Annotated in this window: 156 protein-coding genes, 1 tRNA gene and 1 pseudogene; 90 read left to right on the top strand and 68 right to left on the bottom strand. The window is 71.2% G+C overall.

From position 1 onward, the window contains the following. Positions 1–375: 375 nt before the first annotated feature. Together LHJ74_RS28280 and LHJ74_RS28275 are read left to right on the top strand one after the other, a co-directional pair. Entirely contained in the window at positions 376–1,164 is a 789-nt protein-coding gene (locus tag LHJ74_RS28280; RefSeq protein ID WP_260220365.1) for an ABC transporter ATP-binding protein, read from the top strand. Beyond that, positions 1,161–3,767: an ABC transporter permease gene (locus LHJ74_RS28275; protein ID WP_260220364.1), complete on the top strand. Its 2,607-nt coding sequence runs from the start codon at positions 1,161–1,163 to the stop codon at positions 3,765–3,767. The genes LHJ74_RS28280 and LHJ74_RS28275 overlap by 4 nt, the downstream gene beginning before the upstream one ends. A 200-nt stretch (positions 3,768–3,967) precedes the next feature. On the opposite strand, the gene LHJ74_RS28270 is transcribed toward LHJ74_RS28275, so the two are convergent. Further along, positions 3,968–5,029 carry a LysR family transcriptional regulator gene (locus tag LHJ74_RS28270; protein ID WP_260220363.1) on the bottom strand — a complete coding sequence of 354 codons (1,062 nt, stop codon included), beginning with the start codon at positions 5,027–5,029 and terminating at the stop codon, positions 3,968–3,970. A gap of 639 nt (positions 5,030–5,668) precedes the next feature. Between LHJ74_RS28270 and mfd the strand changes: the two genes are divergently transcribed. Continuing rightward, on the top strand, positions 5,669–9,217 hold the full coding sequence (gene mfd, locus LHJ74_RS28265; protein WP_260220362.1) for a transcription-repair coupling factor: 3,549 nt from the start codon (positions 5,669–5,671) through the stop codon (positions 9,215–9,217). Here the strand turns inward: mfd and LHJ74_RS28260 are convergent. Further along, on the bottom strand, positions 9,195–10,265 hold the full coding sequence (locus tag LHJ74_RS28260) for a GlxA family transcriptional regulator (RefSeq protein ID WP_260220360.1): 1,071 nt from the start codon (positions 10,263–10,265) through the stop codon (positions 9,195–9,197). The two genes, mfd and LHJ74_RS28260, sit on opposite strands and share 23 nt — an antisense overlap. Before the next feature lie 138 nt (positions 10,266–10,403). On the opposite strand from LHJ74_RS28260, the gene LHJ74_RS28255 reads away from it, so the two are divergent. Further along, positions 10,404–11,336: an NAD(P)-dependent oxidoreductase gene (locus tag LHJ74_RS28255; protein WP_260220359.1), complete on the top strand. Its 933-nt coding sequence runs from the start codon at positions 10,404–10,406 to the stop codon at positions 11,334–11,336. Between the two features lie 98 nt (positions 11,337–11,434). Here LHJ74_RS28255 and LHJ74_RS28250 read toward each other — a convergent pair whose 3' ends face one another. Then, positions 11,435–12,310 carry an NAD(P)H-binding protein gene (locus LHJ74_RS28250; protein WP_260220358.1) on the bottom strand — a complete coding sequence of 292 codons (876 nt, stop codon included), beginning with the start codon at positions 12,308–12,310 and terminating at the stop codon, positions 11,435–11,437. Beyond that, positions 12,307–12,750: a nuclear transport factor 2 family protein gene (locus tag LHJ74_RS28245; protein WP_260220357.1), complete on the bottom strand. Its 444-nt coding sequence runs from the start codon at positions 12,748–12,750 to the stop codon at positions 12,307–12,309. The genes LHJ74_RS28250 and LHJ74_RS28245 overlap by 4 nt, the downstream gene beginning before the upstream one ends. A 130-nt stretch (positions 12,751–12,880) precedes the next feature. Here LHJ74_RS28245 and LHJ74_RS28240 point away from each other — a divergent pair, with 130 nt between their 5' ends. Continuing rightward, complete coding sequence (locus LHJ74_RS28240) at positions 12,881–13,816, top strand: helix-turn-helix transcriptional regulator (protein WP_260221049.1); 936 nt, start codon at positions 12,881–12,883, stop codon at positions 13,814–13,816. Between the two features lie 11 nt (positions 13,817–13,827). After that, positions 13,828–14,265 carry a glutaredoxin domain-containing protein gene (locus LHJ74_RS28235; RefSeq protein WP_260220355.1) on the top strand — a complete coding sequence of 146 codons (438 nt, stop codon included), beginning with the start codon at positions 13,828–13,830 and terminating at the stop codon, positions 14,263–14,265. A gap of 81 nt (positions 14,266–14,346) precedes the next feature. Here the strand turns inward: LHJ74_RS28235 and LHJ74_RS28230 are convergent, their stop codons facing one another. The 4 genes from LHJ74_RS28230 to LHJ74_RS28215 all read right to left on the bottom strand — a co-directional run bounded on the left by LHJ74_RS28230 (position 14,347) and on the right by LHJ74_RS28215 (position 16,067). Next, positions 14,347–14,865, bottom strand: a complete 519-nt coding sequence (locus LHJ74_RS28230; RefSeq protein ID WP_260220354.1) for an NUDIX domain-containing protein — start codon at positions 14,863–14,865, stop codon at positions 14,347–14,349. Positions 14,866–14,992: 127 nt separating this feature from the next. Then, positions 14,993–15,442 (bottom strand): DUF7848 domain-containing protein, encoded by a 450-nt coding sequence (locus LHJ74_RS28225; protein ID WP_260220353.1) that lies wholly within the window; start codon positions 15,440–15,442, stop codon positions 14,993–14,995. A 107-nt stretch (positions 15,443–15,549) separates the two neighbouring features. Further along, positions 15,550–15,813 (bottom strand): hypothetical protein, encoded by a 264-nt coding sequence (locus LHJ74_RS28220; protein WP_260220352.1) that lies wholly within the window; start codon positions 15,811–15,813, stop codon positions 15,550–15,552. Further along, complete coding sequence (locus LHJ74_RS28215; protein WP_260220351.1) at positions 15,810–16,067, bottom strand: hypothetical protein; 258 nt, start codon at positions 16,065–16,067, stop codon at positions 15,810–15,812. Before LHJ74_RS28215 ends, LHJ74_RS28220 begins: the two co-directional genes overlap by 4 nt. Positions 16,068–16,317: 250 nt before the next feature. Between LHJ74_RS28215 and LHJ74_RS28210 the strand changes: the two genes are divergently transcribed. Together LHJ74_RS28210 and LHJ74_RS28205 are read left to right on the top strand one after the other, a co-directional pair. Beyond that, positions 16,318–17,205 carry a helix-turn-helix domain-containing protein gene (locus tag LHJ74_RS28210; protein WP_260220350.1) on the top strand — a complete coding sequence of 296 codons (888 nt, stop codon included), beginning with the start codon at positions 16,318–16,320 and terminating at the stop codon, positions 17,203–17,205. After that, complete coding sequence (locus LHJ74_RS28205; protein ID WP_260220349.1) at positions 17,189–17,398, top strand: DUF397 domain-containing protein; 210 nt, start codon at positions 17,189–17,191, stop codon at positions 17,396–17,398. Before LHJ74_RS28210 ends, LHJ74_RS28205 begins: the two co-directional genes overlap by 17 nt. 606 nt (positions 17,399–18,004) lie before the next feature. Here the strand turns inward: LHJ74_RS28205 and LHJ74_RS28200 are convergent. From LHJ74_RS28200 to LHJ74_RS28185, 4 genes are all read right to left on the bottom strand, one after another. After that, the gene (locus LHJ74_RS28200; RefSeq protein ID WP_260221048.1) at positions 18,005–21,481 is read right to left on the bottom strand and encodes an NB-ARC domain-containing protein; all 3,477 of its coding nucleotides are present in this window, start codon (positions 21,479–21,481) and stop codon (positions 18,005–18,007) included. 226 nt (positions 21,482–21,707) lie between these two features. Further along, positions 21,708–23,510 carry a vWA domain-containing protein gene (locus LHJ74_RS28195; RefSeq protein WP_375546828.1) on the bottom strand — a complete coding sequence of 601 codons (1,803 nt, stop codon included), beginning with the start codon at positions 23,508–23,510 and terminating at the stop codon, positions 21,708–21,710. Then, positions 23,507–24,568: an ATP-binding protein gene (locus LHJ74_RS28190; protein ID WP_260220347.1), complete on the bottom strand. Its 1,062-nt coding sequence runs from the start codon at positions 24,566–24,568 to the stop codon at positions 23,507–23,509. The genes LHJ74_RS28195 and LHJ74_RS28190 overlap by 4 nt, the downstream gene beginning before the upstream one ends. Positions 24,569–24,784: 216 nt before the next feature. After that, positions 24,785–26,164 (bottom strand): hypothetical protein, encoded by a 1,380-nt coding sequence (locus LHJ74_RS28185; RefSeq protein ID WP_260220346.1) that lies wholly within the window; start codon positions 26,162–26,164, stop codon positions 24,785–24,787. A 239-nt stretch (positions 26,165–26,403) separates the two neighbouring features. Between LHJ74_RS28185 and LHJ74_RS28180 the strand changes: the two genes are divergently transcribed. From LHJ74_RS28180 to LHJ74_RS28160, 5 genes are all read left to right on the top strand, one after another. Continuing rightward, positions 26,404–26,919 carry a MarR family winged helix-turn-helix transcriptional regulator gene (locus tag LHJ74_RS28180; protein ID WP_260220344.1) on the top strand — a complete coding sequence of 172 codons (516 nt, stop codon included), beginning with the start codon at positions 26,404–26,406 and terminating at the stop codon, positions 26,917–26,919. Beyond that, positions 26,916–28,277 (top strand): MFS transporter, encoded by a 1,362-nt coding sequence (locus tag LHJ74_RS28175; RefSeq protein ID WP_260220343.1) that lies wholly within the window; start codon positions 26,916–26,918, stop codon positions 28,275–28,277. The genes LHJ74_RS28180 and LHJ74_RS28175 overlap by 4 nt, the downstream gene beginning before the upstream one ends. 121 nt (positions 28,278–28,398) lie before the next feature. After that, positions 28,399–28,863, top strand: coding sequence for a hypothetical protein (locus LHJ74_RS28170; RefSeq protein ID WP_260220342.1), 465 nt, complete (start codon positions 28,399–28,401; stop codon positions 28,861–28,863). Then, on the top strand, positions 28,860–29,180 hold the full coding sequence (locus LHJ74_RS28165; RefSeq protein ID WP_260220341.1) for a winged helix-turn-helix domain-containing protein: 321 nt from the start codon (positions 28,860–28,862) through the stop codon (positions 29,178–29,180). The genes LHJ74_RS28170 and LHJ74_RS28165 overlap by 4 nt, the downstream gene beginning before the upstream one ends. A 96-nt stretch (positions 29,181–29,276) precedes the next feature. Then, positions 29,277–30,065, top strand: coding sequence for an SAM-dependent methyltransferase (locus tag LHJ74_RS28160; protein ID WP_260220340.1), 789 nt, complete (start codon positions 29,277–29,279; stop codon positions 30,063–30,065). On the opposite strand, the gene LHJ74_RS34530 is transcribed toward LHJ74_RS28160, so the two are convergent. Continuing rightward, positions 29,983–30,240 (bottom strand): hypothetical protein, encoded by a 258-nt coding sequence (locus LHJ74_RS34530; RefSeq protein WP_375546835.1) that lies wholly within the window; start codon positions 30,238–30,240, stop codon positions 29,983–29,985. The genes LHJ74_RS28160 and LHJ74_RS34530 overlap by 83 nt on opposite strands. Between LHJ74_RS34530 and LHJ74_RS28155 the strand changes: the two genes are divergently transcribed. The 5 genes from LHJ74_RS28155 (at position 30,154) to LHJ74_RS34525 (ending at position 33,045) form a co-directional block, all read left to right on the top strand. Next, positions 30,154–30,462 carry a hypothetical protein gene (locus LHJ74_RS28155; RefSeq protein ID WP_260220339.1) on the top strand — a complete coding sequence of 103 codons (309 nt, stop codon included), beginning with the start codon at positions 30,154–30,156 and terminating at the stop codon, positions 30,460–30,462. The genes LHJ74_RS34530 and LHJ74_RS28155 overlap by 87 nt on opposite strands. A 24-nt stretch (positions 30,463–30,486) precedes the next feature. After that, complete coding sequence (locus LHJ74_RS28150) at positions 30,487–30,918, top strand: Rrf2 family transcriptional regulator (protein WP_260220338.1); 432 nt, start codon at positions 30,487–30,489, stop codon at positions 30,916–30,918. A gap of 93 nt (positions 30,919–31,011) precedes the next feature. Beyond that, positions 31,012–31,764 (top strand): SDR family NAD(P)-dependent oxidoreductase, encoded by a 753-nt coding sequence (locus LHJ74_RS28145; RefSeq protein ID WP_260220337.1) that lies wholly within the window; start codon positions 31,012–31,014, stop codon positions 31,762–31,764. Between the two features lie 281 nt (positions 31,765–32,045). Continuing rightward, the gene (locus LHJ74_RS28140) at positions 32,046–32,462 is read left to right on the top strand and encodes a nuclear transport factor 2 family protein (protein WP_260220336.1); all 417 of its coding nucleotides are present in this window, start codon (positions 32,046–32,048) and stop codon (positions 32,460–32,462) included. 181 nt (positions 32,463–32,643) lie between these two features. Continuing rightward, positions 32,644–33,045 (top strand): hypothetical protein, encoded by a 402-nt coding sequence (locus tag LHJ74_RS34525; protein ID WP_375546827.1) that lies wholly within the window; start codon positions 32,644–32,646, stop codon positions 33,043–33,045. A gap of 92 nt (positions 33,046–33,137) precedes the next feature. Here LHJ74_RS34525 and LHJ74_RS28130 read toward each other — a convergent pair whose 3' ends face one another. Next, a complete protein-coding gene (locus tag LHJ74_RS28130) occupies positions 33,138–33,362 on the bottom strand; it encodes a hypothetical protein (protein WP_260220335.1) in 225 nt (74 codons plus the stop codon). Positions 33,363–33,481: 119 nt separating this feature from the next. Then, positions 33,482–34,063, bottom strand: coding sequence for a DUF4352 domain-containing protein (locus LHJ74_RS28125; protein WP_260220334.1), 582 nt, complete (start codon positions 34,061–34,063; stop codon positions 33,482–33,484). A gap of 178 nt (positions 34,064–34,241) precedes the next feature. Between LHJ74_RS28125 and LHJ74_RS28120 the strand changes: the two genes are divergently transcribed. The 3 genes from LHJ74_RS28120 to LHJ74_RS28110 all read left to right on the top strand — a co-directional run bounded on the left by LHJ74_RS28120 (position 34,242) and on the right by LHJ74_RS28110 (position 38,342). Beyond that, the gene (locus tag LHJ74_RS28120; protein ID WP_260220333.1) at positions 34,242–36,203 is read left to right on the top strand and encodes an N-6 DNA methylase; all 1,962 of its coding nucleotides are present in this window, start codon (positions 34,242–34,244) and stop codon (positions 36,201–36,203) included. 127 nt (positions 36,204–36,330) lie between these two features. Beyond that, positions 36,331–37,041, top strand: coding sequence for a hypothetical protein (locus tag LHJ74_RS28115; protein WP_260220332.1), 711 nt, complete (start codon positions 36,331–36,333; stop codon positions 37,039–37,041). Continuing rightward, complete coding sequence (locus LHJ74_RS28110; RefSeq protein WP_260220331.1) at positions 37,038–38,342, top strand: serine/threonine-protein kinase; 1,305 nt, start codon at positions 37,038–37,040, stop codon at positions 38,340–38,342. The genes LHJ74_RS28115 and LHJ74_RS28110 overlap by 4 nt, the downstream gene beginning before the upstream one ends. A 57-nt stretch (positions 38,343–38,399) precedes the next feature. On the opposite strand, the gene tgmC is transcribed toward LHJ74_RS28110, so the two are convergent. The 7 genes from tgmC to LHJ74_RS28075 form a co-directional block, all read right to left on the bottom strand. After that, on the bottom strand, positions 38,400–39,542 hold the full coding sequence (gene tgmC, locus LHJ74_RS28105) for an ATP-grasp peptide maturase system methyltransferase (protein ID WP_260220330.1): 1,143 nt from the start codon (positions 39,540–39,542) through the stop codon (positions 38,400–38,402). Then, positions 39,539–40,504, bottom strand: coding sequence for an ATP-grasp ribosomal peptide maturase (tgmB, locus tag LHJ74_RS28100; protein ID WP_260220329.1), 966 nt, complete (start codon positions 40,502–40,504; stop codon positions 39,539–39,541). Before tgmB ends, tgmC begins: the two co-directional genes overlap by 4 nt. Further along, the gene (gene tgmA / locus LHJ74_RS28095) at positions 40,504–40,773 is read right to left on the bottom strand and encodes a putative ATP-grasp-modified RiPP (RefSeq protein WP_260220328.1); all 270 of its coding nucleotides are present in this window, start codon (positions 40,771–40,773) and stop codon (positions 40,504–40,506) included. The genes tgmB and tgmA overlap by 1 nt, the downstream gene beginning before the upstream one ends. Positions 40,774–40,862: 89 nt before the next feature. Then, entirely contained in the window at positions 40,863–41,384 is a 522-nt protein-coding gene (locus tag LHJ74_RS28090) for an NUDIX domain-containing protein (protein WP_260220327.1), read from the bottom strand. Beyond that, the gene (locus LHJ74_RS28085; RefSeq protein WP_260220326.1) at positions 41,371–41,826 is read right to left on the bottom strand and encodes a DUF7848 domain-containing protein; all 456 of its coding nucleotides are present in this window, start codon (positions 41,824–41,826) and stop codon (positions 41,371–41,373) included. Before LHJ74_RS28085 ends, LHJ74_RS28090 begins: the two co-directional genes overlap by 14 nt. Next, positions 41,823–42,188: a DUF6415 family natural product biosynthesis protein gene (locus LHJ74_RS28080; protein WP_260220325.1), complete on the bottom strand. Its 366-nt coding sequence runs from the start codon at positions 42,186–42,188 to the stop codon at positions 41,823–41,825. Before LHJ74_RS28080 ends, LHJ74_RS28085 begins: the two co-directional genes overlap by 4 nt. A 200-nt stretch (positions 42,189–42,388) precedes the next feature. Beyond that, the gene (locus LHJ74_RS28075; RefSeq protein WP_260220324.1) at positions 42,389–43,108 is read right to left on the bottom strand and encodes a GntR family transcriptional regulator; all 720 of its coding nucleotides are present in this window, start codon (positions 43,106–43,108) and stop codon (positions 42,389–42,391) included. 74 nt (positions 43,109–43,182) lie between these two features. Here LHJ74_RS28075 and LHJ74_RS28070 point away from each other — a divergent pair, with 74 nt between their 5' ends. From LHJ74_RS28070 to LHJ74_RS27985, 18 genes are all read left to right on the top strand, one after another. Next, positions 43,183–43,998, top strand: coding sequence for a class I SAM-dependent methyltransferase (locus LHJ74_RS28070; protein WP_260220323.1), 816 nt, complete (start codon positions 43,183–43,185; stop codon positions 43,996–43,998). 115 nt (positions 43,999–44,113) lie between these two features. After that, a complete protein-coding gene (locus LHJ74_RS28065) occupies positions 44,114–44,791 on the top strand; it encodes an HNH endonuclease family protein (protein ID WP_260220322.1) in 678 nt (225 codons plus the stop codon). A gap of 153 nt (positions 44,792–44,944) precedes the next feature. After that, positions 44,945–45,613: a SurA N-terminal domain-containing protein gene (locus LHJ74_RS28060; protein WP_260220321.1), complete on the top strand. Its 669-nt coding sequence runs from the start codon at positions 44,945–44,947 to the stop codon at positions 45,611–45,613. 144 nt (positions 45,614–45,757) lie between these two features. Next, positions 45,758–46,768: a nucleoside triphosphate pyrophosphohydrolase gene (locus tag LHJ74_RS28055; RefSeq protein WP_260220550.1), complete on the top strand. Its 1,011-nt coding sequence runs from the start codon at positions 45,758–45,760 to the stop codon at positions 46,766–46,768. Between the two features lie 234 nt (positions 46,769–47,002). Beyond that, positions 47,003–47,722: a lytic polysaccharide monooxygenase gene (locus LHJ74_RS28050; RefSeq protein WP_260220320.1), complete on the top strand. Its 720-nt coding sequence runs from the start codon at positions 47,003–47,005 to the stop codon at positions 47,720–47,722. Between the two features lie 316 nt (positions 47,723–48,038). Continuing rightward, positions 48,039–48,707: a hypothetical protein gene (locus tag LHJ74_RS28045; protein WP_260220319.1), complete on the top strand. Its 669-nt coding sequence runs from the start codon at positions 48,039–48,041 to the stop codon at positions 48,705–48,707. Between the two features lie 188 nt (positions 48,708–48,895). Beyond that, positions 48,896–50,218, top strand: coding sequence for a hypothetical protein (locus LHJ74_RS28040; protein ID WP_260220318.1), 1,323 nt, complete (start codon positions 48,896–48,898; stop codon positions 50,216–50,218). Next, positions 50,215–52,494 (top strand): polysaccharide pyruvyl transferase family protein, encoded by a 2,280-nt coding sequence (locus LHJ74_RS28035; RefSeq protein WP_260220317.1) that lies wholly within the window; start codon positions 50,215–50,217, stop codon positions 52,492–52,494. Before LHJ74_RS28040 ends, LHJ74_RS28035 begins: the two co-directional genes overlap by 4 nt. Before the next feature lie 124 nt (positions 52,495–52,618). After that, on the top strand, positions 52,619–53,182 hold the full coding sequence (locus LHJ74_RS28030; RefSeq protein ID WP_260220316.1) for a Uma2 family endonuclease: 564 nt from the start codon (positions 52,619–52,621) through the stop codon (positions 53,180–53,182). 45 nt (positions 53,183–53,227) lie between these two features. Beyond that, complete coding sequence (locus LHJ74_RS28025; protein WP_260220315.1) at positions 53,228–54,058, top strand: lysoplasmalogenase family protein; 831 nt, start codon at positions 53,228–53,230, stop codon at positions 54,056–54,058. Positions 54,059–54,148: 90 nt separating this feature from the next. After that, on the top strand, positions 54,149–55,375 hold the full coding sequence (locus LHJ74_RS28020; protein ID WP_260220549.1) for a cytochrome P450 family protein: 1,227 nt from the start codon (positions 54,149–54,151) through the stop codon (positions 55,373–55,375). A 106-nt stretch (positions 55,376–55,481) separates the two neighbouring features. Continuing rightward, the gene (locus LHJ74_RS28015; RefSeq protein WP_260220314.1) at positions 55,482–56,486 is read left to right on the top strand and encodes a transglycosylase family protein; all 1,005 of its coding nucleotides are present in this window, start codon (positions 55,482–55,484) and stop codon (positions 56,484–56,486) included. A 249-nt stretch (positions 56,487–56,735) separates the two neighbouring features. Next, positions 56,736–58,016 (top strand): phosphopyruvate hydratase, encoded by a 1,281-nt coding sequence (gene eno, locus LHJ74_RS28010; protein ID WP_260220313.1) that lies wholly within the window; start codon positions 56,736–56,738, stop codon positions 58,014–58,016. A 167-nt stretch (positions 58,017–58,183) separates the two neighbouring features. Then, positions 58,184–58,648 (top strand): FtsB family cell division protein, encoded by a 465-nt coding sequence (locus tag LHJ74_RS28005; protein WP_260220312.1) that lies wholly within the window; start codon positions 58,184–58,186, stop codon positions 58,646–58,648. Between the two features lie 80 nt (positions 58,649–58,728). Continuing rightward, entirely contained in the window at positions 58,729–59,253 is a 525-nt protein-coding gene (locus LHJ74_RS28000; protein ID WP_260220309.1) for a DUF501 domain-containing protein, read from the top strand. Between the two features lie 86 nt (positions 59,254–59,339). Beyond that, positions 59,340–60,335 carry a Ppx/GppA phosphatase family protein gene (locus tag LHJ74_RS27995; RefSeq protein WP_260220308.1) on the top strand — a complete coding sequence of 332 codons (996 nt, stop codon included), beginning with the start codon at positions 59,340–59,342 and terminating at the stop codon, positions 60,333–60,335. A 393-nt stretch (positions 60,336–60,728) separates the two neighbouring features. Continuing rightward, positions 60,729–62,141 carry an NAD(P)/FAD-dependent oxidoreductase gene (locus LHJ74_RS27990; RefSeq protein ID WP_260220307.1) on the top strand — a complete coding sequence of 471 codons (1,413 nt, stop codon included), beginning with the start codon at positions 60,729–60,731 and terminating at the stop codon, positions 62,139–62,141. Between the two features lie 311 nt (positions 62,142–62,452). Beyond that, positions 62,453–63,844, top strand: a complete 1,392-nt coding sequence (locus LHJ74_RS27985) for a class I SAM-dependent methyltransferase (RefSeq protein WP_260220306.1) — start codon at positions 62,453–62,455, stop codon at positions 63,842–63,844. 338 nt (positions 63,845–64,182) lie between these two features. Here the strand turns inward: LHJ74_RS27985 and LHJ74_RS27980 are convergent, their stop codons facing one another. Together LHJ74_RS27980 and LHJ74_RS27975 are read right to left on the bottom strand one after the other, a co-directional pair. Continuing rightward, complete coding sequence (locus LHJ74_RS27980; RefSeq protein ID WP_260220305.1) at positions 64,183–66,723, bottom strand: ABC transporter permease; 2,541 nt, start codon at positions 66,721–66,723, stop codon at positions 64,183–64,185. Between the two features lie 232 nt (positions 66,724–66,955). Next, positions 66,956–67,747, bottom strand: coding sequence for an ABC transporter ATP-binding protein (locus LHJ74_RS27975; RefSeq protein ID WP_260220304.1), 792 nt, complete (start codon positions 67,745–67,747; stop codon positions 66,956–66,958). 413 nt (positions 67,748–68,160) lie between these two features. Here LHJ74_RS27975 and LHJ74_RS27970 point away from each other — a divergent pair. The 5 genes from LHJ74_RS27970 to LHJ74_RS27950 all read left to right on the top strand — a co-directional run bounded on the left by LHJ74_RS27970 (position 68,161) and on the right by LHJ74_RS27950 (position 74,624). Continuing rightward, positions 68,161–68,243, top strand: a tRNA-Leu gene (locus LHJ74_RS27970). A gap of 469 nt (positions 68,244–68,712) precedes the next feature. Then, positions 68,713–69,864, top strand: coding sequence for a glycosyltransferase (locus LHJ74_RS27965; protein WP_260220303.1), 1,152 nt, complete (start codon positions 68,713–68,715; stop codon positions 69,862–69,864). After that, a complete protein-coding gene (locus tag LHJ74_RS27960; protein ID WP_260220302.1) occupies positions 69,857–70,900 on the top strand; it encodes a glycosyltransferase family 2 protein in 1,044 nt (347 codons plus the stop codon). Before LHJ74_RS27965 ends, LHJ74_RS27960 begins: the two co-directional genes overlap by 8 nt. Before the next feature lie 61 nt (positions 70,901–70,961). Continuing rightward, positions 70,962–73,289 carry a porphobilinogen synthase gene (locus LHJ74_RS27955; RefSeq protein WP_260220301.1) on the top strand — a complete coding sequence of 776 codons (2,328 nt, stop codon included), beginning with the start codon at positions 70,962–70,964 and terminating at the stop codon, positions 73,287–73,289. Positions 73,290–73,772: 483 nt separating this feature from the next. Further along, positions 73,773–74,624 (top strand): Bax inhibitor-1/YccA family protein, encoded by an 852-nt coding sequence (locus LHJ74_RS27950; RefSeq protein WP_260220300.1) that lies wholly within the window; start codon positions 73,773–73,775, stop codon positions 74,622–74,624. Between the two features lie 167 nt (positions 74,625–74,791). On the opposite strand, the gene LHJ74_RS27945 is transcribed toward LHJ74_RS27950, so the two are convergent. After that, positions 74,792–75,019, bottom strand: a complete 228-nt coding sequence (locus tag LHJ74_RS27945) for a DUF4287 domain-containing protein (protein ID WP_260220299.1) — start codon at positions 75,017–75,019, stop codon at positions 74,792–74,794. Between the two features lie 145 nt (positions 75,020–75,164). On the opposite strand from LHJ74_RS27945, the gene LHJ74_RS27940 reads away from it, so the two are divergent. Continuing rightward, on the top strand, positions 75,165–75,506 hold the full coding sequence (locus LHJ74_RS27940; protein WP_260220298.1) for a hypothetical protein: 342 nt from the start codon (positions 75,165–75,167) through the stop codon (positions 75,504–75,506). On the opposite strand, the gene LHJ74_RS27935 is transcribed toward LHJ74_RS27940, so the two are convergent. From LHJ74_RS27935 to LHJ74_RS27925, 3 genes are all read right to left on the bottom strand, one after another. After that, positions 75,490–76,551, bottom strand: a complete 1,062-nt coding sequence (locus LHJ74_RS27935; protein ID WP_260220297.1) for a hypothetical protein — start codon at positions 76,549–76,551, stop codon at positions 75,490–75,492. The two genes, LHJ74_RS27940 and LHJ74_RS27935, sit on opposite strands and share 17 nt — an antisense overlap. A gap of 485 nt (positions 76,552–77,036) precedes the next feature. Then, a complete protein-coding gene (locus LHJ74_RS27930; RefSeq protein ID WP_260220296.1) occupies positions 77,037–78,257 on the bottom strand; it encodes an acetyl-CoA C-acetyltransferase in 1,221 nt (406 codons plus the stop codon). Between the two features lie 922 nt (positions 78,258–79,179). Next, entirely contained in the window at positions 79,180–80,280 is a 1,101-nt protein-coding gene (locus LHJ74_RS27925) for an SGNH/GDSL hydrolase family protein (RefSeq protein WP_260220295.1), read from the bottom strand. A 297-nt stretch (positions 80,281–80,577) separates the two neighbouring features. Here LHJ74_RS27925 and LHJ74_RS27920 point away from each other — a divergent pair, with 297 nt between their 5' ends. After that, positions 80,578–81,966 (top strand): cystathionine beta-synthase, encoded by a 1,389-nt coding sequence (locus LHJ74_RS27920; protein WP_260220294.1) that lies wholly within the window; start codon positions 80,578–80,580, stop codon positions 81,964–81,966. 85 nt (positions 81,967–82,051) lie between these two features. Here LHJ74_RS27920 and LHJ74_RS27915 read toward each other — a convergent pair whose 3' ends face one another. After that, the gene (locus tag LHJ74_RS27915) at positions 82,052–83,146 is read right to left on the bottom strand and encodes a hypothetical protein (protein ID WP_260220293.1); all 1,095 of its coding nucleotides are present in this window, start codon (positions 83,144–83,146) and stop codon (positions 82,052–82,054) included. Between the two features lie 129 nt (positions 83,147–83,275). Between LHJ74_RS27915 and LHJ74_RS27910 the strand changes: the two genes are divergently transcribed. Then, positions 83,276–83,602 (top strand): hypothetical protein, encoded by a 327-nt coding sequence (locus tag LHJ74_RS27910; RefSeq protein WP_260220292.1) that lies wholly within the window; start codon positions 83,276–83,278, stop codon positions 83,600–83,602. A 115-nt stretch (positions 83,603–83,717) separates the two neighbouring features. Here LHJ74_RS27910 and LHJ74_RS27905 read toward each other — a convergent pair whose 3' ends face one another. Then, positions 83,718–85,337 (bottom strand): MFS transporter, encoded by a 1,620-nt coding sequence (locus LHJ74_RS27905; RefSeq protein WP_260220291.1) that lies wholly within the window; start codon positions 85,335–85,337, stop codon positions 83,718–83,720. Between the two features lie 147 nt (positions 85,338–85,484). After that, the gene (locus LHJ74_RS27900; RefSeq protein ID WP_260220289.1) at positions 85,485–86,246 is read right to left on the bottom strand and encodes an SDR family oxidoreductase; all 762 of its coding nucleotides are present in this window, start codon (positions 86,244–86,246) and stop codon (positions 85,485–85,487) included. 158 nt (positions 86,247–86,404) lie between these two features. Here LHJ74_RS27900 and LHJ74_RS27895 point away from each other — a divergent pair, with 158 nt between their 5' ends. Further along, positions 86,405–89,914 carry an AfsR/SARP family transcriptional regulator gene (locus LHJ74_RS27895; protein ID WP_260220288.1) on the top strand — a complete coding sequence of 1,170 codons (3,510 nt, stop codon included), beginning with the start codon at positions 86,405–86,407 and terminating at the stop codon, positions 89,912–89,914. Between the two features lie 66 nt (positions 89,915–89,980). Here LHJ74_RS27895 and LHJ74_RS27890 read toward each other — a convergent pair whose 3' ends face one another. Continuing rightward, positions 89,981–90,877 carry a LysR family transcriptional regulator gene (locus LHJ74_RS27890; RefSeq protein ID WP_260220548.1) on the bottom strand — a complete coding sequence of 299 codons (897 nt, stop codon included), beginning with the start codon at positions 90,875–90,877 and terminating at the stop codon, positions 89,981–89,983. Positions 90,878–90,956: 79 nt separating this feature from the next. On the opposite strand from LHJ74_RS27890, the gene LHJ74_RS27885 reads away from it, so the two are divergent. Then, on the top strand, positions 90,957–91,898 hold the full coding sequence (locus LHJ74_RS27885; protein WP_260220287.1) for an NAD-dependent epimerase/dehydratase family protein: 942 nt from the start codon (positions 90,957–90,959) through the stop codon (positions 91,896–91,898). Between the two features lie 50 nt (positions 91,899–91,948). Next, positions 91,949–92,863, top strand: a complete 915-nt coding sequence (locus tag LHJ74_RS27880; protein WP_260220286.1) for an aldo/keto reductase — start codon at positions 91,949–91,951, stop codon at positions 92,861–92,863. Positions 92,864–93,044: 181 nt separating this feature from the next. On the opposite strand, the gene LHJ74_RS27875 is transcribed toward LHJ74_RS27880, so the two are convergent. The 4 genes from LHJ74_RS27875 to LHJ74_RS27860 all read right to left on the bottom strand — a co-directional run bounded on the left by LHJ74_RS27875 (position 93,045) and on the right by LHJ74_RS27860 (position 98,911). Next, complete coding sequence (locus tag LHJ74_RS27875) at positions 93,045–93,500, bottom strand: hypothetical protein (RefSeq protein WP_260221047.1); 456 nt, start codon at positions 93,498–93,500, stop codon at positions 93,045–93,047. Positions 93,501–93,625: 125 nt separating this feature from the next. Then, the gene (locus LHJ74_RS27870) at positions 93,626–95,845 is read right to left on the bottom strand and encodes a bifunctional serine/threonine-protein kinase/ABC transporter substrate-binding protein (protein ID WP_260221046.1); all 2,220 of its coding nucleotides are present in this window, start codon (positions 95,843–95,845) and stop codon (positions 93,626–93,628) included. A gap of 46 nt (positions 95,846–95,891) precedes the next feature. After that, positions 95,892–98,069: a bifunctional serine/threonine-protein kinase/ABC transporter substrate-binding protein gene (locus LHJ74_RS27865; protein WP_260221045.1), complete on the bottom strand. Its 2,178-nt coding sequence runs from the start codon at positions 98,067–98,069 to the stop codon at positions 95,892–95,894. Then, positions 98,066–98,911: a hypothetical protein gene (locus LHJ74_RS27860; protein WP_260221044.1), complete on the bottom strand. Its 846-nt coding sequence runs from the start codon at positions 98,909–98,911 to the stop codon at positions 98,066–98,068. The genes LHJ74_RS27865 and LHJ74_RS27860 overlap by 4 nt, the downstream gene beginning before the upstream one ends. 343 nt (positions 98,912–99,254) lie before the next feature. Between LHJ74_RS27860 and LHJ74_RS27855 the strand changes: the two genes are divergently transcribed. Next, complete coding sequence (locus LHJ74_RS27855; RefSeq protein WP_260221043.1) at positions 99,255–100,088, top strand: MurR/RpiR family transcriptional regulator; 834 nt, start codon at positions 99,255–99,257, stop codon at positions 100,086–100,088. Between the two features lie 75 nt (positions 100,089–100,163). Here the strand turns inward: LHJ74_RS27855 and LHJ74_RS27850 are convergent, their stop codons facing one another. Both LHJ74_RS27850 and LHJ74_RS27845 read right to left on the bottom strand, forming a co-directional pair. Further along, entirely contained in the window at positions 100,164–100,847 is a 684-nt protein-coding gene (locus LHJ74_RS27850; protein ID WP_260221042.1) for a maleylpyruvate isomerase family mycothiol-dependent enzyme, read from the bottom strand. Positions 100,848–100,900: 53 nt separating this feature from the next. Then, a complete protein-coding gene (locus LHJ74_RS27845; RefSeq protein ID WP_260221041.1) occupies positions 100,901–101,299 on the bottom strand; it encodes a VOC family protein in 399 nt (132 codons plus the stop codon). Positions 101,300–101,560: 261 nt separating this feature from the next. Between LHJ74_RS27845 and LHJ74_RS27840 the strand changes: the two genes are divergently transcribed. After that, complete coding sequence (locus tag LHJ74_RS27840; RefSeq protein WP_260221040.1) at positions 101,561–102,184, top strand: hypothetical protein; 624 nt, start codon at positions 101,561–101,563, stop codon at positions 102,182–102,184. A 35-nt stretch (positions 102,185–102,219) separates the two neighbouring features. Here the strand turns inward: LHJ74_RS27840 and LHJ74_RS27835 are convergent, their stop codons facing one another. The 3 genes from LHJ74_RS27835 to LHJ74_RS27825 are packed head-to-tail and all read right to left on the bottom strand — an operon-like array spanning position 102,220 to position 104,317. Then, positions 102,220–102,618 carry a type II toxin-antitoxin system VapC family toxin gene (locus LHJ74_RS27835; RefSeq protein ID WP_260221039.1) on the bottom strand — a complete coding sequence of 133 codons (399 nt, stop codon included), beginning with the start codon at positions 102,616–102,618 and terminating at the stop codon, positions 102,220–102,222. After that, complete coding sequence (locus LHJ74_RS27830; RefSeq protein WP_260221038.1) at positions 102,615–102,851, bottom strand: FitA-like ribbon-helix-helix domain-containing protein; 237 nt, start codon at positions 102,849–102,851, stop codon at positions 102,615–102,617. Before LHJ74_RS27830 ends, LHJ74_RS27835 begins: the two co-directional genes overlap by 4 nt. A 56-nt stretch (positions 102,852–102,907) precedes the next feature. Next, positions 102,908–104,317 (bottom strand): type III PLP-dependent enzyme domain-containing protein, encoded by a 1,410-nt coding sequence (locus tag LHJ74_RS27825; RefSeq protein WP_260221037.1) that lies wholly within the window; start codon positions 104,315–104,317, stop codon positions 102,908–102,910. A gap of 162 nt (positions 104,318–104,479) precedes the next feature. Here LHJ74_RS27825 and hutU point away from each other — a divergent pair, with 162 nt between their 5' ends. From hutU to hutI, 4 genes are all read left to right on the top strand, one after another. Then, positions 104,480–106,159 carry a urocanate hydratase gene (gene hutU, locus LHJ74_RS27820; protein WP_260221036.1) on the top strand — a complete coding sequence of 560 codons (1,680 nt, stop codon included), beginning with the start codon at positions 104,480–104,482 and terminating at the stop codon, positions 106,157–106,159. A 353-nt stretch (positions 106,160–106,512) separates the two neighbouring features. Beyond that, positions 106,513–107,748, top strand: coding sequence for an allantoate amidohydrolase (locus tag LHJ74_RS27815; RefSeq protein WP_260221035.1), 1,236 nt, complete (start codon positions 106,513–106,515; stop codon positions 107,746–107,748). After that, positions 107,745–109,109, top strand: a complete 1,365-nt coding sequence (locus LHJ74_RS27810; RefSeq protein ID WP_260221034.1) for a formimidoylglutamate deiminase — start codon at positions 107,745–107,747, stop codon at positions 109,107–109,109. The genes LHJ74_RS27815 and LHJ74_RS27810 overlap by 4 nt, the downstream gene beginning before the upstream one ends. A gap of 505 nt (positions 109,110–109,614) precedes the next feature. Further along, positions 109,615–110,784 (top strand): imidazolonepropionase, encoded by a 1,170-nt coding sequence (gene hutI / locus LHJ74_RS27805; protein ID WP_260221033.1) that lies wholly within the window; start codon positions 109,615–109,617, stop codon positions 110,782–110,784. Positions 110,785–110,915: 131 nt separating this feature from the next. Here hutI and LHJ74_RS27800 read toward each other — a convergent pair whose 3' ends face one another. Next, a complete protein-coding gene (locus LHJ74_RS27800; protein WP_375546854.1) occupies positions 110,916–111,875 on the bottom strand; it encodes an RNA polymerase sigma factor SigF in 960 nt (319 codons plus the stop codon). 253 nt (positions 111,876–112,128) lie between these two features. Between LHJ74_RS27800 and LHJ74_RS27795 the strand changes: the two genes are divergently transcribed. Continuing rightward, a complete protein-coding gene (locus LHJ74_RS27795) occupies positions 112,129–112,509 on the top strand; it encodes an STAS domain-containing protein (protein ID WP_260221031.1) in 381 nt (126 codons plus the stop codon). Positions 112,510–112,620: 111 nt separating this feature from the next. Then, positions 112,621–113,172: an ATP-binding protein gene (locus tag LHJ74_RS27790; RefSeq protein ID WP_260221030.1), complete on the top strand. Its 552-nt coding sequence runs from the start codon at positions 112,621–112,623 to the stop codon at positions 113,170–113,172. 46 nt (positions 113,173–113,218) lie between these two features. On the opposite strand, the gene LHJ74_RS27785 is transcribed toward LHJ74_RS27790, so the two are convergent. Both LHJ74_RS27785 and LHJ74_RS27780 read right to left on the bottom strand, forming a co-directional pair. After that, a complete protein-coding gene (locus tag LHJ74_RS27785; RefSeq protein WP_260221029.1) occupies positions 113,219–114,079 on the bottom strand; it encodes an alpha/beta hydrolase in 861 nt (286 codons plus the stop codon). 236 nt (positions 114,080–114,315) lie between these two features. Next, positions 114,316–115,812, bottom strand: a complete 1,497-nt coding sequence (locus tag LHJ74_RS27780) for a peptide MFS transporter (protein ID WP_260221028.1) — start codon at positions 115,810–115,812, stop codon at positions 114,316–114,318. A 513-nt stretch (positions 115,813–116,325) separates the two neighbouring features. Here LHJ74_RS27780 and LHJ74_RS27775 point away from each other — a divergent pair. Next, entirely contained in the window at positions 116,326–117,006 is a 681-nt protein-coding gene (locus LHJ74_RS27775; protein ID WP_260221027.1) for a response regulator transcription factor, read from the top strand. 64 nt (positions 117,007–117,070) lie between these two features. Further along, complete coding sequence (locus tag LHJ74_RS27770) at positions 117,071–118,408, top strand: sensor histidine kinase (RefSeq protein WP_260221026.1); 1,338 nt, start codon at positions 117,071–117,073, stop codon at positions 118,406–118,408. Positions 118,409–118,549: 141 nt separating this feature from the next. Here LHJ74_RS27770 and LHJ74_RS27765 read toward each other — a convergent pair. Beyond that, positions 118,550–118,912 (bottom strand): annotated as a pseudogene (locus LHJ74_RS27765) (GtrA family protein); the annotation flags it as partial. Between the two features lie 225 nt (positions 118,913–119,137). Between LHJ74_RS27765 and LHJ74_RS27760 the strand changes: the two are divergent. The 3 genes from LHJ74_RS27760 to LHJ74_RS27750 are packed head-to-tail and all read left to right on the top strand — an operon-like array spanning position 119,138 to position 122,111. Next, positions 119,138–120,346 carry a 5-(carboxyamino)imidazole ribonucleotide synthase gene (locus LHJ74_RS27760; RefSeq protein WP_260221024.1) on the top strand — a complete coding sequence of 403 codons (1,209 nt, stop codon included), beginning with the start codon at positions 119,138–119,140 and terminating at the stop codon, positions 120,344–120,346. A gap of 29 nt (positions 120,347–120,375) precedes the next feature. After that, positions 120,376–120,882 (top strand): 5-(carboxyamino)imidazole ribonucleotide mutase, encoded by a 507-nt coding sequence (purE, locus tag LHJ74_RS27755; protein WP_260221055.1) that lies wholly within the window; start codon positions 120,376–120,378, stop codon positions 120,880–120,882. Then, positions 120,879–122,111, top strand: coding sequence for a dipeptidase (locus LHJ74_RS27750; RefSeq protein ID WP_260221023.1), 1,233 nt, complete (start codon positions 120,879–120,881; stop codon positions 122,109–122,111). Before purE ends, LHJ74_RS27750 begins: the two co-directional genes overlap by 4 nt. Before the next feature lie 63 nt (positions 122,112–122,174). On the opposite strand, the gene LHJ74_RS27745 is transcribed toward LHJ74_RS27750, so the two are convergent. Together LHJ74_RS27745 and LHJ74_RS27740 are read right to left on the bottom strand one after the other, a co-directional pair. Continuing rightward, positions 122,175–122,663 carry an anthrone oxygenase family protein gene (locus LHJ74_RS27745; protein WP_260221022.1) on the bottom strand — a complete coding sequence of 163 codons (489 nt, stop codon included), beginning with the start codon at positions 122,661–122,663 and terminating at the stop codon, positions 122,175–122,177. Positions 122,664–122,948: 285 nt separating this feature from the next. Next, positions 122,949–123,164 (bottom strand): CopG family transcriptional regulator, encoded by a 216-nt coding sequence (locus LHJ74_RS27740; RefSeq protein WP_260221021.1) that lies wholly within the window; start codon positions 123,162–123,164, stop codon positions 122,949–122,951. Positions 123,165–123,326: 162 nt separating this feature from the next. Here LHJ74_RS27740 and LHJ74_RS27735 point away from each other — a divergent pair, with 162 nt between their 5' ends. Next, the gene (locus LHJ74_RS27735; protein ID WP_260221020.1) at positions 123,327–124,229 is read left to right on the top strand and encodes a lytic polysaccharide monooxygenase auxiliary activity family 9 protein; all 903 of its coding nucleotides are present in this window, start codon (positions 123,327–123,329) and stop codon (positions 124,227–124,229) included. A gap of 142 nt (positions 124,230–124,371) precedes the next feature. On the opposite strand, the gene LHJ74_RS27730 is transcribed toward LHJ74_RS27735, so the two are convergent. Genes LHJ74_RS27730 through LHJ74_RS27720 form a run of 3 tightly spaced genes read right to left on the bottom strand, consistent with a single transcriptional unit; the run spans position 124,372 to position 125,976 of the window. After that, a complete protein-coding gene (locus tag LHJ74_RS27730; RefSeq protein ID WP_260221019.1) occupies positions 124,372–125,220 on the bottom strand; it encodes a helix-turn-helix domain-containing protein in 849 nt (282 codons plus the stop codon). A gap of 14 nt (positions 125,221–125,234) precedes the next feature. Next, the gene (locus LHJ74_RS27725; RefSeq protein WP_260221018.1) at positions 125,235–125,750 is read right to left on the bottom strand and encodes a DUF6879 family protein; all 516 of its coding nucleotides are present in this window, start codon (positions 125,748–125,750) and stop codon (positions 125,235–125,237) included. Then, on the bottom strand, positions 125,722–125,976 hold the full coding sequence (locus LHJ74_RS27720) for a hypothetical protein (RefSeq protein WP_260221017.1): 255 nt from the start codon (positions 125,974–125,976) through the stop codon (positions 125,722–125,724). The genes LHJ74_RS27725 and LHJ74_RS27720 overlap by 29 nt, the downstream gene beginning before the upstream one ends. A gap of 462 nt (positions 125,977–126,438) precedes the next feature. On the opposite strand from LHJ74_RS27720, the gene LHJ74_RS27715 reads away from it, so the two are divergent. Beyond that, positions 126,439–126,648, top strand: a complete 210-nt coding sequence (locus LHJ74_RS27715) for a DUF397 domain-containing protein (protein ID WP_260221016.1) — start codon at positions 126,439–126,441, stop codon at positions 126,646–126,648. 516 nt (positions 126,649–127,164) lie between these two features. Here LHJ74_RS27715 and LHJ74_RS27710 read toward each other — a convergent pair. The 4 genes from LHJ74_RS27710 to LHJ74_RS27695 form a co-directional block, all read right to left on the bottom strand. Continuing rightward, positions 127,165–127,386, bottom strand: coding sequence for a hypothetical protein (locus tag LHJ74_RS27710; protein WP_260221015.1), 222 nt, complete (start codon positions 127,384–127,386; stop codon positions 127,165–127,167). Further along, positions 127,383–127,610, bottom strand: a complete 228-nt coding sequence (locus LHJ74_RS27705) for a hypothetical protein (protein ID WP_260221014.1) — start codon at positions 127,608–127,610, stop codon at positions 127,383–127,385. Before LHJ74_RS27705 ends, LHJ74_RS27710 begins: the two co-directional genes overlap by 4 nt. Further along, the gene (locus LHJ74_RS27700; RefSeq protein ID WP_260221013.1) at positions 127,607–127,909 is read right to left on the bottom strand and encodes a DUF6415 family natural product biosynthesis protein; all 303 of its coding nucleotides are present in this window, start codon (positions 127,907–127,909) and stop codon (positions 127,607–127,609) included. Before LHJ74_RS27700 ends, LHJ74_RS27705 begins: the two co-directional genes overlap by 4 nt. A 139-nt stretch (positions 127,910–128,048) precedes the next feature. Beyond that, entirely contained in the window at positions 128,049–129,233 is a 1,185-nt protein-coding gene (locus tag LHJ74_RS27695; RefSeq protein WP_260221012.1) for a helix-turn-helix domain-containing protein, read from the bottom strand. A 99-nt stretch (positions 129,234–129,332) separates the two neighbouring features. On the opposite strand from LHJ74_RS27695, the gene LHJ74_RS27690 reads away from it, so the two are divergent. Next, positions 129,333–129,872, top strand: coding sequence for a flavoprotein (locus LHJ74_RS27690; protein WP_260221011.1), 540 nt, complete (start codon positions 129,333–129,335; stop codon positions 129,870–129,872). A gap of 100 nt (positions 129,873–129,972) precedes the next feature. Here LHJ74_RS27690 and LHJ74_RS27685 read toward each other — a convergent pair whose 3' ends face one another. Together LHJ74_RS27685 and LHJ74_RS27675 are read right to left on the bottom strand one after the other, a co-directional pair. Then, positions 129,973–130,119, bottom strand: coding sequence for a hypothetical protein (locus tag LHJ74_RS27685; RefSeq protein ID WP_260221010.1), 147 nt, complete (start codon positions 130,117–130,119; stop codon positions 129,973–129,975). Positions 130,120–130,579: 460 nt separating this feature from the next. After that, positions 130,580–131,701: an acyl-CoA dehydrogenase family protein gene (locus LHJ74_RS27675; RefSeq protein WP_260221054.1), complete on the bottom strand. Its 1,122-nt coding sequence runs from the start codon at positions 131,699–131,701 to the stop codon at positions 130,580–130,582. A gap of 283 nt (positions 131,702–131,984) precedes the next feature. On the opposite strand from LHJ74_RS27675, the gene LHJ74_RS27670 reads away from it, so the two are divergent. Then, positions 131,985–133,337, top strand: a complete 1,353-nt coding sequence (locus LHJ74_RS27670; RefSeq protein WP_260221009.1) for a UDP-glucose dehydrogenase family protein — start codon at positions 131,985–131,987, stop codon at positions 133,335–133,337. Positions 133,338–133,366: 29 nt separating this feature from the next. On the opposite strand, the gene LHJ74_RS27665 is transcribed toward LHJ74_RS27670, so the two are convergent. Continuing rightward, the gene (locus tag LHJ74_RS27665; protein ID WP_260221008.1) at positions 133,367–133,918 is read right to left on the bottom strand and encodes a CGNR zinc finger domain-containing protein; all 552 of its coding nucleotides are present in this window, start codon (positions 133,916–133,918) and stop codon (positions 133,367–133,369) included. A gap of 129 nt (positions 133,919–134,047) precedes the next feature. Between LHJ74_RS27665 and LHJ74_RS27660 the strand changes: the two genes are divergently transcribed. Both LHJ74_RS27660 and LHJ74_RS27655 read left to right on the top strand, forming a co-directional pair. Continuing rightward, on the top strand, positions 134,048–134,416 hold the full coding sequence (locus tag LHJ74_RS27660; RefSeq protein ID WP_260221007.1) for a VOC family protein: 369 nt from the start codon (positions 134,048–134,050) through the stop codon (positions 134,414–134,416). A 166-nt stretch (positions 134,417–134,582) separates the two neighbouring features. Beyond that, complete coding sequence (locus LHJ74_RS27655; RefSeq protein WP_260221006.1) at positions 134,583–136,403, top strand: glycoside hydrolase family 15 protein; 1,821 nt, start codon at positions 134,583–134,585, stop codon at positions 136,401–136,403. Here LHJ74_RS27655 and LHJ74_RS27650 read toward each other — a convergent pair. Further along, positions 136,390–137,655 carry an LCP family protein gene (locus tag LHJ74_RS27650; RefSeq protein WP_260221005.1) on the bottom strand — a complete coding sequence of 422 codons (1,266 nt, stop codon included), beginning with the start codon at positions 137,653–137,655 and terminating at the stop codon, positions 136,390–136,392. The two genes, LHJ74_RS27655 and LHJ74_RS27650, sit on opposite strands and share 14 nt — an antisense overlap. A gap of 161 nt (positions 137,656–137,816) precedes the next feature. Between LHJ74_RS27650 and LHJ74_RS27645 the strand changes: the two genes are divergently transcribed. From LHJ74_RS27645 to LHJ74_RS27635, 3 genes are all read left to right on the top strand, one after another. After that, on the top strand, positions 137,817–138,368 hold the full coding sequence (locus LHJ74_RS27645) for an acyl-CoA thioesterase (RefSeq protein WP_260221004.1): 552 nt from the start codon (positions 137,817–137,819) through the stop codon (positions 138,366–138,368). A gap of 165 nt (positions 138,369–138,533) precedes the next feature. After that, positions 138,534–138,836, top strand: a complete 303-nt coding sequence (locus LHJ74_RS27640) for an Rv0250c family protein (RefSeq protein ID WP_260221003.1) — start codon at positions 138,534–138,536, stop codon at positions 138,834–138,836. A gap of 298 nt (positions 138,837–139,134) precedes the next feature. After that, entirely contained in the window at positions 139,135–139,650 is a 516-nt protein-coding gene (locus LHJ74_RS27635) for a lytic polysaccharide monooxygenase auxiliary activity family 9 protein (RefSeq protein WP_260221002.1), read from the top strand. An 81-nt stretch (positions 139,651–139,731) separates the two neighbouring features. On the opposite strand, the gene LHJ74_RS27630 is transcribed toward LHJ74_RS27635, so the two are convergent. Further along, complete coding sequence (locus tag LHJ74_RS27630; RefSeq protein WP_375546853.1) at positions 139,732–141,327, bottom strand: LCP family protein; 1,596 nt, start codon at positions 141,325–141,327, stop codon at positions 139,732–139,734. Positions 141,328–141,523: 196 nt separating this feature from the next. Here LHJ74_RS27630 and LHJ74_RS27625 point away from each other — a divergent pair, with 196 nt between their 5' ends. Continuing rightward, complete coding sequence (locus LHJ74_RS27625; RefSeq protein ID WP_260221001.1) at positions 141,524–142,543, top strand: glycosyltransferase family 2 protein; 1,020 nt, start codon at positions 141,524–141,526, stop codon at positions 142,541–142,543. A 105-nt stretch (positions 142,544–142,648) separates the two neighbouring features. Here LHJ74_RS27625 and LHJ74_RS27620 read toward each other — a convergent pair whose 3' ends face one another. From LHJ74_RS27620 to LHJ74_RS27605, 4 genes are all read right to left on the bottom strand, one after another. Continuing rightward, positions 142,649–144,337, bottom strand: coding sequence for an LCP family protein (locus LHJ74_RS27620; protein ID WP_260221052.1), 1,689 nt, complete (start codon positions 144,335–144,337; stop codon positions 142,649–142,651). A 98-nt stretch (positions 144,338–144,435) separates the two neighbouring features. Then, positions 144,436–146,292, bottom strand: a complete 1,857-nt coding sequence (locus LHJ74_RS27615) for an LCP family protein (RefSeq protein ID WP_260221000.1) — start codon at positions 146,290–146,292, stop codon at positions 144,436–144,438. A gap of 121 nt (positions 146,293–146,413) precedes the next feature. Further along, entirely contained in the window at positions 146,414–147,586 is a 1,173-nt protein-coding gene (locus tag LHJ74_RS27610; RefSeq protein WP_260220999.1) for an LCP family protein, read from the bottom strand. A gap of 290 nt (positions 147,587–147,876) precedes the next feature. After that, positions 147,877–148,659, bottom strand: a complete 783-nt coding sequence (locus tag LHJ74_RS27605; protein WP_260220998.1) for a TIGR03089 family protein — start codon at positions 148,657–148,659, stop codon at positions 147,877–147,879. A 129-nt stretch (positions 148,660–148,788) separates the two neighbouring features. Here LHJ74_RS27605 and LHJ74_RS27600 point away from each other — a divergent pair, with 129 nt between their 5' ends. The 3 genes from LHJ74_RS27600 (at position 148,789) to LHJ74_RS27590 (ending at position 152,557) form a co-directional block, all read left to right on the top strand. Continuing rightward, positions 148,789–150,219 (top strand): peptidoglycan recognition protein family protein, encoded by a 1,431-nt coding sequence (locus LHJ74_RS27600; protein WP_260220997.1) that lies wholly within the window; start codon positions 148,789–148,791, stop codon positions 150,217–150,219. Positions 150,220–150,416: 197 nt separating this feature from the next. Beyond that, positions 150,417–151,547, top strand: coding sequence for a mannose-1-phosphate guanylyltransferase (gene manB / locus LHJ74_RS27595; RefSeq protein ID WP_260220996.1), 1,131 nt, complete (start codon positions 150,417–150,419; stop codon positions 151,545–151,547). Further along, positions 151,544–152,557, top strand: coding sequence for a DNA-3-methyladenine glycosylase family protein (locus tag LHJ74_RS27590; protein WP_375546852.1), 1,014 nt, complete (start codon positions 151,544–151,546; stop codon positions 152,555–152,557). Before manB ends, LHJ74_RS27590 begins: the two co-directional genes overlap by 4 nt. A gap of 72 nt (positions 152,558–152,629) precedes the next feature. Here the strand turns inward: LHJ74_RS27590 and LHJ74_RS27585 are convergent, their stop codons facing one another. The 3 genes from LHJ74_RS27585 to LHJ74_RS27575 all read right to left on the bottom strand — a co-directional run bounded on the left by LHJ74_RS27585 (position 152,630) and on the right by LHJ74_RS27575 (position 155,597). Then, entirely contained in the window at positions 152,630–154,036 is a 1,407-nt protein-coding gene (locus tag LHJ74_RS27585; RefSeq protein WP_260220995.1) for a coenzyme F420-0:L-glutamate ligase, read from the bottom strand. Beyond that, positions 154,033–154,995 carry a 2-phospho-L-lactate transferase gene (cofD, locus tag LHJ74_RS27580; protein ID WP_260220994.1) on the bottom strand — a complete coding sequence of 321 codons (963 nt, stop codon included), beginning with the start codon at positions 154,993–154,995 and terminating at the stop codon, positions 154,033–154,035. The genes LHJ74_RS27585 and cofD overlap by 4 nt, the downstream gene beginning before the upstream one ends. A gap of 65 nt (positions 154,996–155,060) precedes the next feature. Next, positions 155,061–155,597, bottom strand: coding sequence for a cysteine dioxygenase (locus LHJ74_RS27575; protein ID WP_260220993.1), 537 nt, complete (start codon positions 155,595–155,597; stop codon positions 155,061–155,063). A gap of 640 nt (positions 155,598–156,237) precedes the next feature. Between LHJ74_RS27575 and LHJ74_RS27570 the strand changes: the two genes are divergently transcribed. The 5 genes from LHJ74_RS27570 to LHJ74_RS27550 all read left to right on the top strand — a co-directional run bounded on the left by LHJ74_RS27570 (position 156,238) and on the right by LHJ74_RS27550 (position 164,194). Next, positions 156,238–156,501 carry a WhiB family transcriptional regulator gene (locus LHJ74_RS27570; protein WP_260220992.1) on the top strand — a complete coding sequence of 88 codons (264 nt, stop codon included), beginning with the start codon at positions 156,238–156,240 and terminating at the stop codon, positions 156,499–156,501. Positions 156,502–157,264: 763 nt separating this feature from the next. After that, positions 157,265–158,089 (top strand): AfsR/SARP family transcriptional regulator, encoded by an 825-nt coding sequence (locus LHJ74_RS27565; RefSeq protein ID WP_260220991.1) that lies wholly within the window; start codon positions 157,265–157,267, stop codon positions 158,087–158,089. A 122-nt stretch (positions 158,090–158,211) separates the two neighbouring features. Beyond that, positions 158,212–158,634, top strand: a complete 423-nt coding sequence (locus tag LHJ74_RS27560) for an enediyne antibiotic chromoprotein (RefSeq protein WP_260220990.1) — start codon at positions 158,212–158,214, stop codon at positions 158,632–158,634. Between the two features lie 245 nt (positions 158,635–158,879). Then, positions 158,880–162,659, top strand: coding sequence for a glycosyltransferase family 2 protein (locus LHJ74_RS27555; RefSeq protein WP_260220989.1), 3,780 nt, complete (start codon positions 158,880–158,882; stop codon positions 162,657–162,659). Further along, on the top strand, positions 162,656–164,194 hold the full coding sequence (locus LHJ74_RS27550) for a DUF5719 family protein (protein ID WP_260220988.1): 1,539 nt from the start codon (positions 162,656–162,658) through the stop codon (positions 164,192–164,194). Before LHJ74_RS27555 ends, LHJ74_RS27550 begins: the two co-directional genes overlap by 4 nt. Before the next feature lie 11 nt (positions 164,195–164,205). Here the strand turns inward: LHJ74_RS27550 and LHJ74_RS27545 are convergent, their stop codons facing one another. Next, positions 164,206–164,646, bottom strand: a complete 441-nt coding sequence (locus tag LHJ74_RS27545) for a metallopeptidase family protein (RefSeq protein WP_260220987.1) — start codon at positions 164,644–164,646, stop codon at positions 164,206–164,208. Between the two features lie 133 nt (positions 164,647–164,779). Between LHJ74_RS27545 and LHJ74_RS27540 the strand changes: the two genes are divergently transcribed. The 8 genes from LHJ74_RS27540 (at position 164,780) to LHJ74_RS27505 (ending at position 173,380) form a co-directional block, all read left to right on the top strand. Next, the gene (locus LHJ74_RS27540) at positions 164,780–165,229 is read left to right on the top strand and encodes a DUF3499 domain-containing protein (protein ID WP_260220986.1); all 450 of its coding nucleotides are present in this window, start codon (positions 164,780–164,782) and stop codon (positions 165,227–165,229) included. A gap of 340 nt (positions 165,230–165,569) precedes the next feature. Further along, a complete protein-coding gene (locus LHJ74_RS27535) occupies positions 165,570–166,934 on the top strand; it encodes a phosphomannomutase/phosphoglucomutase (RefSeq protein ID WP_260221050.1) in 1,365 nt (454 codons plus the stop codon). Positions 166,935–167,041: 107 nt separating this feature from the next. Beyond that, entirely contained in the window at positions 167,042–167,257 is a 216-nt protein-coding gene (locus tag LHJ74_RS27530; protein WP_260220985.1) for a Trm112 family protein, read from the top strand. Between the two features lie 85 nt (positions 167,258–167,342). Next, positions 167,343–168,515: an SIS domain-containing protein gene (locus tag LHJ74_RS27525; RefSeq protein WP_260220984.1), complete on the top strand. Its 1,173-nt coding sequence runs from the start codon at positions 167,343–167,345 to the stop codon at positions 168,513–168,515. A 116-nt stretch (positions 168,516–168,631) separates the two neighbouring features. Continuing rightward, a complete protein-coding gene (gene manA, locus LHJ74_RS27520; protein WP_260220983.1) occupies positions 168,632–169,840 on the top strand; it encodes a mannose-6-phosphate isomerase, class I in 1,209 nt (402 codons plus the stop codon). Positions 169,841–169,889: 49 nt separating this feature from the next. After that, positions 169,890–170,858 carry a cation diffusion facilitator family transporter gene (locus LHJ74_RS27515; protein ID WP_260220982.1) on the top strand — a complete coding sequence of 323 codons (969 nt, stop codon included), beginning with the start codon at positions 169,890–169,892 and terminating at the stop codon, positions 170,856–170,858. A 333-nt stretch (positions 170,859–171,191) separates the two neighbouring features. Next, positions 171,192–172,664: an adenosylhomocysteinase gene (gene ahcY / locus LHJ74_RS27510; RefSeq protein WP_260220981.1), complete on the top strand. Its 1,473-nt coding sequence runs from the start codon at positions 171,192–171,194 to the stop codon at positions 172,662–172,664. A 107-nt stretch (positions 172,665–172,771) separates the two neighbouring features. Continuing rightward, positions 172,772–173,380, top strand: a complete 609-nt coding sequence (locus tag LHJ74_RS27505) for a hypothetical protein (RefSeq protein ID WP_260220980.1) — start codon at positions 172,772–172,774, stop codon at positions 173,378–173,380. A gap of 54 nt (positions 173,381–173,434) precedes the next feature. Here the strand turns inward: LHJ74_RS27505 and LHJ74_RS27500 are convergent, their stop codons facing one another. Beyond that, positions 173,435–174,466: an RDD family protein gene (locus LHJ74_RS27500; RefSeq protein WP_260220979.1), complete on the bottom strand. Its 1,032-nt coding sequence runs from the start codon at positions 174,464–174,466 to the stop codon at positions 173,435–173,437. A gap of 101 nt (positions 174,467–174,567) precedes the next feature. Between LHJ74_RS27500 and LHJ74_RS27495 the strand changes: the two genes are divergently transcribed. Next, entirely contained in the window at positions 174,568–175,575 is a 1,008-nt protein-coding gene (locus LHJ74_RS27495; RefSeq protein ID WP_260220978.1) for a stage II sporulation protein M, read from the top strand. The last annotated feature ends 425 nt before the right edge of the window (positions 175,576–176,000 follow it).

Below are 176,000 nucleotides of genomic sequence, written 5' to 3'. Positions count from 1 at the left end.
CTGGTGCGTGCGCTCGCAAGGCGGAGGATCGTCCTCGTACTGGGCGTACATGGACGACTCCGACAACGCGGCGAGCGCGCGTGCCAGGCGTCGCAAGCCGACCGCCCATTCTGTTAGGGGCTCTTAGGGCCTGTCCGGCGGGCAGACCCTAGGGGCTGTCACCCACGACCCCCGACCCCGTGGCTCGTCCCCGCGCAGGACGAGCCCGTCGGCGCGTGTTCATAGTCTCTTCGTACGGGACACCGGAGCGGCGTGGTGGGGGAAACCCCCGGTCGGATACTGAGATCAGCACCATCGCGGTGCACCCCTCCGGTCGAGCAAGCTCATCTGCATACGGGAGACCGTCCCGTGAACCGTCCGGCTGAGGAGATTGTTGTGACAACGGCTGTAGCGCATCCCAGGACCGGGGGCAGTGGAGGTCGCACGGCTGTTGCCGCCGCCGCACGTCAGGTGCTCAAGGCGTACGGCTCGGGTGAGACCCGGGTCGTCGCGCTGGACAGGGTGGACGTGGACATCGCCCGTGGCGCCTTCACCGCCATCATGGGGCCGTCCGGCTCCGGCAAGTCCACGCTGATGCACTGCCTCGCGGGGCTGGACTCCGTCAGCGGGGGGCAGATCTGGGTCGGTGACCAGGAGATCACCTCCCTGAAGGACAAGAAGCTGACCCAACTGCGGCGGGACCGCATCGGCTTCATCTTCCAGGCGTACAACCTGCTGCCCACCCTCAACGGGCTGGAGAACATCACCCTGCCGATGGACATCGCCGGCCGTAAGCCCGACCGGGAGTGGCTGGACCGGGTGATCGAGACGGTCGGGCTCTCCGGCCGGCTCAAGCACCGCCCCAACGAGCTCTCCGGCGGCCAGCAGCAGCGCGTCGCGGTCGCCCGCGCCCTCGCCTCCCGGCCCGAGATCATCTTCGGCGACGAGCCGACCGGAAACCTCGACTCGCGGGCAGGCGCCGAAGTCCTCGGCTTCCTGCGCCGCTCGGTCGACGAGCTGGGCCAGACGATGGTGATGGTCACTCACGACCCGGTCGCCGCCTCCTACGCGGACCGGGTGCTCTATCTGGCGGACGGCCGCATCGTCGACGAGATGCAGCGCCCGACCGCCGAGGCCGTACTGGACCGCATGAAGCACTTCGACACCTTCGGGAGGGTGTCATGACCGTCGTCAAGACCTCGATGCGCAACTTCTTCGCGCACAAGGGAAGAATGGCGCTCAGCGCCATCGCGGTCCTGCTGTCGGTGGCGTTCGTCTCCGGCACCCTGGTGTTCACGGACACCATGAACTCCACCTTCGACAAGCTCTTCGCGGCCACCTCGGCCGATGTCACCGTCTCCCCGAAGAACGCGGGAAGCGGCGAGGAGAACCCGCGGTCCGGCAAGCCCGAGACGCTGCCCGCCGACACCCTGGAGCGGGCGCGGCAGGCGGAGGGCGCGAAGCGGGCCGAGGGCGTCGTCCTCAGCCAGAGCGTGACCGTCGTCAACGAGGAGAACGAGAACCTCGGTGCCAGCAGCGGCGCACCGACCCTCGCCGGCAACTGGACGCAGAACGACCGCAGGTCCATGGAGATCACCTCCGGGCACTCCCCGCGCGGCCCCACCGAGGTGATGCTCGACGCCGACACCGCCGACAAGCACGATCTGAAGCTGGGCGACGAGATACGCACCATCGCGGTGACGGGCGACCGCACGGCGAAGATCTCCGGCATCGCGACCTTCAAGGTCACCAACCCCGGTGCCGCCATCGTCTACTTCGACACCGAGACCGCGCAGAAGTTCCTGCTGGGCGCCACCGGCGTCTACACGAACGTCGCCGTCACCGCCGAGAGCGGTGTGTCCCACGAGGTGCTGAAGAAGAACGTCACCGGGCAGCTGGGCGGCGCGGGCGCCTTCAAGTACGAGACGCAGCAGGAGGCCGCCGAAGCCAACGCGGACGACCTCGGCTCGTTCCTCGACGTCATGAAGTACGCGATGCTCGGCTTCGCCGGGATCGCCTTCCTCGTCGGCATCTTCCTGATCGTCAACACCTTCTCCATGCTGGTCGCCCAGCGCACCCGTGAGATCGGCCTGATGCGGGCCATCGGCTCCAGCCGCAAGCAGATCAACCGGTCGGTGCTGTTCGAGGCCGTGATGCTGGGCGTCATCGGCTCCGTGCTCGGGGTCGCCGCCGGTGTCGGACTGGCCGTCGGGCTGATGCAGCTGATGGGCATGGTGGGCATGGAGCTGGACACCTCCGAGCTGACCGTGAAGGCCACCACCCCGGTGATCGGCCTGGTGCTGGGCATCGTCGTCACCGTGCTGGCCGCCTATCTGCCCGCCCGCCGCGCGGGCAAGGTGTCGCCGATGGCGGCGCTGCGCGACTCCGGGATCTCCTCCGACGGCCGGGCGGGCCGTATCCGGGCCGCGATCGGCCTCCTGCTCACGGCGGGCGGCGGTCTCGCACTGGTCGCCGCGTCGCAGGCGGACGAGGCGTCCGCCGGGGCGAGCATGCTGGGCCTCGGGGTGCTGCTGACCCTCGTCGGCTTCGTGGTGGTCGGCCCGCTGCTGGCCGGGTTCGTGGTGCGCGGTCTGAGCGTTGTCGTCCTGCGGATGTTCGGCTCCGTCGGCCGTCTCGCCGAACGCAACGCGCTGCGCAACCCGCGCCGTACGGGCGCCACCGGCGCCGCGCTGATGATCGGGCTGGCGCTGGTCGCCTGCCTGTCGGTCGTCGGTTCCTCGATGGTCGCCTCGGCCACGGACGAGCTGGACAAGTCGGTCGGCGCGGACTTCATCGTCCAGTCCGACAACGGGCAGCCGATCACCCCGGCGGCGGCGAAGAAGATGCAGCAGATGACGAAGACGGGGGAGCTGGAGCATGTCAGCGAGTACAAGATCGTCGACTCGCAGATCCGTACGGAGTCGGGCAAGCTGACCGACGCCGAGGACGTCACGGCCGCCTCCCCCACCTACGCGCAGGACCTGCGGGTCGAGGTGGTCGAGGGCAAGCTCAGCGACGCGTACGGCGAGAACTCCATGTCCATCGACGAGGAGTTCGCCAAGCAGTACAAGGTGGGCCTCGGCGACGAGCTGACCGTCGCCTTCAAGAAGGGCAAGCGCGTGGACGGCAAGGGCGTGCCGCTCACGGTGAAGGCGATCACCTCCAGCGAGACCGTCGTCGACAACGGCGCGTTCTACCTGAGCATCGCGACGGCGGAACGCCTGGTGCCCGCCGATCAGATGCCGCTCAACCAGATCATGTTCGGAAAGGCGAAGGACGGCCAGGCGGAGGCTGCCTACACCGCGCTGAAGCAACAGCTGGACCCGTACCCGCAGTACAAGGTGCGCGACCAGGCCGACTTCAAGCAGACCCTGAAGGACCAGATCGGCGCGCTGCTCAACATCGTCTACGGGCTGCTGGCACTGGCCATCATCGTCGCCGTGCTCGGCGTCGTGAACACCCTCGCCCTCTCCGTCGTCGAACGGACGCGGGAGATCGGCCTGATGCGGGCGATCGGTCTCTCCCGGCGGCAGCTGCGCCGCATGATCCGGCTGGAGTCGGTGGTCATCGCGCTCTTCGGCGCGCTGCTCGGACTCGGCCTGGGCATGGGCTGGGGTGCCACGGCGCAGAAGCTGCTGGCGCTTGAGGGCCTGAAGGTGCTGGAGATCCCGTGGCCGACGATCCTCATCGTCTTCGCGGGCTCGGCGGTCGTCGGCCTGGTGGCGGCACTGGTCCCGGCGTTCCGTGCGGGGCGGATGAACGTACTGAACGCGATCGCCACGGACTAGCCGTCCGGCGGGCCGGGCCGAACGCTGCGGCGTGGGTGTCTGCGACTCCTCCCGCCCCAGCCCCGGACGGCAAACGCGGTGATCGGCGGCCGGGAGACCGGCAGTCCCGTACGGCCCCGGCGCGCCAGCAGGCGCGCCGGGGCCGTCGGGGGTTCCGGGGCCGTCGGGGTTTCCGGGGTTTCCGGGGGCCGGTCACGGCACTAGGACATGTCCCGGTCCGGTTCCGCGCCCAGGCCCACGCGCCAGCTGGAGTCCACCCGGGCCAGTGCGTCCCACAGTTGGGAGAGCGGATGGCCGGGCCCGTGCAGCGCCCGCTCACCGCGCCGGGCGAAGACCCCGACCAGCACCCGGGAGCGCGGTGCCGAATCGTCGACCAGCTCCGCCGTCCGCAGCCCGGCACCCTCCGCGAGCCACCCCTCGGCAACCGCCTCGCCGATCCCCTCGGTGACCAGCATGCAGCCACGCACCGCACCCGAACGCAGCAGATCGAACCCGTAGTGCACGGCGTCGATCTCGGCGGCCACCTTCAGCTCGCGGCGGTAGTCGGTGCCGAACCAACCCTGTAGAAAGCCCGAGATGAGTCCCCGTGACGACACCACCAGCGGCACCTTGGGGAGTTCGGCCACCTGCATGCGGTCGCCGGGCAGCTGCGGTGGGGGCAGGTTGGTGACCAGGGAGAGCCCGCTGCGCCGCCACTCCAGCACCTCGAAGTCCGCAAGCCGGGCGTCGTCGTCCTTGTCGACACCGGTGGTGCGCACGCTGCCGCAGGCCAGGTCGAGTTCGCCGGAGCGCAGCCGGTCCAGCAGGTCGCCGGTCCGTACGTGCGACATCTTCAGCTCCACGCCCTCCTGTTCGAAGCGGGCGTTCACCGTCTCCACGGCGTTGAGCAGATAGCCGAGCGTATAGCGCGTGGAGCCGATGGACAGGCGGCGGGCGAGACGGTGGTGGTTGCTCCGGATACCCTCCAGCCACTCCGTGAGCGTCCCGCGCGCCATCTCCACGAGCGCCTCTCCGGTGCTGGTGAAACGTACTTGGCGGCCCCGGCCGCGCTTCAGCACCAGCGGTTCTCCGTAGAGCGCACCCAGATTCCGGTTCATCGTGTCCAGTTGCTTCTGGACGCTGGACTGCTCACGGCTCAGCAGCCGTGCGGCGCCCAGGGCGGTGCCCTCCTCGTACACGGCCAGCAGGGTGCGCAACTGGTCCATCGTGGTGTCCAGCAGGGCCGACGGGTATTCGGGGTATTCCGCAGGGTCGGGTGACATGCCAATTCCGCTTGCTCTCCGGTGCTTCGGGTTTCCGTGTGTGTTTTCCCGGACATCATCAAAGAACCCGGCCTCGCAGCATAACGCCGGAGAAACTGATCCGGCGGACAGCTGGAATTATCTAGGGATTTATTCCGGGAAAGACTGGATGCCCGGAAGGTGCGCGTGAAATGGTCAGGGCAATCCGCGGGGCTGAATGGCCCGGATTGCACGGGGGCACGGGGAGCGGGGTACGGGGGACCGCGGGGGTGGTTCGCCCCGCCCTGGGCGTGCCACGGAGGCTTGGCGGACGCGGATGGCGCGTCCGTCAAGCCGCACTTTCTTCTGTTCCAGACGGATGCACGCCCGCCAAGCCGCCCCCATCGTGCGGGAGCGCCAGAATCAGACCGCAAGCGTTTGCACGTCGTACTGCGCAATCCACGTGTCGTCTATCGCCTCACGCAGGACGGGCCGGGCCCGTACCGACGGCTGCGGTGGTGCGGGCTCCCGGCGGTGGCTCCGGGTGAGGGATGTCGGTGGGCGGTCGTAGGCTGGAGACCCCGGGCCGCTGTGCGTACCGGGTCGCTCGTGCTGCCCCGCACGGCCTGATCCAGCCACCCACATACTCCGCCACCCCGCCACCCCCGGACGGAAGTCTCCATGAGCCTGCACGGTCTGCTCGACGCCGTCGTACGCGACCCGGCCCTCGACGAGGCCGTCAAGGCCGCCGCCGACGGCCACCGCCCCCATGTCGACCTGGTCGGCCCGCCCGCCGCGCGGCCCTTCGCGATCGCCGCACTGGCCCGGAGCGCGTCCCGCCCGGTGCTCGCCGTGACGGCGACCGGCCGGGAGGCCGAGGACCTGGCCGCCGCGCTGCGCACGCTGATGCCGCCGGGCGAGGAGAACGCGGTGGCGGAGTACCCCTCCTGGGAGACGCTGCCGCATGAGCGGCTCTCCCCGCGCAGCGACACCGTGGGCCGCCGTCTCGCCGTGCTGCGCCGCCTGGCGCACCCGGATGCGGGGGACTCGCAGACGGGTCCGGTGAGCGTCGTCGTCGCGCCCATCCGGTCCGTGCTCCAGCCGCAGGTGAAGGGGCTGGGAGACCTGGTGCCGGTGGAGCTGCGCCAGGGCGGTACCGCCGATCTGGAGGAGATCGTCGACGGCCTGGCCGCCGCCGCGTACGCACGGGTCGAGCTGGTGGAGAAGCGTGGCGATTTCGCGGTGCGCGGCGGCATCCTCGACGTGTTCCCGCCGACCGAGGAGCATCCCCTGCGGGTGGAGTTCTGGGGCGACGAGGTCGAGGAGATCCGCTACTTCAAGGTGGCCGACCAGCGGTCCCTGGAGATCGCCGAGCACGGCCTGTGGGCGCCGCCGTGCCGCGAGCTGCTGCTGACGGAGAGTGTGCGGGCGCGGGCCGCCGCGCTCGCCGAGGCACACCCCGAGCTGGGCGAGCTGCTGGGCAAGATCGCCGAGGGCATCGCCGTCGAGGGCATGGAGTCGCTGGCCCCCGTCCTGGTGGACGACATGGAGCTGCTGCTCGACGTGCTCCCGGCCCGGTCGATGGCGGTGCTCTGCGACCCGGAGCGGGTGCGGACCCGCGCCGCCGACCTGGTCGCCACCAGCCAGGAGTTCCTGGAGGCGTCGTGGGCGGCGAGCGCGGGCGGCGGGAAGGCGCCGATCGATGTCGGCGCCGCCTCGCTCTGGGGCATCGCCGACGTCCGGGAGCACGCCCGTGAGCGGGGCATGCTGTGGTGGTCGGTCAGCCCCTTCGCCGCCGGCGTGACGGCGGACGGAGAGGAGGACGCGCTGCAGCTGGGCATGCGCGCCCCCGAGTCCTACCGGGGCGACACCGCCCGCGCCCTCGCCGACACGAAGGGCTGGCTGTCCGACGGCTGGCGCTGCGTCTATGTCACCGAGGGCCACGGCACCGGTGCCCGTACGGTCGAGGTGCTCGGCGGCGAGGGCATCGCCGCCCGGCTGGACACCGACCTCGGCGAGATCGTGCCCGCCGTGGTCCAGGTGGCGCGCGGCTCGCTGGACAACGGCTTCATCGACGCGGCGCTGAAGCTCGCCGTGCTCACGGAGACCGACCTGACCGGGCAGAAGTCCGCCAGCAAGGAGCTGGGCCGGATGCCGGCCCGGCGGCGCAAGACGATCGACCCGCTCACCCTCCAGTCCGGCGACTACATCGTGCACGAGCAGCACGGCGTCGGCAGGTACGTCGAGATGGTGCAGCGCACCGTCCAGGGCGCCACCCGCGAGTACCTGCTGGTGGAGTACGCCCCGGCGAAGCGCGGCCAGCCCGGCGACCGCCTGTTCGTGCCGACCGACCAGCTGGAGCAGATCACCAAGTACGTCGGCGGCGAGCAGCCCTCCCTGCACCGCCTGGGCGGCGCGGACTGGACGAAGACCAAGGCGCGCGCCAAGAGGGCCGTCAAGGAGATCGCCGCCGATCTGATCAAGCTCTACTCGGCCCGGATGGCCGCCCCCGGGCACGCCTTCGAGCCGGACACACCCTGGCAGCGCGAGCTGGAGGACGCCTTCCCGTACGCCGAGACTCCCGACCAGCTGACCACGATCAGCGAGGTCAAGGAGGACATGGAGAAGTCCGTCCCGATGGACAGGCTGATCTGCGGCGACGTGGGCTACGGCAAGACGGAGATCGCGGTGCGGGCCGCGTTCAAGGCGGTCCAGGAAGGCAAGCAGGTCGCCGTGCTGGTACCCACCACGCTGCTGGTGCAGCAGCACTTCGGCACCTTCACCGAGCGGTACGGCCAGTTCCCCGTCCGGGTGCGGGCGCTCTCCCGCTTCCAGTCGGACACCGAGTCGAAGGCGGTGATCGAGGGGCTGCGGGACGGCTCGGTCGACGTCGTCATCGGCACCCACCGCCTCTTCTCCGCCGACACGAAGTTCAAGGAGCTGGGCCTTGTCGTCGTCGATGAGGAGCAGCGCTTCGGTGTCGAGCACAAGGAGCAGCTGAAGAAGCTGCGCGCCAACGTCGACGTGCTGACGATGTCGGCGACGCCCATCCCGCGGACCTTGGAGATGGCGGTCACCGGCATCCGCGAGATGTCCACGATCACCACACCGCCGGAGGAGCGGCACCCGGTGCTGACCTTCGTCGGCCCTTACGAGGAGCGGCAGATCGGTGCCGCGATCCGCCGCGAGCTGCTGCGGGAGGGCCAGGTCTTCTACATCCACAACCGCGTCGAGTCCATCGACCGGGCGACGGCGCGACTGCGCCAGATCGTGCCGGAGGCGCGGATCGCGACGGCGCACGGCCAGATGTCGGAGTCGGCGCTGGAGCAGGTGGTCGTCGACTTCTGGGAGAAGCGCTTCGACGTGCTGGTCTCCACCACGATCGTGGAGAACGGCATCGACATCTCCAACGCCAACACCCTGATCGTCGAGCGCGGCGACAATTTCGGCCTCTCCCAGCTGCACCAGCTGCGCGGCCGGGTCGGCCGCGGTCGCGACCGCGGCTACGCCTACTTCCTCTACCCGCCGGAGAAGCCGCTTACCGAGACCGCGCACGAGCGGCTGGCCACCATCGCCCAGCACACCGAGATGGGCGCCGGCATGTATGTCGCCATGAAGGACCTGGAGATCCGGGGCGCGGGCAACCTGCTCGGCGGCGAGCAGTCCGGGCACATCGCGGGCGTCGGCTTCGACCTGTACGTACGGATGGTCGGCGAGGCGGTCGCCGACTACCGCGCCGAGCTGGAGGAGGGCGGCGCACCGGAGGAGCCCCCGCTCGAAGTCAAGATCGAACTGCCGGTCGACGCGCATGTGCCGCACGACTACGCGCCGGGCGAGCGGCTCCGCCTCCAGGCGTACCGCTCGATCGCCTCTGCCAACTCCGAGCAGGACATCGCCGCCGTACGCGAGGAGCTGACCGACCGCTACGGGCCGCTGCCGGAGCCGGTGGAGAACCTGCTCCTGGTCGCCGCCCTGCGGATGCTGGCACGCTCCTGCGGCATCGCGGACATCACGCTCCAGGGCAACAACGTCCGCTTCAGCCCGGTCGAGCTGCGCGAGTCGCAGGAGCTGCGCCTCCAACGGCTCTATCCCCGCTCGGTGCTCCGTCGGTCGGCGGGCCAGGTGCTGGTGCCGCGCCCGAAGCCGTCGACGATCGGCGGCAAGCCGGTGGTGGGCCGCGACCTGCTGGCATGGGTCGGCGAGTTCCTCACGACGATCCCGGGGGCGTGAGCAGTCCGCGGGCCGCCGGGCTGGTCCGCCCCGCCCGACCGGTGTTCGCGCCGCCTTCCCCGCCGCCTCCGCCGGCGGGGAAGGCGCGGCGGTAGTCGGTCGGGGAGACCCCCAGGTGGCGGGCGAAGTGGCGGCGCAGGTTGTTCGCCGTGCCGAGGCCGCTGAGCTCGCTGACCTTCTCGATCGGCAGGTCCCCCGACTCCAGCAACTCCTGCGCACGGGACAGGCGTTGTCCGAGCAGCCACTGCATGGGCGTGATGCCGGTGGCGGCCCGCAGCCTGCGGTGGAAGGTGCGTACGCTCAGCCCGGCCCGCGTGGCCAGCTCGTCGACGGTCAGCGGCCGGTCCAGCTGGGAGGACGCCCAGTGCAGCACCGGAGCCAGGCTGTCGTCGTCGGCGGGGACGACGGCCCGTTCCACGAACTGCGCCTGCCCGCCCGGCCGGTGCGCGGGCACCACCAGCAGCCGGGCCAGCTGGTTGGCGACCCGCGCGCCCAGGTCGCGGCGCACCAGATGCAGGCACAGGTCCAGCCCGCCGCTGAGGCCCGCGCTGGTGAGCACGTCACCGTCGTCGATGTAGAGCACCGTGTCGTCCACCTCCACCTTCGGGAAACGGCGGGCCAGGGTCTCGGTGTGCGCCCAGTGCGCGGTGGCGCGGCGGCCGTCCAGGATTCCGGCGGCGGCCAGCGCGAAGGAGCCGTTGCACAGCGAGACCATGCGGCAGCCCGCGTCGGCGGCCCGGCGCAGCGCGCGCAGCAGCTCCTCTGGCAGCTCCCGGCTGCCGTCGACGCACTCCTCCGGCACCGCCGGGACCATCACGGTGTCGGCGCGGGCCAGTTCGTTGAGACCGTACTCGGCGTTCAGCACGAATCCGGGAGCCGCGTGAGGGGCGCCGGGGTTAAGCCCGCACAGCCGCAACTCGTACCAGGGGTCGGCCAGATCGGAGTGATCGAGCCCGAACACCGCGCAGGCGATGCCGAGTTCGAAGACATCCCAGTGCGGGAGAGCCGAGTCGTTGACGACGGCCAGGGCCACGGAACCAGCGCTCATGCAGCTGAGCGTAAGTCATGGGGGTGGCAGGAATTTGGTGGACGCTGTCGCTGCTGCCAGTGTCGGGAGCGGGTGCTCCGGTGTGAAAGTGGGTCCTGACCAGCGGAAACACCGCATGGCACGGAGGAGAGCGCACCGATGAACAGCGCAGAGCACACCCATGGCACCCATGGCACGAACGGCACCGGCGGTGCGGGCACGGAGACGGAGGTGACCGTCCTGGGCCTCGGTCTGATGGGCGCGGCCCTGGCAGACGCCATGCTGACGGGCGGCCGCCGTACGACGGTGTGGAACCGCACCCCGGGCAAGGCGGAGCCACTCACCGTCCGGGGCGCCGCCGAGGCCGACGGGATCCGGGCGGCGGTCACGGCCAGCCCGCTGGTGATCGTCTGCATACGGGACTACACGGCCGTACGGGACCTGCTCGACCCGGTGGCCGACGCCCTCGCGGGCCGCGTCCTGGTCAACCTCACCACCGGCTCCTCCGAGGAGGCCCGCGTCATGGCGGAGTGGGCGGCCGGGCACGGCGCGGGCTACCTGGACGGCGCGATCATGATGACCCCGCCGGGCATCGGCGCCCCGGAGACGGTGATCTTCTACGGTGGGGACGAGAAGCTCTTCCGTACCCACGAGCCCGTGCTGCGGCTGCTCGGCGGCCGCCCCACCCACCTGGGCGAGGACACGGGCACCGCGTCGCTGTACGACGTGGCGCTGCTCGGCCTCATGTGGGGGACCTTCAACAGCTTCCTGCACGCCCTGGCCCTGGTGGAGACCGAGGGCACCACCGCGACCGAGTTCCTGCCGCTGGCCACCGACTGGCTGACCGGGGTGAGCTCGTTCATGGGCCTGTACGCCCAGCAGATCGACGCGGGCGAGTTCGTGGCGACGGACGCCAGCCTCGCCACCCAACTCGCCCCGGTCGAACACCTGGTGCACGAGAGCCGGGCCCGCGGCGTCGACACCCGGCTGCCCGAGTACACCCGGGACCTCATCGCGGACGCCCTCGCCAAGGGGCACGGCCTGGACAGCTACGCCCGCATCATCGACCACTTCCGCACGGCGGCCAGCTGACGACCAGGTGAGCGGCCCCGTCCAAGGCCGCTACGAAGCCCGGTTGGAGGCCCGGTTCGCCCTCTTCGGACACGCGAAAAGCCCAGCACTCGTGCAACTCAACGTCCGCCCCAGCGGGCTGCGTGGTCCCGGACGAACTCGGCGAAGGGGCGGGGCGGGCGGCCGGTCAGGTCCAGCACCGCGGTGCTGACCTGGTCTTCCCGGCCAGCCCTGATGCCGTCTTCCACGGCGGCGAGGGCGGCGGCGAACTCGGCGGGCATGCCTGCGGCCCGGTGGTTGGCCGCCTGCTCGTCGGCCCCGATGTGGACCACCCGGACCGACCGTCCGGTGCGGGCGGTGATGAGCGCCGCCGCGTCCTGGTAGCTCAATGCCTTCGGTCCGGTGAGCAGGTAGTCGCGCTGGTCGCCGGGCTCGGTGCCGGGGCCGGTGCCGGGGCCGGTGCCCGGGTCGGTCAGCAGGGCGGCGGCGGTGGCCGCGATGTCCCGCGTGTCGATCCAGCCCAGTCGTCCGTCACCGGCGGCGGTGCGGATCTCGCCGTGCCGCCGGATCTGCTCGCCCAGCGGGTGCGGGCGAAGGAAGTTCTGCATGAACCCCGACGCGCGCAGCACGACCCATCCGGGCCGGGCCCGCACCCGCGCGGCCAGCCGCAGCGCGCTGGGAGCGTTCGGCAGCACGATGGCGGAGCCGAGCAGCACCACCCGGCGCACGCCGAGCCGTTCCGCCTCGGCCAGGAACGGCCCGACCAGCGGCATCGGATCCACGGTGTCCGTCGGAGGCACGAGGTAGACCCTGTCCATCCCGCGCAGCGCGGCCGGATGGGTAGCCGGGTCGTCCCAGTCGAACCGGACCGCGTCAGGAACAGTGGCAGGCGGGTTGCGGCTGGCGATCCGGACCGGCACACCGTCGCCGCGCAGCAGTTCTGCCAGCGCGCTCCCGGTCTTCCCGGTGCCGCCGAGGACCAGCACGCCGGTCATCGGATGGCCCCCGAACGCAGCGTGCCGAGCAGCTCGGGCAGCGTCCCTGCCGCCGAAGCTGCCGCCAGCGGATTCCAGTAGTCCCGGTAGTGGACGATCAGACCGTCCCGGACGGTGACCACCGTGATGTAGTCCAGCTGGTACGGCTCACCGGTGCGGACCGTGCGGCCGTGCGCGGTGAACTCCACCACGAGGGTGTCCGGCTCCTCTGTGTGCCGCACGGTGACCGCTGGTATCGCTCGCACGTCCATCAGTTCCGGGTAGCCGGCCAGGTAGCCACGGACCGCCTCCCGCCCGGCCAGCCGCCGCGGCGAATCCTCCGTGGCGAACGGGAACTCGGCGGTGCCGTGCTCCGCCCACAAGTCGGCGACGGCGTCCATGTCCTTGGCCAGCAGCAGATCCAGCAGCCGGCGGAACGTCTCCTCGGGAGTGCTCGGCACGGTACCTCCAGTGTTCAGCAGAGTGTGACCGGCCCAGACTGGACGCAGGCCCGAAGCCGAGGAACAGACAGGTGAGCCCCGGACCACCAGTCCGTGGCAAAGCCGTGCGCCACTGTGCCAACCTGACCAGGTGAACAGAGGCGAACTGGCCGACTTCCTGCGCCGCCGACGCGAAGCACTGCACCCGGACCAGATGCCGGCCACGGCCGTCCACCCACCAGGCAGACGCGCCCGGCGCACCCCCGGACTGCGCCGCGAAGAGGTCGCCGCACTGGCCGGGGTATCAACCAGCTACTACGAACGGCTGGAACAGGCCCGCGCACCGCACCCGTCCCCGCAGGTACTGGCCACGCTGGGCACGGCGCTGCGGCTCACCGCCGCAGAGCGCGAACACCTGGCGCGGCTGGCCGGACAGGCCCCGCCCGGCACAGACGCCGGACAGGCCCCGCCCGGCACAGACGCCGAACGGGCGCCGGTGCCCGCCGACGCCCGCCTGCTGCTGGACCGGCTCGGGCCGATCCCCGCCTATCTGGCGGACGAGCGACAGGACATCCTGGCCTGGAACGACGCGGCAGCCGCGCTGATCACCGACTTCGGGCAGCTGTCCGCCGAGGAGCGCAACACCGTGCGGCTGTCCATCCGGCTGGGCGGCACCCTCTGCTCGGCACCGGCCGGAGCGGAGGGCGAGTTCGCCCGGCAGTCCGCCGCCCAGCTCCGCGCAGCCAGCGCCCGCTACCCGGCCGAACGCGTACTGGGCGAGCTGGTCAACGAGTTCGCCGCACACAGCCCGGACTTCGCTACCGGCTGGCGCAACCACGAGGTACGGCCCATCCCGACGCTGCGCAAGCACCTGCGCCACCCCGAGCTGGGCGAGCTCGACCTGGACTGCCAAACCCTGCTCCTGCCCGGCACCGACCTGCGGGTCGTGATCTATACCCCGGAACCGGGAAGCCCGAGCGCCGCCGCGCTCGCCCGCCTTCTCCCACCGAGGCCGCAGGTCCCGGGCCAGTCCGCCGAACGCCCAGGTGAGCGGTCTGATTCGAGGAGTCCTTCGACTCCTCGGTAGGCTGCGTCACCATGAGGCGCGCGTGGATTTGGCCGATGGTGCTGGTGCTCTGCGGCACGGTCGTCGCGGCTGCGCAGGTCTCCCAGGGGAGCCCTGGTACAGCCGCAGCACTCCTGCTGGCGTTCGTGCTGCTCGCGGGCGTCAACTCGCCTCTGATCTTCCCGAGGTCAATCGGTGCGCTGGAGGCACAACGCCGCAGCGAGGCCGACGGTCGGCCGATCGTCTTCTGGCGGCCGGGCTGCCCGTACTGTCTGCGACTGCGTTTCCGCTTGGGCCGTAGCGCCCACCGGTTGCACTGGGTCGACATCTGGCGCGACCCGGACGGAGCGGCAGCGGTCAGGGCGGCCAACGAGGGTGATGAGACCGTGCCGACTGTCGTCGTGGCGGGCCGACCGCACGTCAACCCCGCACCTGGATGGGTGCGCGAACAGCTCGCCCGTTCCGCGTGATCGGGTGCCTTTGCTGAGGGGCGCGCCGCTGGGGCGGGGTGGTTCCGGCCGTCCGGGGGGAGCGGACGGCCGGAACCGGTCTCAGGGGGTCAGGGCCGGGTCGTGTCCGGCGGGCATGCCCCTCATCAGCAGCGGGAGTTCGTTGCCCCGTTCGATGGCGTCGAGGGCGGCAAGCAAGTGGCGCTGCTGGTACGGCTCCAGGTACGCGGGCAGCTGCTCGACGGTGGCCCATGCGCAGAAGCGCAGTTCGTGTGCGGCGCCGGCCGGGATGGCGACGGCGGCGGCTTCCTCGGCGGTCAGGGTGCCGCCCTCGCAGACGAAGTTGAAGCCCTCGGCGGAGGTGCCGTCTTCCTCGGCTGGCATGTGGTCGATCGCGAGGACGTGCGTGAACTCGATGTTGAGGCCGGTTTCTTCGCGGACTTCACGGTTCACGGCTGCGGCGATCGTCTCGCCCGCGTGCGCACCGCCGCCGGGCAGGTTGAAGCCCGGCTTGTAGGCGCGCTCGACCAGGAGCACGCGTCCGTCAGGGTCGCGGATCACGCCGAGGGCGCCGATGCGGCGCCGGGGCGGGTTGGCCAGGTCGATATCCGAGTGAGCCATGGGGTGGCCTTTCGTGTCGGGGTGTTGGTGGTGGTCCGCCCACGCTGCGCCGCCCTGGAGTGTGCGCAGCGTGGGCGGGGGTTGGCCCCGGGCTCACCACGGCCAAGAGGAGCGCCCGGGGCCGGTCTCAGGGGGCCGTGGTGGGGCTGGGGGCGAGCGTGGCCCGCCACGGGGTGCGCGTTATCTGGTGGTAGGCGCGGTGCGTGGGGTTCTTGCCTGCGTGCTCCAGCATCCACACCCGTCCGGGGTGGGCGGATTCCGTCTGCGGGGAGGTGAGGCCGCACACCCGGCACATCATCGCCTGCGTGACGGGGTCGGCGTCGTCGTCGCTCCCGGGCGCGATCTGCCAGCTGCGCGGCGCTCCGGCCGGGGCGGATCGCTGCGGCGAGCGACCCGGGGCCGCCCTTGGGCCCGGGGTGTCGAGGGTGGCCGCCGGGTTCAGCCGGAAGGGCCGGGCGTTGGTGAAGACCAGGAGGCGTCCGCCGCCGGGGACCGACCGCAGGTCCCGCACGACCCGAAACGTGCCGCGCACGCGCACGACGTCCCCTATGCGGATCGTTTGTGCGTTGACGCTCATCGGGCGGGGCCTTTCGGATCAGGTGGTGGTGAGGAGGAGCCGCACGGCGGTGATGAGGCTGGCGGCGAGCAGCAGGAGCCAGAGGGGGCCCGCGAGCCCGCAGCTGGTCACCAGCCGGTGCCAGCCGCGTGCCGCGCCATGGCCGATAACTCGCGCGGCGGCGGCCGTACGGTGCCGTTCGCGGCGATGCCTGCCGCACGGCGCTCCCGCTCCGTGGCCAGCCGTACGGCGGAGGGCGGGCACTCCCACTCGCGTCCGCCCGTGGGTGCGCGGAGCAGGTAGTACGGGCTGCCGTTCGCCTCCATGAGACGGCCGACCCGGTGGGTGCGGCGATCGACCAGGTAGACCCCGGGACGGTAGTCGGAGGTCACGGCCGCCGCCGCCGCTCCTCGGCCTGGGCGAGGAGGATTCCCGCGAGTGTCCGGACGGTGTCGAGGTCGACGGGGCCGACCATGACGCGGGGCGGGTCCTCATCGTCATCGGATCTCCAAACGGTCGACTCGGGCCGCGCTGGCGGCGGGGCGATGCCGCACCGCTCGAAGCCCTCGGTGAGGGCGTCGATGACGCCTTCGGCATCGCGGATCCTCGCGGCGCGAACGGTGCGAGCGGTGGGTTCAGTGGCCATGGCTGCCCTCCGTTGGGGGTGGCGGGTCGCAGGCATGACGTGCCGTCAACAACAGCGGTGAGTAACGGCGTTGGCACCCGTTGCGACCAGGCCCATAGACTGCACTCGCCTCACCGAAAAGTGCAACCTTCATTTCGGTAATTCAGCTAGCGAACTCAAATTGGTGAATCGCAATGTGGATTGAAGGATGCGATGCTTTCATTTCGGGTGATGGGGGTGCTTCATACCGGGGAAGGGAAAGAGGTAAGAGATGGAGAAGACGAGCGGTTCAACGGTGCCAAGGCGCCAACTGGGCCGACACCTGAGAGAGCTGCGGGGACGGGCGCGACTCAGCGTGAAAGCTGCGGCGGAGGCGCTGGAGTGGAGCGAAGCGAAGATGTGGCGGATCGAGACTGGGCAGACGTCGCTGCGCAGCCACGATGCCGAGTTGATGTGTCGGATCTACGGCGCATCTGAGGAGATGACGGATGCGCTGATGGGGCTCGCGAAGGAGACCAAGGCGCGCGGCTGGTGGCACGCCTACGGGGACGTCATCCCCCAGGGCTTCGACATCTACATGAGTTTGGAAGAGGTGGCGTCGAACCTGGCCTGGTACGAGGGTGAACTCGTGCCCGGGGTGCTCCAGACGGAGGACTACGCCCGCAATGTCATCCGCGTGTTCAGCCCAGACGAGGACCCGGAGGAGGTTGAGCGGCGTGTTCAGCTGCGCATCGCGCGGCAGGCCTTGCTCACGCGGCGCATGGCCCGGCCCGAATTCCGCATGGTGGTCGGTGAGGCGGCGCTCCGGCGACCGGTGGGCGGGCATGGTGTCATGGCAGCCCAGCTCGCGCACATCATTGGAGCAGCCGAGTTGCCCAATGTCATGATCCGGGTGATGCCGTTGACTGCGCCCCTCCACCTCGGCGCGATGAGCGGGCCGTTCGTGATCCTGCGGTTTCCGCTCACCGGAACCGGCGCTGACACCGAACCGCCAATCGTCTACGTGGACGGCTACACCGGCTGCCTGTATCTGGACAAGCCGAAGGAGGTGGAGGCGTTCGACAATGCATTTGGAAGTCTGTGGGAGCAATCACTCGATGAGCGGGCGTCCGTGCGCCTGATGACTGAAATGGCGGGAGAACATGAACACGCACACTGACTTCGGCTGTGCCGCATGGCGCACCAGCAGTTACAGCAACGGACAGGCGAACTGCGTGGAGGTGGCGGACGGGTACGCCGATGTCCTGCCGGTGAGGGACAGCAAGGACCCCCAGGGGCCCGCGCTGGTCTTCCCGGCGGACGGCTGGGCCGCCTTCGTGACGGCCGTCAAGGGCGGGGACCTCGCGGCCTGACTCGCACACGCAGAAACGCGCCCCCACACGGCCACGATCGGCCGCTTGGGGGCGCTGTGCTGCTGCTTCGTGGCGAATGTCCATGCGGACAGCGGCAGTCCGCTGCTGGCTCGCCACCGGGCCGCCGAGGGCGTCGACCAGGCGCCCGCCGCCGAAGCCTCGTCAGGCAGAGACCCTCAGCGAGCTGGACGGCTTGACACAGGCTGTGGACGCTCCCCGAGCTGGGCCGCGCTCCGCTCCACGCTGGGCTGCTGCCGACACCAGCGGCGGCCTCTCTGGCGTGCTGGCGGAGCCGGACTCGCGGGGAGACCGCGACCGCATTCCCGTTGGGCATCCGGCCTTCGCCGGGGATGTGGTCAAGAAGGGGTATGGGGGCGGGCCTGTGACGTCATCACGGCGGTTCCTATCACCTCGGGACCCGCCTCCGGGAGGGCGAGCAGGGACTCGGCTGGTTGGGGCGGGGCACGAGGGTTCGTTCATCGGCGATCAGTGGTTCGATCACGGAGTGACCGGAGTTGCCGCAGGTGCCGGTAGTAGCCACTCTCCGAGGCAGTTGATCTCGGCGTAGTTGGAGCAGGTGGAGAGGGTTCACGCGCTGCGGGGGCGCTAGCGCAGGTCGTAGCCGAACAAGCCTGCTGGCCCGCCTACAAACAATGCTTGTCCATCTGGGTTCCAGGAACAGGTGGTCAGGCGACTATCGGTACGCATCATGGCCACCGCCGTGCCGGTGGTGGGGTCCCAGATCCGCACTGTCTGATCGGTGCTGGTGGTGGCGAGCCAGGTCCCGTCCGGGCTGACCGCTACCGCATGTACTGCGTGGGTGTGGCCGGTGAGGGTTCGTACCTCTGTGCCGGTGGTGGGGTCCCAGATCCGCACCGTCCCATCGTCGTCGCCGGTGGCGAGCCAGGTCCCGTCCGGGCTGAACTCCACTGCATGTACTGCGTGGGTGTGGCTGGTGAGGGTTCGTACCTCTGTGCCGGTGGTGGGGTCCCAGATCCGCACGGTCAGATCGGTGCTGGTGGTGGCGAGCCAGGTCCCGTCCGGACTGACTGACACCATCGCAGGCACCAGGCCGGTGTGGAGGGTTCGTACCTCTGTGCCGGTGGTGGGGTCCCAGATCCGCACCCTCCCATCGTCGTCGCCGGTGGCGAGCCAGGTCCCGTCCGGGCTGAACTCCACTGCATGTACTGCGTGGGTGTGGCCGGTGAGGGTTCGTACCCCTGTGCCGGTGGTGGGGTCCCAGATCCGCACCCTCCCGTCGGTGTCGCCGGTGGCGAGCCAGGTCCCGTCCGGGCTGACCGCCACTGCACGTACTGCGTGGGTGTGGCCGGTGAGGGTTCGTACCCCTGTGCCGGTGGTGGGGTCCCAGATCCGCATCGTCCCGTCGCCGTCGGTGGTGGCGAGCCAGGTCCTGTCCGGACTGAACCTCACCGATACCGGGCCGGTGTGGCTGGTCAGGGTTCGTACCTCTGTGCCGGTGGTGGGGTCCCAGATCCGCACCGTCCCGTCGCCGTCGGAGGTGGCGAGCCAGGTCCCGTCCGGACTGACTGACACCATCGCAGGCACCAGGCCGGTGTGGAGGGTTCGTACCTCTGTGCCGGTGGTGGGGTCCCAGATCCGCACCCTCCCGTCGATGTCGCCGGTGGCGAGCCAGGTCCCGTCCGGGCTGAACTTCACCGAAAACACGTGGCCGGTGTGGCCGGTCAGGGTTCGTACCTCTGTGCCGGTGGTGGGGTCCCAGATCCGCACTGTCTGATCGGTGCTGGTGGTGGCGAGCCAGGTCCCGTCCGGGCTGACCGCCACCGAATACACGTGGCCGGTGTGGCCGCTGAGGGTTCGTACCTCTGTGCCGGTGGTGGGGTCCCAGATCCGCACCGTCTGACCGCCGTCGGTGGTGGCGAGCCAGGTCCCGTCCGGGCTGACCGCTACCGCATGTACTGGGCCGGTGTGGCCGGTGAGGGTTCGTACCTCTGTGCCGGTGGTGGGGTCCCAGATCCGCACCGTCTGACCGCCGTCGGTGGTGGCGAGCCAGGTCCCGTCCGGGCTGACCGCCACCGCACGTACTGCGCGAGTGTGGCTGGTGAGGGTTCGTACCTCTGTGCCGGTGGTGGGGTCCCAGATCCGCACCGTCCCGTCGCCGTGGGTGGCGAGCCAGGAGCCGTCCGGGCTGACCGCCACTGCACGTACTGCGTGGGTGTGGCCGGTGAGGGTTCGTACCTCTGTGCCGGTGGTGGGGTCCCAGATCCGCACCGTCCCATCGTCGTCGCCGGTGGCGAGCCAGGTCCCGTCCGGGCTGACCGCTACCGCATGTACTGGGCCGGTGTGGCCGGTGAGGGTTCGTACCTCTGTGCCGGTGGTGGGGTCCCAGATCCGCACTGTCTGATCGGTGCTGGTGGTGGCGAGCCAGGTCCCGTCCGGGCTGACCGCCGCCGCACGCACAGGGCCGGTATGACTGGTCAGGGTGCGGATCAGAGCAGGGTCGGGCAGGTCGGGTGGCGGCCATCGGTCGATGAGAGCAGGAACATCTGAGGGGAGGGTCGCGGTGCGGTGCCAGTGCGGGGCTTCGGTAACCCGGCTGAGCAGGACGACGTCGAGGGCGTGCGGGGGAGTTGTGGGGGAGAGAAGGTGGGCGGCGCGGGCCAGGTTTCTGGCCAGGGAGCGGGAGGCTGGGGTGTCGATGCGGTCAAGGTCGCGCCAGGGTGCTGTGGAGCCGCGCTGGTGCAGGCGGGCGCGCACCCAGTGGAAGTGCCCCGCCACGGCTTCAGCCTGAGTGGCACGTCCGGCGTCGATGAGGTGCTCGATGAGGTGGTCTTGGAGGTAGCCGATATGGGTGTGCCACCACGCCGTGCCCGTGTCGTCGTCGGGGGGCAGGGGGGCGGCAACGGCGTCGACCAGGGCGGCGTTGACGGTGGTCAGATCGGTGGCGAGTTCGGCGCGCAGGTAGTCGCGGACGACGTCATGGAGGGCGAGGGCGCCGCCGGGGACGTCGGTAGTGAGGGTGAGGAGGGACAGGTCGGCCATCTGCTTGCACAAGGCTCGGGCCCGGGATTCGTTGAGGCCGTCGGTGGCCTGCCACAGCATCGCTACCAGGGGCAGGGGGACGGCTTCGTCTTCGGCGAAGATCCCGAGCTCGGTGAACCGGCGCTCGCCGCCGGGCGGCAGCAGACTGGTGGCGGCCTGGATGCTGGCTCGCACAGCGGTGTTCCTGCGCTGCTGATCATCCAGGTCCAGCGGGGCGTCCGGGTCTTGGCCTGCCGGGCCCAAGGCGCGCAGCCGGTCCACAACGGTCCAGGCGGCCTCAGCGGTGTCCGCGCCGGTGGCGGCCTGGGTGGCGATGACCTGGTTGACCATGCGCAGCAGCAGGGCCCACTGCCCGGTCTGCTTGAGGAGTGCGTTCACCACGTCGTTTGGTGGTGCGGGCTGCAGGTCGTGGGTGAGTACTGCCCTCGCCTGCTTTGAGGACATCCGGTCGACCGTGACGCGGGTCGTGGCGGGCGGGAGCACGGCCGGCGTGCGGGTGGTCACCAGCCGGACGCACCGGTCCTGGGCGCCGCGCAGGAAGGGCTCCAGCTGCTCGGGTTCCCAGACGTCGTCGATCACCAGCAGGGTGCGGGGGCGCTGGGCCAGCAGACGGCCGAGGTGGTCGCCTGCCTGTTCCGGATCGTGGCCGACTTCGAGAGTGTCGCCCGTAACAAAACGGATCGTCTCCGCGACCCTCGCCGCGATCGCCGCCCGGCCCCGCACATCCCGACCGATGGTGACCACGTAAACCCGGCCCTTGAAGTGCCGGCGGACCTTCGGATGCGCGCAGGCCACACGCGCAAGCATCGTCTTTCCGAACCCGCCCGCCCCCTGCAGGCCCGTGGTGATCCCCACCGCGGCGCTGCCGCTCCGCCGACCACCGCGGCGACAGACCGCTGCGACGACCTGTTCGGCTTCGTCTCGATCCACCACCCACTCGGGCACCGCCTGAGCCGACGGCGGAGGTGGATCCGCAGCTGCACCCGACCCGGTACGCAAGGAGAGGATCAAGGGGAGGGCCAGCGCCGAGATGCCCGTGATGCCACCGAACACGCTGGCCATCGGGTCAGCCTTGTCCCACCCACCCAGCAACACCGTCACCAGCAGCCACACCACCGTGCCCACACACAACGCGACCGCGATACGTAAACCCCAACGCCCCCACCCGCCCATAAGAGTTGATCCTCCCGTTCGGAGCCCGCTACCCGCCAGCAGTTCGCCAAACTTCCGGCCACTCAGCAGGCATCAGAGGTGATCAGCAACCACCCGGGAATGTGCGGGACCCTCGTCAGTGCATCTCGAAGACCGGTCCCCGTGGTGCGAACGGCAGGCGGGCGCCGCGCGGCAGCAGGAAGGCGTGTTCGCGCCGCACCCGCAGTACGTCGCACGCCCCGTCTGTGATCAGCAGCACCGGGGCTCCCGGCGGGAAGTCCTCGGCGGCGAGCAGCAGTTCGACGCCGGGTTGCAGTACGGTGCCGCCACGGCCCCGTACCCGTACCCGGGCCGCGATCTCGGTGGCCGGCAGATACCCCGCGTCGAAGGGTGCCGCGTCGCAGAAGACCACCCGCGCCGCCGGTACGTCGCGCGACTCGGCGTACGAGGCGATGGCGCCCAGCGCCTTGCCGAGCAGCCGCCGGTCCATGGAGCCGGAGGTGTCCAGTACCACCCCGAAGGTGCAGCGCTCCGCTTCCTCCGGCGGGAAGTACCGGCCCGCACGCGGGATGTCGGGGGTGGACGCCTGTCGGCGGGCGGGGCGGGCGAAGCTGCGCAGCGGTTCGGGGCGGGGCACGTACTCGTCGAACCACCGGGCGAGCCGTACGTCCCAGGGCAGCGGGGGGTGGGCCAGTGCCTGGATCTCCTCCACCAGCCCGGCCGGAAGCGTGCCGCGCCTGCGGTCGTGCAGGTCGAAGCCCTGGAGCAGGCCGCGGCGGTAGAACTCGTCCAGGTCGACATGGTCCGCCGGGGAGCCGGAGTGCGGCAGCGGCTCGCCCAGGATGTCGCCCCGGCCCTTGCCGCGCAGGGTGGCGAGCCGGCGTTTGCGGCGGGCGTCGTTGGTGATCCGGTCGTAGACCTCCTCGGCGGACAGGCCGGTGAGGGCCGTGTCGTAGAGCAGTCCCTCCGGCATCTCGCCGACGCCCATCTCCACCAGCCAGCTGTTGATGACGTAGTCGCAGGCGACGTTGAAGAGGTACGGGTCGCGGTGGCCGCGCCGGTCGGCGTGACGCAGCGCTGCGTGCAGCATCTCGTGCGCCAGGATGAACCGCCACTCCTCCTCCGAGTGCGTGCGCCGGGGGTTGACGTAGATCTCGCCGGCGGCGGCGTTCACGGCGGCCACCGAGATCTGGTGGGCGCGGGCGAGCTCCGCGTCCGCGATCACCGTCATCCCCGAGGCGATGCCGCCCAGCAGCGGGTAGGAGGAGACGAACCAGTCAAGTGCCCTGTTCCACGGCCCCTTTGCGGGTCCACCCGGCTGGTGCCCGGCGGCGCTCATCGCGGCCGATACCGTGCGGGTCAGCGAGCGGGCGAAGATCTCGCGCCAGTCCTCCGGGTCCCGCTGGTAGGGCCAGGGATCGAGCCGCTGGTCCGGCTCCGTGCCGCCCGCCCCGCAGTGTGCGTACCGCTCCGGGATGCCGCCTTGGCGGAAGCGCTCCGCGAGTTGCTCCTCGTCCCCGCCGGGGAAGGACTCCGGCAGTTCGAACGGCGGGGAGCCCACCGGGAGCGACTGCTGGAACCGGCACACCACCACACAGCGGGCGGCCCTCTCGTACTGGTCCGGTTGTACCCGTTCCCCTCTGGCCGCCGGAAGATGGCCGAAGCCCAGGTGCAGCAGGCAGTGGGCCAGCACCCAGGCCCACTCGTCCGGTTCGGCCAGCCGCTGCGGGTTGACGTGCACGCAGCCGTCCGACTCGACAAGCGCCCAGCCCTCCTTCGGGACGACCCGGCAGGAAGTACGGCAGAAGTCCGCGTTCAGCGAGCCGAGCGCGGCGTCCCGGCGGACGATCTCCAGGCCGCGCTGGTAGTTGAGCGCGAGGAGCGGGTTGGGGGGCGGTGGCTGCCGCCGGTTTCTCCTGCCGCGAGTCGGCGCGCTCACCGGCGGGCCTCCACGAGCCGGGGCATGTCGCGCGCGGCCTCCACGAGGAACCACGCGGGCAGCACCGGGTTGCCGTCCTCGTCGTCCGCGATCACCGTCTGCGCGACCTCGACCGATATCTCGGCGAGCTGCACCAGCAGCGCCTGTGCCCGGTACGCGGTCTGCCGCACGGAGGGTGAGGCGTGTTCCTTGTGCGCCGGGAGCTCCTTGACCAGCCGGCCGCGGAAGGACTCGGCGAGGTAGTAGAGCAGGTCACGGTCCTGGACCCGGTTCGGCCAGCGGACGTCGCCCTTGAGGATCGCGTCGATTCCGTACTCACTGCGCACGATCTTGACGTAGCCGCGGAACGCCGAGGCGTGGGCGGGGGTGAGGGTGCCGTGGGCCAGCACGGTGAGCGTGGCCTCGTCCAGGGCCGGGCCGAAGGACTGGATGGCGTCGGAGAGCATGTGCCAGGAGCGGGGGGTGGAGAACGGCTCCTCGGCCTTCGGCGGCTTGGACCACAGGTGGTGCGGCCGGTCGGTGAGGTAGTCGATGACGTGGGGGTGGATACCGGCGCCCGCCGCCCAGTGCAGCCAGTCCTTGGGCGACGCCTGCAGGTGCACATGGGTGAGCCGGTTGACCAGCGCGGAGGCCATGGGGCGGGCGAGAGCGTTGTCGGTGGCGCGGTTTCCGGCGCCGATGACGATGCTGCCCTTCGGGAGCTCGTAGTTGCCGATGCGGCGGTCCAGGATCAGCGAGTAGAACGCCTTCTGCACGTCGGGCGTCGCCGCGTTCAGCTCGTCCAGGAACAGGCAGTACGGCTCGTCCCGCGCGATCGCCTCGGGCGGGCAGAACACCGAACGGCCGTCCCGGATCTGCGGCACGCCGATGAGGTCCTCGGGGGCCAGCTGGGTGCCCAGCAGGCTGACGCACTCCAGGCCGAGCGAATCGGCGAACTGCCGCACGAGTGAGCTCTTCCCGATGCCGGGCGCACCCCAGAGGAACACGGGGCGGACGGTGGTCAGTCCGAGCAGCAGCTCGGGAACCTGGGCCGGGTTCACGGTGACGGTCGCCTGCACGGGCGGATCAGCTCCTGAGGGAACGGGGAAGACGGCAACGGGGCGGGCCGCGCCGTCAGGGGCGGCCCGCCGGACCGGTGTTCATGGTCCACGCCCGGGGGAGACACCGCAGCCCCTTTTCCGGTGTCGTGTCACAGGAGCAGCGTGAGTTCGTGTGCGAGTACGGCCACCAGGTGGCCGTACTCGCACACGGAGTGCTGAGGGGAGCCGCGCGGCTCACTTCGACGGATAGAAGGCCGCCGTGACACCGGGGGTCCACGACACGTCGTCCCCTTCGGCCGTGTAGGCGGCGACTCCCTCGGCCGTCCAGGAGGGGAGCTGGGTTCCGGGGTCGAGCGGGGTGACCTGGTCGGCGGCGAGGTCCACCTCCACCGGAAGGTCGTCCGAGCTGGACCCCTCGCCCCGGACGGTTCCGTACGCCGTGCCGTGGGTGGCGTCGACCGTCGTGACGATGACCTCCTTGCGGTCGTCGTTGCCCTCGAAGCAGTAGCCCTTGTCCTCCTTCAGGTCCATCACGACCGTGTCCGCCGATACGTACCGGCCACCGGAGATCACTGGCCCCGACTCGTCCAGCGGTGATATGTCCTCCTCGCAGCGCACGGAGGCGCGCACCTTGCCGCTCTCGGAGTCGCGGATCTCCCAGCGCTTGGGCGTGCCGTCGCCGCTCGCCGTCCAGCGGGCGACGACCGAGCCGTCGTGGTGGATGACGATCACATTGCTGCCGCCGGCGGGGTTCGTCACCGCGTCGGAGGGTGCGTTGGTCCCGCTGTACCAGGCGTCGTTCAGCCAGAAGGCCTTGTCCACGTCGGTCGCCAGCGGGCCCTGCGGTGAGACGCCGAAAAGTTGGGCCTTCTCGTCGCAGTCGGCACGCCCGATCGCCCTCTCCTCGCGGCAGCCCTTCGCCTTCGCGGGCGCCGCGAGCTGAGCCTTCGTGTACGTGGTCCGCTTCCCCGTGGTGACGTCCACGGATGTCGGCTGCGGCTTCCCCTCATCATTGAGCGAGGCGGTGGAGAAGACGATGCCCTCGGTGCCCTGCGCGGCGAACCTCTCCGTGGAATAGGGGAGCTCGATCGTGCGGGCCGCCTCGACGTTGCCCGAACCGTTGGCCGGGAAGACCGTGAGCTGCGTCGTCTCCTTGGACTTGTTCGCTCCGTCGCCGCCCGTCTCGCCGGAGAACGTCACTACCGCGTAGTCCGTCTCGCCCTTGGAGGTCACCATCAGCGTCGTGCTGCCGTCCACGGTGCTGTCCTGCCCGGACTTCGGCAGTGCCACCGGATTTCCGGTCCAGCGCTCGGCGCCGGTCTTGAGGTCGCGCGCCACGATCTGCGTGGAGGCCCCGCCCGGGGCCTTCTTGAGGAAGAGCACGGCCTTGGCGTGGGGTGCGTAGACGGGGCTGCTCAGCCCTTCCGAATTCTTCACTGCCCAGCCCTTAGCGGCGTCGTAGGCGGAGGGCAGCTTCTCCTGGGGCGCCCGTGCCTGCTCGGGAGCCGGGCTCTTCGTGGCGTGGCGGTCCTTCCCGCCGGACTTCTTCCCGCCCTCGTCGTCACCGTCGTCTCCTCCGCTGCAGCCCGCCAGCAGCAGCGCTGCGGCAACCATTGCGGCGGTGCCTCTCGCCACACCGTTTCCCGTACGCACGACTTCAACTCCCCATCGTTTTGCACCACGCTCCTCGGCGCTGGTGCACGGACTACCGAAGGCAGCCAGCTCCGCGTCCTGCAACTCCCCTTCCGCCAAAGGACTCTTGCACCCTACAAGGGGTCTCGGCGGGCCAGGGCCGGAGCGGGGCGGCAGGGTGCGGATCGACTCATTTATCGCAGCGCTGTTATATTAGCGCTGTGACATCTTCCGGCCCCACCGCTTCCGACTCCCCTCCCGACCCCACCACACTGCCCGACCCCTGGCAGTCGCTGCACGAACTGCTGGCGACCCTGGACGCCGAGATCGAGCAGATCTACCTCGCGCGCGGCATCGAGGGGGTGCGGCCGCGATTCGCCTATCCGCTGATCCGGCTCGCCCACACCGGACCGCTGACCATCCGCGAACTCGCCGAGTCCCTCGACCGCTCGCACTCCGCGATCAGCCAGACCGTCGCCGCCATGCGCAAGGAGGACCTGGTCACCTCCGAGCCAGGACCCGACGCCCGCACCCGGCGGATCGGCCTGACCGAGCGCGGCCGGTCGCTGGTGCCGTTCCTGGAGTCCGAGTGGCGCGCCACCCACGCGACGATCGCCGGACTGGACGCCGAGATCCCGTACGCGCTGACCACCGTCGTCCAGGACCTGCGGCGGGCGCTGGAACACCGGCCGATGCGGCAGCGGATCCTTGGCCACCTCGTCGAGCCACCCCGATGAGGGGGCGCGTCCGGTTCCTCGACACCCGCCCGCTGCGTGGCAGCCGGCCGTTCCGTGACCTGTGGATCGGCTCCTCACTCTCCGCGCTCGGCGGGCAGATAGCCACCGTGGCGGTGCTGGCACAGGTCTGGGACCTGACCGGCAGCCCCGTGGGCACCGGCGCCATCGGGCTCGCCACCGGTCTGCCGATGCTGGTGTTCGGACTGCTCGGCGGCACGCTCGCCGACGCCGTCGACCGCCGCACGGTGGTACGGGCCACCACCGCGGGCCAACTGCTGGCCGCCGCAGGGCTGTGTGCCCAGGCCCTGGCGGACAACCGGAACGTCCTGGTGCTGCTCGCCCTGGTCGCCATCGGTGCCGCCTGCGCCGCCCTCGGCGCCCCGGCCCGGCGCACCCTCCCCGTCCGGCTGCTGCCCGCCGACCAGGTCGCGGCCGGGCTCGCCCTGAGCAACCTCTCCTTCCAGGCGGCGATGCTGACCGGCCCCGCGGTGGCCGGGCTGATCATCGCCCGCTGGGACTTCTCCGCCGCCTACGCGGTACAGGGCGTGGCCGTCGCGGTCTCACTGCTCGCGGTGGTCCGGCTCCCGGCCATGCCGCCCGCGGGCGCCGACGCGACGAGCGGCAGACGGCGGCCCGCACGCGGCGGCTGGCGGATCGTCCTGCGCCGTCCGACGTTGTGGGGCTCGCTGGCCACCGACCTGGCCGCGACGCTGCTCGCCATGCCGGTCGCGCTCTTTCCGCTGGTCAACGAAGTCCGCTTCGACGGCGATCCGCAGACCCTCGGTCTCTTCCTCTCGGCCGTCGCCGTCGGGGGGATCACCGCGGGCCTGCTCTCCGGCACGGTGACGCGCTGGCGCCGCGGCGGGCTGGTCCAGCTGGCCGCGGCGAGCGTCTGGGGCCTGGCGCTGGCCGGCTTCGGCCTGGCCGGGCCGCTGTGGTTGGCGCTCGGCTGCCTGGCCGTGGCCGGCGCGGCCGACACCGTGTCGGTGGTCACTCGCAGCGCCCTGGTCCAGATGGAAGCCCCGGACAAGTACCGGGGGCGGGTCTCCTCCGTGGAACACGTCATCGGCGTCGCGGGCCCCGAGCTCGGCAACTTCCGCGCCGGCCTGGTGGCCTCGGCCACCTCCGCACCCTTCGCCCTCGTCACCGGCGGCCTGGGTGCCGCCCTGGTGATCGCCGCCGTGGCGGCGGCCAACTCCCCCCTCCGCGCGTACCGCACGCCACCTCCCGCGCCGGACCCGATCGCGCCGGACCCGATCGTGGCTGATCCGACTGCGGCGGACCCGGCCGTGCCCGACTCCACCGTGCCCGACTCCACCGTGCCCGGGGCTGCCGACGCGGCGACGACCAAGGCATAGAAGGGGTATCTGCAGGCGGTACACGCCTCCGGTGACCTGGTCGCGGCGTGAGTGCGGCGCTTGACTTTCCTGGTGGGAAAGTGGAACTCTTACTTTCCCACCAGGAAAGAGAGGTCTCGTCATGGACAAGGTCGATTCAGAACAGGCCCGCGCCTCGCTCGCCGAGGCGGATCGTGCCCGCCGCCAGGTGACCGAGGAGATCGGCCTGCCCCGCGCCTACTGGTGGGGCATGGCCGCCGGCTGGCTGGTACTGGGCATATTCGGCGCGGTGCTGCCGTGGTGGCTGACCGCTGTCGCCACCGTGGGGTTCGGCACCGGACACGCGATATTCGCCTCGCGCCTGCTCGGCGGACGGCGGCGCACGCGGCAGATCCAGGTGAGCGCCGCGGTCGCCGGCAGCCGCATCCCCGTTGCCGTGGTCGGCATGCTGCTCGGGCTGGTCGCAGTCACCGTCCTGGTGGCGCTCGCTCTCGACGCCGACGGCGCCGGTCACGCGAGCATCTGGGCGGCGGGGCTGGTGGCGGCTGTGGTGGGGTTCGGCGGACCGGACATCCTGCGCGTACTGCGTCGCTGGGTGCGAGCATGACGACGGCGAAGTTCGACGAGTTGATTCACCCCAGCACCCGCCTGTCGCTGGTGGCGACACTGGCCGCCGCCGACTGGGCTGAGTTCGCCTTCCTCAGGGAACGACTGGGCTTGTCCGACTCGGCGCTGTCCAAACAGCTCGCGACACTCGAAGAGGCCGGGTATGTCGCTACCGAACGCCGCGTCAGCGGCAGCCGCCGAAAAGTACGGGCCCGGCTGACCCCCGCCGGGCGGGACGCCTTCGACGGCCATATCGCGGCGCTGCAGGCGATCGTCGACGCCACACGTCCAGCCGAAGGGTCGACGACCCGCTCATGACGGGGTCGGAGCGAGCAGTGGTTGGCAAGCTGAGCCGTGCCGCCCACCCCGGAATCGGGTTGTGCGGGTGCGGCCGATCGGCTTGGGTGCGTGCGTGTGACTGCCCTTACTGATCTCGTACGTCCGGACCGCTATCCGCGAACTTCCCGTTACGATCCGTCCTGGCTGCTCGGGCTGGACATGGGGCCGAACCCGCTGTGGCTGCTGGAGGACCTCGCGCGCAACCTTGAGCTGCGGCCGGGGATGCGCGTGCTGGATCTCGGTTCGGGCAAGGGCGCCACGTCGGTGTTCCTGGCCCGCGAGTACGGCGTCCGGGTCGTCGCGGCCGACTGGTGGATCGCCGCTGAGGAGGCCGCGTCCGTCTTCGCCGAGGCGGGTGTCGGCGACCGGGTGGAGGCCGTGCGGGCCGAGGCGCACGCCCTGCCGTTCGAAGAGGAGAGCTTCGACGCCGTCGTGAGTGTGGACGCCTTCGAGTACTTCGGTACGGCGGACGGCTACCTGCCGTATCTGGCGCGGTTCCTGCGGCCGGGCGGGCTGTTGGGCATGGCGACGCCCGCCATGAGGCGGGAGGTCCGGGAGCTGGGGGCGATCCCGCCGCACATCAAGGAGGTCGTCGGCTGGGAGGCGCTCGCCTGGCACACCGCCGAGTGGTGGCGCTTCCAGTGGGAGATCACCGAACTGGTGACCGTCACCTCCGCTCGGCTGCAACAGGACGCCTGGCGGGACTGGCTGCTGTGGACCCTGGCAACCAGCGAGCACCAGCCGGACCGCCGGGCGGCGAACCAGCCCGTGATCGACATGCTCACCGCGGACGGCGGCGAGTACCTCTCCTTTGCGCTGGTGACGGCCCGCAAGAACGGTGGGACAGGCCAGAACGCAGCCTGAGCGGGCCCGCCGGAATCGTCATCCCGGCGGGCTTCGAGGGAGCAGGAGAGCGACCGGGCCGGTTGGCCGACTCGACAGCGAGGAGCCGGTGCTGGCGGAAGCGGAGGACGGGGAAGGCGTCGGGCCCTCCGGTAAGGATCACCTCGGCGTCACTCTCCCCGGCGAGTCCCGCGATGTGCAGGGTCGTGTCGAACTGGCCGCTCCAGAACCAGGGCAGGTCGTCATACGTCCGGTCGCCGCCGGTGAGCCGTTCGGCCACCAGTTGTGCGTGGCCGGTCGCGTGCTGCACCGATTCCAGGTGGTGGCGGCGTGCGTGCTCCTTGACGAGGCCGGTCCGGCCAGCACCGCAGGACTTGCCGCATATCGTTGTAATGATTATTGTTACGACTGGACCTGAGGGGCGAGGGAGGCGGAGTCCGACGTGAGTGCCAACAGCAGACTGACCATTGCGGCGCACGCGCTGACATGGATCGGGCTGTATCAGCGGCGTGGCCACGAGGTCGCCACCTCCGAGCAGATCGCGACGAGCGTCAACACCAACCCGGTGGTGATCCGCCGCCTGCTGGGCGAGCTGAGCAAGGTCGGCCTGGCCGTTTCACGGCGGGGGGCGGGGGCGGGCTGGATGCTCGCGCGGGACCTGGCGGCGATCACCCTGCTCGACGTCTACCAGGCGATCGAACCGGGACCGGTCTTCGCCCTGCATCGCGCGACGCCGGACCCCGAGTGCGTCGTGGGCCACGGCATCGGGCCGGCAATGGCCGCCGTGTACGACGATGTGGAGGCCGCCCTGCGCAGGGAGCTGGCCAAGACCACGCTGGAGGACGTGCTGCGGGACGTCTTGAAAGCCGCCTGACCTCGGACCGTCGACTTCCCGTGATCGGGGGGGATCGGGTTTTGCACCCATCAATGTAACAATAATGGTTACGTCAAGGAATTGGAGAATCTGATGGGACAGCTGGACGACAAGACCGCCCTTGTCACCGGCGCCTCCAGCGGCATCGGCCTGGCGATCGCCCGCCGTTTCGCCGCCGAGGGCGCGACCGTCTACCTGACCGGGCGCCGCAAGGCCGCGCTGGACGCCGCCGTCGCGCAGGTCGGCGCCCGCGGCATCGCCATCCAGGGCGATGCCGCGGACCTCGGCGACCTCGACCGGCTCTTCGCCGAGATCGCGAACCGCAGCGGCCGCCTGGACATTGTGGTGGCCAACGCCGGGGTCGGGGACTACGGCCCGCTCGGCGCGATCACCGAGGAGGAGTACGACCGCACTGCCTCGATCAATTTCAAGGGCACGGTCTTCACTGTCCAAAAGGCGCTGCCGCTGCTGACGGCCGGCGCCTCGGTGATGCTGCTCTCCTCCAGCTCGGCCCTGCGGGCCGCCCCGGGCCTGGGCGTCTACGCCGCCACCAAGGCCGCGATCCGCAGCCTCGCCCGCACCTGGGCCGCCGAACTGGCCGGCCACGGAATCCGCGTCAACGCCCTCACCCCCGGCCCCGTCGAGACCCCAGGCCTGGACGAGCTCCTCGCAGCCTTCCCGCACGGCGATCGGCCCACCGCGGCCGAGCCCGTCCCGCCGACCCCGCTCGGCCGCGCCGGCCATCCCGACGAGGTCGCCGCCACCGCCCTCTACCTGGCCGGCGACCAAAGCACTTTCACCACCGGCGCGGAACTGTTCGTCGACGGCGGCGCCACACAGCTCTAGGCGGCAAATCGGCGACGCGGGACGCATTCGACGCTCCAGGACGTCTGAGCCGCGTACTTGCGACCGTCCGCCAGGGCAACGGCTGCGACACAACGACACAGCAAGGAGTGAGTGAGTCATGAAGAGCCGCATTCGGGTTCGCTCCGGTCGACCTTGGCGCGCTGCGTGAAGGCGGGGCGCTCATGCCGCTCGGCGGGCCGCTGAGCGGCAAGCACTTTCCTGTTCCAGGGCTGAGGCCCGACCGACACCTCAAGCAGACGAAGAGACAAAGGACAAGGACGATGGCAACAGATGCTCAGACCTCGCGGACCGTGGCCGAGAAGTTCTTGGAGCGCCTCGGCAGGCAGGACCCCGACGGCATCCAGGAACTGTTCGCCGAGGAGATCGACTGGCACGTCCCGGGCAGTGACGCGCTGCCCTGGACCGGGCGCCGTACCCGCCGGGAGGAGGTCGCGCCGTACTTCACCACGATGTGGCCGCACTTCGCGCACGGCAGGAGCAAGGTCGTGCTGGAGCGCGTCGTCGTCGACGGTGGTGACGTGGTGCTGCTGGCGGTCTTCACGCACACCGTCATGGCCAGCGGCAAGGAGTTCACCACACCGGTGACCATGCACCTGGTGGTCGAGGGCGGCCGGATCGTTCGCATGCACCTGTACGAGGACACGTTGACCGTCGCCGAAGCGTTCAACGCCAGCTGAGCGGAGGGTGCTCAGGGGCCCTGCGGCCCGGGGCGGCCCGGCCGGGCATGTACGAGGATCAGCCGAGATACGGCCGAAACGGATAGCAGAACCCGCCCCGGCCGATCGCTGCCGGTCAGCACAGTGGGGGGCGGCCTTCGGTGCTGACTGCCGATCGCGCGGCACCGGGCACATCCTCGACGTGCTCGACGTCCTGCACCGCGACCGTCTCGCTCTGCGCATCCACGACGGCGCGTTCTCCGCGATGGACCTCACCGCCGTCGCCGACCTGCTGCCCGAGTACACGGCCGCCGACCCGGGAGCCCCAGCCCCGGAGTTGCCGGTCGTCCTCGACATGCCGGGCAAGGTCGCCGACTTCCTCCGCACCACCGACCTGGCGCCCGCCGAGCCGACCGAAGGGCTCGACCCGGAAACGGCGGACGAGGTACTCGCCGACATCCTGGACGCCACCCGAGGCCGCACCACCTTGCTCATCACCCACCAGGCGGCGGGGCTGGCGGCGGTGGACGACGTGGTGACCCTCGACCGCGGCCGCACCGCGTCACTGGAGCCCGCAGGCACATTCCCCTCGGCCGTCCCGTGACTTCCGCCGCCGCGGCAGCGCCCCGCTCCGGGGGTTGGCCGGAAGCGGGGCGGGGCGGGGTCGGCGGCCGGAGGCCGGGGTCAGCCGCGGTGTCAGGCGGAGGCGGTCTCCTCGGAGGTGACCGTCGCCGGGGCGTGGTAGTCGGGCAGGCTGTCGCGCACGGCGGCGATCATGGCGGCGAGGACGGTGTCGCGCTCGGTCGCGCTCAGGTCGCCGTAGACCGGGTCGTTCTGGGTGAGCTGCACGTGGACGGCGACCTTGTGCTTCTCGGTCTCCTGGCTGGTGCCGACCAGGATTTCTGCTGTGACGGCCTTCATGAGGTGTCCTTCTTTCGCTGTGGCTTCGCTGTGGCTTCGCTGAGGTGTCGGATTTCGCTGACGCGTCTCGTGCGGCGGTGAGCGGCACCGCCGCGCGGGCGGTAAGGAACCGGGGGCCGTCAAAGCTTGATGCTCCACTGGGCGGGCTCGGTCGAGAAGTCGAGCAGGTCGACCTCGATGTCCAGGACCGCCGCGTCGGCGGGGGCGTCGAAGGCGAACGAAGCGGTGGCCTTCTTGCCTGGCAGCAGCTTGCCCTCGAACGCCGAGTCGACCTGCTCGTCGAAGATGGCCTCGGCCTCCGTGCCCTCCTCGCCCGCACGGGCGGTTGCCATGATCAGAGCGGCGTCGATCTTCTTCGCACCGGTGTTGTCCAGCGTGATGGTGACCTTGTAAGCCTTGTTGCCTTCCGTGTGGCCGCTGGCGAACTCCGTCGGTGTGTACGCGGCGGCCTCGGAGACCGTGACCGTCAGACCGCTCTTGTAGCTGGCGGTGTCTCCCGCTGCCATCGGGCCCTCCGGGGTGTCTTCCTTCTGCGCGCCCCCAGCCTCCGCGCCGCCCTTCTTCGCCTGCTTGGAGCTCGAACCGGCCTTCTTGGTCGTCGGCTCTTCCGCGTCGCAGGCGGTGAGGCCGCCGAGGGCGAGTACGGCCGCGACGGCTGTCGCGGCGAGCGAGCGCTTGCGGCTGAGGTAGCGAACAGACATGACGGACACCTTTTCCGAGTGCGGGACCGGCTCCCCGTGAACCGATGGGTTAATGACAACATGAGCTGTGAACCGAGTCAACACGGTTCATCGATTCATCGAAGTTCACGCGGTGAGCTGGTCGGATTCACCCTTCTGGGTATGATCGGAGTCACAGGAGCAGAGGGAGGGAGCGTCCGTGTCGGAAAGCGCGGCGAAGAGTGGACTGGAGAGCGGATCGGACGGCGGATCGGACGGCGCCACCGAGGTGACCGCCGCCGGAATCGCCCGGCTGGCAGGCGTCGGCAGAGCAGCGGTCAGCAACTGGCGCCGCCGCTACCCCCACTTCCCCAAGCCCATCGGCGGCACCGAGACCAGCCCCGCCTTCTCCCTCCCCGAGGTCGAGGAATGGCTGCGGGCTCAGGGCAAGCTCGCCGAGGTCCCCCCGCGTGAACGCGTCTGGCAGCAACTGGAAGGCGCCCCCGAGGGCACCGCAGCCGCCCTCGCCCACGCGGGCGAGCTGCTGCTGCGCCACTCCGCCGCCGCGCCGCACGCGCCGCACGCGCCGCACGCGCCGCACGCGCCGCACGCGCCGCACGGGCCGCACGGGCCGCTCGCCGAGCTTGCCGGCGAGCTCGGCCCCGGCCCGGCCTTCGAGTTCCTCCTCGGCCGCTACTTCGACGCCAACACCCGGCACTACACCCTCACTCCACCCGATGCCGCCGCGTTGATGGTCGCCCTCGCCGGCCCCGCCGACTCCGTCCTCGACCCCGCCTGCGGCTCCGGCGAACTGCTCGCGGCGGCCACCGGCCCGAGCGGCTCCTGGCCCGCCGAACTGCACGGCCAGGAGATCGATCCCGCCCTCGCCCGGCTCACCGCCCTCCGGATCGCCCTGCGCGGCGAGGCCGCCGTCCACATCCGTACGGCCGACGCCCTGCGCGGCGACCCGGCCGCCGCCACCGCAGCCGCCCCCGCACCGGCAGCCCGGCCCGTCGACGTGGTGCTGTGCCATCCACCGTTCAACGAGCGCCACTGGGGCCACGCCGAACTGGCCTACGACCCGCGCTGGGAGTACGGCCTGCCCGCCCGTACGGAATCCGAGCTGGCCTGGGTCCAGCACGCGCTCTCCCGGCTGCGCCCCGGCGGCACGGCGGTGCTGCTGATGCCGCCCGCCGCCGCCTCCCGGCGCACCGGCCGCCGTATCCGTGCGGCGCTGCTGCGCAGGGGTGCGCTGCGGGCGGTCGTCGCACTGCCCGCCGGTGCCGCGCCGCCGTACAACCTGCCGCTGCACGTATGGGTGCTGCGCAAGCCGGACGGCGCCGAGGCCCCCGCGCCCCGGCTGCTGCTGGTCGACACCAGCGTCCGGCACCAGGCGGAGGGCCGCGCCGCGCTGCCCTGGCCGGAGCTGCACCGCACCGTGCTGAGCGCCTGGCGCGCCTTCGACGGCGGCGGTACCGCCCCCGAGCAGCCCGGCGTCAGCGGCGCACGGGCGGTGATCGACCTGCTGGACGAGGACGTCGACCTGGCGCCCGCCCGTCACCTGCCCCCAGGCACGGGCGAGGGCACGGCCGCGCTCACCGTCGTACGGGAACGGCTCGACCGCACGCTGCGCCGCTCCCTCGAACTCGCCCCGGCCGCCACCCCGCCCCGGGCAGGCGACGCCGGGGCCGCCGGGGCCCCGAACTGGTCGGACACCACCGTCGGCGAACTCGCCCGCGCGGGCGCCCTGGAGGTGGAGCTGCGCGGGAGCGGCGACACGGAGCCGCCGCTGACCCGTGAGGGCGATGTCCTCATCCCGGTGCTGGGCCGGGGCGCCGCCGCGAGGGTCGTGGCGGCGGACGGCGCGGGGGAGCCGCTCGAGCGGCACGTGGCCCTGCTGCGTCCCGACCCGCACGCCCTGGACCCGCACTTCGTCGCGGGCTTCCTGCGCGGCACCGCCAACACCCGCCAGGCCAGCAGCCACGCCTCCAGCGCCTCCCGGCTGGACGTACGGCGGCTGAGGCTGCCACGGCTGCCGCTCGCCGAACAGCGGCGCTACGGCGAGCACTTCCGCAGGCTGGCCGCCTTCGAGGCGGCGTTGCAGCAGGCGGAGGGGCTGGGGCGGGAACTCGTCCAGGGCATGTACGACGTGCTGACAGACGGCACGATCCGACCCGACTGATACCGGACGTATACCGACGATCGGGCTGTGCTGTCCGTGGCGGTGTATACGCTCACTGGCAGCAAAGTCCGACCGTCACACGATCCCCGCACGCCCACGTCCGTCTCCTCAGCAGCATGGAGATTCCATGTACGGCCCGGCCGCCACTCCTCCGCCACCCCTGCCCGCACCCCGCCGCTCCGGGCGGCCCGGCGCCAAGGGGATGGCGCTCCGGCTGCTCTACGCCAGCTTTCCGGTCTGGTCGCTCGGCCTGCTCGCCTGGGTGCCCTCCCTCCGCTTCGCGCTGCTGCGCCGCCGGGCGGCCGACTGGGGCGTGCTCGTGGTGCTGGTGCTGCTGACGGCGGTCTATGTGACGCTGCTCATCACCGTCGAGGAGGACCCGAAGGGGGAGGGCATGGCCTCGTTCTGGGCCGGGGTGTACGTCGTCTTCTTCATCATCGGAGCGGCGGTGCACGCGATCCTCGCCGACCGCTTCCTGCGCGAACCCGGGATGCGGGGCTTCATGGCTGCTGCGCCGGGCGGTCCAGTGCCGGGCGGCCACCTGCCGGGCGGCCCTCCGCCGGGCGCCCTGGGCGAGACCCAGGTGTTGTCCTACGGATATCCGCCCACGGCCTACGGGACCGGCGCCCCGTCGTACGGCTACCCGCAGTCCCCGGCGCCCTCATACGGCTACCCGCAGCCGCAGCCGCAGCCGCAGCCGCAGGCCCAAGCCCCTGCACCGCAGCCGCCCGCCGCCCCCGCGTCGCCCGCCCCGCACGCCTCGACCCGGATGCGCCAAGTCGCCTCCGAACTCGACGAACTGGACGAGCTGCTGCGCAAGCGCGGTGACCCCCGTTGACCGGCGGCCGTCTGATCGCCGGCCGGTACGAGCTGACCGAACCGCTGGGCAAGGGCGCCATGGGCCAGGTGTGGGGCGGACGCGACCTCGGCCTCGGCGGGCGGCACATCGCCGTCAAGCTGATGCACTCCGGGCAGATGGCGTCGCTCTCCGGCACGGCCGATCTGGAGGAGCTGCGCCGCCGCTTCGAGCGGGAGTGCCAGGTCACGGCCCGTATCGACCACCCCGGCCTGGTCACCGTCTACGACGCGGGACGCGACGACGACGAACTCTTCCTGGTCATGCAGCGGGTGGAGGGCAGCGACCTGGGCGACCATCTCGCCGAGCACGAGCACTACCCGTGGCAGTGGTCGGCGGCCGTCGCCGCCCAGATGTGCGCCGCACTGGTCGCCGTGCACGCGGTGCCGGTGATCCACCGTGACCTCAAGCCGGGGAACGCGATCGTCCGTCCCGACGGCAGGGTGATCATCCTCGACCTGGGCATCGCGGCGGTCGCCTCCGTCGGCGACACCACCCGCCTCACCCGCACCGGCGCCCTGATCGGCACCCCGGTCTACATGGCGCCCGAACAGGCGATCGGCGACTCCCCGGTCGGTCCCGCCGCCGATCTCTACGCGCTGGGGGTGCTGCTCTACGAACTCCTCACCGGGCGGCTCCCGTTCGAGGCCCCGGAGGCTTCGGGCCTGCTCTACAAGAAGCTGCACGAGCTTCCGGTGCCCGTGCGGCACATCAGCCCCGAGGTGCCCGAGGCGCTGGCCACGCTGGTCGCACGGCTGCTGGACAAGGAGCCCACAGCCCGTCCCGCCGACGCCTACGAGGTGTACTCGCTCCTGGCCCCGCTGCTGCCGCGCCCGTACGACCAGGCGCACTCGCAGCCGTCGCTCCCCACGGACCCGACCCGGCCGTTCCGCGAGCCCATGGCACCCTGGCCGGTGCCGCGCGGCGTGGCCCCACCGCCGGTGACGGCCTCCGGCTTCGGCCCGCCGCCCGTGATCGATCTGCCCGGCACCCTGGAGGAGGTGCGCGGCCTGCTCGCCGCCGGGCGCTACACCCAGGTCGCCGACCTGCTCGGGCGGGCGCTTCCGGCCGCCGTCGCCGAGCACGGCGACCCGTCCCCGGTGGTCCGTACGCTGCGCAAGCAGTTCGCCGCGACCCTCGTCGACACCGCCCAGTACGCCCGCGCCCTCCCGGAGATCCGCCGCCTCATCCAGGACCTCACGGCCGAACGCGGCCCCTACGACCCGGTGGTGACGCAACTGCGCCAGGACGAGTCCCTGTGCCTCCGGCACCTGTCCGGATGAGCTGCCGGACGGGGTGGCCATGGGCGCCCGACCGCCTCACGACCGCCCGGCCTGCCTTCAGATCGGCAGATCCCAGCCCGGACCGTCCTCGGTGCCGATCCACACGCGCTGTCCGGCAGCCGAGACCGTGATGCCGAAACTTTCTTGGTGCGGTTCGCCGGCCGCCTGCCAGCGTTGGACCGCCCGTTCGACCTGGTCCCACAGCCGCGCTGGCCCGCGCTGTACGACCGTCCAGCCCTCATCGGGCCCGGATGCCGTCCGTGCCTGCGAACCGGTGGAAACGTCCCAGAGGATCTGTTCCGCGCCCGCTCCCATCCGCTCGGCCGAGGGCGCGGCGAGCTGAGCCACCCAACTTCCGGTCCATGTCCCGATGAGGGCCGGGTCGATCCGGCTCGGGCGCTCGTCACCGGGCATCAGGGCGAGCGTCGGGCGAGGCGGGCGGTCATGCGGCCGGGCGATCATGAAACTGGTGTACCCGGGCAGGAACCGGCCGGTGGCGGCGCCGGGACCGGTCACGGTCAACAGCGCCAACCCGGATGCGTAGCTCCACCCCGAGAGGGTGACCAGGATCTTTCCGCCCGGCTTCATCTGGTGCAGCCATGGCATGGGGATGTGGCGGACCGAACAGGTCGCGATCAGGCGGTCGTACGGCCCTCCCTCCGGGTCTCCCCGCAGACCGTCCCCGATGATCAGCCGGGGGCCGTATCCGGTGGCCTTGATGGCGGAGGCGGCGGCTCCGCCGACCACCGGGTCGTACTCGATGCTGGTGAGGTTGCCGTCCCCGAGACGGTGCGCGCCGAGGGCGGCCGAGTATCCGGTTCCGGTTCCGATCTCCAACACGCGCTGCCCCGGCTGGACGTCGAGCTGGTGCCACATGCGCAGCACCAGCGACGGCAAGGTGGAAGACGACGACGGAGAGCCCGCGACGCTGCCGTCCGCACAATCATCGGGCCTGATGCGGCCGTCGAGCTGGGTGATGAGCGTCTGATCGGTGTAGATGCCTCGAAGCCATCCGGTATCGCCCTGGCGCACGGGCCGGTAGCGGGTCGGGACACTGCCCGGAACCTGCTCGAAGTAGGACCCCGCGAACAGCTCCCGGGGGACTGTCTCGGCGGCGCCGCGCCACGCCGGGTCCGTGAGGGTGCCGTCCTCGGTGAGCGCGTCCGCCAGGGCGGCGCGCAACTGAGCAGATGTGCTCACGTGTCGGAGCCTTTCTGTAGCTGGTCAGCGATGGCACGGGCGACTGCGTCGGTGATCCCGGCCGGCTGCCGTGCCCACTGTCCGTTGGGGTTGCACTCCAGGAAGTACCAGGCGTCATCGGTGGTCACGGCAAAGTCGAACGCGCCGTACACCAGGCGGAAACCAGCGAGGTAGGCAGCGACGGAGCGTGCGATCGCTTCCGGGACTGCGATGGGGGTGCATCGCATGAGGTCCTGCCGGTAGCGCCAGTCGAGATCGGGGCTGTCGATTCGGGCCCCGAACAACCGGTGGTCAACGGCGGTCACCCGCACGTCGAACGCCTTGTCCACCTTGGCTTGGAACACGTGCGGGCACACGGCCACGGCACTTGTGATGTCATGCCCGTGCACCTCGCGCACCCACACGCTGTGTGGCTTGTTGTCCACACGGTAGGGGGTGTTCCACACGGGCTTGTAGACCACTCCGCCGGGCTCACGCGCCGCGAAGTCCCGGGCCTCGTGTACGTCATTGGTGATCAGCGTGTGGGGCACGAGGAACCCGCTTCGTTGCGCGGCCGCAAGCTGAGCGGGCTTGTGCTCTGCCGCGCGGTTGTGCCACGGATGGTTGACGTAGTGGGCTCCTGGGAGGGACGCGAGGATTCCCCCGGTGCCCCAGAAGCACTGCTCTGCGGCGAACCTGCGGTCCTGCTCGTCCAGTCCGGGAGGACCCCCGTACGGCGAGGGCCTGCGGACCCAGACGGATCGCACCCGCGTGAGATCGAGGGCTCGGCTTCGGGTGCGCAGGGTGCCCCGCTGTCCGGCGGTGCCGTACACGGCGGACAGCGAGGCACCCTCGTGCGGGTCGACGCCGGGGTCGAGACGCACCACCGGAATGCCTCGCGCAGCGAGCGCCCGCAGCACCAAGTCCGAGGTCACGTCATAGCTGTTGGTCAGTACCAGCACCGACCCGCGTCGGTCGTCCATCAGCCGGACTGGTCCTGGTCGTAGGACTCAGTGCTGGCGGCGTCGGTCGCGCCCCCTGGCCCGGAGCCATCGCCCGGGGTAGTGGTCGTCGGGGTCAGACCGGTGGTGCTCGTGCCGTGGCCACCCATCTCGACCGTGTGCCCGTGCTCGTCCACGATCACGGCGATCTGCGTTTCGGGGTCGATCACGGGCGTGAACTGCGGGGCCGTGACAGTGGCCGCGTACGGCTCCATCCTGCCCGTGCCCCAAGGTGCGGGTGTCTGCGTCATGTGTGCTGCGCCTCCATTCATGTTGGTGCCGACAGTTGCAACAACTCGGTCAGCAAGCCGAGTTGCGTGATCCCATGCCATGAGAGTTCTCATTCCGGAGACTTGGGGCGAGCCCGGTCGGTCCGCTCGCCGAGGAGGAGGAGTGGGAGTTCGTTGCCGTGATCGGTGGCGTGCACGGCGGCGCGGATGCGGCGCTCCTGGTACGGCTCGGTGTGCGCGGCGAGGTGCTGCAGCGGTACCCATGCGGTGGCGGCCAGTTCGTGTGCGGCAGCTGTGGGAACGGTGACGTCGGCGGCTTGGGCGGCGGTGAGGATGCCGCCGTCGATCACGACGTTGATGCCTTCGGCGGAGGTGCCGTCCTCGCTGGCGGGAACTTGGTCGAGTGCGATGAGGTGCGTGAGCGGGAGCACGAGCCCTGTCTCCTCGCACAGCTCCCGTGCGGCAGCGTGTGTGATCGGTTCGCCCTCGTGTGCTCCGCCACCGGGAAGGATCCAGCCTCGCTTATAGCGGGGTTTGACCATCAGCACGGCCCCGGCAGGGTCGCGGACCAGGACGACGGCCCCGACGCGGCGGCGGGGCGGTTCGGCGGGGTCGACGTCAGCGTGGGCCATGGTGCGTCTCCTGTGGGGCGGGGGTGGTGTGCCAGGGGCGGCGCGTGAGCTGCCGGTAGCTGCGGTGGGTGGGGAGGCGGCCGGTGTGTTCGCCGGCCCAGCGCCGGGCGCCTTCCGGGTCCTCGAACCCTGCGGACGCCTTCGCGCAGGTGGTGCACTGCATGGCGTGGGTGACCGGCTCTGCGTCGGGACGGGTGTCGGGCTCAACGCACCACCCCCGCACCGGGGCGGTCACCGGCTCGGGCTGTGGCCTGGCAGCGTTCAGGGGAACCCAGCTCAGCAGCCGGTAGGTGATCCCGCCGTCGAATACCAGCAGTCGGTCACCCCCGGCCAGTGCCCGCAGGTTCCGCACCGTCCGGTACGCACCCCGCACATGCACCGTGTCCCCGACCCGCACCGTCTGCGCGGTGACCACCCGCCCAGCCCGCTGGGGGCGGGTCACCGCGCCTGGTCCTCGTTGAGGCCCAGATACTCCAGCAGCACGCGGCAGTCACGAGCCAGATGCCGCACATATACATGCGGCGTCAGCAACTGCACGTCGGGGCCCTGCTCCTGTAGCTCACGCACGAGCTTGAGCCGACCGCAGCGCTGAAACCAGATCAGCGAGCCGTACCAGAGCTTGTCGACCGCCGCCTCCGCCTCCGGAAGCAACGTCCGGACGAAACTGCACAACTCCCGCTTCAGTTCGGCCACCTCGGCCCCGTCGGGCATGGCCCGGGGGTGCAACGCGCGCTGAATGAGAGCACGGACGCGCTCTGCGTCCGGCGGAACGCCGCCGCCCGCTCGGGGCTGCGCAGTGCTCACCGCTCAGCCTTCTGCGTCCGGTCCCTCCGGTGCTCCAGTGCACGGACGGCATCCCATGCCGTGCAGGCAGGTTGGACGCGGATGTTCAGCCTGGTGGGCGGTGCCCATGTATCGGTCATGCGCTGTCCAGTCTGTGAGTGACGGTGACCTCACACACAGATTGGACCGGTCCACCGGTCCAGTCAAGTCGGGGCGGGTTATCACGACCCCATCGAGTAGCTCTCCGAGTGCTCCCACAACTCACCGGAGGTGACACCCTCTTCGCAGACGAGCGGGCATCCGGCCACGTCGTACGCGGTGTGCCTGTCGACGGCGACCGCAGCCGGGAGAGACAGGCCAAGTTGGACAGCCTCGGCCTCGGTGGCCAGACGCACCTGTGCCACGTCCGTTCCGCGTACCGGAGAGCGATTCGTAGTGCGTGCGACGTAGTTGGTAGTGCCCTCCGCGATCGGGCCCTTCTGCGACAGGCGTGGACACGCATCCGCGATGTCCAACGGGAACCACGCGACCACAAAGCTGAATGGGCAGCCCTCGTCGTCGAGCACCAACCGGGCACGGTGCAAAGCCCGTTCACCAGGCGGAAGTTGCAGCGCGTCACGGACGCGATGGGGCGGCACTTCCCTCGTCGGAGCGCCGAGCCGCTTGTAAGGCCGTCCGCCCGCGATCCGTGATCCTGATTTGCGACGACCCGCAGGCCGAGCAACGGGGGTCTCGATCACCGTGAAACCTGATCCCTGTTTGGCGACGACAACGCCGTCGTTGCGCAGGACATCCATAGCCTTGATGACGGTCGCACGGGAGACACCGAACTGCTCGCACAGGTCGCGACCGGAAGGCACAACGTCACCAGGAGCGAAATCGCCCTCCGTGATGCGGGCGCGGAGGTGATCGGCGATCTGCTCGTACTTCAATTTGGGCATAGCTGGCAGGTTAACCGGTCATGTTGTTGGCCTGCCGGGTTCACTGGACCGGGGGCGGCAGGGAAAATGGCGTCATGGCACCAGAGCTTGCACCAGAGGTGATGACCTTCTATTCGGCCACGGTCAATGAAGCCGATCGGCTGACGGCCTCGGCGGACGGGGCGTTGGAGCTGGTTCGCACGCAGGAGCTGCTGCGCCGGTACCTCCCGCCGGTGCCCGCGAGCGTCCTCGATGTCGGGGGCGGACCGGGCGTCCATGCCCGGTGGCTTGCCGGGGACGGCTACGCGGTGCATCTGGTCGACCCGGTGCCCCGTCACGTGGAGGCGGCCCGGCAGTTGCCGCGCTGCACCGTCGAGCTCGGTGACGCCCGGGAGCTGTCCGCCGCTGACGCGTCCCGCGACGTGGTGCTCCTCCTCGGCCCCCTTTATCACCTGCTGGAGCGCGGCGACCGCGGCAGTGCGCTCGCCGAGGCCTACCGCGTGCTGAGGCCCGGCGGCCTGCTCGCCGCAGCTGGGATCAACCGCTATGCCTCGCTGTTCGAGCACACAGCATTCGCGCACCTCCACAAGGACGGCGTGCGCGACAGCATCGGCAGCATCCTTGAGACGCAGTTCATCGACGGGAAGAAGGCGTTTACCGCCGCATACTTCCACAGCGGCGAGGAACTGCGGGGCGAGGTCGCCGACGCGGGTTTCGAGGATGCCGAGGTGTTCGGGATCGAGGGCCCGACGTGGGCCATGCTCAAGGCAACGGAACGGCACACGGGGGAGTCGGTCACGGGCACGCCTCTGTTCGACTCCGCGCTGACCGCGGCCCGGATGGCCGAGCCGTACCCCGAGCTGCTGGCAGCCAGCTCCCACCTGCTCGCGGTCGGCCGCCGCCCTGCCTGACGGCTGGCGGCGCGAGCCGTCATCGGCGGCCTCGCCAGGCCGTGTGGCGCCCGGCCCGAATCGGCGCCTGTCAGGATGAGGTGCGGTGGTGAGGATCGAATGAGGGGCGGACCGGGTGGGAGACCAGAGACGGCGTGCGGCGGCGCTGGCGGTGGGGGCTCTGCTGCTGAGTGCGGGATGCAGTGGCGGGACGGACGGGAGTACGGACGACGCCGGGGCGGGGAAGCCGTCCGCCGGGGCGGAGGCTGGGGCAGGCGGTGGTGCCGAGAAGGTGCTGGCCGCGCTCGATGTACGGGAGCCGGGGACGATGGACGGCTACTCGCGGGACCGCTTCCCGCACTGGTCCGTCCAGGAGGGCGCCTGCAACACCCGCGAGGCCGTGCTCAAGCGGGACGGGGAAAAGGTCCGTACGGACGGCAGCTGCCGTTCCGTGTCGGGCAGTTGGCGCAGTCCGTTCGACGGGGAGGTGTGGCGGGAGGCCGCCGACGTGGACATCGACCACATGGTCCCGCTGGCCGAGGCATGGCGCAGCGGCGCCCGGGAGTGGGAGGACGACCGCCGGGAGGACTTCGCGAACGACATGGACCGGCCGCAGCTCTTCGCCGTCACCGACAACGTGAACCAGTCCAAGGGGGACCGCCCGCCGGACGAGTGGCAGCCGCCGCTGAAGAGCTACTGGTGCACGTACGCTGAGAACTGGGTGACGGTGAAGGACCACTACGAGCTGTCCGTCACGGCGCCCGAGAAGAAGACGCTGGGCAGCATGCTGGAGCGCTGCCGGAGCAACGGCTGAGAGTCTGTGCTCTGCGGGGCGACTGCTGTGTTGGCCGAATCGTTGGGCGAATACCTGTCGATTCGGTGGTCACGACCACTCTCTGCTGCCTAACATCGATCATCGTCAGGTCATGCGACGTCGCACGACCCTCGCCGCCGCCCGGGAGGCCCCATGCACCGCCGCAGGTCCGCGCTCACCGTCTCTGCCGCCGCCGCGCTCGTCGTCGTGGCCCCGCTCCTCACCGCGTGCGGCAATGACGCCCGCCCCGGCGCGGCGGCCGTCGTGGGTGACGACCGGATCACGCTGGGGCAGCTCCAGTCCAAGGTCGGCGAGGTGCGGGACGCGCAGAGCGCGCAGCCGCAGGGCGATGAGTTGATCAAGCGCAGTGGCCAGCTCACCCGCGTCACGCTGAACAGCATGATCCGCCACCGCATCGTGAAGCAGGTCGCGGACGACTCGGGCGTCACCGTGACCCGCCGCGACATCCAGCAGGTGCGGTCGCAGTTCGAGCAGCGTGCCGGGGGCCCGAAGGAGTTCCGGACGATGCTGCTGCAGCAGCAGGCCGTCGCCCCCTCGGAGATCGACGACTGGGTGTGGCTGGAGGTGGCGGTGCAGAAGATCGCGGCCGAGTCGGGCATCAACCTCCAGGCTCCGGAGGCGAACGCGCAGCTGACGGGCAAGCTCTCCGAGGCGGCGAAGCAGATGGGCATCGACGTCAACCCGCGCTACGGCAAGTGGAGCGCGAAGGAGACCACGCTCGTCAACGCGGAGACCCCGTGGCTGAAGGACGTCACCGGAGAGCGGAAGGACAGGGCGCAGCAGGAGCAGCAGCCTGCCTGACCGGTCCGGCGGAGCGCTGGTCACCGGCCGCGAGTGGGTTAGTTTCGTAAGGTGCCGCATCCTTCCGAGACCCCCAGGTCCTCCCGTGATCCCGAACTCTCCGAGCCCGCCGCGCGCCCGGCCGAGCCCGCCGCGCGGCCTCGTATCGTGCTGCTCACCACCAGCCACCGGGTCGCTCCCGGGCTGCTGTCCTGGCCCGCCTGGCAGACGCTGCGGGAGGCTGGCCGCGTGGTCTGCGCGGACGAGGGGCACCCGCTGCTCCCGTACGTACGGGAGGCGGGTGTGGAGGTGGAGGTACCGGAGCCCGGCACGGAGCCCGGCACGGAGCCCGGCGGGGAGTTCAGTCCGGCATCCGGTCCTGCCCCCGGTTTCAGTGCGCGCGAACTCGTGGACGCCTGCATGGCGGACGGCGGCACCGTCGTGGTCATCGCCGCTGCCGAGGGCGAGCCTCGGTTGACCGACGGGCTGGCCCGGCTCGCGGGTTCGGGCCGGGAGGAGATGCCGGAGCTGGAACTGCTCCCCGGCTCCTACGACCTGCCCGGCGCCCGGCTGCTCGACCTGGTGCAGGTGATGGACCGCATCCGTGCCGACTGCCCCTGGAGCGGCGTGCGGACGAGTGAGGATCTGGTGAAGTACGGCATCGAGGAGGCGTACGAGCTCGTCGAGGCCATCGAGGCGGGCGACCGCGAGGCGCTGCGCGAGGAGCTGGGGGACGTGCTGCTCCAGGTCGTCTTCCACGCCCGCATCGCCCAGGACGATCCGGAGGAGCCGTTCTCGATCGATGACGTCGCGGGGACGATCGTCGAGAAGCTGATCCACCGGCATCCGCATGTCTTCGGCGACGAGTCCGCTGAGAGCCCCGAGGAGGTCAAGGCGCACTGGCTCCGTACGAAGGCGGTGGAGAAGGGGCGTACCTCGGTGACCGAGGGCGTGCCGCTGGGGCAGCCCGCGCTGGCGCTGGCGGCGAAGCTGGCGGGCCGGGCGCGTAGCGGGGGACTGGACGTGACGGTCCCGGCGGGAGCCGGTACGGGATATGAGCTGCTTGCCCTCGCCGTACGGGCCGAGGAGGACGGCATCGACCCGGAGACGGCACTGCGGGCCGCGGCTCGCACCTACCGCGACACGATCCGCGCGGCGGAGAAGCAGGCGGGCTGAGGCGGAGCAAGCGGGGCTGAGGGCTCCGGGCCTTACCTCTTGACGGGGGTCAGACAAGCGATAAGGTCTAGACCAAGACCTCGATCGCCAGTTCGCCCTCAGTACTGGCCACGTGCGTCTCCGAGCCCCCCACTGACCCCACTCGACGAGGCCGTGAAGCGGTACGGGTGCAGGCGGCACCCGTACCGGTATCCGCACCCCCTCAGCGGCGGCCTCGACAACGAAGGAGTTGGCATGAACACGAAAAGAAGGCTCGCTGTCATGATCGGCGCGGGGATCGCACCCCTCCTCGCCGTGACCCTGCCGACCGGCACGGCCAGCGCGCACGGCTACGTGAACTCGCCGCCGAGCCGCCAGGCTCAGTGCGCCGCGGGCACCGTCGACTGCGGCCAGATCAAGTACGAGCCCCACAGCGTCGAGGGGCCGAAGGGCCTGAAGAGTTGCAGCGGCGGCAACTCCCGCTTCGCCGAACTCGACGACGACAGCAAGGGCTGGAAGGCCACCCCGGTCGACAGCTCGACCACCTTCACCTGGAAACTGACGGCACGTCACGCGACCAGCACCTGGCAGTACTTCGTCGGTGGACAGAAGGTGGCGGAGTTCAACGACGGCGGTGCGCAGCCCCCGGCGACCGTCAACCACCAGGTCGACTTCGGCAACCTCACCGGCAAGCAGAAGGTGCTCGCCGTCTGGAACGTCGCCGACACGGACAACGCCTTCTACTCCTGCATCGACGTGAACATCGGCGGTGACCCGGGCGGGCCCGGCGAGCCCGGTGACCCGGACGACTGCACCGCGACAGCCTGGGACGCTGGCAGCGTCTACAACGGCGGCGACACCGTCACCTGGGGAGATCACACCTGGCGCGCCAGGTGGTGGGTGCAGGGCCAGGAGCCCGGCAGCAGCGGTGAGTGGGGTGTCTGGGAAGACCTCGGCGCCTGCGCCCCGGCCTGACCCCGGGCACGGCTGACCGCACCTCGCACACGGCACACGGCACCTCGCACTCCGCGCCCCGCCCGGGTGAAGACTCCCCCGCGGCGGGGCGCGGAGGTGCGCCCGCGGCTTCCGGGACCGGGCAAGCCGAGCGTGCGCGGTGTGCGCGGTGTGCCGGGTGTGACGGGTGTGCCGAGAAACAGCGACTGTTACGGAAGTGCCAGGGAATCGGATCCCGGCTGATACGCGACTCCGCTGCGATATGAGCCAAGGTGGTCACCGGTAGACCAACACCCGGGCGAGGGGGGACCTCGTGCGGCATCAGAGAGGCACAGCGGTGAAGCGCACACGCATGGCAGTGGTGTCGGTAATCGGCGCCGTCACGTTCGCACTCACAGGTTGCGGCGGTGACGACGACTCCTCCGACTCGTCCTCCGACTCCTCCTCGGAGTCGAAGCCCGAGGCACCCGCGGAGGACTCGGCCGCGCCCGAATCCAGCCCCGAGGAGGCCCCGGAGGAGAGCTCGCCAGCGGCGAAGCCGGCCAAGGTCGAGGTGACGCCGCCCGGCACGAAGCTGAAGATCGGCGAGCCCGCGGTCGTCCCGTACGACAAGGCCGGGTCGAAGGGTGCGATCAGCATCACCGTCACCGGTGTGGACAAGCTGGACAAGGCCGCCTTCGACAAGGCGATGGGCGACAAGGCAAACCCGGACATCACGCCTTACTGCGTCCGTTACACCATCGAGAACGCCGACGGCAGCGACCTCGGCGGGACCTACCCGCCCAACCTCTCCGGAGTCAGCGAGAGCGGCGGCAGCACGGGCGCGGTGGTCTTCGGCGCCAGCCTCCCCGACTGTGAAGAGGGACAGGCACCCGACGAGTTCGCCAAGAAGGGCGCGAGCTACAAGAGCTCCCGTCTGCAGGGCGCAGGCCCTGGCCTGACGGTCGCCGGAGCCGAGTACGACGATGAGGACTACTCGGACAAGCCCATCGTCTGGACTCCGTAGGACACTTGGGCAGCACAGGAGCCGGGCGACAGGCCGTGAGGGCTGGTCGCCGGGCTCCTGCACCCCGCTCCGGCGCGTCTGCGTGAAGGGTTCGCACGGCGTTCACGCGCCGTGTGCCGGCGCTTTGCGTGCGGCGGGCGACCATCGGGCACAGTTCGGCACTCTGTTGCCGGGAGTGCGGGGTACCGATGGGCATATGGCGGGGACGGTCACGCGATCCGCTGGCCGCGTGCGTGGAGACCTGTTCCGGCTATCTGGCCGGGCTCGGTGACACGTCCGGCGACACTTCCGGCGCCGCCCGGCGCGGTGCGGCAGTCTCCGACGCGGCACGGCTGCGGCTCGCCGCAGCCCTCGGCACGCTGCTCTCCACCCGTACGTTCGACGCGCTGCTGCCCGCCGGGGACGCCGCGCTGCGGGCGGGCGGCCCGCGCGAGGCGGACCTCGCGCTGCGCCTCGCCGGCACGGCGCTGGAGATGCGCGACAAGTCCAAGGGCGGCTGGCGGCTGCGGGCCCGCGCGCTGGAGGCGCTGGAGCGGCCGGTCGAGGCGGCCGAGGCGTACGAGCGCTATCTCGGACTCTCGCAGGGCCCCGCCGCCGAGGAAGTCGCCCTGCATATGCGGACCTTGCGGGAGAAGCGTGCCTGCCTGACCGAGGCCGCCGGGCTGTTCCCGCCGGACGGGCCGCAGCCGCGCGGCGGTCCGCAGCAGCAGGGCGGTCCGCAAGAGCAGAGCGGCTGCCCGCACGCGCGCGCCTTCGCAGCGGCAGTGCATGGCGAGCAGCAGCCCGCCACCGAGATCAAGGCCGCCTTCACCGCCCATCTCGGCGCCCGCATGCGCGAACGCGGCGCCGGCGACCCGGAGGTACGGCGGCTCGCGAGGCTGTACGCCACCTACTGCCGCCTCGTCGTCCAGCCCCGCATGGCGGATCCGCTGCTGGGCGGCACCGAGCCGTGCGGCCTCGGTGGGCTGCGCGCCCTGGTGGCCGGACGCAGAGTGTGCGTGGTCGCCAACATCGCACCGTCCGAGGGAGATTCGGCACTGGCGGCGGCAGTCGACGCCTACGACCTGGTGGTCCGCTGCGACAGGTACCGTACGAGCCGCGCGCCCGGCGAGCCCGGCACCGGCATGCGTACGGACGTGCACGCCGTGGGCGCACTCGCCGACGGGACCACCCCCCGCTGGCACGAACCCGTGTCTCTCCGGCTGGTGTTCGCCGAGTCGGCGGACGACTGGCGGGGCGCGCTGCGCCGACTGGTCCCCGGTGCGCAGCACTACGCCGGCGACGCGGCGCTGCGCCACCCGATCGCCGATCCCGCACTCATCGGCGAGAGCGGCTGGGGCGCCCGCCCGACCACCGGATTCACGATGGCGCGGCTGCTGGACTTCCTGGACGTCAGTCCCGCCATCGATCTGATCGGCTACGGGCCACCCGGTCGGCTCCGGGAGAAGGAGAGCGAATGGGTCACGGCTCACGCAACGAGCGCCGACGGAGTACGGACCTCACTGAGATGACTGACCCCACCGACATGACCGGGCCGCGCGCAGGGACCGCACCGCGCGCAGCCGCCGCACGCACGGGCGGGCGCGCCGCCGCCGACAAGCGCCGCATCGCTCTCGCCTGCCACACCGACCGGGAGCGGCTGCCCGGTCTGCTGGCGCTGCTGCGCAGCCTGGCGCTGACCAACCCCTGGCTGTGCGAGGACTTCCTGCTCCTGCACGACGGGCTGAGCGAGGCGGACCTGGACGCCGCCCGGCGGCTGCACCCGCGCCTCGTGCCCCGTCGCGCTGCTTCGCGGAGCGCGTACCTGCGGACCTTCCAGGGCAGCGCGGACGGCGACGGCAGCGACGGTGAAGGCCGTCCCGGCTACGACACGGTGCTCGCCTTCACCACCGGCATGGTCGTGCTCGGGGACATCGGCGAACTGGTGCGGCTGCGCTACGGCGCCGCCGCCGTTCCCCAGCCGGTGGACGGCGGGGAGCGGGCCGTACGGGAGGACGGCCTGCTCGTCCTCCAGCGCGACGCCGACACCACCGAGGCGCCGCACCGGCCGCTCGACGCCCGCTTCGACTTCCTGGTGCGGCGCCTCTACGACGACACGCCCGTGCCCGGCGCGGCCGTCGTCCTGAACTTCGGCGAAGCGGACGGCCACCACCCCTGGACGGCTTCCCGCGCCGGATACGGCCCGGCCCAGGAGGCGTGGCGCCGCTTCGACCTGACCGACGAGGCATTCCACCGCGCCTACTGCGCCCTGCGCGTACGCCGCCACCCCGACTACTTCCTCCACTGCGTCGAGCCCCTGCTGCGTACCTCCGGACCCTCCATCAACCTGGCCCGCGACATCGCGGGTGTGTATCTGGAGAAGGGCCGTTACGACGAGGCGGTCGAGGTGCTGTCCCTGGTCGCGGACCGGGCGCAGGCCGACCAGCCGCGCTTCCACGAGACCTTCGGGACCGCGTTGCTGGCCGTCTCGCGCCATGAGGAGGCGGAGACCCGTCTGCTGCTGGCCACCGCCGAACCGACCGTGGCCGCACGGGCGTTCCGCCAGCTGGGCAGGCTGGCCTGGCTGCGCGGCGACGACGCGGGCGCGCGTGCGTACGCCCGTGAGGGGCTCGACTCGGAGCCGACCCACGGGGGTTGCCGTTCCCTGCACCTTCCGCCGCCCGTTGCGGAGTCCGGGCAGCAGGCGCCCGGGCAGCAGGCGCCCGCCGCCGAGCAGTTCGCACATGTGGCGCTCTTCTCAACCGGCCAGGACAACGCCGGCGACAAGGTGCTCCCCGAAGCCGTACGCATGTGCCTGGACTCCGACACCGGCCCGCGCCGCTGGCACCCGGTGCATGTGCACCGGCTCTTCGACGAGCGGGCGCTGGAGCAGGTGAACGCCCGGCGCGGCGTGATCATCGGCGGCGGCGGACTGTTCCTGCCGGACACCTGGCCGAACGGCAACAGCGCCTGGCAGTGGAACGTGCCGGACGAACTGCTGGCCCGCATCACCGTGCCGCTGGCGGTGTTCGCGGTCGGCTACAACGCGTTCGACGGGCAGGAGTACGGACGCCCGCGGTTCATCCAGAGCCTGCGGACGCTGGTGGAGCAGTCGGCCTTCTTCGGCCTGCGCAACCACGGCTCGGTGCGGCGCGTACGGGAACTGCTGCCGTCCGGGCTGCGGGACCGGGTGCGCTGGCAGCCGTGCCCCACCACCGTCGCCCGGCAGCTCGACCCCGGCTGGCGGGACCCGGAGCGGCGGGCCGACACCGTACTGCTCAACTGCGCGTACGACCGGGCGGGCCTGCGCTTCGGGCACGACTACGGTCACTTCCTCGGCCAGCTCGCGGAAGCGGTACGGAAGCTGAGCGGCCACGCGGAGGTTCGGTACGCGGCACACATGCCCGCCGACGAGCGCCTGGTGCACGACATGCGCCGCGAGCACGGCATCACGCTGCCCGTCGACCCGCTCTACGACTTCTCCAACGACGAGATCCGGGACCACTACGCCCGTACCCGGCTGGTGATCGGGATGCGCGGCCACGCGACCATGATCCCTTTCGGCTGCGGCACGCCGGTGCTCAGCCTGATCTCGCACCCCAAGCTTGCCTACTTCCTCGACGACATCGGCCGCCCGGAATGGGGCGTCTCGGTGCACGACCGGGAGCTGGGTGCGCTCCTGACCGAACGGGCCGTGGCACTCCTGGAGAGCCACCCGAACGCCGTCTTTGACGTCCACGCCCGCCAGCGGGAACTGTGGCGGGTCACCGAGGACAACCTCGCCGAACTCACGAAGCATTTCGCCTGACAACCGGCGAGGCCGGGCCGTGACCGACCAGTCACTCGTATCGTTGTCGTACGCGGCTGCGCCTACAGAGTGCGGCGGGGAGGGGAGCGGCACCGTGACCGTCGAGATGACCGACAGGATCGATATGGCTGACGCTGACACATCCGGGCTGGAGGAGGAGCTGTGGCTCCTTGATCGGATGCGAGTCCCCGAGGGCTTCAAGGCCGAGATCGTCGAGGGGGCCGTGGTCGTGTCGCCACAGCGGAAGACGCACTGGAAGATTATCGAGCTGGTCCTGCTCCAGCTGAAGGAGCGCTATGGCCGTCGTGCGAGCACGCTGTCGGACGTACTGCTGGCGCTGCCGGGCGAGGGCAACGGATTCGCCCCGGATCTGCTGAAGCTGTCGGCCACGGCCGAGGCCGAGGGTGTGGAGGACCGCTGGACCTACCGGGACGTCGAGTTCGTGCTGGAGGTGATCTCCCGCGAGACCGGGGACAACGACTACGGCCGGAAGCGGAAGGCGTACGCCCTCGCCGGGATTCCGGTCTATCTGATCGCCGATCCCTACACCGGGAAGTGCCATGCCTTCGGCCGCCCCGACGGCGAGGCGTACGACAGCGAGCTGACCGTGAAGTTCGGTGAGGATCTCGACCTGTCGCCGCTCGGGATGGAGCTGCGGTTGGAGACGGACGACTTCCCGCGCGACTGACCGCACCTGTTGACCGGGGACGGCCGCCTGGTCAGAATGCCCCGCATGGTGATCAGGGGGCGCGGCAGGCGAGGTCTGCCCGTACGGACGTACGGGCGCGGCCGGGGCGCGCTGGCGGCGTACGGTGCACTCGCCGCTGTCGACCTGCTGGGCACCGCACGGGCCCCGCGCGGGCCGCTCCGGGCCGCGAAACCGTTCCTGATGCCCGCGCTGGCCGTTTACGCGTCGCGTTACTCGACCTCCGCTTCCGGCCGCTGGACCCCGGCTCCGACCCTCCCCGACACGGCACAGGGGCGTGCCCGGGACGGAGACCGGCCGTTGGTTCCGGCGCCGCTGGCCGCCGGGCTGGCGTTCGCCACCGTGGGGGACACCGCGCTGCTCTTCGACGACCGGGAGCCCGCGTTCCTGCTGGGGATGGCCGCGTTCCTCGGCACCCAGCTCAGTTATACGGCGGGCCTGGCCCAACTCCACGGCTCCGGCATCCCCGGCAGCTCTGGCAGCTCCGGCAGCTCTGAGGAGGCGAGGGGATCGCGCCGCCGTGCCCGCCGTGCGGGCGTCGGCTGCCTCGCCGCCTGGGCCGCGGTCAACGCCGCCCTCGCCCCCGCCCTGGAGCGGCGGCTCCGCCTCCCGGTGGCGGGCTACAGCCTGGCCCTGGCCGCGATGGGCGCCACCGCGCTGGCCGTGGGCGGGACGGTGGCCGTGGGCGCCGGGGCGTTCCTCGCCTCCGACCTGCTCATCGGCGCGCAGGCGGCCGGGCACGAGTTTCCCTCACAGGAGGTCCTGATCATGGCGGGCTACCTGCTTGGCCAGTACCTCCTGGTCACCGGCTGGCTGGAGCGTACGGCGGGGGCCGGGGACGGGAACGGCACCGCCTGACCTGACGCGCGCGTCGCGGGCGGCCGCGCGCCGCTCACCTGCCCGTATACGGTCGGGGGCGTGCACGACGAAACCCCCACGCCCCCGCCCATGCCCCCCTTCTTCGACTGGGAATTCGCTGCCGACCCGTACCCGGCGTACGCCTGGCTGCGCGAGCACGCCCCCGTACGCCGGACGGAACTGCCCAGCGGGGTCGAGGCGTGGCTGGTCACCCGTTACGGGGATGCCCGGCAGGCGCTGGCCGACCAGCGGCTGAGCAAGAACCCCGGGCACCACAGTGAGCAGGCCGCGCACGGCAAGGGGAAGGTGGGCATCCCGGGGGAGCGCAGCGCGAACCTGATGACGCATCTGCTCAACATCGACCCGCCGGACCACACCCGGCTGCGGCGGCTGGTGTCGAAGGCGTTCACGCCCCGGCGGGTGGCGGCCTTCGAGCCCCGGGTGCGGGAGCTGACCGAGGGGCTGATCGACGGCATCCTCGCCGGCCGGCCCGGTGGCGCGGCGGACCTCATCCACGAACTCGCCTTCCCGCTGCCCCTCTACGCGATCTGCGATCTGCTCGGAGTGCCGCCCGGCGACCAGGACGACTTCCGCGACTGGGCGGGCATGATGATCCGGCACGACCGCGGCCCTCGCGGCGGTGTCGGGCGTGCGGTGAAGAAGATGCGGGCGTACCTGGCCGAGCTGATTCACCGTAAGCGCCAGGACCCCGGCGACGACCTCATCTCGGGACTGATCCGCGCCTCTGACCACGGCGAGCACCTCACCGAGAACGAGGCCGCCGCCATGGCGTTCATCCTCCTCTTCGCGGGCTTCGAGACCACGGTGAATCTGATCGGCAACGGCACCTACGCGCTGCTGCGCCACCCGGAGCAGCGGGAACGCTGGCAGGACGCGGTGGCATGCGGCGACGAGGCGCGGCAGAACACGGCGATCGAGGAGATGCTGCGCTACGACGGGCCGGTGGAGATGGCGACCTGGCGATTCGCGACGGAGCCACTGGAGTTGGGCGGTCAGAGGATCGGGACGGGGGAACCGGTGCTGGTGGTGCTGGCGGCGGCCAACCGCGACCCGGCCAAGTTCGACGCGCCGGACCTCCTCGACCTGGGCCGGAGCGACAACCAGCATCTGGGGTTCGGACACGGGGTCCACTACTGTCTGGGCGCCCCGTTGGCCCGACTTGAGGGCAGGATTGCGATCGGCTCGGTCTTCCAGCGGCTGCCCGGTCTTCAACTCGCTGCCGAGCCGGAAGAATTGCGCTGGCGCGGTGGCCTGATCATGCGTGGTTTGCGTACTTTGCCCGTGACCTTTGCGTGATGCTCGCGACATTCGCTTGTGACTGCCGTGGCCCGACGTTACGTTCGATGCTCGACCGGTGCGTCTTCGACCGGTCGGACTTCAGTTGTCTTAAGAGAGGCTCCACATGCGCTCCGGGAACGGCCGTCACCGACGGCCCCGTCAAGCTCCCGCCTTCTTCGTCGCAGCGGGGGTGACGGGCGCAGGCATCGCCATGCCGCTGCTCGGAGCGGGCGCGGCACAAGCGGACGACGGCAGCACCTGGGACCGTGTCGCCCAGTGCGAGAGCGGCGGTCTGTGGAGCTCCAACTCCGGGAACGGCCAGTACGGCGGCCTCCAGTTGACCCAGGACGTCTGGGAGCAGTACGGCGGCCGGGACTTCGCGGAGCGGCCCGACCTGGCCAGCCGCAGTCAGCAGATAGCCGTCGCGGAGAAGATCCTCGCCGACAAGGGGCCGAGCGCCTGGCCGAGTTGCTCGGTGACCTCGGGGCTGGGCGAGGTGGTGGAGGAGCTGCCCGACGTCGACCCCGACGCCACCGGGGAGCCCGCTCCCGAGCCGACGTCCTCCGGCGAACCGGCTCCCGAGCCCAGCGACACGGACACTTCGCCGGATACCGACGGGCCTTCCGCGGAGCAGCCGTCGGAGCGCCCCTCCGAGCGGCCGTCCAGGGACGAGTCCGCGGGCCCGTCGGACAAGCCGTCCGAGAGCCCGTCGGAGACCGGCGGATCCGACTCCTCCGATGCGTCAGACGGGTCCGGCGAGTCCGACGGCTCCCAGCGGACGGACGGATCGGACAGGTCCCCGGACGGCGCCGACACGCCCGACACGCCCGAGGCGGAGGCCGGTACCGAGGGCGAGGGCACCGGCAAGCACCGCGGTGCGCCGGACGACCGGCAGCGGGACGGTTCGGACCGCGCCTCGCGCGGATCGCACGGCAAGGACGGAAAGAGCGGCAGGGACGGCAAGCCCGAGCCCGCGGGCGAGTACCGGGTGGAGAGCGGTGACTCGCTCTCCGCGATCGCCGCCGACCTCGGCCTGGACGGCGGCTGGACCTCCCTGTACGAGGGCAACCGCGACACGGTGGGCTCCGACCCGGACCTGATCCTCCCGGGGCAGAGCCTCACGCTGTGACATGACTCTCGATGCCCGCGCCGGAACGCGGGGAAGGCGCCACGGCGGGCGTTGACGACGGGTGAGCGGGCTGATCTCGCGGTCGCCCGTGCTCCCCGCCGGCATCTCAGGGGCAGGTCCTTCCGGGTAAACGCTCCGTTACGGATCGGTTCCGTAACGGAGCGTTTTCTTTACCGGCGGAACAAACGGATCGTCCGCCAGGCGGATAGGCTGCGGGTGCAGCAGTCCTATACACCGAAGGAGAACTTCGTGCCGTCCATCGACGTCGTCGTAGCCCGCGAGATCCTCGACTCGCGAGGCAACCCCACGGTCGAGGTCGAGGTCGGCCTCGACGACGGCAGCACCGGCCGTGCTGCCGTTCCGTCCGGCGCCTCGACCGGCGCTTTCGAGGCCCTCGAACTCCGCGATGGTGACGCCAACCGCTATGGCGGCAAGGGTGTCGAGAAGGCCGTACTCGCCGTCATCGAGCAGATCGGCCCGGAGCTCGTCGGTTACGACGCGACCGAGCAGCGCCTGATCGACCAGGCGATGTTCGACCTGGACGCCACGGCGGACAAGTCCTCGCTCGGTGCGAACGCCATCCTCGGCGTCTCCCTCGCCGTCGCGCACGCCGCCTCCGAGGCGTCAGACCTGCCGCTCTTCCGCTACCTCGGCGGGCCGAACGCGCACCAGCTGCCCGTCCCGATGATGAACATCCTGAACGGCGGCTCGCACGCCGACTCCAACGTGGACATCCAGGAGTTCATGATCGCGCCGATCGGCGCCGAGTCCTTCTCCGAGGCCGTCCGCTGGGGCGCCGAGGTCTACCACTCGCTCAAGGGCGTGCTCAAGGAGCGCGGCCTGGCCACCGGCCTGGGCGACGAGGGCGGCTTCGCCCCCGACCTGGGCTCCAACCGCGAGGCGCTCGACCTCATCCTGGAGGCCGTCAAGAAGGCGGGCTACACCCCCGGCCAGGACATCGCCCTGGCCCTGGACGTCGCGGCCTCCGAGTTCTACAAGGACGGCACCTACAGCTTCGAGGGCCAGAAGCGCTCGGCGGCCGAGATGACGGCGTACTACGAGGAGCTGGTCGCCGCCTACCCGCTGGTCTCCATCGAGGACCCGCTCTTCGAGGACGACTGGGAGGGCTGGGCCGGGCTCACCGCGAAGCTGGGCGACAAGGTGCAGCTCGTCGGCGACGACCTGTTCGTCACCAACCCCGAGCGGCTGGCCCGCGGCATCGAGGAGAAGTCCGCAAACGCCCTGCTGGTGAAGGTCAATCAGATCGGCTCGCTGACCGAGACGCTGGACGCCGTGGAGCTGGCCCAGCGCAGCGGCTTCAAGTGCATGATGTCCCACCGCTCCGGCGAGACCGAGGACGTCACCATCGCCGACCTTGCCGTCGCCACCAACTGCGGTCAGATCAAGGCCGGCGCCCCGGCCCGCTCGGAGCGCGTCGCGAAGTACAACCAGCTGCTGCGCATCGAGGAGATCCTGGACGACGCGGCGGTGTACGCGGGCCGTTCCGCGTTCCCCCGCTTCAAGGGCTGACACTCTGCACGGCCCGGGTCTGTCGTTGACGGCAGACCCCACGTCCCCGCCACCGTTCCCGTACGGTGGCGGGGACGTATGTACGTGACGCGCCGGAGCGCGCCTGAGCGCGCGGCACGCGCTCGCGAGGCGGAGGACACTCGCGAGGCGGAGGACAGGGGAGGAATGTGCCCGCGGACCGGTTCTCGACCGCGACCAGACTCAGAGCTCTCGGCTCCCAGACCGCCGAACGCGTCTACCGCGCGCAGAGCCGCCGCCGCGTACGCGCACCGCGCCGCAGCCGCCTCACCGGCAGAGCCGCACTGCTCGCGCTCGTCGTCTGCTCGATGGTGGTGGCGCTCGCCTATCCGATGCGCCAGTACATCTCGCAGCGCGCGGACATCGAGGACGAGCGCCGCCAGGTCCAGGAGACCGGCGAGCAGGTTCGCGATCTGCGCGAGCTGAAGGCACGCTGGCAGGACCAGGCGTTCGTCGAGCAGCAGGCCCGGCGCCACCTGCACTTCGTACGCCCCGGCGAGACGAGCTACATCCTGCCGGACGGCACCGCCGAGTCGGGGCTGCCGCAGGACCACGGCGGCACCGACCGGCCCTGGTACGAGAAGCTCTGGAGCGGCGTGGACGAGGCCGACTGACCGACTTCCCGGACCGCCCGCCGCTCCCGCCCGCCTGCACGCCCGTCCGCCCCGCCCCGCCCCACCACCTGGAAGCTCCCATGGAAAACCCGCCGCCGCCGACCGCGCCCGCGCCGCCCACCGAGGCCGACATCGCCGCCTTCCAGCAGCAGCTCGGCCGCCCGCCGCGCGGGCTGCGCGCCATCGCGCACCGCTGCCCCTGCGGACAGCCGGACGTCGTCGAGACCGCGCCCCGTCTGGAGGACGGCACGCCGTTCCCCACCACGTACTACCTGACCTGTCCGCGCGCCGCGTCCGCGATCGGCACGCTGGAGGCCGACGGCGTGATGAAGGAGATGACGGCCCGGCTCCAGGAGGACGAGGAGCTGGCCGCCGCCTACCGGGCCGCGCACGAGGACTATCTCGCGCGCCGGGACGCAATCGAGGTGCTGGTGGGCTTCCCCAGCGCGGGCGGCATGCCGGACCGGGTGAAGTGTCTGCATGTGCTGGTGGCGCACGCGCTGGTGGCCGGGCCGGGCGTCAATCCGCTCGGCGACGAGGCGCTGGCCCTGCTGCCCCCGTGGTGGCGCAAGGGGCCCTGCGTGACGCTGTCCGGCGACGACTGACAGCCGCCGCCCTCACCACCCCACCACCCCACCACCCGGCGCCGTTCCGCGCCGCTTGCCCCGCCCGCCCGTGCAAGGAGAACGCCATGACCCGTGTCGCCGCCGTCGACTGCGGCACCAACTCCATCCGGCTGCTGGTCGCCGATGTCGACCCGCGCACCGGGGAGCTCAGGGAGCTGGACCGTCGGATGAAGATCGTCCGTCTGGGACAGGGCGTCGACCGCACGGGCCGTCTCGCGCCCGAGGCGCTGGAGCGTACGTTCGAGGCCTGCCGCGACTACGCCGGTGTCATCCGAGAACTGGGCGCGGAGCGGGTGCGCTTCGTCGCCACGTCCGCTTCCCGCGACGCGGAGAACCGGGACGACTTCGTACGCGGCGTGCGCGATCTGCTCGGCGTCGAACCGGGGGTGATCACGGGCGACGAGGAGGCGGCGTATTCCTTCGCCGGGGCCACCCTGGAGCTGACCCGGGCCGCCGGTGCCACAGGGGCCGCAGGGGCGGGTACGGCGGGCGCGCCTGACGGGGGCCCGGCGCACGAGCCGCCCTATCTGGTCGTCGACATCGGCGGCGGCTCCTCCGAGTTCGTGCTCGGCACCGACGACGGACGGGTACGGGCGGCCCGTTCCGTCGACATCGGCTGTGTCCGGCTCACCGAGCGCCACCAGCTCGCCGATCCGGTGACCGGGAGTCAGGCCGCCGCCGTCCGGGGCGACATCGACGCCGCGCTGGATGAGGTCGCCGGGACGGTACCGCTCACGGAGGCGCGCACGCTGGTCGGTCTCGCCGGTACGGTCACCACGGTCGCCGGAATCGCGCTGGGGCTGGACGCGTACGACCGCGTCGCCACCCACCACTCGCGGCTGAGCGCAGGCCAGGTCGGCGAGATCACGGCGCGGCTGCTCGCCTCCACGCACGCGGAGCGCGCCGCGATTCCCGTGATGCACCCCGGCCGGGTCGATGTGATCACGGCGGGTGCGCTGATCCTGTCGGCCGTGCTGGAGCGCACCGGGGCCCCCGAGGTGATCGTCAGCGAGCACGACATCCTGGACGGGATCGCGGGTCGGCTGGCCGCCGGGCAGTGATCCATGACGCCGCCGCAGCGCTCCGGCACTGAGTGCCGGGCTGCCTGGCACCACGTGCCGGAAGTAAGTTTGTGAAGTCCTTCACAAGAAATAGTCCCCGGTCGGTCCCCGCAGAGGCATGTAAGGGCCGGATAAGAGCCCCTGATCGCCCCATTCGGTCTGCCGGGGCGCGGAACAGGCCAACGGCTCCACCCGCCGGCCGGGTGACTGGTCTACCCGGGCGGCGACCGAGAAGCGCAGCTCAAGGCCGGTGCTTCCGCCCGTCCGGAGGCGGTGGTCCGCCCCTCTGGAGGGATGCGGCGGCAAGGCGGCGGGCAGTGTAGCAGAAGACCCGCAGGTGCTTGTGAACACCCTCACGAGCACCCCCCTCCCAAGTGCTGGATACTCGATTCCATGAGCACCACGGAGCGTCCTCGAATCCTCGTAGTAGGTGGCGGGTACGTCGGCTTGTACGCGGCGCGCCGCATTCTGAAGAAGATGCGGTACGGCGAGGCGACGGTCACCGTCGTCGACCCGCGCTCGTACATGACGTACCAGCCCTTCCTCCCCGAAGCAGCGGCTGGTTCCATTTCCCCCCGCCACGTCGTGGTTCCGCTGCGGCGCGTGCTCCCCAAGGCGGAGGTCCTCACCGGCCGCGTCTCCACGATCGACCAGGACCGCCGGGCCGCCACCGTCGTACCGCTGGTCGGCGAGCCGTACGAGATTCCGTTCGACTATCTGGTCGTCGCGCTCGGAGCCGTCTCCCGCACCTTCCCCATCCCCGGCCTCGCCGAGACCGGCATCGGGATGAAGGGCGTCGAGGAGGCCATCGGCCTGCGCAACCACGTCCTGGAGCAGCTCGACAAGGCCGACTCCACGACGAACGAGGACATCCGCCGCCGGGCGCTGACCTTCGTCTTCGTCGGCGGCGGCTTCGCCGGGGCGGAGACGATCGGCGAGATCGAGGACATGGCGCGCGACGCCGCCAAGTACTACCCGAACGTCAAGCGCGAGGACATGCGCTTCGTGCTCGTCGACGCCGCCGACAAGATCCTTCCGGAGGTCGGCCCCAAGCTCGGCGAGTGGGGGCTCGAACACCTCCAGAAGCGCGGCGTCGAGGTCTACCTGAAGACCTCGATGGACTCCTGCGTCAGCGGCCACGTGGTGCTCAAGAACGGGCTGGAGGTGGACTCCAACACCGTCGTGTGGACCGCGGGCGTCAAGCCCAACCCCGCGCTGGCCCGCTTCGGTCTGCCGCTCGGCCCCCGCGGCCATGTCGACACCACCTCGACGCTCCAGGTAAAGGGTGTCGGCCACGTCTGGGCCGCGGGCGACAACGCCCAGATCCCGGACCTCGCCGCGGGCGAGGGCAAGTGGTGCCCGCCGAACGCCCAGCACGCCCTGCGCCAGGCCAAGACCCTCGGCGACAACGTCATCTCCGGCATGCGCGGCTTCCCGCAGAGCGACTACAAGCACGCGAACAAGGGCGCGGTCGCCGGGCTGGGGCTGCACAAGGGCGTCGCGATGATCGTCATGGGCAAGATGACGATCAAGCTCAAGGGGCGGCTCGCCTGGTACATGCACCGTGGCTACCACGGCATGGCCGTACCGACCTGGAACCGCAAGATCCGGGTCTTCGCCGACTGGACGCTCGGCATGTTCCTCAAGCGCGAGGTCGTCTCGCTCGGCGCGATGGAGAAGCCGCGCGAGGAGTTCGCGGAGGCCGCCGGACCCGTCATGGCCGCCGCCACCGCCGAGGGGCGGCGGGCGGAGAAGGCCCAGCAGGCCGGGGAAGCCCAGCGGGCAGAGAAGGCAAGGGCAAGCTGACCCTCCGCTGCACCTCGTACACCGATACGCCGAAGGGGCGTGAGCCATCCGTGGTGCTCACGCCCCTTCGGCGTGTCCGCACGGCCGCTGCTGACGACCTCCCCCGCACCTCCTCGCCGTACGGGCGAACCCGCCACCGGGCTGACGCGCCCTCATCACACGGGCACACCCCGGCCGAAGGCTCGCGGCCGCATCCGCCGGCACGGGGCGAGCAGTGGGAAGCCTCGGGCTTGCTACGGCGTTGCACTGGGCACAGCCGCGCAGTAGGGCTGTATACGTGCTGACAAGCCCGCTCATGACGGAGGTGTGCCATGGCCGACGCCGCGCCGCGGCTCCATGCCCTTGCGGAAAAGGTACTCAATACGCCCGTCCCGGTACGCATCCGGGCCTGGGACCGCAGCGAGGCAGGGCCACCGGGCGCACCGACCCTCGTCATCCGCCACCGGCGGGCGCTGCGCCGCATTCTCTGGCGGCCGGGCGAGCTGGGCCTGGCACGGGCCTGGGTGGCCGGTGAGATCGACATCGAAGGCGATCTGTTCGAAGCGCTCGACGGAATCTCCCAGCTCCTCTGGGAGCGCGACCGGGAAGCCGACGGCGCAGGCGCAGGCGCGGGCGGCGGAGAAGGCGGCGAGAAGGGCAGCGGCCCCGAGCCCTCCCGCGGTCTCCCGGCGCTCGCACGCGACCCGGCCGTACGTGCCGCCGCCCGCGAACTGGTGCGGCTTGCGGGCCCCTGGCCGCCGCCCCCGCCCCCGCCCGAAGAGGTGCGCAACCGCACCGGACTGCGCCACACCCTGCACCGCGACCGGCGGGCGATCAGCCACCACTACGACGTGGGCAACGAGTTCTACGAACTGGTGCTCGGCCCGTCCATGGTCTACTCCTGCGGCTACTGGGACGAGCCCGGCACCCGCGGCGCCGGCGGCACGCTCGATGAAGCGCTCGACGAGGCGCAGCACGCCAAACTCGACCTGATCTGCCGCAAGCTGGCGCTGCGCCCGGACCAGCGGCTGCTGGACGTGGGCTGCGGCTGGGGCTCGATGGTGCTGCACGCGGCGCGCGAGTACGGCGTGCAGGCGGTGGGTGTCACGCTCTCCCAGGAGCAGGCGTCGTACGCCCGCAAGCGGATCGCCGACGCCGGGCTCACCGACCGGATCGAGGTGCGCGTCCAGGACTACCGCGAGGTCGCGGACGGGCCGTACGACGCGATCTCCTCGATCGGCATGGCCGAGCATGTGGGGTCGGCGCGGTACCGCGAGTACGCCGAGGTGCTCCACGGGCTGCTGAAGCCCGGCGGGCGGCTGCTCAACCACCAGATCGCGCGCCGCCCCGCACAGGACGAGGAGGCGTACGAGATCGATGACTTCATCGACGCCTACGTCTTCCCGGACGGCGAACTCGCGCCCGTCGGCCGGACGATCGGCCTGCTGGAGGAGGCGGGCTTCGAAGTCCGCGATCTGGAGTCGCTCCGCGAGCACTACGCGTGGACGCTGCGCTCCTGGGTCGCCCGGCTGGAGACGCACTGGTCAGAGGCGAATCGATTCACCTCGCCCGGCCGCGCCCGGGTGTGGCGGCTCTACATGGCGGCCTCGGCGCTCGCCTTCGAACACAACCGGATCGGCGTGAACCAGGTACTGGCGGTCCGCACCCCCGCAAACGGCAGGTCGGGGCTCCCCCTCCACACCCGCGACTGGCAAGCCGCCTGACCGCCGTGCCGGGGCGGTGAGCGGGGCCTGTCCAGGCGGGGGTCGGCCCGCCTGGACATGCTCCCGTCCGGCGCCGCCCCACCCGACCGGCGCGCCGCCGCCTCCGCCTCCGCGTGCGCCCGGCTCGCGCCGGGACGGACAGCCCCCGGTGGCCAAGCCGGTGACTGCGACCCGGCGGGGCCCGTCCGGGCGGGTGACGGCGATGGCAGGCGTCGGCCGTGCCGCCAGGGGCGGGGCGGCCGGGCCCGGGACGGGCCAGGGCCCGGCACCCCCTCCGCGGGTGCCGGGCCCTGGTGCGTGTGGCTGCGCGACCACGGTGGGCCGGGCAGTACACGGTTTTACTCGGTTTTGATCGCGGCCAGCATGTTCATCTTTGCCGCCCGCCGGGCGGGCCACAGTGCGGCGAGCACGCCGACCGCCGCGGCGAGTGCCAGGAACAGGGCCATCCGGCCCCACGGCAGCACCAGCGAGTAGGCGTCCAGGCCCGCGGAGGCGATCAGTTCACCGACGGACCAGCCGAGGAACACACCGAGCCCGATACCGAGCACGCCTCCGAAGAGTGAGATCACCAGCGATTCGAGCCGGACCATCCGCTTGATGCCGCGCCGGTCCAGGCCGATGGCCCGCAGCATCCCGATCTCCTGGCCGCGTTCGAAGACCGACATGGCCAGGGTGTTGACGACCCCGAGGACGGCAACGATCACGGCCATCGCCAGCAGCCCGTACAGGATGTTCAGCATGAGGCTGATCACCTGGGCGATGGACTCGGAGAGGTCCTCCTTGTCCTGGACGAGGACGGCCGGGTTGTTCCCGAGGCCCTTCTCCAGCGACTCCTTCACGGATTCGCTGGCGCCGTCCTTGGTCTTCACCATGACCTGCATGTCCTCGATCTTGGACAGGTGCGGGGTCAGAGTCCTGTTGTCCACCATGGCACCGCTCATCAGCGCGTTGCCCTTGTAGATGCCGCCGACGGACAGGGTGCCCTTCGCGCCGTCCTGGTACGTCACCGCGACGTCCGAGCCGACCTTCCAGCCGTTGTCCTCGGCGGTGTCGTCGTCGACGACGATCTTCTTGCCGCCACCGAGGCCGTCCCAGGAGCCCGCGGTGAAGTCGAGCTGGGTCAGCCCGCTCACGGTGTCGCCGTTCACCCCCATCAGCGTCTCGTTCTCACCGTCGAGGCGGGTGGAGGCGAAGCGGTACGCGGTGCTGGACGTGACCTGGTCCATGGACCGCAGCTTCTCCTCCACATCGGGGGAGAGCGGCTCGAAGTTGGCCATCGAGATCGTGTAGTCGGCCTTGATCGCGTCGCTTGCCATCTTGTCGATGGCGTTCTGCACACCACTGGCGATCACGGTGAGGCCGGTGATGAGGGTGAGCCCGATCATCAGCGCGGAGGCGGTGGCTGCCGTACGGCGCGGGTTGCGCACCGCGTTCTGGCGGGCCAGCTTGCCGCTCACGTTGAACAGCCGCAGCACCGGGGCGGACGCCGCGATCAGCGGGCGGGACAGCAGCGGCGTCAGGACGAAGACGCCGATCAGCAGCAGGCCCGCGCCCAGGCCCATCAGGGCGTTGTCCCCGCTGGCGGACGCGGCGATCACGAGCGCCGCGCCGCCGCCCGCGAGGACGGCACCGATGGAGTTCCGTACGATCAGCGAGCGGGTGGTGGCGGGGGCGTGCATGCTGCCCATGGCCGCCACCGGCGGGATCTTCGCCGCGCGCCGGGCGGGCAGCCAGGCGGCGAGCACCGTCACCACGACGCCCACCACGAGGGCCGTCACGATGGTCGTCGGCGAGATGATCAGCGGTCCGTCCGGCATCTCGCCCAACGAACCGACGAGCGAGCGCAGTCCGACCGCGATCCCGATGCCGGCTGCCAGGCCCGCGACGGCGGCGATGACGCCGACGGCGGTGGCCTCGATCAGTACCGAACGGGTCACCTGGCGGCGGCTGGCTCCGACCGCCCGCAGCAGCGCCAGTTCCTTGGTGCGCTGGGCCACCAGCATGGTGAAGGTGTTGGCGATGATGAAGATGCCGACGAAGAGCGCGATACCGGCGAAGGCCAGCATGGCGGTCTGCATGCCGGACATCTGGCTTTCGATCTCCTTCGACTGGTCATCGGCGAGCTTCTGCCCGGTGACCGCCTTGGATTCGGGCGGCAGGATCTTCTCGGCCGCCGTCTCCAGCTGCTGCTGCGTGGTGCCCGCGGCGGCCCGCAGCTGGATCTCGGTGTACTGGCCGGGCTCGGCGAACAGCTTCTGCGCGGTGTCGTTGTCGAAGAGGACGAGGGAGCCGCCCGCGGCGACGTTCCCGTCGTCCGTGGTGAAGACGCCGACGACCTTCTCCTGGTGCACCGGGCCGCTGAGCGAGGTGGCGACGGTGTCACCGACCTCGTAGCCGGTGCGGTCCGCGGTCTTGTGGTCGATGGCGATCTCGCCCGCGTTCGCCGGGGCCCGGCCTTCCTTCATCGGGTAGCGGTGGTCGCTACCCTTGCCGTCGGGGCCCGCGTAGTAGTTCGCGCCGAGGGTGCCCCAGCCGTCGCCGACGAGGTCGCCGTCCTTGTCGGACAGCCCGGCGAAGCCGGAGACGACGCCGGTCGCCGACTTGGCGCCGGGCAGCGCCGCCGCCTCGTCGAGGGTCTTCTGGGTGAGGTTGGGGGCCGGGCCGAGGTTCTTCTTGTCGTCCTTGTCCGGGTCGTCGGGCTGGATCGCCACGTCGACGTGGCTGAATCCCTTCTCGGAACTCTTCTGGAAGGCGTCCTGGATTGTCGAGGTGAAGACCAGGGTGCCGGCGACGAAGGCCACGCCGAGCATGACGGCGAGCACGGTCATCAGCAGCCGGGCCTTGTGCGCCAGCACATTGCGCAAGGCGGTACGGAACATGGGGCAGTCCTGAGGAAGTGGTCCGCGCCCTCGTGGGCAGCGCGCACCGCCGCGCGGGGGCGGTGGACGCTGCGCAATGCGGGACGCGGGGCGCGGAGTCGGAAGCGGATGGCGGACGACGGGGGTCAAGTGCCGTCGGCCGCCCGGGGCCTGGGGGCCGGGGCTTGAAGCCTTGGGGCCTGGAGCCTTGGGGGCCTGGGGCCTGGTACTGCGAGCGGGGAGTTGCCGCTGCTCAGCTGGTGCGGCCTCGGGCGTCGAAGTCCTTCATGCGGTCGAGCACCGACTCCGCGGTGGGGTCGGCCATGTCGTCGACGATGCGGCCGTCCGCCAGGAAGACCACCCGGTCCGCGTAGGCGGCGGCGACCGGATCGTGAGTGACCATCACGACGGTCTGACCCAGTTCCCGTACGGAGTTGCGCAGGAAGCCGAGGACTTCGGCGCCTGCGCGGGAGTCGAGGTTTCCGGTCGGCTCGTCGCCGAATATGATCTCGGGCCGGGATGCGAGGGCGCGGGCGACCGCGACGCGCTGCTGCTGGCCGCCGGAGAGCTCGTTGGGGCGGTGCTTGAGCCGGCCGGAGAGCCCGACCGTCTCGATCACCCGGTCCAGCCACTCCTTGTCCGGCTTGGTGCCCGCGATGTCCATCGGCAGGGTGATGTTCTCCAGCCCGTTGAGGGTGGGAAGCAGGTTGAACGCCTGGAAGATGAAGCCGATGCGGTCCCGCCGAAGCTGGGTCAGCTTCTTGTCCTTCAGCGAGGTCAGTTCGGTGTCGCCGATCCGGGCGCTGCCGGAGGAGATCGAGTCGAGGCCCGCCATGCAGTGCATCAGCGTGGACTTGCCGGAGCCGGACGGCCCCATGATCGCGGTGAACTCCGCCTGCCGGAAATCGACGGAGACACTGTCCAGGGCGACCACCTTGGTCTCGCCCTGTCCGTAGACCTTTGAAAGGTCAGTGGCGCGTGCGGCGGCGGCACCGGAAGGCACTGCCGCGTAGGAGGCGCCGGCTGCGGCCTGGGTGGTGGTCACGAGAACGTGCTCCTGTCGTGGCGTGTGGGGTGTCCGTGAAGCGGACGGCGGAACATCCTTATCCTCCCCTCATTTTGACGTCCGCGGATCAACCGGTGAACCGGTTTCCGGGGGAGCCCTAGGAGGTATGCCGAGAGCAGTTCGTCCTACCTGGGGATGACACAACCCTGATGCGGGGGAGGAGAGCTGTGGTCGGGCGGCGACTTTCCGTCATTTCTGGTGACCTGCGCGGACCTGCGGGGGAGGGCTCCGAAGAGGGGAGTGTGCGGCTGATAGGTCGTCAGTTGTCAATAAAATAAGACAACATCGGGCTCTCGAGCCGGTGTTCGGGTGGAGACCTGGATAGGCTCATCCCACGTCTTGGGGGGCTTAGGCGGTCCTCTTCGGCGTGCAGGCGTCTGCCTGGAGCCAGTGCCCGGATGGTGGAATGCAGACACGACGAGCTTAAACCTCGTTGGCCCTTCGGGCCGTGCCGGTTCAAGTCCGGCTCCGGGCACCTCCGCGCCTACATGCGCTCACCTGCGGTGATGCAGCGAAATCTATGCGCTACGTTGCCCTCGCGGGAGCACCGTGGGAGCGCACGGAACTACTCTGCGTGGCTGTCGGGCGGGCACGCGTGTGAGAAAACAAGACCGCAGAGCCGGTCGGTCCCGTCCCGGCGCACGGTGCGGGTGACCTCCGGCGTAGGGCAGGGCCTCGTCGATCCACCACCACAGTTGACTGCACCGCGCTCTCGTCTTCCGTGTAACGCCGGTTTCGGGGAAACCCCGTACACCTGGGGCAGATGGTGAGAGGGTTGTGGAGGTGGTCTGTGGGGCGTGCTCATCGCGGCAGTGAGCGTGATCCCTTTCACCGGATCGCGTGTTGCCGTGGTGCTGATGGTCGGATCGACGTCGTACGCGTCGGTCGGAGTCGGGGGTCTGATGCGAGTTCTGTTGTTGACGTTTTTCCATGGCCTTGGTCATGTGGTGCGTACCGCGCGGGTGGGCTCGGCGTTGGTCGCTGCCGGTGCCGAGGTGCTGGTCGGCACGGCCGAGCCGGCGCGGCACATCATGACCGCCCAGGGCCTGGATTCGTTCCCCCTCACGGAACTGCCGCCGTTCCCGCCCAGAGAGCCTGGTGAGGAGCCCCCGCCCGCCCCGGCGAGAATCCGGTTGGCCGAGCCGGATTACCTCACCGTCTGCCTCGCCGAGGAGCGGGCGGCGATCAGGGAGTTCCGTCCGGACATGGTGGTCAGCGACTTCCGCGTGACGGGCGCGGTCTCCGCCGCCCTGGAGGGTGTCCCGGCCGCCTGGATCGTCAACTCCGGCTTCTTCACCCACCCCTTTCCCCAAGTGATGAGCGACGTGGTGCCGCAGCTGAGGCAGCTGGGCGTGCCCGAGGACATCGCGTGCCGCATCCTGGGGGACGTCCTCTACATTCCGGACTGGTCGCGCTACGACCCGCTGTCCGGCATCACCTCCCAGGAGTCAGCGGCTGCCCTGCGCTCCCTGGCCGAGATCCGGCATGTCGGCCCCGTACTGAAGGAAGCCCCGGACCAGTCGCCGTCGCGGGCCGAGGCGCGCAAGCGGCTTGGTGTCGACGCGGACGGCCCCCTGGTGTACGTCAGTCTCGGCGGCACGGCCCAGGGCTTCGGCCCGCTCACCACGATCGCCTCCCTGCTCGGTGAAGTCCCCGCCCGCACCGTGCTGGTGACCGGCCCCAACATCCCTCCCGAACGCCTCCCCGGCCACACCGCCGACCAGATCATGGCGTACACGGAGGACAGCATGCTCTGGACGAGGGCCGCCGACCTCGTCGTCACACACGGGGGGCACACCTCCACGATGGAGGCCCTCTGCCTGGGCACACCCCTTCTGGCGCTTCCCGGCCACGCGGAGCAGGAGTGGAACGCCTCTCGCGCGGTCTCCCTCGGCACCGGCGAGGTCCTGCCAGCCGATGACGTCGAGGCGGAGTTCGTCCCCACCGTCACCCGTCTCCTCGGTGACAGGGGCCTGGCCCACCGGGCTCGCACGGTGGGCGAGGTGCTGGCCTACCGCGACGGGGCCGCCGAACTCGCCTCCCACGTCATGGCTTTCGCCTCGCTCGCGGCACTGGAGCGGAAGCGGGATGACTGAGTCCCCGTCGGCGCCCGAGCTGTCGGTCGTCGTCATCACCCGGGACGACGAGACCTCCTTGCGCAGGCTTGTCGCCTCCCTGGGTGCAGCCGGCCAGGTCACGGACGCGTCCTACGAGATCATCGTCGTGGACGACGGTTCTACGCCTTCGGTGCGTGCCGACCTGGCCGAACTGACCGGCGGCGTCCCGCTCCTGCTACTACGCAGGGGCGGCGCGGGTAACCGCTCGGCAGCCCGGGCGGAGGGCGCGGAAAGGGCGCGCGGTCGCGTTCTCGCCTTCGTCGATTCGGACCAGGAGGCCCCCGCACACTGGGTCGCCGAACACCTGCGCTGGCAGCGCGCCTTTCCCTCTGCCGTGGTCGCCGGTCATCGGCGGCACCGTGACGAACCGGGTTCGTCCCACTGGCGGCCCGAAGTGCGGACCCGCGTCACGGCGGAGTTCTCCCAGAACTACGCGCGTATCGCGGGCGCCTGGTATCTGCCTTTCGGCTGCAACCTGTCCGTGCCGACCGCGCTCTACCACGAACTCGGCGGCCACAGCGACATCTTCGTCGGCTGGGGCTACGAGGACCATGACTTCGGCTACCGGGCCTGGGCCGCCGGCACCCGCACCGTGCACAACCCCTTCGCCTGGACCTGGGACCAGCACCACGTGGTGCGCACCGACGGCGACCGGGTCGCTGAGTGGGAAGCCAACCGAGCCCGCTTCCTGGCCGCCCACCCCGATCCTCACGCCCAGGCCGTGCGGCTCATCGACAACTACCCATCCGGTGAGGGCTCCTCACCCGGGCAGATGTGGATGGACTCCTTCCGCCAGTTCGACGCCGCGCTCCGCCTTCTCGACGACATCCCGGACCCGGCACCGCCCACACGCACCCTGACGGTCCTCTCACCCGTCGACGCGGCCCACGCCCGCACGCTGCTGTACGAGGACGTGCCGCTGCGCATCGTCGACGGCCTGCCCGGCTCGGACCTCGACCTGGAGGTCCAGCGCGAAGACCTCACCCACATCGAATACCACGCGCTACTGAGCTGAAGGAACCGGCCAGCTCACACACCCCACTGGTCTTCACCGCACCGAGGAATCTGGGACCGGTATGGCTCTTCTCCTGCGCTCACCACTTGGCGCGTGCCTGCTACTCGTATCCGCGATGACGGGCGTGATCAGCGTCGGATATCCCCTGGCGCTGAACTCAGCCGGCTTCGCCAAGGCGGACATCGCCCTGTTCTTCGTCATCAACTCCGTGATCGCCTTCACACTCGCGCTCTCCTCCAGCCGGCCTGCGGCACTCCGACACGCGTATCGGCTGCTGGTGCCCGCTCTGCTGATCGGGGCGTTGGGCGTCACCCTCGTCTGCACCGGCCACTCACTGCCTCTGGTCAGCCTCGGCGGTGCGCTGTCCATGGCAGCGGCTGTGTCTCTCCCGCTGATCCTGCGGCAGCTTCAGACGTCGCCAGCGGCCGCCGAACTGTCCGACTCCGTGCTCGCCGCCCGCACCCGCTGGATCGCCGTAGCGGGATACATCACGGGTGTCGCCGGTTTCGCCGGCTCCAGCTCCCTCACCGCATGGTGGCCTGGCTGGATACCCGTGGGCGCGGCCGTCCCGCTGCTGGCCGGCGCAGCTGTACTCGCAGCCGTCAGCAAGCGTGCCGTGACGGCGGCCACCCTCGCTGGTGCCACGGCTGGACGGACCTCCGTGGGCCGTCCCCCGGAGGACGTTGCCGGCCGGCTCGGGGCACGCCCTGCCCTGCTCCTCGGGGTGGCGGCGATCGTCCTGCTCAAGGCTGCCGACAGCCTGCGCCTCGTGTACCTGCCGCTGTTCGTCATCGCCTCCGGGTGGGACGAACGTCTCAACAGCCTTCTCTTCATGGCCACTGCCCTCGTCGAGCTCGCCATTCTGCCGTGGCTCGGCCGCTCCGGTGAGCGTCACCCCGCCGCGCGTCTGCTCGCCCTCGCGGCCCTTGGCGGCGCCGTGTCCTTCGCCCTCACCGCCGCCTGGGCCAGCTTCGGCTCCCTGCTGGCCTCCCAAGTGATCTACGCCGTCTTCGCCGCGGCGCTCCAGTCGCTCGGGATGGTGGTCCTCGCGGGTCTGATGAGGGGCGGTCTGCCCGCCGGCGCCGGCCTGTTCGCCGGTGTGATGCAACTCGGCTCCCTGGTGGGAATCCTCGCCCCGCTCACCGTTTCCGGCTACCGACCCGCCCTCTTCTGGATCGCGGTCGTCTTCTGCGCCGTCTCAGCCATCGTGTTGACGCTCCTGAGCCGGCTTACCAGTCCATCCGCCCCCTCATTACCCGGAGAGGTACCGATGACGATGTCCTCCACGAAGCTCCCAGCTGACGCTCGACGTCGACTGCACGACGAACCACAGACCACGCTCACACCCGACCTTCTGGTCCAGCCGGTTGATGTGGATCTCGCCCTCAGCGAAGGCGGCCGTTCACCCGTCGAAGGGTTGCCCGGCTGGCACAGCCACGGGGTGACCGCCGCCGTGGATCGCATACGGGAAGGCCACAGGCACGGCATCGGCGAGTTCGTCCTGCGTATCTCGGACACGAGCACCGACAGCAGACAGCGCTCCCTCTCCGCCCAGCTCGACCGGCACGCTTCCGCCGTCAGCCACCTCGTGCGGGAGGCGCCCCCGGGCATCCGCTGCACGGTCGATCCCTTCGCCCTCGCACTCAACCCCGACGGCACCTGGGGCCTGCGAGACGACACCGACGGCCTGGACGTACCAGCTACCTACGCGCTGCTGCGCGACACCGCCGCCGCTGTCGCCGAGGCCGGGGCTCACGGCATCGTGACCTTGGGCCGCCTGCCTCTGGAGGTGACGCACACCCGAGCGGGCATCACGTCGGTGAAGGGCCGCACACGCCTCTACTCGTTCTCGCAGAACAGTGAGACGAGCACGGCCTACGTCTATCTCGACGAAGACCACCGCGACACCGGGCAGAAGATCCTTCCCGGGAACCTGACGGAGATGACGCTGTGGTCACTGCTCGATGCCTTCCAAGGCACTGAGGTCTCGGTCACCAAGCCGCTGGAGAACTTCCACGCCACGCTCGACCTGGCCCGGCACATCCAGCACGAGGAACTCGTCGACCGACTGCTGAGCAGCCTCGACCCGACCGTGTCCGGCCTGCCGCCCCTCTCCGGCGACACGGCACGCTTGGTCGCCGAACTGCTGGACTCCCCGCAGACCGTGATGAAGTCACTCGAGCAGCTTGAGCTGTACGGCTACACCGTCTCGGGGACGACTCGCGCCTTGTCCGTCCTGGCCGCCGCCGACGGGCTGCGCCTGGCGAGGGCCCGCCTGGAGGAGTCCTGGCACAACTGGCTCGCCGCGGCCGGCCCCCAAGGCGGCCGCATCATCGACCGGAACGCCATCAGCTACCTCCAGGGTGGCCTGCTAGGGGCTGTCCCGTAATCCCTGGCGGGCGCACGACGACAGTTACGGCACCTCGCTGCGTTGCCGGAACGCCCGGATACGCCCAGTATGAGGACGCCCCTCCGCCTTGCGAAGCACCGCATCTGACGCCGCGCGCTGATCCACCAGGGACTACGGGACAGAACCCCCATGAAGCCCCTTCCCGGACGGAGCGCCCGGCGGCTCGTCGGCGCGGCGGCGCTCGCCGCCGCCCTGGCCGGGCCGTACGCCTCGCCGCTGTAGGTCGATCGGGTGAAGGGGGCTCGTACGGTCCCGGCTCCGGTGTCGTGCGTCGCGGCGCCGTACCGCCGTGTACGGGGCCTCAAAGCCCCTCGCCGCTCCCCACGGACACGCATGGTTCCGGAACAATCACAGCCGTTCCCTCGTTCTTACTGCTGCGTTAGCGTGCAGTAATGAGGTGTCGGCTTTGCCTGGGCATTACTGTAGTGGCGAGGCCGCGTCGTGCGGTCATGGAGGAGTGAGATGAGGAGCAGTAACCCGGTCTTCTCGCGACGGGGGTTCAGCCGCGACAACGGCAATGCCGGATTCAACACCGCGCAGCAGCCGCAGGCCGGGGCCCCACAGGCGACGAACCCGTATGCGAACAACCCGTACGCCCAGCCGCAGGCCGCGCCGGGCTTCCAGGGAGCGCCCCCGGCGGCTCCGCCGCACGCCGGGCGCATGACCATGGACGACGTGGTCGCCCGTACCGGCATGACCGTCGGCCTCGTCGTGGTCATGGCGGCCGTCGCCTGGATCACCGATCTTCCTCTGGGCCCGGCCATCGGCGCCGCCCTGGTGGCGATGGTGCTGGCGCTGGTGCAGGCATTCAAGCGCAAGGCCTCGCCGCCGCTGATCCTGGCCTACGCGGCGTTCGAGGGCCTCTTCCTCGGCGCCATCAGCAACTACGTCGACAGCCGTATCGCCGACGGCGCCGCGATGCAGGCCGTACTGGGCACGATGGCCGTCTTCACCGCGGTCCTCGTGATGTACAAGACGCGGATCATCCGGGTCACCCAGCGGTTCTACCGCTTCGTGCTGGCGGCGGCCATCGGCTTCGTCCTGCTGATGGGCGTGAACCTGCTGTTCGCCGTCCTCGGCGGCGGCGACGGCCTGGGCTTCCGCAGCGGCGCCATGGGCGTCCTCTTCGGCGTCATCGGCATCATCCTCGGCGCCTGCTTCCTCGCTCTCGACTTCAAGCAGGTCGAGGACGGCATCGCGTACGGCGCGCCGCGCGAGGAGTCCTGGATGGCGGCCTTCGGGCTGACCCTCACGCTGGTGTGGATCTACCTCGAGTTCCTCCGGCTCGTCGCGATTCTGCAGGGCGGCGACTGACCGGGACGGAGACTGGCTGACCGGCCCGGAGTCGGCTGACCGGCAAGAGAGGGACCCGCGAGGCACTTGCCTCGCGGGTCCTTTGCGTACGCCTCAACTGCTGTCTTGCGGCGTGTGTGTGTTGTGCGGTGTGTGCCCGCGGGTGCCCCGCATCTGCGGAGCTGCGGTCACAGGTGGCGCGCGGCGCGCCTCAGGTCGTACTCGTGAATGATCGCCTTCGCGTGCCCGTAGGAGAGCTCGTGCTCTCCGCGGAGCCAGCTCACCTTCTCCTCGAACCGGAAGAGGGCGGGCCCCTCATCGACAGTGCGAAGCCAGTCGGACACCTCACGACCGGTGCAGTGGGGGATTCTCGAGAGGAGGTTCTGATGGGTCTGGTCGGAGAAAGTCTGGGACATCGGCGCCTCCGGACGCTGGCTCAGGGAGTCCTTGACGCCACCGTGCCTGACTGTTGGGGCAATGGCAACCGCCCGGTGGCCCACGCTTACGGTCAGTCCGGCGGATCCTCTCAAAGACTCACCGGACAGGCCCTAGGCTTGCGGCATGCTCGACACCACCCCACTGACCGCCGGAGTGGACCGGCTCGCCGACCGCCTGCGCGCGACTCCCCAGAGCGCGCTGCGACGCGGCGCGGCGGCCGAAGGACTGGCCCTGGCCAGGGAACTGGCCCGGCGCGCGCAGCTTGCGGAGTTCCCGGGACGGGCGCCGTACGAACTGCCCGACGCCGGTCCCTTCGCCGTCGGGGACCAGCTTTCGGTTGCCGGGCACGATCTGGCACTTGCGCTCGCCGCTGCGGACGACGCCGCCGGGCTGGCCGACTCCGTGCGCCTGCTGCCCGGCGGCGCGGGGCCGGGCGTGGGGCCGGAGGCTACAGCGAGGCGATGATGCGGTCGGCGAGCGTGTAGACGCGCTCGTCACCGACGGCGAAGGTCAGCGAGTACGCCCCCGTGATGCCCGAGCCGCCCAGCAGCACCGGTGGCAGGCCCGCGGTCAGCGCGTCAGCGAGGTGCTGGGCCGTCTGGTGATGACCGGGCGACATGCAGAGGGTGGTGCCGTCCTCGAAGGCGTAGACGTCCGGCGTGCCCAGGGGCCCCGGGCGTACGTCGGCCAGCGGTGTACGGGCCTCCGCCAGCTCCGACAGCCGCCGCACCGTGCGTGCGTGGTCGGCCAGGACCGGACCGCCGGACAGCGCGGCGTAGCCGGCGGCGTCGGCGTGGTCCACCTTGTCGTGGGGATCGCCCGCGGCAGCCGGATCGGCCGGACCGACGGGGTCGCCGTTCAGATTGAAGTCGGGGTGTGAGGGGTGGCGGCGGCGTGCGGCTGCCAGTTCCGCGGCCTCGTGCTCCGGGCCGAACAGCCGCTCCGTGTCGCCGTCGCCCTCCTCGCGCGGCCCGGAGCCGTACGGCAGCTCGGCGCCGTACGCGAGACCGTCCTCCAGGGCCCCGCCGCAGTCGCCCTGCCCGCCCTGGCGCGGCACGAACGCCTCGCCCTGCAGCAGGCCGTGCAGGCCCTCCAGACCGTCCAGCCTGCCCTCCAGGAGCGCCTCCAGCAGGGCGGCGCCGTCCGGATCGGGAGCGTCGGAGACGAGCTCGTACTCCGTGCCGTGGCCCGCCAGCAGGGCGCCGCCCTCCGGTCCCGTGTCACGCGCTTCCTGCGCCGCCCAGAAGGCCCGTGCCTCGGCGAGCTCCCGCTCGCGCTCCTCGGCGAGCGCCTCGGTGACGGCGGCGCGGATCTCCTCGGCGGGGGTGCTGCGGGCGGCGGGGATCCGCTCCGAACCGGCGGCCGGGGTACGGGCGGCCTCGGCCCGCTCCAGCTGCGCGCGCACCGCACTCAGCTCACGGTGCAGCCCGCGTGCGGTGTGCAGGGCAGCGCCGCCCATGGCCGTGGCGACCGCCGCGGCCGACAGCAGAATGAGGGATATGGCGCTCACAGACGTACTCCCGGTTCTGGGAGCGGCCGGCAACGGGAGCGGTGTCGCGGCGGCCCGTGCTGACGCCCGGTCGCGCTGTCGTCGGTCGCCGACGCACCGCGTCGGCTCCGCCCGCCTCGCCGGACTCGGCCCGGACACCACTCCTTCTCGCACTCCGTGTGCCGGTCGCTCTGACTCGATCCCCCGAATTCCTACCGCAGTTTCGACGGCGGGACTTGATGACCGTAGTGCAAAACGCCATCAAGGGGGCACGCCGAAAGGCCCGGGTCTTCCGGCCATACCGCTGCGACCAGCAGGAATACCGCACCCCCAGGGGATATATCACATCCTGGGGGCGCTTCGGTCTCGAAGGTGTTGAGTTGGCGGGCGGGGAAACAATTCCGCCCAGTTCGATTCTGTCCGGGTTTCGTCCGGCGCTCGTCCGGGCGGCCGGGGCCGGGGCCGGGGCCGCGCTGGTCGGCTCGCTGGTCCGGCCCGTCCGTAGTTCAGCTGAGGCGCTCCAGGACCATCGCCATGCCCTGCCCGCCCCCGACGCACATCGTCTCCAGCCCGAACTGCTTGTCGTGCCACTGGAGGGAGTTGATCAGCGTCCCGGTGATGCGGGCGCCCGTCATCCCGAACGGGTGGCCGACGGCGATCGCGCCGCCGTTGACGTTGAGCCGGTCCAGATCGATCCCGAGGTCCTGGTAGGAGGGGATGACCTGGGCGGCGAAGGCCTCGTTGATCTCGACGAGATCGATGTCGCCGATCGACATCCCGGCTCGCGCCAGTGCCTGCCTGCTCGCCTCCACGGGGCCATAGCCCATGATCTCGGGGGAGAGCGCGGAGAGGCCGGTGGAGACGACCCGGGCCAGCGGCGTGATGCCCAGCTCACGCGCCTTGACATCGGACATGACCACCAGCGCGGCGGCGCCGTCGTTCAGCGGGCAGCAGTTGCCCGCCGTCACCCTGCCGTCCGGCCGGAAGACCGGCTTCAGGCCCTGCACGCCCTCCAGTGAGACGCCCGCGCGGGGGCCGTCGTCCTGGGAGACCACGGTGCCGTCCGGGAGGGTCACCGGGGTGATCTCGCGCTCCCAGAAGCCCTCCGCGATCGCCTTCTCGGCGAGGTTCTGCGACCGGACGCCGAACTCGTCCATCTCCTGCCGGGAGACGCCCTTGTGCCGGGCGAGATTCTCGGCGGTCTGCCCCATCGCGATGTACACGTCGGGCACCTCGTCCGCCCCGCGCGGGTCCGTCCAGCCCTCGCCGCCCTGCTCCGCACGCGTGGCCGTACGCGCCTCGGCATCGGCGAACAGCGGGTTGTGGGTGCCGGGCATGCCGTCCGAGGAGCCGTTGACGGCGCGCGAGACCATCTCCACCCCGGCCGACAGGAAGATGTCGCCCTCGCCCGCCCTGATCGCGTGCATCGCCATCCGGGTCGTCTGGAGCGAGGAGGAGCAGTAACGGGTGATGGTGCAGCCGGGAAGGTGGTCCATGCCCAGCTGCACGGCGACCACCCGGCCCAGGTTGTGGCCCTGCTCGCCGCCCGGCAGGCCGCAGCCCAGCATCAGGTCCTCGATCTTCGCGGGGTCCAGCTCCGGGACCTTCGCCAGCGCGGCCTTGATGATCTCGGTGGTGAGATCGTCCGGGCGCAGGTCCTTCAGCGATCCCTTGAAGGCACGTCCGATGGGCGAGCGGGCGGCAGAGACGATCACTGCTTCGGGCATCACGCGGCTCCGTGGGTGGCGAGGATGGCGTTGCGCGCCGTACGGATGCGGGGGTTGCACGGTGCGTTCTAGGAAGCTACCCACCCGTAGCCCACCCGTCACGGACGACGCGGTGTGATCCGGACCTCTTTTCTAAGCGCCCGCTTTGCCCTTCCGGCCCCCGCCGCGGCGCTGCCGCCCGCCCGGCAGCCGCCGGTGACGGCGCGCTTGGGGCAGCCATCTGGGCGCCACAGTGCGGGTCTTCCGGCCTCCGGGCGAGCCCGGCGCCACGACTCCACGCACAGGCGCAGCAGCCCGTCCGCGCCTGTGCGGGCGGTACGCCAGCGGGCGTCGGCGCCCGGCCCCGCATCGGCCTGCGGCCGACTGCTGGCCCAGAGCGGCCGCTCTGCCGCCCCTCCACGTGCTCCCGCTGCCACGACTGCCTGGGCGGCGGCGGGCGTAGGCGCCGCTGGGCGGGGGCGGCCGCAAGGGTGCCGCGCGCCGGTTGTGCAGCCTGCGCTGCTGGAGCACGGGGCACGGGGCACGGGGCGCCCACCCGTCCGGCGCGGTCGGGAGTACTGGGGCGGACAGGTCGCGCGCCCCCGTGTGGGACCGGGCGGTCGCCGCCGCACGAGTTCGCGCTGTCGCGCTGCCCCAACACGGGACATCGATACTTCGGGCCCGCAGCGTCGCTGACGCGCTGACGCGCTGACGCGCTGACGCGCTGACGCGCTGACGGGGCGCCCGGGGCACCCGCACCTCCGGCGTGGCCGGGGCCGGGGCGTGCAGGCCGGGATGTGTGGCCCGCAGCGTCGCTGCGCGCCGGCTCGCGATGCCAGGGCCGGGCGCCCGCGCCTACCGCGTGGTCGGGGGTACGGGGCGCGCAGGCTGCGCGCCCCGTGTGGGCCCGGCTCGGGGCGTCGCCGTGAGCGCCCCGCAGGGGTCAGTGGGCGTCGGCGTCCTGGCGGGGGGAAGGGTGAGGGTCGTCGTCCGGGGTGCCGGGGGTGGCGGGGCCGTCCTCCGGGGGGAAGCGGCGCCGTCTGCGGTGCTTGAGGAGGGCCCAGGGGCCGCGTACCGCCGTGACCTCCGTGCCGCCCTCGGCCGCCGCCTCGGCCGCCGCGCGGGCGACCGGCAGGATGCCCTCGCGGCGTGTCACGTCCGGCCGCTCGTCCTCCGACGGCCACAGGGCCAGCGTGGCGCACAGCGTGGGGAGCATCGCCATGGCGGCGGTGGCGTACCCCTCGGCGGACGGATGATAGTTGTCGGGGCCGAACAGTTCCTGCGGGTTCGCCGCGAACTCCGGCCCGAGCAGGTCGCCCACCGAGACCGTACGGCCGCCCTCCTCGACCACCGCGATCGTCTGGGCGGCGGCGAGCTGGCGGCTCAGCCGCCGCGCGATCCAGCGCAGCGGCTGCCCGACGGGCTCGATCGTGCCCAGGTCGGGGCAGGTGCCCACCACCACCTCACAGCCCGCCGTACGCAGCCGCGCGACGGCGTCGGAGAGCAGGCGTACGGAGCGGGCGGGCGGCATCCGGTGGGTGACGTCGTTCGCCCCGACCATGATCACGCAGACGTCGGGGGCGTGTGACAGGTCGCGTTCGCTCAGCAGCAGGGTGACCTGCCGCTCCAGTCCGTCCGACTGCGCACCGGGCACCGCGACGGTACGCAGTTCGACGGGGCGCTCGGCCACCGCCGCGAGGGCGGAGGCCAGCAGCCCGCCCGGCGTGTGCCGGGCGCGGTGCACGCCCTGCCCGGCTGCCGTGGAGTCGCCCAGCATCGCGAGCCGCAGGGGTCGCACGGGGCGGGAGCCCGGTCGGCCGCCGCCGCGCGGTTCGGTCATCTGGGCGAAGGCGCCGCCGTAGAGCCCGTCCGCCATCGGTGGCACGTCGTCGGAACCGCCGACCTTGCGCTTGGCGATCTGGACCTCGGTGAAGAGCAGGCCGACCGCCGCTCCACCGAGCAACCCGATACCTCCGCCGCCGTACGCGGCTGCGGTCGTGATCCGGCGTGCCACTCGGGCACTCGCCGCCTTCGACATCGGCATACGTCTGGTCCGCCTCCCGAAGAGCTTTCCGTACGGATAATGCCCTCTGTGTTGTTCTGTCCGGGCAACGTCTGTACGTCTGTGGAAATTCTGTCCTCAACACTGTGTTGCCCCGTGCGAGACGCTGCGCAACACCTCACTGGTGTGCGCATGTTGCGCAATATGGTGAACGCACGGGCCGGACGCGTCGGCGGACCGTCGCGTTCCCCCGGGGACGAATCCCGTAAACCCCCTGAAGCCCGTAAAAACCGGGAACTCGGAAACCCCGATTCCCTCCGGAAAGGTGTGGAGATACAGGTGCAGTATCACGAGTCGATGATCGAGCTTGTCGGCAACACTCCGCTGCTCAAACTGAACAGCGTGACGGAGGGTATCCAGGCCACCGTCCTGGCGAAGGTCGAGTACTTCAACCCCGGCGGTTCGGTGAAGGACCGGATCGCCCTGCGCATGATCGAGGAAGCGGAGCGGAGCGGCGCGCTTCGCCCCGGCGGCGTGATCATCGAGCCGACGTCCGGCAACACGGGGGTGGGGCTGGCCATCGTCGCCCAGCAGAAGGGCTACCACTGCGTCTTCGTCTGCCCGGACAAGGTCTCCACGGACAAGATCAACGTGCTGCGCGCGTACGGCGCGGAGGTCGTGGTCTGCCCGACGGCCGTCGACCCGGAGCACCCCGACTCGTACTACAACGTGTCCGACCGGCTGGTCCGCGAGACGCCGAACGCCTGGAAGCCGGACCAGTACAGCAACCCCGCCAACCCCCGCTCGCACTACGAGACGACCGGCCCCGAGCTGTGGGAGCAGACCGGCGGGCGGATCACCCACTTCGTCACGGGCATCGGCACCGGCGGCACGATCTCCGGCACCGGCCGCTACCTCAAGGAGGTCAGCGACGGACGGGTCCGCATCGTCGGCGCGGACCCGGAGGGCTCCGTCTACAGCGGCGGCTCCGGGCGCCCGTACCTCGTCGAGGGCGTCGGCGAGGACTTCTGGCCGGACGCCTACGACCGTGAGGTCACCGACGAGATCATCGCCGTCTCCGACAAGGACTCCTTCCAGATGACCCGCCGCCTCGCCAAGGAGGAGGGCCTGCTGGTCGGCGGCTCCTGCGGGATGGCGGTGGTCGGCGCGCTGAAGGCGGCCGCGCCGCTCGGCCCGGACGACGTGGTCGTCGTGCTGCTGCCGGACAGCGGTCGCGGCTATCTGAGCAAGATCTTCAACGACGACTGGATGAACGACTACGGCTTCCTGGAGGAGGGCGAGGCGACCGTCGTACGGGTGAGCGACGTGCTGCGGCACAAGGAGGGCCCGATGCCCTCCCTGGTCCACATGCACCCGGAGGAGACGGTCGGCGAGGCGATCGAGGTACTGCGCGAGTACGGCGTCTCGCAGATGCCGGTGGTCAAGCCGGGCGCGGGCCATCCGGACGTGATGGCTGCGGAGGTCATCGGCTCCGTCGTGGAGCGCGAGCTGCTGGACGCGCTCTTCGCCCAGCGCGCCTCGCTGACCGACCAGCTGGAGAAGCACATGAGCAGCCCGCTGCCGCACGTCGGCTCCGGCGAGTCGATCGGAGACCTGATGGCCGTCCTGCAGAGCGCGGACGCGACGCTGGTGCTGGAGGAAGGGAAGCCGACGGGTGTCCTGAGCCGCCAGGACCTGCTGACGTACATGGCCATCGAAACGCAGTAGCGGTCTGGGGCGGGACGGGCGGCTCGACGGCGAGCCGCCCGTCCTTCAGCTCCTCGGGGCGGAGCTTGAGTGCGCTCCGCACCGCTCACGTCCGGGTGGCAGTCCCGCACCCCGCCTTGCCGCCGTCCCGCATGCGGGCGTCCATCGAGGTGCTCCGGTCGTACGGGTCCACCTCGGAGCCGTTCCCCGAGCCCGCGGGAGCGCGCTCGTCGATGAACTCGGGGACGAAGTAGCCGGTGAAGGTGTCACAGCCCCCGTTGGTGGCGTCCTCCCGGTAGGAGACCAGCGAGAACGTGCCCGGCTGTGTGATCACCTTCGCCGGGTCGTCCCAGCTCATCACCACCTCGCGGCGCACGATGGTGCGCGCGACCTCGTCGCTTCCTCCCTCGGCGCGGACGACCGGATAGACGTACGTGACGTCGGTGACCACCTCGACCGCGCCGCGCTCGCCCTCCCGGAAGGTGATCCGTCCTCGCGTCTTGACCACGTCGCCGGCGAGCCGCACGTCCGAGGTGTCGAAACGGCTGAAGAGCAGGAGCGGATCGTCCTCCCGGCTGGGCGCGCGGAAGGCGGTCGCCAGATAGTCCTGGACGTCCTGCTGCTTCGGGTTGATCAACGCGATCGCCTTCTTGGGCCGCTCCCCGCGCAGCACACCGCGATCGAGGCTGGACGCGGCCAGGAAGTCCCGGCTCCGGGCCAGTGCCCGGGCGACCTCCGCCTTGCTCATCCAACCGGTGGCCCGTGCCGCGGGCACGTGGATTCCCTCCTCGCCGTCGCCCCAGCTCGCCGCCGGTGACCCCCTGAACGGCTCCTCCACCGTGGGCGGCAGCGCTGCCGCCTCCGACGCGGGCGGCTGCTTCGGAGGCGCCGACTCCGCGGCGAGCGGCTCACCTCCGCCCCCGCCGCCGAACCAGCCGGCCACCTGACCCGGGGCCAGCGCGACGATCAGCAGGCCGAGCGCGCCCAGCAGAGCGATCGCGGGCCAGACCCTTCTGCTGCGTCTTCGCTGCGGCGGCTGGTGGGTCCGCCACCCGGACGGCGGGGCGGGCTCCTCCCGCAGTCGCCGCGTCACCATCCGGGCCCGCGCCGACGGCTCCTTCGGCGCGTCCTTCGACCCGGCCTCGGCCTCGCGCAGGAAGCGCTCCCACTCCTCGTCCGGTATGGACTCGTCACGCTCCATGGTGTTCTCCCCGCCCTCTCACCCGCCCGGCTCCCCCCGGAGCCCTCATCGTCTGTATTTATCACACAGGTCAGAGGCCCCCGGAACGGACATCCAGGGGGTGGAGGTGAGTGTCCCCCAGGGGTGCTGATGGGCACCGCGGGCAGCTTCACGGCCCGCACGTTCTCACCGGGGGGGCGCCACCAGGGCCGGGGACGCTTCGGGACGGGCGGCTCGACCACGAGCCGCCCGTCCGTCAGCTCCGTGACCCGGCGGGTGAACCGCCGCCACTGGGCGCGGGAGAGGTTGTCCTCCACGCACACCCGGTTGATGCGGGTGCCGCCCTCGGGGCGCGGGGCTTCCGCGGCCTCGGGCATGGCGTCGATCCTCAACTGCTCGGCGCCCTGCCAGCAGACGCCCCGCGGCAGGGCGCCGATCTCGCTCCACGCCCACTTCTCGGTGCGCTGGATGGTGTAGTCGAAGACGGTCCGGGTGTCGTCCATGTACGCCCAGTACGAGGACGATCCTCCGCCTTGCGAGCGCACGCACCAGACGCCGCAAGCTGATCGACCGCCCATTCTGTTAGGGGCTCTTAGCGCGGAACCGGCACGGAGGCGGTCGTGTCGGGTGCGGACTCCGCGAGCGCCTCCGGCGCTTCCCGCTCTTCCGGCTCCTGCGCCGCCCCCGTGGGCGGCACGTGGCGGAGGGTGGTGAAGGCGAGGACGGCGAGGGCCGCCACCAGGATCGCGCTGATGAGGGCGACGACATTGAGGCCGGTGGCGAACGCCTCGCGGGCGGGGGTGAGGATCTGGTTGGCGAGGGAGGCGGGGAGGCCCTCCGTGGCGTCCAGGGCACGGGCCAGGGTGTCCTGGGTGGCGGTCTCGGCGGCGGCGGGGGTGTCGGCCGGCAGGCTGTCCGAGACGCCGTCGCGGTAGACGGTGGTGCCGATGCTGCCGAGGGCGGCGATGCCCAGCGCGAGACCGAACTCGCTGCTGGTCTCCTGAAGGGCTGAGGCCGCTCCTGCCTTTTCGTCCGGCGCGGACCCGACGATGAGGGAGACGCTGAGTGCCATCAGCGGGCCGATACCGGTGTAGACGAAGCTGAAGCCGATGACGACGTAGGCGAGTCCGTTGTCGCTGGGGTCGGCCAGGGTGAGGATGAGATAGCCCACGGCGGACAGGGCGAGGCCGATGCCGGTGACACTGCCGGGGCGGATGCGGCGGGCCGCGACCGGGGCGAGCATCGACATGACGATGAGCAGCGCGGCGGCGGGCAGCAGCCACAGCCCGGCGCGCAACGGGGAGAGTCCGGCGACCAGCTGCAGATACTGGGTGACGAACAGATAGATGCCGCCGATCGCGAAGGCGCCGAACAGCATCACACCCAGCGCGACGCTGAACGCGCGGCTGCGGAAGAGGCTCAGGTCCAGCATCGGCTCGGTCAGGCGCAGTTGGCGGCGGCCGAAGAGGATTCCGAAGGCCGCGCCGACGAGGAGAGCGGCCAGCGAAGCCGCCCCCGGGCCGTGCTTGGCGGTCTCCTTGATGCCGTAGACGACGGGCAGGATGGTGGCCAGCGAGAGGCCGACACTGATCAGGTCGAGGCGGCCCGCGTTCTCGTCCCTGTACTCGGGCAGCACCAGCGGGCCGGTGATCAGGAGCAGGGCCATCACCGGGAGGGCGAGCAGGAAGACCGAGCCCCACCAGAAGCGTTCCAGCATCGCGCCGCCGACCACCGGGCCCAGGGCGATGCCGAGCGAGAAGCTGGCAGCCCAGATTCCGAAGGCGCTTCCCCGTTGTCTGGGGTCCTGGAACATGTTGCTGATCAGGGCGAGCGTGGAGGGCATCAGCGTCGCGCCCGCGATGCCCAGCAGGGCTCGGGCGCCGATCAGCATCTCCGGGCTGTTCGCGTAGGCGGCGAGCACCGAGGCGACACCGAAGGCCAGGGCGCCGCCCAGCAGCAGCCTGCGGCGGCCGATGCGGTCGCCCAGGGTGCCCATGGTGACCAGGAAACCGGCGATCATGAACGCGTAGATGTCGATGATCCACAGCATCTGGGTGCTGCTCGGCGCCAGCGCCGCGCCCAGTTGGGGCACGGCCAGGTGCAGCAGTGTCACGTCCAGGGACAGCAGCATGCTGGGCAGCGCCAGCAGCGCCAGCCCGATCCATTCCCGCCGTCCGGCGCGCGTGCGCCCGGAGACGACCTGTGAAGACATGGGGGTGAACCTTCCGTTCGGATATCCGTTGGGCATTCAGGGGTGCTGCGGGTGCTGCGGATGCGGCCACGGCAGCGTCGCGGGGCCGCACCCGCGTACGGGAGGCAGGGGAGTAGAGGGGCCGGGGCGTATGGGCCGGGCGCGGGATCAGTGCGCGGCGCTGAGGCCCTGCGCGAAGCCGCCGTCGACGGGGAGTTCGACGTTTGTCGTGAAGGTCGCGTCGGCGGCCAGGAACAGCGCGGCGGCGGCGACCTCCTCGACCGTGCCGTTGCGCTTCAGCGGCGTCGTCTCGTCACCCTGCTTCTCGAACTCCCGGCGCTCCTCGTCCGTCAGTCCGGCGACGCCCATGGTGGGTGTCTTGATGAAGCCGGGGGCGACGGAGTTGACCCGGATCCCGCGCGGCAGGAACTCGGCGGCCAGGACATGGGCGAAGGCGCGGACCGCGTCCTTGGAGGCGGAGTAGGCGCTCATACCGGGGAAGACGTGATCGTTGGCGACGGTCGTGAAGACCAGCGCCCCGCCGTCGTTGATCAGCGGCGCCAGGCTCTGCACGGTGAAGAAGGTGCCCTTGGTGTTGATGTCGAAGTGCCGGTCCCAGGACCCCTCGGTGACGTCTTCGAGCGGCTCCAGTTCGGCGATTCCGTGATTGAGGAAGAGATAGTCGATGCGGCCGAGCTTCTTCTGTGTGAGATCGGCGAGAGCGGCGATGTCTGCCATGCTCGCGGCGTCGGAGCGCACCACGTGTGCCGCGCCGGACTTCAACTGCGACTGCGCCTCTTCGATCTTCCGCTCGTTACGGCCCGTGAAGACGACCTCGGCTCCGCCGTCCAGCAGCGCCTTGACGATCGCCAGGCCCATCCCGTGCGTACCGCCGGTGACGACCGCCTTCTTGCCCGTGAACCTGCTCATCGTTGTCTCCCTGCTCAGCCGTGCTGCGTCGGGCCGCGCCGCTGCTGCGCCGCGCCGTTCCCTGTTGACGAGGACGACTGTGCGCGGCGGCGCTTGCGGGCGGCTTTCGGTCCGCTTGCGGTGGCGGCTTCTCCCCGGCGGGCGGCTACCGTGGGTTCATGCGATACGGGGTGCTGGGGCCGTTGGCCGTGTGGACGGCGGACGGTGAACCGGTGGCGGTGCCGGAAGCGAAGGTCCGCGCCCTGCTGGCCGGTCTGCTGGTGACGCCGGGGCAGGTGGTCTCCTCCGACCGGCTGGTCGAGGACCTGTGGGGAGCCCGGCCGCCCGCCAACCCGGCGGGCGCGCTGCAGACCCGCGTGTCGCGGCTGCGGCGTGCCCTGGCACGGGCAGGGGGCGGAGCTGCGAGGAGCGGCGGAGCCGCCGGGAGTGGAGGGGGCGGCGGGGGAGACGGCGGCCGGGAGCTGGTGGTGCACCGTCCGCCGGGCTATCTGCTGCGGGTGGCGGACGACGCGGTGGACGCCGACCGGTTCGCCTCCCTGACGGCGCGGGCCCGGCAGGCCGACGCGCCCCGTGAGCGGGCCGCCCTGCTGACCGAAGCCCTGGAACTGTGGCGGGGCCCCGCCTTCGCCGACTTCGCCGACGAACCGTTCAGCCGCGCGGCGATCGTCCGGCTGGAGGAAACGCGCCTGCTGGCGCTGGAGGAACAAGCCGAAGCACGGCTTGAGTTGGGCGAGCACGGTCTGCTGGCCGGTGAACTGGGAGACTTGACGGAGCGTCACCCTCTGCGGGAGCGGCTGCGCGCAGCCCATATGCGTGCCCTCTACCGTGCCGGGCGCGCGAGCGAGGCCCTGGACAGCTACCACGCCCTGCGCCGCCGGCTGGACGAGGAGCTGGGGCTGGAGCCGAGCACCGGACTGGCCGCGTTGCAGCAGGCGATCCTCCGGCAGGACCCGGCGCTGCGGGCGGTAGGGCCGGTCGGCGCGGCGGGGGCCCCTGATGTGGCCGTGCCTGCCGCACCTGCCGCACCTGCCGTGCCTGCCGCACCTGCCGTGCCTGCCGCACCTGCCGTGCCTGCCGCACCTGCCGTGCCTGCCGCACCTGCCATGCCTGCCGTGTCTGCCATGTCTGCCGCACCGGCGGCTGACCGTGCCCGGCCGCGTACGAACCTGCCCACGCCCGTCACCGGGCTGATCGGACGTTCCGGGTCGGTCACCGAGGTGCGCTCACTGCTGGCTTCGTCCCGCCTGGTGACCCTGACCGGCCCCGGCGGGGTGGGTAAGACCCGGCTCGCCCTGGAGACCGCCGCCCAGCTCGCCGACTCCTTCGCGGACGGCGCGTGGCTGGTCGAGCTGGCGGCCCAGCCGCGCCCCGGCGCAGGCCCGGGTCCGGGTCCGGGCTCGGTGGAGAAGCTGGCCGAGGCGGTGGCCGCGACCCTGGGCATCCGGGACGACGCCGGCGGGGGCGCGGGGCCGTTGCCGCCGGGAAAGCCCCTCACCATGACCAGCCGGCTCGCCGAGGCCCTGCCCGGCAAGGAGTTGCTGCTGGTCCTGGACAACTGTGAGCACGTCATCGAATCGGCGGCGGCGCTGGCCGAGGCGCTGCTCCAGGCGGCGCCGGGCGTACGGTTGCTGGCCACCAGCCAGGAACCGCTGGACATTCCCGGCGAACAACTGTGGTCCGTACCCCCGTTGGACGTGCCCGAGCCGGCGGAAGCGGCGGAACCTGCGGACGGGACGGGCACGGCCGAGGCGCAGGCTGCGCTGCGGAGGTCGAGTGCCGTCCAGTTGTTCGTCGCCAGGGCCGTCGCGGCCTCGCCCGGTTTCGTACTCACCGACGACAACGCCCCGGCGGTCGCCGCGATCTGCCGCCGCCTGGACGGGATTCCGCTCGCCCTGGAGTTGGCCTCCAGTCGCGTACGCGCCCTGGGCGTACGGGAGTTGGCCGAGCGTCTGAACGACCGGTTCCGGCTGCTGACCGGCGGGCACCGCGGCGCACCGGCCCGGCAGCGCACCCTGCGCGCCATGATCGACTGGAGCTGGGAACTGCTGACAGCGGCCGAGCAGACCGTCCTGCGGAGGCTCGCGGTCCACTCCGACGGCTGCACCCTGGACGCCGCCGAGACGGTCTGCGCCGGGGACGGGGTGAAGCCCGCCCAGGTCATGGACCTGCTGAGCCGCCTGGTCGACCGTTCCCTGGTGGTGGTCGCGCATGGTCCCGACGGCCCCCGCTACCGGCTGCTGGAGTCCGTCGCCGCCTACTGCCTCGAACAACTGCGGGCCACCGAGCACCAGCAGATACGGCGCACCCACGCCGGTCACTACGCCGCGCTCGCGGAGCAGGCCGAGCCGTACCTGCGCGGCAGCGACCAGCAGCGCTGGCTAGGCCGCCTCGACGCCGAGGCGGCCAACATCCGCGGCGCTCTCGACTGGGCCGCCGCCGACGGCGACGCCCGGCTCGCGCGGCGGCTCGTCCACGCGATGTTCTGGTACTGGTACCTGCGCGGGCGGCTCGCCGAGGCGAAGCGCTCGCTGTCCCTGGCCCTGTCCGTACGCGCGGAAGGCGGCCCGGGTCCAGCTGTCGACTCCGCACCGGCCGAGGCCTGGCTGGCCGGGATGAGGATGCTCTCCGGCGACCGCGCCCCGGCGCGCGGCAGCCGCTCCCCGCTCCAGCTGTACGAGGCCGTCCGCGAACCTGCGCGGCACAGCACCAGAGCAGGCTGGTTCCTCGGCTTCGCCGTCAGCGGCTTCGGCGACCAGGCTGTCGGTGAGGAGCTGACAGACCGGGTGCTCGCGGACTTCCGGGCCCTGGACGACTCCTGGGGCATCGCCGCCGCCCTGGGCACCCGGGGCATGCAGCGACTCGTCCGCGGCGACCTGGAATCCGCCCGGCGCGACGCCGAGCAGAGCCTGGCGCTCTTCCGTACGGCCGGTGACCGGTGGGGCCAGCTGTACGCCATGGGAGTGCTCGGCACGCTGGCCGAGATCGCCGGCGACTACGCGGGTGCGGCCAAGTGGCACCAGGACAGCCTGTGCTTCGCCGAGGACCTCGGACTGTGGACGGCAGCCTCCACCCGGTGGTCCGAACTGGGCCGGATCGCGTTGCTGACCGGGGACCAAGAGCGGGCCGAGGAGTTCCACGAGCGGGCCCGCCGGCTGGCCGTGGAGCAGGGCGACAAACCCGCCGAGGAGTTCGCGGAGGTGGGGCTCGCCCTCGGCGCCCGGCGGCAGGGGCGGCTCGACTCGGCCGAGGCGTACCTGGGCAACTGGATCGAATGGAACCGTCAGTTCGACGCGGAGTACGGTACGGCGCTGATCCTGGCCGAACTCGGCTTCATCGCGGAACTGCGCGGCGACGCGGACGCGGCGCTGGCACGGCACCGGGAGGGGCTTACCGCCGCCCGGGACACCGGCGACCCCCGGGCGGTCGCGCTGGCCCTGGAGGGCCTGGCCGGTGCGCATGCCCTGGCGGGCAGCCACGAGCGCGCGGCGCGCCTGCTGGGCGCCGCCACCGAGGCGCGCGCCTCGGTGGGCGCGCCGCTGCCTCCGGCGGAACGCGCCGACGTGGACCGCGCGACCGCAGCCGCACGCGCGGGCCTGGGCCCCGCCGCGTTCGACACGGCGTTCGCGCGCGGCGGCGAGCTGGACCCGGCGACAGAGCCGGCGCCGTGACGGCGGAAGCGCCGGCAACACGGGCGCCGTCAGGCGCTGGAAGGTGATCTGGGTCTGCGTTCATGCCTAGCCCAGCGCTGCTGCCTGATCGTGAAGGGCTTGGATGAGCGTCATGACCTGAGGGTGGTCGCGGCGGCGGCCGATCGTGGCGACGCCGATGTGCCGGGCCGGAGATGGCGGCTTGACCGGGACGTTGTGCAGGCCCGGCACGGCCGGAGCCAGCGCGATGGAGGGGATCAGGGAGATCCCCATGCCTGCGGCGACGAGCGAGCGGGCGAAGAAGTAGTCCGTGGTCGTGCCGCGCACCTCGGGGGTGAAGCCCGCGCGCTCGGAGTAGCGCCGCAGGTACGCCTCCGTCTTGCGGCAGCCGAGCACCCAGGGTTCGGTCGCCAGTTCGGCGATGTCCAGTGCATCGCGCCTGGCCAGTGGATGCCCTTGGGGCAGGACGACATGCAACGGATCCTTCATGAGCGCGGTCCATTTCAGGCTGGAGCTCTGAAGGGTCCCCACGGGCAGCGGTCCGTCGAAGTGATAGGCGAGCGCGAGGTCCACGGCGCCCTGGCGGACCAGCGGCAGACTGTCCTCCGGCTCACCCTCCCTGACGTGGAGCACGGTGTCGGGATGGGCTGCCGTGAGCCGGGCGAGGGCGCCGGGCAGCAGCAGCCTGCCGCCGCTGGTGAAGGTGGCGACGGTCAGCTGGGTGCGGCCCGCGCTGAGCCCGTCCACCTGCTGCTTCGCGTGGGCGAGTTCGGCGGCGACGGACTCGGCGGCCCCGACCATGATCTGGCCCGCCTGGGTGAGAGTCACTCCGCGGGTGCTGCGCGCCACGACCTGGGTGCCGAGGCTGCGCTCCAGGGTGGCCACATGCTGGGAGACGGCGGAGGGGGTGAGGCGGAGAGCGGCGGCCGCCCGGCTGAAGCTGCCGTGCTCCGCCACCGCCCGCAGGACGCGAAGCCGCTGCATATCGATCAACAGTTTCCCTTAACACGCTTCCAGTAAGTCGGCACTTCTGCTGTTGACCGTAGCTGTCCAGGATGGAGGCATGAAAGAGATCTGCGTCATCGGCGGCAGCCGGTACTTCGGAAAGCTCCTGGTCCAGCGTTTGCAGGCAGCCGGGCACCACGTCACTGTGATCAACCGCGGCTCCACCGCGCCACCGCCCGGCGTCGAGCACCTCATCGTCGACCGGAACGACGAGACCGCTCTCCGCGCCGCGCTCGGCTCCCGCACCTTCGACGTGGTCGTCGACCAGGTCTGCTACACCCCCGTGCAGGCCGCAATCGCCGCCCGCGCCTTCCGCGGCCGTACCCGTCGCTACGTGATGACGTCCACGATCGAGGTGTACAACCCGGAGACCGCTGGGCTGCGCTCCCTCCCGCAGGGCACTCCGGTGCCGGAGGAGACGGTGGACCCGGCCACCTGGGTGGTGGGGAGTGACCTCCCCTGGCATGACGACGCGTACCTGGAGGCGCACTACGCCGAGGGCAAGCGCCAGGCGGAGGCCGTCTTCACCCGGGAGGGCGGGTTCGCTTTCGCCTCCGTGCGCAGCGCACACGTGCTCGGCGGCGGCGTGCAGGAGTTCACCGGTCGGCTGGCGTACTACAGCGAGCGCATCGCCCAGGGCACGGAGATCGCTGTGCACGCCGAGCCACTTCCGTCGGTCTTCATCCACTACGAGGAGCTGGCGGACCTGCTGCTGTGGGCGGCGACGGGCACCGACCTCACGGGGCCGGTCAACGCCTGCTCAGACGGGCTGCTCGACGTACACGACCTGGCAGCCGTGATCGCCGCGCGGACGGGCCGTGACCCGGTGTACCGCGTCGTCGCCGCCGGGGAAGCAGCCTCGCCGTTCTCCTTCGACCGCCACTACGCCATGAGCAACGCCCGCGCGAAAGAGTCGGGTTTCTCCTTCTCCCGCACCACCGACTGGCTGCCCGGCGTCATCACCGAAGCCCTCGCCGTATCCGCCGACACCGCCACCTGAACTGCGGTCTGAACCGCCGTCTGAACTGCCGCCTGAAGGAAGAGACCGCCATGCGGAACCGCACCCTCAAAGACACCACCGTCAGCGCCGTCGGACTGGGCGCCATGCCGCTGTCCATCGAGCACCGCCCGGACGAGCAGCGGGCCATCGCTACGATCCACGCCGCCCTCGACGCGGGCGTCACCCTCATCGACACCGCCGACAGCTACCACTGGTACGCCGACGAGGCCGGCCACAACGAGCTCCTCATCGCCCGTGCGCTGGCTCGCTACGGCGGCGACACCTCCGGCGTCCTCGTCGCCACCAAGGGCGGCCGCGGCCGCCCCGGCGACGGCAGCTGGACCGTCACCGGCACCCCCGCCCATCTCAAGCGCGCCGCCGAAGCCTCCCTGAAGCGACTCGGCGTCGAGGCCATCGGGCTGTACCAGCTGCACAAGCCGGACCCGGCCGTGCCTTGGGCGGAGTCCGTCGGCGCCCTGCGCGAACTGCTCGACACCGGCACGATCCGCGCCGCCGGGATTTCCAACGCGGATACCGCCCAGATCCTCGAGGCGCACGCGATCCTGGGCGACGGGCTCGTCTCCGTGCAGAACCAGTACTCGCCCGCCGTGCGCGACAGCGAGCCCGAGCTGCGGCTGTGCACCCGGCTTGGCCTGGCCTTCCTGCCCTGGAGTCCACTGGGCGGCATATCCCGCAGCTCCCTCGACGGCCCTTCCGGCGCCCTGTCCGCAGGCACCGCCTTCCACCGCATCGCGGCCGAACACGGCGTCAGCCCGCAGCGGGTTGCTCTGGCCTGGCTGCTCAGCCGCTCCCCGACGGTGATCCCGCTGCCGGGCGCCAGCCGCCCGGCTTCTGTCCAGGACTCCGCCCAGGCCACTGAACTCAGCCTGAACGAGGCGGAACTGACAGAGCTTCAGGAAGCGCTGCCGGTCAACGCGGCAGGCGGGCGAGCGTACCTGCCTTGACCTGCTGAAGCAGGTTCCGCAGCGCGGCCGGGGTGGCGGTGAGCGCACGGGCGGGGTCGTCGCTGCAGTTCCCCTGCGATCCGCGCGGACCGCGCATCGCGCGTCTCACGCTGCTTCGATCTTGGCCGGTCGACGTTTGACCGGGAAACCGGGGTGGGGGTGGGGATTCCGTCGACAGACGCTAATCCCAGTCGGAGGTGGACTTGTCGCGGCGGTCGCGGTCGGCGCCGGTCTCGAACCAGGAGCGGCTGGCCTGGAGGCCGTTGACGGCGACGATGCCGCCCCAGCAGACCAGGAGACCGGGAAGGCCCGTGTTCACCGCCGCGATGGCGGAGAGCGGGATCGCCAGTACGAGGGAGGCCACTGCCAGGCCCAGCCGGGCGCCCAGGCCCTCCGGGTAGGTGTGCGACTGGTGCCCCTGCTGTCCCTGCTGTGCACGCGGGCTGTTGCCCGTGCTGCCTCTTGCCACCACCATCTGCTGCTCCGCGAGTTGTCGTCGTACGCGCCGGTCGACGGAGGAGTCGAGCTTCTCCAGAAAGGACTCGACGAGCTCCGACTCGTACTCAGGCCCGAGCTCCTTGCGCGTCTGCAAGGTCGCGTCGAGTTCCTTCTTCAGCTCAGGGTCACGGGCGTCCATGCGCACCAAGGTACGGAATTTCGGGCGGGGCGTGCAGTGGGGGTAACCCCCCAATCAGGACGCAGGACGCAGGACGCAGGCACAGCAGGCGCAGCAGGCGCAGCAGGCGCAGCAGGCGAGCGGCGTCAGGTGTCGTCGTCCACCTGTTCGTGCGGGCCGAGGTACTCGTACGTGCCGTCGCGTACCCGGTAGAGGAACTGGGTGCCGGTGTGTCCCAGGCTGTGGGTGGTGCCGGGGACGTACCGCAGGGTCTTGGCCAATCCGTCGTGGCGGGCGGCGAGGATCTGCCGGGTGACCGGTGCCCGGGAGATGTCGGTCAGGTCGTCCACCGCGCCCAGGCCGCGGGCGAGGAGCCCGACCGCGTCGTACGCCTCGGCGGCCCAGCGGCCGGGCTCCGCCTTGAAGCGGGCCCGGTGGGCCTTGCGGAAGGCGGCGATCCGGGAGTCGTCCGCCCGGGGGTCGACGTACGGGGCGCTGAACCACCAGCCCTCCGCAGCCCCGCCCGCCTCCTTCAGGAACGCCGGGGTCATCACCGGCTGAAAGGACACGCGTGCTCCGGTAAACCCCTCCTGGGCGAGCGCACGGGCGCAGCGGGCCGCGCGCAGGGGTGAGACACCGCTGTAGACGACCGCCTGCGGCTTCGGCCTTGCGGCGAGCGCCTGCCGGACGGCGCCGCGCACGTCGTCGTCGCCGGCGGGCAGGGTGTGGACGGTCGTCGTGCCCTCGCTCGGCGGGAGCTCGCGGAGTGTGGTCGTCCAGTCCCAGCCCAGGTCTCCGGCCTCGCGGTCGTCGATGACGGCGGTGCGGGTGACCTCGCGCACGCGCGTCAGGTAGTCGATGAACGCCGTCGTGAGGGCCGCGTCGCTCGCCCGGGTGACGAGCAGGTTGGTCAGCCTCGTGGAGGACACCTCGTCGCTGTCGGGGACGTTGACCAGCACCATCGCCATCCGGGCCTTCTCGTACAGCGGGCCCGCAGCATGGGCCGCCGCTGTGCTGGTCGGTCCGATGACCGCGCGGATCGCCGGGTCCGCGATCACCTTGCGGGCCGTCTCCTCGGCACGCTCGGTGTCGCCCCGGTCGTCGAAGGTCTCCAGGGCGAGCGTGAAGCGCGACTTCCGGCGGGAGTTGTGTGCCTCGACGGCGAGACGGATGCCGCGTTCCTGCGCCTGCCCGACTGCCTTGCCCTTGCCGGACAGGTCCGCGTGGTAGCCGACGGTCAGCACCGGGCGCGGTCCGGCGCCGGTACCGGTACCGCCCGCCGTGGCGTCTCCGGGCCGGGTGGCGAGGTAGGCGGTGATGCCGCCGACGAGGGCCACGGCCCCGGCGGCGCCCGCGGCGAGCAACTGGCGGCGGCTCGGCGTAGCGCCGCCGTCCGCCTCCGGGACGGGTGGCTCGGGCCGGCGGGGCTCGGGCGGCGGCGGGTCGAGGGCGCCGCTCGACCGTGCAGCCACCAGGCGGACAACGGAGGGCGGGAGCCAGGCTCCGTCCCTTGCCTGAGGGCCGGGGCCGGTGTCGGTGTCGGGGTCGGTACGGGCATCGGAATCGGGCAGCAGCGTCTCCCGGAGGTCGGCCGCCGAAGGCCGCTCGCCGGGCTCCTTGGCCAGACACCCGAGGACGATCCCGCTCAGTCCCTCCGGGAGCCCGGCGGTGTCGGGTGGCTCGTGGACCGTACGGAAGAGCACCGCCGCGAGCTCGCCCGTGCCGAAGGGGCGGCGCCCCGACGCGGCGTACGCCAGCACGCACCCGAGCCCGAACACGTCCGAGGCCGGTCCCACCTCGTCACCCGTGGCCCGGGTCTGTTCGGGAGCGAGGTATCCCGGTGTGCCCACGACCGCGTCGGTCAGGGTGAGGGCGGACGGTCCGGCCGACCGGGCGATGCCGAAGTCGATGAGCCGTGGTCCGTCGAGCGCGAGCAGTACGTTGCCCGGCTTGACGTCCCGGTGCACCAGCCCGGCCGCGTGGACGTCGGCGAGCGCCGAGGCGAGCCGCGCGCCGAGCAGCCGTACGCTCCGCTCCGGCAGCGCCCCGTGCGCCCGCACCGCCTCGGCCAGTGACGGGCCGGGGACGTAGGAGGTGGCCAGCCACGGTTCCTCCGCTTCGGCGTCGGCGGAGGTGACGGGCACCAGCCACGGCCCGGTGAGGTCCCGGGCGATCTCGGCTTCGCGCCGGAAGCGGGCGCGGAACTGCGCGTCGGCCGCGTGTTCCGCGCGGATCACCTTCAGCGCGACGACGGCCCCGCCGCTGGAGCGGGCCAGATAGACCACGCCCATGCCGCCCGCGCCCAGCCGCGCCAGCAGCCGGTGCCCTCCCACCTCTTCGGGATCGACTGCCCGCAGTGCCCGCACGCCCCGCCTCCGCCCTCTTTCCCACGGTCTCCCTCACGGCCCGCGGTCAGGCCGGGGACGGCGTCGGGCCCAGATACCGCAGACGCCCCTTGGCGACCCGGTACCGGAAGAAGGTGCTGTCCTTCAGTGTCCGGTCGTCGCTGTTGAAGGCGTACGTCCGTATCAGGCCCTTGTATGTGCTCTTGGTGAGGGCGTCGACGAGTTCCTCCCGGGTGGGCCGGTCCGGCCGCGCTCCGTCACCGGCCAGTTCCGCCAGCCGCCGCAGGACCAGGCGGGCGACGTCGAACCCCTCGGCGGCCCAGTGGTCCGGCTTCTTCCCGTACCGCTTGCGGTAGGCGGTGGCGAAGTCGCGTACCTGCTCCGCGGACGGACCGATGTACGGGGCGAAGGTTTCCCAGCCCTCGCCCGCCTTGCCGGCCTCCCGCAGGAAGACCTCGCTGACGCTGGGGTGGGCGATCAGCCGGGGGCCGTCGAAGTCGCGCGCGGCGAGCGCCCGCGCCACAGCTGCTCCGCGTTCGGGTGTGCCGACGTAGTAGAACGCGTCGATCTCCTGGTCGGTCATGTCCGCGATGACCCGGACCAGGTCCTTCTCCCCGGCGTCGCGGGGCACGACCCTCGGATAGGTGCCCATGCCGTTGCGGTTGAGTTCCCCGCGCACGACGACGCCCATCTCCGCGGCCGCGAGCGTCCCGGCCCGGTCCCACACCATTCCCACGCGCCTGCTGCCGAGGCTCCGGAGCAGCACGGCGTCGGCGGTGCACGCCAGCGCGTTTTCGGGAACGGCCGTGAAATGGGAGCGTGCTTCGCGGCGGCCGGCTGAGACGCTCAGGGCCGTGGAGATGCTCAGCAGCGGCAGTGCCGCCTCGTCGTAGGCGGGTATGGCCGCGTCGGCCTCATGGTCGCCCGTGGGGCCGAGGACCGCGAGGATGTCGTCGTCGCCGGTGAACGCGCGTGCGACGGTCACCGCCCGTTCCTTGCCGCCCCGGTCGTCGGATGCCTTCAGCGCGGCGGTGAACGGCTTGTCCTCACCGGCGTTGAAGTGCTCGACGGCGAGACGGGCGCCGCGCTCCTGGGCCACGCCGACCGCCTTCCGGGGGCCGCTCAGATCGGCCTGGATGCCGATCACCCATTCGCGTGCCGCCTTCTTCTTCGCGGGCGTGCTGCCGCTGCCGTCATCGCGCAGCAGCGCCCACAGTCCGGCACCGCCGCCGCCCGCCAGCAGCAGTGCGCCGCCGCCCGCCCAGGCCAGCACGCCCCGGCGGGCGGGCAGGGCCGGGGGCGGAGCCGCGGCGTCGGCTTGCGTCTCGTCGATGTCCGGCAGGGCGAGGGCCTCGGCCGAACGTGCGGCGATCAGCCGGACCACGGGCTCGGGCAGCCAGTCGGCCGAGTCCTGCGGGACGTCCTCGACCAGCGCCTCGTCCAGCTCGGCGGCGCTCGGCCGGTCGTCCGGGTCCTTGGCCAGGCAGCGCAGCAGCAGTTCGCGCAGCGCGGCGCCGCCGTCCGCGCCGGTGCCGATCCCGCTGAGGTCCGGCTCGTCGTGGACGGTCCGGTACAGCACCGCCCCGGCCTCCCCCGTGCCGAACGGCAGCCGCCCGCTCGCCGCGTACGCCAGCACGCACGCGAGCGAGAAGACATCGCCCGCCCCGGTCACCCGTTCCGCCCGCGCCTGTTCGGGGGAGAGGAAGCCCGGTGTGCCCACCACCACGTCGGCGGAGGTGAGCGTCGTCTCGTGCGAGGACTGCGACCTGGCGATGCCGAAGTCGATCAGCCGCGGCCCGTCGAGTGCGAGCAGGACGTTGCCCGGTTTGACGTCGCGGTGCACGAGCCCGGCATCGTGCACCGCGGCCAGCGCCCGCGCCAGCACCTTGCCCAGGACCCGGACCTCGCGCATCGGCAGCGGCCCGCACGCGCCGAGCGCCTCGGACAGCGACGGGCCCGCGACGAACGCCGTCGCCAGCCACGGTGCCCGCGCCTGCACGTCGGCGGCCAGGACCGGCACCGTCCACGGGCTGACGACCCGCCGCGCTGCGGCGACCTCGCGCCGGAAGCGGGCCCGGAAGTCCGCCTCGTCCGCGTGCTCCGGCTGGATCACCTTGACGGCGGCCAGTTCGCCGTCCTCCCCGCGCCCCAGGTAGACGACGCCCATGCCGCCCGCGCCCAGCCGTCCGAGCAGCCGGTACGTGCCGACGCGTGACGCGTCGGAGGGTCTCAGCGCTTCCCTCACTTGCCCTCCTCCTCGGACGGTTCGGACGGTTGGCCCGACTCGGCCGGTCCCACGCGGTCCTGCACCTTCAGCAGGGTCTGGCTCAGCGGTTTGGCGAGGAACGCGGTGCTCTCGTCACCGCGCCCCTTCGCCGACCTGACCGCCACCGACATCAGCACCGATCCCGTCCTGACCTGCGTCCACCAGTACGGGTAGGGGCCGCCGAGAGTCTCGCTGACGTACTCGCCGGACTCGCTCAGCGTGTCCTCGGCGTACAGGTTCTGCGCCTCACCGAAGTGCGAGGCGTTTGAGACCAGACCGGTGAGCCGTTCGCCGCCGCGCAACTGCTGGTCGGGGCAGCGCATGGCCTCCTCCAGCATCCCGGCGTTCGCCCAGTCGGCGTCCTCGGCGGTGCGGTAGACGGTGACGGTCGCCGTCAGGCGGATGGGGCCCTTGCCGTCGGCAGCGGGGACCTCGTAATAGCGGGTCCGCGTGGCCAGGATGTCGTCCGGTACCTGCCCCTGCTGCCAGTTGCAGTCCTCGTCCAGGACGGCCCAGTCCTCGGGTGCCCCTTCGTACGGCGAGCTGCGCACCACCTCCGGACCGAACAGTTCGGGCCCCGCCATCACCGCGGCGATCAGGTCTCGTGCCTGCCCGGCCTTCTTCGGCAGCTTCGCCGGATCGGCCTGCACGCTCGCCAGCGTGGGCGCTTCCGGATCGGCGGCCCGGCGGCTCCCGCTCGGGCTGGGGCTCGGTGACGCCTGCTCCTTGTTGCCCTTGCCGCCCTTCTCCGACGTGTCCTCGGTGTCACCCTCACTCGTGCATCCGGCGAGGAGCACGCCGCACACCGATGCGGCGGCCACCCACCCACGTAACGCTCTTCTGTCCGCCATGAGCCCCCCAGCCCCAGCATCCGCCGCCGCGCGGATGCGCCCTGGCAGCGGTCGATCGTGGAACCACGCTTCGGTACGCCGCCCGCCGAGCCGTCAGCCGGGGGCGGGACGCGACACCACGATATGGGGGGACGTGTATCGAGCGGAATCGGTTGATGACTTCTTGTCACAGTGTCATGACAGGCGGTTCCGGGGCCGCGCCGTCAGGGCCGGTGGGACAGCACCCCGCCCGGTTGCCCGTACTGCATAGAGTCATGCAGAGTCAGGGGGCTGTGAAAGTGCAGGATGAGTGCGAGGCGGGCAGGTGGGTGCGGTGGGCAGCGCGAGTGCGCGGTTGCTGAAGCTCTTCGAGGGGCATCGGCTGACGCCGACGCAGCGGCGCATCGCGCACTGCATGGTGCGGCGGGCGGCGGACGCCCCGTTCCTGTCCAGCGTGGAGCTGGCAGAGCTGGCCGGGGTCAGCCAGCCGTCGGTCACCCGCTTCGCGGTGGCACTCGGCTTCGACGGCTACCCGGCGCTGCGCAGACATCTGCGCGACGTGCCGGAGACGCCCGCGCCGCAGGGGGAGGGCGCGGTCAACGCCTACCAGCAGGCCGTACGGGCCGAGATCGACAACCTGCGGCAGCTGTCCGCGCTGCTGGCCGACCCCGCCCCCATGGAGCGCGCCGGGCGGCTGCTGGCCGAATCCCCGGCGCTGCCCGTGCTGGGGCTGCGCGCCGCCTCCGCGCAGGCGCACGGCTTCGCCTACTTCGCCGCCAAGGTGCACCCGGACGTACGGCTGCTGACCGAGGGCGGCTCGATGCTGGCGGAGCGCATCGACGCCGCCGCACGGGCCGGGGCGACGGCGCTGCTCTGCTTCGCGCTGCCGAGGTACCCGCGCGAGGTACTGGACGCGCTGGAGCATGCGCGCGGTGCCGGGCTGCGGGTCGTCACGGTCGCGGACAGCGCGTTCGCGCCGGTCGCGCACCCCGCCGACCTGCTGCTGCCCGCAGCGGTGGGCACCGGACTCGCATTCGACACGGCGTGCGCGCCGATGCTGCTGGCCCGGGTGCTGCTGGAGGCCATGTGCGACGGGCTGCCGGAGGCGCAGTCGCGGCTTGAGGAGTTCGACGCGCGGGCGGCGGAGCGCGGGCTGTTCGTCGAGTGAGGACGACGGGCGGGGCGGGGGCGGGGCTGCCAGGCCCAGCCCCTACCCCGCCCTACCCCGCCCCGCGCGCCGCTGTCACGGCCCGCACGGGTCGCGGCCCAGGAAGGCCACCAGCCGGTCACTCGGATCGGCCCCGGACCCCACCGGCACCGGCGGGGCGAACAGCGGATGCCGCGCCTCTGGTTCGGGCACCAGCTGGTGGGCCGTACGCAGCAGGTCCGTGGCGAGTGCGGCTGGTATCGGCCGGGGGAGCCCGGCGGCGCGGGCGATGTCCCAGCCGTGCACGGCGATCTCCAGCGCGCCCGTACGGGCCAGCAGCGTCGTGGTCAGCGGCCAGTCGTCGACCATGACGCACCGCTTGTCCGCCGTCGGCAGGGCGGACCAGGCGCCGAGCAGCCGGGTGGCCCGGCTGCGGAACACCTCGGCCGGGTCCTCGGCCGGGTCCTCGGCCGGGTCCTCGCCCGGGTCCTCGCCCGGGTCCTCGGGGGGACCACCCGGGCGGGGCAGCTCCTCTCTCCTTTCCGGGGCCCGACCGCAGGGACCCGACGCCGGTACGAGTTCCACCCGTCCGGAGTCGAGCCCCTCGTACAGCGCGGCCAGGGAGTCGTTCGCATGCCACAGCAGCATGCCCAGGCTCCAGTCCCGGCAGGGTGTCGGCCGGGAGAGCAGTGCCCCCGTGACCGGACGCAGGCCGCACAGCGCGTACCCGATGGCACGCTCCAGCAGCGCCGTGCTCTCGCTCTCCTCCACCGCGCTCATCCCGCCCCGGCCGGGGCGGGTGGGTATCCACGGGCCGGCATGACCGATGCCCCCTACGCGCCGCTGCTGCCGGACTGAATCTGGAAGAGCTGCACGTAGTTGCCGTCCGGATCCTCGACCGTGGCCAGGAAGACCTCGCCGTCCATGTCCGTGACGGGACGGATCCAGCGCACGCCCAGCGATTCGTCCAGCCGCTGCTCGGCCGCGCGGATGTCGTCGACCTCGAAGTTGACGATGATCCGGCCCGGTTCGGCGGCCTTCTCCCCGACGTCGTCACGCTCCTCGAAGATCAGATAGCTGCCGCCCAGCTCCAGCGTGAACATCTGCTCGTCGCGCTGGGCGTCGGGCGCGAACGCCCCGCGGTACCACTCCCAGAGCCTCGCCGGATCGGTGCTGCCCAGCAGGATGCCGCCCACGTGCGGGTTCTTCGCGGTTTCCGTGCTCGCTGACATGGCCACTCCTTCGGCGTACTGATGTCGTCTCACCGGTACAGACGGTGAGGGCGCCGGAAACTCATCGGTCGCCGGGTCGCCGGGTCGCCGGGGCCAAGTCCCTGACGGGCGCGGGGAGCGGCGGGACGCCGGGGACGCAGGAGATGCTCGACTTCTGCGAGGAGCAGGGCATCGTGCCGGACCCCTTCTCAGGGATTTCTCATCCCGCGGCACTAGCCTACGCATTCGAAGGCCGCCGGATGCAGCAGAGGAGTGGGAGCAGTGGGGCGCGGATCGTCGTATGCGCTGGCGAGGGTGGCGGTATATCTGCGGGCAGCCGCGGGTGCCTGGTGGTGGACGGGGGTGGCTGCCGGAGCGATCGGCATGGTGGTGCCCGGCTGGAGCGGGCGGCGGATCGGGGTGATGGCGGGGATCGTGCTCTTCCTGCTCGTCGCGGTGGTGACCTACGCCGTGCGGCGCCGGCGCTATGCGGGGCTGCTGGGCGCGCTCACCACGGCCGGTAAGTGGGTGGTGCTGCGGGACCGGAAGGTGACCCTGCGCGAGTGGCGGCAGGTGCACCGCTGGTGGCTGGCGCTGGGCTTCGTGCTGGCCGTCGCCTCGTCCGTCGTGCTGCCCGGGGCCGGTGGCGCGGTGCTGGCCGGGGTCGGCGCCGGGCTGTGGGCGAAGTCGGTGTGGCTGGGGCGCTGGGAGCTGCGCAACGAGCAGCTGCTGTGGGTACGTCCCGAGTGGGCGGACGGGCGCAGTCCGGTGCGCAAGCAGGTGCGGGGGTGGATGACGACTGGTCCGCTGGCCGGGGACGCGGTGGCGGGGGGCGCGCGGCGCCGGGCGGGCGGGGCCCCGGGTACGGCCCGCGCCGGCGCGAAGGCGGGCGCGGGGAGCGGCTGACCGGCAGCGGCCGGAGCGGGGCCGGAGCGGGGCCGTCAGGCGTCGTGCAGACTGCGGATTCGGCACCGCAGCCCCGGAGCTCCGATGAGCTTCTTGTCCGCCGTCACCAAGTCCGCCCCGAGCGACTCGGCGAGCGCCACGTAGGAGGCGTCGTAGGGCCATATGTTGTGCCGCAACTCCCAGATGCGTGGCAGGAGCGGCACGTGCGCGTAACGGCGCAGGTTCATCCGGCCCAGCAGGTCGAGAGCCCGCAGCGCTTCGTCCCCGGGTAGCTTGCCACCCCGCGTGAGCCCGCGGAGTGTTGAGGCGCATTCGAGATCGACGCCGTACGGAGCGACGAGCCGCTCACCGACCGTCACGCTACGCGCCCGTTCAGCGAGGGCGTCCGATCCGACAAGGAACTCGACGAGCGCCGAGGTGTCCAGAACGATCACGTGCGTGCCTCGCGTGCCTCGGCCATGGCCTCGGCCACGTCATCGCTCGTGACATGGCCCCGCGCCGCGATCCCACGGGCCTCAGCGGCGGCCTCCCCGGCGGTCAGAGTGGCCGCCTCGCTGTCCAGCAGTTGCCGGACGTAGGCCTGCAGCGACTGCCCCGCCTGCGCTGCGCGGACCCGGAGCGTGGTCAGGGTGTCATCGGGGACTTCTCGTACATGAATGGTTGCCATGCAAGCAGTGTAATCGCATGGCAAGCATTTCTGTAACTACGTCCCAGGGGTGCGGCTCAGACGAGCGTGTCGCGGTGGGCGGCGCCGGATTCCGTGACGATGTCGTCGAGGGTCTGCGGGTCGCGCACCGGGTGGAAGCGGATCGGGTCATCGGTGCCCTCGGCCTCGGTGTAGCCGTAGACGCCGGGCCGCGGGAGCGAGTTGTAGCCGAACGGGTTCGAGAAGTAGTACGCCCCCGTGTCCAGCAGCGCCGCGTGGTCCCCCGCCGCGAGGAGGGGGAGCTTCCGGTCGCGGGCCACCAGGTCTCCCGCGAAGCAGCACGGGCCCGCGATGTCCTGGGCCACCGGCGCGGTGGTCTTGGGGCGGCCCCCGGAGTCGTACGCGTGCACCCGCAGCGGCCAGGACTCGGGGGCGAAGACCGTGCGCACGGCGATCTGCGCGCCCGCGTGGGTCACCGCGATGGGGCGTCCGCCCGCCGTCTTCGCGTACTCGACGCGTGCCAGCACCGTGCCCGCCTTGGCCAGCAGTGAGCGGCCGAACTCGGTGACCAGCCCGTAGCGGCCGTCGAACAGGCCCGGGACGGTGCGGGCGAGCAGCCGGGCGTAGTCCGCGAAGGCGGGCGTGGTCTCGTCGGAGGCGAAGTTCACCGGGAGGCCGCCGCCGATGTCCAGGGTGGTGACCTGCTGACGGCCGACGGCCGCGTTGATCTCCTCGGCCAGCTCGTATGTTGCCCGTACGCCCGCGGCCATCAGGTCGAGCGCCATCCCCTGGGAGCCGACATGGCAGTGCAGCCGGGTCAGCCACGGGCGGTCCCGGTACGCCTGGACGACCCATGCGCGGGCGCCCTCGTCCCCGAGCGCGACGCCGAACTTCGAGGTGGCGGTCGCGGTGCTCATCGCGTCGATGGTGCCGCCGCCGAGCTGCGGGTTGACGCGCAGGCCCACCCGGATGCCGGCGGCGGGCGTCACGGGTGCCCCGGGTCCGGGCGTTCCGGGTGTCCCGGCCGCTCCGTCCGCCCCGCCGGTCCCGGCCAGCAGCGTGTCCAGGCGGCTGAGCTCCTGCGGGTTGTCCGCGTTCAGCGCGACGCCGAGCGCGAGCGCCTCGCTCAGCTCGGCCGTCGTCTTGGCGGGGCTGTCCAGGACGGTGTGGGCGGCGGGCACTCCGGCCGCGCGGGCCAGCGCCAGTTCGCCGGGGCTGGCCACCTCCGCGCCGATGCCGCACTCGGACAGCAGCCGCAGCACCGGCACCAGCGACGCCGCCTTGACGGCGAAGCTGTGCAGTACCTCCTGCCCGTCTGCCGTCACTTCGTCGAAGGCCGTACGGAGAGCCGCGGCGGACTCCCGTACGGCTGCCACGTCCAGCAGCCCGACCAGCGGCTGCTGGTCGTCGGCGAGCAGGCCCTGGGCGACGGCGGCGCGTATGGCCCGGTCACGGCGGTGGGTGGAGGGGGAGTGTGCATGGTCCATGCAGTTACTCAAGCATGGTGCGCCGATGATTCCCAACGCGGTTGTTGACTGAAACTATTCACTCCGTAGGCTGGGTGAATAGAAGCTGTATGCAGCGGAGGCGCGGGGACACCCTCGGCCGTAAGCGGCGGAGAACAGCGGGAACACCAGGGAGGCAGGGCCATGTCAGGACCACGACCAGTACGGGCACCGCGCGGCACGCAGCTCAACACCCGGGGGTGGCAGCAGGAAGCCGCCCTGCGGATGCTTCAGAACAACCTCGACCCCGAAGTCGCCGAACACCCCGACCAGCTCGTCGTCTACGGCGGCACCGGCAAAGCCGCCCGCGACTGGCGCTCCTTCGACGCCATGGTGCGCACCCTGGAGACCCTCGGCGACGACGAGACCATGCTCGTCCAGTCCGGCCGGCCCGTCGGCGTCCTGCAGACCCACGAATGGGCACCGCGGGTGCTGCTGGCCAACTCCAACCTGGTGGGCGACTGGGCGAACTGGGAGGAGTTCCGGCGCCTCGACGCCCTCGGCCTCACCATGTACGGGCAGATGACAGCCGGATCCTGGATCTACATCGGCACCCAGGGCATCCTCCAGGGCACCTACGAGACCTTCGCCGCCGTCGCCGCCAAGCTCGCTTCCCAAGGGCACAGCGGCGGCACCCTGGCCGGGACGATCACGCTGACCGCCGGACTCGGCGGCATGGGCGGTGCCCAGCCGCTGGCCGTCACCATGAACGACGGCGTCGCGATCTGTATCGAGTGCGACCCCTCGCGCATCCAGCGCCGCATCGAGCACGGCTATCTGGACGTCGCAGCCGACTCCGTCGACCACGCGCTCACCCTGGCCACCGAGGCACGGGACGCGCGCAGGCCCCTGTCGATCGGCGTCCTCGGCAACGCCGCCGACCTGCTGCCCCGGCTGCTCGCCATGGACGCGCCGATGGACATCGTCACCGACCAGACCTCGGCGCACGACCCGCTGGCCTACCTGCCGCTCGGCGTCGAACTCGACGAGATGGCGTCGTACGCCGCCGAGAAGCCCGCCGACTTCACCCGCCGCGCGCAGGAGTCGATGGCCCTGCACGTCGAAGCGATGGTCGGCTTCCTGGACCGGGGCGCCGAAGTCTTCGACTACGGCAACTCACTGCGCGGTGAGGCCCGTACGGCCGGATACGCGCGCGCCTTCGACTACCCCGGCTTCGTACCCGCCTACATCCGCCCGCTCTTCTGCGAAGGGAAGGGCCCCTTCCGCTGGGCGGCGCTCTCCGGTGACCCGAAGGACATCGCCGCCACCGACCGCGCGCTGCTCGAACTCTTCCCCGAGAACGAACAGCTGGCCCGCTGGCTGCGGATGGCGGGCGAACGCGTCCGCTTCCAAGGGCTCCCGGCCCGGATCTGCTGGCTCGGCTACGGCGAACGCGACCGGGCGGGCGAACGCTTCAACGACATGGTCGCCAGCGGCGAACTCGCGGCACCGCTCGCGCTGGGCCGCGACCACCTCGACTGCGGCTCGGTCGCCTCCCCCTACCGCGAGACCGAATCGATGCTCGACGGCTCCGACGCGATCGCCGACTGGCCACTGCTGAACGCCATGGTCAACGTGTCATCCGGCGCGTCCTGGGTCTCCATCCACCACGGCGGCGGCGTCGGCATGGGCCGCTCCCTCCACGCGGGCCAGGTCACCGTCGCCGACGGCACGGCGCTCGCGGGCGAGAAACTGCGCCGGGTCCTCACGAACGACCCGGGCACGGGGGTGATCCGGCACGTCGACGCGGGGTACGAGCGGGCGGAACAGGTCGCGGAGGACCGGGGCGTGCGGGTGCCGATGCGCGAAGGCGACACGCCGTGACGGGCCCGGAGGGCTCTCCCCGTACCCGCCCCTCCCCGAACCCGGGGGCCCCGGCCCCCGTCCCCCCGTCCGCGGGGGCGGCGCGCGCCGCCCCTGCGGGTGCTGCCGCCGGGTCACTCGGCGCCGCCTCGGCTGCCGACGGTGCGGCGGCCCGCCGGGGGAGGCGCTCCGGTGCGGGGGATGCGCCCCTCCCCGAGGGCTCGCCGGAGGGGGCCGCTGCTGACGCCGGGACGGCGCGCCGCGACGCGTCCGCCACGTCGGACGACGCTCGCCCTGCGGGTGCCGGAGCCGCAGGCCGAAGAGAGCCGGGAACGGGCGGGGAGGGGGAGTACCAACCGCCGTCGTTTCAGGAGATGTGGCGGCAGCTCGCGCCGCTCGGGCGCGATCCGAGCAGTGGCGGCTACCGCCGCTATGCCTGGAGCGGCGCGGACGCCGAGTGCCGGGCGTGGTTCGCCGCGCAGGCCGCGGCCCGTGGGCTCGTCTGCGAGCTGGACCGTAACGGCAACCAGTGGGCCTGGCTGGGTGATCCGGCAGCCGGGGAAGCCGTCGTCACCGGCTCGCACCTCGACTCCGTACCGGACGGCGGCGCCTTCGACGGGCCGCTCGGTGTCGTCTCCGCCTTCGCCGCCCTGGACGAACTGCGCGCGCGTGGCGCCCGGTTCGACAAGCCGTTCGCCGTCGTCAACTTCGGTGACGAGGAGGGCGCCCGCTTCGGCCTCGCCTGCGTCGGATCGCGGCTCGCCGCCGGACAGCTGACCGTCGAGCGGGCCCGCGAACTGCGGGACGCGGACGGGGTCTCGCTGCCCCGCGCCATGGAGCGGGCCGGTTACGACCCGGACGCGATCGGGCCCGACCCCCAACGCCTCTCCCGTATCGGCGCGTTCGTGGAGCTGCATGTCGAGCAGGGCCGTGCCCTGGCCGAGACGCCGCACCCGGTCGGTGTCGCGTCCGCCATCTGGCCGCACGGACGCTGGCGGTTCGACTTCCACGGGGAGGCCAACCACGCGGGCACCACCCGTATCGAGGACCGCCGCGACCCGATGCTCACCTACGCCAACACCGTCCTCGCGGCCCGGAAGAAGGCCCGGGTCGCGGGCGCGCTGGCCACCTTCGGGAAGGTCGCCGTCGAGCCGAACGGCGTCAACGCCATCCCGTCCCTCGTACGGGGCTGGCTCGACTCGCGTGCCGCCGATGAGGAGACGCTGGCGGCGGTCGTCGCCGAGGTGGAGAAGGCCGCCGCCGAGCGGGGGCGGCGCGACGGTGTGGAGGTGCGGGTCACCCGGGAGTCCTTCACGCCGACGGTGGAATTCGCGCACGCGCTGCGCGACCGTGTCGCGGGCCTGCTCGGTGCGGGTCCGCCCGGCATGGGTCCGCCCGGTGCTGCGGGCGCGCCCGGCGCCGTGCCGGTGCTGCCGACCGGCGCGGGACACGACGCGGGAATCCTGTCAGCCTCGGTCCCCACCGCCATGCTGTACGTACGGAACCCGACCGGCGTCTCGCACTCACCCGCGGAGTTCGCCGAGGAGGACGACTGCGTGGCCGGAGTGGCCGCGCTCGCCGACGTACTGGAGGGACTGGCGTGCCGGTGACGGAGACGGAGACGGGGCGGGGGACGGCGGCGGTCACCTACTGGGCGGAGTACGGCTGGCTCAACGGCGTCGTCGAGCCGGGGGTCGCGCTGGAGGTGGCCGACGGCGTGCTCGCCGCCGTACGCACCGGGGTCGAGACCCCCGGGCGAGGCGACGTGCCGCTGCGCGGGCTCACCGTGCCCGGGATGGCGAACGTCCATTCGCACTGCTTCCACCGCGCGCTGCGCGGCACCGTGCAGGTGGGCTCGGGGACCTTCTGGACCTGGCGCGAGGTGATGTACCAGTTCGCCGCGCACCTCAACCCCGACACGTACTTCGCACTCGCCCGCGCCGTGTACGCCGAGATGGCGCTCGCGGGCATCACCGCCGTCGGCGAGTTCCACTACCTGCACCACGGGCGCGACGGCGCGCGCTACGACGACCCCAACGCCATGGGCCACGCACTGATCGCCGCCGCCGCCGAGGCAGGAATCCGCATCACCCTGCTGGACACCTGCTACCTCGCCGCCGGCTTCGGGAAGGACCCCGGCAAGCAGCAGCGCCGCTTCTCCGACGGCACGGCCGAGGCATGGGCGGAGCGTGCGGCGGACCTGCGCGAGGACGCCAACACGCGGATCGGCGCCGCGATCCACTCCGTACGGGCGGTGCCCGCCGCCGGGCTGGGCACCGTCGCCGAGTGGGCGGCGGAGCGCGGGGCGCCGCTCCACGTCCACCTGTCCGAACAGACGGCCGAGAACGACGCCTGCCGCAAAGCCACCGGCCACACCCCCACCCAGCTGCTGGCCGAACACGGCGTGACCGGGCGCCGTACGACGGCCGTGCACGCAACCCACCTCACCAACGCGGACATCGCGCTGCTCGGCGGCTCCGGCACGGGCGTCTGCATGTGCCCCACCACCGAACGCGACCTGGCCGACGGCATCGGCCCGGCCGTCGCCCTGCAACGTGCGGGCACCACGCTGTCGCTCGGCAGCGACAGCCACGCCGTCATCGACCCGTTCGAGGAGGCCCGCGCCATGGAGCTGGACGAAAGGCTGCGCAGCCGCACGCGCGGCCACTGGACGGCGGGCCAGCTGCTGCGCGCGGCGACGGAGCACGGGCACGCGGCGCTGGGCCGTCCCGGGACGGGGCGACTGGAGCGGGGCGCCCCGGCCGACTTCACGACGGTCGCACTCGACTCGGTCCGCACGGCTGGGCCGGAGCCCCGGCTGGCGACGGAGGCCGTGATATTCGCGGCGACCAGCGCGGACGTACGGCACACGGTGGTCGGCGGCCGGCGCGTGGTCCGCGACGGCTCGCACTCCACGATCCCCGACGTACCGGCCGCCCTGACCGCGGCCATCGCCGCGGTCCGGGTGTGACCCCCCGGCCCACCCGGCGGCGGCGCGCCTGCCGCCCGCCGCACCCGCGCGCACGGAGGTGGCTCCCTGCCGCGCCGTGGTGCCCGGCGTGCCTTGCGGCTGTCAGCGGGGCGCTCGCACCCGCGCACCGGGGCCCCACGCCGGCGAGGCGCCGCCTGTCCTCCCGCGCCCCGCGTCGTCAAGCCCTGCATGTCTCCGGCACCAGCCGCGACGCGCTCCCGCGCACCGGTCCGTGCCGGAGGCGCGGCCGAGGGCTGGGCGAGCCTGTGGCGGTCAGCTGCGTCGTCGGGACGTGCGCGTGCGTGGGTGGTCACCCGTGCGGAGCGTCCGTGTGGGCGCGGGCCGTGCGTGTCTGCGGCACCATCCGCGACGCGCTGCCGCGCACCGCGCCGTGCCGGACGCGTCGCCGGGCCCCGCGCGCCCACCCGTGCCGAGGCGCGCAGCCCCATCCCGCCGCACCAGCCACCCCCCGCCGGCGCAGCCGGACGTCACCTCAGGAGATTCGATGACCGCCACCGCCGTGACCCGTATCGGCAGCCTCGTCACCAATGACCCCGGTCTCGGCAGTGGCCCGCTCGGCCTCGTCGAGGACGCCACGCTCGTCTTCGAGGATGAGCGGGTGGTGTGGGCCGGGCCTGCCGCCGGGGCGCCCGACGCGGACACCTCGTACGACGCGGGTGGCCGCGCCGTCGTCCCCGGCTTCGTGGACTCCCATTCGCATCTGGTCTTCGCGGGCGACCGCACCGAGGAGTTCAATGCCCGGATGTCGGGCCGCCCGTACAGCGCGGGCGGCATCCGTACGACCGTGGAGGCGACCCGGGCCGCATCCGACGAGGAACTGTCCGCCAACCTCCGCCGGTACGTGGCCGAGATGCGCGCACAGGGCACCACCACGCTGGAGACCAAGTCGGGCTACGGCCTGACCCCGGATCAGGAGGCCCGCGCCCTGCGTGTCGCCGCCGAGCACGCGGATGAGGTCACATATCTGGGTGCCCATATCGTCGCCCCGGAGTACGTGGACGACCCGGCTGGCTATGTCGCGCAGGTCACCGGGCCGATGCTGGACGCCTGCGCCCCGTATGCCCGCTGGATCGACGTCTTCTGCGAGGAGGGCGCCTTCGACGGCGACCAGGCGCGCGCGATCCTGACGGCCGGGCAGGCGCGCGGCCTGAAGCCCCGCGTGCACGCCAACCAGTTGTCGTTCGGGCCCGGGGTGCGCCTCGCCGTCGAGCTGGGTGCCGCGTCCGCCGACCACTGCACGCATCTGACCGGCTCCGACGTGGACGCGCTGGCCGAGGGTGAGACCGTCGCGACGCTGCTGCCGGGCTGCGAGTTCTCCACCCGGGCTGTTTATCCGGACGCGCGCCGTCTGCTGGACGCGGGTGTCACCGTGGCGCTGTCCACGGACTGCAATCCGGGCTCTTCGTTCACCTCGTCGATGCCGTTCTGCGTGGCGGTCGCCGTGCGCGAGATGGGCATGACGCCCGACGAGGCGGTGTGGTCGGCGACGGCGGGCGGCGCGCGGGCGCTGCGGCGCGAGGACGTGGGGCGTCTCGCGCCGGGGGCGTACGCGGATCTGGCGCTGCTCGACGCGCCGTCACACGTGCATCTCGCCTACCGGCCGGGGGTGCCGCTGGTGCGTGCCGTCTGGCGGCGCGGTGAGCTGATCGGCTGAGGTCACCCGGCAGGCGCTGCGGGGTGCCCAGCCGTTCAGCTCACCGCGCAGCTGCTCAGCGGTGCGGTGTGCGGCGGCAGTGTGCGGCGGCAGTGTGCGGCGGTGCTACGCACGGTGGGTGGGCCGAGGTGTCACTCCTCGACCATCAGGCCCTTGCGGAGCTTGTCGAGCGTGCGGGAGAGCAGCCGCGACACGTGCATCTGGGAGATGCCCAGCTCCTCGCCGATCTCCGACTGCGTCATGTTCGCGACGAAGCGCAGGGAGAGTATCCGCCGGTCGCGCGGCGGAAGTTCGGCGATGAGCGGCTTGAGGGACTCCACATACTCGATGCCCTCCAGCCCGTGGTCCTCGTAGCCGATGCGGTCGGCCAGCGCGCCTTCGGCGTCGTCCTCTTCCGGCTGGGCGTCCAGTGAGCTCGCGGTGTACGCGTTGCTCGCGGCCATGCCCTCGACCACTTCCTCGGCGGAGAGGCCGAGGCGCCCGGCCAGTTCCTCCACCGTCGGCGCGCGGTCCAGCCGCTGGGCCAGCTCGTCGCCCGCCTTCGCCAGGTCGAGGCGGAGTTCCTGGAGCCGGCGCGGTACCCGTACCGACCAGGAGGTGTCGCGGAAGAAGCGCTTGATCTCACCGACGATGGTGGGCATGGCGAAGGTCGGGAACTCGACACCGCGTCCGAGCTCGAACCGGTCGATCGCCTTGATCAGCCCTATCGTGCCGACCTGGACGATGTCCTCCATCGGCTCGCTGCGCGAACGGAACCGGGCGGCGGCGAACTTCACCAGCGCGAGGTTGAGTTCGACCAGCGTGTTGCGTACGTAGGCGTACTCGTGGGTGCCCTCGTGGAGGGTTTCGAGGCGCTGGAACAGAGTCTTGGACAGCGCACGCGCGTCCACCGGACCGACCTCGTCATAGGGCGGGATCTCCGGGAGGTGGAGCTCTTCGACGAGCGCTTCAGCGGCGTACTCGGGGGAGTACTGGGCGCTGTGCTCGGCGCTGGGCGCGGCGGCGTCCGGGCTCGGGGCCGTGGCCTCGAGGGCCGGGGCGGTGGCCGGGTCGGCAGAGTCCGATATCCCGTGGTCGAGCCGGGGTGACATGGTGTCCTCCATCATTCTCGGCATATGGCTGCCGGAGCCGTGACGTGCGGAGTGCGGCGCCTCCAAAGCCGACGCGTTCGGATGTCTCTACTAGAGCTACCCGCTTGTGTGCGGGCATGGCAAGTCCCAATTGTCCAAATATGCCCTAATGTGTGGCTTGTTCGGCTACCAGAGGCGCCGGTGAAGGCGTAGGGTTCGAACCGCTTCACGGGGGCAGCAGAGGTGGCTCGTTTCGCAATCACGAGGGGTGCGCATGGACCGCGGTATGCCCGGCAGTACCAGCCGGGGTCGGCTGACGGTCGGCGTGGGACACCAGGGCGTCAGTGTGGTGGTGACGCCTGCGGGTGAGCTCGATCACCATACCGCCGACATACTGCGAGAGCCGCTTGAACAGGGCATTGAGGACGGATATAACCGTCTGGTGGTCGACTGCTCACAGCTGGAGTTCTGCGACTCGACGGGCCTGAACGTCCTGCTCGGTGCCCGGCTGAAGGCGGAGGCGGCGGGCGGCGGAGTCCACCTGGTGGGGATGCTTCCCGTGGTCGCCCGGGTCTTCGAGATCACCGGTGCCGAAGCGGTCTTCACCGTACATAACGATCTGGACAGCGCACTCGCGAATGTGCCCGATGCGTAACCCGGGCGTTATACGCATCACACCAGTCCGACCCAATCCGTGGGTGTTCTCCCCGTCCGGTAGGGCAGGAGACCTCTGAATCTGTCAGGTATTCGGTGAGGTGAACCACGGATGAGCACCACCCGGCCGTACCCGGCGGGCGACTGCGGCCCGGAGCCCGAAGGCGCCGCGACGACCGCTGCGGTGCCGGAGGCCGGGGTCACCGGAGGCGGTACGGGCGCTGCCGCCGTCGATCGCCTGCGCGAGCTGCCGCTGCGCCAGGTCCGCAGGCTGCGGCTGGTCGGCGCCTCGGGGGCCGTGCCGCGGGCCCGTGACTTCACCCGGCAGGCCCTCCAGGACTGGGGCTGGCTGCCCGCCGCCACCGCCGACCAGCGGGCCGCCGCGGAGGACGCGCTGCTTGTCGTCTCCGAGCTGGTGACCAACGCCTGTCTGCACGCCAACGGCCCGGAGGAGCTGCGCATAGGGAGCAGCCCCAAGCTGCTGCGCGTGGAGGTCGTCGATCTGGGCAGCGGCGCGCCCGCACCGCGCACCCCGCACCGGGCGGGCCGTCCGGGCGGGCACGGCATGTTCATAGTGCAGCGGCTCTGCCTGGACTGGGGCGTCGTGCGGAACGTCGAAGGTACGGGCAAGACGGTCTGGGCGGAGCTCGCCGCACCGAACTGATGTCCGGCGCTGGTCGCTGGCGGGTGGCGGGTGGCGGCTGGGCCTCTCAGGTCCGGGCCTTGATCCAGGCCAGCAGTGCGGGGGTGACGCCCCGCTCGTCCAGCAGGGCGGCTCCGTGGGCGTGGCCCGGGACGGTGACGACCGTGATGCGCCTGGCGGGCATGCCCTGGGCCCGCTCCGCCAGCGCCAGCGCGCGGGAGTGTGCGGCGGGCACGAAGTCGTGTGCCGAGTGCAGCAGGAGCATGGGCGCGTCGTCCTTGCCCGAGGCGTGCGAGGCGGCTGACATGTCCCACCAGATGTCCGAGCAGTCGGTACGGTGCCGTACGCCGCCGGGCGGGCACCCCGCCAGCAGTTCGGCGTTCCGCCGTACGTGCGGGTCGGCGCCGTCACGCCAGGCGCGGCGCGGGTCCGTCACCGGGGAGAGTCCGATGACCCCGTCGACCCGGACGGCCCCCGCCCCGTACGTCCCGACGCTGGTGGCGAGGTGGCCGCCCGCTGAGGAGCCGAGCAGCACCAGCCGGTCCGGGTCGGCGCCGAAGCGGGCACCGCGCCTCGCTATCCACGAGAGGGCGGCCAGGACGTCCGCGCGCTGGGCGGGCCAGCGCGCGTCGACGTTGCGCCGGTAGTCGACGTCGAAGACGACGAGCCCGTACCGGGACAGGGAGCCGGACCACTCGCGCCAGCCGGGCCCGCGGTCCTGCCGCCAGTAGCCGCCGTGCAGCACGACCACGCCGGGGCGGAGGGCTGCGGGGGAGGAGCCCGTGTGATCGGTGCGCCAGTGCACCGAGAGCTGCTGGCGTGCGTGCGGCCCGTAGGCGTACGTGCGCTCCGTACGCGGGTGCCGCGCGTCCTCCGGTTCCCCGCGGAGCACCCAGGGGCTCGCACAGAGCATCAGGGCCGCGCCCACCGCGGTGATGTTCCTGAAGAGCTGTTGTCCTACCCCCCTCCGGGCCCGAGGGGTAGGACAACAGCTCCTGAGGGTGCGCACGGCCATATCGTCACCGGAGGCCGGGCCCGCCGCACGCTGCGCGCCCCTGCGTACGCCCGTACGGGGGGCACGGCGGCTGCTGCGCGCACGCAAGCGCGGGGGCGCGGGGGCGCAGCAGAAGAAAACTCCCCGTGCCCCCGCCCCGCGCCCTCAGGTCAGTGCACGTCGCCCATCAGCCGGATGACCTTCCGCCGGTAGACCAGGAACGCGATACCCGCGATCACCGCCAGTGCGCCCTGGGTGCCGAAGTAGGCAGTGGAGCCGACCACCTCGTCCCCGACCACCAGCTGGGTGATGGCAGCCACGCAGTTTCCCGCCGTGACCGCGAGGAACCACAGGCCCATGACCTGGCCCGCGTACTTCTCCGGGGCCAGCTTGGTGGAGACGGAGAGGCCGACGGGGGAGAGGCACAGCTCCGCGATCGTCTGGATGAGGTAGACCGTGGCGAGCCAGAGCGGCGTGACCCGCTCGCCGCCCGAGGCGGCGGCCATGGCCAGCATCATCACGGCGAAGGAGGTGCCGATTCCGACCAGGCCCATGGCGAACTTGACCGTGGTGGACGGGTTGCGGCGGCCCAGCTTCAGCCAGATCGCGGCGATGACCGGCGCGAAGGCCATCACGTACAGCGGGTTCAGCGACTGGAACCAGCTCTCGGGGAAGTTCAGTCCGAACAGCGTGGAGCTGGTGCTGTCCGCCGCGAAGACGGTCATCGTGGAGCCGGACTGGTCGAAGATCATCCAGAAGATCGCGGCGGCGATGAAGAACCAGATGTAGCCGCTCATCTTCTTCTGCTCGTCCGGCGTGACCTCCTTGTCGCGGCGGATGCGCGCGAAGTAGAGGCCCGGCAGCACGATGCCCGCGATGGAGAGCGGCCACAGCACCCAGTCGATGGTGAAGATGCTGGTCAGTGTGAGCGTGCCGTAGAAGAGGGCAGCGGCGGCGACGCCGATGACGACCTTCCGTGCGGCGGCGGTGCGCTCCTCGGCCGAGAGCGGTGAGGGCACCATGCTGCTCTTCGCGCTCAGGTGCCTGGTGCCGATCAGGAACTGGAGCAGGCCCAGCCCCATGCCGACACCGGCCATGGCGAAGCCGAGGTGCCAGTTGACCTCCTGGCCGACGGTGCCGATGGTCAGCGGGGCGAGGAAGGCACCGATGTTGATGCCCATGTAGAAGATCGTGAAGCCGCCGTCCCGGCGCGGATCCTGTGGTCCGTCGTAGAGGTGGCCGACCATCGTGGAGATGTTCGCCTTCAGCAGGCCGGAGCCGACCGCGATGAAGACAAGGCCGACGAAGAACGACGCCTCCACCGGCACGGCGAGCAGGAAGTGCCCTGCCATGATCACGCCACCGGCGATGGCGACTGTCTTGCGGGGGCCCCACACGCGGTCGCCGAACCAGCCGCCGGGGAGTGCCAGCAGGTACACCGTGGCGTTGTAGACGGAGTAGAGGGCGGTCGCCGTTACCGCCTTCATCGCCAGTCCGCCGTCCGCCACCTGGGCCGTCAGGTAGAGGACGAGCAGCGCGCGCATGCCGTAGAAGCTGAAGCGTTCCCACATCTCCGTCATGAAGAGAGTGGCGAGACCGCGGGGGTGGCCGAAGAAGGCCGCCGTGCCGGGATCCCCGGCCGGAGTCTTCGTCAGACTGGACGCCATGGTGCTGGCTCCTTGTTCGCTCGGGACGCGCGTGTGACATGAGCCGGCCACGCGCCCGGTGGGGGACGATGCGGATGCGGGTGGTCCGCCGAGCTGGGTTCGCGGCGGGCGGAGAGCCGCAGGTGCGGGGACCCGCGGGGCGAATCCGTGTAAAAGCGACGGACCCGCGCAGAAAAAAACCCCCGGCGTGGTGCAGCGGCCAAGGGTCCTTGACGTTCAATGCAGAAGCGCCACCACCTTACGTCAGCAGGTCCCAGGAATTGGAAGGGGATGCGACGCATATCACAGGAACCAGGGAACTCTTTTCGTGCTTTCCAAGGTGACGTGTTCATTTCGACACTGATTCACGGAGCACGTATCTGCCCCCGCTCCACTGCCCGTCCACCGTGCCGGCGGCGGCAGTTGGCGCTCCGCACCGGACCGGCCGCGGTGCCGGGCTCCGGCGGGCCCGGGCAGGGCGGGGTAGGGGCGGGGACCATCCACGCGCTGTGGTGCGAGGACTACCATCAGGCCATGACCCGTGTACTGCTCGCCGAGGATGACGCGTCGATTTCCGAACCCCTGGCCCGTGCCCTTCGCCGCGAGGGTTACGAGGTGGAGGTCCGGGAGGATGGTCCCACCGCGCTCGACGCCGGGCTGCGGGTCGGCGTCGACCTGGTCGTGCTGGACCTCGGCCTGCCCGGTATGGACGGGCTGGAGGTCTGCCGGCGTCTGCGCAACGACGGGCACACCTTCCCGGTGCTGGTCCTGACCGCCCGCGCGGACGAGGTGGACACCGTCGTCGGGCTGGACGCCGGCGCAGACGACTACGTGACCAAACCCTTCCGGCTGGCCGAGCTGCTCGCCCGGGTCCGCGCCCTGCTGCGGCGCGGAGCGGTGGCGGAGGCCGCGCAGCCGCCCGCCACGCACGGCGTGCGGATCGACGCCGAGTCCCACCGGGCCTGGATGGGCGAGGAGGAGCTCCACCTCACCGCCAAGGAGTTCGACCTGCTGCGCGTCCTCGTACGGGACGCGGGCCGGGTCGTCACCCGCGACCAGCTGATGCGCGAGGTCTGGGACACCACCTGGTGGTCCTCGACGAAGACCCTCGACATGCACATCTCGTGGCTGCGCAAGAAACTCGGCGACGACGCCGCGAATCCGCGCTACATCGCCACCGTGCGCGGCGTCGGCTTCCGCTTCGAGAAGAGCTAGTGACTGACACCGCACCACCCGGCCCGAGAATCCCGAGACCCCCAGACCCTAGGTACCGCCCCGTATGCGCCGTCGTCTGATCCAGTCCACACTGGCCGTCGTGCTCGTGGTGATCGCCGTCTTCGGGGTCTCGCTGGTGATCGTCGAGAGCCGGACCATCGAGGAGAGCGCCCGGGAGAGCGTGCGCTCCGAGGCGGCACGCCTGGTCTCCGTGGTCGAGAGCCGCATGGTCGCCGGTGAGCGGGTGACCGCGGAGAGCATGCGCACCACGGTCGGCGACGACCGCTACATCCGGATCGAAGTGCCGGGCCGCTCGCCCATCGAGTTCGGCGAGGACCCCGGTGCGGACGCCATCACCGCCGAGCAGACCGGCGGCCACGGCGAGACCGTCACCGTCCGCGAGTCGGAGGGAACCGTGCGGGCCGAGGTGGGCCGCTCGCTGCTGATCATCTTCGCCGTCGCCCTGCTGGCCATCGTCGCCGCCGCGATCCTCGCCGTACGGCAGGCGCACCGCGTGGCCGCGCCGCTCACCGACCTCGCGGAGACCGCCGAACGCCTCGGCTCCGGCGACCCGCGCCCCCGCCACCGGCGCTACGGCGTGCCGGAGCTGGACCGGGTCGCGGATGTGCTGGACGCCAGCGCCGACCGGATCGGCCGCATGCTCACGGCGGAACGGCGGCTGGCGGCGGACGCCTCGCATCAGCTGCGCACCCCGCTGACCGCGCTGTCGATGCGCCTTGAGGAGATCATCGCCACCGCCGACACCGAGGACCCGGCGGACCGGGCCACCGTCAAGGAGGAGGCCACCATCGCGCTCGCGCAGGTGGAGCGGCTGACGGACGTCGTGCAGCGGCTGCTGACCAACTCGCGGGACCCGCGCTCAGGCTCGGCGGTCGACTTCGACCTGGACGACGTGGTCAAGCAGCAGATGGAGGAGTGGAAGCCCGCCTACCGGGGCGAGGGCCGAGCGATCGTACGCTCCGGCAAGACCGGGCTGCGCGCCGTCGGCACTCCGGGTGCGGTCGCCCAGGTGCTGGCCACACTCATCGAGAACGCGCTGATGCACGGGGGCGGCACCGTCGCCATCCGCACCCGCGTCACCGGGAACCAGGTGGTGGCGGAGGTGACGGACGAGGGGCCGGGCGTCGACCCGGAGCTGGGCTCACGGGTCTTCGAACGGACGGTCAGCGGGCGCAACTCCACCGGGCTGGGGCTCGCCGTGGCCCGGGATCTGGCCGAGGCCGACGGCGGGCGCCTGGAGCTACTTCAGCAGTACCCGCCGGTCTTTGCTCTTTTCCTGAGCAGGCAGGCCGACAGCTCCGGCGGTGCTTCCGGCTCCCGTGCCGCTGCCTCCTCCGGTTCCGGTTCCACCTCCGGCTCCAGCTCCGCTTCCGGCGGCTGAGGCCGGGGACTCACCCGCCTCGGCGGGCTTCTGCTCGCCTCCGCCTTCAGCTTCCCCTTCGCCCTCTGCCGCGGCGCTGTGGAAGACCCAAGTGCGGTACGACCAGAAGCGGAAGACCGTACCGATGCCGAGGCCGATGACGTTCTTCGCGATGTTGTCCGCGAGCGGCGTCGTGTAGTCGAGGCCGTAGTGCGAGATGGCGAGCACACCGTTCTCGATGACCAGGCCGATACCGCTGAACAGCAGGAACAGCGAGACCTCGCGCTGGACCCGGCTCTTGTCGGTGTCGCGGTACGTCCAGTACCGGTTCCCGGCGTAGTTGGTGCCGATCGCCACCACCGTGGCGATCACACCGGATCGTACGGTCGCCAGATGGAACGTGTGAATGCAGAGGTTGAAAACTGCAACATTCACCAGGAAGCCGAAAGCGCCGACCGTGCCGAACTTGGCGAGTTCGCGGACGATTCGTTCGACGCGGGGAGGTACGCCGCGCCATTCACTCATAGTGATCGCTCAATCCCCGTTCCCTAGGCAATCAGTCGGCGGCGCCCGCTGTCCTCATGCTAACCAGCCGAGGTCCCCCGACGCAGCCGGAGTCCCGGGCTCCGGTGCCGGGGCCGGATTTTCCGGCCAGAACGTGCCAGGGCGTTTCCCCGGCACCCGACGGGCCCGCGGGCCGACGGCTGCGTGCCGTCGGCGCCGTCCGGGAGTGCGGATACCCTGGTGAGCGTGACATTCCCGGTAGTCGGCATGGTCGGCGGTGGCCAGCTCGCCCGTATGACCCACGAGGCGGGCATCCCCCTCGGCATCAGATTCAAGCTTCTCTCGGACACCCCGCAGGACTCCGCTGCGCAGGTCGTGAGTGACGTCGTGGTCGGTGACCACCGTGACCTGGACACCCTGCGGCGCTTCGCGCGCGGCTGCGACGTGATCACCTTCGATCACGAGCATGTGCCGACAGGACACTTGCGGGCACTGGAGGCGGACGGCATCCCCGTCCGCCCCGGCCCGGACGCGCTCGAACACGCGCAGGACAAGGGCGTGATGCGCGCGCGGCTCGACGGGATGGGCGTCCCGTGCCCACGCCATCGCCTCGTCCGCGACCCGGCGGACGTCGCCGCCTTCGCCGCCGAAGGCACGGGAGGCACGGGAAGCGCGGGAGGTACGGCCGGTTCCGGCGGCGCGGACAGCGCTCCGGGCGGTGCCTTCCCCTTCCCCGTCGTCCTCAAGACCGTGCGCGGCGGCTACGACGGCAAGGGCGTGTGGATCGTCCGCAGCGTCGAGGAGGCGGCCCTCCCCTTCCGTGCGGGCGTCCCCGTCCTCGCCGAGGAGAAGGTGGACTTCACCCGCGAACTGGCCGCCAACGTCGTCCGTTCCCCGCACGGCCAGGCCGTGGCGTACCCCGTCGTCGAGTCGGTGCAGGTCGACGGCGTCTGCGACACCGTGATCGCCCCCGCCCCCGGACTGGCCCCCGCACGCTCCGCCGAGGCACAGCAGCTCGCGCTGCGGATCGCCGAGGAGCTGGGCGTCATCGGCCATCTCGCGGTCGAGCTGTTCGAGACGGCGGACGGCCGCGTACTCGTCAACGAACTGGCGATGCGCCCGCACAACTCCGGCCACTGGACCCAGGACGGCGCCGTCACCTCCCAGTTCGCCAACCACGTACGCGCCGTGCTCGATCTGCCGCTCGGCGACCCCCGCCCGCGCGCCCGCTGGACGGTGATGGCGAACGTGCTCGGCGGCGACTACCCCGACATGTACACCGCGTATCTGCACTGCATGGCGCGGGACCCGCAACTCAAGATCCACATGTACGGAAAGGACGTGAAGCCCGGCCGCAAGGTCGGCCATGTCAACACCTACGGCGACGACCTGGCCGACGTGCGCGAGCGCGCGGCCCATGCCGCCGGATATCTGCGAGGGACGATCCAAGAGTGACTGATTCAGCACCCGCCGTCGGCATCGTGATGGGCTCGGACTCGGACTGGCCCGTCATGGAGGCCGCCGCCAAGGCACTCGACGAGTTCGCGGTGCGGTACGAGGCGGACGTCGTCTCCGCACACCGGATGCCGCGCGAGATGCTCAACTACGGCGAGGACGCCGCCGGGCGCGGACTGAAAGTGATCATCGCGGGTGCGGGCGGCGCCGCCCACCTCCCCGGCATGCTCGCCTCGGTCACCCCGCTGCCGGTCATCGGCGTACCCGTGCCGCTCAAGTACCTGGACGGCATGGACTCGCTGCTCTCCATCGTGCAGATGCCCGCCGGCGTGCCGGTCGCCACGGTCTCGGTCGGCGGCGCGCGCAACGCCGGGCTGCTGGCCGTACGCATGCTCGCCGCGCACGACCCGGCGCTCCGTGAGGAGATGGTGCGCTTCCAGGCGGAGCTGAACGAAGAGGCAACCGAGAAGGGCCGCCGGGTACGCGCCAAGGCCGCGGCGTCCGAAGCGGGCTTCGGCTTCGGCGGCGCACAGTGACGGCCGCGCAGTCCCAGCCCGCGGCAGCCTCCCCCTCTCCCTCCCTCGCGCGGGCGCGCGAGCTGCTCGCCGCGCACCCCGTCGTGGACGGCCACAACGATCTGCCGTGGGCGCTCCGCGAGCAGGTCACCTACGACCTCGACCAGCGCGACCTCACCGCCGACCAGTCGGCCCACCTGCACACCGACCTGCCCCGGCTGCGGGCGGGCGGCGTCGGCGCGCAGTTCTGGTCGGTCTACGCCCGCACGGATCTGACCGGCGACGCGGCGGTGAGCGCCACCCTGGAGCAGATCGACGTCGTACGGCAGCTGGCCGCCCGCTACCCGGCCGACCTGGGCCTCGCCTTCACGGCCGACGACATGGAGACCGTGCGCGGCCAGGGGCGCATCGCCTCGCTGATGGGCGCCGAGGGCGGCCACTCGATCAACAACTCGCTGGCCACCCTGCGTGCCCTGTACCGGCTCGGGGTGCGCTATCTGACCCTCACCCACAACGACAACCTCGACTGGGCCGACTCCGCGACCGACGAGCCGCGCCACGACGGCCTGACCCGCTTCGGTGAGGAGGTCGTGCGGGAGATGAACCGCGCCGGGATGCTCGTCGACCTCTCCCACGTCGCGGCCTCCACGATGCGGGACGCGTTGCGCGTCACCGAGGCGCCCGTGATCTTCTCGCACTCCTCCGCGCGCGCCGTCTGCGACCACCCACGCAACATCCCGGACGACGTCCTGGCGCAGCTGCCGGGCAACGGCGGCGTGGCCATGGTCACCTTCGTGCCGAAGTTCGTGCTGCCCGAGGCGGTGGCCTGGACCGTGGCCGCCGACGACAACATGCGGGCGAACGGGCTGCACCCCCTCGACGGCACCGAGCGGGGCGCGCAGGTCCAGCGGGCGTACGAGGCCGCGCACCCGCGCCCCGTCGCGACTCCCGCCACCGTCGCGGACCACCTCGACCACATGCGGGAGGCCGCGGGCATCGACCACCTCGGCATCGGAGGCGACTTCGACGGCACCCCGTTCACCCCGCAGGGGCTCGACGACGTGGCGGGTTACCCGAACCTGATCGCCGAACTCCTGGACCGGCGCTGGTCGGAGGCCGACCTCGCCAAGCTCACCTGGCACAACGCGGTACGGGTGCTGCGGGACGCCGAGTCGGTGGCAGCCGACCTCCAGCGGCGGCGCGGCCCGTCGATCGCCACCCTCGCCCAGCTGGACGGTCCGGCAGCCTGACGCGGGGGCGCGGCGTACGGCCTTGCGGGGCGTACGCCGCGCCGCCCGCCGCCCGCCCACCGGTCAGCCGTTCGCGTGCACGATCAGTGCCCGCACGAGGCAGCCGCAGGCCGCCGTGGCGAGCAGCGCGCGGGCGGCGTTCCCGCGCACCCACACCGTCTCGAACTGCTCGCGCGCCGCCGCGAAGCCGGAGTCACCGGCCGCGCTCCCGGCCGCCGCCAGCTTGTCGTTCAGCGGCACGTTCACCCCTGCGGTGATGCCGATCGTCGCCGCGTACAGCACGAACGCCGCCACCACCCACACCACCACGGCCCGCATCCCGCCGTCCCGGAAGAGCAGCACCCCGGCCAGGGCGGGCAGCAGCAGCGCGCCGAAGAAGGCGAGCATGAACCAGCCGTTGAGGATCTTCACGTTGACCGACTGCATCGACCTGACGAAGGTCTCGTCGTTCGTCGCTGCCAGTCCCGGCATGACGGCGACGGAGAACGCGAAGTAGATCCCGGCCATCAGCCCGGTCAGTACCGTCGCCGCCCCCAGTGTCACACCCTGCATGATCAGCCCCGTTCCTCACGGATTCTCCGAGGCGCCGACCGGCCACCTCTCACTGATCATTGGACCCCCGGCACCCGCACCGCACCATTGCCGACACACTCGCCGGCATACGCGCCCGTCTACAGGCCGTCGGGAAGGAGCCGGAAGGCGTGGTGGCCGGTGAGCGGGGTGATCGCGCGGAGGTCGCGGTGAGCGCGGCTGTGCGCAGGGCGGTGCGGGCCGCTTCGTGCTCAGGGTCCGAGGTGTTGAGCGCGGCGACGAGCCCGGAGGTGTCGCCGATGATGATCATTCCGTGTCCGCCATCGCCTCGGATGCGGCCTGGTGGACCTCCTCCGGAGTGACCGGGTGGCCGAAGTCCAGGCGCGGGATGTCCCAGTCCTCGTCCCAGCGCTGGGTACGGAGGGCGGCGAGGTGGAAGGCCTCCCGGAAGTATTCCGATTCCGGCCGGCCCTCCCGCCGGGCGGCCTCTTTGATCAGCGCCAGGCCGCTTTCGTCGACCATGACGGTCGTCTTCTCGGGCGCGGGCGGGGGTTGATGCCGGTGGGAGCGGGCTGGTGCAGACCTCTTGTTATTTGGTCTAGGCCAATGCAATTCTCTTTTCACGCGCCGCCAGGAGGCCGTTCTTCATCTCTGTCCCCCTGCACAGCAGAATGGAGTTCCGACATGTCCGCTCGACGCAAGGCCGCCTCTTTGGGGGCGCTCGGTGCCGTGTCCGCGTTGCTCGTCTCGATCGCGCCAGGCCAGGCGAGTGCGCACGGCACGATGTTCAACCCCGTCAGCCGCGTCGGGGCCTGCTACGCGGAAGGCCCCGAGAACCCGAAGTCGCAGGTGTGCAAGGACCTCGTCGCCCAGACCGGCACTCAGCCGCTGTACGACTGGAACGAGGTGAACATCGCCAACGCCGCCGGCCGGCACCAGCAGATCATTCCGGACGGCAAGCTCTGCTCGGCGAACCGCGAGAAGTACAAGGCGCTGGACTGGGCCCGCACCGACTGGCCCGCCACGAACGTGTCCTCCGGCGCCATCGACTTCAAGTACCGCGTCACCGCGGCCCATCCCGGCACCATGACCGTGTACATCACCAAGGACAGCTACGACCCGACGAAGCCGCTGAAGTGGTCCGACCTGGAATCCACCCCGGTGGCGAAGACCAACGTCGCCAAGACCGCGTCCAGCGGCTACTACAACTTCTCCGGCACCCTGCCGGACAGGTCCGGCCGCCACCTGCTGTACAAGATCTGGCAGCGCAATGACAGCACCGAGGCGTTCTACAGCTGCTCCGACGTGGTCTTCGGCCAGGGCGGGCAGAACGCCGCGGCTCCGAAGGCGCCCACCGAGAAGCAGGTCGACGCCGGAGAGTCCAAGTCCACCGTGTCCCACCACGGCCACGGCGGCGACGTCCCGGGCGAGGCGGACGCCATCCGGGACAAGACCCTCGCGCAGAGCGCCGACAAGGCCGCCGTCTCCACCGGTGGCGACAGCGCCCTCCAACAGGGCCTCTTCGGTGTGACGGCAGTCGGCGTCACCGCCGCCTGCTTCCTGCTCCTCCGCCGCCGCAAGGCCTGACACGGCTGGGCCTGACGCCGCTGGGCCTGGTACGCCAACCTGACATGCCAAGGAGCCCCCGCCGAGTGGGGGCTCCTTGGCATGCCGGGGAAGCTACGGCAGATTGCGGGCCATGACGATCCGCTGGTGCCGCCATCGCTGGTCAGCTCAGGGATGCCACCGCATCCGCGATGAGGGAGCGTGCTGCCGAACCCCGTGCAGCCTGCTGCGAGAGACGTTCAAAGGCGCGGCCGTACAGCTCGACCTGGCTGGGCTGCGTGAGCGTGGAGGCGGCCTCCAGGGTGTCGGCGTGCACCCTTCGGGCGTCGAAGATGGTAAAGGTCGGCATCGGCCACACTGCCCGTTGCTCCGAGAACGGAACGATGCCCACGGCGACGTTCTGAAGGTCCATGATCCCGAGCAGGTGGCCGAGTTGAGCCGCCATGGTTTCGGGGGCGCACAAGCGGTACCGCAGCACCGACTCCTCCAACACGAAGGAGAACCGGCACCCGCCCATTTTCAGCACCTCGTTACGCCGTATCCGAGCCGCCACAGCTTCGCTCACGTCGTCCGGTGTTCCTCGGAAGTCCGCGATGGAGGACAGCAGGGCCGAGGCGTACCCCGGTGTCTGAAGGAAGCCAGGGATCACGTCGGCTACGTAGACACGGAACGTCTTAGTTTGTTGGTACAGGTCGCCGGTGCTCTCTTGAAGCCGCCGGAGGCCGGTCCGCTGGAGTCGCTTCCACTCCACATGCGCTTCGGCAGACTGCCGGTTGGCCGCGATCAGGTCCGGGGCCTGGCCCTCGGCGGCACAGGCCCGGCACCACGCCCGGATATCGGCATCGGACGGGGGCGTCTTGACGTTCTCGATCCGGGACGACTTCGACTCGGACCAACCGCACCTGACAGCCAGCTCCCGCCCGCTGATCCCCGCGTCTTTCCGGATCTCACGCAGGCGGCCGGCCAGGGCTTCGCGGGCATTCTGAACGCGTGACGAGGGGTGCGGGGGCATGGAGCTGACTTTCGTCAGACCTTGTACCGGTGGTGCGGGATCGCTCGCTCCCAGACCGTTTCAAACGCAGCGGAGCACAGTTTCACAGCCTCCGGATCGGCCGTGATCTCGTCCTCCACCACCACGCCGTCACCTGAGAAGTGGTGGACCCGGAGCAGCGCGTCATCGAACAGCCAGAAGTCGTTGCCTGGCAGAGGGATGGTTGTGGCTTGTCGCCGGGGCAGCCATCGGACTTGTTCCCCAGCCGTGACGTTGGCGTGAGTGACGTAGTGCTCCCAGCGAATGTACTCCGAGACCGGCTCGGAGATCACCCGTGCCCTTCGGATCACCACGCCCCTGGCGACGCTGCCAGCGATCAACTGGTCGTAGGGATGCCACCAGGACTCGCGGTTCTCCCAGTTGATCCGCTCCCCACGCTTCCACGCCTCGAACCGGTCCGTGGCGGCGTAGGAGTCGCGCAACTCCAGGTGGACGGCGGACCGCTCGCAGCGGCCGAGCAGCTCAGCGAAGCTGGGCACGCTCGACGGCATCACACGCCTCCCTGAGCATCGGAATCATCCGGGCCGGGATCCTGACGATGGCCTCGCTGTCGCACACCGGACCGTTCGCGGGGCTGCTCGCCGCGCAGTCCGTCTGAGTCTCGGGGGTCGGCTTCCACCCCTGCAACAAGACCTCCTGTGCTTCCGCGTCCACCCACACGGTGGGGCAGTGGTCCCGGTCGGTGTTGGGGTCGATCCCAACGAACTCTACGGCCATGGCAGGCTCCCTGGTCTAGGCACTTGCTCGGCTTGCACCAGCATCTTTGAGCTGGGAATAGAGTGTCAATACCGCAATGAGCCGGGCGAATTGGCGTGCAATCTCATGCAAGTTCGTGGAGCCCGGCCTGCCCCGCTTCCTACGGTCGCCACATCGACGCGGAATCGATCGGGAGGGCGGGAACAGTGGGCGACAGCGAGGCGCGCGACATCGGCCCGCGCGACCGTAGGTGTCCCGATTGCCTTTTGCGTTCGAGGGGTGCGAGACGTGCGACCGCACCTTCAAGGTTCCGTGCCCCACCTGCTCGGGCGGCACATTGGACCCGATCAGATGGTGACCCCCATTCTCCGCCCCTGCCGGACGTACTGAAACGGACTCCCCTCGTGTCCGTTCGAGATCCCGGCAGGGGCGGGTTCGGCGCGGGGACCGCTTTCCCGCACTCACGGCGAAGGGATACGAACGATGACCGCAGTTCCCGAGTTCGAGTTCCGCACGTCCAGCGCCTGCCAGTACAACAACAACGACCCTCGGTGTGTGGAGGTCGCGACGAACGTGCCCGGCAAGGTGGCAGTCCGCAGCACCGTTACCGGCCGGACGGTAGAGTTCACCGCCGACGAGTGGACCGACTTCCTGGGTGGCGCCAAGCTGGGGGAATTCGACGTCACGGCGTAGGGAGTCGTCATGCAGGAGTGCCCCCGGTGCGGCGGCAGCGTGGAGAGCGACCCGGAGCATGTCGGGGTGAAGCGCTGTATGGCGTGCTGGGAAGTGGTGGCACGGCCCACTGAGCGTCCCTGCCCTGGCTACCGTCCGATGCTTAACTCCGCGCTGCGAATGCTGGAATCGTTCCGGCACCTCCGCCACTGAGCAAGCAAAGCAACGCCCCCGCCGATTGTGGCGGGGGCGTTCTGGGATTGCTTCGACGGTTCTCAAAGCAGGGCCGGAAACGCGCTGGTCCCGAGCGATTCCGGGTGCTCCGGTTCGGGCGCGGCCCCGGGGCCTCTGTGGGCTTCGAGCGGTAGGGCCCTCGGCTGATCGTGCGTCGCCGGGTGGGCTGCCGGGCGGGAGGGAGGAGTGGTGCAGACCGCGGGCTGCCCGGTCCGTGTCCGGCGGCGCGTGTGCACCGCAGCACCGCCGGGGCGGGGTGGTTCCGGCCGTCCGCCATGGGGGAGCAGGCGACCGGAACCGGTCTCAGGTGGGGGAGGGTGCGTACGGGCGGCGGGCGTTGATCGCGGCCCTTACCGAGAGGCGGTACGGCATGGCGCTGTCGAAGAGGAGGATCTTGTGGCCTCCGGCGATTGAGCGCATGTTCCGTACGGGGCGTTCGGCGCCGTGTACGTGGACCAGGTCGCCGAGGCGGACGGAGTCGGCAGTGACGGTGAGCGTCTCGTAGACGATCTCGTGGCCGCTCACCGTCGGCGCTCCCTGTCGATGGCGGCAAGGTCCTGGGCCAGCCAGTGGTGGCCGGCGCCCCACCGCAGGAGTGACCGGGCGCACGGGAGGCAGCCCAGCACCTCACCTGCGGGGCCGGAGGCGCGTTCGACGTAGTCGACGGCTATGCGCTCTTCCGCGTGCTGCTTGCAGTGGCAGCAGGGTCCGGCGGGCTTGAGGAGGTCCGCCGCGCGGGCGCGGGTCACCACTCTTCCCCTGCCAGCTGGTTGAGGAGGACGCGGCAGTCGGCGGTGAGGTGGAAGAGGTGGGCGTGTGCGGCCAGCGGGTCGGTGGGGGGCGGCTGGGCCAGTGTGCGGTGGACGATGTCCAGGCGTGAGCGGCGCTGCCACCATTTCAGGCTGCCGCGCCACAGCTTGGCGGTCCCCGCCTCGGCCACGGGCAGCAGTGCTTCGGCGTAACCGCGCAACTCCGCTTCGATCGGGGCAAGGTCGGGGCGGCCGGGGAGCGCCAGGATCTCCTGAGCGCGGGCGATCGCGGCCCGCACGACTTCAGTGTCCGGCGAAGCGGCGGGGATAACACTCGGGGTAGGCGACACGGGGGCTCCCAGCTTCAGTGATTGGGGCATCACTGAACGTAAGAGCGCGCAGGGTCCCTAACTGTCACTCTTCAGTGACACCTGACGCCTAAACACCCACCCACGACGCAATGCGCGACAGGTTGTCCGGCGACTGCCGCCGCAGGTGCAGCAAAGCCCGCACCGTCTCACGCACACGCGGGTGATAGCGCGTCTGCTGCGGCGCCATCTCCCGGGCCTCCATCAGAGACCCGAGCGCCCGCTCCGTCCGTCCGGTCTCCATCTCGGCCCGGGCCCGGTCGACCAGGTGAGCCGCCTTGCGGGAAGTCGCCCACCCACGAGGGGGACGAACCGCGCGGGCCACGGTGAACGCCTTGTCGAACTGCCGCAGCTCCAACCGCACGTACGTCTCGTGCGCCCCCACGTTCGCCGGGCCGAACGACAGCCAATGCACCCGGCCAGCCTCACCCGTTTTCCTGGCCACATCCTTCGCCTCTTCGAGGTGCCCGACGGCCCCGGTCTTGTCGGCAGCACGAGCCGCGAGCACCGCCGCGCCCAGGTGCAACTGCCCCACGACAACCTGCCGATCACGGCTGGCCTCCGCCTGCTCCAGCAGCCGGTGCCCGTCAGCCACCAGCCGCAGGCCGATCGAGTGGTCCGCCGACCGGGATCGGTAGGACAACGCCCGCATGTACTGCCGGATCGCGGACAGCACGGGATCAGAGGCACGTTCCGCGGCCCACCCCATCCTGTCCAGTGCCAGGCAGGCGAGATCATCCCGGCCGAGTTTCCGCGCAACGTCATGTGCTGATCGGTACGCGGAGGCGAGTGCTCTCCATCGTTCTGTGCTGCCCTCTTCCCGGCACGTCACCATGAGGTCCGCGAGGACACCGGGTAGAAGCGCGGCAGCCTGATGCAGCCGTGCGCCTCGGACGTCTCGGCACAGCGTGTCGGCTGCCTTGAACAGTTCACCGGCGGGGCCGATCGGAATATGTGGATCAGCTGGGAGGTCGTACAGGTCGAGTGCTTCGCGGATGGGGCGGATGACATCAGCGACGTGGTCGGGCAGCAGGCTGCGTGCGGGCGTTCCTGTCAGGTCGGAGACGTTCACATGCAGCGCCCGGGCGGCTGCGGCGACCAGTTGGGGAGATGCCGCTTTGTGGCCGGTCTCCACTTGGTGGAGCATGCTGTAGCTGTAGGGGATGCGCTGCGCGAGGCCCTGTTGCGTGAGCCCGGCGCGCTTGCGGTACATCGCGATGCGGGCGCCGGTGCGGTCGTCGTCAGGTACGGGCATACCGGTGTCTCCGTTCCTTGCAGCCACTGGGAACGTTACCCGCGTTCCGCGCCCGTGCCGTCGGTTCGAGGGCGGTTCCGTCATATGGTGAACTCCGATATGACGAAGCGAGTTCTGTACCTCCTCGGCTGCGCGGCTCCGCCGTTGCACTACATAGACCGTCCTATCCGTGAGGCGCAGGCCGCAGGGTGGTCGGTATGCCTCGGGTTGACGCCGACGGCCGAAGAGTGGATCGCCGACCGAGTTCCGGAACTGGAGGAGCTCACGGGGCACCCGATCCGCAGCACGAAGCGGCGTCCGGGAGAGACTTCCCCGTGGCCGCCGCTGTCCGTGTCGGTCCTCGCCCCCGCGACGCTGAACACGATCAACACCATCGCACTCGGGCTGACCACCACCTGGCTGGCTGGGCACGCAGTGGAGGCGATCGGGAAGCGCTGGCCGCTGGTCGTGATGCCGTGCGTGAACAGCGCCTACGCGACGCATCCGCAGTTCGACCGAAGCATCGAGACGCTCCGAGGGTGCGGTGTCCGTGTGCTGTACGGGGAGCTCGACGGGTTCGTGCCCAACGAGCCTGGGCAGGGACAGCCCGAGGCGTACCCGTGGCATCTCGCACTGGCAGCGGCACGCGATATCTGCTGACCCCCAGACGCAACGAAGCACCCCCGCCGCCTGCCGAAGCAGACAACGGGGGCGGGGGCGTTACGGGTCCTCTCTCCCGTGCCGGGGAGCGCCTCACTCGTCAGTCGCGAGGGCGGGTGAACGTGTAGCGGGTGAGCCGATCGCCCTGTGAGAGGTACTCGCCGTACTCGATGGTGCGGCCTTGCGCGTCGAACAAGGAGTTGTAGCCGACCAGCAACGCGGCCGGCCGCTGCCGGATGTTGAGCAACTCGGCCTCCTCGTCCGTGGCTACGCGGCACGCCGACGAGATCCTGCCCGTCCTCCCAGCGCCAGCCGGCCTGTTCCTCAATCGCCTTCGGTGTCCCGCCAACGATGCGCTCGGCGCGGAGGAGACCGGGTACCCGCTCGGCCAGCTCGCCCAGAAACCATGACGTGGACGACGAGACGGGTGACCCGGCGGGCAGACGCGGCCAGCGGCTTCGATCGCGGTGACGCGGTCGGAGGGACTGTGGGGAAGGGAGCCGCGCGCGGACGCGGGTGCCGCTTCCCTGCTGGGAGATGACAAGTCCTTGATGGCGCAGCTCGGCTAGGACCTTGGTGGCGCTGGCGCGGGAGATGGCCCAGTCGGCGGCGAGCTGGCCCGGACATGACGAAGGCCCTTCACCGCAGAGAGAGAAGGGCCCTCGCTATGGGCGTTGACCTGTTGCTTTCGCGGGAAACGGAGGGCTTTACGGGAGGTTGCGGGCCATGACGATGCGCTGGATCTGGTTGGTGCCCTCGTAGATCTGCGTGATCTTGGCATCGCGCATCATCCGCTCCAGCGGATAGTCGCGGGTGTAGCCGTAGCCGCCCAGCAGTTGGACGGCGTCGGTGGTGATCTCCATCGCCGCGTCGGAGGCGTAGCACTTCGCTGCGGCGCCGAAGAAGGTGAGGTCCTCGTGCGGGCCGCCCAGTGAGACGCGTTCGGAGCGGGCGGCGGCCGCGTAGGTGAGCTGGCGGGCGGCCTCCAGCTTCATCGCCATGTCGGCGAGCATGAACTGCACGCCCTGGAAGTCGCCGATCGGCTTGCCGAACTGCTTGCGCTCCTGGACGTAGCCCTTCGCGTAGTCGAGGGCGCCCTGGGCGATGCCGAGGGCCTGGGCCGCGATGGTGACGCGCGTGTGGTCCAGCGTCTTCATCGCGGTCGCGAAGCCGGTGCCCTCCTCGCCGATGATGCGGGCGGCCGGGACGCGCACGTTGTCGAGGTAGACCTCGCGGGTGGGGGAGCCCTTGATGCCGAGCTTCTTCTCCGGCGCCCCGAAGGAGACCCCCTCGTCGCCCTTCTCGACGACGAACGCGCTGATTCCCTTGGTGCGCTGCGTGGGGTCCGTGACGGCCATCACCGTGTAGTAGTCGGAGATGCCCGCGTTGGTGATCCACCGCTTGACGCCGTTGAGGACGTAGGTGTCACCGTCCCGTACGGCGGTGGTCTTCATCCCGCCCGCGTCGGAGCCCGCGTCCGGCTCGCTCAGGCAGTACGAGAACATCGCGTCGCCCTTGGCCAGCGGGCTCAGGCAACTCTTCTTGAGCTCCTCCGAACCCGAGAGGACCACGGGCAGCGAGCCCAGTTTGTTGACCGCCGGGATGAGCGAGGAGGACGCGCAGACGCGGGCTATCTCCTCGATCACGATCACGGTCGAGAGCGCGTCCGCACCTGCCCCGCCGTACGCCTCCGGTACGTGGACGGCGTGCAGGTCGTTGGCGACCAGCGCGTCGAGGGCCTCCTGCGGGAAGCGGCCCTCCTCGTCCACCTCGGCGGCGAAGGGCGCGATCTTCGCCTCTGCGAGCGCACGCACCGAGTCGCGGAGCATGTCGTGCTCCTCGGCCGGACGGTAGAGGTCGAAGTCAGCGGCTTTGCTGTTCACTGAGGGCGCCACGGTGTCTCACTCCCCTGGAAGTAGGCATGTGGTGAGCAGGCTGCCCTGCCCGATGCTAATTACCGTTAAGTAACCCAATTCTAGAGGTCAGCGCCGGGACGGGCATACGTGAGCTACATCTCCGCAGTGGCCCCGGTTATGCTCGCGGACAGCCTCATAAGACTTTGTTACCCCGCCACCCCTGCGGTTCCCTACCGCCCACGAGCAGGAGCAGCACATGGCCAACGCGGCCCCGCCCAGGATCACCGTGATCGGCACCGGCTACCTCGGCGCCACCCACGCTGCGGCGATGGCCGAGCTGGGCTTCGAGGTGCTCGGCCTGGACGTGGTCCCCTCGAAGGTCGAGATGCTCGCCCGTGGCAAGGTGCCGATCTACGAGCCGGGGCTCGAAGACCTGCTGGGCCGGCATGTCGCCGGGATGGAGGGAGCCTCCGGGCGGTTGCGCTTCACCACCTCCTACGAGGAGGTCGCGGAGTTCGGCGACATCCACTTCGTCTGTGTGAACACTCCGCAGAAGCACGGCGAGTACGCCTGCGACATGAGCCATGTGGACAGCGTGATCGAGTCCCTCGCCCCGCTGCTGACCCGGCCCGCCCTGGTGGTCGGCAAGTCGACGGTGCCGGTCGGCAGCGCGGCCCGGCTGGCGGCGCGGCTGACGGAGCTGGCCCCTGCGGGTGAGGCCGTGGAACTCGCCTGGAACCCGGAGTTCCTGCGCGAGGGCTTCGCCGTGCAGGACACGCTGCACCCGGACCGCATCGTCGCGGGCGTACGCAGCGAGGGGGCCGAGCGGATGCTGCGCGAGGTGTACGCGGGAGCGCTGGCGGAGGGCACGCCCTTCATCGTCACCGACTTCCCGACCGCCGAGCTGGTCAAGACCTCCGCGAACTCCTTCCTGGCCACCAAGATCTCCTTCATCAACGCGATGGCCGAAGTGTGCGAGGCCGCCGACGGCGACGTGGTGAAACTGGCCGAGGCGATCGGGCACGACGACCGGATCGGCCGGAAGTTCCTGCGGGCCGGGATCGGCTTCGGCGGCGGCTGCCTGCCCAAGGACCTGCGCGCGTTCATGGCCCGGGCGGGGGAGCTGGGCGCCGACCAGGCGCTGACCTTCCTGCGGGAGATCGACTCGATCAACATGCGCCGCCGTACGCACATGGTGGAGCTGACCCGGGACGCGGTGGGCGGTGGCCTGCTGGGCAAGCGCATCGCGGTGCTGGGCGCCACCTTCAAGCCCGACTCCGACGACGTACGGGATTCGCCCGCGCTCAATGTCGCGGGCCAACTGCACCTGCAGGGCGCCCAGGTGACGGTCTACGACCCCAAGGGCATGGACAACGCCCGCGCGCTCTTCCCGACGCTGGGCTACGCGCCGAGCGCGCAGCAGGCCGTACGGGCGGCGGACGTCGTGCTGCATCTGACCGAGTGGCGGGAGTTCGGGGAGCTGGACCCGGCGGTGCTGGGCGAGGAGGTCGCCGAGCGGCACATCCTGGACGGCCGCAACACGCTGGACCCGGCGCTGTGGCGCAAGGCGGGCTGGCGGTTCCGCGCACTGGGACGGCCTACGGCCTAGGGCACACGCCCGAGGCCGGCGTCTCCGCGTCAGTCCTGCTGCCGGGCGCGGTAGGCGCGCATCTTCGCGCGGCTGCCGCAGACAGCCATCGTGCACCAGCGGCCCCGGCCGCCCGGGCTGCGGTCGTAGAACGCCCACTGGCAGTCCTCCGCCTGGCATGCCTTGAGCCGCTGCCAGCTGCCTTCGGCCGCCGCCACGGCGATGCCGGCCGCGATACGGGCGGTGATCGCCGCCATCAAGTCCAGACCCTCTGCGGGACGCAGTCCGGCCGAGCCGTCCTCCGAGATACGGAGCACGAGCGGCGCGGCGGACAGCAGCCGTGCCAGTGATTCTGCCTGAGCGCGGGGTACGTCGGGGCCCGTGTGCGCGAGGCAGGCGGCGCGCAGCGCCTCGCGCAGTTCCAGCAGCTCGGCCGTCCCGGCCCTGTCAGCCGCCCCTTCCGCCGGTTTCAGCTCGTGTTCGCGCAGGAACTCGGTGACCCCTTCCGGTGTGGCGAGAGCGTCCTGTCCCGCCTCGATGTCGAGGGTGTTCACCAGGTCCTGCGCCAGGACGAGTGAGGGCGGCGCGGTTCGGTCCGTCACCCTTGCCACGTTACTGGCAAGCGGGCACTATGGGTAACGCCAGTTACCGCATGAGGGGTTCAAGCGGTAACCACGGCTTTGCCGAGCTGCCAACCCGACTGATCAAGAGCCATCACCGAAGGGATCACCATGGCCATCGCGACGATGGGCGTCGTTGTACTGGATTGTCCCGACCCCCGCGCCCTCGCCGAGTTCTATGCGGGAGTGCTGGGCTGGGAGGCCCAAGGCGAGGGCGAGTGGGTGGAGGTCGCCGGTCCGGAAGGGCGGCGGCTTGCGTTCCAGGAGTCGGCGGGCTTCGTTCCGCCGCAGTGGCCCAGCCTGGAGCACGCCCAGCAACTCCACCTGGATCTGGACGTTCCCAAGGGCCGTCTCGACGAGGCGGAGCGCGACGTGCTCGCGCTCGGGGCACGGCTGGCCCAGGGGGACGACGGCGGAAAGCGCGACTTCCGCGTCTACCTGGACCCGGCGGGCCACCCCTTCTGCCTCTGCGCCTGCTGATTCTGCTGCTGCACCTGCTGAGGCTCCTTCTCCCGGCGGGGCCGGCCGCAGCCTGGGAAGTCCGCACATAGCGCGGGCCTCCGTGGGAACCCGGCGGGCTGGACAGCGCCGACTGCCTGGGCAGCTTGACTGCACAGACGGCGCCGACGGCACCTGAGGAGGCGCGATGCCCGCCCCGATCGAGGACTACGCCCTGCTGGGTGACCTGCACACCGCCGCGCTGGTCGACCGGACCGGGTCGGTGGACTGGCTGTGCCTGCCCCGCTTCGACTCCCCCGCTTGCTTCGCCGCCCTCCTGCACGACGAGACGGCGGGCCGGTGGCGGCTGAGCCCGGCGGGTGCGGGCGCGGCCAACAGCCGCCGCTACCGCGGTGACTCACTGGTCCTGGAGAGCGTGTGGACCACGGAGGAGGGCACCGTCCGGGTCGTGGACTGCATGCCGCCGCGCGGCGAGGCGGCGGATGTCGTCCGCGTCGTCGAAGGGGTCTCCGGGCGGGTGCCGATGGAGATGGATCTCCGGCTGCGCTTCGACTACGGCCATGTCGTCCCCTGGGTCAGCCGCGAAGGCGAGGACCTGCGGGCGGTCGCGGGCCCCGACACCGTATGGCTGCGTGCCACCGTCCCCCTGTACGGCGAGCACCTGACCACGCGGGCCGACTTCACCGTCGAGGCCGGCCAGCACGCCTCCTTCGTCCTCACCCACACCTCCTCGCACCTGCCCCGCCCGCAGCCCGTGGACGCCCTCCCGGCCGTCGCCGACACCGAGCGCTACTGGGAGCAGTGGATCTCCCAATGCCGGTACGAGGGCCGGTGGCCGGAGGCCGTCAACCGGGCGCTGATCACGCTGAAGGCGCTGACCTACGCCCCCACCGGCGGCCTGCTCGCGGCCGCGACCACCTCCCTGCCGGAACAGCTCGGCGGATCACGGAACTGGGACTACCGCTACTGCTGGCTGCGCGACTCCACCTTCACGCTCCAGGCCCTCCTCGGCACCGGCTACGTCGAGGAGGCCGCCGCCTGGCGCGAGTGGCTGCTGCGCGCGGTGGCGGGCGATCCGGGCAACCTCCAGATCATGTACGCGCTGGACGGCACCCGCCGCATCCCCGAGACGACCCTCGACTGGCTTTCCGGCTACCAGGGCGCCTCCCCGGTCCGCGTCGGCAACGCGGCAGCCGGCCAGCTCCAGCTGGACGTCTGGGGCGAGGTGCTGCAATGCCTGTATCTGGCCCGGGAAGCCGGTATGGCGGCCAACGAGACGGCCTGGCAGCTCCAGCTCGCCCTGCTCGACTACCTGGAGGAGCACTGGGACCATGCGGACAACAGCCTGTGGGAGGTGCGCGGGCCGCGCCGCCACTTCGTCCACTCCAAGGTCATGACCTGGACTGCCCTGGACCGCGCGGTGCAGAGCGTGCGGCATCAGGGGCTCTCCGGCCCCGCCGAGCGATGGGCCGCACTGCGCGACCGGATCCATGCCGAGGTCTGCGCCAAGGGTTTCGACCCGGAGCGCCGCACCTTCACCCAGAGCTACGGCTCGCAGGAGCTGGACGCCGCCCTTCTCCTGCTGCCGCGCGTCGGCTTCCTGCCGTGGGACGACCCCAGGATCCTCGGCACCATCGAGGCGGTCCGGAGTGAGCTGCTCCGGGACGGCCTCCTGCTGCGCTACGAGACCGGGGCGGAAGGCAATGTCGACGGCCTCCCCGGCGCGGAGGGCGCCTTCCTCGCCTGTACGTTCTGGCTGGTGGACGCGCTGTACTGCACGGGGCGCCGCCAGGAGGCGGAGACCCTGTTCGAGCAACTCCTCGACCTGCGCAACGATCTGGGACTGCTCAGCGAGGAGTACGACACCAAGACCGGCCGCCAGGTCGGCAACACACCGCAGGCGTTCAGCATGGTCGGCCTCGTCAACACCGCCCGGCTTCTCAGCGGCGCCCCGACGGGCACGACCGCCGGTGAGGAAGCCGGGCCGTCCGGACTCAGTCCCCCTTGACGGTGACCTTCTCGTCGGCCTTCAGCTGCGAGACGAGCTTCTTCACGCGTTCCATGTCCCAGGCCAGTGAGCCGTTGGGCGCGGCGCCCGCAATCGGCATGTTCATCGAGGTGCCGTCACCGCTGGTGATGCCCTTCATCGCCCAGAACATCGAGGCCAGGTTCCACAGGCTCATGTCCTTGTCGACGATCAGGGTGTCCAGGCCCGCGCCCATCGTGGGGTAGAGCTTGAACGGATTGATGATCGTCGAAGGTGTCGCGGACTGGCTGGCCAGCGCGGACAGGAACTTCTGCTGGTTCTTCGTCCGCTCCAGGTCGCTGCCCGCCTCGTAGCGGTTGCGGACGAAGGCGAGCGCGTCGTCGCCGTTGAGGGTCTGCTTGCCCTTTTTGAAGTCGGCGCCGGAGTTCTTGTCCTTGATGTCGCGGGGGATGTCCAGCTCGACACCGCCCATCGCGTCCACGATCTTCGCGAAGCCGCCGAAGCCGATCTCCGCGTAGTGGTCGATCTTCAGCCCGGTGTTGTGCTCGACCGTACGGACCAGCAGCGTGGGTCCGTCCGTGGAATAGGAGGCGTTGAGCTTGTTCGCGCCGGGTGACGGAAACTTCTTGCCGCTCTCCGAGCCCGTGAACGACGGGATGGTGACCCAGGAGTCACGCGGCAGGCTGACCATGGTGTTCCCGTTGTCACCGACATGCAGGATCATCATCGTGTCGGTGCGCTTGCCCTCGGCCGAGCCGGTGTGCAGATCCTTCTTCTCCTGATCGGACAGGCCCTCGCGGCTGTCCGAGCCGACTATGAGGTAGTTCGTCCCCTCGCCGCCCTCGGGCCGGTCCTGCACCGTGCTGAGATCGACCTCGCGCTTGAGCTTCGAGTCGGCCCAGAAATAGGTGCCCACCGACCACACGAGCATCAGGACGACCAGCGTGATGGCACCGACCGTTATCCGCCGCCGCCAGTTCGGGCGGGGCCGGGCATCGCCGTGCGAGCCGTCCGGGCCACCGCCGTACGGGCCGCCGCCCTGCCCGCCGTCGCCGCCGTAGACCTGGCCCTGGCTGTAACCCGAGTCGTACGGACCGTCACTGCCGTGGCCGCCGGTGCCGTAACCGTCGTCATAACCGCCCCTCGTTTGCTGCGGCACGTCCGGGCGCTGGGTGTGCGGCATGACCCGGGTGGGGTCGGGCTCGGGCGAGCCACTGCCGCCTGCGCGCCGCCCGCGCGAGTCGTCGGTCCATCCGTCGGGCCACTGGTTCATCCCCGTAGTGTGCATGGCGGCAGGGGTGCGGATACAGCCCGGGTGCTGGTTCGGGGCAGGGCTGTAGCAGAGCTGTCGCAATCACGCCCGGTCAGCCCGGGTGCATGACGCCGCTCCATGGTCCACGCCCCAGCGCGGGGGAGGTCGATAGGGTGGACAGCATGACCGACCAGGCACTTCCGGCGGACGCTGCCCTACCGGGCAAGCCGACCGCCGCCTCCCGCACCACGCTCAGCCACATCATGACCGCAAGTGAGACAAACCTCCTCGGCACGGTGCACGGTGGCGTGATCATGAAGCTGGTGGACGACGCCGCGGGTGCGGTCGCCGGGCGTCACTCCGGCGGCCCGGCCGTCACCGCCTCCATGGACGAGATGGTCTTCCTGGAGCCGGTGCGGGTCGGCGATCTCGTGCATGTGAAGGCCCAGGTGAACTGGACCGGCCGCTCCTCGATGGAGGTCGGCGTGCGGGTCCTGGCCGAGCGGTGGAACGAGTCGACCCCGGCCACCCAGGTCGGCAGCGCGTACCTGGTGTTCGCGGCCGTGGACGAGGAGGGCAAACCGCGCTCCGTGCCGACGGTGCTGCCGGAGACGGAGCGCGACCGGCGCCGCTACCAGGAGGCCCAGATCCGCCGCACCCACCGGCTGGCCCGCCGCCGCGCCATCAGGGAACTCCGGGAGAAGCGTACGGCCGAGGGCCTCATCGACGACTGATGCCGTCAGGTGCTGTCAGTCGCTGCCGGCCGCTCTCGGCCGCCCGTGGACGCTGGGCCGCCGACACGCCACCGCTGGGGTGAATGGACCCCGGGCCGCCGTGCGGGGTCCCACAGTGCTGTGCACGTGCGAGTCCGAGCGAGCAGAGCAGAGGGTGTGGGCAGGATGCCGACCACGGCGGAGGCGGCTGCGGTGCAGCGGGCGCTGGTGGAACTGCAGAGGTGTCTCGTGGACCTGCGGGAGCGCTACGGGGACGTGCCGCCGGTGCGTCGGCTGGTGAACGACGCGGACCGGCTGGACATCGATCTCGCCGAGGTGCTGGGTCTGCCCGCCTCTGCCGGGCGTACGCGCGCCGGTGCGGCGGCCCGTGGGGAGGTCGTCGAGGTGCCGTCCGGTACCGACGACGACGCGACCCTGTGGACGGCTGAGGACGACGAGGGTGTCGGCGGCTTCCATTCCACGCCATGACGCGCTTCACGGCAGAGGTGACTCGGCCAATCACGGCCGATTCCCCGGAGAATCCGCGCCACCTCTTGACCGTGGTCTGACAATGATTTAGGTCTAGACTAATGGCGAGCGTGGATCCGAATCGACCACTTCGCAGGCGTCAGTCACTTCACGGGACGGCTGCATCCTCACCGCTGGCGGAACATCCGTCTTCACGTTGGCCAGGAGCACAGAACCGCCTGAAGGCATCCCGCAGGAAAGTGCGATGTCACCCCCACCCCGGCAGGCGGTCCGCGATCTCCACCGTGAAGGAGTTGGCATGAAGAACAAGCGCAGGCTGGCGGTCATCATCGGCGCCGGCATCGCTCCGCTCGTCGCCGTGACCCTGCCGTCCGGTACGGCGAGTGCGCACGGCTACGTGAACTCGCCGCCGAGCCGCCAGGCACAGTGTGCCGACGGCTCCGTCCCCTGCGGCCAGATCAAGTGGGAGCCGCAGAGCGTCGAGGGACCCAAGGGCCTGAGGAGCTGCAGCGGCGGGAACTCCCGCTTCGCCGAACTCGACGACGACAGCAAGGGCTGGAGAGTCTCGGACATCAACCGCCAGGAGACGTTCTCCTGGCGGCTCACCGTGCAGCACCGCACCAGCACCTGGCAGTACTACGCGGGCGGTCAGAAGGTCGCCGAGTTCAACGACGGCGGCGCGGTTCCGGGCTCGACGGTGCACCACAACGTCAACTTCGGCAACATCACCGGTAAGCAGAAGGTGCTGGCGGTGTGGAACATCGCCGACACCGGCAACGCCTTCTACGCCTGCATCGACGTCAACATCCGCTGAGGGCGGGTCTGAGGGCCTGGGACCTCCCGGACGGCACCGTGGCGGGGCGCGGCCATCCACCGGCCGTGATCCGCCACGGTGTCAGGGGCAGGTGACCTTGTCGCCGGTGACGGCCTGGAACCCCTTCTCGGACGGTCCGGACGTCCCGGGCGCCGGCATCGGCTCCGCCGCGCGCACCGGCCGTACGGCACGGAAGTCCGTCCCGAGAGTGACCCGCATCGTCGGCCCCCGCCCCGTCTCCTCCCTCAGCGTGGCGCCGGGCAGCGCCGCGGCGAGGGTGCGTACCGACCGGTCCCAGCGCGGATCGTGGGTGATGACGGTCGTCTTGACGCCCCGGCGTTCGGCGTTGCGCGGGACGCCGGTCGTGTTGAAGCCGGTGCCGCGCAGCGCGGTGTCCGCCTTGCGTGCGAGCCCGGCCCGCCCGGTGCCGTTGTCGACCTGGACGCGGATCTGCCCCGGCGGGACGTCGACGGGTGCGGCTCTGTTCCTGGCCCCGCCGCTGTTCTTGGCCCCGCCGCTGTTCTTGGCCCCGCCGTCTGTCTTCTTGCCGTCGGCCCGCCCGCCCTGGTGTTCCGCCAGCGGCTGGTCCTCGCGCAGGGCGTGGAAGAGTCCGGCCGCCTTGTCGCTGTGCCAGGTCACGGTCGATCCCAGACCGTCGACCCGGTGGTCCACGTCTCCGAGCGGGACGGAGACGAACTCCGAGGACGCCGGTGTGAAGCCCCGCATGCTCTGGCCCAGTGCCAGCATCTCGTCCCCGTCGAACTCCCGGTCGGCGCGGACGGACTCCAGCATGCTGGTCGCGAACTTGTTGAACCTCACCGGATTCAGCAGCACCCCGCTGCTGGTCGCCTTGTCGATCACGGAGGCGATGAAGCGCTGCTGCCGCTGCATACGCCCCAGGTCGGAGGCGCCGTCGAGGTGCCGTGCCCGCACGTACGCCAGCGCCTCGGCGCCGTTCAGCTGCGAGGTGCCGGCGGGGAGGTCGAGCCCGGAGTAGCGGTCCTTCAGCGGACGCACGGTGCACACCTGCACGCCGTCCAGCACATCCACGGTGCGCATGAAGCTGGTGAAGTCGACCTCCAGATAGTGGTCGATGTGCACGCCCGTCATCTCCTCCACGGTGCGGACGGTGAGATTCGGGCCGCCGTGCGTATAAGCGGAGTTGATCTTCGCGGGGTACGCCGCGTGCCGCACATCGGTGCCCTTGTCGGTGTGCTCGGGCAGCTCCACATAGGTGTCCCGGGGGAGGCTGACCACGCTGAGCCGGTCCCCGTCCTCGGAGAGATGGACCAGCATCAGGGTGTCGGTGCAGTCGCAGGACGTGCTGCCCAGCCGGTGCTCGTGACGCTCGGTCCTGCTGAGCTGCCCCCGCTTGTCGACCCCGACCACCAGGAAGTTGAGCCCCTTCGAGGCGACCGGCCGGTTCTGGAGACCTTTGAACGGGTCGACGCGGCGCACCCCCGACTCCAGCCCGGTGACCAGCGCGTGGCCCACCCCGCTGGTCGTCAGCACCAGCGCCGAGGTGGCGGCCACCAGGCGCAGACCCCAGCGCGGCCGTCTCCCGCGCGAGCGTGCACGGCGCGCGCCGGCACCGGAGGGCCGTGCCGGGCGCAGCGGGCCCGAGGGATGCGAGGGGCGCGACGGACGGGGGGCGGGCTCGGGACGGGGTGCGGGCAAAACGGACCTCCGCGGCGGTGCGGCCGGGGCTCCCGGCTTACGACCTGGTGCGCGGCAGGGAGCGGATCAGGTCGTTACTGGCGATCGCACCGTAGACCCATATGATCTCAGGACCACCGCCACACGCCGCGCGACCCGTACGGCGGCACCCGGCTGGCGTGCGAGCGTGTCCCCCGTTCGCGGTAACGTGGCCGATGTGACCAGATCTGTTGCCCCCGCAGTCTCCGTGATCATGCCCGTGCTCAATGAAGAGCGGCATCTGCGCACCTCGGTGCGGCACATCCTTGAACAGGAGTACGACGGAGAGCTGGAGGTGGTGATCGCGCTCGGCCCCTCCGAGGACCGTACGGACGAGATCGCCGCCGAGCTGGTGCGTGAGGACTCCCGGGTGCACACGGTGCCCAACCCCACCGGCCGCACGCCCGCCGCGCTGAACGCCGCGATCAAGGCGTCCCGGCACCCGGTCGTGGTGCGGGTCGACGGGCACGGGATGCTCTCCGCCGACTACATCGCCACGGCGGTGCGGCTGCTGGAGGAGACCGGAGCGGCGAACGTCGGCGGCATCATGCACGCCGAGGGCGAGAACGACTGGGAGCACGCGGTCGCCGCCGCCATGACCGCGCGGATCGGCGTGGGCAATGCCGCCTTCCACACCGGTGGCGAGGCCGGTCAGGCGGAGACCGTCTACCTCGGGGTCTTCCGCCGCGAGGTGCTGGAGCAGCAGGGCGGGTACAACGAGGAGTTCATCCGCGCGCAGGACTGGGAGCTGAACTTCCGCATCCGCGAGGCGGGCGGACTGATCTGGTTCTCCCCCGAGCTGCGGGTCTCCTACCGGCCGAGGCCGAGCGTACGGGCGCTGGCGAAGCAGTACCGCAACTACGGGCGCTGGCGGCATGTGGTGGCGCGCTACCACGCCGGATCGATCAACCCCCGCTATCTGGCGCCGCCGACGGCGCTCTGCGCCATCGCGGCGGGCGCCGTGGTGGGGGTCGCGGTGACGCCGTGGGGCTTCGCCGTGCCGGTCGGGTACGTGGCGGCGCTGGTCGCCGGGTCGCTGCCCGCGGGCAAGGGGCTGCCGGTCGCGGCGAAGGTGCGGATCCCGGTCGCGCTCGCGACCATGCACATGTCCTGGGGCTGGGGCTTCCTGACGAGCCCGCGGAAGCTGGCCCGGCATGTCCGCGCCAGCCGCGGGGTCGCCGTCCCGGTGGCGGACTGACGGACCTCGCACCAGCGGCCCCTTCCGGCAGCGCCGGAAGGGGCCCTGTGCTGTGCGGCCGTGGTCGTGGTGTGCTGTGCGGCTGTGGCGGCCGGTATGGCATGGTCACCAGACGTTGTTCGGGTTGACCTCCATGCAGGCGTTCTTGTCGTCCCCGTTCAGCGCGTCCGCCGTGTCCGGCGTCTTGCCGTCGCCCTTGCCGTCGCCGTCGCCCTCCGACTTCGGATACTCCGCGCCCGTCCGCCAGTCGGCGCCCACCACCAGGGTGACGTCCTGCGCGGCGGCGGAGTGCTTCACCAGCCGCTCCGGGATGTTCAGCGCCTTGGCCACCGCGAGCGCGTCGCCGCGCTGGTCGGCCTGCGCGTAGCTGACCGAGGTGTCCGCCTGCGGGCGGGGGGTCTGCTCGGCGGCGGCCTGGCTGAAGCCGTCCTCGGTGAGGTACGAGGCGACGGTGGCCGCCCGTCCTCTGACCGGGGCCTGCGCGGCCCCGGCCGTACCGTTCATGACCCGTACGTTGATCTCCGCCTTGGGCGCGGCCGGTTCGCCCGGCTCCTTGGGGCCCTCGCCCTTGGCCTTCTTCTTGTCCTTGCCGTCGAGCGCGATGTCCTGACGCACCATGGAGAAGGTCTTCTCGGCGTCGCCTTCCTTGGGGACCACGTAGCTGCCGCCCGCGGAGTACTCCCAGGGCATGGTGGCCATGGTGATCCGCTTGGTCGGCACCTGCTTGAGGTCGTTGGCCAGGTCGTAGAGCTTCTTGACGCTGCCCAGACCGTGGTCGACGGTGAGGGCCTTGGTGGCGGCCTCGGCGAGCTTGCGCAGCTTGCCGGCGTCGGTGAGCTTGGCGCCCGACTTGAGCTGGCGGACCATCGCGCTCATGTACATGTGCTGGGCCTTGGCCCGCCCTATGTCCGTGCCGTCCCCGAAGCCGTGCCGGGTGCGCAGCCACTGCAGGGCCTGTTCGCCCTTGACGACCGACTCGCCCTCCTCCAGCCGGAGCCCGGACTTCCTGTCGTAGACGTTGTCCTTGACGCAGACGGGGACGCCGCCGACGGCATCGGCCATCGAGACCACGCCGGAGAAGTCGATCATCATGAAGTGGTCGACCGGCACTCCGGTCAGGTTCTCCCAGGTGGCGACGGTGCAGCCCGGACCTCCGTGCTGGAGGCTGGAGTTGATCTTGTCGGTGGTCGCCGGATAGACCTGATCGTCATCGGTGTCCGTGCACTTGGGGATCTCCACCTTGGTGTCACGCGGTATGGAGACCACCGACATGTTGCTGCGGTCGGCCGACACATGGAGCAGCATCTGGACGTCCGCGAGCGGCGGGCGTTCCCGGTCGGCGTGCGAGCCGCCGAGCTTGACGTTCTTGTCCGAGGCGCGCGAGTCGGAGCCCAGCAGCAGGATGTTGAGGGGCCGCTGTCCGTCGGCGTTGGCCTCGCTGCGGCCGAGCTTGTGCTCGCCGAGAGACAGGTCGTCCTTGCCGAGGTTGCCGTTGAGATGCCGGTAGTAGAGGTAGCCGGCGCCCGCCGTGGCCAGAATGATCACCGAGAGGCCCAGCACGGACCAGGTGAGTATTCGCCGTTTCAGGGATTTCGGGCGTTTCCGGTTCCTGCGGCCACGCCCCTTCCGGCCGCCGCCTGCCAGGTCGTCGTGGCCGCCGCTGCGGGCCCGCGGTGCGCGCCTTCGGCCCGAGGCGGCCTCTGAGGCGCCGCCTGAGGCGGCGTCTGAGACGTGAGCCGACGCGCCGTCCGGGTCACTGCCCGATTCGTCGGCCGAGGGTGAGGGTGCGTCCATGCGGCCCTCGCTACGGGCGCCGTTGCGATGCCGCACGGGACCTCCCCATGTTCATGGTGGTACTCCCGGCGACCCGGTGGGACGGCCGGCGGGCGGAGTTACTTGGCACAGAGGTTCTTGTCGCTGGCGTTGACCTCCTTGACTCCCTCGGGAGCCTTGTCGGGAGCGCTGATCGGCTCCCCGGCACCCGTGAAGTCCTTGCCGAGAGTCAGCTTCATCGCTTCATCCGGCCCTGCGTCCCCGCCCGACTTCTTCAGGGCGGAGCCGGGCAGGCCCATCATCTTGGCCAGCGCCGCGGCCTGTCCGGCCTGGTTCGGCGCGAACTCGAGCCGCGTCTTGGACAGGTCCTCGGGAGCGTTGCCGGCGTTCGTCGAAAGGGGGACGCCTTTGGAATTCTGGAGCCAGGAGACGGTGGACTGCGCGGCGCCCACGGGACCGCCGCCGTTGAGGATGTCCACCCGTACTTCCGAGGCCGGGGCGGGCTTCACCTTCTTGCCCGCCTTCTCCGCGTCCTTCTGCTTCTTCACCGTCTCGGTCAGCGACTTGTCCTGCTGGAGCATCTTGAACAGCGGGGTGGACTTGCTTTTGTCGAGTATCACCGACGACTTGTCCGCCGGATTGTCCAGAACCGGGGCGGTGACGAAAGTGATCTTCTCGGTGTTCACCCGGCGCAGGTCCTTGCCCAGCGCGATCAGCTTGTTGATGGTGCCTATCCCGGTGTCGACGGTGAGCGCCTTTGTCGCCGACTCCGCGAGGTTGAACAGCTTCTTCGGGTTCGTCAGGGTGCCGCCGGACTTCATCTTGCGGATCATCGAGCTGAGGAACTGCTGCTGCAGTTCGATGCGGCTGAGATCACTGCCGAAGCCGACCGAGTGGCGCGTCCGTACGAACGCGAGCGCCTGCTCGCCCTCGATCGTGTGCTTTCCGGCCTTCAGCTTGAGATGCGACTTGGGGTCGTCTATGTCCTTGGCCACACAGACCTCGACGCCGCCGACCGCGCTGGAGAGCTCCTTGACGGCGTTGAAGTCGGCCATCATGAAGTGGTTGATCTCCACTCCGGTGATCTTCTGGACGGTACGCCAGGTGCAGCCCGGGTCCCGGCCGCGCTGGCCGAGGCTGGTGTTGAAGCGGACGTTCTGCTCCGCGGGGATGTCCTTGACCGAGCCGTCGTCCTGCTTGGTGGGGCACGTCGGGATGTCCGTGATCATGTCGCGGGGGATGGACATCACCGTGGCGTTGGAGCGGTCGGCGGAGACGTGGAAGAGCAGCGTGGTGTCCGCGTGACCGACGCTGCCCTTGTCGCCGTAGCTCTCGTTGCCCTTGCCGGTGCGGTCGTCGGTGCCGATCAGCAGGATGTTGACCGGACCGTCCGAGACGGCCGGATTGTCGATGCCCACATCGACCTTGTCGATGTTGTTGTTCAGATGCTGGTAGTAGAGATAGCCGCCGGCGCACCCGGCGACCATCAGGAGCGCCACGCTGCCGCCGCCCCAACGCAGCACCTTCTGCTTGCCGCTGACCTTCTTCTTCGCCTTCCGGCGGCCGTGCCCGCCGGAGCCGGCGCCGGAGGCGCTCGCACTCGGGGGGTCGCCGGAGCCGCGGCCGGAGCCGCTGTCGGAGGCGCTCTGCCCGCCCGCCCGCCGCCTGCCGCCGCCTGAGCGCGCGCCGCGCTGCCCGGGGGTCTGGTCCGTGGGGTTCTGCCGGCCGGCGGCGCGGCGGCCGGACGGCTCGCTGTGCCGGTCGGTGCCGGAATCCTCGCTCTCCGTGGCCGGCTCCGGGGACGCTCTTCTGCGGCGCGGGGGAGCGCTGTGATGACCGCTCTCGTACGGGCCCTGGTTCTGGGGCCCGTCGTGTGCGGGAGTCAGCCGCAGCTCGTAGCTGCCGGTGTCCGGATTGAACACCCATTGATCCGCGGGGTCGATATCGCCCGCGTGCCGCCGGCCATGCGCGTCCACGATTGCGAAAATCCTCCACTATGCCGCCTGGCGCCCCGGAGGGCGGACCGGATCGCTCACACTATCCGTCGGCTTCCAGACGTAGCGACGTCGGTGACACATTCCACTGGTTCAGAAGCGGTCAATCCGCCCCATTCTTTGCGCTGTCCGCCGCGCAGGCGTCACGCGCGGCCGTCATCCCCCGGTAGGTGGAGGATGAACTGCCGTCCTGAGCTGCCTTCTTCCCGTCCGTCGGGTCGTCCTGCTGGTCACCGACCCGTATCGGCCGGTCCTTACGCAGCTGCGTGAAGAGCTGATCCGCCGCAGGCTGCACCAGTTCGTCCCGATTGGCGTCCAGGGTGTACTGCTTCCGCGGCACGGTGAGGAATCGCACCTGATCCTCCGGTATGTTCCGCAGGCTGCTCGCGAGGTCGTAGAGCTCCTTGAGCGAATTCAGCCCGGAATCCGCGGTCAGTGCGGAGGTCGCCGCGTCGAGGAAGGGGTAGAGCTTCGTGGGGTTGAGCAGCACGCCGTTGGTGCGCACCTTCTGCACGAGTGAACCGAGGAACTGCTGCTGGCGGTCCATCCGCTGGGTGTCGCTGCCGTCGAAGCTCTTGCGGGCGCGGACGTAGCCCAGGGCGTCCTCGCCCTGGAGCACCTGCCGTCCGGCCTCCAGCTCAAGCTTCGCGTCGGTGTCACTCACGGCGTCGGCGAGGCAGACCTCGACTCCGCCCACCGCGTTCACGATGTCCTTGAATCCGGTGAAATCGACGATCATGTGGTGATCCACGCGGATGTCGGTGAGCTGCTCGACCGTACGTATGGTGCAGGCGGCGCCGCCGAACTCGAACGCCCAGTTGAACTGCGCGAGTTGGGCCTCGCTGCGACTGCCGTCCGGCTTCCGGCAACTGGGTATCTCGACCATCAGGTCGCGCGGCAGGGACATCGCGGTCGCACTGGAACGGTCCTTGGGCAGGTGCAGCAGCATCGTGGTGTCCGAGCGCGCGGTGCCGCCGCCCCTGCCGTACTCGGAGTTCGAGCCGTCGCGGCTGTCGGAGCCGAGCAGCAGGATGTTCTGGGCCTCGCTCGGAGCAGGGGCGGGGCGTTCGTCCTCGTGCCGCGCCAGCTCCTCGGCGGTGTCCTGGTCGGTGGTGATGTTGCCGTTGAGCCTTTGGTAGAGCGCCCAGCTGACGCCCGCGGCGGCGAGCACCAGGACCGAGGTCCCGAGTGCGACCCAGCGCAGCCAGCGGCGCCGGCGCGCGGGCCGGGGCGTGGGCTCCGGTTCTTCCGCCGGGGCCGGGCTGGCTTCGGTCACGTGTTGTCCATCCCTTGCGAGGTCATCGGATGCCGGACTCGCACCGCGGCCCGCGCACCGGTGGGACAGGTGTGCGGGCTTCGGTCAAAGGGACAGACGGTCAGAACTGTCGTTTGGTTGTACGTACGGGCAATCTCGTGCCGTGTCGCGGCCCTCGGCTGCCGTTTCGGGGGTATTTGGTGCCGATTGGTTCTGCTGCAGGCAGTTTGGACCTGCTTGGGACCTGCTTGGTACTGCTTGAGCTTGCCTGGTGCGCCCCGAGGGTGTTCGCCGCCCGGACGCGCCCCGGTTCACTCCCCGGCGCTGTGGGTGACGCGCTCGCTCTCCCGGCGCCTGGTGAGCGCTTCGGGTGACAGGTCCGCGGCGTTGCGGCAGAGGATGACCGAGGCCCCGGCGGCGAGCGGCGCGTACAGCCCGGCGGAGAGGCCCTCCCAGCTGTCGTAGGAGAGCGGCGAGAGCAGCCGGGAGCCGGAGATGAGCCCTCGCGCCTCCGCGTCGGCACGGGCGCGCTCCACCACCTGCGCACCCGTCAGCTCCAGGATGCCGCTGCCGCTGCCGCCGCTGCCGCCGTGCACGGTCAGTGCGGGGGCGCCGGGTGCCACGGGGGCGTACGGGGTGAAACGGTCACCCTGGCCCGGCACCTCCACCGCGTAGTCCGCAAAACCCTCGGGCGGCTGCGGGAACCGCACCCCGAGAGGGCGCAGGCTGAGCGCGACGCGCTCCCCGGAGCACGCGCGGGCCGTCTCCAGGGTGTCCGGTCCGGCGACGACCAGATCCGCCGCGGCCGGGTCGCCGTTCACCTCGGCCACCACGCCGGTGGCCGAGCAGGCGAGCAGCCAGACGGCGGACTGCCAGTGCGCGGGCAGCAGCAGCGCGAGCCGGTCGCCGGGCTCGGCGCTCAGCTCGTCCTGGAGGAGATTGGCGGTCTTCGCCACCCAATTGGCGAGGGTGGCCACGGAGAGCTCGACGCGTTCCCCGGTGGCGTCGTCGTAGAAGGTCACCAGCGGGCGGGCGGGGTCCGTGACCAGGGCGGAACTCAGCAGGTCGGCGGGGGTGCGGTCGGTGGCGTCCATCCGTATGAGGGTACGCGGCGGCGAGGAGCGCGGGACGGGCCGGTGGGCGGGCGCCGCCGGTTGGCCGGACCGACTGGGTGTCAGCTCTCGCATGGACAGATATGTGACGGTATGTCCATTATCGTGTTTATGCGCGTACTTCCTGTTACCTCACTCGGTGTTCTCTCCACCGCCGCCCTGCTGATCTCCCTCGCGCCGCCCGTCACCGCGCAGCCCGCACCGGCTGCGGAAGGTGGCGCGCCCGTCACACGTCCCGCCGCTCCCCGGCCGGCGGGCAGCACCCAGTCGCTGCCGCTCCGCCCACTCCGTGCGGCCGGTTCCCCCGACGCACCGGGCTCTCCCCAGTCTGCGGACTCGAAGCGGCTCGGCGACCGGGGGCCGAATGCGGCTCCCAGGGCCGGGGAGCTGGGCCTGGGGCCCCGTACGGTCCAGCCGTTCTCGCTGCTCGGGCTGGTCTGGGAGGACGTCCGCGAGCAACTGCGAGGACAGGTGCTGGTGCGCGTCCGGTCCGTGCGCACGGGCTCCTGGTCCGACTGGCGCGAGATCGACGTGCACGGCACCCACGCCCCCGACCCGCGTGGGGCGGAGCGTACGCAGGAAGGCGGGGGCGTGCGCGGTGCCACCAACCCGTTGTGGACGGACGCGTCCGACGGCGTGCAACTGCGGGTGCTCCCCGAGGCGGGCGCTGGCCTGCCGAAAGGGCTCCGGCTGGAGCTGGTCGACCCCGGCGACTCGGGGGCGGTCCGCGGCGCCCCCGAGTCGGGCAAGGCCGACCCCGGCGCCGCAGAAACGGACAGCACGGAAACCAGCACGGAAACCAGCACGGAAACGAACATCACGGACGCCACCAGCGCGGAGTCCGGCGTCACCAAGATCCCCGCGCTCAGCAGGGCCGAAACGGAGGCCGAGGCGGCAGCGCAGGGCCTGGGTGTGACAGCCGCCGCCGGAGGCCGCAAGCACATCGGCCCGCGCCCCGGCATCGTCACCCGCAAGGGCTGGGGCGCGGACCCCGACCTGCGCGAGGGCGGCTACCTCTACACCAGAACGGTGCGGGCGGCCTTCGTCCACCACACCGCGATGGCCAACAGCTACCGCTGCTCCCAGGCGCCCTCGATCATCCGGGGCATCCACCGCTATCACGTCCGCAGCAGCGGCTGGCGTGACCTGGGGTACAACTTCCTCGTCGACAAGTGCGGCACCATCTACGAGGGCCGGGCCGGAGGCGTTGTCGAGCCGGTCCAAGGCGCCCACACCTACGGTTTCAACGCCAACAGCATGGGCGTCGCCGTGCTCGGCTCGTTCGGGAAGACCGATCCGTCCCGTGCCGCCCGGGACGCCGTGGCGAAGCTCACCGCCTGGAAGCTGGGACTGTTCGGAGTCAACGCGCGGGCTACCACCACGATGACCTCGGGCGGTGGAAAGTATGCAAAGGGCAGCAAAGTGCGCATGCGCACCATCTCCGGGCACCGCGACGGATTCAACACCGAGTGCCCCGGCGACCGGCTCTACAAGCGTCTCGGCTCCATCCGCGCGACCGCGGCCCGCCTTCAGGGCCGCTGACCCCTGGTGCTGCGCCGCGCCCGCTCCACGAACGTGCGGGGCGCAGCACCAGCGCATTGGCAGAACCCGACAGTGCCGCACCCCGAGGTCATGACCCGGGTGCGTATGCCGGGGGAGGCGGGTGGGGGAGAATCTGCGGAAGCAATCGGACGTGCGGGATCGAATTCCCGTACGTCCCCCGCCTCACAGGGGGATTTATGCAGGTCAGTGCGTCAGCCGGGTCGACCGGGCCAGCTGGGCCAGCCGGTACGGAGGCGGTCCTCCTGGTCGGGGGCAAGGGAACCCGGCTGCGGCCCCTGACCGTGAACACGCCGAAGCCGATGGTTCCGGCGGCCGGGGTCCCGTTCCTCAGCCATCAGCTCGCCCGGCTGCGTGCCGCAGGGATCGAACACGTGGTGATGGCCACCTCCTATCTGGCGGAGGTCTTCGAGCCCTACTTCGGCGACGGCTCCGACTTCGGGCTGCGCCTCGAATACGTCACCGAGGACGAGCCGCTCGGCACCGGCGGCGCCATCCGCAACGTCGCCTCCCGGCTGTACTCGGCCCCGCACGAGCCGGTGCTCATCTGCAACGGCGACATCCTCACGGGCCTCGACATCCGCGCCCTGCTCGCGGCGCACACCACCTCCGGCGCCGAGATCTCGCTGCATCTGACCCGGGTCGCCGACCCCCGCGCGTACGGGCTGGTGCCGACGGACGCGGACGGGCGCGTCACCGCCTTCCTGGAGAAGCCGCAGACGCCCGAGGAGATCGTCACCGACCAGATCAACGCGGGGGCGTACGTCTTCAACCGCTCCGTCATCGACACCATCCCGGCCGGACACCCGGTCTCGGTCGAGCGCGAGACCTTCCCCGGCCTGCTGGCCGCAGGCGCCCATCTGCACGGCGTCGTCGACTCCACCTACTGGCTGGACCTCGGCACACCCCAGGCCTTCGTACGCGGCTCCGCCGACCTGGTGCTGGGCCGTGCCCCGTCCCCGGCGGTTCCCGGGCGGCGCGGCGAGTCCCTGGTGCTGGACGGCGCACGGATCGCACAGGACGCCAAGCTGACGGGCGGTACGGCGGTCGGCGGCGGCGCCGTTGTCGGCGCGGGCGCCCAGGTCGAGGGCAGCACGCTGCTGGCCGGGGCGGTCGTCGAACCCGGCGCGCGGATACGGGGATCGATGGTCGGCGCAGGCGCGCGCATCGGCGCCCGGGTGGTGCTGGACGGAGCGGTCGTCGGGGACGGCGCGGTTGTCGGCGCCGACAACGAACTACGGGGCGGGATCCGGGTCTGGTGCGGGGCGGAACTCGCCGCCGGGTCGGTCCGCTTCTCGTCGGACCAGTGAGCAGGCGAGGGGGCGGCCCCCCGCACGTCCCGTCCGGCGGGGTGCCCGCGCCCGCCCCGGGGCCTGCCAAGGCGCCCGCGCGCGCCGTCGGGGCGGCCGCAGCCGGCGCCCGGCGGCGCACCTGGACGCCGGACGAGGCGTACGACCTGGGCGGCTGCCTGCGGGTACTGCGGCGCGGCCCGTACGATCCCGCGTTCCGGGTGCTGGACGGAGCCGTGTGGCGGGTGAGCCGCACACCGGGCGGGCCGGTGACGCTGCGGATCGCACCGGACGGCGCCGGGAAGATCGCCGCCGACGCCTGGGGACCCGGCGCGGACTGGTCGCTCGACCGGCTGCCGGACCTCCTCGGCGCCGGTGACGACCCCGACGCGTTCGTACCGCACCACCGGCTGACCCAGGAGGCGCAGCGGCGCAATCGTGGGCTGCGGCTCGCCCGCACCGGCCTCGTACTGGAATCGCTGATTCCGTCGATCCTCGAGCAGAAGGTCACCACGGACGAGGCGTACCGCGCGTGGCGGCTCCTCCTGTGCCGGCACGGCGACCCCGCCCCCGGGCCGATGGGCGGGCTGCACGTCCCGCCCGACGCGCGTACCTGGTGCATGATCCCGTCCTGGGAGTGGCACCGGGCGGGTGTGGACGGCAAGCGCTCCGCCGCCGTCGTACGGGCCGCACGGCGGGCCGGGCGGATGGAGGAGGCGGCGTCGATGGAGCTGGAGCCCGCGACGGAACGGCTCCGCGCCATCCCCGGCATTGGCCCCTGGACCGCCGCGGAAACGCTTCAGCGCAGCAACGGCGCCCCCGACGCGATCACCGTCGGAGACCTTCACCTGCCGGGCATCATCGGCTTCGCACTCACGGGCGAACGCGGCGCCGACGACGACAGAATGCTGGAGCTGCTCGCCCCGTACGAGGGGCAGCGGCACCGTGCCACCCGGCTGATCATGACCACCGGTCGAACGCCACCGCGCCGGGCACCACGCTTCACCCCCGGCGACATCGCCCGCCTCTGACAGCGGCGCAACCATCCCCCACCGCGGCGCGTTCCGGCGGTGCCGGACCGGACCTACGCGCCCCAGGGAGCGTCACCGTACCGTCAGGAAATCCGCCCCGTCCCGTGGCGGCCGGTCCCGTGGTGGCGCCGCCGGGTGGCCGACGGCGACCGAGCCCATCGGGTCCCAGCCGCCGGGCAGCTCCAGCACCTCCCGTACGGTCTCCCGGCAGAACATCGTGGACGAGACCCACGCCGAACCCAGCCGCTCACCGGCCAGCGCGACCAGGAAGTTCTGGATGCCCGCGCCGTTCGCCACGACGAACATCTCCCGCTCGGCAGCGGCGCGACGCGCGTCCGGGTAGGTGTGCGAGCCGTCCATCACCAGGCACGGCACCACGAGATACGGCGCGTTCCGCAGCACGTCACCTCGCCGCACCCGCCGGGCGATGCTCTCCTCGCTCTTGCCGTCGCTTCGCAGATCGGCGATCCACGCCTCGCGCATGGCGTCGACCAGCCGCGTCCTGGACCGCTTTGACTCCAGCAGGACGAACCGCCAGGGCGTCGTGTGGTGCGGCGCCGGTGCCGTCACGGCGGCCGCCACGGCACGCCGCACCGCCGCGCCGTCGACCGGCTCCTCCGTGAACTCACGCACTGTGCGGCGCAGCGTCACCGCTTCCCGTACGGCCTCCGAAGTACCCAGCCGGAACATGTCGTTCGCCGCGTCGCGCACCAGCGCCCGCGCCGACTGCTCCTCGCCGCCACCACCATCGCCGGCGCCGCCGTCATCGCCGCCGTCGCTCACATGCCGGGACAGACCCCGCACCACCGCCACCGGCAGGCCGCTCGTCTTGCCCTTCACCAGCTCCCCGGCCGCCGCCAGTTCGTCGCCGACGGCCGTGACCGTGACACCGAGCAGGTTGCCGAACGTGTCCTCACCGCCGCGCAGGTCCTCCAGGACCCGCACCCCGGCCGCGCCGATCGCGACGTCCGTCTGACCCACGCGCCACGGCCTGCCGAAGGTGTCCGTGACGACGACCCCGACCTCGACGCCCAGCGCCTCGCGCAGCCCCTCCCGGATGCCGCGCGCCGAGGCGTCCGGATCGAGCGGGAGCAACAGCACCGTGCCTGCCGGGGTGTTGGAGGCGTCCACTCCGGCAGCGGCCATCACCAGGCCGTTCCTGCTCTCGACGATCCGGGCTGCACCGCGCCGGGCGACCACCCGTACGGTCTCCGCCTCGATCGATGCCTCACGGTCGTCGGCCGGTACCGTCCGGCCCTCCGACTTGCTCACGATCTTCGAGGTCACGATCAGCACGTCGCCGTCCGCGAGCCCCGGCATCCGCTCGGCCGTAGCCGCCTCCACGATGAGCTTGACCAGGCTGTCGCCGGGCTGCACCTCCGGGATGCCGGGCAGCGCCCACACCTGGAACGAGGCCGGTACGCCACTCACGGGATCGTGCGCGACGTCGCGCGAGCCGTCATGTACGGGGGTGGTCATGCGCGGACCTCCTCGGCCAGGGTCAGCGCCTCGCGCGCCATCTGTGCGGTCGCCTCGACATCGGTCATCATCAGGGGCACCGCGCGGCAGCGGATGCCCGCCTCCTCGACGGACGGGACGGCAGCCGAGTCGACGGTGTCGACGAGCCAGCCGTCCAGCAGCCCGGAGCCATAGTGGCGCGCGACCGCCGCCGCCGTCGCCTCGACGCCGACCGCGGCCAGCACCTTGTCCGCCATCCCGTGCACCGGGGCGTCGCCCACGATCGGTGAGAGACCGACAACCGGCACCCCCGCGTCGGCGATTGCCTCCCGGATGCCGGGCACCGCGAGGATCGTGCCGACACTCACCACGGGGTTGGACGGCGGGAAGAGGATGACGTCCGCGTCTCCGATCGCCTCCAGCACTCCGGGCGCGGGCTGCGCCTGGTCCGCCCCCACCGGCACGACCGCGTGCGCGTCGACGGAGGCGCGCAGGCGTACCCAGTACTCCTGGAAGTGAATGGCCCTGCGTTCGCCCTCACCGTCCGACACGGCCACGTGCGTCTCCACCCGGTCGTCCGTCATGGGGATGAGCCGGACGCCCGGCTGCCAGCGTGCGCACAGCGCCTCGGTGACGGCGCTGAGGGAGTAACCGGCACCCAGCATCTGCGTACGGACGATGTGCGTCGCGAAATCGCGGTCGCCCAGCCCGAACCACTCGGGGCCCACGCCGTAGTCGGCCAACTCGGCCTTCACGGTGAAGGACTCCTCGGCCCGGCCCCAGCCCTGCTTCTCGTTGATGCCGCCGCCGAGCGTGTACATCACGGTGTCGAGATCGGGACAGATCTTGAGGCCGAACAGATGGATGTCATCCCCGGTGTTGCCGATGACGGTGACGTCCGCGTCCGGGGCGGCGGACTTGAGCCCTTGAAGGAATCGGGCACCACCGACACCTCCGGCCAGAACCACAATGCGCTGCATGCAGACAGTCTGTCAGCCGGAGGCTGAATCCCTGAGGGGCGGTGGTCGGGCGACGGGTGGGCCTGTCAGCCGGAGGCTGGGTCCTTGAGGGGTGTCCGTGCGGTGGACGCCTTGTGGGGGGTGTGCATCGGCATCTCGGTGAGGCCGGGGAAGTAGATGTGCAGACTGACCGCGGGTTCGAGGCTGTCGTTGACCGCCTCGTGCACGTAGCCCGGTCCGAACACACGCTGCGCGCCGGGAGTCAGCAGACGCGCGGTCACACCGCTCTTGCCGCTCGTGGCGCCGCCACGGCGGACGCGCTCGGTCAGTTCACCGGTCAGCACGGTCAGCACGCCGGACGAGGCGCCGTGGTCGTGTTGCCCGCTGCCCTGGCCCGGCAGCCAGCTGAGCAGCCACACCTCGTAGCCGGGGCCGGTGCGCAGCCGGTGGTACCAGCGGGTGAGGGCGTCGTACCGCACGAGTGGTGCCCAGGAGTCGTGGTCGGCGGCGATCGTACGGGCCAGACCGGCGAATCCGGCGACGGTGCTGGGGTGGTCGGGGGCGGGCGGCAGGAGATGCGGGACGGCGAGCAGGTCGCCCGCGATCTGGAGGTCGCTGTTCACAGAGCAGATGCCTTTGGCTGAGAGGTCGGGCTGGAGGTCAGGAGGAGGGGCCGGTGCGCGGGAGCCCGGGGGAGGGCTGGGCGCGGTGGGGATGCCTCAACAGCAGCGACGACAACACGGCCAGGACGCGGCGCAGCCCGACCGGCCGTAGCGGGTCGGGTGCGGCGAGCGTGGCACGGACATGCGGTCAAGGAGACCGGCTGACCCCGGCCGCTGTCAACTGGATGCCGCGCTCGGGCGTACGGATTCACTCCATCCGGTTGCCTTGCTTGGAGAAAGGTTTGTGCAGTGCCCGCCGCGGACATGTGGCGCAGCAGCCGCGCACCCAAACGTCGTTGTGGTTCTGTGATCTCTCTGTGATCAGCGCCGCTTCGGTGCGGGAGCCGGAGCGTGTTCGATGCGCGTCCCGTCTTCCGGGCGAGAGGTGCGAAGTGATGATCAACCTTGCGGGGTTGTCATAGTTTGTAGATATTTGAAGACTTTCCGGATGCCTTGGTTCCGCAGAGTGAATAAGGGTCGCAATAGCAGATCTTGGCTTGACTGGCCTTGATCGGCGCACTTGTAATTTCACTCGTGTCGTTCATGCGGGATAGGTAACGACTGCATCACGGGGACGTAAAGACAGACGAGGGGCGCGCACATGACCGAGCTGTTCGAACAACTGCTGGTCGACGAGGCGGACGAGGAGCTCGGCTGGCAGGAGCGCGCGCTCTGCGCCCAGACCGATCCGGAGTCGTTCTTCCCCGAGAAGGGCGGATCTACCCGCGAGGCGAAGAAAGTCTGTCTTGCCTGCGAAGTCCGGTCCGAGTGTCTGGAGTACGCACTCGCCAATGACGAGCGTTTCGGCATCTGGGGCGGGCTGTCCGAGCGGGAGCGGCGCAGGCTGAAGAAGGCGGCTGTCTGAGGGCTGTCCCGTGATCCCTGGCGGGCGCACGACGACAGCTACGGCACCTCGCTGCGTTGCCGGAACGCCCGGATACGCCCAGTATGAGGACGCCCCTCCGCCTTGCGAAGCACCGCATCTGACGCCGCGCGCTGATCCACCAGGGATTACGGGACGGCCTTTAGGGAGTCCGCCAGGGCCTGCCCGGCGGGGCTGCGCGGCCCCGCAGCCGGACAGCTCCGGGCCCGGCCCGGCGTACGCCGAATTTCCCGGCACCGGCTGCGGCATTCCCATGCAGGGGTAAAGAGCAACCCGGCCCAAGGGTTGACAAACCGTCTGCGCTGTTTCTTTAATCATATGGTTCGTGTATGTGAGGAGCAGAACCGCACGGCTTGCTGCCCGGGCGGCGGCACGGCTCCGCTTTCCTGAATTCGGCCACCGCGACCACGGCACGGCGCAGCAATTCGGCGAGGGCTCCATCTGATGATCCGCTTCCGGATTCCGGAGTGAGCTGTGCGTGCAACCGTCGGTTATCGGCTGCGCGGGCTCCGCCCCACGTGGGCCGGACCTCGCCCGCTCCACGTCGGCTCAGCGTCATCCCGCAGTCCGATGGCACTTCTGCCGTCTCTTTTCTGCCCGGCCCCCGGAGTAATGCCTGAAAACAATGGAGGTTGACGAAAGTGAGAGGTCGAACACGTTTAGGATTCCTTCTGTTTGTCGTGCGTACAGAAAGGACAGGTATCGGCTCGGAAACGGAGGAGTCCGTCGAGGTGCGGAGGAAACCGTGAAGGCGAAAGTGCTGGGACCGCTGAGTGCCGAGGTCAACGGGGTTTCGATCGTTCCCACCGCGGGAAAGCCCCGCCAGTTACTGGCGTTACTCACCCTCTGCCCGGGGCGCGTCATGCCGGTTTCGACGCTCATGGAGGAGCTCTGGAGCACGGCCCTCCCGGCGAGCGCCCTCACCACCCTGCAGACCTACATCCTCCAGTTACGCAGACGGCTGGCCGCTGCGATGGGCCCCGACGCTCCGGGTTCGGCCGCGAAAGAGGTACTCGCCACCCAGTACGGCGGCTACGTCCTCCAGGTCCCCCGCGAAGGGGTGGACGTGCACGCGTACGAGAGTCTGGCGGAGGAGGGACGGCTGGCGTTCGAGGAGGGTGACGACGGCCGGGCGGCCCGCTCCCTCCGTGCGGCTCTCAAGCTGTGGGCGGGCCCCGCGCTCGTGGACGTACGCGCCGGCCCCGTGCTCGGCAACGAGGTGACCCGGCTGCGGGAGAGCCGCCTGGTCACCATGGAGCGGCGGATAGACGCCGAACTGCGGCTGGGCAGGCACACCGAACTCATCGCGGAGCTCGCGGACCTGACCGGCCGCCACCCGCAGCACGAGGGCCTGCACGCGCAGGCGATGGTGGCGCTCTACCGCTCCGGACGCCAGGCATCCGCCCTCGACGCCTACCGGCGGCTGCGCGGACGGCTCGTCGAGGATCTGGGAGTGGAGCCCTCGCCCCGGCTCCAGCGGCTCCACCAGGCGATCCTCGCGGTCGATCCCCAACTGGAGGTCGTCGCGGGACCGCGGCGTACCTCGACCTTCGACCTCTATGCGGCGTGAACCCCGAGCACGTGACCCGGAACCGGAGGCTCAAGTGAGGCTCTAGCAAGGCTCCCTCGGCGTCTCCCAGTCTGGCGGAGCGTGATCCACGCGTAGGCACCCCAACCTGCAATGAGGTGGAGATGAACATGCTCATCAACCGTTCCCGTTTCTCCAAGATCAGCGTTCTGGGAGCCGCGGCGGCAGCGACCCTGCTGTTCGCCGGTTCCGCCTCGGCGGCGGCTGCCCCGGCGCTGACCGTCACGCCCAGCACCGGCCTCACCGACGGGCAGACGGTGGCCGTCGCGGGCAGCGGGTACGTCGCGGGCACCGAGGTGGGCGTCAGCCAGTGCGTCAACGACACCACGTGCGCCGATGCCACCGTGCACACCACGGCCGACGCCAACGGCGGCTTCAACGTCTCCTACGACGTGCAGACGACATTCACGGCCACCGACTGGAACACCGGCGAGACCGTCACGGTCGACTGCGCCGTGGACGACTGCGCGATCGTGGCCTGGGAAGAGGTGGGCGGCCCCGTGGCTCACCCCATCTCCTTCGGCTGACCCTTCCGCCTCGGGCTGACCCGTCGGGCCGTCTCCGCCTCCGCACCGGAGCCGGGGGCGGCCCGACGCGCTGCCGGGCCCGGCAGTCACGACCTCCCCCGCGACAGGGGGTGGTCGCAAGCCGCTACGGTTCCGTCCGCGGGAAGGAGCGGAGCCGTTAGTGTGGGGCACCGTCCAAGACGCGCCGGCCTCCTGCGAGGGTGCTCGCGTCCACCGCAGTCCACCCAAACGGGGCCCCTACCTCGATGTCCGTGCACAGTCACTCGGCAGCCCAACACGGGGCGGCCACAGCAGGGTTGGCCACTCCCACCCCTCCCGCCTTCCCCCGGCACGTCGTCACGGCCGTGCTCGTCTCCCACGACGGGGCACGCTGGCTGCCCGAGGCGCTGGCGGGGCTGAGCGGCCAGGAGCGTCCCGTCCAGGACATCGTCGCCGCCGACACCGGCAGCGCCGACGAATCCGCCGGACTCCTCACCGACTCCCTCGGCCCCGCCCGGGTGCTGCACATGGCCCGGCGCACCGGCTTCGGCACCGCCGTCGAGGAGGCCGTCCGTGCGACGCGGGTGCTCACCCCGGACGACCTGCCCTATCTGAAGCGGCCCAGCGGCTGGGATCCGGCCACCCGCACCTGGCGCGACGACGCCTACGACATGCCGGAACTCCCCTACGGCGAGCCCGTCCAGTGGCTCTGGCTGCTGCACGACGACTGCGCGCCGGAGCCGGACGCGCTGGAGCGAATGCTCCACGTCGTCGACGCCGACCCCTCCGTCATGATCGCCGGGCCCAAGCTGCGCAGCTGGTACGACCAGCGGCAGCTGCTCGAAGCGGGCGTCACCATCGCCCACAGCGGGCGCCGCTGGACCGGCATCGAACGGCGCGAACAGGATCAGGGCCAGCACGACCAGGTGCGCCCCGTGCTCGCCGTGTCCACGGCCGGGATGCTCATCCGCCGTGACGTCTTCGAGCAACTCGGCGGATTCGACCGGCGGCTGCCGCTCATGCGCGACGACGTCGACCTGTGCTGGCGTGCCCACTCGGCCGGACACCGGGTGCTCGTCGTCCCCGACGCGGTGCTGCGGCACGCCGAGGCGGCCTCCCGCGAGCGCAGGCCCGTCGACTGCGTCGGACGCGGCCGCGGCGCAAGCCCGCACCGTGTCGACAAGGCCGGAGCCGTCTACACCCTGCTCGCCAACAGCCGCACCGCCGTACTCCCCTGGGTGCTGCTGCGGCTGACGCTCGGCACCCTGCTGCGCACCCTCGCCTATCTCGTCGGAAAAGTGCCCGGACAGGCGCTCGACGAGGTGGGCGGCTTGTTCGGCACCCTGCTGCGGCCGCTGCGCCTCACCGGCGCCCGCCGCGCACGGGGCAAGCCGGTCGTCGCCCAGAGCGACCTGCGCGGGCTCTTCCCGCCGCCCGGAGCGACGGTACGAGCCACCGCGGAGCAGATCGCGGGCAGCCTCGGCGGCCGGTCCGAGCCCGAACCCTCCACCGGCGGGCGGCACGGCGCCGTCGAGTCCGGCCCGGGTGACGACGACGCCGACTTTCTGGAGGTCGAACAGTTCGCGCGGCTGAAGCGGCTCGCCCAGAAGCCCGGCCCGCTGCTCTTCGGCGTCCTGCTGCTCGTCTCACTCATCGCCTGCCGCTCCCTGCTGGGCGGCGGCGCCCTGGCGGGCGGCGCACTGCTGCCCGCACCGGGCGACGTGGGCGACCTGTGGGCGTATGTCTACGACGGCTGGCACCCGGTCGGCACCGGCAGCACCGAGATCGCGCCGCCGTACCTCGGGGTCGTCGCCGCGCTCGCCACGCTGCTGTTCGGCAGCACCGGGCTCGCCCTCACCCTCCTGCTCGTCTGCTCCGTGCCCCTTGCCGGGCTCACCGCCTACTTCGCCTCCCGCCCGCTTGCCGAGTCACGGCTGGTACGCGCCTGGGCGAGCGTGGCGTACGCCTTCCTGCCCGCCGCCACCGGCGCCCTGGCGGGCGGGCGCATCGGCACCGCCGTACTGGCGATCACCCTGCCGCTGCTGGCCCGCACCGCCGTCGCAGCCAGCGGACTGCGCGGCACCGCCTCGTGGCGCGCGGCCTGGGGCCTCGCGCTGCTGCTGAGCCTCACCACCGCCTTCACCCCGGTGGTGTGGCCGATCGCCCTGGTGCTCGCGCTCGTCACACTCGCCCTGCCCTTGCTGCCGGGCACGGGCGCGCCGGCCGCCGGTACCGTCCCGACCGCGCTCCGCGCCCTGATCGTGCTGGCCACCCCGCTGGTGCTGCTGGCGCCCTGGTCGACGACGCTGCTCGGCAGCCCGTCACGCTTCCTGGACGAGGCGGGCCTGCCGTACGGCGAAGGCGCCGCCGACGCCGTGGACCTGCTGACTCTCACCCCGGGCGGCCCGGGCACCACGGCCGGGCTGCTGCTCGCCGGGGTGGTGCTGGCGGCCCTCGCGGCACTGCTGCGCGCCGACCGGCGGCGGGTGACCCTCACCGCCTGGGTCGTGGCACTGACCGGGCTCCTCTTCGCCGCACTGAGCAACGGCTCCGGCTGGGCCGGACCCGCCACCCTCGTCTACGGTCTGGCGCTGCTGTCGGCAGCGGCTGTGGGCGCCGACGGGGCGCGGGAGCGGGTCGCCTCGCGCAGCTTCGGCTGGCAGCAGCCGGTCGCCGGGCTGATCGCCGTCGCCGCGGTGGCGGCCCCGCTGATCGCGGCCGTCGGCTGGATGTCGGACGGCGCGGACGGTCCGCTCTCCCGGCGTGACCCGGTGCAGGTGCCCGCGTTCGTCGCGGAGGAGAGCGGGACGGAGGACCAGCCGCGCACGCTGGTACTCGCCGGTGACGACGCGGACGGCGCCGCATCCGGCGTCTCGTACACCCTGGTGCGCGGCTCCGGCGCGCGCTTGGGCGACGCCGGTGTGGCGGCGGCGACGGGCGAGGACGACAGGCTCAGCGGCATCGTCGCCAACCTCGTCGCGGGCTCCGGCGCCGACCAGACGAGCCAGCTCGGCGGCTACGCGATCCGCTACGTACTGGTGCGCGACGGCGCACCGCGCGCGATGAGCCGCGTGCTCGACGCGACACCCGGACTGACCCGGCTCAGCCAGGAGGACGGCAGCTCGCTGTGGAGCGTGGCGGGAGACGTCTCCCGCGTCTCCGTCGTGCCCGGGGACGGGGCCCGCGAGGACGGATCCGCGGGTGCGGTCACCGCCCCGGTGCCGGTGGACGCGGGGCCGGTCGAGGCACACACCAAGATCGACTCAGGGCCGGACGGCCGGGTGCTGCGGATCGCGGACGCGGCCGACGCGGGCTGGAAGGCCACGCTGGACGGCAAGCCGCTGAAGGCGATCACCGTCGACGGCTGGGCACAGGGGTTCGAGCTGACCGCGGAGGGCGGCCGGCTGGACCTGACGTACGAGACGCCGCTCTCGCACACCGGATGGGTGTGGGCACGCGGGGTGCTCGCCGTGCTGGTGCTGGTCCTGGCCCTGCCGGGGCGGCGACGCGAGATCGACGACGACCTGCCGGAGGTGGCGGCGGTACCGGTACCGGAGCAGCCGGTGGCGGGCGAGGGGCGCCGGGCGCGGCGGCTGCGGGCCGCGGCGGAGACGGCCGAGACACAGGGGGCGGCAGAGACGGCGGACGCCGGGCCGCCTCCGGTCCCCGGGCAGGTGCCGTACGAGGCTTCCCACGAGGCGTCTTACGAGGCGCCGCAGCCCGACCTCGCGCCCGGCTTCCAGCCCGAACCGCAGTACGCCGACTACGCGTCCGGCTACGGAGACACCTACCAGCAGCCGTACGAGCCGCAGGCGCCCCAGCCGCCCCTGCCGCCGCAGCATGCGCCCGGCTACCCGCAGCAGCCCTACGACGACTGGCAGGCGCAGCAGCACGGCCAGCAGCACGGCCAGCCGCCCGCCCAGCCGCCCGCCGAGCCGTACGGATACGACGCGTACGGCTATGACGCGGGTGGTTACGAAGCAGGCGGATACGAAGCAGGCGGCTACGACGGCACCCCGTACGGCAACAGGAGTGAGCAGCAGTGAACCGCCCCACCCTCACCCTGATCGGCGCCGTCACGGCGCTCGCCGCCGTCACCGGTGTCGCCGCGCTCACCGTGCCCGAGGACTCCTCCGGTTCGGCCGCGGACAGCGCCCCGGCGGCCAAGCGACTGCCGGTGGAGCGGTCGACGCTGATCTGCCCGAAGCCACCCGACTCCCAGCTGGCGGAGACCGAGTACACGGCGTTCACGCCGAAGGGCGGGTCGGGCAAGGGCAGCGCGGAGATGTTCCCCGCCGACTACACCGACCCGGCCGCTCCAGCCGACGGCGAAGGCAAGAAGGACAAGAAGGAAAAGGGCGTCGACACGGACGACGCGAAGGCCAAGGCCGTGCTCCCCCTCAAGGAGCCCGGCAAGCCGGTCACCGTCAGCACCGAACGCTCCGACGCCCCCGCCCTGATCGGCTCCGCCGACGGCCGGTTCGCCCCCGGCTGGTCCGTACAGCAGACCACCACCGTGAGCGCCGGTGCCGGGCGTGGCCTGCACGGCGTGGCCTGCGCCGAGGCCGGCACGGACTTCTGGTTCCCCGGCGCGAGCGCCGCCGAGGAGCGGCAGGACTACGTCCACCTCACCAACCCCGACCAGACCGCGGCAGTCGTCGACCTGGAGTTGCACGGGAAGGACGGCCGGATCAAGAGCGACGCGGGCGAGGAGATCTCCGTCCCGCCCCGTTCGACGGTGCCGGTGCTGCTGTCCACGCTCACCGCCGAACCGGTGGCGAACGTGGCGGTCCACGCCGTCGCCCGCACCGGCCGGGTCGCCGCCCAGGTGCAGGTGATGGACCAGAAGCTGGGCGGCGACTGGCTGCCCCCGGCCGCTGTCCCCGGCCCGACCGCCGTGCTGCCGGGCATCCCGGGCGACTCGACGTCCGTGCGCCTGGTGGTCACGGCTCCGGGCGGGAAGGACGCGGACCTGAAGGTGCGCCTGGCGGCGCCCTCGGGGCAGTTCACCCCGGCGGGGCAGGAGACGCTCCATGTGAAGGCGGGCAAGACCGCGGCGGTCGACCTGAAGGACCTCACCAGGGGTGAGGCCGGCTCGCTGATCCTTTCACCGTCGGGGAACGGCGGTGAGGCGCCGATCGTCGCGGCGGTGCGGGTGACCAGAGGGAAGGGCGCCAAGCAGGAGACGGCGTTCATCCCCTCCACGGCACAGGTCGAGAAGCGGGCCACGGCGGTCGGAAACCGGGCGAAGGAGTCGACGCTGTCGCTGGCGGCACCCGGCAAGTCCGCCAAGGTGCGGGTCACCGCGTCGCCCGGCACCGGCGGCGGCACGGCCGGCAGCGAGACCTACACCGTCAAGGCGGGCGCCACCCTGGCCGTCACCCCGCCCAGCCCCAAGGGCGGCAAGGGGGCTTACGCCCTGACGATCAAGCCGCTGTCCGGCGGTGAGGTCTACGCCGCGCGCACCCTCGCGCGGGAGCAGGACGGCGTCCCCATGTTCACGGTGCAGTCGCTGCCGGACGACAAGGGGACGGTGGCCGTGCCGGAGGCGGGCGAGGACCTGTCGATGCTGACGGACTGACCGTCTCGCGGTCAGTCCTGTCCGTAGCGCGGATCGACCGACTCCGGGGAGAGGCCGAGCAGTTCGGCGACCTGCTCGACGACGACCTCGTGCACGAGCAGTGCGCGTTCGTCGCGGTTCTTGGTGCGGATCTCCACCGGGCGGCGGTAGACGATCACGCAGTCCGGGCGGTCGGAGTGCGCGGGGACGACCCGGCCGAGCGGCACGATGCCGGAGTCGTCCGGCTCGGCGTCGTCCATGCGGGGCACCTCCTGCACCGCGAAGTCGACCCCGGCGAGCTGCGGCCAGTGCCGCTCCAGGCGGTCGGCCGAGTCACGCACCAGATCGTCGAAGGTCTCCGCCCGGCTCGTCACCAGCGGCACCTGGGGCGGCGCCACCGGCCCGCGCATGCCACGGCCATGGCGGTCTCGGCGGCGCGGCCGCGGATCAGCGGGGCGGGGCGGGTCGTTCATCACCCCGAGCCTAGCCGTCTCCCGGCGCCCCCGGCGCCCATCGAGTCATACCGAGCGTACGCGTACGGTGCCGTACGGTCGCCGCCCCGCCGGCCGCGGGGCCGGCCGCGGGCAAGGGTGACGACACGGCGGAGTGACGTCCCGGGGGAGTCGTCGCAGCCCGCTCAAGAGTGCGGTACCGTCCAACGTCGTGAGTCCTGTACGTCGCTGTTCGCGCTCCGCGTGCGGTCGCCCTGCCGTGGCGACGCTGACGTACGTCTATGCGGATTCGACCGCCGTGCTCGGCCCCCTCGCCACCTATGCCGAACCGCACTGCTACGACCTCTGCGCCGACCACTCGGAGCGGCTGACGGCCCCGCGCGGCTGGGAGGTCGTCCGGCTGGCGCTGGACTCCGGCCCGGCCCGGCCCAGCGGCGACGATCTGGAGGCGCTGGCGGACGCCGTGCGCGAGGCCGCTCGTACGCACCGGGGCAGGCCGGAGCGCGGCGACCCCTCCCCGGCGGGCCCGGGCGGGCGCGACGCCGATCCGATGGAGGTCGCCCGGCGGGGGCACCTGCGGGTGCTCCGCTCCCCGGAGCCCTGAGAGCCTGGCCGGGTGACCTCGCACCGTCCGGCTGGTCCACGCGCGTTACGCCCGCCCATTCTGTTAGGGGCTCTAAGAGCCCCTAACAGAATGGGCGGTCGATCAGCTTGCGGCGTCTGGTGCGTGCGCTCGCAAGGCGGAGGATCGTCCTCGTACTGGGCGTACATGGACGACTCCGACAACGCGGCGAGCGCGCGTGCCAGGCGTCGCAAGCCGACCGCCCATTCTGTTAGCGGCTCTAAGGGCGTGGGGGAGGTCCTCGCCCTGCCGCCGCCGTTGCCCTCCCTCCCGACGGGTACGTTTGTGGCTCCGTTGAGAACTCCAGGAGGGCTGGGTGGCCGTGGCTGATCTCTCGCAGATCGTGAAGGCATACGACGTACGCGGTGTGGTGCCGGACCAGTGGGACGAGGGGCTGGCCGAACTGTTCGGCGCGGCCTTCGTGCAGGTCACGGGCGCCGGTGCGATCGTGGTCGGGCACGACATGCGGCCTTCGTCGCCAGGCCTCTCGGAGGCGTTCGCGAGAGGCGCGACGGGCCGGGGCGCGGACGTCACCCTGATCGGGCTCTGCTCGACCGACCAGCTGTACTTCGCCAGCGGCAGCATGGGGCTGCCGGGCGCGATGTTCACCGCCTCGCACAACCCCGCCCGCTACAACGGCATCAAGATGTGCCGGGCCGGGGCGTCACCAGTTGGCCAGGACACCGGCCTGTCCGAGATCCGCGGCCTGGTGGAGGAGTGGTCCGCCGCAGGCTCCGCGGGCCCGCCCGCCTCCGGCGCGCCGGAGGGCTCCCTCTCCCGGCAGGACACCCTCACCGACTACGCCGCCTATCTGCGCACGCTGGTGGACCTCCAAGCCGTCCGCCCGCTGAAGGTCGTGGTGGACGCGGGCAACGGCATGGGCGGCCACACGGTGCCCACCGTCTTCGAGGGGCTTCCGGTCGAGCTCGACGCGATGTATTTCGAGCTGGACGGCAGCTTCCCGAACCACGAGGCCAACCCGCTCGACCCGAAGAACATCGTCGACCTCCAGGCCCGGGTGCGCGAGTACGGCGCCGACCTCGGACTGGCCTTCGACGGCGACGCGGACCGCTGCTTCGTCGTCGACGAGAACGGCGACCCGGTCTCCCCCTCCGCGATCACCGCACTGGTCGCGGCGCGCGAGCTGGCCAAGTCGCCGGGGGCCACGGTCATCCACAACTGCATCACCTCCTGGTCGGTCCCCGAGGTGGTCAGGGAGTCGGGCGGCGTTCCCGTCCGTACCCGGGTCGGGCACTCCTTCATCAAGCAGGAGATGGCCGCGACGGGGGCGATCTTCGGCGGCGAGCACTCGGCGCACTACTACTTCCGCGACTTCTGGAACGCGGACACCGGCATGCTGGCCGCCCTGCACGTACTGGCCGCGCTCGGCGGCCAGAGCGGTCCGCTCTCCGCGCTGGTGGCCTCCTATGACCGCTACGCCTCCTCCGGAGAGATCAACAGCACCGTCCAGGACCAGGCCGCCAGCGCAGCCGCGGTCAAGGCGGCCTACACGGGCCGCGAGGGGGTCACGCTGGACGAGCTGGACGGGCTGACGGTCACCGCCGCCGACTGGTGGTTCAACCTGCGTCCTTCCAACACCGAACCGCTCCTGCGCCTCAACGTGGAGGCACGCGAGCCTTCGACGGTCGCCGAGGTGCGCGACACCGTGCTGGCCCTGATCGGCTGAGCCGGTCCCCGTCGTTTCGTCGACCGGTCCGCGCACGTCCGCGTCCTGCCGCGGCCCGGCGGTACGCTGGGCCGCACAGCAGCGCCTGCCTCTGAAGGGACATCCCCATGCCGCTCGAAGCCGGTCTCCTCGAGATCCTCGCCTGCCCGGCGTGTCACGCGCCGCTCCGCGAGGAGTCGCAGGCCAGCGACGCGGACGCCGGGGCCGACAGCTCCCCTCCGGGCGAGCTGGTCTGCACCGGGGGTGCGGACTGCGGCCTCGCATATCCGATCCGCGACGACATTCCGGTCCTCCTCGTCGACGAAGCCCGCCGCCCGGCCTGACCGCCTGACACGCCTGGCACACGCCCGAACCCGTTTGACACTCCGGCTCAAGACCCCGCCGACGACCGATCGGAGGCTCGACCCGATGCTCGACGAGTCCCTGCTGGATGCCCCTGACGCGCTGGCCCGCGCCGATGCGGCGGGATTGCTGCTCGGCGCGGCGGAGTCCGGGGCGCGCACGCGCACGGCCATAAGGCAGGCAGACGACGCCGGGCTCTCCGCGTTGCAGCCGGACGGGCGGCCCCGCTCCGTGCTGGTGGCCGGGTACGGCCCGGTCACCAGCTGTGTGGCCGACCTCCTCGGCGCGTTCTGCAACGGCGGGGTGCCGGTCACCCTGCTCCGCCCCTCGGGCGCGCTGGCGGCCCCCTCCGCGCTCAGCTGGATGCTGCCCGGCTGGGTGGGCCCGCTCGACCTGCTGCTCCTCACCACCGCCGAAGGCGAGGAGCCCGGCCTGGAAGCGCTCGTCGAACAGGCGTACCGCCGGGGCTGCACGGTCGTCGCCATCGCCCCGCCGCGCACCCTGTTGACCGAGGCCGTCGGGCAGACGCGTGGACTGGCGGTTCCCCTGGCCGCCGCCCCCGCCGCCTACGAGTCCTCGCACGGACAGCAGGAACCGTCCGGGACGGTGCGGCTTCCCGCCACCCAACCAGGCACCCTCTGGGCGATGATCACCCCGCTGCTCGCGCTCGCCGACCGGCTCGGCCTGGTCTCCGCGCCGACGTCCGCGTTGCAGAAACTCGCCGACCGGCTGGACCGGGTCGCCGAGCGGTGCGGCCCGGCCATCGACACCTACAGCAACCCCGGAAAGACCCTCGCCGTCGAACTCTCGGGCGCGCTGCCGCTGTTGTGGAGCGAGGGAGAGGTGGCGGGCGCCGCCGCCCGCCACGCCGCCACCACCCTCAGCGCCCTCGCCGGGCGACCGGCACTCGCGGCCCGGCTGCCCGAGGCCCTCACGGCGCACGGCGCGCTGCTCACGGGCGCGCTCACCGGCGCGGGCGCCCAGCAACCGGACTTCTTCCGGGACAGGGTGGAGGATCCGGAGGCACTGCACACCCGCGTGGTGTTGCTGCGCGAGCAGGACCGGGCGCGGGATTCGGCCGCCGTCGCCGCCCGTGAACTGGCGTACGCGCACGACTCCCCGCTCAGCGAGCTGGAGCCCGCCGAGGGCAGCACCGGGCTGGAAGCCGCCGCAGAACTGATCGCCACGCTGGATTTCGCCGCCGTTTACCTGGCGCTCGCCGCCGGCGACGCATCCTGAACCGCGCGCATCAGCACGCCAGCATCAGCACGCCAGCATCAGTACGCCAGTACCAGCACTGCCACGAGCACCAGCACCAGCACCGTCACCGCAGACAGTCAGGAAGCCCGCACCACATGGACCGCCTCGACAATTCCGTGCGTCCCTACGCCTGGGGATCCGTCACCGCCCTCCCCGAGCTGCTCGGCGTACCGCCAACCGGTGCACCGCAGGCCGAGATGTGGATGGGCGCGCACCCCGGAGCCCCGTCCCGCGTCGACCGCGACAGCGGCCCGGTCACACTCTCCGAGGTGATCGCGGCGGACCCGGAGGGTGAGCTCGGCGCCGTGACGACGGCAGCCTTCGGGCCCCGGCTGCCGTTTCTGCTCAAGGTGCTCGCGGCGGCTTCCCCGCTCTCCCTCCAGGTGCACCCGGACCTGTCGCAGGCCGCCGAGGGCTTCGCCGCCGAGGAGGCGAGCGGCGTCCCGCTCGACGCCCCGCACCGCAACTACAAGGACGCCAACCACAAGCCCGAACTGCTGTGCGCGCTCACGCCGTTCGAGGGCCTCTGCGGCTTCCGGCACGCGTCGGAGGCCGCCGCGCTGCTCTCCGGCCTCGATGTCGACGGCCTGAAGCCTTACGCGGACATCCTGCACGCAAGCCCGGAGGGCGACGCACTGCGGGAGGTGCTGACCGGCCTGCTGACCGCCGACCGGGCGGCGCTCGCGGAAACCGTCGCCCAGACGGCCGCCGCCGCCGAACGCCTCAGCGGCGGCACCCACGCCGACACGCCGCAGGGGGTCGCCTACGCCACCAGTGCCTCCCTCGCCCGGCACTACCCCGGGGACCCGGGGGTCATCGCCGCGCTGCTCCTCAACCACGTACGGCTGCAGCCCGGCGAAGCGCTGTATCTCGGGGCCGGGGTACCGCACGCCTACCTGAACGGGCTCGGCGTCGAACTGATGGCCAATTCCGACAACGTGCTGCGCTGCGGCCTCACCCCCAAGCACGTCGATGTGCCGGAGCTGCTGCGCATCGTCCGCTTCGAGGCGGGCGAGCCGGAGATCCTCCGCCCGGACCCGGTGGGCGGTGAAGAGGTCTACCAGACCCCCGTCGAAGAGTTCCGGCTCTCCCGACTGGTCCTCGAAGCGAGCCGTCCCGGCCGCGAGTTGGCGGGGCGTACGCCCCAGATCCTGCTGTGCACCGCCGGCCGCGTCACCCTCCGGGATGCGGCGGACGGCACCGAACTGGTCCTGGAGCGCGGGGAGTCCGCGTATGTGAAGTCGGGCAGCCGCCCGGAAGTCTCCGGCGGGGGTACGCTCTTCCGCGCCACCGTGGCCGTCTGACCGGACGGCCGGGCGCACAGGAACACCCGGAGAAAGGGACCCCTCTCGCATGAGTGCAGCAGGCGGAACGAAGGCGATCGTCGCCGCCCTGGTAGCCAACGCGGCCATCGCGGTGGCCAAGTTCGTGGCCTTCGCCTTCAGCGGCTCGTCCTCGATGCTCGCGGAGGGCGTCCACTCCGTCGCCGACTCCGGAAACCAGGCGCTGCTGCTGGTCGGCGGGAAGAAGGCGAAGCGGGCCGCCAGCGAGGAGCACCCCTTCGGCTACGGCCGCGAGCGGTACATCTACAGCTTCCTCGTCTCCATCGTCCTTTTCTCCATCGGCGGCGTCTTCGCGCTCTATGAGGGCTACGAGAAGATCAAGCACCCGCACGAGCTGGACCACTGGTACTGGCCGGTGGGCGTGCTGGTCTTCGCGATCATCGCCGAGACCTTCTCCTTCCGTACCGCAATCAAGGAGTCGAACGAGGTACGGGGCCAGCTGACCTGGCCCCAGTTCGTCCGCCGGGCAAAGGCTCCGGAACTGCCCGTCGTGCTGCTGGAGGACCTCGGTGCGCTCGTCGGGCTCATCCTCGCCCTCGGCGGTGTCGGGCTCGCGCTGCTCACGGGCGACGGGGTGTGGGACGGCATCGGCACCCTGTGCATCGGCGTGCTGCTGGTCCTGATCGCCATCGTGCTCGCCGCCGAGACCAAGTCGCTGCTGCTGGGCGAGGCGGCCGACGCCACCCAGGTCGCCCTCGTACGTGAGGCGCTCGTCGACGGCGAGACGGTCACCCGGGTCATCCACATGCGCACGCTCCATCTCGGTCCGGAGGAACTACTGGTGGCCGCGAAGGTGGCGGTGCGGCACGACGACACGGCCACCGAGGTCGCGCGTGCGATCGACGCGGCGGAGGCCCGTATCCGTACGGCGGTGCCGATCGCACGGGTGATCTATCTGGAGCCGGACATCTTCCGGGGCGAGGCGGCCGGTACTGCGGGCACTGGCACTGGCACTGACGCGGGCACTGACAAGAAGTAGCGACAAGAAGTAGCGACGCTTTTTCGGCCCCGGAACGCCGCTGACGCGGCGCGGGGCCGAAAACCGACCCGGAGTCGGTCTTGCACCCGACCGCGGCCATCCGCTCGACTGGGTCGGCGGTGTAGATTCGTAGAGCACAGACGTCGCTGCTGATGGCGGTCGGGCGGCCCGTTTCGGGTCACCGAGGGAGAGAGGGCCTTCGACGGACTGGGCTGTGACCAGGGGATACGTGTGCTCGTCGACGGGTAGTACCTGTCGTGCGCACGCGCCCGCCTACTGCGCCGCAGCACGGACCAGAAAGACACACCTCGACATCCCGAGGAGCAGCCAAGCATGACGACGACCGCCTCGACCTCCACCTCGACCGAGCAGGACTTCAAGGTCGCAGACCTCTCCCTCGCGGCCTTCGGCCGTAAGGAGATCGCGCTGGCCGAGCACGAGATGCCCGGCCTGATGTCCATCCGCAAGGAGTACGCCGCACAGCAGCCGCTGGCGGGCGCCCGCATCACCGGCTCGCTGCACATGACGGTGCAGACCGCCGTGCTCATCGAGACCCTGGTCGCCCTCGGTGCCGAGGTGCGCTGGGCCTCCTGCAACATCTTCTCCACCCAGGACCACGCAGCCGCCGCCGTCGTGATCGGCCCGGACGGCACCGTGGACGCGCCCAAGGGCGTGCCGGTCTTCGCCTGGAAGGGCGAGACGCTGGAGGAGTACTGGTGGTGCACGGAGCAGGCGCTGACCTGGCCGCACGCCGCCACCGGCGGACCGAACATGATCCTTGACGACGGCGGCGACGCCACGATGCTCGTCCACAAGGGCGTCGAGTACGAGAAGGAGGGGGCGGCTCCGGCCGTCTCCACGGCCGAGAACGACGAGCACCGGGTCGTTCTGGAGGTGCTCAACCGCACCCTGGCCGAGAGCCCGAAGAAGTGGACGAAGCTCTCCTCCGAGATCCGCGGGGTCACCGAGGAGACCACCACCGGTGTCCACCGGCTCTACGAGATGCACCAGGCCGGATCCCTGCTGTTCCCGGCGATCAACGTGAACGACGCCGTCACCAAGTCCAAGTTCGACAACAAGTACGGCTGCCGCCACTCGCTGATCGACGGCATCAACCGTGCGACCGACGTCCTGATCGGCGGCAAGACGGCCGTGGTCTGCGGTTACGGCGACGTCGGCAAGGGCTGCGCCGAATCGCTCCGCGGACAGGGCGCCCGGGTGATCATCACCGAGATCGACCCGATCTGCGCGCTCCAGGCGGCGATGGACGGCTACCAGGTCGCCACGCTCGACGACGTGGTGGAGACGGCCGACCTCTTCATCACCACGACGGGCAACAAGGACATCATCATGGCCTCCGACATGGCCAAGATGAAGCACCAGGCAATCATCGGGAACATCGGCCACTTCGACAACGAGATCGACATGGCCGGTCTGGCCGCCATCGACGGGATCGTCAAGGACGAGGTCAAGCCCCAGGTCCACACCTGGAAGTTCCCCGAGGGCAAGGTCCTGATCGTGCTGTCCGAGGGGCGCCTGCTCAACCTGGGCAACGCCACCGGCCACCCGTCGTTCGTGATGTCGAACTCCTTCGCCGACCAGACGATCGCGCAGATCGAGCTCTTCACGAAGCCGGAGTCGTACCCGACCGACGTCTACGTGCTGCCCAAGCACCTCGACGAGAAGGTCGCCCGCCTGCACCTGAACGCACTGGGTGCCAAGCTGACGACGCTGCGGAAGGAGCAGGCGGACTACATCGGCGTCCCGGTCGAGGGCCCGTACAAGTCGGACCTGTACCGCTACTGATCCAGGCGTGACCGGCATGCGCTGAACCAGGCCCAGGCCCCCGCCCACCACGGGCGGGGGCCTTCGGCCTTCCCGGGCCGTCCCACCGGCGGACGTAGAGTCGCCCTATGCCACGCGGTCGCTATTCGCTCCATGATCCGCACGATCACACCCCCCTCGGCGAAGAACACTTCCACTGCGCCACCGGCCCCAGCGGCTGGCGCTACGTCTCCCAGATCACCACGCCCGCGGGCGAGCACGCGGGCTCCGTCGATCTCACCCTGGACGCACTGGGGAGGCCCGTACGGATGGAACTCCACGCCTCGGGCTGGCAGGTCCGCGGCGCCGCCCTGGACGGCGTGACCTGGGTCCGCAGCTCTCCCACGGGCGAGGACGCGGAGCAGGGCAACGTCGCCGCCCACTCGTTCACCGGTGCGTCCCCCGCCTTCCTCGTCGCCACCGCGCGGCTGCTGCGCCCCGCCGCCGAGCAGCCCGCCGTGCGCGTCCGCCTCGTCGCTCTCACCCCGCCCGTACTCGCACCCCGCACTCTCGACCAGGCCTGGGCCAGGGGAGCGAGCGCCTCGCACGCAACGGACTCCACCCCGCTGGTGGTGGACAACTATCAGGTCAGCGACCTCGCGACGGGTGAGCAGCACGGCGTGCACCTCGCAGGCGACGTGGTGCTCGCCGCCCCGGGGATAGAGCTGGAGGAGCTGGACTCGCCGCCCTCGTTCTGACGAGCTCCCCTGCGGTCAGCCCGGCAGGTCAGCCCGGCAGTTCAGCCCGGCAGTTCAGCCCGGCGGTGTGAACCCGGAGCGGGGGCCCGGCGCCTCGTCCGGCCGTCCCGCCTCCTCCCGTCCGCCGCCCGGCGGGCCCTGCGGCACCGGGGGCAGCGCAGCCGGGCCCTCGGCGGGTGTGCCACCCGGCGGCGCGAACCCGGTCCTCTGCGAGGTCTCGGCACGCTGCGAGGTCTCGGCACCGCCCGGCACGGAGGCAGGGGCGGGCGCCGCAGAGGCACCGGCAGCGGACGTCGCCCCGTACCCGCTGGGCTCCGTGCCGTTCCCCGGCGCGCCAGGACCGAAGGCCCGGTACGCGTCACGCGCCTGCCGCTCCGCGACCACGCCCGCCAAAAAGGCCGCCGCGGACAGCCCCTGCGGCGGCGGCGCCCCCGTACACGCCCGCACGTCCGCCGCCAGCCGCTCCGCCATCGACTGGGCGACGACCGCGTCCAGCTGCCCCGCCCGCATCAGGTACTGCCGTACGGCCAGCCAGAGGCCGTCCGGGACTCGCGACAGGTCCAGTTCCGCGAAGCGCCCCGCCAGCCAGGGCGGCGGCGGAGGCATCCGCAGACCGGCACGCGCGGCAGGCACCCGCTCCCGTACGACCAGCGTCCCGGCGAACACGTCCCCGACGCGCCTGCCCCGCGCCGACACCAGCGACGCGATGCAGGCGATCACGCCCACGCACAGCTGGATCTCGACGAGCCCGATCGTGCCGCGCACCAGGGCATGCCGGAACCGCACCGGCCCGCCGTCCTCCTGTACGACCCGCAGCCCGCATATCAGCTTCCCCGCCGACCGGCCCCGGCTCAGTGTCTCGACCGAGACCGGCCCGCCCACCAGAACCAGCAGGAACAGCGCGACCTGTATCGCCGCCATCGCGGCGTCGTCCAGCCCCGAGGCGGCCGTCAGCAGCGTGAGGGAGAGCAGTATGTACACCGCCCAGGCCAGCACCAGATCGATGAACACCGCCAGCGCGCGGCTCGGCAGCTTCGCCGGCCGCAGCCCGAGTACGACGGCGTCACCCGTCACCAGTTGACTCACCGGCTGTGTCCTCCTCCACGGTGCCGCATCGGTTACGACCTCCACATCCCGTCGTCCGGACAGTCTGCCGCGTGCGACCGACTGTCTGCCAAGCTCTCCCCATGGACCTCGATGTCTTCGTCTCCACCCATCGGGCGGAGTGGGAACGGCTGGACGCACTCCTGCGCACCCGCCGTCGGCTGAACGGAGCGGAGGCGGACGAACTCGTCGTCCTCTACCAGCGCACCGCCACCCACCTCTCCCAGGTGCAGTCCAGCGCCCCGGACCCCGCCCTGACCGGCCGCCTCACCACCCTGGTGGCCCGGGGACGCAGCGCGGTGACGGGAACCCGCAGCGCGTCCTGGCGGGACGTCACACACTTCTTCACCGCGGGCTTTCCCGCCGCCCTCTACCGCACCAGGCACTGGTGGGTGCCGACCGCTCTGCTGTCGGTCGTGGCCGCGGCACTGATCGGCTGGTGGATCGGCACGCACCCGGAGGTCCAGGCGTCGATCGCCGCACCCGAACAGCTCCGCGAGATGACCCGGCCGGGCGGCAGCTACGAGTCGTACTACTCCAGCCATCCCGCCACCTCCTTCGCGGCTCAGGTCTGGACGAACAACGCCCAGGCGGTCGGCATCTGCCTGGTGTTCGGCGCCTTCCTCGGGATTCCGGTGCTCTGGGTGCTCTTCCAGAACATGCTCAACCTCGGTATCGGCATCGGCCTGATGCACTCGGCGGGCAGACTCGACACCTTCCTCGGCCTGATCCTCCCGCACGGACTGCTGGAACTGACGGCCGTCTTCGTCGCGGCGGGCACCGGGCTGCGCCTCGGCTGGACCGTCATCGACCCGGGGCACCGCAGCCGCCGTACGGCACTGGCGGCGGAAGGGCGCGCAGCGCTCGGGATCGCGCTCGGGCTGGCCGCCGTGCTCTTCGTCTCCGGCGCGATCGAGGGGTTCGTGACGCCGTCCGGGCTGCCGACCTCGGCCCGTATCGCCATCGGCGTCGTCGCCGAACTGGCCTTTCTCGCGTACGTCTACGTGGTGGGCCGCCGTGCGGTGCTCGCGGGGGAGACGGGCGATGTGGCCGCCGCCGACCAGCCTGCCGAACAGCCCACCGCGGCGTGATGTGCGTCGGGCCCCACCGACCTGCTAATGTCTGCATCACCGCGAAGGGCTGTTGACACGGCGCTCCGCGGGTAGTAGGTTTTAACGGTTGCCCCGGAGCTCGATGAGAGCGGGAGCAGCGGTGAACGCCTACTTATAGGGCGCAACCCAAGCTTCGAAATATGAATCCGTATGCGGATCAGCAAACGAAGCCCCTGAAACTTCCAGTGAATATCTTCTGGTAGAGTCGGGAACACGAAATACCGAAGGGAAAGCCCGGAGGGTGCCGGAGACGGTAACCAAAGGAAGCGTCCGTTCTTTGAGAACTCAACAGCGTGCCAAAAGTCAACGCCAAATGTTGATACCCCTGCTTCCGGCCTCCAGGCCGGGAGTGGTGGTTCCTTTGAAGTACAAAAGACAGCGAGGACGCTGTGAACAGTCGGATT

It is taken from the genome of Streptomyces gossypii, assembly GCF_025165795.1.
Taxonomy (GTDB): domain Bacteria; phylum Actinomycetota; class Actinomycetes; order Streptomycetales; family Streptomycetaceae; genus Streptomyces; species Streptomyces gossypii.
This window is presented reverse-complemented; position numbering and strand designations above follow the sequence as displayed.

Excerpts from the sequence above, each read along its gene's own strand:
- LHJ74_RS28145 (WP_260220337.1), top strand. The coding sequence starts at position 31,012 with ATGGGACAGCTGGACGACAAGACCGCCCTTGTCACCGGCGCCTCCAGC.
- LHJ74_RS28070 (WP_260220323.1), top strand. The coding sequence starts at position 43,183 with ATGGCACCAGAGCTTGCACCAGAGGTGATGACCTTCTATTCGGCCACG.
- LHJ74_RS27740 (WP_260221021.1), bottom strand. The coding sequence starts at position 123,164 with ATGGTCGACGAAAGCGGCCTGGCGCTGATCAAAGAGGCCGCCCGGCGG.
- LHJ74_RS27990 (WP_260220307.1), top strand. The coding sequence starts at position 60,729 with ATGAGCACCACGGAGCGTCCTCGAATCCTCGTAGTAGGTGGCGGGTAC.
- LHJ74_RS28165 (WP_260220341.1), top strand. The coding sequence starts at position 28,860 with ATGACGACGGCGAAGTTCGACGAGTTGATTCACCCCAGCACCCGCCTG.
- LHJ74_RS28205 (WP_260220349.1), top strand. The coding sequence starts at position 17,189 with ATGAACACGCACACTGACTTCGGCTGTGCCGCATGGCGCACCAGCAGT.
- LHJ74_RS27495 (WP_260220978.1), top strand. The coding sequence starts at position 174,568 with ATGGACCTCGATGTCTTCGTCTCCACCCATCGGGCGGAGTGGGAACGG.
- LHJ74_RS27730 (WP_260221019.1), bottom strand. The coding sequence starts at position 125,220 with ATGCCCCCGCACCCCTCGTCACGCGTTCAGAATGCCCGCGAAGCCCTG.
- LHJ74_RS27910 (WP_260220292.1), top strand. The coding sequence starts at position 83,276 with ATGGGCACCGCGGGCAGCTTCACGGCCCGCACGTTCTCACCGGGGGGG.
- tgmA (WP_260220328.1), bottom strand. The coding sequence starts at position 40,773 with ATGACGCAGACACCCGCACCTTGGGGCACGGGCAGGATGGAGCCGTAC.
- purE (WP_260221055.1), top strand. The coding sequence starts at position 120,376 with ATGGGCTCGGACTCGGACTGGCCCGTCATGGAGGCCGCCGCCAAGGCA.
- LHJ74_RS27930 (WP_260220296.1), bottom strand. The coding sequence starts at position 78,257 with ATGCCCGAAGCAGTGATCGTCTCTGCCGCCCGCTCGCCCATCGGACGT.
- LHJ74_RS28075 (WP_260220324.1), bottom strand. The coding sequence starts at position 43,108 with ATGCCCAAATTGAAGTACGAGCAGATCGCCGATCACCTCCGCGCCCGC.
- LHJ74_RS27955 (WP_260220301.1), top strand. The coding sequence starts at position 70,962 with ATGGCTCTTCTCCTGCGCTCACCACTTGGCGCGTGCCTGCTACTCGTA.
- LHJ74_RS27895 (WP_260220288.1), top strand. The coding sequence starts at position 86,405 with ATGCGATACGGGGTGCTGGGGCCGTTGGCCGTGTGGACGGCGGACGGT.
- LHJ74_RS27635 (WP_260221002.1), top strand. The coding sequence starts at position 139,135 with ATGAAGAACAAGCGCAGGCTGGCGGTCATCATCGGCGCCGGCATCGCT.
- LHJ74_RS28060 (WP_260220321.1), top strand. The coding sequence starts at position 44,945 with ATGCACCGCCGCAGGTCCGCGCTCACCGTCTCTGCCGCCGCCGCGCTC.
- LHJ74_RS27845 (WP_260221041.1), bottom strand. The coding sequence starts at position 101,299 with ATGTCAGCGAGCACGGAAACCGCGAAGAACCCGCACGTGGGCGGCATC.
- LHJ74_RS28040 (WP_260220318.1), top strand. The coding sequence starts at position 48,896 with ATGGGCATATGGCGGGGACGGTCACGCGATCCGCTGGCCGCGTGCGTG.
- hutU (WP_260221036.1), top strand. The coding sequence starts at position 104,480 with ATGTCAGGACCACGACCAGTACGGGCACCGCGCGGCACGCAGCTCAAC.
- LHJ74_RS27790 (WP_260221030.1), top strand. The coding sequence starts at position 112,621 with ATGAGCACCACCCGGCCGTACCCGGCGGGCGACTGCGGCCCGGAGCCC.
- LHJ74_RS27690 (WP_260221011.1), top strand. The coding sequence starts at position 129,333 with ATGACGAAGCGAGTTCTGTACCTCCTCGGCTGCGCGGCTCCGCCGTTG.
- manA (WP_260220983.1), top strand. The coding sequence starts at position 168,632 with ATGGACCGCCTCGACAATTCCGTGCGTCCCTACGCCTGGGGATCCGTC.
- LHJ74_RS27660 (WP_260221007.1), top strand. The coding sequence starts at position 134,048 with ATGGCCATCGCGACGATGGGCGTCGTTGTACTGGATTGTCCCGACCCC.
- LHJ74_RS28015 (WP_260220314.1), top strand. The coding sequence starts at position 55,482 with ATGCGCTCCGGGAACGGCCGTCACCGACGGCCCCGTCAAGCTCCCGCC.
- LHJ74_RS27985 (WP_260220306.1), top strand. The coding sequence starts at position 62,453 with ATGGCCGACGCCGCGCCGCGGCTCCATGCCCTTGCGGAAAAGGTACTC.
- ahcY (WP_260220981.1), top strand. The coding sequence starts at position 171,192 with ATGACGACGACCGCCTCGACCTCCACCTCGACCGAGCAGGACTTCAAG.
- LHJ74_RS27800 (WP_375546854.1), bottom strand. The coding sequence starts at position 111,875 with ATGTCACCCCGGCTCGACCACGGGATATCGGACTCTGCCGACCCGGCC.
- LHJ74_RS27945 (WP_260220299.1), bottom strand. The coding sequence starts at position 75,019 with ATGTCCCAGACTTTCTCCGACCAGACCCATCAGAACCTCCTCTCGAGA.
- manB (WP_260220996.1), top strand. The coding sequence starts at position 150,417 with ATGCAGGTCAGTGCGTCAGCCGGGTCGACCGGGCCAGCTGGGCCAGCC.
- LHJ74_RS27725 (WP_260221018.1), bottom strand. The coding sequence starts at position 125,750 with ATGCCGTCGAGCGTGCCCAGCTTCGCTGAGCTGCTCGGCCGCTGCGAG.
- LHJ74_RS28260 (WP_260220360.1), bottom strand. The coding sequence starts at position 10,265 with ATGAGCGCTGGTTCCGTGGCCCTGGCCGTCGTCAACGACTCGGCTCTC.
- LHJ74_RS27815 (WP_260221035.1), top strand. The coding sequence starts at position 106,513 with ATGTGGCGGCAGCTCGCGCCGCTCGGGCGCGATCCGAGCAGTGGCGGC.
- hutI (WP_260221033.1), top strand. The coding sequence starts at position 109,615 with ATGACCGCCACCGCCGTGACCCGTATCGGCAGCCTCGTCACCAATGAC.
- LHJ74_RS27715 (WP_260221016.1), top strand. The coding sequence starts at position 126,439 with ATGACCGCAGTTCCCGAGTTCGAGTTCCGCACGTCCAGCGCCTGCCAG.
- LHJ74_RS27545 (WP_260220987.1), bottom strand. The coding sequence starts at position 164,646 with ATGAACGACCCGCCCCGCCCCGCTGATCCGCGGCCGCGCCGCCGAGAC.
- LHJ74_RS27675 (WP_260221054.1), bottom strand. The coding sequence starts at position 131,701 with ATGCTCCGCGACTCGGTGCGTGCGCTCGCAGAGGCGAAGATCGCGCCC.
- LHJ74_RS27780 (WP_260221028.1), bottom strand. The coding sequence starts at position 115,812 with ATGGCGTCCAGTCTGACGAAGACTCCGGCCGGGGATCCCGGCACGGCG.
- LHJ74_RS27570 (WP_260220992.1), top strand. The coding sequence starts at position 156,238 with ATGACCGAGCTGTTCGAACAACTGCTGGTCGACGAGGCGGACGAGGAG.
- LHJ74_RS28020 (WP_260220549.1), top strand. The coding sequence starts at position 54,149 with ATGCCCCCCTTCTTCGACTGGGAATTCGCTGCCGACCCGTACCCGGCG.
- LHJ74_RS28185 (WP_260220346.1), bottom strand. The coding sequence starts at position 26,164 with ATGGTTGCCGCAGCGCTGCTGCTGGCGGGCTGCAGCGGAGGAGACGAC.
- LHJ74_RS27880 (WP_260220286.1), top strand. The coding sequence starts at position 91,949 with ATGCGGAACCGCACCCTCAAAGACACCACCGTCAGCGCCGTCGGACTG.
- LHJ74_RS28275 (WP_260220364.1), top strand. The coding sequence starts at position 1,161 with ATGACCGTCGTCAAGACCTCGATGCGCAACTTCTTCGCGCACAAGGGA.
- LHJ74_RS27890 (WP_260220548.1), bottom strand. The coding sequence starts at position 90,877 with ATGCAGCGGCTTCGCGTCCTGCGGGCGGTGGCGGAGCACGGCAGCTTC.
- LHJ74_RS28215 (WP_260220351.1), bottom strand. The coding sequence starts at position 16,067 with ATGGCCACTGAACCCACCGCTCGCACCGTTCGCGCCGCGAGGATCCGC.
- LHJ74_RS27915 (WP_260220293.1), bottom strand. The coding sequence starts at position 83,146 with ATGGAGCGTGACGAGTCCATACCGGACGAGGAGTGGGAGCGCTTCCTG.
- LHJ74_RS27670 (WP_260221009.1), top strand. The coding sequence starts at position 131,985 with ATGGCCAACGCGGCCCCGCCCAGGATCACCGTGATCGGCACCGGCTAC.
- mfd (WP_260220362.1), top strand. The coding sequence starts at position 5,669 with ATGAGCCTGCACGGTCTGCTCGACGCCGTCGTACGCGACCCGGCCCTC.
- LHJ74_RS27775 (WP_260221027.1), top strand. The coding sequence starts at position 116,326 with ATGACCCGTGTACTGCTCGCCGAGGATGACGCGTCGATTTCCGAACCC.
- LHJ74_RS27655 (WP_260221006.1), top strand. The coding sequence starts at position 134,583 with ATGCCCGCCCCGATCGAGGACTACGCCCTGCTGGGTGACCTGCACACC.
- LHJ74_RS27645 (WP_260221004.1), top strand. The coding sequence starts at position 137,817 with ATGACCGACCAGGCACTTCCGGCGGACGCTGCCCTACCGGGCAAGCCG.
- LHJ74_RS28255 (WP_260220359.1), top strand. The coding sequence starts at position 10,404 with ATGAACAGCGCAGAGCACACCCATGGCACCCATGGCACGAACGGCACC.
- LHJ74_RS28200 (WP_260221048.1), bottom strand. The coding sequence starts at position 21,481 with ATGGCCAGCGTGTTCGGTGGCATCACGGGCATCTCGGCGCTGGCCCTC.
- LHJ74_RS27795 (WP_260221031.1), top strand. The coding sequence starts at position 112,129 with ATGGACCGCGGTATGCCCGGCAGTACCAGCCGGGGTCGGCTGACGGTC.
- LHJ74_RS28090 (WP_260220327.1), bottom strand. The coding sequence starts at position 41,384 with ATGGCCCACGCTGACGTCGACCCCGCCGAACCGCCCCGCCGCCGCGTC.
- LHJ74_RS28230 (WP_260220354.1), bottom strand. The coding sequence starts at position 14,865 with ATGGCTCACTCGGATATCGACCTGGCCAACCCGCCCCGGCGCCGCATC.
- LHJ74_RS27925 (WP_260220295.1), bottom strand. The coding sequence starts at position 80,280 with ATGCCGATGTCGAAGGCGGCGAGTGCCCGAGTGGCACGCCGGATCACG.
- LHJ74_RS28125 (WP_260220334.1), bottom strand. The coding sequence starts at position 34,063 with ATGTCTGTTCGCTACCTCAGCCGCAAGCGCTCGCTCGCCGCGACAGCC.
- LHJ74_RS28210 (WP_260220350.1), top strand. The coding sequence starts at position 16,318 with ATGGAGAAGACGAGCGGTTCAACGGTGCCAAGGCGCCAACTGGGCCGA.
- LHJ74_RS27825 (WP_260221037.1), bottom strand. The coding sequence starts at position 104,317 with ATGGACCATGCACACTCCCCCTCCACCCACCGCCGTGACCGGGCCATA.
- LHJ74_RS27900 (WP_260220289.1), bottom strand. The coding sequence starts at position 86,246 with ATGAGCAGGTTCACGGGCAAGAAGGCGGTCGTCACCGGCGGTACGCAC.
- LHJ74_RS27605 (WP_260220998.1), bottom strand. The coding sequence starts at position 148,659 with ATGGACGCCACCGACCGCACCCCCGCCGACCTGCTGAGTTCCGCCCTG.
- LHJ74_RS27940 (WP_260220298.1), top strand. The coding sequence starts at position 75,165 with ATGCTCGACACCACCCCACTGACCGCCGGAGTGGACCGGCTCGCCGAC.
- LHJ74_RS28225 (WP_260220353.1), bottom strand. The coding sequence starts at position 15,442 with ATGAGCGTCAACGCACAAACGATCCGCATAGGGGACGTCGTGCGCGTG.
- cofD (WP_260220994.1), bottom strand. The coding sequence starts at position 154,995 with ATGCAGCGCATTGTGGTTCTGGCCGGAGGTGTCGGTGGTGCCCGATTC.
- LHJ74_RS27600 (WP_260220997.1), top strand. The coding sequence starts at position 148,789 with ATGCGCGTACTTCCTGTTACCTCACTCGGTGTTCTCTCCACCGCCGCC.
- LHJ74_RS27620 (WP_260221052.1), bottom strand. The coding sequence starts at position 144,337 with ATGGACGCACCCTCACCCTCGGCCGACGAATCGGGCAGTGACCCGGAC.
- LHJ74_RS27515 (WP_260220982.1), top strand. The coding sequence starts at position 169,890 with ATGAGTGCAGCAGGCGGAACGAAGGCGATCGTCGCCGCCCTGGTAGCC.
- LHJ74_RS28030 (WP_260220316.1), top strand. The coding sequence starts at position 52,619 with ATGGCTGACGCTGACACATCCGGGCTGGAGGAGGAGCTGTGGCTCCTT.
- LHJ74_RS28130 (WP_260220335.1), bottom strand. The coding sequence starts at position 33,362 with ATGAAGGCCGTCACAGCAGAAATCCTGGTCGGCACCAGCCAGGAGACC.
- tgmB (WP_260220329.1), bottom strand. The coding sequence starts at position 40,504 with ATGGACGACCGACGCGGGTCGGTGCTGGTACTGACCAACAGCTATGAC.
- LHJ74_RS28235 (WP_260220355.1), top strand. The coding sequence starts at position 13,828 with ATGAGGCGCGCGTGGATTTGGCCGATGGTGCTGGTGCTCTGCGGCACG.
- LHJ74_RS27980 (WP_260220305.1), bottom strand. The coding sequence starts at position 66,723 with ATGTTCCGTACCGCCTTGCGCAATGTGCTGGCGCACAAGGCCCGGCTG.
- LHJ74_RS28140 (WP_260220336.1), top strand. The coding sequence starts at position 32,046 with ATGGCAACAGATGCTCAGACCTCGCGGACCGTGGCCGAGAAGTTCTTG.
- LHJ74_RS27530 (WP_260220985.1), top strand. The coding sequence starts at position 167,042 with ATGCCGCTCGAAGCCGGTCTCCTCGAGATCCTCGCCTGCCCGGCGTGT.
- LHJ74_RS27525 (WP_260220984.1), top strand. The coding sequence starts at position 167,343 with ATGCTCGACGAGTCCCTGCTGGATGCCCCTGACGCGCTGGCCCGCGCC.
- LHJ74_RS27720 (WP_260221017.1), bottom strand. The coding sequence starts at position 125,976 with ATGGCCGTAGAGTTCGTTGGGATCGACCCCAACACCGACCGGGACCAC.
- LHJ74_RS27830 (WP_260221038.1), bottom strand. The coding sequence starts at position 102,851 with ATGGCAACCATTCATGTACGAGAAGTCCCCGATGACACCCTGACCACG.
- LHJ74_RS27770 (WP_260221026.1), top strand. The coding sequence starts at position 117,071 with ATGCGCCGTCGTCTGATCCAGTCCACACTGGCCGTCGTGCTCGTGGTG.
- LHJ74_RS28025 (WP_260220315.1), top strand. The coding sequence starts at position 53,228 with ATGGTGATCAGGGGGCGCGGCAGGCGAGGTCTGCCCGTACGGACGTAC.
- LHJ74_RS27650 (WP_260221005.1), bottom strand. The coding sequence starts at position 137,655 with ATGAACCAGTGGCCCGACGGATGGACCGACGACTCGCGCGGGCGGCGC.
- LHJ74_RS27695 (WP_260221012.1), bottom strand. The coding sequence starts at position 129,233 with ATGCCCGTACCTGACGACGACCGCACCGGCGCCCGCATCGCGATGTAC.
- LHJ74_RS27505 (WP_260220980.1), top strand. The coding sequence starts at position 172,772 with ATGCCACGCGGTCGCTATTCGCTCCATGATCCGCACGATCACACCCCC.
- LHJ74_RS27995 (WP_260220308.1), top strand. The coding sequence starts at position 59,340 with ATGACCCGTGTCGCCGCCGTCGACTGCGGCACCAACTCCATCCGGCTG.
- LHJ74_RS27875 (WP_260221047.1), bottom strand. The coding sequence starts at position 93,500 with ATGGACGCCCGTGACCCTGAGCTGAAGAAGGAACTCGACGCGACCTTG.
- LHJ74_RS28170 (WP_260220342.1), top strand. The coding sequence starts at position 28,399 with ATGGACAAGGTCGATTCAGAACAGGCCCGCGCCTCGCTCGCCGAGGCG.
- LHJ74_RS27560 (WP_260220990.1), top strand. The coding sequence starts at position 158,212 with ATGAACATGCTCATCAACCGTTCCCGTTTCTCCAAGATCAGCGTTCTG.
- LHJ74_RS27905 (WP_260220291.1), bottom strand. The coding sequence starts at position 85,337 with ATGTCTTCACAGGTCGTCTCCGGGCGCACGCGCGCCGGACGGCGGGAA.
- LHJ74_RS28115 (WP_260220332.1), top strand. The coding sequence starts at position 36,331 with ATGTACGGCCCGGCCGCCACTCCTCCGCCACCCCTGCCCGCACCCCGC.
- LHJ74_RS28050 (WP_260220320.1), top strand. The coding sequence starts at position 47,003 with ATGAACACGAAAAGAAGGCTCGCTGTCATGATCGGCGCGGGGATCGCA.
- LHJ74_RS28000 (WP_260220309.1), top strand. The coding sequence starts at position 58,729 with ATGGAAAACCCGCCGCCGCCGACCGCGCCCGCGCCGCCCACCGAGGCC.
- LHJ74_RS27640 (WP_260221003.1), top strand. The coding sequence starts at position 138,534 with ATGCCGACCACGGCGGAGGCGGCTGCGGTGCAGCGGGCGCTGGTGGAA.
- LHJ74_RS27885 (WP_260220287.1), top strand. The coding sequence starts at position 90,957 with ATGAAAGAGATCTGCGTCATCGGCGGCAGCCGGTACTTCGGAAAGCTC.
- LHJ74_RS28175 (WP_260220343.1), top strand. The coding sequence starts at position 26,916 with ATGAGGGGGCGCGTCCGGTTCCTCGACACCCGCCCGCTGCGTGGCAGC.
- LHJ74_RS27850 (WP_260221042.1), bottom strand. The coding sequence starts at position 100,847 with ATGAGCGCGGTGGAGGAGAGCGAGAGCACGGCGCTGCTGGAGCGTGCC.
- LHJ74_RS28270 (WP_260220363.1), bottom strand. The coding sequence starts at position 5,029 with ATGTCACCCGACCCTGCGGAATACCCCGAATACCCGTCGGCCCTGCTG.
- LHJ74_RS27960 (WP_260220302.1), top strand. The coding sequence starts at position 69,857 with ATGACTGAGTCCCCGTCGGCGCCCGAGCTGTCGGTCGTCGTCATCACC.
- LHJ74_RS27735 (WP_260221020.1), top strand. The coding sequence starts at position 123,327 with ATGTCCGCTCGACGCAAGGCCGCCTCTTTGGGGGCGCTCGGTGCCGTG.
- LHJ74_RS28035 (WP_260220317.1), top strand. The coding sequence starts at position 50,215 with ATGACTGACCCCACCGACATGACCGGGCCGCGCGCAGGGACCGCACCG.
- LHJ74_RS27585 (WP_260220995.1), bottom strand. The coding sequence starts at position 154,036 with ATGACCACCCCCGTACATGACGGCTCGCGCGACGTCGCGCACGATCCC.
- LHJ74_RS28250 (WP_260220358.1), bottom strand. The coding sequence starts at position 12,310 with ATGACCGGCGTGCTGGTCCTCGGCGGCACCGGGAAGACCGGGAGCGCG.
- LHJ74_RS27950 (WP_260220300.1), top strand. The coding sequence starts at position 73,773 with ATGAGGAGCAGTAACCCGGTCTTCTCGCGACGGGGGTTCAGCCGCGAC.
- LHJ74_RS27745 (WP_260221022.1), bottom strand. The coding sequence starts at position 122,663 with ATGCAGGGTGTGACACTGGGGGCGGCGACGGTACTGACCGGGCTGATG.
- LHJ74_RS27555 (WP_260220989.1), top strand. The coding sequence starts at position 158,880 with ATGTCCGTGCACAGTCACTCGGCAGCCCAACACGGGGCGGCCACAGCA.